Annotated in this window: 169 protein-coding genes, 2 tRNA genes, 4 pseudogenes and 3 CRISPR repeat arrays (1 of these 178 cut by a window edge); of the genes and pseudogenes, 71 read left to right on the top strand and 104 right to left on the bottom strand. The window is 73.0% G+C overall.

Features of this window, described 5'->3' with window-relative positions; genetic code table 11:
• A protein-coding gene (locus tag RM844_RS15620) for an ABC transporter permease (RefSeq protein ID WP_394814521.1) crosses the window boundary here: on the bottom strand, positions 1-765 show its 5' portion. Its footprint begins 177 nt before the window's first position; 765 of the gene's 942 nt are visible here — the first part of the coding sequence; the start codon lies at positions 763-765; the stop codon falls past the left edge of the window.
• A gap of 14 nt (positions 766-779) precedes the next feature.
• Positions 780-2,399 carry an ABC transporter substrate-binding protein gene (locus RM844_RS15615; RefSeq protein WP_311667798.1) on the bottom strand — a complete coding sequence of 540 codons (1,620 nt, stop codon included), beginning with the start codon at positions 2,397-2,399 and terminating at the stop codon, positions 780-782.
• 207 nt (positions 2,400-2,606) lie between these two features.
• Here RM844_RS15615 and RM844_RS15610 point away from each other — a divergent pair, with 207 nt between their 5' ends.
• On the top strand, positions 2,607-3,305 hold the full coding sequence (locus RM844_RS15610; protein ID WP_311667797.1) for a FadR/GntR family transcriptional regulator: 699 nt from the start codon (positions 2,607-2,609) through the stop codon (positions 3,303-3,305).
• A gap of 19 nt (positions 3,306-3,324) precedes the next feature.
• On the opposite strand, the gene RM844_RS15605 is transcribed toward RM844_RS15610, so the two are convergent.
• Positions 3,325-4,383 carry a threonine ammonia-lyase gene (locus tag RM844_RS15605; protein WP_311667796.1) on the bottom strand — a complete coding sequence of 353 codons (1,059 nt, stop codon included), beginning with the start codon at positions 4,381-4,383 and terminating at the stop codon, positions 3,325-3,327.
• A gap of 71 nt (positions 4,384-4,454) precedes the next feature.
• On the opposite strand from RM844_RS15605, the gene RM844_RS15600 reads away from it, so the two are divergent.
• The 6 genes from RM844_RS15600 to RM844_RS15575 all read left to right on the top strand — a co-directional run bounded on the left by RM844_RS15600 (position 4,455) and on the right by RM844_RS15575 (position 10,057).
• Complete coding sequence (locus RM844_RS15600; RefSeq protein WP_311667795.1) at positions 4,455-4,949, top strand: Lrp/AsnC family transcriptional regulator; 495 nt, start codon at positions 4,455-4,457, stop codon at positions 4,947-4,949.
• Positions 4,950-5,026: 77 nt separating this feature from the next.
• On the top strand, positions 5,027-5,833 hold the full coding sequence (locus RM844_RS15595; protein WP_311667794.1) for a helix-turn-helix domain-containing protein: 807 nt from the start codon (positions 5,027-5,029) through the stop codon (positions 5,831-5,833).
• Between the two features lie 222 nt (positions 5,834-6,055).
• Positions 6,056-7,117, top strand: coding sequence for an iron-siderophore ABC transporter substrate-binding protein (locus RM844_RS15590; protein ID WP_311667892.1), 1,062 nt, complete (start codon positions 6,056-6,058; stop codon positions 7,115-7,117).
• The gene (locus RM844_RS15585) at positions 7,114-8,154 is read left to right on the top strand and encodes a FecCD family ABC transporter permease (RefSeq protein ID WP_311667793.1); all 1,041 of its coding nucleotides are present in this window, start codon (positions 7,114-7,116) and stop codon (positions 8,152-8,154) included. Before RM844_RS15590 ends, RM844_RS15585 begins: the two co-directional genes overlap by 4 nt.
• Positions 8,151-9,227, top strand: coding sequence for a FecCD family ABC transporter permease (locus tag RM844_RS15580; protein ID WP_311667792.1), 1,077 nt, complete (start codon positions 8,151-8,153; stop codon positions 9,225-9,227). Before RM844_RS15585 ends, RM844_RS15580 begins: the two co-directional genes overlap by 4 nt.
• On the top strand, positions 9,224-10,057 hold the full coding sequence (locus RM844_RS15575) for an ABC transporter ATP-binding protein (protein ID WP_311667791.1): 834 nt from the start codon (positions 9,224-9,226) through the stop codon (positions 10,055-10,057). Before RM844_RS15580 ends, RM844_RS15575 begins: the two co-directional genes overlap by 4 nt.
• A 91-nt stretch (positions 10,058-10,148) precedes the next feature.
• Here RM844_RS15575 and RM844_RS15570 read toward each other — a convergent pair whose 3' ends face one another.
• Together RM844_RS15570 and RM844_RS15565 are read right to left on the bottom strand one after the other, a co-directional pair.
• Positions 10,149-10,334, bottom strand: a complete 186-nt coding sequence (locus RM844_RS15570) for a DUF397 domain-containing protein (RefSeq protein ID WP_311667790.1) — start codon at positions 10,332-10,334, stop codon at positions 10,149-10,151.
• The gene (locus RM844_RS15565) at positions 10,321-11,124 is read right to left on the bottom strand and encodes a helix-turn-helix domain-containing protein (RefSeq protein ID WP_311667789.1); all 804 of its coding nucleotides are present in this window, start codon (positions 11,122-11,124) and stop codon (positions 10,321-10,323) included. The genes RM844_RS15570 and RM844_RS15565 overlap by 14 nt, the downstream gene beginning before the upstream one ends.
• A 266-nt stretch (positions 11,125-11,390) precedes the next feature.
• Between RM844_RS15565 and RM844_RS15560 the strand changes: the two genes are divergently transcribed.
• Complete coding sequence (locus tag RM844_RS15560) at positions 11,391-11,948, top strand: META domain-containing protein (protein WP_311667788.1); 558 nt, start codon at positions 11,391-11,393, stop codon at positions 11,946-11,948.
• Between the two features lie 89 nt (positions 11,949-12,037).
• Here the strand turns inward: RM844_RS15560 and RM844_RS15555 are convergent, their stop codons facing one another.
• Positions 12,038-13,573, bottom strand: coding sequence for an MDR family MFS transporter (locus tag RM844_RS15555; protein WP_311667787.1), 1,536 nt, complete (start codon positions 13,571-13,573; stop codon positions 12,038-12,040).
• A 218-nt stretch (positions 13,574-13,791) separates the two neighbouring features.
• Here RM844_RS15555 and RM844_RS15550 point away from each other — a divergent pair, with 218 nt between their 5' ends.
• The 3 genes from RM844_RS15550 to RM844_RS15540 all read left to right on the top strand — a co-directional run bounded on the left by RM844_RS15550 (position 13,792) and on the right by RM844_RS15540 (position 15,530).
• Positions 13,792-14,412 (top strand): TetR/AcrR family transcriptional regulator, encoded by a 621-nt coding sequence (locus tag RM844_RS15550; protein WP_311667786.1) that lies wholly within the window; start codon positions 13,792-13,794, stop codon positions 14,410-14,412.
• Positions 14,413-14,518: 106 nt separating this feature from the next.
• A complete protein-coding gene (locus RM844_RS15545; protein WP_311667785.1) occupies positions 14,519-15,097 on the top strand; it encodes a hypothetical protein in 579 nt (192 codons plus the stop codon).
• Between the two features lie 247 nt (positions 15,098-15,344).
• Positions 15,345-15,530 carry a DUF397 domain-containing protein gene (locus tag RM844_RS15540; RefSeq protein ID WP_311667784.1) on the top strand — a complete coding sequence of 62 codons (186 nt, stop codon included), beginning with the start codon at positions 15,345-15,347 and terminating at the stop codon, positions 15,528-15,530.
• 101 nt (positions 15,531-15,631) lie between these two features.
• Here RM844_RS15540 and RM844_RS15535 read toward each other — a convergent pair whose 3' ends face one another.
• Entirely contained in the window at positions 15,632-16,198 is a 567-nt protein-coding gene (locus RM844_RS15535; RefSeq protein ID WP_311667783.1) for a dihydrofolate reductase family protein, read from the bottom strand.
• A 206-nt stretch (positions 16,199-16,404) separates the two neighbouring features.
• On the opposite strand from RM844_RS15535, the gene RM844_RS15530 reads away from it, so the two are divergent.
• The 6 genes from RM844_RS15530 (at position 16,405) to RM844_RS15505 (ending at position 23,711) form a co-directional block, all read left to right on the top strand.
• On the top strand, positions 16,405-17,127 hold the full coding sequence (locus RM844_RS15530) for a Crp/Fnr family transcriptional regulator (protein WP_311667782.1): 723 nt from the start codon (positions 16,405-16,407) through the stop codon (positions 17,125-17,127).
• Between the two features lie 157 nt (positions 17,128-17,284).
• Positions 17,285-18,181 carry a hypothetical protein gene (locus tag RM844_RS15525; protein ID WP_311667781.1) on the top strand — a complete coding sequence of 299 codons (897 nt, stop codon included), beginning with the start codon at positions 17,285-17,287 and terminating at the stop codon, positions 18,179-18,181.
• Entirely contained in the window at positions 18,178-20,559 is a 2,382-nt protein-coding gene (locus tag RM844_RS15520) for a hypothetical protein (protein WP_311667780.1), read from the top strand. The genes RM844_RS15525 and RM844_RS15520 overlap by 4 nt, the downstream gene beginning before the upstream one ends.
• Before the next feature lie 92 nt (positions 20,560-20,651).
• Positions 20,652-21,761, top strand: coding sequence for a PE-PGRS family protein (locus RM844_RS15515; RefSeq protein WP_311667779.1), 1,110 nt, complete (start codon positions 20,652-20,654; stop codon positions 21,759-21,761).
• Positions 21,758-22,258 carry a Pycsar system effector family protein gene (locus RM844_RS15510; RefSeq protein ID WP_311667778.1) on the top strand — a complete coding sequence of 167 codons (501 nt, stop codon included), beginning with the start codon at positions 21,758-21,760 and terminating at the stop codon, positions 22,256-22,258. Before RM844_RS15515 ends, RM844_RS15510 begins: the two co-directional genes overlap by 4 nt.
• Positions 22,259-22,784: 526 nt before the next feature.
• Positions 22,785-23,711, top strand: coding sequence for a M48 family metalloprotease (locus RM844_RS15505; protein WP_311667776.1), 927 nt, complete (start codon positions 22,785-22,787; stop codon positions 23,709-23,711).
• Between the two features lie 64 nt (positions 23,712-23,775).
• Here the strand turns inward: RM844_RS15505 and RM844_RS15500 are convergent, their stop codons facing one another.
• Positions 23,776-26,589, bottom strand: a complete 2,814-nt coding sequence (locus RM844_RS15500) for an AfsR/SARP family transcriptional regulator (RefSeq protein WP_311667775.1) — start codon at positions 26,587-26,589, stop codon at positions 23,776-23,778.
• A gap of 249 nt (positions 26,590-26,838) precedes the next feature.
• On the opposite strand from RM844_RS15500, the gene RM844_RS15495 reads away from it, so the two are divergent.
• On the top strand, positions 26,839-27,570 hold the full coding sequence (locus RM844_RS15495) for an AfsR/SARP family transcriptional regulator (RefSeq protein ID WP_311667774.1): 732 nt from the start codon (positions 26,839-26,841) through the stop codon (positions 27,568-27,570).
• Between the two features lie 351 nt (positions 27,571-27,921).
• On the opposite strand, the gene RM844_RS15490 is transcribed toward RM844_RS15495, so the two are convergent.
• The gene (locus RM844_RS15490) at positions 27,922-28,872 is read right to left on the bottom strand and encodes a Rieske (2Fe-2S) protein (RefSeq protein WP_311667773.1); all 951 of its coding nucleotides are present in this window, start codon (positions 28,870-28,872) and stop codon (positions 27,922-27,924) included.
• Between the two features lie 150 nt (positions 28,873-29,022).
• Here RM844_RS15490 and RM844_RS15485 point away from each other — a divergent pair, with 150 nt between their 5' ends.
• Entirely contained in the window at positions 29,023-29,586 is a 564-nt protein-coding gene (locus RM844_RS15485; RefSeq protein ID WP_311667772.1) for a hypothetical protein, read from the top strand.
• A gap of 22 nt (positions 29,587-29,608) precedes the next feature.
• On the opposite strand, the gene RM844_RS15480 is transcribed toward RM844_RS15485, so the two are convergent.
• Positions 29,609-30,160, bottom strand: a complete 552-nt coding sequence (locus RM844_RS15480) for an RNA polymerase sigma factor (protein WP_311667771.1) — start codon at positions 30,158-30,160, stop codon at positions 29,609-29,611.
• A 49-nt stretch (positions 30,161-30,209) separates the two neighbouring features.
• Here RM844_RS15480 and RM844_RS15475 point away from each other — a divergent pair, with 49 nt between their 5' ends.
• The gene (locus tag RM844_RS15475) at positions 30,210-31,613 is read left to right on the top strand and encodes a serine/threonine-protein kinase (RefSeq protein WP_311667770.1); all 1,404 of its coding nucleotides are present in this window, start codon (positions 30,210-30,212) and stop codon (positions 31,611-31,613) included.
• Positions 31,614-31,891: 278 nt separating this feature from the next.
• Here the strand turns inward: RM844_RS15475 and RM844_RS15470 are convergent, their stop codons facing one another.
• Positions 31,892-32,824: a CPBP family intramembrane glutamic endopeptidase gene (locus RM844_RS15470; protein ID WP_311667769.1), complete on the bottom strand. Its 933-nt coding sequence runs from the start codon at positions 32,822-32,824 to the stop codon at positions 31,892-31,894.
• A gap of 260 nt (positions 32,825-33,084) precedes the next feature.
• On the opposite strand from RM844_RS15470, the gene RM844_RS15465 reads away from it, so the two are divergent.
• Complete coding sequence (locus tag RM844_RS15465; RefSeq protein ID WP_311667768.1) at positions 33,085-33,321, top strand: hypothetical protein; 237 nt, start codon at positions 33,085-33,087, stop codon at positions 33,319-33,321.
• 70 nt (positions 33,322-33,391) lie between these two features.
• On the opposite strand, the gene RM844_RS15460 is transcribed toward RM844_RS15465, so the two are convergent.
• Positions 33,392-34,288, bottom strand: a complete 897-nt coding sequence (locus RM844_RS15460) for a sterol desaturase family protein (protein ID WP_311667767.1) — start codon at positions 34,286-34,288, stop codon at positions 33,392-33,394.
• Between the two features lie 129 nt (positions 34,289-34,417).
• Positions 34,418-35,014: a TetR/AcrR family transcriptional regulator gene (locus RM844_RS15455; protein ID WP_311667766.1), complete on the bottom strand. Its 597-nt coding sequence runs from the start codon at positions 35,012-35,014 to the stop codon at positions 34,418-34,420.
• 88 nt (positions 35,015-35,102) lie between these two features.
• Here RM844_RS15455 and RM844_RS15450 point away from each other — a divergent pair, with 88 nt between their 5' ends.
• The gene (locus RM844_RS15450; protein ID WP_311667765.1) at positions 35,103-36,035 is read left to right on the top strand and encodes a zinc-binding dehydrogenase; all 933 of its coding nucleotides are present in this window, start codon (positions 35,103-35,105) and stop codon (positions 36,033-36,035) included.
• Between the two features lie 462 nt (positions 36,036-36,497).
• Here RM844_RS15450 and RM844_RS15445 read toward each other — a convergent pair whose 3' ends face one another.
• Positions 36,498-37,016, bottom strand: a complete 519-nt coding sequence (locus RM844_RS15445; protein WP_311667764.1) for an SMI1/KNR4 family protein — start codon at positions 37,014-37,016, stop codon at positions 36,498-36,500.
• Entirely contained in the window at positions 37,013-41,665 is a 4,653-nt protein-coding gene (locus tag RM844_RS15440) for an RHS repeat-associated core domain-containing protein (protein ID WP_311667763.1), read from the bottom strand. Before RM844_RS15440 ends, RM844_RS15445 begins: the two co-directional genes overlap by 4 nt.
• A 154-nt stretch (positions 41,666-41,819) precedes the next feature.
• On the opposite strand from RM844_RS15440, the pseudogene RM844_RS15435 reads away from it, so the two are divergent.
• A pseudogene (locus RM844_RS15435) lies at positions 41,820-42,283 on the top strand (MmyB family transcriptional regulator); the annotation flags it as partial.
• Positions 42,284-42,567: 284 nt separating this feature from the next.
• The gene (locus RM844_RS15430) at positions 42,568-43,140 is read left to right on the top strand and encodes a hypothetical protein (protein WP_311667762.1); all 573 of its coding nucleotides are present in this window, start codon (positions 42,568-42,570) and stop codon (positions 43,138-43,140) included.
• A 29-nt stretch (positions 43,141-43,169) separates the two neighbouring features.
• Here RM844_RS15430 and RM844_RS15425 read toward each other — a convergent pair whose 3' ends face one another.
• Positions 43,170-43,472 carry a hypothetical protein gene (locus tag RM844_RS15425; RefSeq protein ID WP_311667761.1) on the bottom strand — a complete coding sequence of 101 codons (303 nt, stop codon included), beginning with the start codon at positions 43,470-43,472 and terminating at the stop codon, positions 43,170-43,172.
• Positions 43,473-43,778: 306 nt separating this feature from the next.
• Here RM844_RS15425 and RM844_RS15420 point away from each other — a divergent pair, with 306 nt between their 5' ends.
• Positions 43,779-44,606: a DUF4232 domain-containing protein gene (locus RM844_RS15420; protein WP_311667760.1), complete on the top strand. Its 828-nt coding sequence runs from the start codon at positions 43,779-43,781 to the stop codon at positions 44,604-44,606.
• A 48-nt stretch (positions 44,607-44,654) separates the two neighbouring features.
• Here the strand turns inward: RM844_RS15420 and RM844_RS15415 are convergent, their stop codons facing one another.
• The 4 genes from RM844_RS15415 to RM844_RS15400 form a co-directional block, all read right to left on the bottom strand.
• Positions 44,655-45,503 (bottom strand): RICIN domain-containing protein, encoded by an 849-nt coding sequence (locus RM844_RS15415; RefSeq protein WP_311667759.1) that lies wholly within the window; start codon positions 45,501-45,503, stop codon positions 44,655-44,657.
• 119 nt (positions 45,504-45,622) lie between these two features.
• Positions 45,623-46,591 carry an RICIN domain-containing protein gene (locus RM844_RS15410; protein ID WP_311667758.1) on the bottom strand — a complete coding sequence of 323 codons (969 nt, stop codon included), beginning with the start codon at positions 46,589-46,591 and terminating at the stop codon, positions 45,623-45,625.
• 92 nt (positions 46,592-46,683) lie between these two features.
• A complete protein-coding gene (locus RM844_RS15405) occupies positions 46,684-64,083 on the bottom strand; it encodes a hypothetical protein (RefSeq protein ID WP_311667757.1) in 17,400 nt (5,799 codons plus the stop codon).
• A gap of 39 nt (positions 64,084-64,122) precedes the next feature.
• Positions 64,123-74,142: a hypothetical protein gene (locus RM844_RS15400; RefSeq protein ID WP_311667756.1), complete on the bottom strand. Its 10,020-nt coding sequence runs from the start codon at positions 74,140-74,142 to the stop codon at positions 64,123-64,125.
• A gap of 193 nt (positions 74,143-74,335) precedes the next feature.
• Here RM844_RS15400 and RM844_RS15395 point away from each other — a divergent pair, with 193 nt between their 5' ends.
• From RM844_RS15395 to RM844_RS15385, 3 genes are all read left to right on the top strand, one after another.
• The gene (locus RM844_RS15395; RefSeq protein ID WP_311667755.1) at positions 74,336-75,454 is read left to right on the top strand and encodes a hypothetical protein; all 1,119 of its coding nucleotides are present in this window, start codon (positions 74,336-74,338) and stop codon (positions 75,452-75,454) included.
• Between the two features lie 102 nt (positions 75,455-75,556).
• The gene (locus tag RM844_RS15390) at positions 75,557-75,880 is read left to right on the top strand and encodes a hypothetical protein (protein WP_311667754.1); all 324 of its coding nucleotides are present in this window, start codon (positions 75,557-75,559) and stop codon (positions 75,878-75,880) included.
• A gap of 57 nt (positions 75,881-75,937) precedes the next feature.
• Positions 75,938-76,393 carry a hypothetical protein gene (locus RM844_RS15385; protein WP_311667753.1) on the top strand — a complete coding sequence of 152 codons (456 nt, stop codon included), beginning with the start codon at positions 75,938-75,940 and terminating at the stop codon, positions 76,391-76,393.
• A gap of 85 nt (positions 76,394-76,478) precedes the next feature.
• Here RM844_RS15385 and RM844_RS15380 read toward each other — a convergent pair whose 3' ends face one another.
• The 6 genes from RM844_RS15380 to RM844_RS15355 form a co-directional block, all read right to left on the bottom strand.
• Positions 76,479-81,140 (bottom strand): FtsK/SpoIIIE domain-containing protein, encoded by a 4,662-nt coding sequence (locus RM844_RS15380; RefSeq protein ID WP_311667752.1) that lies wholly within the window; start codon positions 81,138-81,140, stop codon positions 76,479-76,481.
• The gene (locus tag RM844_RS15375) at positions 81,137-82,513 is read right to left on the bottom strand and encodes a hypothetical protein (protein WP_311667751.1); all 1,377 of its coding nucleotides are present in this window, start codon (positions 82,511-82,513) and stop codon (positions 81,137-81,139) included. The genes RM844_RS15380 and RM844_RS15375 overlap by 4 nt, the downstream gene beginning before the upstream one ends.
• Entirely contained in the window at positions 82,510-83,055 is a 546-nt protein-coding gene (locus RM844_RS15370) for a sigma-70 family RNA polymerase sigma factor (RefSeq protein ID WP_311667891.1), read from the bottom strand. The genes RM844_RS15375 and RM844_RS15370 overlap by 4 nt, the downstream gene beginning before the upstream one ends.
• Before the next feature lie 1,508 nt (positions 83,056-84,563).
• Positions 84,564-84,887 (bottom strand): hypothetical protein, encoded by a 324-nt coding sequence (locus RM844_RS15365; RefSeq protein WP_311667750.1) that lies wholly within the window; start codon positions 84,885-84,887, stop codon positions 84,564-84,566.
• 1,015 nt (positions 84,888-85,902) lie between these two features.
• Positions 85,903-86,124, bottom strand: a complete 222-nt coding sequence (locus tag RM844_RS15360) for a hypothetical protein (RefSeq protein WP_311667749.1) — start codon at positions 86,122-86,124, stop codon at positions 85,903-85,905.
• 738 nt (positions 86,125-86,862) lie between these two features.
• Positions 86,863-87,393, bottom strand: coding sequence for a hypothetical protein (locus RM844_RS15355; RefSeq protein ID WP_311667748.1), 531 nt, complete (start codon positions 87,391-87,393; stop codon positions 86,863-86,865).
• Between the two features lie 162 nt (positions 87,394-87,555).
• Between RM844_RS15355 and RM844_RS15350 the strand changes: the two genes are divergently transcribed.
• Entirely contained in the window at positions 87,556-87,798 is a 243-nt protein-coding gene (locus RM844_RS15350) for a hypothetical protein (RefSeq protein WP_311667747.1), read from the top strand.
• 1,620 nt (positions 87,799-89,418) lie between these two features.
• Positions 89,419-90,239, top strand: a pseudogene (locus RM844_RS15345) (IS5 family transposase).
• Here RM844_RS15345 and RM844_RS15340 read toward each other — a convergent pair.
• The 13 genes from RM844_RS15340 to cas3 form a co-directional block, all read right to left on the bottom strand.
• The gene (locus tag RM844_RS15340) at positions 90,219-90,881 is read right to left on the bottom strand and encodes a hypothetical protein (RefSeq protein ID WP_311667746.1); all 663 of its coding nucleotides are present in this window, start codon (positions 90,879-90,881) and stop codon (positions 90,219-90,221) included. The pseudogene RM844_RS15345 and the gene RM844_RS15340 overlap by 21 nt on opposite strands.
• Complete coding sequence (locus tag RM844_RS15335) at positions 90,871-97,614, bottom strand: polymorphic toxin-type HINT domain-containing protein (RefSeq protein WP_311667745.1); 6,744 nt, start codon at positions 97,612-97,614, stop codon at positions 90,871-90,873. The genes RM844_RS15340 and RM844_RS15335 overlap by 11 nt, the downstream gene beginning before the upstream one ends.
• A gap of 134 nt (positions 97,615-97,748) precedes the next feature.
• Positions 97,749-101,939 (bottom strand): LamG-like jellyroll fold domain-containing protein, encoded by a 4,191-nt coding sequence (locus tag RM844_RS15330; protein ID WP_311667744.1) that lies wholly within the window; start codon positions 101,937-101,939, stop codon positions 97,749-97,751.
• A 616-nt stretch (positions 101,940-102,555) separates the two neighbouring features.
• A complete protein-coding gene (locus tag RM844_RS15325; protein WP_311667743.1) occupies positions 102,556-102,801 on the bottom strand; it encodes a hypothetical protein in 246 nt (81 codons plus the stop codon).
• Positions 102,704-103,111, bottom strand: coding sequence for a GNAT family N-acetyltransferase (locus RM844_RS15320; RefSeq protein ID WP_311667890.1), 408 nt, complete (start codon positions 103,109-103,111; stop codon positions 102,704-102,706). The genes RM844_RS15325 and RM844_RS15320 overlap by 98 nt, the downstream gene beginning before the upstream one ends.
• A gap of 2,535 nt (positions 103,112-105,646) precedes the next feature.
• Positions 105,647-106,529: direct repeats of the CRISPR family, unit length 29 nt; unit sequence CGGGATACCTCCGCGCGTGCGGAGAGGAC.
• Positions 106,530-106,547: 18 nt separating this feature from the next.
• Complete coding sequence (gene cas2e, locus RM844_RS15315) at positions 106,548-106,859, bottom strand: type I-E CRISPR-associated endoribonuclease Cas2e (protein ID WP_311667742.1); 312 nt, start codon at positions 106,857-106,859, stop codon at positions 106,548-106,550.
• A 46-nt stretch (positions 106,860-106,905) separates the two neighbouring features.
• Complete coding sequence (gene cas1e, locus RM844_RS15310; protein WP_311667889.1) at positions 106,906-107,823, bottom strand: type I-E CRISPR-associated endonuclease Cas1e; 918 nt, start codon at positions 107,821-107,823, stop codon at positions 106,906-106,908.
• Between the two features lie 74 nt (positions 107,824-107,897).
• Positions 107,898-108,572, bottom strand: a complete 675-nt coding sequence (cas6e, locus tag RM844_RS15305) for a type I-E CRISPR-associated protein Cas6/Cse3/CasE (protein WP_311667741.1) — start codon at positions 108,570-108,572, stop codon at positions 107,898-107,900.
• Entirely contained in the window at positions 108,569-109,423 is an 855-nt protein-coding gene (gene cas5e / locus RM844_RS15300; protein ID WP_311667740.1) for a type I-E CRISPR-associated protein Cas5/CasD, read from the bottom strand. Before cas5e ends, cas6e begins: the two co-directional genes overlap by 4 nt.
• Positions 109,420-110,652 carry a type I-E CRISPR-associated protein Cas7/Cse4/CasC gene (cas7e, locus tag RM844_RS15295; RefSeq protein WP_394814512.1) on the bottom strand — a complete coding sequence of 411 codons (1,233 nt, stop codon included), beginning with the start codon at positions 110,650-110,652 and terminating at the stop codon, positions 109,420-109,422. Before cas7e ends, cas5e begins: the two co-directional genes overlap by 4 nt.
• Positions 110,653-110,751: 99 nt before the next feature.
• Positions 110,752-111,513 (bottom strand): type I-E CRISPR-associated protein Cse2/CasB, encoded by a 762-nt coding sequence (gene casB, locus RM844_RS15290; RefSeq protein WP_311667737.1) that lies wholly within the window; start codon positions 111,511-111,513, stop codon positions 110,752-110,754.
• 68 nt (positions 111,514-111,581) lie between these two features.
• Positions 111,582-113,180, bottom strand: coding sequence for a type I-E CRISPR-associated protein Cse1/CasA (gene casA / locus RM844_RS15285; protein ID WP_311667736.1), 1,599 nt, complete (start codon positions 113,178-113,180; stop codon positions 111,582-111,584).
• A gap of 78 nt (positions 113,181-113,258) precedes the next feature.
• Complete coding sequence (gene cas3, locus RM844_RS15280; RefSeq protein ID WP_311667735.1) at positions 113,259-116,168, bottom strand: CRISPR-associated helicase Cas3'; 2,910 nt, start codon at positions 116,166-116,168, stop codon at positions 113,259-113,261.
• A 482-nt stretch (positions 116,169-116,650) separates the two neighbouring features.
• Positions 116,651-117,899: direct repeats of the CRISPR family, unit length 29 nt; unit sequence GTCCTCTCCGCGCGAGCGGAGGTGCGCCG.
• A 2-nt stretch (positions 117,900-117,901) separates the two neighbouring features.
• Between cas3 and RM844_RS15275 the strand changes: the two genes are divergently transcribed.
• Genes RM844_RS15275 through RM844_RS15265 form a run of 3 tightly spaced genes read left to right on the top strand, consistent with a single transcriptional unit; the run spans position 117,902 to position 122,712 of the window.
• The gene (locus RM844_RS15275) at positions 117,902-120,586 is read left to right on the top strand and encodes an AAA family ATPase (protein WP_311667888.1); all 2,685 of its coding nucleotides are present in this window, start codon (positions 117,902-117,904) and stop codon (positions 120,584-120,586) included.
• A 32-nt stretch (positions 120,587-120,618) separates the two neighbouring features.
• Entirely contained in the window at positions 120,619-121,017 is a 399-nt protein-coding gene (locus RM844_RS15270) for a hypothetical protein (RefSeq protein ID WP_311667734.1), read from the top strand.
• Positions 121,018-121,020: 3 nt separating this feature from the next.
• Positions 121,021-122,712: a hypothetical protein gene (locus RM844_RS15265; protein ID WP_311667733.1), complete on the top strand. Its 1,692-nt coding sequence runs from the start codon at positions 121,021-121,023 to the stop codon at positions 122,710-122,712.
• 219 nt (positions 122,713-122,931) lie between these two features.
• On the opposite strand, the gene RM844_RS15260 is transcribed toward RM844_RS15265, so the two are convergent.
• Genes RM844_RS15260 through RM844_RS15245 form a run of 4 tightly spaced genes read right to left on the bottom strand, consistent with a single transcriptional unit; the run spans position 122,932 to position 126,654 of the window.
• The gene (locus tag RM844_RS15260) at positions 122,932-124,071 is read right to left on the bottom strand and encodes a hypothetical protein (protein WP_311667732.1); all 1,140 of its coding nucleotides are present in this window, start codon (positions 124,069-124,071) and stop codon (positions 122,932-122,934) included.
• The gene (locus RM844_RS15255; RefSeq protein WP_311667731.1) at positions 124,068-124,757 is read right to left on the bottom strand and encodes a hypothetical protein; all 690 of its coding nucleotides are present in this window, start codon (positions 124,755-124,757) and stop codon (positions 124,068-124,070) included. The genes RM844_RS15260 and RM844_RS15255 overlap by 4 nt, the downstream gene beginning before the upstream one ends.
• Entirely contained in the window at positions 124,754-125,542 is a 789-nt protein-coding gene (locus RM844_RS15250; RefSeq protein ID WP_311667730.1) for a class I SAM-dependent methyltransferase, read from the bottom strand. The genes RM844_RS15255 and RM844_RS15250 overlap by 4 nt, the downstream gene beginning before the upstream one ends.
• Positions 125,539-126,654, bottom strand: coding sequence for an NAD(P)-dependent oxidoreductase (locus tag RM844_RS15245; protein WP_311667729.1), 1,116 nt, complete (start codon positions 126,652-126,654; stop codon positions 125,539-125,541). The genes RM844_RS15250 and RM844_RS15245 overlap by 4 nt, the downstream gene beginning before the upstream one ends.
• 219 nt (positions 126,655-126,873) lie before the next feature.
• Here RM844_RS15245 and RM844_RS15240 point away from each other — a divergent pair, with 219 nt between their 5' ends.
• The 3 genes from RM844_RS15240 to RM844_RS15230 are packed head-to-tail and all read left to right on the top strand — an operon-like array spanning position 126,874 to position 129,409.
• Positions 126,874-127,374, top strand: coding sequence for a hypothetical protein (locus RM844_RS15240; RefSeq protein ID WP_311667728.1), 501 nt, complete (start codon positions 126,874-126,876; stop codon positions 127,372-127,374).
• A gap of 26 nt (positions 127,375-127,400) precedes the next feature.
• Positions 127,401-128,198 (top strand): XRE family transcriptional regulator, encoded by a 798-nt coding sequence (locus tag RM844_RS15235; protein ID WP_311667727.1) that lies wholly within the window; start codon positions 127,401-127,403, stop codon positions 128,196-128,198.
• A 2-nt stretch (positions 128,199-128,200) separates the two neighbouring features.
• Positions 128,201-129,409 (top strand): M20 family metallopeptidase, encoded by a 1,209-nt coding sequence (locus RM844_RS15230; RefSeq protein WP_311667725.1) that lies wholly within the window; start codon positions 128,201-128,203, stop codon positions 129,407-129,409.
• A gap of 210 nt (positions 129,410-129,619) precedes the next feature.
• Positions 129,620-130,808: a CRISPR direct-repeat array (repeat unit 29 nt; unit sequence CGGGACACCTCCGCTCGCGCGGAGAGGAC).
• 108 nt (positions 130,809-130,916) lie between these two features.
• Here the strand turns inward: RM844_RS15230 and RM844_RS15225 are convergent.
• Positions 130,917-131,405, bottom strand: coding sequence for a hypothetical protein (locus tag RM844_RS15225; protein WP_311667724.1), 489 nt, complete (start codon positions 131,403-131,405; stop codon positions 130,917-130,919).
• Positions 131,311-132,180 carry a type IV secretory system conjugative DNA transfer family protein gene (locus RM844_RS15220; RefSeq protein WP_311667722.1) on the bottom strand — a complete coding sequence of 290 codons (870 nt, stop codon included), beginning with the start codon at positions 132,178-132,180 and terminating at the stop codon, positions 131,311-131,313. The genes RM844_RS15225 and RM844_RS15220 overlap by 95 nt, the downstream gene beginning before the upstream one ends.
• Positions 132,181-132,237: 57 nt before the next feature.
• Here RM844_RS15220 and RM844_RS15215 point away from each other — a divergent pair.
• Positions 132,238-133,077, top strand: a pseudogene (locus RM844_RS15215) (site-specific integrase); the annotation flags it as partial.
• Between the two features lie 184 nt (positions 133,078-133,261).
• Here RM844_RS15215 and RM844_RS15210 read toward each other — a convergent pair.
• Positions 133,262-133,343 (bottom strand) — tRNA-Tyr (locus RM844_RS15210).
• Positions 133,344-133,476: 133 nt separating this feature from the next.
• Between RM844_RS15210 and RM844_RS15205 the strand changes: the two genes are divergently transcribed.
• From RM844_RS15205 to RM844_RS15195, 3 genes are all read left to right on the top strand, one after another.
• Complete coding sequence (locus tag RM844_RS15205; RefSeq protein ID WP_311667720.1) at positions 133,477-133,965, top strand: YajQ family cyclic di-GMP-binding protein; 489 nt, start codon at positions 133,477-133,479, stop codon at positions 133,963-133,965.
• A gap of 51 nt (positions 133,966-134,016) precedes the next feature.
• On the top strand, positions 134,017-135,114 hold the full coding sequence (gene corA, locus RM844_RS15200) for a magnesium/cobalt transporter CorA (protein ID WP_394814520.1): 1,098 nt from the start codon (positions 134,017-134,019) through the stop codon (positions 135,112-135,114).
• A gap of 349 nt (positions 135,115-135,463) precedes the next feature.
• Complete coding sequence (locus RM844_RS15195) at positions 135,464-136,150, top strand: DedA family protein (protein WP_311667718.1); 687 nt, start codon at positions 135,464-135,466, stop codon at positions 136,148-136,150.
• Between the two features lie 122 nt (positions 136,151-136,272).
• Here RM844_RS15195 and RM844_RS15190 read toward each other — a convergent pair whose 3' ends face one another.
• From RM844_RS15190 to RM844_RS15135, 12 genes are all read right to left on the bottom strand, one after another.
• On the bottom strand, positions 136,273-136,644 hold the full coding sequence (locus RM844_RS15190; RefSeq protein WP_311667717.1) for a YccF domain-containing protein: 372 nt from the start codon (positions 136,642-136,644) through the stop codon (positions 136,273-136,275).
• Positions 136,645-136,659: 15 nt separating this feature from the next.
• Positions 136,660-137,520, bottom strand: a complete 861-nt coding sequence (gene htpX / locus RM844_RS15185; protein WP_311667716.1) for a zinc metalloprotease HtpX — start codon at positions 137,518-137,520, stop codon at positions 136,660-136,662.
• A gap of 194 nt (positions 137,521-137,714) precedes the next feature.
• Entirely contained in the window at positions 137,715-139,382 is a 1,668-nt protein-coding gene (locus RM844_RS15180; protein ID WP_311667715.1) for an NADH-quinone oxidoreductase subunit N, read from the bottom strand.
• Positions 139,379-140,971 carry a complex I subunit 4 family protein gene (locus tag RM844_RS15175; RefSeq protein ID WP_311667714.1) on the bottom strand — a complete coding sequence of 531 codons (1,593 nt, stop codon included), beginning with the start codon at positions 140,969-140,971 and terminating at the stop codon, positions 139,379-139,381. The genes RM844_RS15180 and RM844_RS15175 overlap by 4 nt, the downstream gene beginning before the upstream one ends.
• 3 nt (positions 140,972-140,974) lie before the next feature.
• Positions 140,975-142,900: an NADH-quinone oxidoreductase subunit 5 family protein gene (locus RM844_RS15170; protein WP_311667713.1), complete on the bottom strand. Its 1,926-nt coding sequence runs from the start codon at positions 142,898-142,900 to the stop codon at positions 140,975-140,977.
• Positions 142,897-143,250 carry an NADH-quinone oxidoreductase subunit NuoK gene (gene nuoK / locus RM844_RS15165; protein WP_311667712.1) on the bottom strand — a complete coding sequence of 118 codons (354 nt, stop codon included), beginning with the start codon at positions 143,248-143,250 and terminating at the stop codon, positions 142,897-142,899. The genes RM844_RS15170 and nuoK (RM844_RS15165) overlap by 4 nt, the downstream gene beginning before the upstream one ends.
• Positions 143,250-143,813, bottom strand: a complete 564-nt coding sequence (locus tag RM844_RS15160; RefSeq protein ID WP_311667711.1) for an NADH-quinone oxidoreductase subunit J family protein — start codon at positions 143,811-143,813, stop codon at positions 143,250-143,252. Before RM844_RS15160 ends, nuoK (RM844_RS15165) begins: the two co-directional genes overlap by 1 nt.
• Entirely contained in the window at positions 143,810-144,358 is a 549-nt protein-coding gene (locus tag RM844_RS15155; RefSeq protein ID WP_311667710.1) for a NuoI/complex I 23 kDa subunit family protein, read from the bottom strand. Before RM844_RS15155 ends, RM844_RS15160 begins: the two co-directional genes overlap by 4 nt.
• Complete coding sequence (locus RM844_RS15150) at positions 144,355-145,314, bottom strand: complex I subunit 1/NuoH family protein (protein ID WP_311667709.1); 960 nt, start codon at positions 145,312-145,314, stop codon at positions 144,355-144,357. Before RM844_RS15150 ends, RM844_RS15155 begins: the two co-directional genes overlap by 4 nt.
• On the bottom strand, positions 145,315-146,346 hold the full coding sequence (locus RM844_RS15145) for an NADH-quinone oxidoreductase subunit C (protein WP_311667708.1): 1,032 nt from the start codon (positions 146,344-146,346) through the stop codon (positions 145,315-145,317).
• Positions 146,343-146,912, bottom strand: coding sequence for an NADH-quinone oxidoreductase subunit B (locus RM844_RS15140; RefSeq protein ID WP_311667707.1), 570 nt, complete (start codon positions 146,910-146,912; stop codon positions 146,343-146,345). Before RM844_RS15140 ends, RM844_RS15145 begins: the two co-directional genes overlap by 4 nt.
• A complete protein-coding gene (locus RM844_RS15135) occupies positions 146,903-147,313 on the bottom strand; it encodes an NADH-quinone oxidoreductase subunit A (RefSeq protein ID WP_311667706.1) in 411 nt (136 codons plus the stop codon). The genes RM844_RS15140 and RM844_RS15135 overlap by 10 nt, the downstream gene beginning before the upstream one ends.
• Before the next feature lie 176 nt (positions 147,314-147,489).
• Between RM844_RS15135 and RM844_RS15130 the strand changes: the two genes are divergently transcribed.
• The 8 genes from RM844_RS15130 to RM844_RS15095 all read left to right on the top strand — a co-directional run bounded on the left by RM844_RS15130 (position 147,490) and on the right by RM844_RS15095 (position 156,558).
• Complete coding sequence (locus RM844_RS15130; RefSeq protein ID WP_311667887.1) at positions 147,490-148,650, top strand: sensor domain-containing protein; 1,161 nt, start codon at positions 147,490-147,492, stop codon at positions 148,648-148,650.
• Positions 148,647-149,960 carry a sensor histidine kinase gene (locus RM844_RS15125; protein WP_311667705.1) on the top strand — a complete coding sequence of 438 codons (1,314 nt, stop codon included), beginning with the start codon at positions 148,647-148,649 and terminating at the stop codon, positions 149,958-149,960. Before RM844_RS15130 ends, RM844_RS15125 begins: the two co-directional genes overlap by 4 nt.
• Before the next feature lie 39 nt (positions 149,961-149,999).
• Positions 150,000-150,659, top strand: a complete 660-nt coding sequence (locus RM844_RS15120) for a response regulator transcription factor (protein WP_311667704.1) — start codon at positions 150,000-150,002, stop codon at positions 150,657-150,659.
• 216 nt (positions 150,660-150,875) lie between these two features.
• Positions 150,876-152,768: a 2-oxoacid:acceptor oxidoreductase subunit alpha gene (locus tag RM844_RS15115; RefSeq protein WP_311667703.1), complete on the top strand. Its 1,893-nt coding sequence runs from the start codon at positions 150,876-150,878 to the stop codon at positions 152,766-152,768.
• A complete protein-coding gene (locus RM844_RS15110; protein ID WP_311667702.1) occupies positions 152,758-153,846 on the top strand; it encodes a 2-oxoacid:ferredoxin oxidoreductase subunit beta in 1,089 nt (362 codons plus the stop codon). Before RM844_RS15115 ends, RM844_RS15110 begins: the two co-directional genes overlap by 11 nt.
• A 115-nt stretch (positions 153,847-153,961) precedes the next feature.
• Complete coding sequence (locus tag RM844_RS15105; protein WP_311667701.1) at positions 153,962-154,540, top strand: Uma2 family endonuclease; 579 nt, start codon at positions 153,962-153,964, stop codon at positions 154,538-154,540.
• 136 nt (positions 154,541-154,676) lie between these two features.
• Entirely contained in the window at positions 154,677-155,624 is a 948-nt protein-coding gene (gene rarD / locus RM844_RS15100) for an EamA family transporter RarD (protein ID WP_311667700.1), read from the top strand.
• Positions 155,617-156,558: a phosphotransferase family protein gene (locus RM844_RS15095; protein WP_394814519.1), complete on the top strand. Its 942-nt coding sequence runs from the start codon at positions 155,617-155,619 to the stop codon at positions 156,556-156,558. Before rarD ends, RM844_RS15095 begins: the two co-directional genes overlap by 8 nt.
• Before the next feature lie 51 nt (positions 156,559-156,609).
• On the opposite strand, the gene RM844_RS15090 is transcribed toward RM844_RS15095, so the two are convergent.
• Positions 156,610-157,317 carry a FadR/GntR family transcriptional regulator gene (locus RM844_RS15090; RefSeq protein WP_311667698.1) on the bottom strand — a complete coding sequence of 236 codons (708 nt, stop codon included), beginning with the start codon at positions 157,315-157,317 and terminating at the stop codon, positions 156,610-156,612.
• 22 nt (positions 157,318-157,339) lie between these two features.
• Between RM844_RS15090 and RM844_RS15085 the strand changes: the two genes are divergently transcribed.
• Positions 157,340-158,629: a CynX/NimT family MFS transporter gene (locus tag RM844_RS15085; RefSeq protein ID WP_311667697.1), complete on the top strand. Its 1,290-nt coding sequence runs from the start codon at positions 157,340-157,342 to the stop codon at positions 158,627-158,629.
• Positions 158,630-158,639: 10 nt separating this feature from the next.
• On the opposite strand, the gene RM844_RS15080 is transcribed toward RM844_RS15085, so the two are convergent.
• A complete protein-coding gene (locus RM844_RS15080; protein WP_311667696.1) occupies positions 158,640-159,326 on the bottom strand; it encodes a CGNR zinc finger domain-containing protein in 687 nt (228 codons plus the stop codon).
• A 142-nt stretch (positions 159,327-159,468) separates the two neighbouring features.
• On the opposite strand from RM844_RS15080, the gene RM844_RS15075 reads away from it, so the two are divergent.
• The 3 genes from RM844_RS15075 to RM844_RS15065 all read left to right on the top strand — a co-directional run bounded on the left by RM844_RS15075 (position 159,469) and on the right by RM844_RS15065 (position 164,463).
• Positions 159,469-159,921, top strand: a complete 453-nt coding sequence (locus RM844_RS15075; protein ID WP_311667695.1) for a VOC family protein — start codon at positions 159,469-159,471, stop codon at positions 159,919-159,921.
• Between the two features lie 115 nt (positions 159,922-160,036).
• A complete protein-coding gene (locus tag RM844_RS15070) occupies positions 160,037-162,184 on the top strand; it encodes an outer membrane protein assembly factor BamB family protein (RefSeq protein ID WP_311667694.1) in 2,148 nt (715 codons plus the stop codon).
• Positions 162,185-162,417: 233 nt separating this feature from the next.
• Positions 162,418-164,463 carry a protein kinase domain-containing protein gene (locus RM844_RS15065; protein WP_311667693.1) on the top strand — a complete coding sequence of 682 codons (2,046 nt, stop codon included), beginning with the start codon at positions 162,418-162,420 and terminating at the stop codon, positions 164,461-164,463.
• Between the two features lie 69 nt (positions 164,464-164,532).
• Here RM844_RS15065 and RM844_RS15060 read toward each other — a convergent pair whose 3' ends face one another.
• Together RM844_RS15060 and RM844_RS15055 are read right to left on the bottom strand one after the other, a co-directional pair.
• Positions 164,533-165,588: a LolA family protein gene (locus RM844_RS15060; protein WP_311667692.1), complete on the bottom strand. Its 1,056-nt coding sequence runs from the start codon at positions 165,586-165,588 to the stop codon at positions 164,533-164,535.
• Positions 165,589-165,819: 231 nt separating this feature from the next.
• Entirely contained in the window at positions 165,820-166,830 is a 1,011-nt protein-coding gene (locus RM844_RS15055; protein WP_311667691.1) for a polyprenyl synthetase family protein, read from the bottom strand.
• A gap of 116 nt (positions 166,831-166,946) precedes the next feature.
• On the opposite strand from RM844_RS15055, the gene fahA reads away from it, so the two are divergent.
• The 3 genes from fahA to RM844_RS15040 all read left to right on the top strand — a co-directional run bounded on the left by fahA (position 166,947) and on the right by RM844_RS15040 (position 169,796).
• Entirely contained in the window at positions 166,947-168,152 is a 1,206-nt protein-coding gene (fahA, locus tag RM844_RS15050) for a fumarylacetoacetase (protein WP_311667690.1), read from the top strand.
• 165 nt (positions 168,153-168,317) lie between these two features.
• Positions 168,318-168,920, top strand: a complete 603-nt coding sequence (locus tag RM844_RS15045; protein ID WP_311667689.1) for a hypothetical protein — start codon at positions 168,318-168,320, stop codon at positions 168,918-168,920.
• 216 nt (positions 168,921-169,136) lie between these two features.
• Positions 169,137-169,796, top strand: a complete 660-nt coding sequence (locus RM844_RS15040) for a hypothetical protein (protein ID WP_311667688.1) — start codon at positions 169,137-169,139, stop codon at positions 169,794-169,796.
• Positions 169,797-169,830: 34 nt separating this feature from the next.
• Here RM844_RS15040 and nuoN read toward each other — a convergent pair whose 3' ends face one another.
• The 14 genes from nuoN to RM844_RS14970 all read right to left on the bottom strand — a co-directional run bounded on the left by nuoN (position 169,831) and on the right by RM844_RS14970 (position 186,017).
• Entirely contained in the window at positions 169,831-171,435 is a 1,605-nt protein-coding gene (gene nuoN, locus RM844_RS15035) for an NADH-quinone oxidoreductase subunit NuoN (RefSeq protein ID WP_311667687.1), read from the bottom strand.
• Positions 171,432-173,048, bottom strand: a complete 1,617-nt coding sequence (locus tag RM844_RS15030; RefSeq protein WP_311667686.1) for an NADH-quinone oxidoreductase subunit M — start codon at positions 173,046-173,048, stop codon at positions 171,432-171,434. The genes nuoN and RM844_RS15030 overlap by 4 nt, the downstream gene beginning before the upstream one ends.
• A gap of 1 nt (position 173,049) precedes the next feature.
• Positions 173,050-174,945, bottom strand: coding sequence for an NADH-quinone oxidoreductase subunit L (gene nuoL / locus RM844_RS15025; protein WP_311667685.1), 1,896 nt, complete (start codon positions 174,943-174,945; stop codon positions 173,050-173,052).
• Between the two features lie 13 nt (positions 174,946-174,958).
• Positions 174,959-175,258: an NADH-quinone oxidoreductase subunit NuoK gene (gene nuoK / locus RM844_RS15020; protein ID WP_311667684.1), complete on the bottom strand. Its 300-nt coding sequence runs from the start codon at positions 175,256-175,258 to the stop codon at positions 174,959-174,961.
• Complete coding sequence (locus tag RM844_RS15015) at positions 175,255-176,181, bottom strand: NADH-quinone oxidoreductase subunit J (RefSeq protein WP_311667683.1); 927 nt, start codon at positions 176,179-176,181, stop codon at positions 175,255-175,257. Before RM844_RS15015 ends, nuoK (RM844_RS15020) begins: the two co-directional genes overlap by 4 nt.
• Entirely contained in the window at positions 176,178-176,834 is a 657-nt protein-coding gene (nuoI, locus tag RM844_RS15010) for an NADH-quinone oxidoreductase subunit NuoI (RefSeq protein ID WP_311667682.1), read from the bottom strand. The genes RM844_RS15015 and nuoI overlap by 4 nt, the downstream gene beginning before the upstream one ends.
• Positions 176,827-178,215, bottom strand: a complete 1,389-nt coding sequence (gene nuoH, locus RM844_RS15005) for an NADH-quinone oxidoreductase subunit NuoH (protein ID WP_311667681.1) — start codon at positions 178,213-178,215, stop codon at positions 176,827-176,829. The genes nuoI and nuoH overlap by 8 nt, the downstream gene beginning before the upstream one ends.
• Positions 178,215-180,743 carry an NADH-quinone oxidoreductase subunit G gene (locus RM844_RS15000; RefSeq protein ID WP_311667680.1) on the bottom strand — a complete coding sequence of 843 codons (2,529 nt, stop codon included), beginning with the start codon at positions 180,741-180,743 and terminating at the stop codon, positions 178,215-178,217. Before RM844_RS15000 ends, nuoH begins: the two co-directional genes overlap by 1 nt.
• Positions 180,740-182,098 (bottom strand): NADH-quinone oxidoreductase subunit NuoF, encoded by a 1,359-nt coding sequence (gene nuoF, locus RM844_RS14995; protein ID WP_311667679.1) that lies wholly within the window; start codon positions 182,096-182,098, stop codon positions 180,740-180,742. Before nuoF ends, RM844_RS15000 begins: the two co-directional genes overlap by 4 nt.
• Complete coding sequence (nuoE, locus tag RM844_RS14990; protein WP_311667678.1) at positions 182,098-182,946, bottom strand: NADH-quinone oxidoreductase subunit NuoE; 849 nt, start codon at positions 182,944-182,946, stop codon at positions 182,098-182,100. Before nuoE ends, nuoF begins: the two co-directional genes overlap by 1 nt.
• Positions 182,943-184,277: an NADH-quinone oxidoreductase subunit D gene (locus RM844_RS14985; protein ID WP_394814518.1), complete on the bottom strand. Its 1,335-nt coding sequence runs from the start codon at positions 184,275-184,277 to the stop codon at positions 182,943-182,945. Before RM844_RS14985 ends, nuoE begins: the two co-directional genes overlap by 4 nt.
• Positions 184,274-184,981, bottom strand: coding sequence for an NADH-quinone oxidoreductase subunit C (locus RM844_RS14980; protein ID WP_311667676.1), 708 nt, complete (start codon positions 184,979-184,981; stop codon positions 184,274-184,276). The genes RM844_RS14985 and RM844_RS14980 overlap by 4 nt, the downstream gene beginning before the upstream one ends.
• A gap of 14 nt (positions 184,982-184,995) precedes the next feature.
• A complete protein-coding gene (locus RM844_RS14975; RefSeq protein WP_311667675.1) occupies positions 184,996-185,550 on the bottom strand; it encodes a NuoB/complex I 20 kDa subunit family protein in 555 nt (184 codons plus the stop codon).
• Positions 185,551-185,657: 107 nt separating this feature from the next.
• A complete protein-coding gene (locus RM844_RS14970; protein ID WP_311667674.1) occupies positions 185,658-186,017 on the bottom strand; it encodes an NADH-quinone oxidoreductase subunit A in 360 nt (119 codons plus the stop codon).
• A gap of 469 nt (positions 186,018-186,486) precedes the next feature.
• On the opposite strand from RM844_RS14970, the gene RM844_RS14965 reads away from it, so the two are divergent.
• Together RM844_RS14965 and RM844_RS14960 are read left to right on the top strand one after the other, a co-directional pair.
• On the top strand, positions 186,487-187,272 hold the full coding sequence (locus RM844_RS14965) for a sulfite exporter TauE/SafE family protein (protein WP_311667673.1): 786 nt from the start codon (positions 186,487-186,489) through the stop codon (positions 187,270-187,272).
• A gap of 276 nt (positions 187,273-187,548) precedes the next feature.
• Positions 187,549-188,406: a C40 family peptidase gene (locus RM844_RS14960; protein WP_311667672.1), complete on the top strand. Its 858-nt coding sequence runs from the start codon at positions 187,549-187,551 to the stop codon at positions 188,404-188,406.
• A 414-nt stretch (positions 188,407-188,820) separates the two neighbouring features.
• On the opposite strand, the gene RM844_RS14955 is transcribed toward RM844_RS14960, so the two are convergent.
• Positions 188,821-190,116: a geranylgeranyl reductase family protein gene (locus RM844_RS14955; RefSeq protein WP_311667671.1), complete on the bottom strand. Its 1,296-nt coding sequence runs from the start codon at positions 190,114-190,116 to the stop codon at positions 188,821-188,823.
• Between the two features lie 226 nt (positions 190,117-190,342).
• A complete protein-coding gene (locus RM844_RS14950) occupies positions 190,343-191,044 on the bottom strand; it encodes a demethylmenaquinone methyltransferase (RefSeq protein WP_311667670.1) in 702 nt (233 codons plus the stop codon).
• 95 nt (positions 191,045-191,139) lie between these two features.
• Between RM844_RS14950 and RM844_RS14945 the strand changes: the two genes are divergently transcribed.
• The gene (locus tag RM844_RS14945) at positions 191,140-191,514 is read left to right on the top strand and encodes a hypothetical protein (protein ID WP_311667669.1); all 375 of its coding nucleotides are present in this window, start codon (positions 191,140-191,142) and stop codon (positions 191,512-191,514) included.
• Between the two features lie 101 nt (positions 191,515-191,615).
• On the opposite strand, the gene RM844_RS14940 is transcribed toward RM844_RS14945, so the two are convergent.
• A complete protein-coding gene (locus RM844_RS14940; RefSeq protein ID WP_311667668.1) occupies positions 191,616-192,575 on the bottom strand; it encodes an SDR family NAD(P)-dependent oxidoreductase in 960 nt (319 codons plus the stop codon).
• Positions 192,576-193,241: 666 nt separating this feature from the next.
• Between RM844_RS14940 and RM844_RS14935 the strand changes: the two genes are divergently transcribed.
• Positions 193,242-194,189, top strand: coding sequence for a phosphatase PAP2 family protein (locus RM844_RS14935; RefSeq protein WP_311667667.1), 948 nt, complete (start codon positions 193,242-193,244; stop codon positions 194,187-194,189).
• A 190-nt stretch (positions 194,190-194,379) separates the two neighbouring features.
• Here RM844_RS14935 and RM844_RS14930 read toward each other — a convergent pair whose 3' ends face one another.
• On the bottom strand, positions 194,380-195,084 hold the full coding sequence (locus tag RM844_RS14930; protein WP_394814509.1) for a pentapeptide repeat-containing protein: 705 nt from the start codon (positions 195,082-195,084) through the stop codon (positions 194,380-194,382).
• 158 nt (positions 195,085-195,242) lie between these two features.
• Between RM844_RS14930 and RM844_RS14925 the strand changes: the two genes are divergently transcribed.
• Positions 195,243-196,250, top strand: coding sequence for a zinc-binding dehydrogenase (locus RM844_RS14925; RefSeq protein WP_311667665.1), 1,008 nt, complete (start codon positions 195,243-195,245; stop codon positions 196,248-196,250).
• A gap of 99 nt (positions 196,251-196,349) precedes the next feature.
• Here the strand turns inward: RM844_RS14925 and RM844_RS14920 are convergent, their stop codons facing one another.
• Positions 196,350-198,491: an alpha-galactosidase gene (locus RM844_RS14920; protein ID WP_311667664.1), complete on the bottom strand. Its 2,142-nt coding sequence runs from the start codon at positions 198,489-198,491 to the stop codon at positions 196,350-196,352.
• A 234-nt stretch (positions 198,492-198,725) separates the two neighbouring features.
• Positions 198,726-198,799: transfer RNA gene (locus tag RM844_RS14915), tRNA-Thr, on the bottom strand.
• 220 nt (positions 198,800-199,019) lie between these two features.
• Here RM844_RS14915 and RM844_RS14910 point away from each other — a divergent pair.
• The 3 genes from RM844_RS14910 (at position 199,020) to RM844_RS14900 (ending at position 201,669) form a co-directional block, all read left to right on the top strand.
• Positions 199,020-200,153 carry an ABC transporter ATP-binding protein gene (locus RM844_RS14910; protein ID WP_311667663.1) on the top strand — a complete coding sequence of 378 codons (1,134 nt, stop codon included), beginning with the start codon at positions 199,020-199,022 and terminating at the stop codon, positions 200,151-200,153.
• 349 nt (positions 200,154-200,502) lie between these two features.
• A complete protein-coding gene (locus RM844_RS14905; protein ID WP_311667662.1) occupies positions 200,503-200,904 on the top strand; it encodes a hypothetical protein in 402 nt (133 codons plus the stop codon).
• 33 nt (positions 200,905-200,937) lie between these two features.
• Positions 200,938-201,669, top strand: coding sequence for a nucleotidyltransferase family protein (locus RM844_RS14900; protein ID WP_311667661.1), 732 nt, complete (start codon positions 200,938-200,940; stop codon positions 201,667-201,669).
• 33 nt (positions 201,670-201,702) lie between these two features.
• Here RM844_RS14900 and RM844_RS14895 read toward each other — a convergent pair whose 3' ends face one another.
• From RM844_RS14895 to RM844_RS14860, 8 genes are all read right to left on the bottom strand, one after another.
• Positions 201,703-202,554 (bottom strand): DUF3626 domain-containing protein, encoded by an 852-nt coding sequence (locus RM844_RS14895; protein WP_311667660.1) that lies wholly within the window; start codon positions 202,552-202,554, stop codon positions 201,703-201,705.
• Positions 202,555-202,691: 137 nt separating this feature from the next.
• Entirely contained in the window at positions 202,692-204,245 is a 1,554-nt protein-coding gene (locus tag RM844_RS14890) for a DoxX family membrane protein (RefSeq protein WP_311667659.1), read from the bottom strand.
• A 143-nt stretch (positions 204,246-204,388) separates the two neighbouring features.
• Positions 204,389-205,342, bottom strand: a complete 954-nt coding sequence (rlmB, locus tag RM844_RS14885; protein WP_311667658.1) for a 23S rRNA (guanosine(2251)-2'-O)-methyltransferase RlmB — start codon at positions 205,340-205,342, stop codon at positions 204,389-204,391.
• Positions 205,343-205,380: 38 nt separating this feature from the next.
• Positions 205,381-206,772: a cysteine--tRNA ligase gene (cysS, locus tag RM844_RS14880; RefSeq protein WP_311667657.1), complete on the bottom strand. Its 1,392-nt coding sequence runs from the start codon at positions 206,770-206,772 to the stop codon at positions 205,381-205,383.
• A gap of 77 nt (positions 206,773-206,849) precedes the next feature.
• The gene (locus tag RM844_RS14875) at positions 206,850-207,260 is read right to left on the bottom strand and encodes a PPOX class F420-dependent oxidoreductase (RefSeq protein ID WP_311667656.1); all 411 of its coding nucleotides are present in this window, start codon (positions 207,258-207,260) and stop codon (positions 206,850-206,852) included.
• Between the two features lie 174 nt (positions 207,261-207,434).
• A complete protein-coding gene (gene ispF / locus RM844_RS14870) occupies positions 207,435-207,956 on the bottom strand; it encodes a 2-C-methyl-D-erythritol 2,4-cyclodiphosphate synthase (protein ID WP_311667655.1) in 522 nt (173 codons plus the stop codon).
• The gene (gene ispD / locus RM844_RS14865) at positions 207,946-208,707 is read right to left on the bottom strand and encodes a 2-C-methyl-D-erythritol 4-phosphate cytidylyltransferase (RefSeq protein WP_311667654.1); all 762 of its coding nucleotides are present in this window, start codon (positions 208,705-208,707) and stop codon (positions 207,946-207,948) included. Before ispD ends, ispF begins: the two co-directional genes overlap by 11 nt.
• Positions 208,708-209,203: 496 nt before the next feature.
• Positions 209,204-209,686 carry a CarD family transcriptional regulator gene (locus RM844_RS14860; RefSeq protein ID WP_097233172.1) on the bottom strand — a complete coding sequence of 161 codons (483 nt, stop codon included), beginning with the start codon at positions 209,684-209,686 and terminating at the stop codon, positions 209,204-209,206.
• A 423-nt stretch (positions 209,687-210,109) separates the two neighbouring features.
• On the opposite strand from RM844_RS14860, the gene RM844_RS14855 reads away from it, so the two are divergent.
• Positions 210,110-210,913, top strand: a complete 804-nt coding sequence (locus RM844_RS14855; protein ID WP_311667653.1) for a DUF461 domain-containing protein — start codon at positions 210,110-210,112, stop codon at positions 210,911-210,913.
• 94 nt (positions 210,914-211,007) lie between these two features.
• On the opposite strand, the gene RM844_RS14850 is transcribed toward RM844_RS14855, so the two are convergent.
• A complete protein-coding gene (locus RM844_RS14850) occupies positions 211,008-211,688 on the bottom strand; it encodes a response regulator transcription factor (protein ID WP_097233174.1) in 681 nt (226 codons plus the stop codon).
• On the bottom strand, positions 211,685-213,004 hold the full coding sequence (locus RM844_RS14845) for a sensor histidine kinase (protein ID WP_311667652.1): 1,320 nt from the start codon (positions 213,002-213,004) through the stop codon (positions 211,685-211,687). The genes RM844_RS14850 and RM844_RS14845 overlap by 4 nt, the downstream gene beginning before the upstream one ends.
• 242 nt (positions 213,005-213,246) lie before the next feature.
• Between RM844_RS14845 and phoU the strand changes: the two genes are divergently transcribed.
• Positions 213,247-213,921, top strand: a complete 675-nt coding sequence (gene phoU / locus RM844_RS14840) for a phosphate signaling complex protein PhoU (protein WP_311667651.1) — start codon at positions 213,247-213,249, stop codon at positions 213,919-213,921.
• A 134-nt stretch (positions 213,922-214,055) separates the two neighbouring features.
• Entirely contained in the window at positions 214,056-214,214 is a 159-nt protein-coding gene (locus RM844_RS14835) for a hypothetical protein (RefSeq protein WP_311667650.1), read from the top strand.
• Positions 214,215-214,343: 129 nt separating this feature from the next.
• Here RM844_RS14835 and RM844_RS14830 read toward each other — a convergent pair whose 3' ends face one another.
• The 3 genes from RM844_RS14830 to mshA all read right to left on the bottom strand — a co-directional run bounded on the left by RM844_RS14830 (position 214,344) and on the right by mshA (position 217,066).
• The gene (locus tag RM844_RS14830; RefSeq protein ID WP_311667649.1) at positions 214,344-215,102 is read right to left on the bottom strand and encodes a phosphoglyceromutase; all 759 of its coding nucleotides are present in this window, start codon (positions 215,100-215,102) and stop codon (positions 214,344-214,346) included.
• Between the two features lie 64 nt (positions 215,103-215,166).
• Complete coding sequence (locus RM844_RS14825) at positions 215,167-215,721, bottom strand: type III secretion system chaperone family protein (RefSeq protein ID WP_311667648.1); 555 nt, start codon at positions 215,719-215,721, stop codon at positions 215,167-215,169.
• A complete protein-coding gene (mshA, locus tag RM844_RS14820) occupies positions 215,714-217,066 on the bottom strand; it encodes a D-inositol-3-phosphate glycosyltransferase (RefSeq protein ID WP_311667647.1) in 1,353 nt (450 codons plus the stop codon). The genes RM844_RS14825 and mshA overlap by 8 nt, the downstream gene beginning before the upstream one ends.
• A gap of 24 nt (positions 217,067-217,090) precedes the next feature.
• On the opposite strand from mshA, the gene RM844_RS14815 reads away from it, so the two are divergent.
• Positions 217,091-217,861 carry a class I SAM-dependent methyltransferase gene (locus RM844_RS14815; RefSeq protein ID WP_311667646.1) on the top strand — a complete coding sequence of 257 codons (771 nt, stop codon included), beginning with the start codon at positions 217,091-217,093 and terminating at the stop codon, positions 217,859-217,861.
• 70 nt (positions 217,862-217,931) lie between these two features.
• Here RM844_RS14815 and RM844_RS14810 read toward each other — a convergent pair whose 3' ends face one another.
• From RM844_RS14810 to mshD, 4 genes and pseudogenes are all read right to left on the bottom strand, one after another.
• The gene (locus tag RM844_RS14810; RefSeq protein ID WP_311667645.1) at positions 217,932-218,384 is read right to left on the bottom strand and encodes an NUDIX hydrolase; all 453 of its coding nucleotides are present in this window, start codon (positions 218,382-218,384) and stop codon (positions 217,932-217,934) included.
• A complete protein-coding gene (locus RM844_RS14805; RefSeq protein WP_449657326.1) occupies positions 218,368-220,581 on the bottom strand; it encodes an RNA degradosome polyphosphate kinase in 2,214 nt (737 codons plus the stop codon). The genes RM844_RS14810 and RM844_RS14805 overlap by 17 nt, the downstream gene beginning before the upstream one ends.
• A 672-nt stretch (positions 220,582-221,253) precedes the next feature.
• Positions 221,254-221,403, bottom strand: a pseudogene (locus RM844_RS14800) (helix-turn-helix domain-containing protein); the annotation flags it as partial.
• 150 nt (positions 221,404-221,553) lie between these two features.
• A complete protein-coding gene (gene mshD, locus RM844_RS14795) occupies positions 221,554-222,450 on the bottom strand; it encodes a mycothiol synthase (RefSeq protein WP_311667644.1) in 897 nt (298 codons plus the stop codon).
• A 134-nt stretch (positions 222,451-222,584) separates the two neighbouring features.
• Here mshD and RM844_RS14790 point away from each other — a divergent pair, with 134 nt between their 5' ends.
• Complete coding sequence (locus RM844_RS14790) at positions 222,585-224,378, top strand: bifunctional metallophosphatase/5'-nucleotidase (protein ID WP_311667643.1); 1,794 nt, start codon at positions 222,585-222,587, stop codon at positions 224,376-224,378.
• A gap of 120 nt (positions 224,379-224,498) precedes the next feature.
• Here RM844_RS14790 and RM844_RS14785 read toward each other — a convergent pair whose 3' ends face one another.
• From RM844_RS14785 to RM844_RS14775, 3 genes are read right to left on the bottom strand one after another with little or no spacing between them, the layout of a single operon-like run.
• On the bottom strand, positions 224,499-224,936 hold the full coding sequence (locus tag RM844_RS14785; RefSeq protein WP_311667642.1) for a hypothetical protein: 438 nt from the start codon (positions 224,934-224,936) through the stop codon (positions 224,499-224,501).
• Positions 224,937-224,984: 48 nt separating this feature from the next.
• Complete coding sequence (locus RM844_RS14780; protein WP_311667641.1) at positions 224,985-225,659, bottom strand: 4'-phosphopantetheinyl transferase family protein; 675 nt, start codon at positions 225,657-225,659, stop codon at positions 224,985-224,987.
• Complete coding sequence (locus RM844_RS14775; RefSeq protein WP_311667640.1) at positions 225,656-226,498, bottom strand: metallophosphoesterase family protein; 843 nt, start codon at positions 226,496-226,498, stop codon at positions 225,656-225,658. The genes RM844_RS14780 and RM844_RS14775 overlap by 4 nt, the downstream gene beginning before the upstream one ends.
• Positions 226,499-226,584: 86 nt before the next feature.
• Here RM844_RS14775 and soxR point away from each other — a divergent pair, with 86 nt between their 5' ends.
• Positions 226,585-227,109: a redox-sensitive transcriptional activator SoxR gene (gene soxR / locus RM844_RS14770; RefSeq protein WP_311667639.1), complete on the top strand. Its 525-nt coding sequence runs from the start codon at positions 226,585-226,587 to the stop codon at positions 227,107-227,109.
• 290 nt (positions 227,110-227,399) lie between these two features.
• On the opposite strand, the gene RM844_RS14765 is transcribed toward soxR, so the two are convergent.
• Positions 227,400-228,431, bottom strand: a complete 1,032-nt coding sequence (locus RM844_RS14765) for a LacI family DNA-binding transcriptional regulator (protein WP_311667638.1) — start codon at positions 228,429-228,431, stop codon at positions 227,400-227,402.
• A gap of 130 nt (positions 228,432-228,561) precedes the next feature.
• Entirely contained in the window at positions 228,562-229,320 is a 759-nt protein-coding gene (locus RM844_RS14760; RefSeq protein WP_311667637.1) for a winged helix-turn-helix transcriptional regulator, read from the bottom strand.
• Positions 229,321-229,676: 356 nt separating this feature from the next.
• Here RM844_RS14760 and RM844_RS14755 point away from each other — a divergent pair, with 356 nt between their 5' ends.
• On the top strand, positions 229,677-229,943 hold the full coding sequence (locus RM844_RS14755) for a MoaD/ThiS family protein (RefSeq protein WP_311667636.1): 267 nt from the start codon (positions 229,677-229,679) through the stop codon (positions 229,941-229,943).
• Positions 229,940-230,686 (top strand): hypothetical protein (locus RM844_RS14750; RefSeq protein WP_311667635.1); only part of this gene is annotated, 747 nt, incomplete at its 3' end. The genes RM844_RS14755 and RM844_RS14750, both read left to right, overlap by 4 nt.

Below are 230,686 nucleotides of genomic sequence, written 5' to 3'. Positions count from 1 at the left end.
GATGACCACCGCGCCGCCGAGCAGGTAGCCGACCCGCAGGCCGAGCACGGTCAGCGGGTTGATCAGCGCGTTCCGCAGCACGTTCCGGCCGACGACCACCACCGGCGGCAGGCCGCCGCCGATCGCGGTGCGGACGTAGTCGCGGTCCAGCTCCTCGACCACGGCGGTGCGCACCACCCGGGTCAGCTGGGCGGCCACCGGCATGGCGAGCGCCAGCGCCGGCAGGGTCAGGCTGTTGAGCCAACCACTGAACGAGTCCTGGGGGTTGATGTAGCCGCCGGTCGGGTACCAGCCGCGGTCCACGGCCAGGTACTGGATCATCAGCAGCGCCAGCCAGAACGCCGGGGCCGCGACCCCGACCAGTGAGACGACCCGGATCAGCTGGTCCGGCAGCCGGTCCCGGTAGACGGCGGCGAGCACGCCCAGCGGCAGGGCCAGGGCGACGGCGATGCCCAGCCCGAGGAAGGTGAGTTGCAGGGTCAGCGGGAGGGCCAGCGTCACCTGGTCCCAGACCGGGGCCCGGGTCAGCACGCTGATCCCCAGGTCCCCGGTGACCAGGTCGCCGACGAAGTCGAGGTAGCGCACCGGCAGCGGGTCGAGCAGCCCGTTCTCCTCGCGGAACTGGTGGAGTTGCTCCTGGGTGGGGTTGCTGCCCTGGAAGTAGGCGGAGGCCGGGTCGGTGTCGGAGAACCGCATCACCAGGAAGACGAAGAGGATGATGCCCAGCAGCAGCGGGACCAGCAGCAGCACCCGGCGCGCCACCATCCGCAGGATCACCGTCACGAGACGACCGCCCCGGTCTGGAGCACGTTGACGCCCGGGTAGGCCTGCGCCCGCACGCCGGTGACCAGCCGCGGGTTCCAGGCGGTGAGCAGTTCGTTGTGCACCACCGGGTAGAGCACGGCCTGTTCGGCGACCAGGTCGAGCACGCGGTGCGTCAGCTCCAGCCGGCGGGCCGGGTCGGGCTCCTCGGTGGCCTGGTCCATCAGGGCGAACAGCTCGTCGGCGGCGGCGCTGGCCTCCCACCCGGTGTAGCTCATCCACAGCCCGCCGCGGGTGTAGTTGTAGCGGAGGATCAGGTCGGCGTCGAGGCCGAACTGGTTGGGGTTGGAGACGGCGGCGACCACCTGGTAGGCGCGGTCCTGGTCCATCTTGGTGAACAGGGCCGAGGTCTCCTGTGGCTCCAGGGTGGTGGGGACGCCGATCGCGTCCCAGGACTCCTTGATGGTCGGCAGGCAGTCCACCGCCCAACTGACGTTGGCGGCCATCAGGTTGATGCTGAGGTCGGTGACCCCTGCCTCGGCCAGCAGCGCCCGGGCGCGGTCCGGGTCGTAGTCGTAGACGGTGGCGGCGGGGCGGTGCGCCGGGTTGTTCTCGTCGAGGAAGGAGGTGGCCGGCCGGCCGTACCCCTTGAGGCCGACCTCGATCAGCTGCCCGGTGTCGACGGCGTGCAGCAGCGCCTGGCGCACCCGGATGTCGTCCAGCGGCGGGTTCTCCGTGTTGAACATCAGGAAGAGGTGGTTCATCCCGGCGCCGCCCTCCACCTGGAGGCCCTCGTCGCGCAGTTGCTGGACGTTGGCGTACGGGATGTTCTCGGCGATCTGGGCCTCGGCGCTCTGCCCGGAGATCGCGGCCACCCGGGGCGCGGCCTCCACGACGGAGCGCCAGTTCATCGCCCGGAACGCCGGGTGGCGGGGGCCGTTGTAGTCCTCGAACGCCTCGAAGGTGGTGTTGGACTTGGGGTGGTGGGCGGTCTGCCGGTAGGGGCCGGAGCCGACGGCGAGGCCGCCGGTGGCGCGTTCCCAGGCGCCCTCGGCGCCGAAGACGTGGCGCGGCATGATCTTGGCGATGGTCAGCCGGGGCGCCGCGTCGGGGAACGGGAAGTGGAAGTCCAGCTCGACGGTCCGCTCGTCGACCGCCCGCACCCCGGCCAGCCAGCTGGCGAAGAACGACCTGGCCAGCGTGTTGGCCTCCGGGTCGAGGACGCGGTCGAAGGTGAACAGCACGTCGTCCACGGTCACCGGCTCGCCGTCGTGCCAGCGGGCGCCCTCGCGCAGGGTGAACCGCCAGCTGGTGGCGGTGGGGTCGGCGGGCAGCGCGGTGGCCAGCGCCGGGTAGGGGACGCGGGTGATCGGGTCGGTGTCCAGCAGCCCCTCGTAGATGTGGTGGTTGGCCGCCATGGAGAACGCGGACGCGGTCTGCGTCGGGTCCCAACTCTGGTCGTTGCCGTACCCGATGACGGCGGTCAGGGTGTCCAGCGCGGCGCCGTCCCCGCCCCGGCCGGTGCCGATGGTGGACGGTGGGCCCGTGCAGGCGCCCAGGCTTGCGGTGATCGCGCCGGCGGCGCCGATGGCACCGGTGAGGCGGAGGAACGAACGGCGATCAAGGGAGTGGTCCACTGTGCCTCCAGCGCGGCTCCGGGAGGTCCTACGTTGTACGTCCTAGGAACCTAGAATCGGGGGGAGCCGGCGGTCAAGGGTTCGGACATCCGATGTCCGATCTCTGATCACCTCGGTGGCAGAATGTGAACTCCAGGTCAAGAACAGGTCGTTGTCGGGCCGCCCCCAAGGCCGTGGGCGGGAGATACGAGCAGAGGGAGGGGCTCCATGGCCCGCCGCATGATGTCCGACGAGGTGCAGGGTCAGATCAGGGAGCTGATCCTCACCCGACGCCTGGCGCCGGGCGATCCGCTGCCCACCGAGAGCGAGTTGATGGCCCTCTTCGAGGTGAGCCGCAACTCGGTGCGGGAGGCGCTGAAGGCGCTCCAGGCGGTCAACATCGTCGACATCCGGCACGGGTTCGGCACCTATGTGGGCAGCCTCAGCCTGGACTCGTTCGTGGACGGCATGGTCTTCCGGGCCGCCGTCCGGCACCGCAGGGGGGAGGCCAGCCTGGCCGAACTCCTGGAGGTGCGGGAGGCGTTGGAGGCCGGCCTGATCGGCAGCGTGGCCGCCGACACCCGGCCGGCCGACCTGGCCAGGCTGCGCGAGCTGGTCGCCGCGATGGAGCGCGAGGTGGCCGAGGACGGCCGGGTCACGGCGACCACCGACCGCGCCTTCCACCTCGCGCTCTACCACAGCCTGGGCAACCACCTGTTGAGCGAGGTGCTGGACGCGTTCTGGGCGGCCTTCCACCGGGTCCGGGAGGACCTGCGCGAGGAGCGCGGGGACGGCCGGGTCACCTGCGCCAGGCACCAGGAGATCGTGGCCGCCCTGGAGGCCGGCGACACCGCCCGCGCGGTCACCGCGATGCGCGACCACTTCGCCGGCATCCGGCAGGTGCTGCGGGAGAGCGCGGGCGGCTGAGCCGCCCCGGCCCGGCCGGTCAGCCGGGCCCGCCGGGGTTCGGGTTGGCGCCGGTGACCAGGGTGGCGAGCCGGTCGCCGGCGACCTTGCCGGCCGCGATCGCCGCGATGCCGGCGGCGCCGGCCGGCTCGGCGAGCACCGACAGGTGCCGGGCCACCAGGCCCATCGCGGACCGCAGTTCGGCCTCCGTCACCAGCACGATCTCGTCCACCAGCGCGCGCACCCTGGCCAGCGACTCGGGCCGGGCCCGGGTGACGGTGATGCCCTCGGCGAAGGCGCTGGCCGGGGTCGTGGTGACCGGCTCGCCGGCGGCGAGCGCCCGGAACATGGTGGGCGCGGCGGCCGGGTTGACCCCGACGATCCGGGTGTCGGGCGCGTGCGCGCGCAGCCACGCGGCGACGCCGGTGATCAGGCTGCCGTCGCCGACAGGCACGACCACGGCGTCGAACCGGCCGGCCCGGGCGAGTTCCTCGGCGATGGTGCCGGCCCCCTCGGCGATCGCCGGCGGCACCCCGTCGACGAGCAGCGCGGCGCCCGAGGCCGCGGCCGCCGCGGCGGCCGCCGGGTGGGCGTCCGGCCCCGCGACCTCGATCACCTCGGCGCCGAAGGCGACCATCCGGGCGCACTTGCTGGGGTTGAGCGGGGCCGGGGCGTAGACCACCACCGTGAGGCCCAGGTCGCGGCCGAGGTAGGCCACGGCCTGACCGAAGTTGCCCGAGGAGGCGCAGACCACGGTGCTGCCGGCCGGCAGGTCGGCGAGGGCGAGGGCGACGCCGCGCCCCTTGAAGCTGCGGATCGGGTTGCCGGTCTCCAACTTGACCGTGACGCGGCGCCCCAGCGCCGTGTTGAGCAGCTCGTCCTCGTACTGCGGGGTGTCCAGGAAGCACGCCGGGATGACGCTCCTGGCTCGGGCGATCCGGCTCAGGCTGAGGTCGGTGGCCGGACCGGCGGGCGGCTCCGCCAGGCGGGGCCCGGGGGCCGGGTCGGTCGGGTCGGTCGGGTCGGTCGGGCCGGTCGGGTCGGTTCGGTTGGCCGGGTTGGCCGGGTTGGCCGGGTTGGCCGGGTTGGCTGGCTGCATGCGTCTGACGCTAGGCGGAACGCCGCGGGCGCCGCTTGCGTAGATCGCGCGCACACGCGAGATTGTTGCGCGTGCCCGGGCTGCCGCGGCGGCCGAGGCCGCTGGACGAGATCGACTCCCTGCTGTTGGACCTGTTGCAGGCCGACGCGGACCAGACGCTGCGCGCGTTGGGCGAGCGGGTGGGGCTGTCGCCCAGCGCGGTGCAGCGCCGGATCGCCGGCTACAAGGCGGCGGGCGTCCTGCGCACGGTGGCGGTGGTCGACACCGGGGCGGCGCCGGCGCTGGCGCAGGCGTTGGTGCTGCTGACGCTGGCCGAGGAGTCCCCCGACCACCACCGGCGGATCGTCGAGCGGCTGCGGGCCAGGCCGGCGGTCCAGCAGTGCTACGCGGTGTCGGGCCGCTGGGACTACGCGGTGCTGCTGACCGCCCGCTCGGTGCGGGAGTTGCGGGACCTCAGCCACGAGCTGTTCCAGCGGGACGACAACATCCGCCGATACGACACGTTGTTCGTCTTCGAGACGGTGAAGAGCGGCACCGGCGTGCCGGGTGAGCTGCTGCGCGGCTGACCGCTCCCGGGCGGTCGGCGCGTGGCCGGGGCCGAGGCCGGGCCCAAGATCGTTGACCGGCCGGCTACGTTGGGGGGATGTCCGCCTCCGCCGCCGTCCCGGGCCAGCAGCGTCCGCGGGAGACCCGCACCCTGCCGGCGGTGCCGCCGGGCGCCGTGGCGGACTCGTTCCGGGTCGCCTGCTACGGCGAGGTGGTCACCCGGGACACCACCTGGAGCGAGCACTCGCACCCCTTCCACGAGCTGCTGTGGAACGGCCGCGGCGCGTCCACCGCGGTGGTGGGCGCGCGGGTGTGGACGATCACCCCGACGCTGGGGCTGTGGATGCCTGCCGGCACCCCGCACTCCGGGTCGGCGATCGCCGGGACGTGGTTCCGGGCCAGCTTCTTCGGCTTCGGCGGCGCCCCCTCGATCTCGGACGTGCCGGTGGCCGTCGAGATCACGCCGCTGCTCCGGCTGCTCCTTGAGCGGCTGGACGAGCCCGGGCTGGCCCCGGCGTCCCGGGCGGTGACCGAGGCGATGCTGCTGGACGTGCTGGCGCCCTCGCCCCGGGAGTTGCTGCTCCAGGTGCCGGTCTCCGCGCTGTTGCGGCCGATCGCCGAGGCGGTCCGCGAAGACCCCAGGGACCAGCGGACGTTGACGCACTGGGCGGCCGAGCTGGGGGTCAGCCCGCGGACCATCTCCCGGGCGTTCAACGCCGAGACCGGGATCAGCTTCGCGCGCTGGGTGGCGGCGGTGCGGGCGCAGCACGCCGTGGCCTTGCTCACCCGGGGGCTGCCGGTCGAGGTGGTGGCCGACCTGGTCGGCTACCAGTCGGCGAGCGCGTTCTGCGCGGCGTTCCGGCGGACAACTGGCCTGACTCCAGGGGCGTTTCGGGCCTCCTGACCGGCCGGCACCGGGGCCCGCCCAGCGGGCCCGTTGTCCGGATGGCTACATCGACTGTCCCGAATGGTTGATTGCGACAGGCGGCCACCCCTCCTAAGGTGCACGGGAAGGCAAGCCTTACCTAACCTTCTCCCCAGAACGGTGCACCGCTCCACGACCGCGTCCCGCGTGACGGACGTGCGAGGTCCGGCACCCAGAATCCCGGAAGTGGAGTACGGAACAATGCGCCCACCCCGCCTGCGCCTGTTCACCGTGGCGGCGGTCCTGTTGGGGCTCACCGCCTGTGGCGGCTCCTCGGACACCGAGGACGAGAGCGGCAACGACCAGGAAGGGAACAACGCCAGCGCCGAGAGCGGCGCCGACGCCTTCCCGCTCACCATCGAGCACGCCCTCGGCGAGACCACCATCGAGGCCAAGCCGGAGCGCGTCGCCACCGTCAACTGGGCCAACCACGAGGTGCCGCTGGCGCTCGGCGTCGTCCCCGTCGGCATGGCCGCGGCCAACTTCGGCGACGACGACGGCGACGGCGTCCTCCCCTGGGTCACCGAGCAGCTCGACCAACTCGGCGCCGAGGCACCGGTGTTGTTCGACGAGACCGACGGCATCGACTTCGAGGCGGTCGCCGACACCGCCCCCGACGTGATCCTGGCCGCCTACTCCGGGCTCACCCAGCAGGACTACGACACGCTCAGCGAGATAGCGCCCGTCGTGGCCTACCCGGACGCCGCCTGGGCCACCCCCTGGCGCGAGATCATCCGGCTGAACAGCGAGGCCATCGGGCTCGGCGCCGAGGGCCAGGCGCTGATCACCGAGATCGAGGACGAGATCGAGGCCGTCGTCGCCGACTACCCGCAGCTGGCGGGGAAGTCCGCGATGTTCATGACGCACGTGGACCCCAACGACGTCAGCGAGATCGGCTTCTACACCACGCACGACACCAGGACCCTCTTCTTCGAGGACCTCGGGATGACCATCCCGGACAGCATCGCCGAGGCCTCCGCCGACACCGACCAGTTCGCGCAGACCCGCAGCGCCGAGCAGATCGACTACTTCGACGACGTGGACATCATCACCGGCTACGGCGACGAGGAGGGCGAGCTGCTGCGGACCCTCCAGGAGGACCCGCTGCTCTCCCGGATCCCCGCCATCGAGCGCGGCTCCGCCTATCTGCTCCCCGGCAGCGCCCCGCTGGCGACCGCGGCCAACCCCACGCCGCTGTCCATCTCGTGGGTGCTTGAGGACTACGTGGCGGCCCTCGCCGAGGCCGCCGACCAGGTCGGATGACCGCGGTCGAACCCCGCGAGCCGGTCGCCGCCAGCAGGCGGCGGCCGGCTCGCGTCCGGCTGTGGTGGCTGCTGGCCCTCGTCCTGACGGTGGCCCTGACCATGCTGGCCTCGGTCGCCTTCGGCTCCCGCACCGTCCCCTGGTCCGACGTGCTCGCCGCGCTCGGCGGCGCCGAGGACTCCCTCGAACAGGCCGCGGTCGCCAAGCGGGTGCCGCGCACCGTGCTGGCCGTGCTGGTCGGCGCCGCCCTCGGGCTGGCCGGCGCGGTGATGCAGGGGGTCACCCGCAACCCGCTGGCCGACCCCGGGGTGCTCGGCGTCAACATGGGCGCCTCACTCGCCGTCGTCACCGCCGTCGCCTTCTTCGGCCTCACCTCCCCCACCGGCTACATCTGGGTGGCGATGGGCGGCGCCGCGCTCGCCGCCGGCTTCGTCTACACCGTCGGCTCGCTGGGCCGTGGCGGCGCCACCCCGCTGAAGCTGGCGCTGGCCGGCGCCGCCACGTCGGCCGCGTTCGCCTCCCTGGTCAGCGCCGTGGTGCTGCCCCGGAACGACATCGCGGGCGGCTTCCGGCTCTGGCAGATCGGCGGCGTGGGCGGCGCGTCCTTCGAACGCACCGGGCAGGTGCTGCCGTTCCTGCTGGTCGGGTTCGCCGTCTGCCTGCTCTCCGCGCGGGCCCTCAACTCACTCGCCCTCGGCGACGAGTTGGCCGCCGGGCTCGGCGAACGGGTGGCCGTCGCCCGGGCGTTGGCCGCGGTCGGCGCCGTCGTGCTCTGCGGGGCGTGCACCGCGGTGGCCGGCCCGATCGGCTTCGTCGGGCTCGTCGTGCCGCACGCCTGCCGGCTGCTGGTCGGCGTGGACCACCGCTGGCTGCTGCCGTTCTCCGCGCTGGCCGGCGCGGCGCTGCTGACCACCGCCGACGTGGTGGGCCGGGTGGTGGCCCGGCCGACCGAGATCGACGTGGGCATCATCACCGCGCTGATCGGCGCCCCGTTCTTCATCCACATCGTCCGCCGGCAGAAGGTGCGAGCCCTGTGAACGCCCCCGCCGTCCGCCCCCCGTCCGTGGAGCCGGCCGCCCCCGACGCCGTGCGCCGGGCCGTCGCGCGCGGCCGGACCCGGCGCGCCGCCCGCCGGCGGCTCGTCGTCCTGACGCTCGCGCTGCTGGTGGTCGCCGGCTTCGCCGTCACCCTGATGTACGGGCAGACCTTCTACCCGCCGCGCGACGTGCTGCGGGTGGTCCTCGGCGAGCAGGTGCCGGGCGCCTCGTTCACCGTCGGGCGGCTGCGGCTGCCCCGCGCGGTGCTCGCGGTGACCGCCGGGTTCAGCTTCGGGCTGGCCGGCGTCACCTTCCAGACCATGCTCCGCAACCCGCTGGCCAGCCCCGACATCATCGGCATCAGCGCCGGCGCCAGCGCGGCGGCGGCCATCGCCATCGTCACCCTGTCGCTGAACGAGACGCAGGTCTCCGTCCTCGCCATCGCCGCCGGCCTCGGCGTCGCCCTGCTGGTGTACACCCTCGCCTTCAAGGACGGGGTGGTCGGCACCCGACTCATCCTGATCGGCATCGGCATCGCCGCGATGCTCGACAGCGTCACCTCCTACGTGCTGTCCAGGGCCGCCGAGTGGGACCTCCAGGAGGCCATGCGCTGGCTGACCGGCAGCCTCAACGGCGCCGCCTGGGAGCAGGTGGTGCCGACCCTGGTCGCGCTGGCCGTGCTCGCCCCGGTGCTGCTGGCCAAGGGCCGGGACCTGTCCGCGCTGCAACTCGGCGACGACACCGCGGCGGCCCTCGGCGTCCGGGTGGAACGCACCCGGATCACGCTGATCGTCGCCGCCGTCGGCCTGATCGCGTTCGCCACCGCGGCGGCCGGGCCGATCGCGTTCGTCGCGTTCCTGTCCGGGCCGATCGCGGCCCGGCTGGTCGGCCCCGGCACCTCGCTGCTGGTGCCGGCCGGGCTGGTCGGCGCCCTGCTGGTGCTGGCCGCCGACTTCACCGGCCAGTTCGCGTTCGACCACCGCTACCCGGTCGGCGTGGTCACCGGCGTGCTCGGCGCGCCCTACCTCATCTACCTGATCATCCGCACCCACCGGGCGGGAGGCTCCCTGTGACCACGTCCCACACCCTCGCCGCCGAGCGGCTCACGCTCGGCTACGGCGACCGTGTCGTCGTCAGCTCCCTCGACCTGGCCGTGCCCCCCGGCGAGATCACCGTCATCGTCGGCGCCAACGCCTGCGGCAAGTCGACGCTGCTGCGCTCGATGTCCCGGCTGCTGACCCCACGGGACGGGCGGGTGGTCCTCGACGGCAAGGCGGTCCACCGGCTGCCCGCCAAGCAACTCGCCCGCACCCTGGGCCTATTGCCGCAGTCGCCGGTGGCGCCCGAGGGCATCACCGTGCTGGACCTGGTCGGCCGGGGCCGGCACCCGCACCAGGGCGTCTTCTCCCGGTGGAGCGAACGCGACGACGCCGCGGTGGCCGCCGCCCTGGAGGCCACCGGCACCACCGAGCTGGCCGACCGGGCCGTCGACGAGCTCTCCGGCGGCCAGCGGCAGCGGGTGTGGATCGCCATGGTCCTGGCGCAGGGGACCGACCTGCTGCTGCTCGACGAGCCGACCACCTTCCTCGACGTCAGCCACCAGGTCGAGGTGCTCGACCTGCTGACCGACCTCAACCGGGACCGGGGCACCACCATCGTGATGGTGCTGCACGACCTCAACCTCGCCGCCCGCTACGCCGACCACCTGATCGCCCTCGCGGACGGCGGGCTGCACGCGACGGGCGCGCCGGGCGAGGTGCTGACCGAGGAGTGCGTCCGGGCGGTCTTCGGCCTGGACTCCCGGATCATCCAGGACCCGGTCTCCGGCCGGCCGCTGATGCTGCCCATCGGCCGCCACCACACCAACCGGCCGGCCACCGCCGAGCCGGCCGAGCCGGCGTAGCCGGGGCGGGGCGGGGCGAGGGCGGGCCGAACGTGCCGACCCCCCGGTCAGCGCCGGGGGGTCGATGAAGACCGTCCGCTGGACGCGGCGGTCAGCGCCGGGTGAAGGCCACGAAACGGGACCAGGCCGCCGCCGGCACCGTCACCACGGGGCCGTCGGCCACCTTGCTGTCCCGGACCGGCACAGCGCCGGGAACGCCATCCCGTACCTCCAGGCAGGCCCCGCCCTGGTTCCCGGAGTAGGAGGACTTCCGCCAACTCGGCTCAGTCGTCGTCATGAGGCAGTTCCTTCGCGATCTTCCTGATGAGGCGGGTGGACATGGTGGGGCTCAGCGCCTCGGCCCGCAGCCGCTCGAAGGCCGTCCGGCAGAACCGTACCTGGTCGTCGCTGGTGGACAGTTGGCCGCCCAACGCGGTGTCCGTGTACACCACGCTGCGCTGCCTGGGCAGTTGCAGATGGATGAACGGCTCGGTCGCCGGCGGCGCCCCCGCGGTGAGGGCGAGGACCTGCACGGTGACCCGCGGCCTGCTCGCCGCTTCGAGCAGGTGCTCCAACTGCGCCCGCATCGCCCGCGCTCCGCCGATGTGCGGCAGCAGCACCGACTCGTGGATGATCGCCCAGAAGGGGGGCGGATCATCCCCGGTGAGCACCCCGCGCCGGGAGACGCGGTTCTCCACCCGCTTCTCGATCCAGTCCTCGGTGGCCTCGGGGTGCCCGGCTCGGAACAACGCGCGCGCATACTCCTCAGTCTGGAGCAGCCCAGGGAGCGTCCACAACGAATAATCGAGCACCTCCTCCGCCTCCCGCTCCATCTTGGCGAAGGGCGCGAACCAGCTGGGGTGCCCGCGTTCCACCAGCCGCGCCCGGAGCCGTTCGAAGAGCCCGCTGGTCCCCAGCACCAGATCGCACTTGCGGGCGAAGTCCTCCGAGGGGATGAGCGCCCCATGTTCAACCTTGCTGATATAGCTCTGACTGAAGCCCGTCCCCACCGCGAACTGGCGCTGGGAGAGGCCGGCGCGCTCCCGCGCGCCCCTGACTTCGACCCCCAGGTACTCAAGATCGTTCAAGACCCGGGGACTCTCGGTAGCGTGCAACGCTCCTGCCCACCCTTCTTCCCCCCGCCGGTCCCGGCTCGCACCGGGCCGGCGATTCTTTTCCCGGCATCATGCCGAGAGCCCGGCCGTCGTGTCCGCTGTTCGGGCACCGAACCCCCGAAGGAGTGAGCGGGGCCCGAAGAGATGACCCCACCGGACGCCCCGGCGGCGCCGGGGGCCGGCGAGGCGGCGAAGCCGCCCGGCGGAACCCGTCGGACGGCTGCCCGCGTCCCAGCGGTATGAGACAGCGACCGCCGCTCCTGGCCGGGCTGTTGGCGCTGGCCGCGACGGCCGCGCTGGCCGGCTGCCAGGCCGACTCCACCGCGGCCACCGACGACCCCGCCGGGCGCCAGGCCCCCACCGAGGAGGCCACCGAGGCCCCGCCGGACGGCGGGGCCGCCCCCGAGCAGCTGACGAAGTCCCGTTGGCTGCCCGAGCGGGTCACGGTCGACGGCACCGCGTTCCCCCGGCCGCCGGGCCTGACCCTGGTCCACCTGGACCTGCCCGACGTCGAGGAGTTCCGCGCCGAGCGCGGCTGCCGGTACGGCTCCGACGTGACGGCCGACGGCGCCACCCTGCGGGTGGCCGAGGTGGTCAGGACGGAGGCGGGCTGCCCCGAGGACGACGGCACCTTCGCGGAGCACTTCCTCGGCGTCTTCCGGGGCGAGCTGGCCTACGCGCTGCACGACGCGGACGGCCCCGGCCAGAACGAGCCCGCCACCCTCACCCTCACCGACCCGGCGGGCGACACCGTCACCCTCACCGAGAACCTGCCCATCCCGGTGCCCACCACCTAGGGTCCGGCCCACGCACGACGCCCCGGCCGGGGCATCCCGGCCGGGGCGTCGGAGCACCGCGGCCCGCGCGGGGGCGGGCCGCCTGGGCGTCAGTGGGTCGGCGCCGGCACCGCCTCGTCGGCGTCCCGCTCCGGCTCGCCGCCGTCGGCGTCCGGCACGACGGCCGGGGCCGGCGGACGGCGCACCAGGAACGACAGCCCCGCCGCGACCAGCGCCAGGACCGCGCCGATCAGGAACGCGTCGTGGATGCCGGCCGCCTGGGCCGCGATCGGCTCCATGCCGCCCTCCACCTCCCGGGTCGCGCTGCGGGTCATCACCGTGATGAACAGCGCGGTGCCGGCGGCGCCCGCCAGCTGCTGGAGGGTGTTGAGGATGGCGCTGCCGTGCGCGTACAGCTCCGCCGGGAGCGAGCCGAGCGACGAGGTCATCAGCGGCGTCATCAGCAGGCCGAGGCCGATGCTCAGCACCACGTGCACCAGGATCGCCAGGCCGACCCCGCTGTCGGTGTCCAGCAGCTGCATCAGGGCCAGCGCGCCGGCGACCGTGAACGCGCCGGGCACCACCAGCGGGCGCGGGCCCAGCCGGTCGTAGAGCCGGCCGGACAGCGGCGCGACCAGGCCCATCACCAGACCGCCCGGCAGCAGCACCAGACCGGTCTCCAGCGTCGTCAGGTCCCGCACGTTCTGCAGGAAGATCGGCAGCAGGATCAGCGTGCCGAAGAGCGCGCCCATGGACACCAGCAGCATCGTCAGGCCGACGCTGAACGAGCGGGTGCGGAACGGGCGGAGGTCGAGCAGCGGCTCGTGCTCCGCGCTGCGCTGGAGGTGCAGCTGCCGGAAGGTGAAGCCGGCCAGCGCCAGGGCGCCCACCGCGATCGGCAGCGCGGGCGGCAGGTGGGTGTCGCCCTCGGCCGCCTCCCCGATGCTGCTCAGCCCGTAGACCAGGCCGCCGAAGGCGACCGCCGAGAGCACGATCGACACCAGGTCGAAGCGCACCTTGACCGGGGTGGTGACGTTGGTGATCTTCGCGGAGCCGACCAGCAGCGCGATGACCGCGACCGGCAGCACGAACAGGAAGATCCAGCGCCAGCTCAGCTCGGACAGGATCAGCCCGGAGAACGTCGGGCCGATGGCCGGCGCGACGGCGATCACGATGGAGATCAGGCCCATGGTGCTGCCCCGCCGGGTGGCGGGCACGAAGGTCAGCACCGTCGTGATCAGCAGCGGCAGCATCACCGCGGTGCCCGCGGCCTGCACTACGCGGCCGACCAGCAGCACCGGGAAGCCGGGCGCCGCGGCGCACAGCGCGGTGCCGGCGGTGAACAGCGTCATCGCCGTCATGAAGACGGCGCGGGTGGAGAACCGCTTGAGGATCAGGCCGGTGGTGGGGATCACCACGGCCATGGTCAGCATGAAGGCGGTGGTCAGCCACTGTCCGGTGGCCGCGGAGATCTCCAGGTCCTCCATCAGCCGCGGCAGCGCCACGCCCATGACGGTCTCGTTGAGGATCATCACGAAGGCGGCGGCCAGCAGCACGCCTATGACCAGCACCACCGAGCGGGGTATCGACTCCCCGGCCGGATCGGGTGCGCCGGCTTCGGGATCGGACGGCTTCGAGAGTTCCATGAGGGTCCTTGGGGCGAGGGTCCTTGGGCGAACGGGGACGGAGTGGACGGGCGCGGAGCCGGTGACGGCCGGGCGGCTCGGGTCGGTGGCCGGGCCAGCGGATCAGCGGCCGGGCAAGAGGAACCCCCGGGAAACAGCACAGAGCACCCCCACCCGGGACAGCTTACGCCCTTCCTGACAGTGGCTGTCAAACACGTCTGCTGCTATCGTCCCGGAGCATGGAGCCGGGAACGGGACTGCGGGCCATCACACGAAACGCCGTGCGCGTCCAGATCGCCCGCACCGCCGAGGATCTGTTCCTCTCCCGGGGGTACGAGGAGACCACGATCGACCAGATCGCCAGCGCGGTCGGCATCTCCCAACGGAGCGTGTTCCGCTACTTCCCGTCCAAGGAGGACATCCTCCTCGACCACTACGACAGTCTCGGCCAGCAGCTGCTGGAGCGGCTCACCGCCCGCCCCGACACCGAGAACGACTGGACCGCGCTGCGCCGCGCCTTCGACCTCGCGATCGACCAGTTCGCCGAGCCCGGGCGCCGCGCCCACGGCACCGCCATCCAGCGCCTCCTCGACCGCTCGCCGCACCTGCTGGCCGCCTACCTGCGGCGGGTGGACGGCGTCCAGCAGCAGATGACCGCCCGCCTCGCCGAGCGGGCCGAACGCCAGGGCCGCACCGTCGACCCGGTGGTGTTGCGCGCCACGGTCGGCGCGGCCTTCGCCTGCCTGCAGGCGGCGGTCTTCCAGGCCTGCGGGGACGAGCCGGCGGCGCAGCACGTCCTGCTGGACCGGGTGATGAACGCCGTCCACGTCACCGTGCCGGCCCCCGCCCGCCGCGGCTGACGCCGGAGCTGGCGCCGGACGGGCTGGACGCGGCGGGCCCGGGCCCGCATGCTGACGGGTCCGGCCGGACACCCCGGCCGGCCAGGGGCGGAAGGCGGGGGCGGCGATGCGGGACGAGGAGATCATCCGGGCGTTCGACGGGCGGGACCAGGTCTCGGTCACCGTCACCTTCCGGCCGGAACGGGTGGTCGCCATCGCGCACGAGTTCGGCTACACCCTGACCGACTACTCGGTGCCGCTGCGCCCCACCCGCTTCACCGCCCGCTTCACCCGCGACGACAGCGAGCCGGCCCGGCACCGCGCCACCTGGGCGGCCCACCACCACCGCACCACCGGCACCTGGTGGGCCGCCTGCTGGCCCACCCCTCCCCCGCCGCACGGCATCTCCCCGGACGACGCGGCCCGCCACCGCATCGCGGTGCACCTGGAGCGGCACACCCCCTGGCGGCACCCGCTGCGCGGCCTGCTGGCGCTGACCGCGCTCACCGCGATCGGCACCTCGGCACTGTCCCGGGTCGCCCCGCCGCTGGCCGTGCTGTTCCTCACCCTGGCCGTCGGCGGCACCGTCTGGGGCGTGCTGTGGGCCCGCGAGAAGTCCCGCGCCGCGCTCCCCGACCACCTGGCCCGCCTGGCCCACTTCGAGGCCCAACGCGCTCCCCGCCCGACGACCGACCCGACGCCGTAGCCAGGCGGCGGGGCCGGGCGGCGGGGCGAGCCGCCGCCCATGGCACCGCGCGCACGAGGAAGGACCCCCTGCCGGGCGGCAGGGGGTCCGGCGGTCAGCTCACCGGGGCTTCAGGTCCATGCGGTAGAGGATCTCCATGAAACTCGTACTCAGACCGCGGAGCAGACATACGATCGCCTGAAAGCCGACGCTCTCGGTCCGCGGAATACCGTGCGGCGCCTTGCCATGATTGCCGAGGAATACCGAAGTGAAGACGAATGAGAACCCGTGGCGCAAGAGCAGCTACAGCAGCGGCAACGGAGGTGAGTGCCTCGAAGTGCGCGATGACGCCCCCGGGACAGTCCCCGTCCGCGACAGCAAGGTCGAGGACGGCCCCATCCTGAACTTGCCGGCCGCGGCATGGTCCACATTCCTGACCCTGGTGAAGCGCTGACCTGAACGGGCCGCGGTCGGACCGCGGCCCACCGCCCCGCTACCGGGCCCCTCCGGTCAGCACGCGCGAACGAGTCCTGGCCGCCGGACGGGCCCGAGCGGTCACGGTCGCCTCGTCTCGTACCTGGTCAGGATCACCCCGCAGGGGAACGTCCGCGACTCCACCAGTTCCAGGTTCACCCAGCTGTCCAGCGCGGTGAAGAACGGCGTGCCGCCGCCCACCAGGACCGGCGCGGTGGCCAGCACGTACTCGTCGATCAGCCCGGCCCGCATGGCCGCCCCGGCGAGCGTCGCGCCGCCGATATCCATCGGGCCGCCGTCCTCGGCCTTGAGCCGGGTGATCTCGGCGACCGCGTCGCCGGTGACCAGGCGGGTGTTCCAGTCGACCTGGTCGATCGTCGAGGAGAACACCACCTTCGACATGTCCCGCCAGCGACGCGCGAACTCGACATCCGCCGGGGTGGCGTCGGGCCGCTGGTCGGCGGTCGGCCAGTGGGAGCTCATCGTCCGCCACAGCTTGCGCCCGTAGAGCGACAGTTCGGTCGCCCGCAACCGGTCCGACCAGAACTGGAACAGCTCGTCGCTCGGTACGCTCCAGCCGAGGTCGTCGCCGGGCGCGGCGATGTAGCCGTCCAGTGACACGTTCATGCCGTAGATCAGTTTCCGCATGACGCCATCCTTCCGTGAGCCGGTCTCACGCCCGCAGACCGGCGCGGCGCCGGAAACACATCGTTCCGCCGAGGAAACGGCATCGACCATGAGGCACGGGAGACCGACGGGTCGGCGGGCGGCGGGCGCCGGAGATCGCTCAACTCTGGGGCGTGGCGGGGGACTTCGCTACACTGCGTAGGTCCATCACCACGTCGGGGGCTCAATTGACCGGGAGCACGCCGTCGGAGGGCGTCAGGTTTCCCTTCCTCCAGGATCGGGTCCCGTTCCTGGCCTGTCTGGAGGACCAGCAGCGGGCGGAGTTGCTCGGGCTGGGCCCGTGCGTCACCTACAAGCCGCGTACGGAGATCATCCGGCAGCACGAGCCGTCCTCCCATGTGCAGCTCATCGTGCGGGGCCGGTTGATGGTGACGACCGGCTCCCCCAACGGCTATGTGGCGCTGCTGGCGCTGCGGCGCCCAGGTGACGTGGTCGGGGAGTCCGCCGCGCTGACCGGGCAGGCGCGTTCGGCGACGGTGACCACGCTGGAGGCGGCCGAGTGCGTGCTGGTCACCCGGGAGGCGTTCCTGGAGTTCCTGGCCCGCCACCCCAGCGCCCACCAGAAGCTCAGCGCCCTGCTGGTACACCGCATCCGGGCCGGTGACCGCCGCGCCCTGGAGCTGGCCTCGATGACGGTCAGGGAGCGGCTCGCGGTGCTGCTCCTCGACCTGGCCAGGTCGCACAGCGAACCGACCGAGCGGGGCCTGCTGTTGACGGTGCCGTTGAGCCAGCAGGAGATGGCCGGCTCGATCGGCGCCTCGCGGGAGGCGATCGTACGGCTGCTGGCCGAGCTGCGCGGCACCGGCGTGCTGGTGACGGCGCGCCGCAAGGTGTGGCTGAGGCGCCCCGAGGTGCTGCGCCGCATCGTGGGCGGCGACGCCCGCGGCTGAGCGTCCCGGTGCGGCGGGCGGGCCGCGCCGTTCTGCGTCATCGGTCACACTCCGTCTGGGTCCGATGCCCTAGTGGCGAAACCGAACCATCGAGCACGCTGCTCTTCCCAGGTCGAGAGGCACCCCAGGCACGGGGTACGGGGAGAGAGGACCGGTCATGGCGGACCCGGTGCACCAGAACATCCTGCTGGTGGACATCGAGGGGGCGGGCGGCGGCGACGATGTCGTGCGGCGCGTCCGGCGGCACCACATGTACGAGACGATCAGCTACGTGCTGGAGGCGGCCGAGGTGGGCGCCGGCGAGCACCGCAAGGAGGATCGCGGCGACGGCGTGCTGGTGCTGGTGAGCGCCGCCGTCTCCAAGGTGGCCCTGTTACGCGCGGTGCTCGCCGAGGTGCCGGCCCGGCTGCGGGCCTACAACCGGACCGCGGCCGACAGCGCGCAGGTGCGGCTGCGGGTGGTGCTGGCGGCGGGCGAGGTCGCCCTCGACGAGCTGCCCGGGGTGCTCGGCGGCGCCCTGGGCTGGGACCTGGACCAGGCGTTCCGGCTGTTGGACGGCGACCCGCTGCGGGCCGAGCTGCGCGCCCGGCGCGGCCGGGGTGGCGCCTGGGACGCGCTGGTGTGCGTCTCCGACGCGGTGTACCGGGGGGTGGTACGGCACGACCACCGCGGCATCGCCAGCGCGGACTTCCACCCGGTGACGGTGCCCGGGAAGGAGGGGCCGGTGCGCGGCTGGGTGTTCGGCGAGCCGGCGGCCGGGGCGCCGGCGCCGGACGCGGGAGCGGCCGAGCCGCCGCCCACCCCGGGGGCGGAACCGGCGGCAGGACCGGCGGCCGATCGGGCAGCCGAGCCGGCGGCCGAGGGGACGCCGAGCCGGACCACCGACGAGGACCGGGGCGGGGAACGGGGCGAAGCGCCGGCCGTCAGCCAGTCGTTCGGCGGCGCGCGGGTCGCCGGCGACCTGTACGGCGTCGCCGGCGGGCAGGTCACCGGGGACGTGGTCCTGGGCGACAAGATCGTCGGCGGCGCGCCGCGGGACGGTGACCGGCGATGACGGCCGGGGATGGCCAGCCGGCGGGCCGGCCGGACGGCCCGGCCGAGCAGCGCGCCGACCGGGCGCGGGAGGCACGGGCCACGCCGGGCGAGGAGGCGGCCGGCCAGCCGGCGGACGCCGCCCCCGCACCGGCCTGGGCCGCGGCGCGCGAGCTGCGGAACTACGCGCCCGGCACGTTCGGCGGCGGCTTCGTGGCCGGGGACGCGCTCGGCGTCTCCGGCGGTCGGGTCACCGGCGACGTGGTGCTGGGCGACAAGATCTACCTGGGCGCCGACGCCGGGGAACGGCTCCAGGGCTCGGGCGAGGTGCCGCCCGCCGACCTGGCGGACCTGGCCGGCGGCTACCACGAGTCGGCGGCGTTCCGGCGGGCCCTGGCCGAGCTGCGCCGGGAGCGGGTGGTCGTGCTCCGCGGCGAGCACGGCTCGGGGCGCCGGGCCGCCGCGCTGATGCTGCTGCGCCGCGTGGGGGCCGGGCGGGTACGGCAGCTGGCCCCGGACGCGGGGCCGGTCGCTCTGGTCAACGAGTCGGCGGCGGCGGACGGTTACCTGCTCTGCGACCTGCCGACCACCCGCAGCAACCCGTTGGCCCAGCACCACCTGTTGCGCTGTCGGGAGCGCCTGCGGCGGCTGGACGCGCACCTGGTGGTCACCGTGGAGAACTCGGCGGTGCTGCGCGAGGTGGCCGCGGTGCCCTGGCCGCGCCCGGACGCCCGGGCGCTGCTCGTGGCCCGGCTGCGCCCCCTGCTCGCGGCGAAGGACGGCGCGGCGCCGGACGGTGCGAACGGCGCCGGTGGGACAGCCGGTGAGGGCGGGGTGGACCGGGCCGCGGGTGAGGCGGCCGTGACCCGGCTGCTGGAACTGCCGCAGACCCGGGCCTTCCTCGCCGTCGCGACCCGGCCGGCCGGCCAACTGGCCGCCTTCGCGGCGGAGTTGGCGCGCCACCACCGGGGCGAGGTCGCCCTCGACGAGCTGGCCGGCTTCGGCCAGGAGGCGCTGCGCGACCAGGTCGGCGGCTGGTTGGCCGAGCCGGGCGAGCAACTGCCGCTGCGGGACAAGGCGTTCCTGCTGGCGCTCGCCCTGGGCGACCGGGGCCCCTACAGCACCGCGGCCCGGCTGGGGGACCGGCTCTACCGCCAGATGAACGTCGTCGAGAGCCCGGAGGAGGACCCGGGGCTCAGCATCTTCGGCACCTCCCTGGCCCGCCGGCTGGAGTTGGCGCACGCCACCCGCTACGAGGAGAACGAGCAGACCCGTTGGGGCCCGGTGCCGCAGACCATGGTCCGCTTCCAGGACCCGCGCACGCCCGCCCTGCTGCTGCGTGAGGCATGGACCGGGCACCCGGCGGCGCGCGTGCCGCTCGCCCGCTGGCTGACCGAACTGGGCCGGGACGCGGACCCGTTCGTGCGCACCAGGGCCGCGGCCGTGGTGGCGACGCTGGCCCAGGAGGACTTCGCCTCGGTCATGCACGAGCTGGTGCTCGGCTGGGCCGCGCACCGCGACTCCCGGCTCCGCGTGCTGGCGGCCAACGCCCTGGCGCTGACCGCCCACGAGGGCACCCGGCCGGTGGGCCGGGTGCTGCGCGACCTCGGCCTCGACGCCGACCAGCGGCGCCGTTGGACGGCCGTCCGCGGCTACGCGCTGGCCGGCGCGGTGGACCCCGGGGAGGCGCTGGACAGTCTGGAGGAGCTGGCCCTGCTGGTGCCGCTGGACACCACCCCGGCGTATGTGTCCGAGGCGACGGCCGCCGCCGGCGACGCCGCGGACGGGCCGGGCCCGGACGGCGACGACGCCGGCGCGGGCCCGGGGAGTGACCGGCCGCGGGCCACCAGCGACGGGGACGGCGCGTTCCGCACCGTGCGCCACCCGGAGCTGGACCACCTCGCGGAGGCGGTCGGCGTGCTGCTGCTGTGGGTGCCGGGCCCCGTGGTGCCGCGGCGGCTGGCGCACTGGGCGGAACGGGACTCCGACGTGCTCCGGGTGGTCGCCTGGCTGGCGCTGCTCAACACGGCGCGGCTCCGGGAGGAGCCGGAGAACGACCCGGCGAGCTGGCCCGAGCTGCTGCGGCGGTACGCGGACGAACCGACCGACGGGCCGGTCCGCGTCGAGCTGGCCACGCTGTGGCGGTGCGTGCTGCGGCAGCGGCGCGCCACCGAGCTGGCCCAACTCCGACTACGGGAATGGGTGTTGCTCGCCGAGCTGGTGCCCGACCTGGAGCCGACGCTCGGCGAGCTGCTCACCCGGCTGGCGGCCGGGGCGGCGGACCACGACCGGCTCAGCTACCTGCTGCGCACCATGCCGGGCGAGGACGGCGGTCCCCCACCGCCGGTGGCGGCCCGGCTGCTCGGCCGGCTGGCCGGCGCCGCCGCGGCCCGCGACTGACCGGCACCGGCCCCCCCGTTCCAGGACAGACACCCCCGCCCCGGGGACGGACCACCGCCCCAGGACAGACACCGGCAAGGAGACGAGAAACCATGGCGGGATACCGCTATTCACCACAGTGGGACCAGAACGCGCGGCGCGACACGGACATCGTCGACCCCGTCCTGGTGGTGCGGCCGCTCTCGCGGTTCGAGTTCGCCGTCCGGCGCCCCATCAGCCAGATCGACCACGCGCTGGTCTTCACCACCAACGAGGGTGGCTTCGCGGTCTACATCCCGCCGCAGCGCCCGCCCCGGAGCGAGCTCTCCTCGGGGCGCTGGGTGTCGGTCCACGAGGTGGACATGGGCCTCCACCACTTCCAGCGCACCTTCCAACTTCCCTCCGACAACGATGCGTTCGCGTTCACCGCCGAGGTGGACGTGGCCTGGCGGGTGATGGCCCCGGACCGGGTCGTCGCCAGCCAGGTGCGGGACGTGCCGGCGCACGTGCTGCCCCGGCTGGAACAGCGGATGCGGCTGGTGGCCCGCCGGTTCGCGATCGAGGACAGCGCGGGGGCGGACGCGGCGCTCCGCGCGGACCTGGCCGCCGGCCAACTCGCCGGCGAACTGGGCCTCCACGTCACCCCCACGGTCCGGCTCAGCCTCGACCAGGCCGCCCGGGACCAGCAGACGGCGCTGCGCGACATCAGCTACCAGACGCAACGCATCGCCCCGCAGGCCGAGTTGGAGCGGCACCAGCACGAGCTGGAGCAGCTGCGGCAGGCCCAGCGGCACCAGCTGGAGCAGGCCGAACAGGCCCACCAGCAGCGGATGCTCACGGAGAAGGCGAACTACTACGCCTGGTACCTGGAGCACCGGGGCGTGGCCGCGTGGGCCCTGGAGATCGCGCAGCGGCCCCAGGACCTGCCGCAGATCAGGGAGTTGCACAGCCAGGAGCAACTCAACCAGGTGCTACGTCAGTTGGATGTGCTCGACCGGCTGGCCGCGGGGGACCACTTCGAGAACTACCAGTTGGAGCGGCCGGTCCAGGAGACGCTGCGCGCCGTCCGGGACATGTTCGCGCGGGCGACCCCCGGCGCCGAGGCGCCGCCGCTGTCCGCTGGTCCCGGCGCACCGGCGGGCGAGGCCATCGAGTCGGCGGCGCCCGCCGCGCCGCCCGCCCCCGGCACGCCGGCGGCCGATCCGGGGCGGTCGGGGCGGTGACCCCGGACTTCCCCACCCGGCTGGCGGAGGAACTCCTCCGGGAGACCAGGGTGGAGATAGCCCGGGCGGACAGCAAGGCGGCGCTGCTGGTGACCGCGCTCGGCCTGGGCGCCGGCCTGTTCGGCGGCAGCCTGGCCAACGCCGACTGGTCGCCGTCCGCCCTGCCGGCCGTCGGCCAACTGACCTGGTGGGCCGGCGCGTTGGCGCTGGCCCTGGCGCTGACCGCGTTCCTGCTCGCGGTGGCGCCCCGGTTCGGTCCCGGCCACTGGGCGCCGGGCGAGCCGCTGACGTACTTCAAGGACATCCACGAGGCGGCCGGACGCGGGGAGTTGGCCGAGGCGCTGGCCGCCACGGAGGCGGCACCACGGGCCCGGCTGCTGCGCGCGCTGGAGTTCAACAGCCGCATCGCGTCGGTCAAGCTGCGCTGGGTCCGCGACGGGCTCGTCTCGGCGACGACCGGCATGGTGCTCATCTCGGCGGCCCTCCTCACGGGATGAGACCGCCCCCGAACGGGACGGCACGAGCGAGCAAGGGCGACCGGAAGACAGAGGAGCGAGCAGAGTCATGGAACGACCGCGACACCACGACGGAGGCCCGCACGACGCCCCGACGGGCCGGGGCGGGGCGACGAACGGCCCGCCGGCCTACCCCGGCGGTCCGCCACCCGCCCACCCGGGCGGACCACCACCCGCCCACCCCACCGACCAGGCACCGCCACCGCCCGCCTACCCCGACCAGACCCCACCGCCACCACCACCCGCCTACCCGACGCAGCAGACCCCGCCGGTTCCGCCCGCGGCACCACCGCCGGCCTACCCCGACCAGACCCCACCGCCACCACCACCCGCCTACCCGACGCAGCAGACCCCGCCGGTTCCGCCCGCGGCACCACCGCCGGCCTACCCGGCGGCGTTACCGGTGCCCGCGTCCCCGGCACCGCCGGCGGTGCCGGCGCCGGCACCGCCCGGGTCCCCGCCACCGCCCCCGCCGGCCGCGCCCATCGACCACAGTCGCGACCTGGTGGTGCACGACGGACGCCACTACATCGCCAGCCGGCAGCGTGGGGCCGACGCCACCGCCGTCACCCAACTCCTCATGATCGCCCCGTACTTCGTGTGCAGCCTGGCGATCGTCGGGGCGGTGGCCGCGGTCCTCCTGGGGGAGCTGGCCGGCCTGCTGGTCACCGTGGGCTGGGTGGTCTCCGGTGGCCTGGTCTTCCACCGCCCGACGGAGCGGCTGCTGGCCCGCCGGTTCATGGGGCTGCGCCCACCCAGCCAGGACGAGTTCGCCTACCTGGCGCCGATCTGGACGGAGGTGTGCCGGCGCGCCGAGGTCGACCACACCGCCTACGAGCTGTGGCTTGAGGAGAGCGACGAGCTGAACGCGATGGCCGCGGCCGGCCACATCGTGGGCGTGACCACCCGCTCGCTGACCAGGCTGCCGCCGGGCCAGCTGGCCGGCGTGCTGGCACACGAGTTGGGGCACCACGTCGGCGGTCACTCCTGGACGGCGCTGCTGGGCTACTGGTACGGCCTGCCGGCCCGGGTGGTCTGGCGGGTGATCAGCGTGCTGGCCCTGGTGGTCCTCTACGTCACCGCGAAGACCCGCTGCCTCGGCGGCGTGCTGCTGCTCCTCGTCGCCGCGGTGGCCGCGGTCGCCGCCGTGGTGGCGATGCCGTGGATCGCGGTACCGATCCTGGTCAGCCCCTACGTGGTGGCGGCCAGCGGCCGGGCCGGTGAGCTGCGGGCCGACCAGAAGGCGGCGGAGCTGGGCTTCGCGCCCACGCTCTACGAGGTGCTGCGGCTGAGTCACGAGGAGGAACTGGCCGAGCGGCGGCGGCTCGACCCCACCGGGAAGTCCCGGCCCACCCAGTCGGCGCTCAGCACCCACCCGAGCCTGCCGAAGCGGCTGGAGCTGCTCGCCCCCCACCTGGGCCCGACCCCGCCCTGAGCCGCGCGGCGGCCGGCGGCCGGCCCGCGCGGGCCGGCCGCCCCCGCCCCGCGTCGCCCGCCGGCTACCCGCTGCCCAGGCCCGGGATGCGCAGGTGCAGGTTCTCCCGCTGGTTCAGCTCGTCCACCAGCTGCCGGGCGGCGGCGCTCGCCGCCTGGGCCGCCCGCTCGTCGCCGGCCGCCCGCAGCGCCCTGGCCAGCTCGTGGTGCAGCTCGGCCCGCGACACCGGGTCCACCGGGTGCCGGTCGGCGAGCGCCAGGCCGGTCCGCGCCCAGCGGGCCGCCTCCGCGTGGTCCCCGGCCGCGAGTTCGCAGGCCGCCAGGCTGGCCAGCGGGCCGGACAACTCCGCCGTCGGCTCCGACGCGTCGGCGCACACGCTGATCAGCACCCGCCGGGCGCTCACCAGATCACCCGCCAGGTAGTGCGTGTACCCCATGTTGTTGCCGATCATGATCGTGGCCTCCGTCAGCCCCGCGGCCTCCGCCACCGCCAGCGCGCGCTCCCCGACGCGTATCGCCTCGTCCCGCCGCCTGGCCAGCCCCAGGCAGGCCACCAGGTTGCACGCCGAGACGACCGCCTCGCCGACATCGCCCACCGAGGTCAGCACCTCCCAGGACTCGGACAGCAGGGACATCCCGCCCGCCGCGTCGCCGCTCTGGCCGAGGACCTTACCGAGCTGGCCCAGCGCGAACCCGCGGGCGGCGGCGTCGCCGTCCCGCTCTGCGACGCGCAGCACCAGCGCGGCCAGCCGGCGCAGGTCGCGCACGTTCATCCGCAGCCCGAAGTAGCCCGTCAGGGCCCGGGCCGCCGCGCTGCCGAAGGTGCTCAACGGGCGGCCGGCCAGCTCCGTCCCGGCCCGGTACTCCGGCGCCGCGCACTGTTCCGCCAGCGCCAGGACCTGGGGCACCGCCGCGTCGAGCCAGGCCAGCGCCGCCCCCGTGTCGGTGAAGTCGTCGCCGCCCGGAAACCGGGCGGAGCCCTGCCGCACCCGGGAGCTGGGCCAGCCGGGCGGGCTCGCCAGCGTCCCCGCCTGGTACAGGGTGCCCAGGTACCAGCGGGCCAGCGCCCCCAGCCGGTCCCTGGCGTGCTCCGGCGGCAGCCGGTCGGCCTGCCACCTGGCCGCCGCCCGCAGCAGGTCGTGCAGCACGTAGACCCCGCTGCGCGGGCTGTCCGCGATCCGCGCGTCGGTCAGCCGGGCCAGCGAGTCCTCGGCCTCGGCCGGCGTGCAGCCGGCCAGCGCGGCGGCGGAGGCGGGCTGGTAGGTGTGCAGCGCCGGGACGCCGAGCAGCGGGAAGAGGGCGGCGGCCCGCCGGTCTGCCGGGTCCGCGCTCTCGGCGAGCCGGTCGATGCCGACCATCAGGCCGGCCCGCAGGTCCAGGTCGGCGGTCCGCAGCTGGTCCATCCGGCCGCGCTCGTCGCGCAGCAGCGCGATCCACTCGGCCACGTCCCAGCTCGGCCTGGCCGCCATCCGGGCGGCGACGATCCGCAGCGCCAGCGGCAGATCCCCGCACAGGCCGGCCAGTTCGGCCCAGTGCGCCGGGGTGGCGGGCGCCGTGCGCGGCCCGGCGATGGTCCGGATCAGCCGGACCGAGTCCGCGCGGTCCAGCAGCCCGAGGTGCAGATGGCGCCCGCCGGCGAGGCCGGTCAGCGCCATCCGGCTGGTGACCAGCGCGACGGCGGGCGCCTCGTCGGGCAGCAGCGGGCGCACCTGGGCGGCGTCCCTGGCGTTGTCGAGGAGCACCAGGCAGCGGCGCCCGCGCAGGTGCTCGCGGAACCGGGCGGCGGCCTCGTCGACGTCCTGCGGGACCTCCCGCATCGGCACGCCCAGCTGCGCGAGCAGCAGCTGCGCGGCGGCGGCCACGTCGAGCGGCGCGTCGCCCGGGTCGGCGCCGCGCAGGTCCGCGTAGAGCAGCCCGTCGGGGAAGCGGGCCGCGGACTCGCGGGCGGCCAGCACGGCGAGGGCCGACTTGCCCACCCCGCCCGGCCCGTCCAGCAGGCAGATCCCGGCCGCCGCCCCGGACGAGGCCAGCCACTCGCGGAGCAGCGCCAACTCCTGGCCGCGGGCGACGAAGGTGCCGACGGCGGCCGGCAGCGCGGGGGCGATGGCCCCGGCACGGGCGCCGCCGCCCGGGCGCGGCGCCAGCAGCGCCGGGTCGGCGCGGAGGATCGCCCGTTCCAGCGCCCGCAGCTGGTACCCGGGCTCGATGCCGAGGTCGTCCACCAGCCGGCGGCGCAGCGACCGGTAGGCGTCGAGCGCCTCGGAGGTGCGGCCGGCGCGGTGCAGCGCCAGCATGAGGTGCTGGGTCAACCCCTCCCTGAGGTGGTGCGCCCGGGCCGCGGCGGCCAGTTCGTCCAGGATCTCCGTGTGCCGGCCGAGCGCCAGATGCACGGCGAACCGTTCCTCCTGGGCGTCGAGCCGCAGCTTCGCCAGGCCGGGGGCCTCGGCGGCGACCAGCGGCCCGTCGCCGAGCCCCGCCAGCGGCTCGCCGCGCCACAGCTGGCAGGCGGCCTCGTAGGCGGGCAGCGCCTCCTCGGGCCGCGCCTTGGCGAGGGCCCGCGCGCGGGCCAGCTGGGTCCGGAAGCGGCCGAGGTCGGTCTCCTCGGGGCGGACGTGCAGCAGGTAGCCGCCCGCCGGCGCGGTGCGCAGCCGGTCCGCGGGCAGCAGCCGGCGCAGCCGCATCACGTACGTCCGCAGGGTGGCGCGCGCGGAGGGCGGCGGCAGCGCGCCCCACAGCTGGTGGCAGAGCCCGGCGACGCCGTGCACCTGGCCCGGACGCAGCGCGAACGCGGCCAGCAGCGTGCGCAGCATCGGTGCCCTGAGGTCGACCGGTCGGTCCTCCCGGCGCAGTTCCACCGGGCCGAGCAACCGGATGTCCACGTCAACAGCCTCCGCGCGCAGGGACCCGAACGGGGCCACCGCCGGTCCGTCGGGCTGTCACCCTAACCCCGGCCGTGAAGCGGGCTCAAAGGCTCCGAACCACCAACTCGCCCCCGCGGAAGACCCGTACGCGGAAGGCGTCGGGCGACGGCGCTCCACGCGGGCGCTACGCGGCTGCTACGCGCCCGGGCGCAGAGTGGCCGCGAGCGGCAACCGTTCTTTGGGGTTCTAGGGGAGAGACCAACGCCGATGCGCTTTCAGATACTCGGCCCGCTGCGGATCCGGTGCGACCACCGGTGGCATCCGATCGGCTCGGGCCGGCAACGACACCTGCTGGCCATCCTGCTCGCCCGGCGCAACATCGTGCTGCCCGTGCCCAGGCTCGTCGAGGAACTCTGGCGCACCGAGCCACCCGAGACCGCGCACGCGCTGGTCGACGACTACGCGATGCGGCTGCGGCGCCTCGTCGGCGACGAGCACGGGACGGTGATCGAGCGGCAGCCGTCCGGCTATCGCCTGGTCACGGCGTCGGACGACACCGACGCCGACCTGTTCGTCGCGGCGCTGGGGAGCGGGGTGGCGGCGCTGGAGGACGGCGAGCGGAGCGCCGCGCGCGGGCAGCTGCGGGGCGCCCTCGCGCTCTGGCGGGGGGAGGTGCTGGCCGACGTGCCGGCCACGGGACTCCTGGCGCCGACGCGTGCCTCGCTGACGGAGGCCAGGGAGGTCGCGCGTGACCGGCTCATCGAGACCGAGCTGACCAGGGACGCGGCGGCCGTGGTGCCCGAGCTGCGCTCCCTGGTCGGCGACGACTGCCTGCGCGAGCGCCGCTGGGCGCAGCTGATGCGGGCCCTGTGGCTCACCGGCCGCCAGGACGAGGCGTTGAGCTGCTACCGGCAGTTCAGCGCGGTGCTGCGGGAGCGGCGCGGCACCGAGCCGGGCCCCGAACTGGCCGATCTGCGGCTGCGGATGCTGCGCGCCTGACCGCGGACCGGGACGGCGTCGCCGTCCCGGCCGGGGCAACGGCGGGACGGGCCGCCGGGTCCCCACGTCCCGCGACCGGCGCCGTCCCCCGCCTGCGGACCGGCGCCGTCCCCGCCCGGCGCCCGGCCCAGACCCGGCCGGCGTCGGGTCACCTAGTCCCCGACCGGCGCCAGCTCTCCCTGCCCCCGACCGGCGTCAGGTCACCTAGTCCCCGGCCGGCGTCAGGTCTCCTAGTCCCCGGCCGGCGTCAGGTCACCTAGTCCCCGACCGGCGCCAGCTCTCCCTGCCCCCGACCGGCGTCAGGTCACCTAGTCCCCGGCCGGCGTCAGGTCTCCTAGTCCCCGGCCGGCGTCAGGTCTCCTTGTCCTCGGCCGGCAGTCGGACCTCGACCCGGCCGTCGACGATCCGGGCCTCGAACGCCGGCTGGGGGGCGGTCGCCGGACCGGTGACGTTGAAGCCGTCGGTCAGCCGGAAGGTGCTGCCGTGCCACGGGCAGCGCACGCAGCCGTCGGCGATCTCGCCTTCGGACAGCGGGCCGCCCAGGTGGCTGCACTGGTCGGCGAGGACCCGCAGCGTGTCCTCCGACTCCCGGAACACCAGCACCGGGATGTCCCGCACGGTGGCGGTCGCCGGCCGGCCGACCGGGAAGTCGGCGAGCCGGCCGAGCGGCAGCCAGCCGGGGTCAAGCGCGGCGACCACGTGGTCGGCGTGGTTGGCGCCGGCGGCCTGCCGGTAGGCGAGGTGCCCGCCCAGCGCGCCGCCGAGGCCGACGGTGACCAGCCCGGCGTAGCTCCAGCCGCGGCCCCGCAGCCGGTGGCCGCGCAGCCGGGCGGCCAGCGAGGCCGTGTACATGGCGACCCCGGCGACGTTGGCCGCCGCGTGCAGCAGCCCGACCCGCATCTGGGGTTTGCGCAGCTCGGCCCAGTCGGCCAGGCCGGCGACCGCGGCCGGGGCCGCGGTGCCGAGCCCGACGGCGATCAGCAGGTCGGCGGAGCGGTGACGGCCCGGCAGCAGGTCGATGACCGCCGCCGACATCCAGGTGCCGATCGGGATCTGCACCATGGCGGGGTGCGCCGGGTGCCCGAGCCAGGTGCCGTGCAGGGCGTCACGGACGCCGGCCGGCATGGTGTGCACGGCGTCGCGCAGCGGGGGGATCAGGGGATCGGCGCGGGACGAGCCCTCGACCCGGTCCATGGCGGCCAGTGCCGGGCCCGGGCTCTTCCGCGAGCTGGCCATCAGCCCGCGGAACAGCCCACTGAACGCCTGGGCACCGTTGAGAAGTGAACCTTGGGAAACGGCCATGAGCCGGCGAGTTCCCCACGCCGCCGAACCCAAACAACGCGTTCCGCTCGGCGACCGTCCCCGACCCGCCGCGAACTTTCCCGGCGGTGCCGGCATCGAACAGCGCAGAACGCGCTCCCCGGAGCGGCAACCCACACAAAGGACAGCACCATGGCCGTTCGGAAGATCTCGCTGCTCACCCTGGCCGCCGTGGCCGCCGCGCTGGCGGTCACCGCCTGCGACCCCGACAGCGGCGCGGCCGGCTCCGGCGGCGACACGTCCGCGACGCCGCCCGCCGAGTCCGGCACGAGCTGCACCGACCAGTTCGACTACGCCGACGACCCCCGGTCCAACGCCGAGATCAACAGCATCGGCGAAGAGACCGGCAGCTGCCCCGACCCGCACGGCGAGGAGGCCGCGGTCGAGGTGGCACCGCCCGCCGAGGAGGAGGCCGCGGCCGACGAGGACAGCCCCGCCGAGTCCGGCACGAGCTGCACCGACCAGTTCGACTACGCCGACGACCCGCGCTCCAACGCCGAGATCAACAGCATCGGCGAAGAGACCGGCAGCTGCCCCGACCCGCAGGGCGAGGAGGCCGCCCCCGAGCAGGGCACCCCGGCCGAGCCCGGCGTCGAGTGCACGGACCAGATCAACTACGCCGGCGACCCGCGGCCCAACGCCGAGATCAACTCCATCGGCGTGGAGACCGGCTACTGCCCGCCGGTCCAGCGGTAACGACCACCGGGCCGCCGGGGGCTCAGGCCGTGCTGGCGAGCCAGGGCCTGATCTCCCGGCGGGCGTGGTGCAGGCGGGACTTCAGGGTGCCGAGCGGAATGTCCAGCCGCTCGGCGATCTCCGCGTACTCCAGCTGGCAGATGTCCCGGTAGACCAGCGGCGCGACCAGGTGCGGGTGGGTCTGTTGCAGCTGCTCCAGGCCCTCCAGCAGGTCGATGCGGGAGCCGGCGATGACGCTGGTGGTACGCGGGTCGACGGGGTGCAGGTCGGGGATGGTGCCGGGCTGTTCCGTCGCCCGGCGCTTCAGCTCGCGGTACTTCGCCCGGGAGCAGTTGGCCACCACCATGTAGAGCCAGGTGCTGAACCGGCTGCGCCCCTCGAAGGTGGTGATCTTCCTCGCCACCCGCAGCAGCACGTCCTGGGCGGCCTCCTCGGCGTCCTCCCGGCAGGGCAGGAACCGGCCGCAGCGGCGCAGCACTTCGGGGCCTATGCGCTCCAACAGAGCGTCCAGCGCGGCCACTTCGCCCTGAGCGGCGCGCCGCGCCAACTCCTCGGTGTCCGCCGTGTGCCGCATGGGATGGTCCCTTCTGGCTCTGCGCCTCTGGAACGGCATGATAGTCACCATGTACTCCACAGAGCGGGTCGGACGTTACCGTCTGGACCGGCGCCTGGGTGCGGGTGGCTTCGCCGTCGTCTGGCTCGGCTACGACGAGGTGCTGGAGACCCCGGTCGCGGTGAAGGTGCTGGCCGAGAACTGGGCCCACCGGATGGACATGCGGGAACGGTTCCTGTCCGAGGCGCGGTTGCTGCGCCGGGCCGACTCGAACCGGGTCGTGCAGGTCTTCGACATCGGTGAACTACCGGACGAGAGACCGTACTTCGTGATGGAGTACGCCGACCGCGGCACCCTCCAGGACCGGCTCGACAGTGGCGACCTGCCGCTGTCGGAGGCGCTGCGGCTGACCGTCCTGGTGGCCAGGGCGGCGGCCGTCCTGCACGCGGCCGGCATCGTGCACCGCGACATCAAGCCGTCCAACGTGCTGTTCCGCTCCTCGCCCGGCGCCGACGACGGCGAGCCGGACCGGGTGCTGCTGGCCGACCTGGGCCTGGCCAAGAGCCTGGCGCACGCCTCGGGGCTGACCATGGCCGCCGGGTCCGCCGGCTACCAGCCGCCCGAGCAGGCCGATCCGACCGACGGCATCGACGCGCGGGCCGACGTGTACGCCCTGGGCGCCCTCGGCTACCACCTGGTCACCGGCACGGTCCCCGGCTCGCCCGGCGAGGTGGTGCCGCCCGACGAGCTGCGGCCCGACCTGCCGGCCGGCGTGCGGCACGCCCTGCTGCGAGCCATGGAGCCCGATCGGGAGGAACGCTGGTCCAGCGCGACCGAGTTCGCCGACGAGCTGGACCGGCTGGCGGCGATGCCCGGCGGCCGGCCGGCGGCCGGGCGCCGCCGCTGGCGGCCGTCGGGCCGCGCCCTCGCCGGCACGGCCGCCGTGGCGGCGACGGCGCTGGCCGGCGGCGTCGCCGGCTGGCTGCTCTGGCAGTCGGGCGGCGACCAGGGACCGGTGCGGGTGTCGGACGCCGCGGACCGGATCTCCGCCGAGGTGCCGGCGACGTGGGCCGAGCAGGTGCGGGACGCCGGCTGGAACCCGGCGGTGTTGGGGTTCGCCGACGGCGAGGCGCCGGCGCTCGCGGTCGCCGACGACCTCGCCGCGTGGCAGGACCTCACCTCCCCCGCCAACGGCGTCTTCGTCGGGCTGGTCGACGGCGTGGACGTCACGACCGAGCCGCCCGACCCCACGCGGGGCGACTGCCAACTCTCCGTGAACGAGGACTACCTGGGCGGGAACTGGCAGGGCGTGGTGCGCGGCTGGCACTGCCCGGGCGACGCCGGCACCTTCACGGAGGCGGCGCTCAGCCCTGCCGACGGCGACGAACAGCCCCTGCTCTACGTGCAGATCCGGCAGAGCGAGGGGGACGACGCGACCGACCGGGTGCTCGACTCCCTCCGGGTCGGAGGCTGACACCCCGCCGGGGGCGGGGGTTGCTGCGCGACCACGACCGACCACGACCGACCGCGACCGGCCGGGCCGGAAGCTGAGGCCCGACCTGACCGGCCGGGCCGGCGGCCGGGTGCTCCCCGAAGTGCCGCCGGCCCCCGGTCCGTTGACCATCGCGCGCGTTGCCCCCGCGAGGGCGGATCGCCGCCCGCTGGCTCCCGCCGTCCCGCACGGCCAACCCGCCGGTCGGCGGCCGCCGGACTCCCCGCCCCGGCCATCTCGGCCGGCCATCTCGGCTGGGCTCAGTCGACGAGCCGCGGCGCGCGCGGCGGCGCCGGCGGCGTCCCGGCCACCGGCGCCGCGTCGCCCGTGGCCGGCTCGCGGCGCGGCAGGGCGAACGTCAGCAGCAGCGCGGCGAGGATGGCCAGGATGCCGGTGACCATGGCCAGCGTGGTGGCCGTCGTGACGTCCAGCAGCACCATGGTGGCGTTGGCGGCGAAGTGCACGGCCACCGAGGCGACCACGCCGCCCCGCTCGTAGGCGCAGACCGCGAGCATCGCCATCGGGATGTTGGAGGCGATGAAGAGCACGCCGCTGCCGCTGAACAGGCCCAGGTCGTGCTGCACGGTCTCCTCGATGAAGAACAGCGGCATGTGCCAGACCGCCCAGGTGACGCCCAGCACCAGCGCGACCCGCACCAGGCTCAGCGACGCCCGCATCCGCGGCTGGGCGGTGCCCCGCCAGCCCGCCTCCTCGGACAGCGGGCCCGAGACCAGCAGGCCGACCAGGAACGCGGCCGGCCCGCCGAAGTCGTCCATGATGTCCCGGCTGTTCTCCCAGCTCAACGCCGGGTCACCGGCGGCGTGTCCGAGCAGGGCGGCGGCCAGCACACTCGCCGAGGTCAGCACCAGCAGGGCCGGCGCCCACAGCAGGTGCTGCCGGCGGAACCGGACGGCGAACGCCGGCACCGGCTCGCCGCGCCGCCGCCGACGGGCCCGGACCACCACCGCGCCGACCAACGGCCCGAACGCCCCGAGCATGAAGGGCGCGGCCACCGGACCTTCCTTCGACGAGCCGCCGATGGCGATCGCCGTGAACCAGCACGCCCAGCTCAGGGCGAAGGTGACGGCCATGAACAGGATCAGGTCGCCGCGGTAGCGGTCGCCGGGCGCGGCCGGGACCTGGGGCGGGGCCGGGGCCGCGTCGGGGGCCGCGTTCGGGAGTGAGGATGACATGCCGGGAACTTCCTTCTTCGCTGGTCCGGTTCTGTGTCGCCCCCTCTCCGATGCGCCGGGGGTGGCCCGAGTTCACGAGAACGACGAGGAATCGCGACTTCCTCGGTCGCCCCCCGGCCCGCCCCGCCGACCCGCCACGCGCCCGGGTCACGGCTCGATAACGAGCGCGAGGGATGCCGAACAGACCGTTCCGGTACGCGATCTGACCCGACGTGACGGAAGCGGTGCGACGCTCGCACCCTCGACGACAGGACTTGCGTATGCGCGGGAAGTTCACGAACGCGGCGGTCGCGCTTGCCGGCGCGTCGCCGTTCGGCGGCCTCGGCGCTACGGCGGCGACCAACGGCTGGGTCACGTACGCCACCTACCCAATGGGCACCCTGACGCTGTGCGTCCGGTACGGCGAGGCGGTCACCGGACCCGACAAGGACTGGGGCTCCTACGCCTGCTGGCGGGACGCGAACCAGGTCTGGCACGTCGACCTGTTGAAGAGGTAACCCGCAACCGGCCGGGCCGCACCCCCGTCGGCCCGGCCTCCGGGCGCGCCCTCCCGGGGCGCGCCGCCCGTCACCCGGTGGGCTCCGCCGCGGCCGGCCCGGACTCGCGGGGCCCCGCGGCGGCCTCGGTCCCCGCCCGGCCCGGCTGCCAGCCCGGGCCGCGGAAGACCCGCCCGGCCCGCTCCCGCCAACCGGCCGCGGCCCGCAGGTCGCGGGCGATGGCGGCGTACTCGTGGGTGGCGACCCGCAGCGGGTGGTACGTCTCGATGTTCTTCGTGAGGCCGAAGACCGGCTTCTCGGTCTCGCCGGCCCAGGAGCCGAACATCCGGTCCCAGACGATCAGGATGCCGCCGAAGTTCCGGTCCAGGTAGCCGCCCTGCGAGGCGTGGTGCACCCGGTGGTGCGAGGGCGTGTTGCACAGGAACTCGACCGGCCGCGGCAGTCGGTCGATCCGCTCGGTGTGGATCCAGAACTGGTACACGAGGTTGATCGAGGAACAGAACGCGACGGCCGCCGGATGCACCCCGAGCAGGATCATCGGCAGGTAGAACGGCCAGGACGTCACACTGGTCCACGGCTGCCGCAACGCGGTGGTGAGGTTGAACTTCCGGCTGCTGTGGTGCACCACGTGGCAGGCCCACAGGATGCGGACGACGTGGTGCCCCCGGTGCGACCAGTAGTAGCAGAAGTCCTGCGCGAGCAGCATCAACGGGAACGACCACCACTCCAACGGCACCCGGAGCGGCGTCAGTTCGTAGAGCGCGCCATAGACCGCGACGATCGGGATCTTCCACAGGAAGTCGAAGAAGAGACTGCCGGCGCCCATGCTGAGACTGGTCGCCGCGTCCTTCGCCTCGTAACCCGCCTTCTCCTCGTCCGGGTGGAACCGGTAACTGACCATCTCCACGACGGTGAGCAGTACGAACGCGGGTATCGACCAGAGGACCACATCGGGCAGGTTCGACATGCGACGACCGTAGGGCCCGACCGGAGCGCCGACCAGACGCTGTTACCCACAAGTGAGACTGCCCGGACCCCGGGAAACTTTGACCACTTCCCACAACCCCGCCCGGGTCTCCCCGGCGGCCGGCCGCGCTCAGGCCTCCAGTCTGAGGGCCGTGTCCATGGCGGCGCAGGTGTGGCGGAGGAGGGTGGGGAGTTCGCCCGGTGGGCAGTCGGGGAGCCACTCGTCGAGCGCGCGGCGCCAGGCGGCGACGAAGAACTCGATGAGCAGCCGCAGTTCACGTTCGTCCGGCCGGTCGAGTCGGCGCACGATCTCGGCCTGGACCTCGGCGCAGTGCCGCAGCGTGTGCCCGTCGAGCGCGGGCGAGTCGGCGACCAGCCGGAGGGTGCGGGGGAAGCGCCGGTACCAGTCCGCGTCCATCCGCTCCAGGGTGGTCAGCATGGCGTCGAGGAAGACGTCGGCCAGCGGCCCGGCCTTCGTGGTGCCGTCCAGGACCTCCAGGTAGACGTCCCAGAGCTGCTTGACGGCGGCGAGCGCCACGTCCTCCTTGGACTGGAAGTTGCGGAAGAAGGTCCGCCGGGACACCTCCACCTGCTCCAACAGGGCGTCCAGCGGGGTGTTGTCGAAGCCGCGTTCGCCGAAGAGCGTGACGGCGGTGTCGATCAACGCCTGGCGGGTGCGCAGCTTCTTGCGTTCGCGCAGGGTGGCGGGCTGTTCGGCGGCGGTCATCGCGGGCAGCCTACCAACCACGCCGAGATCACGCATATGCTCTACTGAGGCAAACGCTCCACTGTGGCACTTTGCGGAAGGGCTCCTCGTGCGCGCACTCGTCGTCGACCACACCTCGCCCGGACACCTGTCCCTGACCGACGTCCCCGACCCCCAACCAGCCGCCCACGAGGCGTTGGTGCGGGTCGAGGCGATCTCGCTGAACTCCGGCGAGGTCAGCCGGGCCACCGATCCGGCGACGCCGAACGGCGCCCGGCTCGGCTGGGACGCGGCCGGCGTGGTCGTCCGGGCCGCCGCCGACGGCTCAGGACCGGCCGAGGGGGACCGGGTCGTCACCCTCGGGGAGACCGGCTGGGCCGAGCTGCGGGCCGTGCCCGCCACCCTGCTCGGCACCGCGCCCCGGGACGCCGACCCGGGCGCGCTGAGCACCATCCCGGTGGCCGGGCTGAGCGCGCTGCACGTGCTGCGCCGGACCGGGCAGCTACTCGGACGCCGGGTGATGGTCACCGGCGCCTCCGGCGGCGTCGGCCGCTACGCCGTCCAACTGGCCGCCCGCGCGGGCGCGCACGTGGTCGCCATCAGCCGCGATCCCGACCGGGCCGGCGAGTTGCGCGCCCTGGGCGCCAGCGAGGTGCGCCCCGAGCCGGCCGCCGTGACCGAGCCCGTGGCGGCCGTCCTCGACAACGTCGGCGGACCGCACCTGGTCGCCGCCTTCGCCGCCCTGTCGGCCGGCGGCACCCTCGTCAGCGTGGGCCGCTCCGCCGGGGCCGACGCGGTGCTGACCCCGGACGCCCTGCTGGGCGACGCGGGACGCCACGACCGGTCGATCCGCACCTTCTTCCTCTTCGGCGACCCGGCGACCGACTTCGCCGCCGACCTGACCTGGCTGGCCGCCGAGGTCACGGCGGGCCGCCTCGACCCCGGCATCAGCTGGCGCGGCCCCTGGACCCGCCACCCCGAGGCCGTCGAGGCCCTCCTCACCCACCGCCTCCACGGCAAGGCCGTCCTCGTCCTGGACTGACGGCGGCCCGCCGGGCGGCGGGGGCGAGGGGGAACGGTCGCCCACGTCATGGCTCCGCGCCGGCCGGGAAGCGGAACGTGGCTCCGGGGCCAGCGGCTCCCCGACTTCGGCCGGGCCCTCTCCGGGGGGACCAGCTGCCAAACCGACAGCACTCGGAAACGCATCGCCGGGCGCCCCATAAGCTCGTCACACAAGCACCTCGCCAAGAAGCGAGGTCGCCAGAGGTGAAGGCGGGGAGCGGGAGTGGACAGTGATGAGCGGGCACGGCTCTTCCGGGAATGGTCGGCCACAGGACGCAGGGTCGCCCGCGGCGAAGAGACGCCGGAGCAAGCTACCTGCCCTTCCTGCGGCGCCATCGGCACTCTCACAGTCAAGCCGGATCGCTCCAGCAGCTATGCGGAGGTTTCCTGTACCGCCTGCGAGGCCGGTGCCTTCGTCATGGGGCCCGGCTGAGCCGCGAGGTCATTCGGGGGGCAGGACGAAGACCGGCCTCTCCGTCGGGAAGCCGTTGGGGAAGATCGCCATCTTGTGGGCGCCGGAAAGGGTCGCCACCAGGAACGCCACGATCCCACCGTCGAAGCGCGGCCATCTCGTGTTCCGCGCCCCGTTTCCCGTGAGCGTCCAGGCATCTGGATCATCCTCGGGCCGAGTGACCCAGTAGATGGTGTCTCCGTTGTCCGTCTTGGCGACCGGGAGCAGCTCCTCGGTGGCGAAGGGGATGTCCTCCTTCTCCCTCAACTGGTCGAGGATCTCCGCAGCCCGGTCCGCGGAGGAGACCAGGCGGATCGGCGGGGCGGGCGAGGTCGGCTGGAGGACATGCAGGAAGTTGTCGAAGGACCCTGGTCCGTAGCGCTCGACCAGCCACTTGTAGTCACTGGGCAACCGACTGCCCAATTCCTCCTCCAGCGCCTGCCAGTCGACCCGCACGCCGACGCCTTCCGGTGGCGGCACCAGCCGCAGCAGTTCTTCCCTGACGCTCACAGTTGCTCCGTCTCTCCGAAGCCGAACATGCCGGCCGGATTCTCCAGATAGCGGTCCAGTCGGAATCCACCATCCCCGACCGCGTGGAAACTCAGTCCTGCGGGGGCGATGTCGCCTGGCCCCGGATAGTGTGCGCGCACCTCATAGCGGACCGTCTGCCCGGCGTCGACCGCGTCATAGACGAGGGCCTCGATCTGGTCACGCATGATCGGCGTGTTCGTCGGATCCTGGGTCAGTGTCACCAGATTCTCCTCCAGATCGCCGTTTCCACCGAGCCGGTCGGCCAGGAGATGACCGCGCCCCTCGTTGTACCGGACGCCCTGTCCGTTCCAGCCCGATGGGTGGATGGCGGAATTGGCGCCGGAGCCCTGATTCAGCATGCTGCGCGTGAGCACCGCGTCCACTCCCGTCGCACGTCCGTAGTCATCGAGGGGGAGGTAGTGGACGTTGCCGCCGTGCTCGAAGACGCCGTGGCAGGGGCCGAGTCCCAAGGGGTCAACCCAGACCAGGGGATTGGAGACATAGGCAACGGGGTTGGGGGCCGGGCCGAGGCCGAGAGGGTCGCGGGACAGGTAGCGGGCGGTCTCTGGGTCGTAGTAGCGGTAGTGGTTGTGATGCAGCCCGGATTCCTGGTCGTGGTACTGGCCAGGGAATCGAAGCGGAGTGTGCGCCGCACTGTCCCTGTTCCAGGAGGTGACGCCCCACAGCGTGGCGCGCCCCCGCCATGCCACGTCCCCGGACTCGTCGACGAGTTCGGTAGGGGTGCCGACGAGGTCGGTGGCGATAGCGAAGAAGCGGTCGTCGATCTCCTCCTGAGTAGCCGCATCGACCAGGCGTTCGGTCTGGGCCACCGGACGCAGACCCTGGTGATCCCAGGTGATGACGACGTCAGGCGCGTCGGGAGCGGAAGTGTGCTGCTCGGTGAGTATGGAACCGTCCCACGTGAAAAGCGTCCGGTGCACGATGCTGTCGCCATCCGCGGCCATGCGGAGCTTGGCCGTTCGGCGTCCGAGTGGGTCGTAGGTGTAACGCCAGAGTGTTCCGTCGGGTGTGGTGACGGAGGTAAGGCGATCCTCTGCGTCCCAGGTGTAGCGCCAGACGTCCGGCTTGCGGGAGAGGCGGGTTCTACGTCGCAGAACGACGCGACCGGCGGCGTCGTACTCGTAGTGGACGCCTCCGGCCCGCACCAACCTCGTGCCGACATACTGGCGTTCCCCTTGAGCGGTGCCCTCCGTCCGGCGGCTTGGCCAACTGGCCGCTGTCTGGTTACCGGCCTCGTCGTAGGCGTATGACTCGTGCCAGTCCCGTGCGCTGATTTCGACGACACGACCGACGGGATCGAGTGCGAGGTCCAGGTGACCCCGCCCCTGGTCGTCGATGCCTATCGGCGCCCCGTCTGGACGGTAGGTGTAGGAACGCTCCGCCACCCGCCCCCGCGGCCCGTCTGCCACCTGCTGGACCAGCCGGCCGGAGGTCGGTTCCCACTCCTGCACGAGGGTGACGGAGTCGCCGAAGAGCCGGGATATCTCGTGCCCGGCCGCATCGTGGCCGAACTCCACGGTGTGCCCAGAGGCGCCGAGAACAGTCAAACGCCCGGCCGCGTCATACGCGTGGCGCGTAGTGGAGCCACCGGGCGTGACACGCTCGGTTCGCCGGCCCGCCGTGTCATAACGGTAGGACAGCGTACGCCCGTTGACCGTCTCAGCGACAACTCTGCCAACTTCGTCCCGGGTCCAGAGGACCTCGGAGTCGGGCGACGCCGCTCGCACCATCATGCCGGCAGCGTCATAGTCGTAGGTGGTGAGCACACCGGCGGCGTCCTTGCGTAGGACACGTCCCACCTCGTCGTGCTCGAAGGCGATGTCCTGACCAAGGGAGGTGGTGCGCCCCACCAAGCGGCCGGCAGGGTCACGGCGGTAGGCGACGAGTCGGCCGTCGAAGTCCGTCTCCGAGGCCAGACGACCGTCAAGGTCGTAGGCGTACTCCCAGGTCAGCCCCTGCGGGTTGAACACCTTCGTGAGTTGCAGGGTCACGGGGTCATGCTCGAACGTGTACCGCGCCCCGTCCGGTTCGACGCGGGCACTGAGCAGGTCGAACCGACCGTATTCGTACCGGGTCACGCCACCGGCAGCGTCGACGTGGCTCAGACAGTTGCCCTCGGCGTCGTAACACCACGTCTCTTCCGCACCGTTCGGCCGCTGGAGTCGGGCGACCCTGCTCTCGACGGTCCACCACATCCTGGTCACCGCGCCAAGCGGGTCGATCACCTCATTGACCCTGCCAAAGGCGTCGTATCGGCGAACAACGCAACTCCCGAGCGGATCGGTGATGCGGACGGGAAGCCCTGCCGGGTTGTGCTCGATGGTGGTGCGGTGGCCCTGCACGTCCTGGACCGCTAACAAGCGGCCCGCGTCGTCGTACTCGTAACGCGTGATGGCTCCCGCGGCGTCGATCACAGCCGTCCGGTTGCCTCGATCGTCGTACTCCCGTCGCCACAAACCGCCATCATGCCGACGGATCTCGGTGGGCTGGCCGAACTCGTTGTAGGCGTAGCGCGTGGTCCGACCGTCCGGATAGTGCACGGCGACGGGCCGGCCCTGAGCATTGTTCTCGAAACGCGTCAGGTTGCCCAACGGATCGACGTGGCGGACCAGCTGGTGGTTGGCGTCGTACTCGGTGTGCGTCGTGCCACCCCCGGGGCTGATCTCCGCCACGATCTGGAAGGCATCGTTGACGACGTAGCGGGTCTGCGCACCACGTCCGTCGGTCAGCGTGGTGACCGAATGACCTGGCCAATCCTCCAGTGTTTCGCGGTAGTCGAAGGTCAGGGCAAAATCGCCCGCGTCGCCCCCCTCCGCCACGCAGCGCCCACGCTCGTCGTAGGTGTAGCCGTAGCGCAGACCGTTGGTGTCGGTCCACGAGGTCACCCGTTGGTGCTCGTCGTAGGTGAAACGAAGCGGCGACGCACCGGGGTTGGCGACCTCCGTCAGGTTGCCGACCTCGTCGTAGCCATACCGCTTGATCGTGACGTCAGTGCCATCCTCACCGGCTCCCACCAGCCGCAGCTCGGTAATCCGCCCGGCGTCGGTACTGAGGACGAGGTGGTAGCCACCCGAGTGCCGAATCGCCGTGGGCGCACCATCCAGGCCGTAGTCGAACGCGAGGGTGTTGTGATGGCGATCCGTCATCCGAACGATCCGACCAACCCCCCGGCCGTCCGGGGCGGCGAAGTGGCGAGTGACTCCGCTGGTCGCCTGGGTCAGGCGGTACGCCCCTTCCGCGTCTCGCGCCAACTCCCACCTCGGCCCCTGGTACGGCAGCACGGCCCGACCCGGCTCCTCGGCAGGGGGATAGGTGAGAACCATGCCGTCATCGGAGAGGAACACCACCCCCTCGTCATCCACTTCCAACCGCTGATCGCAGGTCGACGACCAGGAGGGTCCGAACCACCGACCCGCCCGGTACCCCGCCTCGACTCGACGAGTGAACCGCAGCGGAAGCACGCCCGGCAGCGTCACGTCGGTCTGCGGCAGGAACATCTTCCCCGTCGCCAGGTCCACCGGATCCGTCCCACCACTGCGGATCAGACTGCGCACGCGCGTGTAGGCCGACTGAAAGCCGTCGACGAGCATGTCCCGCCCACGCACCGCCGCGTCGCGCATGTTGCGGGCGGTGCCACGCAGCCCGGCACGAGCAAGGCCCCGTACCCCGGCGGCCAGGCCGGCAGCCGTCGTGATCCCCTTCATCCCCGGGATGCAGTCGAGGGCGGCGAAGGCGACGTCGAGGAGGCCGGCTTCGCCCCGTGCGTACTTGATCAACGTGTCGGCGAGGACGATGACGGCCGCGGCGAGGACGACCCAGGCCAGCGGGCCACCGATGATCATCACCACCACGCCGAGCACCGCGACGACCAGCTTGCACGCCTCCACCAGGGTGTCCCAGTTGTCGGTGACCCAGTCGATGGCCTTCTCCCACCAGCGGCGGTTCTGGATCCCGGCGTCGGACGCTTCCTCGATGCCCTGGGAGCACTGGCGTGCGGCTTCTTCGCGCATCTCCTGGGCGTCCTGCGCGAGTTGGCGGGCGGCGGAGAGGCGTTCCTCGGCGTCGTTGACCCGGGCCTGGGCGGCGCCGGCGGCGGCCTCGGCGGCCTGCTGGTCGCGGGTGGCGGCGCGGACGTCGGCCTCGTCCGGCGGCTCGACGTTCTCCCGTTCGCCTTCGCGTTGGAGGCGTTCGGCCTCGTCGCCGGCCCGGCCGACCCAGTCGGTGGCGTCGCCGAGCGCGGACTGGGCACTCGCCAGATCGGCCTGCGCCGTGATCGCCCGGTCCAGGGCCCGGTCGGCCATGCCCTGCGCGTTCTGGAGTTTGGGCCAGTAGGCGTTCAGCGCCTGAGAGCAGAGGCTGTAGGACTCCTCCAGCTTGGTGAGGTTGTCGGGGACGCCGTCGAACTCCCGGCGGAACGCGTCCGCCGACAACCCCGCCCAGTCCAACATGGCCCGCTCGCCCGCCATGCCCCGGATCTTGCCGAGCGCCTCACCGACATCGTCGGCGAACTCCTGCAACTCCTCCGCCAACGCCCGGACCTCGTCCGGATCCCCCGGTGTCGGGTCCCGGTCCATATCCACCGGTGACCAGTCAGACGGCCGCGACATGGCGTCTCCCCCCAGAGCACGACACTGAGCACTGACGTTACATTAGGTACTCATATCTGATCAACGCGTGATCTGGGTCGGCCCGTTACCCGGCGGCGCGAGGCGGCCTGTCTCCTGGGTGACCACACCACTGACGGTGCTTCTTGTGCTGCCCGAGATCGTCACCGAACTCGGCAAAACGCGGCGGCAGACCCCGCTCGGCGTCGCGCTCACCGGCGACGCCACCGGGTATACCGGCCCGGCCCGAAGCAGCGGCTACCGGTGGTTCACCGACCCGGCCGTCCGCGAGCTGTACCCGCCCGACGACCACCCGTTCCAAGCCGGATGTACGCCTCCGGCCTGCGGCAGATCCTCACCCTGCGCGGCCCCAACTCCCGGGCGGTGCGCCTCGCCAGGCTGCTGCTGGCGCGCGGCGAGGAGTTCCGGACCGTGTGGAACGAACACGAGGTCGGCGTCCGCCCGCAGGACGTGAAGCGTTTCGTCCACCCCGAGTTGGGCCCGCTGGAGCTGAACTGCCAGCGGCTGCTCGACCCGGCCGAGTCGCACGCGCTGCTGCTCTTCACCGCGGTTCCCGGCAGCGAGAGCTACGAGAAGCTGCAACTGCTGTCCGTCACGGGGCACAGCCGCTGCGCTGACCCGGCCGACGGGCCGAAGAACGCGATCTCCACGATGTCCACCCGCCGGTCCGCCGACGCCCGTACGACGACCGGACGGTGGACCGCACGCCGGTCACGTCCGCGGCCCGGAACCGTCGGCGCGGCGGACCGCGGCCCCGGACAATGTCCCCCATGAGTTCGCTCGCCCCCACGAACCCTCAGGACCTGCCGCGTTTCCTGTGGATCTGGTACGGCGCCCCGAATGCTCCCGGTGCGATCCTGGGAGCGGCGCCCGGAGTTCCCCGGGTGCTTGTCGCATGGCACGAGATAGCCGCCCGGTGGGACGGGGTCATCGCGTCACACAACTACCCGATCCCCCTCACGGAACTCGCGCCCGAGGACGGGAAGATCCCCTTCTGGGTCGAGAACCAGGGCACGTGGGTCTGGGCGTTCGACCCGGACAGCGCGGACCACACCGTGTACGAGCGGGCACCGTCGGACGAGCCGGAGCCGTGGCAGCGGACCGGCGAGGGGTTGTCGGCCTTCCTGGCCCACGCCACGGTCCTGGAGGCCCTCCTGTGCGCCCCGGAGGCGAAGATCGCGCGGAACGTCGGAGCGGACTGGCTCCGGGAGCAGCAAGGGAGCCGTGCACTCCCCTTCCCCACCTGGAACTGGCCGGCCCCGGAGTCCCGCCTCTTCTGTGGCGAGCGCTGGCTGGCTCTCGTGTACCCAAGCGACGATTCCGAGGCAGGCCACGACATCACCGTGGCCGCGACCACGCCGGAAGCCCTCTCCTGGGTGGAGAACACCCCGGACGTCACGTGGCGCTCGTACTCCGGCAGCCACGACCACACGACGGACGAGCCGCCCCCCTGGTGACCGACACCGCGCCCACCGAACGTGCCCGGCTAGATCATCCGCGCACCGACGGCGCGCAGCACGTCGCCCAGCCACACGAACCCGTACCCGACCACCCGTGACTCGTCATCAAGCATCGCCCGCAACTGCGCCAGGGACTCCGAAACCGAGCCGATGGTCAGCTCAGGCGGCTCACCGTAGATGTCGTGCGCGCCGTTCGGCGGAACCGACCAGTAGGCGTCCTCCTCCACGGTGACCTCACCGGAAGGCGCCCGTGCGGCGGCATGCCGCACCAACACGTCGAGAATCTCCGTCACCTGCCGCAGCGAGACGTCGACACCGGCTTCACTCACGCGCGCCCTCCCCGGATCCGTTGCCCCATGTTCCACCCCGGGCCCCGGGCGCACCGCTGAAGGCGCGGCCCTGGCTCCGTCCCAGACCTGCGCGAGGTAGCCCACGACACTCGCCAGGCGCGCGTCAGAGACCTGGAGCGGGTCATCCCCTGCCACCAATCAGGACCCCGTCCAGGAACTCCTCCACCGACACCCCGAGCACGGCCGTCGGGTGGGCTCGGCGAACATCCGTGGGCTCCTTCGCATCAGAGACCAGTGACAGGGCGGCGCGCGTGCCGCCGCGGCAGCGGAGCGAGGAGCATCGGCATGGCGGAGTCTCACGGCGACGGGGCGGGGAGACGGTCGGGGGGCGCCGCCGCGTCGCGGTGGGGGCGCGCCCGCGCCCGCCGGGCGGCGCTGGCCGTGGGCGTCGCCACGCTGGGGCTGCTGTTGTCGCCCGCCTGCGCCGCCGGCGAGGGCGGCGCAGGCGGCCCGGAGCGGCTGCCCGGTGCGGCGGAGCCGATCGTCGAGGGCGGGGCCACCGCCACCGACGCCCCGGCCGACGACCCGGCCGACGACCCGACGGAGGAGCCGACTGAGGAGCGGGCCGAGGAGCGCGTCGAGGACCCGACCGAGGCCCCGACCGGGGAGGTGGCCGAGCCGCCGGGCGACGGGGAGGCCCCCGACGATCCGGCCGAGGACGACCCCACGGACGACGACGGTCCGGAGGCCGCCTGCGGCGCGGACGCTCTGGAGGCGTCCCTCGGCGCCAGCCGGGGGGCCGCGGGGCGGCTCAGTACGCCCCTCGTCGTCACCAACGTCTCGTCCGTGCCCTGCCTCCTGACCGGCTATCCGGGCCTGGCCTTCCTGGACGGCACGGGCCGTCGGGTGGTCGACGGAGCGGCGCTGGCCCCGGGCGAGCCCGTGTCCGTGACGCTGCTCCCGGGCGAGAGCGGCTGGTCCGCGCTGTCCTACCCGAACCCGGAGATGAGCGGCGCGCCGAGCGTCGTGCCCGACGCGGTGCTGCTCACCCCGGACGGGAGCGCGTCCCTGACGGTCGGCTGGAACGGCGCGGCGGTGCCCACGGCGGGCGACCTCCCCACGGTCACGGCCTTCCGCTCCGGCAGCAGCGACGGCGACGGCAACGGCGGGTGAGACGGCGACGCGTGAGACGAGCCCGGCGGCGGGCCGCCGACGGGCCCGTCAGTAGCGGACGAACTCCCACTGCTGCGCGCGCTTCTCGTTGCAGTGCCACTGCCGCACGTCGGTCCCCGACGCCGCGCTGCCGCCCTCGATGTCCAGGCAGTAGTGGCTGTGCGCGGCGGCGAGTTCGCGGTACCCGTCGCCCAGGTCGCTGACCGACCACCGCTGGTACGGCGACGCGTCACAGGTGGCCATCTCGACCCCGCCGCCCACCGCCGTGGTGGCGTCCACCACCGCCAGGCACACCAGCCCGGCCTTCAACGTCCACTGGTCATCTCCCATGTCAAGGAGCGTGAACCGCTGCCCGTCCACGGTGCCGCACGCGGACGACCGCACCTCGGTGCCCGGCTCCTCGGCGCCGTTCGCCCGTTCGAGACAGGTCCCGAGCCCGGAGACCAGCCAGTAGGACGCGCCGTCGACGAGGGGGGTCGGGGCCTCGTCGTCGCCCGGCGCCGGGGCCTCCCCGGCCTCGTCCGTCTCCTCCGGGGGCGGTGCCGGAGCGTTGGTCTCCTCGTCGCCCTCGGCGGGCTCCCCGGTGGGCTCCTCCGCCACGGCCCCGGTCGACTCCTCGGTCGACTCGTCAGCCGACTCCTCGGCCGGGTCCTCCTCCTGGTCCTCCGCCGGGGCGTCGGTGGGGTCCTCCGTCGCCTCCCCGGTCTGGGCGCCGGCCGGCACGAAGAGCAGCGGCTGCGCCATGCCGGACAGGCGCTCCGGGCCACCGTCCTCCGAGGCCACCGCCCCGACGGCGACGACGCCGAGCACGGCGACGGCGGCCACCCCGGCGCCCCAGCCCAGCGCGACCAGCCGACCGCGTGGCGCCGTGCGGTCGTTCTCGGGTTGCTTCACCATCGCACCTGTTCCTCCCCCGTGGGCGGGCACCGCACCACGAGTTCTAGCATCCCGCGCCGCGCCGTCGGAATCCGGTCCGACGGCTGACCCGGGCCGGCTTTCGCCGGCCCGGGGACCGTTCAGAGCCGCTCGAACGCCCACTGCTGGGCGGGCATCTGGTTGCAGTCCCACTGCCGCACGTCGGTGCCCGACTCCGTCCGGCCGTCGGCGATGTCCAGGCAGTAGCCGCTGTGCCCCGCCGTGAGCTGCCGGAGCCCGTTGTCCCCACTGACCGCCCACCGCTGGGACGGCGACGCGTCACAGGTGGCCATCTCGACCCCGCCGCCCATCTCCGGGGTGGCGCCCGCGACCGCCAGGCACACCAGCCCGGATCGCAGCACCCACACGTCGTCCGCCACCTCGTGCAGCCGGAACACCTGCGCGTCCGCCGAGTTGCACCGGAACGACTGCACCTCGGTGCCCGGCTCCTTGGCGCCGTACCTGCGGTCGAGGCAGGTCCCGAGCCCGGAGAGCACCCGGTAGGTCCCGCCGTCCACGAGGGGCTCCGGGGAAACGACCCGCCGGCCGCGCTCGCCGGTGGGCGTGCCCGACTGGGCCGGCGTGGTCTCCAGCGCCATGGGCTCCCGTACCTGCACCGACTCCTCGTCGCGCTCCTCCGGGGCCGGCGGCTCCACGGCGCGCACCCCCAGGTCGGTCGAGCGGTCGGCCGAGTCGACGGCCGCCCGCTCGGTCGAGTCCCGGGTCGAGTCCCGGTCGGTCTCCCGGGTCGAGTCCTGGACGGTCTCCTCGGTCAAGTCCTCGGGGGGCGCCTCCCCTTCGTCCTCGGTCACCGAGTCGGACGTGTTCCGGTCCGGCGTGGTGGGGAGCTGCGCCGCCTGCTCCGACGCGTTGCCCGTGCCCGTGCCCGTGCCCGCGCCACCGCCGAGGAACGCGCCGGCGGTGACCACGGTCAGCACCACGGCGACGGCCGCGGTGGTGCCCCAGCCGAGCGACGTGTAGACCCTGCGGCCTGGCAGCAGGCCGCGCGGCGTCTTCGCCGGGCCGCGTCGGTACTGTGTGGGGAAGTCGTCCCCGGACTTGTTCACCATCGTGGTTCTCCTCCTGGGGGGCGCCTCGGCGCCGATCGGTCCTACGACTGGTGAGATCGCGCCCGCACCACGTTTGTTCTCCGGCGGGTCCGTCAGTTCTCCGGCTCTTCCGGCAGCCCCGGCAGCGGCGTCGCCTCGGGCCACGCCGTCTCGTCCAGCCACGGCGTCTCCACCGCCCCCGCCAGCTCCGGCACCTCGACCGGCGCCAGGGCCGCCACCGGCTCCGTCTCCGGCGTCGGGGCTGGCGCCGACGGCGGGGCTGGCGCCGACGGCGGGGTGATACCGACCCAGCTCTGGACCGCCGGGGAGAGGCCCATGATCAGGAGCGGCTTGTCGATCAGCTTGGTCACCGCGGGAAGGACGACGAAGTCGATGACGCCCGCCCGGTGGTACAGGCGGCCGCCCGCGGTGTTCTGCAGGGCGGCCTTCCCGGCCCCGACGGTGAGGGACGAGACGGCCGCGGCGAAGGCGCCCGCGCCGGCGAGCGCGGCCGCCTCCCCGAACGAGACGTCGACGCGGGTGCCGTCCTCCGTCCTGACGCCGAGCACCTCGTAGGCCACGAGGTACCCGAGGAAGGCGGCCAGCGGGTTGATCAGCGCGTTGTCCCGGAAGAAGTCGTAGGTGCCGCCGCGCCAGCGCATCACGGACTCGTTGGCCGCCCACTCCGTGGACCAGTCGTCGTCGTCCATCCGGTGCCGGTGCGGGAAGCCCCGGTCCTCGAAGGTGAGGCCCACCCGGAACGTGCCGCGGTTCGCCGCCCAGAGGTGGAGCCCGGTGGACGCGCCCTTGACGCTGGCGGAGATGGCCGCGCCCAGGGCCGCCTGCTGGACGTCGGTGATGGTGAACTCGCCGGGCAGCATCGCGTAGACGGCCATGCTCATCGCCCAGTCGAAGAGGAAGTCCGGGAGGAACTCGACGGCCGTGGCCACCCACGCGTTGACGACGAACGGGGTGCGCGCCGACTCGACGCCGAGCAGCGGGCCGCCGCCGGCCGGGCTCCGCCCGCCCAGGTCGATGGTGGCCGCCGGCCCCAACGTCACGCGGCGGGCCGTCCGGTACTGCCGCTCCAGGCCGCGGAACTCGTTGAGCGAGCCGATGTACCGGGTCTCCCGGCCCGTCAGGGAGAAGTCCGGCCGGATGCCGAGCCAGCGGCGCTCGCCGCCCTCCGGCACCAGCGCGCCGTTGGCGAGGCGTTCCCAGACGAACCCGGTGTTGCTCCGTTCGCCGACCACGGACGGGGCACCGCCGGGGCCGTAGAAGAAGCGGCGCCACTGCTTGGTCATGCTCTCGACCTCGAAGTAGGTGCCGTCCGGCCGCGCCGTCATGCTGCGGGCGACGATCCCGCTCTCGAACTCGCGCCAGGAGCGGTACGCCGCGCCGCCCCTGGTGGCCGTGGCGACCTCGCCGGGGGTGGCGGCGTACTCGCGGACCCGCAGCGGCATGTCGTTGAAGAACTGCCGCATCGGGCCGCCGACCGCCCTGGGCAGCTCCTGGACGACGCCGTAACCCGGGCCGGCGGCCGCCTGGTGCGCGGCCCCGCCGGGGGTGGTGCGCGTGGTACCGGCCCCGGACGGCGTGGTACCGGCCCCGGCCGGCGTGGTGCTGGCCCCGGCCGGGTTCGGCGGGTGGCCGGCCGGGGCGTGGAGCCGGTCCTCCCAGCGTGCCGACGGCTGCCAGCGGGGCAGCTCCCGGTCGCCGTCCAGCCAGACCCGCACCCGGTCGCGCTGCGCGCCGAACTCCAGCACCGTGCCGTGGCGGTCCGTCTTCCGCCAGTGCCAGACGTCGCCGCGGCCGCCCGGGCCGTCCTGCCAGCGGGCGAGCCACGCGTCGAGGGTGACGCCGTCCGACAGCACCCGGTGCTCGCGGACCAGCCGGCCGTCCAGGAAGTCCTGGTACGACGCGCGGTCGTAGTAGTTGACATGGCCGAGGTCGTTCCGCGCGGCCAGCCGCCGGACACCGCCGATGTCGGTTCCCTCGATCCGCCACCGCACGCCGCCGCGCGTGTAGGTGCTCACCACGGCCACCTCGTCGCCCGCCGTGGCCAGCGTGCCGGCGGGCCAGGTGTCCCGGCGCGCCAGGATCTTCCCCCGGTGGTCGAAGAGCGTCCAGTCGCCCCGCTCCAGCGCGCCGGTGGTGGTCGCCGGCCCGGCGCCGGGGCGCGGGCGGTAGTCGAGGACGGAGCCGTCCTTGAAGCCCATCCGGACGACCTGCCACTGCCGGTCCGGGCTGGGCGTGTACCAGTCGCCGTCCGCCGGGCCGCGGGCGACGCGGTCCTGCCAGAGCAGGTCGTCCGCCGTCCGCCCGGTGCCCGTCGGCGGCGGCACCGCGGCGAAGTCCGCCCGGTGGAAGGTGCGGTGGCCGGACGGCCCGCCCTCGCTCACCGTCCACGGCAGGTAGTTGGCCCGGGCGGCGACCCGCCGGCCGCCGACGGTCGGCAGCTGGGCCTCAAGGCCGACGACCAGCTCGGCGCCGTTGGCCAGCGTCCGCCGCTCCCCCGCGAGGTGGCCCGCGCGGTCGACCAGGAGGGTGCCGAAGTCGCGGGTGACGAGCGAGACGCCGGACCGCTCCCCCGCCGTCCAGTCGAACATCTGGAGCCTGCTGTCCAGCGCCCAGTTGACCCGCCCCGAGGTGCTGGTGAAGCGACCGGCCTGCGGCTGTGCCCAGCTGGGCACGAACAGGTGCCGCAGGGGCGCGGTGCCGAGGGTCGTCCCGCGCAGTTCGTCGCTGAGGAAGAGCCAGCGGAAGAGGCTCGGCGGGCGCTGCTCGGCGATCCGCCGGTTCTCCAGCAGGGTGCCGTCGGCCATCCGCTGGCCGGAGCCGGTGGGCTTGCCCTGCGGGGAGACGGCCTGCCAGGTCTCGGCCGGCACGCCGTCGGGGCCGATGTCGTGCGCCCGGTAGTGGTGCCGCGCCAGCCACCCCGACTTGACGTGCACCTCCGTGACCCCGCCGGTGCGCGGGTTGGGCAGGTGGTCGGTCCAGCCGTTGCCGATCCAGTGCCACGTCCTGGTGCCCTGGGCGACGTGCCGGAAGTCGGCGTCGTAGCGGTGCCAGACGCCCGTCTCCCCGGTGCGGAACGCCAGCGGGCGGCCTCCCGACGGGCGCTCGGCCAGCACATAGCCGCCGTCGGGCGACGCGCGGTAGTGCCGGACCGGGCCGGTCAGGGTCCGGCCGGGGTGCGACTGGTCGTGGTAGTCGAACCAGGTGCGGCCGCTCGTGCCCCAGATCCGCACGCCGCCGTCGACCCACTCGCCGCTGGCCGTCGTCTCCACCCACCGCTCGCGCTCGGTCAGGCTCCACGGGACGCCCGCCCGGCGGTTGACGAAGCCGGCGACGCTGCCGCCGGTGTGGGCCTCCAGGAGGTTGCCGTTGGCCAGCGGCCGGCGTTCGAAGACGAAGCCGTCCTGGTAGGTGCGCAGCGTCAGGTGTCCCGCCCCGAAGCCGGTGACGTCCACGACGCCCCGGTCGAGCAGCGGGGCGGGCCGCGCGGGGGCTTGGCCGTCCCGGAAGCGCTCCCAGGTCCCGGACACCCTGCCGGCGTCGTCGTAGTCGTACCGGATGACGAAGTACTGGCCGCGCACCCGCTCACCACGCAGCACGGGATCGACGCGCTGCTCGACGAGCCGCCCGTTGCCCAGGTACTCCCGGTACTCGTCGATGCGCAGGCCCGGCGGGTGGTCGGCCGAGTTGGGGCCGTTGATCCGGAACCGGCCGCCCGCGGCGGTGATCACGCCGTGCGGGACGCTCTCCGCCAACTCGCCGTCCAGCAGGCGGACGTTGAAGAGCCGGTCCCCGTCCACCGTCAGGTAGCGCCGGCCGACGCCGTCCGACAGCTCGACGACGTGGAAGCTGGTCCGCACCGCGCCGGTCGCGGGGTCGCGGACGGTGGCCAGCCGGTGGCCGTCGTCGTTCACCACCGCGCTGACGTGCTTCTCCAGGCGGGCGCCGCGGTCGTACAGCGACACCTCGCCGGTCTTCGGGTCCCACACCCGGAACCCGAGGTCGGCGCCGCCCGGCGTGCCACGCGGGCTGGTGCGCAGGTCGTCCAGGAACCGCATCCCGGCGTCGAGCAGCCGGTAGCCGCGGTACTCCACGCCGCCGTGCGTGACGGTGGAGATCCGGACGTAGCGGCCCGTCTCGGCGAGCCCTGCGCGGTCGAGGGTCAGCGCGTCGAACTCGTGCTGGCCCCGCTGGTCGTACCTGGCGACCGTCGGGCCGCCGTCGTGCACCCGGAAGGCGCCGTCCGGCAGCTGGTCGACGTGCGGGTCGGGCAGCAGCGTCCCGTCCTCGCGCCGCAGGGTGGCGGCGGTGCCGTCGACGGGGAGGAACGCGTAGCCGGTGGTCGTGGTGGTGGCCGGGTCGGCGGGGTCGGCCCGCCGGGTGAGGCGGACGGCGTCGTCGGTGACGGCGTTGTCGCGGCTGACGACCGTGTGCCGGCCATCGAGCTCGACCCGCACCCCTCCGTCGTGGAGGCGGACGACGGTCGGGGTGCGCTCCGTCCCGTCGGGCAGCCTGAGCCGGGAGCTGGCCAGGTCGTCGGTGAGGGTGAGCCGCGCCCCGTCGAACGTGCCGCCCCGGAGCACGAGGACCTCGTCCCGCAGGGTGCCGTTGGTCCGGAACGTCTGCTGGGTGGCCAGCGGGACGTTGTGCAGCACGTACGTCCCGCCCTGTTCGGCGAAGTGGGCGCCCAGCTGGTGGGGCGCGCCGGTGGGGGTGCGCAGGGACGGCGGGACGCCGCCGCGGTCGACGGGCCGGAAGACGTACCCCTCGACGTCGCCGTGCCGGGTCCGCAGCTCCACGGCGTCGAAGACGTGCTCGCCCCGGGCGTTCAGCACCGGGTGCGGGCCGGACGGCGTGGGTATCCGGTACAGCCCGCCCTCCTGCGGGACGGCGTCGATCCGGCGCCCGGTGCCGGTCAGCGCGTACGGGGTGTGGTCGACCGGCAGGACCAACGTCCTGAGGTCCAGTGCGGAGCGGCTGGCGACCCGGAACGACTCCTCCCGCAGGCGGGCCCAGTAGTCTGCGGGCCCGCCCTCGATCTCGTACCGCTGGATGTGCCCGGCGTGCGCGATGAAGAGGTGGTCGTCGTCGAACGTCACCCGGTGCGGCCGGCGTTGGATGTCCGTCCGGCCGAACTGGTAGAGATCGCTCCTGAACTCCGGGGAGCGGCTCCAGGCGACGATCCGGCGCTCCAGCCCGCCGTCCCCGCCGATGAGGCGGACGATCTCGTGGCTGTGGTCGCCGTCCGGGTCGATCCCGTAGGTGGAGGACGCCCGGACCCGGGGATCGCGGACGCTGACGAGATCGCGGATGTTGACGAGAAAGCCCCGGTCCCGGCCCAGCGGTTCGACGGTGGCGTCCATGATCGGGCGTCCACCACTGTCCAGCAGGCCCGGCGTGCTGCGGCCGTCGAACACGACGATGGTGAGGTCCCGGTACTCCCCCATCCGCGGGACGGGGATCAGGCCGTACCGGCGCAGGCCGTTCAGCGCGTGGACGGTCGTGCCCGGTGTGCGGGGCACCTCCAGGAGGCCGTTCGTGGTGACCCGGGCGCCGTCGATGTCGCCGTCGACCGTCCGCACCCACTGGCGGCCGGTGCGGGCGTCCTGGTGGAACACCGAGGACGTCGGCCGCCCCCGCGCGTCCCGCAACGGAACGGCGACGTCCTGGAGTTCACCCCGGACGTTCACCTGGACGAGACGGCCGTCCCGGGCGATCACGTGGTCGCCGGACGCCAGCAGCGCCACCCGGGCGGCGTCGTCCGGGCGGCCGTCGGCGCCGATGACCAGGGGGCGTTGTCCCGACGGCGTCACGAGGTACTGGTCGCCCGGCAGGTGGAGGACGGCGACCGGGACCGGCGGCCCGTCGCCCGGTACCAGGGACGGCCGCGCGCCGGGGGCGGCGGCCGGGCCGGGGAGCGTCAGGTCATGGCCGTCCCACCGGCCGCCGACGACGTGCAGGGTCCGCTGGGTCAGGGCGCCGTCCGCCCGGTGCAGGGCGACGCCGCCGGGGCCGCGGCGGACGGTGATCTCCTGGTCGGTGGCCGTCACCTCGCCCGGCCTGGCGCGCCCCTCGCCGTCCCGCAGGGTCGGCTGGGCGCCGTCGCCACCGGCCACCGGCCGGAACACGTACTCCTGGTCCGGTCCTCGCCCGCCGCCGAGCGGGATGACCCGGTCGGTGAGCCGCCCCGCGGCATCGACCGCGAACTGCCCCTCGGGCAGCGCCACCCGCCACCCGGCGCCGTCCGCCAGGCGGGTGACCACGGCGTCCGGTCTGGCCACCAGCCCGTCGGGACCGCGCTGGAAAAGCACGGGGGCGGATCCTGGCCCGGCCGGGTCGAGGCGGAGGACCGCGGCGGGCAGCCCCGCGACCTCGACGGGGGTCCAGCGTTCGGTGTGGACGGTCGTCGCGCCGTCCGCGCCCCGGACGGTGACGGTGAGCGTGTCGTGGGCCCCCGTGCGGGCGACGCGGGTCTCGACCGTCGCGCCGTCGGTGGCGGCGGTGGCGGCGGCGCCGCGCAGCCGGCCGGCGTCGTCCACGTCCACCCGCAGCGCGGCGAGGGCGGTGCCGTCCACGCCGACGCTGGTCCCTGGCACGATCTCGTCCAGGACGGCGACCCGGTACCCGCCGCCGGTGGCCGGGGCGACCGGCAGCGGCGCGCGGTCGCTGACCCCGGCGTGCAGCCGCTCGACCAGCCGGGCCTGGTCGGCCGGGCGGAGGCGGTGGATCTCCGCCCCCCGCGGCCAGTTGTCGCCGGGGAAGCCGCCGCCCTCGCCGACGAAGGCGCCCGTCCGCACGTCGAACCGTTCGACCACGCCGTTCGGGCCGTGCAGCACCAGGTACTCCCCCAGATCCGCCGGCAGCCGATCGGGGTCCCGCAGCTGCCGCAGCACCGTGTCGATCACCGACTCGCCGTCGCCGGCCATCGGCAGCGGATACCACGTGCCGTCGTTCGTCCGCAGCGCCAGCAGGTCCGGGCGGCCGCCGGGGCGGCCGGAGAGCACCGTGACCTGGTACGGCGCGCGCCCGTCGGCGGTGACCAGGACCCGCCCGCCGTCCCACTCCAGCAGCCAGCCCGTGCCCACCGGCCGCATCGACGCGTTGGCCACCTGGTCGCCGGCGGCGTTCGTCACCACCGGCCGGCCGGCGGCCGGCCAGGAGACCTCGAAGCGGTCCGCGACACCGCCGCTGACCAGCAGCCGGCCCTCGGCGAACGTCCCGTCGAGGTGGTGGCCGTACACCGCGGTGCCCCGCCGCAGGACGATGCCGCTCTCGTCGATCCCGACCTCGCCACCGTGGACCAGGCCGTCGCGCCGGAACAGCAGGGGCCCGGCGGAGTCGGGCGCCAGCACGGCGACGAAGGTGCCGGTGGGGGCGCCGCCCGGGCCGGTCAGTGCCGTCACCCCGTACGCGTGGTGGCCGAACCGGTCCACGATCCCGCGCGCGCCCGGGACATCGACGAAGTACAGGTCGTCCCCGAGGCGCACCACCGGGTGGTGGGTGCCGTCCGCCAGCCGCACATACGCCTCGCCGTTGGCCGGCGACACCAGGTGCGCCCGTCCGCCGAGGGTGTCGAACGGGCCGCCGTCGATCCGCACCGAGGCACCGAGCAGCTCGCCGTGCCGGCTGTGGAACCACGCGGTGCGGCCGTCGTCGCTCTCCATCCGCAGGCGCGCCCCGTCGATCCAGACGGGGTCGGACGGCCCGGTGGGCGGGGGACCCCCGCGCGGGACGGCGACCAGGCCGCGGGACCCCGGGTCCTGGACGAGGTCATGGGTCAGCCGGGCCCGGTCGTCGATGATCGCGTGGTGTCCGCCGGCCTCGGCGAGGTAGCCGCCGGCGTCCGGCTCGACGCCGGCCAGCCGGGTGACGGACGAGCCCGGGAGGACGTCCTGTTCCACGCCCGCGAACCAGGGCTGTCCGCCGCCCGGCGGGTACACCACCTGGAGGTGACGCAGTGGGCCGGAGTTCACGCCGTAGCCGCGGCCGGCGAAGTTGCCGGCCATGGTGTAGAAGTCCAGGTCGTCCTCGGGGGAGAGCACCGTGAACAGCGTGCCGCCGGTGTGCCGCACCTCGTCCGGCAACGGCTCGCCGAGGTCGCTGAGCAGCCCAGGCCGGTCTGTGATGCGGATGGGCGCCATCACCATCCGCCCGTCGTGTGCCCCGCCGCGCAGCACGATCACGTGGTGCATCAGCTGACTGTGGTCGAGGCGGAACACGACGGGGAGGTGACCGTCGGCCTGGATCAGGTGCAGGCCGTTGCCGACCGGCGTCACCGTGCCGACCGGGTTCCCCAACAGATCGTCGCTCCGCACCAGGCGAAGCGGCCCCCCCTCGCCATCCTGGACGACACGGTTGCCCACCATGGCTCCCCCCAAGGCGCCGTCCGCGGAGCCCACCCAGGTACCCGTACGGTCCAGCACATGGAAGTAATCGTCCATCGCGTAGGCGATCCGGCCGCCGCCGAAGGTCGTCAGCACGTCTTCGGTGACCAGCTCCCCGTCGGTCCGGTGCACCGCCATGGGGTCCGGGTTGTCGGCCACCGGCCTGACCAGGACCAGGCCGGTGGACTGGCCATGCGGGTTGCGCACCGGGAGCACCTCGGCGACGTGGGCACCGTGCCTGTTCAGGAGACCGGCGACACCGCCCACCTCGACCAGGAGCTGCCCGTCGTCCCCGAACCGGGCCACCGAGGCGCCGGGCACCCGTAGGCCGTCGGCGTCCACCAGGTACGGCCGGACGGTCGGGTCCGCCGACCGGATCAGGTAGAGCCCGTCGGCGGGACCGCCCACGACGGGGGCCGCGGAGCCGAGCGGCCGGCCGTCCCGGGTGTGGAAGCCCACCCCCGTCGCCGTCTCGATCCGCAGGCCCGCGCCGTCCATCCGCACCGCGCCCGGCACGTGACCCGTCGGCGGGGCCTGGCCGACCGGCACCAGGTGGAGCAGGTCCGCCGGTGCCGACGGATCGCCCGGCCCCACCACGTGCGTGACGACGCCCCGGTCGGTGATCACCACGGTGCCGCTCGGGGTTTCGAGCAGGGCCGTGCTGGGGCTCAGGAGCTGGGCGCGGGAGCCGATGGCCGCGGCCCCGTCGGTGCTCCGCACGGCGACCGTTCCGTTGTGGAAGACCAGCCGGTTGTCGTCCAGCAGTTCGCGCAGCCGCTGGACGGGCGGGCTCGCCTGGTCGGCGCCCCGGGGAGCCGCGACGGTGCTCTCGACCGCCCGGCCATCCATGTCGTACCGGATATGGACGCGGGTGTGCCGGACGTGGATCGCCCCCTCCGCCGCCGTGACGGCGCGCGACAGCGTCCGGCCGTACCACAGGATGCCGGCGGGAGACCCGTCCAGGGGCAGCAGGGCGACGCCCTCGGGCCGGCCGTGGGTACCGCGCAGCGGGACCGAGCGGTGGGTGGGCACGCCCACGCGGTCCAGCAGGGCCAGCGGCTCCCCCTCGCGGAAGAACGCGAATCCGCCGTCCGACAGCGGGAGGAGGGACAGGGACGGTGACGGCCTGCCCCGGTACAGGGCCGCCGCCGGACCGTCCACGGGGAAGTACACGCTGTAGCCGAAGAGTGCGTCGCTGAACTGCCGTTCCCAGCCCCGGAAGACGCCCAGGACGTCGTAGAGGTCCATCCGGTCGATGCCCCGCCTCAGGACCGAGACCAGGCTGCCCTCGTTCGTGACCTCGGCGTCGATCCGCACGCCGTTGACGTAGAGCCGGTGCTCGATCTCCGGGCGCACCGAGGCGGCCAGGAACCCCCGGCCGGGGATGACGGGTTCCAGCCAGATCACCTCGTGGGTGATCCGCCCGGAGCGGCTCACCACGACCTCACGGAAACCCGGCGCGGTGACCAGGAAGGCGTCGTCGCCCAGCTGGGTCACCTCGCCGACCGACCGGCCCTGCCCGTCCAGCAGGCGCGGCCCGCCGCCCGGCCCGCCGAAGTCCAGCCGGTGGTCGCGCATCGGTCCCTGGATGTCACCCGGCTCGCTGCTGCGCAGGACGCCGCTCCGGTCGAAGAACAGGAGCTCGCCGTCCCGCTCGACCACGTGGACCAGACTGTTCGGAGTGGTGAAGACACCGGCGTCGACCCTCGCCCCCGCGTCCGTGTACACCCCCGCCTCGTGCCGGAAGGTGGACGGCCGGTGCAGCCAGATGCCGATCGGCTCGCCCCCCGCCTGACGCAGTTGGAGGGGGAGGTGGGTGGGGATCCCGTCGAAGTCCACGAGGGTCACCAGGCCGTTGCCCACGATCCGGTAGCTGCCGTCGGACGTCCTGGTGACCAGGTGCTGCGTCCGCACGCCGCGCTCCAGGATGTGCGGCAGGCCGTCGGCCGGGATGACGAGGGAGAGGTCGCCCCGGCCCAGCCTGCGGAGCGAAACCTGGCGGGACTCGAACGCGCCGCCCACCTGGTAGATGTCGGTCGCGTCCTGGCGGGGCAGGACGATGCTCGCGGCCTCGGCTGTTCCCCAGCCCCCGTCCTGCCCCGCCCGGTCGAACAGCCGGTACGCACCCGTGGCCGGGTCCAGGACGACGTACTCGCCGGTCTCCACCCCGTCGGGCCCCCGCAGCGGGATGGCCCCCTCGGGCAGCTCGCGCGCCGGGCCGGCCGCGGGGGTGAGCGGCGCGGACTCCGCCACGGGGGACGGGCTCCCGCCGTCCGGCGTGCCGTCCCGCCCCTGGCCGGCCGCCGGGGTGGGTCGCGCGGGTTCCGGCACGGGGGACGGGCTGCCCCGCTCCGGCATGCCGTCGCCCTGCCCGTACCCGGTCTGCCGGTCGCCGGCGGCGCCGACGGTGATCCGCCCCGTCTCGGGGTCGAGGGAGACGGGCACGTCCGGCCGGAGCCCGCCGTCGGCGTACAGCAGGGGCTCGCCCCGGCCGTCCGGCCGGACGAGCACCAGGTCCCCGGTGAGGTCGCCGTCCTGGTCGCGCAGCCGGATCACGTCGTAGGTGTGCTCGCCCCGGTCGCTCACCACCACGGGCCGGCGTCCCGGCAGCGAGACCAGGGTGCCGAGGTCCGCCAGCGGCTCGGCGGACGCCTCCGCGGGCAGCGGGCGCCGGCTGACCAGCATGGGTGCGCCGCCGCCGTTCGGGACGAGGAGCAGCACGTCCCCGCCGGCACCCGGCACGGCGTACACCGGCCCCAGCGGCACGCCACCGCTGCCGTACAGCGTCGTGGTGCCGTCCACGCGGGTCAGGACGAAGGCGCCCTCCCAGCCGAACTCGACCCCGTGGCCGAGCAGCCGCCCCCCGTCCTCGAACACGAACCCGGTGGTGGCTCCGTGGTCGAGCGGGCGGATGACGAACATGTTCGTCGGCGCGCCGGACTCGTCGTGCAGCGTCTCCACGGTGGCGCGGTAGCGGCCGCCGTCGTCCACCACGGCCGGCAGTCGGTCCGGCACCCGGACCAGGAAGCCGTGGCCGCCCTCCAGCCGGGTCGCCGAGGAGCCCGCGACCACGTTGCCGTCGGAGTCGACGACGCGGGGTGTCCCACCCGCCTCGGTACCGACCAGGTCGTATCCCTGGAGCGGCGGCACCTCCCCGTACACGGTCTGCTCCCGCAGCAGGACCCCGGTCACGCGGTCGTGGATCGCCACCCGCTCCCACTCGCGCACCACCAGGAAGCGGCCACCGGCGGACCACACCTGGTCGGTGACCTCGGTGGTGCCGCGGTACGCCGCCGCGTGGCCCGTGCCCGTCACCAGGACGGTCAGGTCCGGCAGCCCGTTCCGCCCGAGCAACTGGACGATCTGCGGCTGGGGGACCTGGAGCACCGGGAACATCGTGATGAAGTCGGACTGGGACGCCCCCGCCGCCCCCGGGGCGACGGGGCGGCCCAGCAGGTCGAACCTCCCGACGATCCGGTCGCCCGTCCCCCTGAGCAGGTAGTGATCCCCGCTCCGACTCGCGCGGAAGGGGACCAGCTGGCCGGTCTCGGTGAACGCCTCCAGCCCGTTGGCGGTCGGCACCAGGTACAGCGGCTCGCCGTCGAGGGCCCGTTCCAGCCTGACCACGTCGCTGACCACGTCGCCCGCCCGGTTGACCACCAGCGGGTTCCGGCCCGGGACGAGGAGCAGGTACATGTCGTGCCGGTCCTCCAACGGCTCCATCCGGGCACCCGGCATCGGCTGGCTGTCGAGGCCCCGCATCAACTGCGGCATGCCGAGGGGCCCGTCCGGCTGCACCCAGGCCCCGTGGAGGGCGGCGTCGATCGGTTCGTCGTAGGTCCCCGCCAAGCGGCCGGTCGAGGCGTGGTAGACCGCGGTCCGCTGCCCCTCACCCACCACGATCCGGTCCAGCTCGAACGCGTACCTGGTGGTTTCGGTGCTCGCCGCGCCGTTGAGGCCCAGGATGGTGCCCCTGCCGTCGCGTGGCACGGGCAGCCGGCCCAGCCGCCCGGCGTGGGGGCTGAGCAGCTCGCGGAACCGGGGGTCGGTCGCCAGGGAGGCGACGTGGTCGAGGCGGATCTCCCGTTCCTGCCGGAAGTAGAACTGGCCGGTGGGGCGCCCGTCCGGGGTGCGCAGCGGAATGTTGCGGATCGTATGGCCCTGGCCATCCACCACGAGAGGTTCCCGGCCGGTGATGCGCAGTATGTACCTGGCCCCGGTGCCCCGACCGCCGATGTGGGTGACGGAGAGGCCGCGCGACGACCGGCCGAATCCCGACACCACCAACCGGACACCGCCGCGGTCGAGTCGGACCAGGGTTGCCCCCGGAAGGTCCGGCACGGACACGCCGGTTCCGACATGGCGTCCGGTGAGCCGGTCGAAAACGCTCCGGCCCACGTCGGGATCGAGCAGCCCGCCGATCCTCGGACCGAGGATCAGATCGTCGATCGCCTCCACATCGCTCCAGATTCGGCCTCTCACCAGCAGGCCGTGCTCCCCACCGCCGCGCGGCACGAGGAACATGGCGTCCGCCGCGTCCCGCACCCCGGACAGGCGCACCGGGGTGAAGCCCTCGACGGTGCCGTCCGGGAACAGCACGGCCCGGGGCACGCCCCCCTCGGCCGAGCGCAGCAGGTAGGCCGACTGCCAGTCGCCGCGCATCGTCCGGCCCCCGAAGGACTCCCCGATGTCCAGCACGCGGCCCGAGAGGTTCATCCGGTACGCGCGGCCCGCGGTGAGCAGGGTCACCCGGCCGGCGTCCGGCTGGTACAGCACCCGTTCCGCGTCCACCGGACGCAGGTCGGACGCCCCGTACACGCGCGCCGGGCCGCCCCCGTTGCCCGGCAGGACGATCAGCCGATCCGCCGCGTCCACCCGCAGCACGGGGTGCGTGACCGCGCCCCGGCCGTTCACCACCGCGCTTCCGCCGGGCGTCCGCACCAGGAACTCCTCCCTGGACAGCCGCGCCAGCTCTCCCACCCGGTGCCCCGCGCCATCGACGACATGGGCGGGGTGCCGGCCGTCCACACGCACGGTGGGCGGGGTGCGGTGCAGGGCCCTGTCCAGCGTGTGGGAGAGCCGGCCGCGCTGCGGGACGACCAACCAGTAGTCGCCGTCGACGGGCAGCCGGACGGAGTTCACGGGGACCGCCGCCGGCCGGGCCGCGCCCGACGCCCCAGCTCGGGTGAGATCGGCCCCGATCCGCTGGCCGGCGTGGGTGAAGTCCCCCAGCCACCGGCCGCCGGTCTCGTGAAGCCCGTAGACGTCCCCGTGCGTCTCCACCCGGACCGGGGCCCGGCCGCCGTCCGCCCGGAACACCCAGACGTCCCCCGCCACCTGCACGAGGTACCCGTCCTGACCGTCCAGCGCGCCCGCCAGCCGGACCGCGTCGTCGCCCACCACGGTGCCGGACCGCCGGGCCAGCGTCGGGCGCGCGCCGGGAGCCAGGATGAGCAGGCCGACCGTACCCTCCAGCGGCACCACGGACGAGCCGGGCACCCGCCGGCCGGTGGCCTCGCTCACCAGGCGGGGGCCGTCCGGCCCGCCGAGCTCCAGCCGGTTACCGCGCAGGACGGCGTCGAACGCGCCCTCGTACGTTGTCAGCAGCCGCCCGGAGACCGCGTCGTGGACCCGGACCTGGCCTTCCTCGAAGACCAGGATGCGACCCAGCGGGCCGAACTCCCCGGCGGCCACCGCCCCCGCCCGGCCGTCGGTCCCGACGACCAGGCCCAGGCCGTAGCCCGGGTCCCGGCGCGGCGCGAACGCGCCGCCCGACCACCGGCCGCCGTCCAGCAGGGGCACCAGCCCGCCCCGCACCGGGGCCAGTGACCCGCCACTCCGCGCCCCTATCTGGTCGTCGAACGCGCCGACCAGCATGCGGGCGTCCGACCCCGTGCGGACGTGGAAACGGCCCGTCGGCCGACCCGCCGCGTCCAGGAGCGGCAGGATGTCCGGACGTGCCCGGCCCGCCTGGCTCATCACGACGGTCCGGTGCCCCGCGGCGGTCAGCACATAGGCGTCCTCGTTCCCGATGCGGGTGACCGACGGGTTGACCAGCGCCGGACCATGCGTGGCCACCAGTCGCATCTCGCCGGAGTCCAACCGGACGAGCCAGGCCTGGTGCCGGCGACCGAAGTCGCCGGCGGTGACCGGCGTCGCCGTGCCGACGGCCCGCCCCGACGTGCGGTGGAACAGCGGGACCTCGTTACGTCCCAGAGCAGGCGCGAGGATGTCGTAGGAGAAGATGAGTTCGTCGGTCGCCCAGGCGCGGAGGGCCGAGTCGGCGTTCTCGATGATCACGGCGCTGCCCGAGCCGCTGCGCGGCACCAGGGCCACCGGGCGGTTGTCACCCACGCGGGGCAACTCGACCACGTCGATATCGAGGGGCTCGCCGGTCCTGGACAGCACCCCGGTGACGGCCCGGCCGTCCGCCGACCGCGTCAGGAACCTCCCGTACCACTCCTCCGCAACCGCCCCCATGGCGTCCGTGATGGGCTGCCCGTGCGCCGCCCCGACGGCCGATCCGGCCGGGTGTGCCGCGCGGTCCGCCGCCGGGCCGCCGAGGGTCTCGCCCCGTCCGTTCACCACGACCGGGGCCAGACCGGCGGCCTCCAGCCGGTAGGCGTCGTCCCCGACCCGGGTCACCGTCGAACCGCTGGGCCCGGCGCTGTCGAACCAGGCCAGCCGGAGCGTGTCCCCGTCCAGCCGGAGCAGCTGGGCGCCCGCGAAGTCCCCCGCCCGCACCCGGACGGCGGTGCCGACCTGACGTCCCGTCGCCTGGTCGAAGACCGCCGACTCCTGGAACCACCGCTGCACCAGCAGACCGTCGAACTCCCACGCCCCGCGCAGCGAACCGTCGCCCCAGACCACCAGGCCGCGTCCCGCCGAGCCGCCCGGCACGAGGAAGCCCACCGGGTCGGGCTGCCCGCCCGACCGGCCGAGCAGCGGCACCGGGGCCGCCGGCAACGGCGCGCCGCCGGGCGACACCAACAGCGGGCTCTCCCCCGGTCGGTACAGCAGGTACCGCCCGTCCCACGCGTTCGGCAGCCCCAACTCGGTCGCGTTGACGCGCTGCCCCGACCGCACCACGCCCCAGGACGGGTCCATCACCCACGCCCGCTCGCCGTCCAGCACCACGGTCCCGCCCGCCTCGGCGTCGAACCGCACCACCGCCGCACGCGAACGGCCGAGCACCGGCCCAGCCCGGCCGGGGAGCAGGTCGGCCACCAGCGCCGCCCCCTGCCCGTCGACGGGCAGGGCGATCAGCAGCCGGCCCTCGACCGAGAACTCCACCCGGTGGGTCACCACGCCCCGGGCGTTCACCACCAGCAGGTCCTGGGGGGGCATCGCGAGGTAGTCGTGGCCGCCGAAGGGAGGGACCCGCGCCACGAAGAACGCGTCCGGCCCGAGCCGCACGACACCGTGGTGGATCTCCACATCGCCGCGTGCCAGGCGGGGCGCCCTGCCCGGGTGCTCCTCGTCGAACACCAGCTCGTAGCCCCGGAACCGGGGGCGGCCGGGCAGGGTCACGACGCGCTCCGCGAGCACGAGCTCCAGAGCCCCGCTCGCGACGGTGTACGTCCGGCGCACCGTGGTGATGTCGTCGACGGTCTCCAGCAGTCGGACGAGGTGGCCGTCCACCTCACCGGTGAACCGGTCGGCGTCGTCCCCGACGATCCGCGCCACGCGCAGCGGACCGTCATCCCCGTACGCGACCTCCACCCGGCGGACCCCCACCAGGTCGGACACCCAGAGCCCGCGGACCACGACGTCGGTCTGCTCGGCGGGCTCGAACCCGTGCTGCACGAACACCCGGTAGACGTGCGACCCGGGCGCCGGCGGAGGCGCCCCGGCCAGCCGCACACGATCCAGGCCCGTCAGCAGATCCCGCTCGGCCGCGCTCAGCTCCGGGCGCCCACCGGTCCCCATCCCCTCCGCCACGAACTGGCCGTCCTCGGTGTACCGCACCGTCGTACCGTCCGCCTCGTGCACCACGAGATGCCCGGTCTCCGGATCCCACCGAACCGGACTGTCCACAGAGGCACCGTCCAACGTCCTCGGCAGCGGATACACCCCACCCCCCGCACCCCCCACCACGACCAGGTCCTGATACCCCGGCCGACCCGACAACACGACAGCCGGAACCACCGTCTCCCCGTCCACCCCCACCAGGAAGCGACTACCACTGAGCTCCACCAACACATGGTCGGCACCCACCCACGAAGCCGAGAGACCCGGCGCGGTCGCGAAACCATCCGACCGCGTCCACCCCAGCTGCAACCCGGCCAGCGAACCGTGCTCCAACTCCACTGACCACGACCGCAGAACGCCGTCGGACTCCCCGTACTCAAAGCGCGCGTACCCACGCCCGAACGAGACCGCACCCCCCTCGGCAACCACGTCATCCACCCACACGTTGCCCGCGAGGTCGAAAACCCGCCGAAACTCCTGAACCTGGGGACCCTCGTCGCCCAACGACGTGGCCATCCGGGCCGCCCCCGCACCACCCGGGCTCGGCGGCGGGACGTTCTCGACCGGTGAGGGAGAGAACCGACCCGACCCCGAACCATCAAGGCTCAACCCACCCACGTCATCACCCAACGAGGCGAACATGTCGTCCAACCCCGCACGATCCACACCCGGCGGTCGCATCCGCGCGGCCAACGACGCGAAAACCTCGCCCATCCCCGCACCGTCCAGGTTCAACGGCTCCACGTCATCGACCGGTGAGGGAGAGAACCGGCCCGACCCCGAACCATCAAGGCTCAACCCACCCACGTCATCACCCAACGAGGCGAACATGTCGTCCAACCCCGCACGATCCACACCCGGCGGCCGCGTCCGCGCGGCCAACGACGCGAAAACCTCGCCCATCCCCGCACCGTCCACGTTCGACGGCTCCACATCGTCGGCCAGCGAGGAGGCGAACAGGCCCGTCCCCCGACCGTCCACGTCCAGCAGTTCCAGCATGCGGTGCGGCGAGGGGACCCCGAGGGCGTTCACGAGGTGGTAGTCCTCCCCGATCCGCATGAGGTTCAGTTCCTCGTCGCCGCTGACGGCCAGCCGCGACACCCGGATGTCCGGGATCGGCACGCCGTCGTCGTCCACCACGACGAACGCTCTCTCCTCCCGCGCCCACATACCGATCCGTTAAGGCGTGGACCGTCCCCCGAGCAGCGGGTGATCGCTCTCGACGGGGACGGACATCAGGGCGAGGCGGCGCTGCGCGTCGAGGACGTACGTCGCGTCTTCGAGGTCGAGCGGCCTGGCGATGAAGCCGTCTGGCAGCACGCTCCCCGCGTTGGCTGGCCCGACGCGGTGGGTGAGGTACCCCGTGGAGCTGACGAGACCCCCCTGGTCGCCGGCGGTGACCAGGGCGGCGTTGTCCAGGTCCGCGTAGTGCGTCACCGTCGTGCCTGGCACGCGCGCACCGTGCAGGTCCTCGACCCACGACACGCCTTCGCGATCGAGGGCCACGCCGCGGCCGTCCCCCAACACCTCGTGCAGCGGGTTCGTGGGCGAGGAGAAGCGCACGTCCCGCAGCCACTCGCCCTGCGGGGTGAAGCGCATGCCCACGGAGTTGATCAGCACCGTGATCTCGTCACCGACGATCACCCCGTGGTCGGTCCTGAGGCCGCCCTGGTAGAGCACGGGGGCGCCCCCGCCGTGCACCGGGGTCAGGAGGAACAGGTCCTGGCCCGGGCGGTCGAGGCGGACGAAGTCGTGGGTCACCTCGCCCTGGAGGTTCACCACGCTCCGGCCCGCCGCCCCTTCGACCAGGAACAGGTCGGGACCAAGGCGGTGCACCATGAGGTCCAGACTCTGCCGGCCGCCGATCATCGCGATCGGCGCCCCCGTCAGGGGCACCACCAGCGTGATGTCGCCCGGGTAGTGGATCTCACGGCCCTGCGGGAGGCCGACGTGGTCGTAGACGTCGCCGAACCGGCCGGTCACGCTCGTCACCGAGAACATGTCCTCGTGGGCGGCACGCACCTGTTCCCCGGTGACACCCAGACCGGGGCGGTACACCTCGGCGGGTCCCCGGCCCGACAGGTCCTGGAACGCCAGTGCCCCGGTCAGGCGCCCCTCTCCGTTGGTGAACCGCACGACATCGACGAACGCGCGGCTTCCGTCCGGCCCCAGCGTCCACGCGAGGTTCCTGGCGACGGTGACCAGGTACCGGCCGGGCGCCAGCTCCGTCACGTGGCTGTGCGGGACGGGGCGGTCCCCCTCGTACAGACGGGGCACCCCGTCGGCGGAGTGGCGGACGACGTGGTCGGTCGGCGGGGTGGCGAGGTGCCTGTGGTGGGCGAGCGGATCGCCACCCGCGTTGCCGAAGGTCCACGTCTCGGTGGGCTGATGGAAGTGGAACCGCGTGCCGTCGAGCGTCCCGGTGACGGTCCCGTCCGGCAACCGCTCGAAGACGAGCGTGCCGATACCGTCGTTTCGGGCGCGGTAGGCGACCGGGGCGGCGTTCGGCCACCGCGCGACCACGATCATGGCGGCCTCGTCCGTGGGATCGACGAAGATGGTCGAGGGCACGTGGCGGCCTTCGACGGTCAGCAGCCCGCCGCCGCCCGCCACGTTCACCGAAACCAGGTCGTCCGACACCCGGGAGAGGACGAACCACGCCGTCGGCGCGTCCGGATCCAGCAGCTGGAGCCGGCCCGTTGGCGTCCCGATGAGGACGTGGCCCTCCCAGCTCCCCCCCTCCACGAAGCGTCCCGATCCGATCCAGTCGCCCTGGCCACCGTAGACGGTGACCCGCCCGTCGTCCGCGACCCGGAAGATCTGGTCGGCGTTGGCGCGCGCCAGGCCCGGTAGTCGGACCACCTCGTCGCCCAGGCGGTAGACCGGGGCGGGGGGGAGATCCTCCCCGAACACGCCGAACCGCTCCCTGGACAGGACGGTGAACTCCCCGGTCTCCTCACCCCCGGGGCCGCGCAGCCACACGACGTCGTCCTGGGCACGGCCGGTGGCGCTCAACAGGTGGGAGTCCCGTCCCATGGCGACCAGGTAACGGTTCTCGAACCGGTGCACCCCGAGGACGTCGGGTATCGAGGCCAGCTCGGAGGTGACGACGCGGGGGCGCACGCCGTCCCGCAGCGGAGCAAGCAGGACGTTCCCGCGCAACGGCCCGCTGGTGATGGCCCGTTCCCGCAGCAGCGCGCCGCCGTCCGGGGCGTGAATCGTCCGCCGGCCCGGCTCGCCCCGCACGGTCAGGTCAGGATCGAGGCCCTGGTTCACCGAGGCGGACACCGGCGGCGTGACCTCGGCGGACGGCTCGGCCGGCGCCGGCAACCGGTCCGGCTCGCCGCCCAGCGCCCGCGGTCCGACGCCGTGACCCCACAGCTGCCCCGTGCCGGCCAGCACCTCGCCGCTGTCGCGGTCCACCACCCACCCCGACTCCCCCGCCCGCACCCGATACAGGCCGTCCACCAGATCGTCCACCTCGACCCCCGAGACCCGCGCCCCGGTCGACAAGTCGAACAACCCCGGCTCACCGCCCCCGGACACCGGCCGCACGATAACCGTCCCCGCCAGCAGCTCCCGCCCCTCCACCACCTCGCGCGCGACATGCGTCACCACACCACCCTCACCCGTCACGGTGCCCAGACCCGTCGGCTGCAACTCAAGCCGCCCCAAACCCACCAACTCCGCCCGCCGCACCCCCGTCACACCCGACTCAACCCCAGTCACCGGAAACGCGGTAACAGTGCGCGGGACGACAGGACCCACCTCCGGCACCGCCCCCAACACCGTCTCAGCCAAGCCGTGCACCCGCAGCCCCCGCTGGTCGAACCGCCAGGTACCGCTGTTCCAGTCCAGCTCGAAAGTTTCCCCGACCTCCCGCACCGCCACCGGATGCCGCGTCCCGTCCTGGCGGAACGCCGCGAACGACTCGTCAGACGTCCGCACCAGGAACAGGTCCGCCCCGTCCACGCCGCCCTCCAGCGTGACGACGTTCCGGGAGACCGAACCCGCCCCCACCACCGCCGGAGACCGCCCCGAACCATGCACAAGGTGCAACCCGCCCAGACCCTCCAGCGGAACAGCCACCAGAGGCGACCTGGCCACGCCGGCCCCACGCCCGGGGTTGACCGGGCCGGCCGCCTGGTCGGGCACCCCGAGCCCGCGGACGACGACGTCGGTCTGCTCGGCGGGCTCGAACCCGTGCTGCACGAACACCCGGTAGACGTGCGACCCGGGCGCCGGCGGAGGTGCCCCGGCCAACCGCACACGATCCAGGCCCGTCAGCAGATCCCGCTCGGCCGCGCTCAGCTCCGGGCGCCCACCGGTCCCCATCCCCTCCGCCACGAACTGGCCGTCCTCGGTGTACCGCACCGTCGTACCGTCCGCCTCGTGCACCACGAGATGCCCGGTCTCCGGATCCCACCGAACCGGACTGTCCACAGAGGCACCGTCCAACGTCCTCGGCAGCGGATACACCCCACCCCCCGCACCCCCCACGACGAGCAGATCCTGATACCCCGGCCGGCCGGTCAGCACGACAGCCGGGACCGCCGTCTCCCCGTCCGCCCCCACCAGGAAGCGACTACCACTGAGCTCCACCAACACATGGTCGGCACCCACCCACGAAGCCGAGAGACCCGGCGCGGTCGCGAAACCATCCGACCGCGTCCACCCCAGCTGCAACCCGGCCAGCGAACCGTGCTCCAACTCCACTGACCACGACCGCAGAACGCCGTCGGACTCCCCGTACTCAAAGCGCGCGTACCCACGCCCGAACGAGACCGCACCCCCCTCAGCGACCACGTCATCCACCCACACATGGCCCGCGAGGTCGAAAACCCGCCGAAACTCCTGAACCTCAGGCAACGGCGAGGAAGCGAACAGGCCCGTCCCCCGACCGCCCGGGCCCAGCAGTTCCACCATGCCGTGCGAGTCGCCCCCCTCCTCGTTCACGAGGCCGTACCGCTCCCCGACCCGCGCCAGGTACATCTCCTCCTCGTCGTTGCCGGCCAGCCTGGTCAGCGAGGTGTCCGGCGGCGACGGCACGCCGTCGGTGTCCACCAGGACGGGCGGCCGGTCCTCGCGCCACATTCCGAACCGGTAGGCGTCGGACAGCCCGCCGAGCGGCCCGTCCTCGTCGAACGCGGTGAGTGCGAGGACAGGCCGCCACTGGGCGTCGTAGCGGCCCCCCCACCTGCCGCCCTCGGCCGGCAGGGCGACGAAGCCCCCCGGCAACGTGTCCCCCACTGGTTCGACGGCGTGGACGTGGCCGGTCAGACCCCCGTCGGCGTTCACGAGCCCCCGCCGGCCGCCGACGGTGACCGCGAAGGTCTCGGCGTTGAGGCGTTCCACCGCCGACCCGGGCACGCGCGCACCGTTCGGGCCCTCGACCCACGAGGGGCCTCCGGGGCCGTCGAAGGCGAGCCCGTTGCCTTCCCCGAGCAGTTCGTGCAGCGAGCTACCGGGCGCGGGCAGGTACACGTCCCTGAGCCACTCGCCCCGCGGGGAGTAGTGGGCACGCTGAGCGCCGATCCGCACCGTGATCTCGGCACCCACGGTCACCGGGGAGGCGGACGCGATGCCGTCCTGGTAGAGCACGGGGTCACCCCCGCCGTGCACCGGGGTCAGGACGAACAGGTCCTCGTCCCTGCGGTCAAGGCGGGTGAAGCGGTGCGTCACCTCGCCATCGGGGGTCACCAGGCCCAGGTCCGCCCGGTCGACGATGAGTCCGTCGTCGCCGAAACGCCGCACGGACTCGATGGGCGTCCCCGGAGCCCTGGACAGCACGACCGGGTTCCCGGTGGTGGGCAGCAGCACCGTGAGATCACCCGTGAAGTGGTACCCACGGCCTTCCAGATGGCCGAGTTCGCCGTAGACGTCGCTGGTCCGGCCGGTCTCGCCCGCCACCGAGAACTGCCCCGGGCCGGCCGCGCCCACCTGTTCCCCGGTGAGACCCCGACCGGGACGGAACACCTCGGCCGGTCCCCCACCGGCCAGGTCCTGGAACGCCAGGGCCCCGGTCAGGCTTCCGTCCCCGGACCTCAGCCGCACGACATCGACGAACGCGCGGCTCCGGTCCGGCCCCACCGTCCACGGGACGCCGCCGCGCGTCTCGACCAGATAGCGACCGGGCGCCAGTTCCGTCACGAGGCTGTCGAGGACGAGGCGGTCCCCCTCATAGAGCTCCGGCACTCCGTCGGCCGCATGGCGTACGACCTGGTCGGTGGGCGGCTCGGGCGGGCGCTGCGCGTGCCAGCGGAACCGGCCCCTCGCGGCGCTGTAGATCCACGTTTCGGACGGCAGGTGGAGGTGGATACGTGCGCCGCCGTGCGTCTCGGTAACCGTCCCGTCGGGCATCCGTGTGATGAGGGGGGGCACACCGTCCGCTCCGCCGTGCACGCGAAGGGCCACCAGGCCGCCGTTCGGCGGGTACACGACGAGGATGTGCCCGCCCTCGCGCCGCGGGTGGCGCACCTCGATCACGCGCACCTGGCGGCCCTCGGTGGTCAGCACCTCCCTGACACCCCACGCTTCCACCGCCACCAGGTTGTCCGGCAACTCGCTGACGCGCAGCCCCGCCGTCTGTATCTCGGGATGCATCAGCTGGTAGGCGCCCGATGGCGTCCGGATGAGGGCGTGGCCCTCCCAGCCGCCATCAGTCACCCAGCGTCCCGATCCGATCCAGTGGCCTTGGCCGTCATAGACGGTGACGACCCCGGCGTCCGTCTGCCGGAAGATCCGGTTGTCGACAGCGGTCACCTGGTCGGTGAGCCTGACCGGCGCAGCGCCCCCGCGGTAGACCGCGCCAGCGCCGAGGTCCTGCCGGCCCAGCTCCGCGAACCTGCTGCCCCCCTCCCTGGGCAGGACGGCGAAGTCCCCGGACGCCTCGCCCCGGGGTCCGCGAAACCACACGACATCGAAGTCGTGGCGGCCGGCGGCGCTCAGCGTGTGGGAGCCCTGTTCCATGGTGACCAGGTGTCCGGGGCCGAACGGGTTGACCGCGAGGACGCCGGGCACCGGGGCCAGCTCGGGCGTGACGACCCGGGGGTGGACGTTCGCCCCCAGCGGCCTGAGCAGGAAGTTTCCGGTCAGCGGCCCGCTCGTGATGCCTCGCTCGGTCAGCATCACGAAACCGTTCAGGTCGTAGATCGCCCGCTGGCCAGCCGGGCCCAGCCCGAACAGATACGGCTCGGGGCCCCGGGTCACGGGGACCGGCACCGGCATGTGGTCGCGGTACGCGCGGGGGGCGCTCCCGTCGAGCGGCAGGGTGACGAGGTCCGCCACCCTGTTCGCCGGCGACACGTCCACGGCCACCCGGGTCAGAGTGCCGTCTTGGGTGACCACGACCGGCCGGTGGCCGGGTATCCGGACCAGGTACTCCGGCTGCCCCGTCCCGGCGCCGTCGGCCAACCTGTGGACGGGCACCTCCACCCCGTTTGGGCCGCGCACGAAGGGGTCCCGGTCCGCCGGGAAGTGCAGGGTGTGCCGCGCCGGCAGACCGGAGCGGTTCACCAGGGCCGCGCCGCCGTCCGGGTCGTGTACCGTCCCCCGGCCCCGCTCGCTTGGCACGGTCAGGTCAGGATCGAGGGCCTGGTTCACCGAGGCCGGCACCGGCGGTGTGACCACCGGGGACGGCTCGGCCGGCGACGGCACCCGCTCGATCCCGTCGTCCAACACCCGCGGTCCGCTGCCCTGACCCCACAGCTCCCACGCCCCGGCCAACTGCCGCCCCGCCCCGCCCAACACCACACCGGTATCGGTGTCCACCACCCACCCCGACTCCCCCGCCCGCACCCGATACAGGCCGTCCACCAGATCGTCCACCTCGACCCCCGAGACCCGCGCCCCGGTCGACAAGTCGAACAACCCCGGCTCACCGCCCCCGGACACCGGCCGCACGATAACCGTCCCCGCCAGCAGCTCCCGCCCCTCCACCACCTCGCGCGCGACATGCGTCACCACACCACCCTCACCCGTCACGGTGCCCACACCCGTCGGCTGCAACTCAAGCCGCCCCAAACCCACCAACTCCGCCCGCCGCACCCCCGTCACACCCGACTCAACCCCAGTCACCGGAAACGCGGTAACAGTGCGCGGGACGACAGGACCCACCTCCGGCACCGCCCCCAACACCGTCTCAGCCAAGCCGTGCACCCGCAGCCCCCGCTGGTCGAACCGCCAGGTACCGCTGTTCCAGTCCAGCTCGAAGGTGTCCCCGACCTCCCGCACCGCCACCGGATGCCGCGTCCCGTCCGACCGAAACGCCGCGAACGACTCGTCAGATGCCCGCACCAGGAACAGGTCCGCACCGTCCACGCCGCCCTCCAGCGTGACGACGTTCCGGGAGACCGAGCCCACCCCCACCACCGCCGGAGACCGCCCCGAACCATGCACAAGGTGCAACCCACCCAGACCCTCCAGCGGAACAGCCACCAGAGGCGACCTGGCCACGCCGGCCCCACGCCCGGGGTTGACCGGGCCGGCCGCCTGGTCGGGGCCGTTGGTGTACTGCGGCTGGTACAGGTTGGCCCACCGGGCCGTCAGGTCGGCCAGGCTCGGCTCGCGGCCGGCCGGGACGCCCAGGGTGCGCAGCGTGTTCCAACTGGCGACGGAGGGGTTGATGTCCCACAGGGGGTGGTCGGTGCCCAGCACCGGCGGCGGCGGTCCGTGGAGGCCCGTGCCGGCCGGCACGTTCCGCTCGCCGCCGGGGGGCGGCAGCGCCTGCTCGTTCGCGTTGAGGGCCGTCCGCAGGGCGTCGTCGCTGGTGCCCAGCGTGTGGAACTCGATCTGGCCGATGCCGAGGGTCGGCGTGCCGTCGCGGTGCACGCTGATCCCGCCCACCGTGGTGCTGCCCCCGGGCGACAGGTCCTGGCCGCTGATCTCACGCCAGTTGGGGGGCGTGGTGGTCTCCGAGAGGCCGGGGCTGAAGCTGTACCCCTTGCCGAGTCCGACGGAGACCGCGGAGTCCCCGGTGTTGATCTCCACGCGGTTGACGTCCGACTGGGTCACCCCGAGCGCGTCGTAGCGGTCGAGGGAGGTGGGGAGCGCCGGTGCCAGGTTGGGGGCGCCGGCCGACCGTTTGATCGCCTGTTGGAAGGACGGCAGGTCCGAGCCCAGCACGTCCAGGGCGTACCGCGAGTTGACGGGCTCGGGGATGCTGAAGTTGATCAGCCGGTCCGTCATCGACAGCTGGAGCGGGGGCGCGTCGTTGACGTGCAGGTCCATCCGCACCGTGTCGGAGGTGGAGCGGCCCGCGACGGTCGAGGCGTCGCCGGCGTTCCGCGCGGGGACGGGGGTCAGCAGTTGGCTGGCCGGGAGGGTCAGGCCCTCCGCCGGGACGTGCCGGACCTCGCCGAGCACCTGGATGCTGATGTCCGACATGCTTCCGCCCACCGGCACGATGTGCAGCTGGCCGGCCTGGTAGGTGAGTTGGAGCCGGGCTCCGCTCTCCCAGTCGACGACCGCGGTGACCTGCCGTCCGCTACCGAGGGAGGCGCCCAGGGGGTTGGGCGGCAGCACCGGGGCGGCGATGGCGGCCAGCTCACCGCCCGGGGCCGGCAGATGGGCGACGGCGACGGGCTGCCGGGTCGCCACGCTGCCGCCGAACGGGATGTCCACCAGGTTGTTGCGGATCCCGCCCGCCTCCAGCGAGGTGTCGGTGATGCCGATCCGCAGCCCCCGGCCTGAGAAGGCGAAGTCCACTGCCGGCACGAAGTGCGGGACGTCTGTCGTGCTCCCCTGGAAGAAGGCGCCGGCCGCGGCGCCCCCACCCGGCGTGCTCTGGTAGGACGGCACGAACAGCCCGCCGAGCTTGCCCGCCATGTTGAAGGTCGCGTACCTGAAGGGCTGGAACTTCTCGAAGTCCGCCTGGGTGACCACGGTGCCGGTCGGCGACTTGCTGAACGCCCGGGTATCGACCCGGACGCCGTTGACCCACTCGAAGCCGTGGCGGAACTCCTGGAATATCCCGCGGCGCACCACGCTGTCGTAGAGGGCGGTCGACCAGTCCGCGCGGGTGACGGTCGGCGCGTCGTCCGCGGCCTTGCCGAACCAGCCCTGGTACCTGGCGACGGCGCCCCTGATCTCCCGCGCCGAGACGGGCAGGATGATGCCGGTCCAGGTGTACGGGTTGAGATGCAGGCGCAGGTACCGCCCCAGCTCCGAGGGGATGCCGCCCAGCCCGCGGTCCACGCGATGGGCGAGTTCCCGGATCGCGCGCCGGCCCGCGTGGAAGCTCGCGAGGAGACCGGCCCCCACTTCGTGGAGGACACCGGTGAAGCCGCCGTTGGCCCAACCGCGGGCCAGCAGCCCGGCGCCGTTGTCCAGGCCGGTCAGCACCAGCCTGGCGAGGCTGATACCGCCGACGACCAGCAGGCGAGGAGGGGCGGTCAGGAGGGTGACCGTACCCCTGCCCACCTTCGCCAGCAGCTCCTTCCACGCCTCCGAGTGGCGGAACGGGCGAGCGCTCTCCCGTATCCAGTTGCCGATCTGGCGGAAGGAGACGGCGGCGCGGGTCGTCATCGCCATGATGCCGAGCAGGCCGAAGACGATTTCCAGGGGGTTGAGCTTCCCCAGCGCGGACCCGAAGACGGCCCCGACGAGCACCCCGATGTTGACCAGGAACGCGGCCAGGCCGAACCCGCCACCGAACATGATGCCGACAACCGAGATCGCCAGCGCGAACCAGAGGAAGAAGTCCCAGAACTCCTTGCACGCGTCGTGCTTCACGGGCGAGGTGATGGCGTCGCGCGCCAGCTCGATCTCCGCGGCCGCGACGTCCCCGGCGGCGGCGAGCCGCTCCCCCGCCTCCTGGGCCCGGCGGGTCAGGACCTCGATCCGCGGGTCGTCCTTCTCCAGCTCCCTGGCCTCGGCGAGCGCGCCGTCGGCGATCTCCTGCTCCTCCACCATGACCTGCTGGAAGCGCTCAAGGGCGGCGTGCGCCTGTTCGTGGCCGGTCCTGAAGGTCCGCACGAAGTTGACCAACCGCTGTTCCACCTCGTCGCGGAGCGCCTCGGCCGACGCTCCGACGAAGTCCCCGTGGGTCGGTGACATGACGACGGTGAGGCCGGCGTCGAGGCGCTGGGCGTGGGAGATGAGTTGGCGGTGCGAGTCGAGGACGATGTCGATCTCCCCCGGGCTGCCGGGGGTGGGGTCCTTCTCGAGGTTGAGTGCGCTCCAGTCCGGATCGCGGGCCATGACCGCCGCACCTCCCTCGGTCGCTCCGGCGTGTTCCTCCACCCGGTATACGCCTGACGGGGTCGGCCGGTTCAGCCGTCGCGGCGCCTTTCTCGAACGTCGGCGCGGTAACCGTTGAACCGGCCCGCACGGTCGCGCGTATACCGGGTGGGGGAACGCGCACGCGACACGGCGGCCGGAAAGGAAGGCGTGGATGGGCGATAAGTTCGCGGTGAACTACGACCTGCTGCTGATGCTGCAGCGGGAGATGAACAAGCTGGCCGACGAGGCCGAGGAAGGCGGCGCCTCGGGCCATTTCCTCGCCGTGGCGACGGGTGGCGACGAGGGGCGGGATCGCGTCTTCGGGCACGAAGAACTGTCCCGGCAGGTCGCCTTCTTCCAGTTCGACTCCGCCAAGCGGACGAAGGAGGGCGTGGACGGGCTGCGGAAGTTCGGCAACACCTTTGGGAGCCTGGCGGCCACGCTGATCGACATGGACTCCCAACTGGCCACGAGCGCCAGCTTCTCCGTGGCGTCGATGGGGTTCAGCGAATGGCTCGGTGAGAAGGAGGCCTACGAGTCCCATCAGCGGAAGGTGGACGCCTGGAACGGATATCTGGAAAGCATCGGCGCCGCCGACTACTTCCACGACCATCCCGAAGCGAACATCGACCAGGTCTGCCAACCCCCCGGTCCCGACGAACCGGACAACCGGCCGGACTGGTGCGACACCCACCTACAGAACTGGGCCGACGACGTGCGGGGCGTGGACGGCATCGACGACCGGGTGCCCCCGCACCCCGGGCTGCCGGAGGACGCCCCGAAGCCACCGACGGACGAGCCGCCGGACCGGGTCGAGTTCTCGGACCGCCGGGGCAACGCCATCTCGTCCAGCGTCACCTACGACTCCGATTACAACATCATCGCGGAGGAGTCGACCGTCACCCTCGCCAACGGCGAGCGGTACACCACGCTCACCGAGTACGACGGCCCCCCGAACATCGTCGAGTCGTCGTACTCCCTCCATCCCGCTGGCCCGGGGTCGGCACCTGTCACGGCGGAGGCGCCCGCCTTCGACACCCGCGACTACACGGTGACCAGCACGTCCTCTGACGGCACCGTGACGGTGGAGGAGGTCAGCATCGACGACGAGGGCGCGGAGGTGCCCGGCGCCGGCACCAAGACCGTCACCGTCACCAGCGTCGACGACGACGGTGAGGAGAAGACCGAGGTCAAGGAGTACACCCGCGCCGGTCCCTTCGAGGACTGGGTGGAAGAGGGGGAAGAGGAGAGCGGCGAAGTCCGGCCCGAGCGGGTCATGCCGATGGTGTAGCCCCGAGACCTCGGCGAGCCCTTCGAGCACGCCATCCGACAGTTGATACCCCCGGCGACGGGGCCCCGGAAGAATTCCGAGAACGCGAGGAGTCGATATCCCATGCCCAACCGCCTCAATGGCGCGAACATCCATGTCGACAGCGCCGAAGTCGAAGCGACAGCCAGCCAGCTGAACGCCAGCATGGTGGACATGCTGAATCCGGTCAGGGACCGTTGCAACGCGGCGGTGACGGAAATGCTCAACGGCCACATGCGCCTGCCGGCGTCCACACCCGCGCTCAACGACAAGTACGCCGAGTTCACGACCCTGCTCAACAGTCTGATCGAGAACGTGGGCACCTTCGCGCTCCAGTTCCGACAGATGAAGGACAACCTGCTGGAGCAGGACGAGCGGTCCGCCGACTTCATCCGCAATGGGCAGTAGGCGTCCCCGGCCCTTCACACCCCTCAGTGCCAAGGAAACGACTGCCCAGGAGGTCCAGTGTCGAACGACGTGATGCATCTCGACTACGAGGGAATAGGCGAGACCTGCACCGTTCTTGACGGTCAGGCCCGCATCTTCATCGATGAGGTCTACCGGCTGCTGTACATGGTCCGAGATCTGCTGGAGCAGGGCATGTACCTCGAACAGGCGTCCCCGGCGCTCCAGACGGCCTACTCGGAGTTCAGCAACTCGCTCCATGCCGGGGGTACCAACCTCATGAGCTTCGCGCAGCTCTTCGAGAGCCTCAGGGTCAACTACGAGAACGCCGACAACGCCGCCATGGCGAGCACGCTGTCCAGCCTGGATGGCGAGGGGGGCCACTTCGAACCGGAGACCGAGAAGCCGCTGCCGGACTCCGCGACGCTGCCGGAGTACAACCCGCCGCAGGGCGACATCGGCTACGACGTGGAGTGGGACCGGGACCAGGGCATCATCACCAGCATCAACAAGTAGCCCCAGGTCCACCCGGCGGGGGGTGGTTCCGGCCCACGCCGGAACCACCCCCCGTTGCCGCTGCCGCGTTCCCGCGGCCGGGCGGCTACCCCCGCAGCGTCGTCAGCGGGACCTGGACCGCCCGGACGCCGCCGGCGCCGTCTCCGGTCAGGGCCCGGCCCGGGACCGTCACCGGCCGCAGGTGCTGCCCGCCGAGCTGCGCGCCGATCAGATCGCCCTCGACGGTGCTCCGCGGCCCGAGCAGCACGCCGCTGCGGCCCCGCCGGGCGAGCCCGAGCCAGCCCACCATCGAAAGGCCCTCGGCCGGCCCGGCCGCCAGCAGGGCCCGCCCCTGCTCCTGACCGGCGGCGGCGATCCCCCGCAACGCGCGGTCCGCCGGGCCGTTCGCCAACAGGTCGTAGTCGTCCACCACCACGACGACCCGCTGCCCCGCCATCCGCTCCAACGCCTCCTCGATCCGCTCGCTCGACGGGTCGGCGCCCCCCATGACGGTGGCCAGGCCGTGCGCGGCGAGCTCCCGCAGCGGCGAGTCGCGCGGGGTGATCACCAGCAGGGACGTGCCGCTCATCAGCAGGGAGACGCACATGCCGGCCAGCGCCGTGGAGCGCCCGCTGCGGGCCGGGCCGACCACCAGGAAGGTGTGCGAGTCGCGCGCAAAGTCGTGGTGGATTGGGGCGACATCGTCGCCGCCGACGCCGACCAGCGCCCGCATGGGGCGCCGTTCCTCCTCCGGCACGCTGTCCATCACCTGCTGGAAGCCGATCGCGGTGGGCAGGACGCCCACCCGGAACGGGCGCCGCGCCTCGTCGATCCCGCTGTCCCTGACCGTCGCCCCCCGCCCGATCTCGCGCAGCGCGTCGGCCTGGTCGCCGCCGCCCCCGGACGCCGCCACGGGCAGCTGGAGGATCTGTCCCTCGACGCCGCTGGGCGCGAACCAGCCGCGCCCCGGCGGCACGTCGTCCGGCACCCGCTTGCGGTCGATCCCGACGCCGGAGAAGTCCATGGGGTCGGTCTGCCGCAGCATCAGGCGCCGGTCGTTGTGCTGGCCGGCGCGGCTGCCCAGCAGGAAGCGCTCCGAGGTGGCGACGACGTGCACGCCCGCCGCGAGGCCCTCGCGCAGCAGCCGGAACAGCTCGTTGTTGAGCCGGCCGCCGTCGTAGGTGTCGAGCGTCTCGAAGAGGGTGTCCCAGCCGTCGATCAGGACCAGGACGTGCGGGGGCCGCTCCTCACGCGGCAGGCGGACCCGCAGCTCGGGCAGCGCGCTCAGGTCGTGCTCGGCGAGCAGGGCCTGCCGGCGGCTGAGTTCCCCGGTCAGCCGGCGCAGGAGCCGCCCGACGCGGTCCAGGTCGTCCCGGGGGACCACGGCGCCGCAGTGCGGCAGCGCCTCGATCGCGCGCAGACCGCCGCCGGCGGCGTCGATGCCGTAGAGGTGCGCCTGGTCGGACGCGAGGTACAGGGCCGTGGAGCCGGCGATGGTCCGCAGCACCTGGGTGCGGCCCGAGCGGGGCGCGCCGATGACGTAGAGGTGCCCGAAGCTGTCCAGGCTGATGGGGCCCGGCACCTGGGCCTGCTGGCCGGGCAGGTCGTACACCGCGAACGGGATGTCCGGCAGGATGGCGCCGCCCGGTGCCGGGTCCCGGTCCGGCTTGGGCAGGGTGAGCCGCTGCCCGAGCGGGGGCAGCCAGGGTTGGGCCTGCGGGGTGAGGTCCGGCAGCGCCTCGGCCGCGGCCCGGAGCGCCTCGACCAGCACGCTGAGGTCGGTCGGCGGGTCGTCGGTGACCACGTGCTCGGCGCCGTCGCCGTCCGGGGCCGCCGCGGGCTCCTCCTCGGCGGCCGGCAGCCGCACGGGGTGGCCGAGGAGCCCCCACTCCAGCGGGGCGCGGCGCACGGCGCGCGGCCCGCCGCCCGCCGCCGGGGCGGCGAGGCGCCCCTCCTCGGCGGGCTCCGGGCGCTCCGCGCCGACGTAGGCGGTCTGGAAGGGGAGCGGCGGGCCGTCGCCGCGCCGGATGAAGGCGCGGCCTGGGGTGTCGGGCGAGATCGCGGCGGCGTGCCCGGCTTCCAGGACGTCCTGGCTCTCGGTGCGGTCGGTGACCCGGAGCGCGACGCGGAGGTTGGTGTTGGCGCGGATGTCGTTGCTGACCGCCCCGGCCGGGCGTTGGGTGGCGAGGACCAGGTGCAGCCCCAGGGAACGGCCGCGCTGCGCCAGGCTGATCAGGCCGGGGACGAAGTCGGGCAGCTCCCGCACCAGGGTCGCGAACTCGTCGATGACCAGCAGGAGCCGGGGAAGCGGCGCGAGTTCCGGGTCGCGGGCCCGCTTGGCCCGGTAGTCGCGGTGGTCCTTCACCCCGGCCTCCGCCAGGACGTGCTCCCGGCGGAGCAGTTCGGCGGCCAGGGACGCCAGGGCGCGCTGCACCAGGGCGCCGTCGAGGTCGGTGATCATGCCGAGGGTGTGCGGCAGGTCGGCACACTCCCGGAACGCGCTGCCGCCCTTGTAGTCGACCAGGACGAAGGTGAGTTCGTCGGGCCGGTTCATGGCCGCCAGCGACGCGATCATGGTCTGGAGCAGCTCCGACTTGCCGGATCCTGTGGTGCCGGCGATCAGGCCGTGCGGTCCGTCCTTGACGAGGTCGAGGACGACGGAGCCGTCGTAGCCGGCGCCGATGACGAAGGAGGTGGACGCGGGTTGCCGCCCCCAGTGCGCCACCACGGCCTCGGGGTCCGGCGGGTCCTGGTTGAGCAGCGGCAGCAGCCGCACCTCGGTGGGCACGCCCACGTCGGCCTCGACGGTGACGTCGCGCACCGGCGCGAGGGCGCGGGCGACCTCCTCGCACCAGTCGGGCTCGACCTGGTCGGCGCGGATGCCGGTGACGGTGCGGACGCCCGAGCTGCGCAGGGAGAGGTGGTTGCCGTCGCTGGTGACGATGGCGTTGCACTCCTCGGGCAGCAGGTGCTCGCGTTCGTCGAGGCAGAGGCTGAAGACCCGGACGCCGGGCCCCTGGGTCAGGATCGGGATGACCCCGGGCACGTCGCGCAGCCGCCAGGCGCCGTCCAGCACGACGAGCAGGTCCGGGCCGCCGGCCGGCCCCGGCCGGTGGCCGCTCCCCGGCCCGCCGCTGCGGTCCTGGATCTCCGCGTACAGCTCGCCGACGCGGTGGGCGACGGACGCGGGGTCGTTGCCGACGGCGACCAGCGGGGTGCCGGCGGCGCCGCGGCGGCTGGGCCGCAGGTGTGGCAGCCAGCGGACCCACTCCCAGTCGGCGGCGTACCGCTCCTCGGTGAGGATGACGATCCGCAGGTCGCGTGGGCTGCACAGGACGGCGGTCTGCGCGACGTGCCAGCGGGCCAGGGCGCGGGCGGTGCGGGCCGTGCCGGTGATGCCGACGACGCCGAGCTGGGCCAGGTCCACGCCGACGGGCACGTCGGCGAGCCGCCAGTGGACGCGGCGGTGGTTGGCGTCGCGCGCGCTGTCCTGGACGGTCTTGACGGAGGCGCGGGCCACGGTGCCGACCCGGAGGGTGAGGTAGTCGGGGTGGTGGCGGCGCCGCTCCCACAGCTGGTGCCCGGGGCCGAGGGCGGTGAGCCGGACGGTCGCCGGGTCGGGGGAGGCGGCGTTGCGCTGGGCGCGTTCCTCGACGGCGGCGCGCCGGATCTCCGCTTCGAGCGCGGCGCGCCGCAGCCGGTAGCGACGCAGGTCCTCCTCGTACCGCTTCCGGTTGGCGCGGCGGCCGGAGACCCAGTTGCCGATCGCCAGCATCGGGGTGAAGAAGATCATGATGACGAAGTAGAACGACCGCACCAGGAACATCATCGAAAGGCCCATGACCAGGGGTGACATCATGACCAGGAAGGGGAAGGGCCGGGGACCCTGGGGCTTGGGCGGGCCGGGGAGGTTCAGGGTCTCGGCGTCGAGGTGCGGGGTGAGGCGGGGCGGCCGGCTGTACTCCAGCGTCATCCGGTCCTCGGACGGCTTCACGGCGGCGTCCGGCACACAGGGCGGGCACAGCCGCAGCAGGTGGTCGCCGAGCGCCAGGTCGGCGTAGCGTGGCCACGGCTCCGAGCCGTCGCTGGGCGGCGGCCGGAAGCCGGCGGGGGGCTGCGGCGGCGGGGCCGGCTGGCCGTCGGGTCCTGGCGGCGCCGGTTCGGCGCTGTGGCCGCCGGGGCCGCCGTCCTCAGGCCCCGCGGGTTCCTCGTCGGTGAGCGGGGTGCCGGTCTCGGGATCGACGGGCGGGGGCGGGGTGAGGCTGCGCAGGCCGCACAGGTCGGGGTCGGCGTCCTCGGGCAGCCGCAGGCTCGCGGTGCCGTCGGCGTGCACGGTGAGCCAGGTGCCGGCGGCCGGCACCCGCTCGTCCCCGGTGGCGTCGGTCCCGTCCGGGTCGGGGTCGGGCAGCCGGACGACGCAGCCGCGGGCGGTACCGATCTCGTAGGTGCCGCGGCCGAGGCGCCAAACCCGGCCGGCGCCGGGACCCGAGACGTGCCGCAGTTCCAGCAGCGCCGGGTCGTGCGCGGGCGGGTGCCAGACGTCGACGGCGCCGGCGTCCGGGACCGGCGCGTCCAGGCCGAGCAACGCGCCGTCCCTGACCCCGCCGGGCCCGAGCCAGGCGCTGTTCTCCAGGGGTTGTTCGTCGAGGTAGAGGCGGGGCGCGTCGAGCGCCGTGGCGAGATCCCCCACGGTGGTGTCCGTCGGCAGGTCGAGCAGGTGGTCGGCGCGGTGACCCCGCGCGTCGGAGGTGGTGATCCAGAGGTTCACGGGCGGTCCAACCGGTGGTCGGTGGTGTCGGGCTGGGGCGGGGTCGTGCGGGACGACGTGCCGACTGCGGTGCCGGCGCCCGCGAGTTCGCCGGCGAATTCGCCGGCGCCCGGGTCGGCGCCGGCCCGGTCGGCGGCGCGGGTGGCGGCGCGGTCGGCGTCCCGGGCGGCCCGGCCGTCCCGTCGGTCGTGCCGGCGGTCTTCGGTGGCGGCGACGGCGACGCTGGGGTGCGCGACCTCGTCGTCGCGTTCCGCCTCGGGGGGCAGCGCGGCGCCGCGGTCGGCGAGGACGGCGATGCCCTCCTCCCGCTCCTCCTCCTCGTCGAGTTCGACGAAGACGTGCGCGGGCCGGCGGGGGCCGGTGTCCCGGGCCGGCGGCGCCGGCGGCAGTACGGGCGGCAGGTCGGGCAGGAGGCGGATCAGGGCGTCGGCCAGCGCGTTGCCCTCGACGACGAGCGAGCCGCCGAGCAACACCAGCTGCCCCTGCCGGTCCGTCAGCAGCGTCTGGCGCAGGCCCCGGCCCGCGCCACGCAGCAGGATCACCGGGCCGGGCGCGGCGTCGGATGGCTCGACCAGCTCGGGCGGCAGCGGGTCGGGCAGTTCCGCGGTGACCAGCACGGGGGCGATGCCCTGCGGGTGGGGCAGCGCGCGGGCGGCCCGGTAGGCGTCGCGGATCGGCTGGCCCCGGTAGGTGGGGTGGACGCCGTCGACGACCAGCACCTGGCCTTCGGGCAGGCGCGCGTGCAGCTGGGCGGCGATCGCCTGGTGCTGCGCGACCTCCGCGCGGCGGTCGCCCTCCACGGTGACGATCCCGGGACCGGCCCCGACGTCGAGGAACGCGCAGCGGTCACCGGCGACGCCGATCGCGACCAGCACCGGGCGGGGCTGGTCGGGCACCGCCACCACGGCGGGGAGTTCGGTCCGCCTGGCGGTCCAGCGGTCGGGGCCGTCCCCCGGCTCGGTCCACCAGGGGTCCTCCGCCTCCCCCACGTCCCGCCCGGCGAGGAGGACGGTGACGGTCTCCGCGCCGACCAGCACCGCGTACGGGCTGCCGCCGGTCGGCGCGAGGCGGGCCCGGGCCGCGGCGGCCGCCCGTTCCGCGTCCCGCCAGGTGGCGGGCTCGCGCAGGCCGCGCACCAGCAGGGACAGTTCCCGCCGGTGGCGCGCCCAGGCGCGGAGGGGGGCGGCGAACGCGGCGCCCGTGACGGCGAACTCGCGGCGCACCCGCCGCGTCGCTGCGGCCCAGCCGCCCTGGCGCATCGCCAGCCAGCGGATGACGAGGAAGAGGACCAGCAGGACGGCCAGCACGCCCATCACCCGGAAGATCGTGTCCCGGTGCTCGTTGATGAAGGCGATCGGGTCGGTGTTCCTCATGCCTCTCCGATCTCCCGGCGCAGGGCCGACACGGCGTAGTGCACGCGTGACTTGACCGTGCCGCGCGGGACACCGAGTTCACGCGCCGCCTCGGCGCCGGACCGTCCGCGCAGGTGGACCTGGACGACGGCGGCCCGGTGGTCGGGCGTCAGCCGGGCCAGCCCGGCGGAGACCACCAGGCGGTCGGCGACCCGGTCGGCCATGTCCACGTGGTCCGCCGGCTGGTGGAGCAGCCGGTCGGGGACCAGCCCGCTGGGCAGGGAGCGCTCGCGCCGGTGGGCGTCGAAGGCGAGGTTGCGGGCCACCGTGCGGAGCCAGGCCGCGAGGTACTCGTGGTGCGCGCGCGTCCCGTCGGCCTCGCCGTCCGGCAGGGGACGCGTGTCGGCGAGCCACGCCCTGAGCATCGTCTCCTGGACGATGTCCTCGGCCCGGTGGGAGTCGCCGTAGGTGAGGCCCCGCACGTACCGGAGGAGACGCGCGCGGTACTGCTCGGCTGGCGGGGGTTCGGGGGTCTCTCGGGGGGTGGTGGCGGTCGTTTCCAGGAGGCCGAGCGGGCCTGGCGCGGAGTCCGGGCGGGGGTCGGGGCCCACGCTCCGGGGGCGCGCCCCCGCATCGGATCTGGCGGTGGGAACGGTCATGACATGCGTGTCCAATCCGTTACGGCCGGGGCGAACGGGTAAGCGGTCGGGAGCTGTTGACGTCGCTTACCGGACCGGCCGGGACGTCTCCGCCCGGCGCGGCCCACCTCGGGTGACGGTGGACGCAAGTACGAACATGGACATGGCCAGGCCAGCACGGTGGCGGTCGCCGGGGACGGCGGAGACCGCGCGCGAGGGTGCGGTTGACATTCCAGGAACTTCCTTCGTCGGTGTGCCGAGGCGTTCGCGTGTCCTCTCCGATGCACGGTGACGAGCGCAAGTTCGCGAGAGATCCGAATTCACCGACCGGAAACCCCGCCGTCACGCCGCGCCATGCCGCGCCGGGCGCGGGCGCACCGCACGGGCCCCCGGGGGGTGCCGGCCGGGCGGACGACCACGGCACCGGGGCCGGCGCCGGGCCCGCCCACCGCACCTCCGACCTCGGGGCCTCGGCCCTTGTCGCCCCGGCCCTTGTCGCCCCCGGCCCTCGACGACCGGTCGGGCACGGGGAGTTCACCTCTCCCCCGGCGTCCCCACCGACGGCTCGGCCGCGTTGACCGTGGCCCGCACCGCCGGCCGGAGGCGGCTCCGTCGACGGCGCGGGTGGGCGGCTGGGCGGCTGAGCGACGTCCGGCGGACCAGGCCGGGGATCAACCCGGTGCGGCAGCGGGTGGGCCAGCCCGCCGTCCACACACCGGAGCAGCCGGGCGGGCCAGGAGACGCCGACGCCCGTCTCCCGTCTGCCTCCCTCGCGCCACCGGGCGGGACCGGCTCCGTCCGCCCGAACCGTCCCACCGCGGCGCCCGCCTTGGACGACACCACGCACCGCGCCGCCGCGCGCCCCGGCGACGGGAGCCGCCGGCCCTCCCGGGCGGGCACAAAACGCCCGACCCGGAAGCGGGAGTTCCCCGACGGCCGGCCTGGGGCCGGCGCGGTCCGCGCGGCGGCTCGCCCTACCGGCCGCCGCCCGTGAGCGGGGCGAGGACGCCGTGCCAGGCGGCCACGGCGACAACGCCGGCCAGGCCGAACCCGGCCACCGCCCCGAGCACCCGCGGACCGGGGACGAGTCCACGGCGAGCGACGACCGGGCGGCGAGCGAAAACCACCGCGTACCGGATGGCGGTTGACTGATCTCGACAGTACGCGGGCCGTTTCCCCCGCTCCTGCCTCCGCATCCCGATTCTCGCCCCACTCACGGCTTGGTGGCCATGGTTCCACCACCACACGACCCGACCGATTCCTCTATCGGGCCTCCCGCACGGAGCATTCCGCACGGGAAGAAAACATCAGCGTCCCCGCCGGGCGACTCTCCTCGGCCCATGCCCGCGCACGCCGGTCAGCGACGAGGCGCGAGATCCGCCGGGCCGCCAGCCAAACGCAACAAACGGCCGGGTGGGGAAGGTCACCCGATTTCACCAGGTGCGCAGAAAGTAACCGCCGCCCATGACCGGAGCGCACTCGAAACCGATCAGCCTGCCCTGCTGCGCCAGGGTGTTACCGACCGTCTGGCATTCGCGCAACGTCGAGTAGAACTTGGGGAACGCGGGCAACTGGGGCTGCCAGTCGCGCACCTGGATCACCTCGCTGCTCGTGCTGCTGACCCAGGGCGCGAGCAGCTGGCCCACCTGGCCGCCCCGGGGAGCCGCGGTCGCGGAACCCGCCGTGGCGACCGAGACACCAGCGAGCACGGCCAGGCCGGCCGCGGCTGCGGCGACCCGCGTCTTCAACTTGCTCATTTCCTCGTCCTCCTTATGTGTTTTCGCCCGTGTGGCCCGATCCGAACACCCACGACCGGAAAAGCAACAGCGAAAGATCATTCGGCACAACCGGAAAACCGCCCGGAAACGCGCCACACCGGCAGAACCCTGTCCACCACGGAAACGCATCAGCCGGGCGAACGGTTCAACGAACCGCACGCGAATTCGGATGCGCCGTCACGGAACCGACGAAAGCCAAAACCATTCGGCCCTTTCGGCACCCAGCGGCGTCAGCGGCGTCAGCGGCGTCAGCGGCCGAAGAACGCGGGTAACGGCTCCACGAGAGCCGGGGCGGGCGAACACGGCCCCCGGGCCGGCCGTCGGACACGATGCGGAGGGCGCTCGACTGCACGGCGACCACGGCGGCCACCGCTCCGCCGCGCCGGGCCGGTGCCGGCGTGCGGCCACAGCCGGCACGGGACGCGCGCTCCTGCTCGGCGTGCGGAAGTTCGGAGATCTGTCGACGGGAAGGCCCGGTCGTTTCCAGAAGTCCCAGCGGGCCTGGCGCGGAGTCAGAGGCGGGGTCCGTCCTACAGGCCGCCGTCCGTCAGCAGGGCAAGGCCGTCGCGCCAGGTGGACACCACGCCGATCCAGGCCAGGCCGACCGCGGCCACCGAGCCGAACACCCGCGGACCGGGGACGAGTCCACGGCGAGCGACAACCGGGCGGCGAGCGAAAACCACCGCATACCGGGTGGCGGTTGACTGATCTCGACAGTACGCGGTTTTCCTCCGCATGCTCCTGCCTCCGCATCCTGACATTCGTCGCCCCGCTTACGGGCTGGTGGCCACGATCGCGTCATCACGCGAGCCGGTCCATTTCACCGACGGGTCCTGACGTGCGGAGCATTTCCGCACGGGAATCGCCCACTGAACTCCCCGCCGAGCGACCCCATCAGGCAATTCCCGAGCGCGCCATCGGTGCTGCGGCACGACGCATGTCGCGCCGCCGGCCGAGCGAAACAAAGCCGCCCGGCGGAGAAACTCACCCGGTCTCACCAGGTGTAGAGGTAGTAACCCCCGTGCAGGGTCGGAACGCACTCGTAGCCGATCAGCTCCCCCTGCTGCGCCAGGGTGTTCCCGGCGGTCTGGCAGCCGGCCAACGTCCCAAAGATCCGGGCGCTGGCGGCCGCGGAACCCGCCGTGGCGACCGAGACACCAGCAAGCACGGCAAGACTGGCCGCCGCCACGGCGACCCGCATCTTCAACTTGCTCATTTCCTCGTCCTCTCGCTTGTTTTTGCCTGTCGACACAACCCGAACGCCCACGACCGGAGAGCGCCAGTGAAAGACAACTCGGCACGACCGGAAAGGCCGCCCGGAAATGAACCACACCGGCAGAACCCTGTCCACTACGGAAACGCACCAGCCAAGCGAACGGTTCAACAAAATCAACGCCGACTTCCACACACCACCCACAGAACCACCGAAAACCGAAACCATCCGGACCTTTCGACACCACCGACATCCAGCAACGCCGGTCCGGAGCCGGTGCGGCGGCTCGCCCTACCAGCCGCCGCCCGTGAGCAGGACGCGGCCGTCACGCCAGATAGCAAACGGCGACAACGCCGACAGGCCGAACCCGGCCGCCGACCTGAACCGAGGAAGAGTCCACGGCGAGCGACGACCGGGCGGCGAGCGAAAACCACCGCGTACCGGATGGCGGTTGACGGATGTCGACGGCACGCGGACCGTTTCCCCCACTCCCGCCTCCGAATCCCGACTCTCGCCCCACTCACGGCTTGGCGGCAATGGTTCCACCACCACACGACCCGACCGATTTCCCCGATCGGGCCTCCCGCACGGAGCATGCCGCACCAGAAACAGGAAGTCGCGGCCTTCGCCAGACGGATCCCCCTCGGGCCATGTTCAACCGCACGGACCGGCGACGCGACACACGCAATGCCGCGCCGCCGACCGAGCGAAACAATCCGCCCCGGCGAAAGCCTCCCAGCCTCACCAGATGATCAGGCGATAACCGCCCCCGGGGGTAGCGACACAGTTGAAGCCGATGAGCTTCCCCTGCTGCGCCAGGACGTTCCCAGCGGTCAGGCAGGCACCGTACGCCGTGGGGCTCGCGGGGAACGTGAACGGGGGCGTCCTGTCCACCGCGGCCGCGGAACCCGCCGTGGCGACCGAGACACCGCCGAGCACGGCCAGAGAGGCCGCAGTGGCCGCGACCCGCATCTTGATCTTGCTCATTTCTTCATCCTCCTCGCTCGTTTTTCGCCCGCGTGGCCCGATCCGAAAACCCACGACCGGAGAGTGCCAGCGAAAAACTACCGGCACGACCGGAAAGGCCGCCCGGAAATGCACCACACCGGCAGAACCCTGTCCACCACGGAAACGCACCAGCCAAGCGAACGGTTCAACAAAATCAACGCCGACTTCCACGCACCACCCACAGAACCACCGAAAACCGAAACCATCCGGACCTTTCGACACCACCGACATCCAGCGACGAAGACCCGAAGGTAACAGCTCCATAACGAGAGCCGGGGCTGACGAACACGGCACCCGGGCTGGCCATCGGACCTGACACGGATGGCGCTCCACGCAACGGCGACCACGACATCACCGAAGCCGTGAGCGCTCCCCCACCGACGAGCAACGGCACGCCCCGGACCCCGGGGAGAACAGGATGTGAGCATGCGCAGGATGTTGACGAAGACGGCGGTCGCGCTGGCCGGCGCGATGGCGTTCGCCGGCCTCGGCACGACCGCGGCGTCAGCGACACCGGGCGACGGCATCGCCGAGGCCACCTACCGGGTCGGCACCCTTGAACTGTGCATCCAGTACGGCGACATAGTCACAGGGCCGGGCAAGCAGTGGTGGACCTACGCCTGCTGGCGGGACGCGAGCGGCGAGTACTACATCGACCTGATGGAGTGACCGCGACCGGCTGACCGCGGCGCTCGACGGCCCACGCCGCCCGCCCTGCACGGAGCAGCACTCATGAGCGAACCGTGGCGTACCCCCGACGCATTCCGGGCACCCGGCGGGCGGTAGCGGCGGCAACGGCCGCCACACGACCGGGCCCGAGCCCCACCCCTGAACGACGGCCCGCCGGGATCCCCCGGCGGGCCGTCGCCACTCCCACCACACTCCTGACCTACGAGACGACGGGGGTGCGGCCACCAGCAGCCCAGGAGCCCGGCGGGGCCCAACCCGCAGGTGACCTCGACTCACCCTCGAACAAGCCGCCCAGGCGCGGCAAAAAGACCCCCCGCCCAGCGGATTTCGCTGGTCAGAGGGCCTTCATCGCACTGTGGCGGCGCCAGGATTCGAACCTGGGAAGGCTGAGCCGGCAGATTTACAGCGGGCTCAGCCTTTCCCCACGACAGGGGTACTGACCTGCGGCTACGTGCCGCCGGACCGCTGCCGGCGGGAAGTTGGGGAACACCTGGGGAACCCGAACCCGAACCCGACCGGCGAGCAGGCCCCACGGCAACCCCGCCGCTGCAGTTCGCCGTTGCTCGGACGAACGGAGCGACGGCCAACCCGCTCCCGTGTCACCCTCAGCACCAGCCGGGCGTTCCGCCCACAACTGCGACTGGCGGCCTGCTGGCCAATCACGAGTCGGTACAGACCAGACGCACCTGAGCAATAGCGCAGCATCCTAGATCCGACCTCAGCACCAGGATCTGCTGCCCCGGAGAACCGTAACTCCATCCGTCGGCTACGAGTTTTGGACCTCCCGTCAACGGAGCAACGGCCCGCGGATCCAAGCAGGTTCAGCTCCGAGCACAACGGGTGCGCGTGGTCAGCAGGCCGCCTCCCTGGCCTTACCGGTGACCTCTTCAGCCAACTTTGCCCGCAGGAAGAGGGGATAAAGAGTCCGATCTCCTGAACAGACTGAGACGAAAAAACGACTACCGCACGGCGCAAATCCGCGAATAAACAAGAGAGGGGGAGAATCAAAACTGGCCTCGACATGAACACCCTCACCAACTCTCCGAAAGGAGATGCTGTCATCCGCTTCCGTGAAGACATACCGAGGGGAAGCATTTTTAGACGCCGACGACGTCTCGCAGATACCCACCGCAGACAACGTGAAGTGAAGAATCGGCACCCACCCGAATCTCGTCTCCATTTTGTTGCCATCGACCCGGAAGGCAATGTCGCCCGGAAAGAACCCCCAAAGCATCTCCCCCTACTCACACCCTCGAAATCACGCGCGCACGCCCCCCTGCCGACTTCGAGCGACCATCCAGTCGAAATGCTATCTGCATCCCCTGCCTCACCTCAGATAATCGTTTCAACGTTTCCCTCCCGAACAATCCAGTCACGTATGCCAGTATCCCCGTTCTCACCAACACCCCTCCCCGGCCCCGGACTTCGAATTTCAGACCGAAGACTGGATTCGTACCGTTGTCCAGGCAGAATTTTTTCGGGGTCCCGAGGCAGGCGGAGAATTCTCTCAGCAGAATGGCGCCACGGATCACCTCGCCCACGATTTACGGCACGCCAGAATTTCATTCTGGCTCAGCTCCGGCTTAACGGTGGGGCTGGATCGTTCCGGACGGGTTGTGGGAACTGGCCCAGTCGCTGTTGCCACCTTCGCGGGTGCTTCCGCAGGGCGGCGGAACTTAGAACACGTTTGATGAGGCAGTGTTGCGGCCATCGTCTACGTGCTGAGGGGCAGGTACGCCTGGCGGAATCTGCCGCCCTGCTCCGGGATATCGAAGTCCACCGCCCACCGCTGGTTCTTGATTGGCACCGGGCCGGGGTGTGGGGCCGCCTGCACCGAGCGGTGCTCGACGAACTCGCCGGCAAGAGGGCTTCTCGACCTCTCCCACGTCATATTCGACACGGCTCACGTCAGGGCTAAGGAAGGGGCGAACAAACAGGTCCGAGCCCTGTGGATCAGGGCAATCCCGGTTCCACGATTCACGTCCCGTCCGACCACCCAGGACCGCCTGTCGTGGTCGCCATCTCAGGTGGCAACGTCCACGACAGCCGGGGTCTGAGGCCGCTCGTCGCCGGCCCTATCCAGACCCGCCCTCGAAAGCGGCCGGCAGTACCGCCCGGGCAAGGTCCATGCCGACAAGACATACGACCAGTCCCACCTGCGCAGATGGATGAGAAGAAAAGAGCATTGCGTACCGGATCGCCCGCGAGGGAGTTGAGTCCAGCCGGCGGCTCAGCCGTCCACCGGTGGGTGATCGCAGGACCATGTCATGGCTGTTGGGTTACCGGCGCCTGTCACCCCGTCACGAACGCAATCCCCGCAACTCCCTGGCCTCTCCAGCCTCGCCCCAGCCCTCACCTACTACAAACGCCTACATCGAATCACCACACAGGAAACAATTTTAGCGCTGAATGAAGCCTGAACGGAGTTTCGAGTCCCCGATAGCACCCGAAATCCAGCCGGAAACAAGCCCTCTCATTCCTCTCGCGTCAGGAAATGCCTCCCGGAAGGAGCGATAGAACAGACCCGGCCTGGACGAGACATACAGACCCTCGCACCGAACATGGATCATAACTTCCGGAATTGACAAGCCTGTCGACTTCAAGCGGGACATCTCGACTACATCATCATCAAACAGTGATCTCGCATTGATCTCGATGCCATACGTATCGCGAAAATCAGCACAAAACCTTCGAGATGCATAAGTTGGCACCCTCCGAAGCCACCATCGATCTACAGAGAAAGCGGGAAAGGCCTCGCGCGCCAGAACCACTCGCGCTCGCGAATCAGCCGCTCCAATCGACTTCAAAACGTCCCGGGCAGCGACATGGCCTTCCGCTTCGAGCGCTGGAAGGATTTCGGCTAGCCGAGTCCGCAACGTGAGGTCGTTATTGTAGTCATCTACATCCCACGGGAAACCAGCGAGGCAGTCATCCGCAAATTCCTCCCAACGCCTCAGCGCTTCGAACGGCTTGACAAGACTTTGCCATCCCACTTCCATGAACTTTCTAGAGAATGCTTTGTCGAAAGCAGCAGAAGATCCCGTGGAGCCCTCATCGAACACTTTCATTCTCCATATAAGCCAGCGGATCGTCTGGTCGAAAGAAGGATGTTATCCTTCCATTCTGCATGATTCCAATCCGCCCCGTCGAAGTATCCAAGCGTATTATTGCGCCATCTCCAGAACGAATGACCTCTCTGACGTTCGACCCCCTAGGCCCACACATCAGCGCGCACGCATCTTGCTGATATCGATCGAATCCATCGACCCCGTCAACCTCATGCTGATACTCCGGCATGTCAGGCCCTTCCCCTGGACGCTTCCCTTCCCCGAACACATGCTTGTCGTAATGCTCGTCGAGATTCGCCATATCCCACTTGCAGTTATGGACCAAGATCGGCGTAGCCCCCGCCAGCACATAGTACGTATGCAGACCTTCAACGGTGAGGTTGTGGACAGTGGCAGTACGGGTGCGGGTGGCCTCGGCGGCAACGGTGGTCGTGCTGCCATCGGGCCTGGACAGCTCCGCGCCGACGGGCAGGTCGGCGGCGTCGGTCCAGGCCTGGGTGGTCTGGTTCCAGAAGGGGTGGTTGTCGGTGGCGACGAGGGTGGCGTGGCCGTCGTCGGTCTGGATGGTGAGGGTGGTGAGGTGTTTGGTGCCCGTGGTGGTGATCTCGGCGGTGACGGTGCGGGCACTGGTCTCGCCGGTCTCCGGGTCGGTGGCCAGGACCTTGTCACCGATCCGGACATCCTCGATGGGGCGGGTGGTGCCGTCGGCCATCAGGACGTGGGTGCCGGGGACGAAGCTGTTGCAGACCACGTTGCTGGAGCGGCGGACGGTGTCGGGTATCACGGCTCTGATGGCCACGACGGCGGCTTTCAGGCCGGCGACCAGATCCGTACCGGTGTCAGCGCAGGCCATGGTGTCCCCGTCGACGAGGCAGGCGGGGAGTTCCATCAGCGGGATGGCGTTGTAGACGATCCCGCCCATGACCTGCAACCACAGCGGTGGTTGCTTCGGTACCGGCATCTCGCTGGTGCAGTCCCAGCCGCAGCGATACTCGGCGGCGGCCCTGCACGCGTCGTCGCACAACTGCTGGTGCCCCTGGGCGTCCTGCCCCATGCAGCGGAACCCGCAGCGGTATTCGGTCGCTGCCTGGCTGGCTCTGTTGCTGTAGGTACGGCCAGCACTGCCCACGATCGTGTTGGTCGCGTCGGCGATCTTCTGGACGCCGCTCTTGATGCCGCGAATGATGTCCTTGAAGAACAGCCCGGTGGGGTCGGAGTAGGTCAGCGGGTTGTTGTTGGCGTAGGTGTAGCCGTGGATCTGCTGTGGATCGGTGAGGTCCATCACCGGGTCGAGGGAGATGAACCGTCCGGTGGCCGGGTCGTACTCGCGGGCGCCGAGGTGGGTCAGTCCGGTGGAGGTGTCGGTGGTGCCGCCGACGAAGCCCCGGGTGCCGGGCCAGGTGGTGGGTTCGGGGCCGCGGACGTCGCCGAACGGCAGCGTGCGGCGCTGGGTGACCTCCAGCGTCCAGGCGTCGACGGCGAGTTGCCCGGTGCCGTGGTGGTCGGCCAGCGTGTAGGCGATGTCGCCGTTGTTCTGGAAGACGACGAGGTGCCCGCCCCCCGCGTCGACGTAGCGGGTGGCCTGGGGCACGTCGCCTTCGGCCGGTAGGACGATCTCGGTGTGGCCGAGGTAGAGGGTGGTCTCGGTTGCGGTGCGGCCGATGAGGCGGTTGCCCGCGGCGTCGTAGAGGTACTCGGTGCGGGTGCCGTCGGCCTCGGTGACCTCTGTCAGACGGCCCTCGTTGTCCCAGGTCAACTCCTGGGTGTCGCCGCCGATCTGGCGCGAGGTGGTGTTGCCGGCCGCGTCGTAGCCGTACTCCTCCAGGGACCGGACCTCGGGCGTCTCCTGGGTGACGGAGGTCAGGGTGTGGGGCTGTGGGCCGCCGGCCTCGGGGTAGTCGTAGGTGCGGGTGGTGTCCTGCTCGTGGAGCGTCTCGGTCAGACGGTTGCCGGCCAGGTCATAGGTGTAGGAGCGCCAGTAGGGGGCCGGGCCTCCGATGGTGGCGTCGGCCGGGTCGGTGGCGCACTCCTCCCCGGTCTGTGCCCAGGCCTCGGTGAGGCGGCGCAGGTAGTCGTACTGGAAGCACTGGGTCTCGTTCCCGGTGAGGGAGACGTCGTTGATGGAGGTGACGTTGCCGGCCTGGTCGTAGGAGTACGTTTCGTACCGGTCGGGGCCGCCGGCCATGAAGCGGATGCTCCAGGAGGTCTTCAGGCGTTGGGTACCCCACTCGTAGTCGCTGTTGATCCAGACCGCCTCGTAGGCGTCGGGGTCGAGCTTCATCTCCGTCTGGAGGGGCTTGCCGGTCAGGCTGTAGATGGTCTCGGTGTACAGCCCCTGTGAGCCGTCGAGGCCCACTTGGCGGAGAGTGCCGTCCTCGTACCGAGGGGTGACGGTGAGGGCGGGCAGGCTGCCGGCCAGCGGGTAGGAGTGCGACTCGGGGAGGCCGGACTCGGCGTAGGCGGTGGCGGTCTCGTAGGAGCCGGCCAGGGCACCTTCGGAGTCGGGGATGGTGGTCTCGCTGCGGAGCACCCGGTAAAGCGCGTCATACTCCAGGACGCGGGAGGTGTACGCCTCGCCGTCGTGGTAGCGGGTGGCGGCGGTCAGCTGGCCCTGGGCGCCGGGCAGGGTGTCGTACTCCCAGTCGGCGAGCGTCTCTCCCTGGCCGTCGAGCAGGGCGGTGCGGCGGCCGAGGTTGTCGTAGCGGTGAGCGAGGGTGGCGTCGCGGGCGTCGGTGCGGGTGGTGAGTTGGTCGCGGTCGTCGTAGGTGGAGACGGTGGTGCCGGCGTCCGGGTCGTGGGTGTGGGTGCGGCGTCCCAGCTGGTCGTACTCGTACGACCATTCGTTTCCGGCCGGGTCGGTGACGCGGGCCAGTTCGTCGCGCGGGGTGTAGGCGTAGTGGGTGGCGTCGAAGGGCGCGTCCAGGGTGCGCTCATGGTGTTGCCGCAACTCGATGGTGCGGCCGCGGGCGTCCTGGATCGTGGTGGTGGCGGTGTCGCCCTCGGGCGGGATGACGGTGGTGCGGTCACCGAAGTAGTGGGTGTCCGTGGTGCCCAGGATCTCGCCGCCGTCGCCGTTGCCAGCCATCAACTGGCGCGTGGTTTCCCGGCCCAGGGCGTCGTAGGTGAGTCGGGTCTGGGTCTCCACCCGGGTCACGTCGGGCCGGTAGATCTGGTTCCCCGGTGCTCCGGACCCGTGGTAGGGAGCGTGCGTCCGTTCGGGGAGGCCGAGTTCGTTGTAGAGGGTGTCGGTCAGCAGTCGACCGTCCTCGGGGCCCGGGTCCTGGGTCTGACGTTCGCGGAGCAGGCCGTCGTAGAGGACGTAGGAGGAGTCCTGTTCGCCGTCGACGCCGATGGTCCGGGTGCGCACCGCGACCGGGGAGCCTTCGACGAAGCGGTAGTCGAACTGGTAGGACGGCGTGTCGTCGGGATCCCGGTCGGCCAGCCAGATGTGGCTGGTGCGGCCCAGAGCGTCATAGCGGAGCGAGGTGTGGTGGTCGTTGGTGTCGATCGTGCGAATCGGCAGGGCGCGCTGGGGATGGAGTTCGGTGACCGCGGTCTGTGCGGTTTCGGGATCGTCTGGGTCGGCCGGGGGTGAGGTCTGGGTGACGGTGGTGGGGATGCCGGTGGTCGGCTGGTAGGCGGTGGTGACGGTGCGGCCGTCGTCCCGCGTGGTGCGGGTGACGGTGGAGCCGGTGGCGGTGACGTCGGCGGCCAGGTCGGTGACGGTCAGCGGCCGACCGTAGGTGTCGAAGGTGGCAGCGGTCTCGCGGTAGGTGGCTGTGGTGCCGTCGTGTTCGGTGAGTGTGGCGTGCGCGGTGGCGTCACCGACGGTGGGGGCCTGGCCGTAGTCGAGGCCGTCGTAGGCGAGTCGTTCGTCGGAGATCACCTGGGTCGCGCGGTCGGGGGTCGCGGAGCAGGCGACGGCGACGGTCTCCACGCGGCTTGGCAGGGTCAGCAGGTCGCCCGGCGGGAACTCGACGCGGGTGCAGCGGTCGTCCGTGTCGTCGGCGAGGTCACCCTGGTCGTGGGTCTGGGTGAGTCGGCCGGCGACGGTGTCGTAGGTGTGGGTGCTCTGGGTGGTGCGCCACTCGTCACCCGCGCCCTGGTCGAGCGAGGTGAAGGTGGTCTCGCGCGCGACGCCGGTGTGGTGGGCGGCGCGGGTGCCCCAGTCGTAGGTCTCGCTGGCGGTCTCGTGGTGCCAGGGACGGGAGACGGTCTTGGCGAGCACCTGCCCGTCGGGGCCGTCGAAGTCCACGGTGCGGTAGAGGAATCCGGCCGCCGACTCGTGGTCGGTGATCGGGTCGCCCTCCCCCTCCTCCAGTTCGACAGTGACGGTTCGGGTGCCGCCGGAGGGGGCGGCGCGGTCGCCGTGCATGCCGCGCAGGAAGTAGGAGTCGCTCTGGCTGAGCATCTCCGTCTGGCCGCCGGTCCGGACGCGGACGTGTTGGTAGCCGCGCCACTGGGACCAGGTCTTCTCGTCGTCGGGGACCAGGCCGTCGTCGTTGTAGTGCCAGGCCGCGCCGCCCCGGTAGTCGTAGCGGCTGACCTGGTCGGGGGCGCCGCCGGTGCGGTCCGTGAGCGTCACTTCGGTGGTGACGTACTTGTGGAACCACTCCAGGTCCGGGTCCTGGTCGGGGCCGTTGCCGAGGTACTGGGGGAAGCAGCGGGAGGTGTTGGTGTGCGGGGTGGGGAGCGCGTCCGTCTCGCAGACCGGGTCGGAGTACCCGACGTCGATGACCCCGCCGGCCTCGTCCGCGATCGACGACAGCCGGCCCTTCACGAACGGCGCCCGGCCGTCGCCCGTTTCGTCCAGCCGGTTGACCAGCTGCGTGTAGCCGAAGGTCACCGGCGGCAGGGAGACGGGCTCGGCCGCGGTGTGGCCGGTGTGCTGGACGCTGGCCAGCAGCAGCTGGTAGTCCACGTCCGCGGTGCCCCAACGGTGGGTCAGCGTCCAGGAGTCGACCGGCTCCCACGCGCCCCCGGTGTGGATCTCGGTGGTGACCTGGGCGAGCCGCTTGGTGGTCCAGAAGGTGGGCGAGTACCGGCCCGCGTCGCAGTCCTCGGTCGCGGTGCAGTTCAGGTCCCACGGGGTGTCATACCAGTACTGCGGGTTGGCGTCGATGTCCGAGCAGTCGGCGCCGCCACCGGGCAGGCAGCGTTCCTCGTTGGCGAACCGGACCCGGCCCATCGGCTGGCCGCTGTAGAGGTCATCGCTGTCGTGACCGTACTCGATGCGCTGGAGCGAGCCGCCGCGGGTGTAGCGGGCGTTGTTGGTCTCGTCGAGGAACCGGCCGTAGGAGTTCTCCTCCTCGTCGTAGAAGTAGGCCATGGCGTTGCCACGCACGTCGACGACGTAGTCCAGGTTCCAGCGCCAGGCCTGCTGGCACCAGGCGTCCTCGGTCGCCGACTGGTAGCAGGGGTCGCCGGCGTCGTCCCCGTAGACGGGCACGGTCCAGGTGGAGTCGGTGGTCTCGTCGCCGCTGCTCCAGCCGGGCAGCCGGTGGTAGCCGAAGTAGTACTCGGTCCCCTCCGGGTCGGTGACCCGCCAGTGCTCGTCGCTCCGCGCGCCGTTGCCACGGCTGGTGCCGGTCAGCCGCTCGACGACGGTGCCGTCGTCCTGGGGCAGCCGCCAGGTGTCGGTGCCGTCGGGGACCAGTTCGCTGGCGCCGCCGCCGAGCGAGAGGATCGCGTTGTCGTAGTCCCAGCACAGGTCTCCGACCTCGAAGCCGTCCTCGTTCTCGACGCCCTCCTCAGCACAGGACACGTAGCGGCGCTCGATGTACCCGGCGCCGAAGTCGAAGCCGTCGCCCGCCCAGGAGCCCTGGTTGTTGGTGCCGCCGGTGCGGCCGTCGATGGCCCCCGACGAGTACCCCAGGGACAGCTCGGGCACCAGGCCGCCCGGCACGTCGGGGGCCGGCATCGGATACGACCAGGTGAAGTCACCCGTGTTGAGGCCGACCTCCCAGCTCGCCGACGGCGAGAGCTGCGACGCCTTGTGGTCACCCTGCTCGCCCTCGTCCGCCGCCACCGCCGCGAGCACCAGTGGCTCGCCCGGCTCCAGCACCACGTCCGGCGCGGTCAGCACCTGCCGTTCGGTGTCGTTGACCGAACGGACCGGCTGACGCTCCCGGCAGTCGCCCGCCGCGGACTGGTCCACCGCGCAGGCGGGCAGCTGGACGAACGTGAGCCGGGAGCCGTAGTTTCCGCCGAAGGCACCGGCGAACGCCGCGTAGTCCAGCTCCACACCCACCCGCCCGGCCACCACCGGGTCCAGGGGCGCCGCCAAAGCGCCCTGTTCGGTGCCCTCGGGCACGGTGAGGCTCAGCAGGACACCGTTCGGGATACCCGCGGCCTCGGCCGACTCCTCGTCATGCGTCTCAACGGTGGCCGTCGGCGGAGCCCCTGCCGGCTCGGTGTGCAGGGCGGCCACGGGTGGGGCCACCAGCCGTACCGCCGACTGCGCCGTGGGCAAGGTGAAGGCCGCCGAGGAACCGCCCGGGAGTGCCAGCTCCACCTGCCCTGGCTCGGGCCAGGCCGCCGCGGGGTCGGGCGCTGGCGTCACCTCGTGCGACTCCGGCCTGGGCAGCACGGGCAGCCCGTCCGTTCCCGGGACCGTCGGTTCCGCCTCGGGCACCTCAGGGCGGCCGTTGTCCTCAGCCACGGCCGTGGAGACGGTCGCGGCCTGCAACAACGAACCGACCATCAACAGCGCGAGCGCCAACGACACGCGGCGCGAAGGGGTGCGGACGGTACGGGTACGGATTCTGCCGGAGCCTGTCACCTGAGGATCTCCTCGAAGAATGGCAACACAAGGGGGGCCTGGGAGGGCCGCCCACCATGGGGGGCGGCCCAACGACCCGTCTAGTCGACCGGGGGCACCGCGGTCGGCGCGTCGCGCCGGCCCAGGCTCAACGCACGGACCTGCTCAGGTGCCAGGGCTCCCTGCACAGCCCAGACGTCATCCACCGCGCCGGGCCACGCCTCACGCCAGACCCCGCCGGACAGGGAGCGCCCGACATGCAGGGTGCTGCCCGCTTCGAACGGGAAGACGTTGAAGGCCCAGGACTCACCCGACACGCAGGACTCCTCCGACTCAGCGGAGCAGGTCAGTTCCTCCAGTTCGCCGTCGACGTAGAGCCGTGCCTCGGCCGCGAACCCGTCGTAGACCAGCGCCAGGTGACGCCACTCCCGCACGTCGTAGACCCGCTGGTGGGAGACCCGGGTCTGGACCGCGCCGGTCTGGTCCCGGTCGGCCAACGACACCTCCCAGCGTCCGAAGCCCTCCTCGTCGCCTTCCGGTACCCACCGGACGGCGAACGCGCTCTCCCGCTGACCGACCGCGCTCAGCACCGACGCCGCTCCCTCCGGCGGCGACGCGGCCCGCGCGAAACCGCTCACGGTGAAGCTGAGCGAGGTGTCGATCGGCACATCCGGCACATAGGCGTACCCGCCGCCACCGTCGACGTACAGCGAGGCCTCGTCGACGAAACCGGGGCTCACGCCCGCCCCACCCCACAGGTACAGGTCGTTTCCGAACGGGGTCGCGTCAGGTGTGGAGACAACGTCGCCCGTGTCGAGCCGGTCGAGCTGCCAGCGGGCGCGAACGATCGGTGCCTGACGGTAGAGCTGACGCACGTCCTGCACCGTGAGGACACGGTCGAACAGTCGCACGTCGTCGATGGTTCCGGGGAAGAACGAGTCCACCGTTCCGCCGTGCTGGCCTGCGCCTACCTGGATGCGCTGGTTGGCGTGGAAGGGCGTGGGCAGCGGGACATTCCCCGCCTGTTCACCGTTCACGTAGAGAGTCAGCCGCCTGGTGTGCGCGTCGTGCACGCCCACCAGATGCGCCCACTCGTCGGGCAGCGCCGCCTCATCCTCGGGTTGCAGGACAGCGACCGGCTCCGCGGTAGCCGTGTTGCCGCTGTACTGGTTGAAGCCCCACCTGCCGTGCTCCGCCGAGTAGTACAGCTCGAAGCCGGGCGCCAGCGTGCCCGTCTGGGTCGCGACCACCGCGTCACCGGTGGGCAGGCGGTCGAGGCGTGCCCAGGCGGAGATCGTGAAGTGCCGCCCCGTGTTGACCATGGCGGTGCCGGTCGCGGCGTAGCCACTGGTGCCGTCCAGACGTAGCGCCTGCCCACGTACGCCTGGCTCGCCGAACTCGCTCCCGCCGTGTGCCGCGAGGCTCAGCACGTCGGAAGCGGCGGAGACCCGCTGTGCGCCGGCCGGCTCGTCCAGGGCGAACAGGGCCACCGCTGGGCGGCCACTGGTGTGGAGCCGCTCCTTGTTGTACAGGCGCGCCACGTGCGAGTTGGGGGAGGCCATGTAGAGGTCGAAGATCTGCACCTCGTCGATCACGCCGGGGAACGGCGAGCGGATCTGGTCGCCCGAGCGCCCCGCGCCGATCTGCACCGGGCCGCGCGCGTTCCACGCCTCCGTGTACGCGGTCGTGCCCGCCAACTGGCCGTCCACGAACAGCCGGAGCTGCCCACCCCCCGGATCGTAGGAGCCGAGCAGATGGGTCCACTCGCCCGCCACGACCTCCACGTCCGAGGCCAACACGCGAGCTGTGCGATTGTCGTCCGGCGCGTCCACCCGGTACTGGTTGAACGCCCAGCTGTCCTGCGCGGCCGAGTAGTACAGCTCGAACCCGGGACGGTGAGTACCGGCCTGCGTCGCCACCACCGCGGCGCTGGAGGGCTTGCGGTCGAGTTTCACCCAGGCCGATACCGAGAACGACCGGTTGGTGTCGATGACCGGCCCTTCCGTGACGGCGTACCCGTCGACGCCATCCACCTCAAGCGCGGTGCCGATCGTTCCTTCCGCTCCGGTCGACGCACCCCCGTTGAGCGCCGCCCAGCGAGCCGAGACCGCTCCCGCCGCCTCATCCGCGCCAGCGGCCTCATCCAGCGCCCAACTCGCGCGGGGCGGGGCACCCACGCCCACCAGGAAGCGGTAGGTAGTGATCTCAGAGACCCTGCCTGCCTGGTCGATCGCCAAGGCGGTAACGATGTGTGACCCCGGACTGTCCGGTGCCAGCTCCACCACGCGTGGAGCCCCGCCGCTGGTCGTCACCCGGTTGCTGTCCAGCGGGTCACCATTCAGGCCCCACCAGTACTCGACCACGTCCGCGTCACTGGCCGCCAGCGTGAACTCCCCGTAGTGCCCGGCTCCCTGATGCCACTGGCCGAACGGATCGTCCGGGTCAAGCTCTGGATAGAAAGCGGAGGAGATCATCGGCCCCTCCGGCACGGTCATATCGAGAACGAAATGGCAGGCATGGCCGCTGCCACGATCCGACCACGGTCCGTACGCGGACCCGTCAGAGGAACGCGCGACCAGTTCGATCGGCGTGTCCGGCGCGACATCCGTCGGCAGGCGCACCGAGAACTGAGAGCCCGAACGCTTGGCGGTCGTCAGTCCCGACTCCCACCGCACCACCTTGCCCCGACCGTCACCGTTGTCCCACCGGGCGGCCAGCTCCACCGCGACCTGGTCCCCGTCCGGATCGGTCACATTGTTGACGTACACCTGCCCGATGGAGCGCACACGGGCAGGACGGTCAGCCGGCTTGCAGGTACCACCGTGCTGAAGGGCCAGCTGGGACGGCTTGATCTGCGGCGGCACGCGGTTGTAGAGCACCCGCAGGTGGGCGCGGTCGGAGAACCGCTTCCAGGACAGCCGTTCCGACTCGTCGGCCGCCTGGAGTCCGAACGTCAGAGAGGCGGACCCGTTGTCGGCGGCGCGCTGAACAGCGCCACGTACGTCGAACTCGGCGTCCGCGGCCGCACAGCCCTGGTAGCCGTAGGAGAAGGACTCTCTGTCCAACTCCTCGATCCAGAAGGAGCTGTTGTTCTGGCTGTTCCACGTGGTGTTGGCGTTGATGCCCTGGGTCCGCCAGAGTTCCACCTCCTGTGGCGTGCAGGAGGCGGAGTGCACGTTGCGGACGACGAACTCGGCCGAGGTGATCCGGGTACCGGCGAACTTCGAGGTGGGAATGCGGTACATCAGCCGCTTCACGTCCTGCGGCATGCAGGAAGCCCACCCGCAGTAGCCCATGCCGGCGTTGGACTCGCCGTTGAACTTCCACTGCGGCGAACTGGCCCAGTACCGCGACACCATCGTCCAGGCCGCGGAGCGCGGGGTGTGCCACTGCGGGTCGATGTAGACCGGGTAGACGGTCTGATCGCCGCGCAGCACCTCCTCGTCGGGGGTCAGCGTCAGCGTCTCCTCGTCGTTGTCCACCTCGGCCCCCACGTGAGCGAGGTTGCTGGACTCGCCCGCGCCGGGCGGACCGACGGCGGCCGCCTCGTCCTCGTCGGCCAGTCTCGCCGCTGCCTCACCGCCGCCGGAGCTGGAGTCCCACATCAGCGGCACGGGAGCCTCGAAGACCGGGGTGTCGGCGTTCGCGTCCAGCGCCTGGACCCCGCCCTCCTCCGTCACCTCGGGCACCACGCCCGTGGACCGCAGCCCCAGTCGCAGCTCCTCCAGCTCCGGGCTGGCCGCCGCCTCGGCGGAGTTCACCACGATCAGCTGGCTGAACCCGTCCGGCTGCGCGGCCAGCCGCAGGTCCACGTCCGGCAGCACGTTCCGGTACAGCGCCGTGTCCCCCGACAACTCGGGCTCGGGCAACTCGCCCGACCACGTCAGCGCCAAAGCCCTGCCGCTGCGCTCCAGTTCGACGAGGGGACCGGTACCGCCGCCGGAGAACGTCAACTGAGCGGTGGCTGCCCGGGGCCCTACCGAGCCGTCCTCACGGACCACCAACTCCGTGTCCACCGGCTGCCATTCACCATCCACCCGCGCCCACACCGGCCGCAGGTACTCCACCGCCTCCAGGTCCCCCTCGGGCGTGGCGAACACCTCGCTGGACTCGCCTCGCAGCGACTCCACCTCGACGTTCTCACCCGACTCCCTGGCCTCGACCAGCGCCAGCGCCTCAGCGGAAGCCTCCGGGGCGGTCGGGTCGTAGCTTCCCGCCTCCACTTCGGACGGCTCCGCCGCCGCATCCGAGGCCACCGCGAGCACCGTGGCCGGCAACAGACCGGCGAGCATGCCCCCGACGACGAACTGAACGACCCCGCCCCGTGTCACGCGTCGCGACACACGCGGCACTCCCGTCCTACGCAACGTTCGAACCCCCTCCACAAGTCACACACGTGCGTGACCAGCCGTCACCCTAAAGCGACACTGGGCAAGGTGAACAGAGCTGAGGGAACGGACATTCGAAACGAACGGGCGACACGGGGCGATTCGCCACGGTGATCTATGTCATGTTTGTGACGAGAACCTGACGCTCAGTCAGTGGTCTGTTTGGTCTCGCGGCATCGGCGACTGCACGACGGGGGCCGCCACATGGTGCGCTCCCTGCGGAGGCAGCACCGTGGCGCAGCACATGTCCAACCCGCGAACAGCGCCACCGGTGCGCGGCCCGCGGGGCCTGACAACCGGGGCACCCCCGCGTGCGGAGAGGACCGCGGCGAACGGCCGCTTCGTGGACATCTACCGTGTAGCTGACAATGCCTCGCATGCGTTTCCTCACCCCACAGAAGATCGGGAATTTCAATCCCTCCTATGAAAATAGCCAGGAATCGAGCGGAACTTACCCTCTGCCCCCCCGGGACCACACGACAGACGAACCGTTCCCCTGGCAGACAGTTTCCCTGCCAGGTCAATGTGCTTCCGACCCGGATTCGGCGCCTATATAGATTTCCATGCCGTCCGACTCCCAGGCTCTGGTATACCCACCAGTCGGTGCAGCAATGACGAGATATTCCGCCTCCATGGAGACCATGCCATCATCACCACCACCGAACCATTCAACAGTCATTACACTCCCCGGCTCCAGGCGATGCTCTGCCGCAGTCGGCTCGAAAGCGACCACTATCGACCTGTCCGCACGGACCACAAATCGCATGTCCACCCTCAGCTTGTTTTTTAACCTTCTGTCCCGATGATGCCGCGCAGTCGAGTGCCTGGGCAGAGGAAGAAAGAGTGCGAGATCGCCTTCGTCCAGGCCGTGGAAGGCCGACCGCGTGCCAGCCGGCGTTTTGCAGCAGGTGCTGCATCAGGTGGTTGGAGACGTTGGTCGAGGTGAACAGCTTCGGGGTAGTGCATGCCTCCTCGACGGCCCTGAGAAGGTGCGCCCCCACGCCGCGTCGGCGGGCGTTGGGCGCGACCATCAGCACGGTGACGAAGCCCTGCTCGAAGAAGGTGTACTCCAGCACGCTGTAGCCCAAGGGCCCGGATGCATCCTCGGCCAAGAGGGACCTGGGCGTGCTCGCACCAGTGCCTGATGCTCGCGCGCCGCGCGTGGTCGCCCGCTGCCGCGATTGAGTCGATCCCGGCGAGCGTGGCCCACTCCGATGTATCCGTGCGCCGCATCACAAGCCCACCGAGGTCTTGACGATCCATAGAGTGCATCGTGACAGCCACACGGTTGACGCGGTCACTGTTTTGCCCGGCGAGGTTTGGTTACCGACCTTGTGGTGGACGGGTCGGCTGTATGCCTCGCCAGTAGCCAAGACTCGCCCCACGTCATAACGGGGGCTCTCGGCAACCGCGCCAGCGGCCGTCAGTGCCGCACTGCGCCAGTACAGTCGGGGGCTGGCCGCGTGCTGCCCGTCCTCGTGGACAAGCGGGCACCACACGATCTGCAACAGGTCCTTGCCGGCGGGAAGACAAGGCCGGGAACATCCCGCGCGCACAACTGAATGACCGGGACCATCGCGATCGGCTCCGGGCCGACGGGCGGCTCAAGCGGCTCATAGTGGTCCGGCTCGGCGCACATCGACCACGGCTCGCCGGCCGGCCACAGCAACGGCCCGCCGATGAAACTGTCGCCCGGGCCCGGCTGCCCAACCCGGGGGCTAGAGCAGGGTGGTTTCGCGGGAAGCCCCGGTCAACTCCGGGAAGACCGCCTCGACAGCGTAAGGAATCGGTGCCAACGACCGGGGCCCGGTTCTCCCGGCCTGGGTAGTGTCCTGCTGCGCGCGCCCTGATGGCATGAGGTCTCCCAGCCGCTGGTGGCTATAGGCGGCCGACCCTAGCCCCCACCACTGACAACCGGCCGGTTCCCCGCAGCGCGCGCAGGGCATCCACAGGTCCCGAAAACCAGCCGTCGCACACACGCGGAACTCGGCGGCCACATGTCGGCAGGCGCTGAGGTAGGGCATGGACATGCATGACCCGCGGGTCACGTCCGCACGTGCGGGAGCCCGCGGCAGGGGCGGGCGGAGCCGGCCAGGACCCCGCCCATGCCGCACCGGTCCTGGTCCGCGATGTCCGTGTGCCCTGAGAACCCGCCTTCCGCTTCGCCCTCCCCACCAGCTCTGTCGCGACGACGGCAACCCGCGATCTTGTCCTCGCTGCGGCAGGAAGGGCGCACGAACAGGCGGTGATCGGCGGGGAGCAGGCCTCCCCGACAACACCCCGTTCCAACTGCCTGGTCGCCTCCCCCGTGCAAAGCAGCGCCTCGGCCCCGGGCACAACAGACACACGTGCTTGCCCAGTACGTGGTGGCCATGAGCAAGGAGAAGCTTTCCACAACTCGTGCTCCTGGGAGGCATACACGGCAACGAGTGGTCATAAATGACCATGGACCGAGACGCTCTGAGCGCAGAGAATCACTTGGCGTCGTGAAGGCGGCCAATGATCGCTTCCACCTGATCAGGAGAGGAGTACGGGGTGCCGGCTTCGAGGAGGGGGTTAGAGAGATGAGCATTCGAAGATCGTTATCCGAGCCACGTTGATGGCCCTCATGGCGTTGCCCGGTCGGGGGGATCGGCGAACCAGTAGCCGGGGAAGGGCCGCAAGCAGCTGGGGCTCTGCCAGATCCTTGAGCGGTACAACGCCTTCTTGCGTGATCCCCAGGCGGCGGTCGTGATCTTTGCAATCTTACTTCTTCCTCCGCTCGCCGGCACGGCGCTCATGGTGCTGGCCTGTGGCTTGCTGGCCAGGTGTGGCAGAGAACTTGTCACCGACGGAACACGTGGGCGGAATGGGGCGGCAGTATGGCGTGACGCGGCACGCGCGCTTCTGGCCTTCTCCGCGGTGGGATACCTGGGCGGCCTCTTCCTGACCGGGGACTTGCACCAATCTGCCTGGCATACGTGCTCGATCGAGCGGTACGGATCCGCAGAACCTCCCAGCGAGGCCAACGTCAGCCTCCGGGAACGAGAGGTCAGCCTGCTCCCACCCAGAGCCGTCTGCCACTGGTCGGACGGTGCCAGAGACAGTGTTCCCCGCTGGCTCAACCCCACGGTCTACGCGCTCACCGCGGCCGGTGCTGGCGCAGCCGGCGCGGCGATCGTCTCCCACCGGAAGAACAGTGCGCATCACCAACCGGGCACTGATACCCAGCCACTACCCGAAAGATGAGCGATGACAAGCGAGTTCTCCCGCCGTTCGGTTCTGCACCGAACGGACGATGCGATGGGTGCGGGACTCCGGCGCTGCGGGTCTACGAGCGCGCCCGCGACGAACGGGACCGAGCCGAGCAGCAGTGCGTCGTGAGGTCCCCATGGATCCCAACGTTTGGGGTCCTTCGACGGTGAGGCTGTAACCGGTGCCGAACGCGGGTGTGTGCTGGGTGAAACTGGCTGCGCCGGGCACGCTGCCATCGGGGGCGGTGAACTCCGCGCCGACAGGCAGATCTACAGCGTCGGCCCAGGCCTGGGTCGTCTGGTCGCAGAAAGGGAAGTCGTCGGTGGCGGCGAGGGTGGCGTGGCCGTCATCGGTCTCCGCATGTCGCGGGCGCTGTCCGGGACACCTCCGCGCGTGCGGAGAGGACCGGCGCCGTTCCTCTGGCGACCCGGCGGCCGACGGGATACCTCCGCGCGTGCGGAGAGGACTCCTCGGCGGCGTGCCGGTCGGTGGCGCACAGCGGGATACCTCCGCGCGTGCGGAGAGGACAGGTGGTGCCACGCCTGACCCAGATCCTCCGCCGGGATACCTCCGCGCGTGCGGAGAGGACGCTGCGGGGACGGCCGTGTGGGGAGTGGGGCTCGGGATACCTCCGCGCGTGCGGACAGGACGCTGCGGGGACGGCCGTGTGGGGAGTGGGGCTCGGGATACCTCCGCGCGTGCGGAGAGGACTAGCCGACGATGCCCTGAACCTCGGGGACCCCCGGGATACCTCCGCGCGTGCGGAGAGGACTTCTCATGCCGGCAGCCTCTCGCGGCTGCCCGCGGGATACCTCCGCGCGTGCGGAGAGGACATGGCGCTACCGCTGGCCAGGACTCGGCTGCTCGGGATACCTCCGCGCGTGCGGAGAGGACCAGTAGACGTCCCCAATCCGCTCGCCCAGATACGGGATACCTCCGCGCGTGCGGAGAGGACCTGACCGCCTGGCCGAAGACCAGCCGCGCGAAGGGGATACCTCCGCGCGTGCGGAGAGGACTGGCGAAAGGTCACCACCAACGCCCGCTGGGGCGGGATACCTCCGCGCGTGCGGAGAGGACGCCAAGCGCGGAGTCCCGTTCCAGGCGTCGGACGGGATACCTCCGCGCGTGCGGAGAGGACGACCTTGACGGCCACCTCCACCACTCGGCCATCGGGATACCTCCGCGCGTGCGGAGAGGACCTTGGGGAGGTCGAGCAGCTCGGCCAGGGCGTCGGGATACCTCCGCGCGTGCGGAGAGGACACTTCCTGACCTGCAGTGTTAGAGGGGCTTTGCCGTTTCTTGACCTTCTCTTCGGAAGCCGATCAGGGTCAGGCCGTCGAAGTCGAGTGGGTTTCTCCGGCGGGTGCCGGCTGTGCGCAGGGAGAAGCCCTGTTCGTTGGCGTCCGGGTGGGCCAAGACGGCCATGCCGTCGCCGATGCTGGCGGAGACCGATGTCCACAGCTCGTCGCGGACGCGGGCCGAGACCGTGCCGACGTAGAGCTGTGGGGTCACCTCAAGCAGCCAGCGGCTGAGGGCGCCTCGCAGGTGGTCGGGGACCGCGGTCGCCGAGATCACGATCATGGATGCCATGGGGCCGGCCCCCTTCCCCGCCGTGCGGAACCGCCGCGGCCGGGGCTCACGTCTCCGCTCCGTGGTTGGTCCCGCCGGGGATGTGGCCGACGACCGGGTCCCACAGGTTGACGAGTTGTTCGTCGGGGTCCTCGATCTCGTACTCCCCCGCCGGGTCCAGGAGTTGCTGGACGTCGGCGACGATGCGCGGCAACAGCTTGAACATCCGGAGCCCGTCGCGGAAGGAGCGGCGAGCCTGCCGCTCCGGGTCGGTGGCGGCGTGCAGCGAGAAGGCCAGCGGGATCGTGAGCTGTGCCTTATACAGGTCGGCGACGTCGTAGACGAACGCCTGCTGATTGCCGCTGTGGATGTATCCCAACGCCGGCGAGCAGCCCAGCGCCACGATCGCGGCGTGGACGATACCGTAGAGGCAGGTGTTGGCCGCCGAGAGCGCGAGGTTGACCGGGTCCTGGTCCTCCCAGGACGCCGGGTCGTAGTTGCGTCGGAAGCGGCCGATCTTGTACTGCCGGGCGAGGAGTTGGTAGTGCGCCTTCACCCGCGCGCCCTCGAAGCCGCGCAACTGTTGCAGCGTGGCGTCGGCCGGGACCGTCCCGGCGCCGAAGCGCTTCTCGTACATCGCCCGCGCCACTCGCAGGCGCTGCTCGTCGTCCGCCCAGGCGCGTGCCTGGCGTTCCAGCCAGGCGGTGGTGAGGGAGTCGGGCAACGTGGCGGCGTAGCAGCGCACGCCGCCGGAGCCCGTGACGACCACCGTGGTCCCGTGGCGCGCGAGCGTCGCCAGGGCCCGGGTGGTGATCGATGTGCCGGGGCCCAGCAGGACGCAGCTGAGGGCCGCTGTCGGTAGGTACACGGTCTGGGTCCCGTGCCGTTCGCTGGTGACCTCGGCGCAGACTCCGGTGTCGTCCTGGTGCACCCGCACGACGTCGAGGTAGAGGAACGAGAGGGAGTCCGCGACGCGTGGCAGCATCGCGACGGTGGGCGCGGCCAGTCGGCGCCGGGCCTGGCCGGGGGTCTGCCGCGGTGCGCGTTCCGGGGAGATGGTCACGCGGCGCCCCCGGCCGGGGCGACGGTCAACAGGCCGCAGCCGTAGGACTTGGCGCGTCCGATTCCGGCGATGATCTGTTCCCGCAGTTCGTCCGCGTCCGTGACGACCGCGGTTCCGTCGAACTGGGTGCGGGCGTGGCGCATGTGCTGCGTCGCCGCCTCGCCCGAGGTGCCGCGTGGGCCACGCACCGTGTCCACCGGTTGGGAGAGCACGCTCTCCACCTCCAAGCCGGCGGCGGTCGCCTTCCGTTGCCACCACTCGTCGGCGTTCCGGCCGCTCAGGGCGACGACCGCCTTCAGCTGGTACAGCTCGCGGGTGGTCGCGCCGGGGCGGCGTACGGCGTTGGCGACGCAGCGGTAGCGGATTCGCCGGCCCGGCTTGAGCGCGTCGAGCAGCGGGTCGAGAGGCCGGCTCCGCAAGGCGCCGTAGCTCTCGGGGAGCCGAGCGGTGTCGGGTTCGTGGGTGCTCTGGATCAGGACGGCGTACCCCTGCGGCGTGTCCTCGACGCGGAACAGCACGCCGAACCGGGCGCGGGCGTCGTCGCCGTCGATCTCCGGGAAGAGCGACATCACGCGCCGGTGCAGCTTGATCGCCGCTCCGCTGCTCGCCAGGTCACCACGGACCGCGCGGGAGTGCGGGTTGAGCGTGAGGCGGCTGAGCCAGACGGTCACGAGGCTCCCCTCTCGGATCGTGCCGTGCGTGCCGCCAGGTGTTCCTCAAGCTTGGCGAGGTAGTCGGCGCCCAGCCCGGCGAACCGCTCCTCGGGAACGGCGACGGTGCGGCGGAAGAGCGGGCGGGCCCGGTAGGTCCGCCGCTTCGGGTGGAAGGAACGGGGGTCGTCGTTGATCGTGCTGGTCGGCCGCGCGGCCTCGGCGGCGGGCGAGGACCGCCACGCGTCGGGCACGGGCAGCGAGTCCAACGGCTCGTCGGAGAGGAAGACGAGATGCGACGGCCCCGCCCCCTCGCGGCGTTCACCGGCAACCGGCAGCTCCACCAGGTCCTCCAGCGGACGGTCGCTGCACGCCAGCAGCACGGGCCCCTCGGGCGGGCAGGATCGACGCCCGAGGTAGAACGGCCAACGGGGTGCGCACAGCGCCTCGGCGAACTCGTTCATCGCCTCCGCGTCCGGCCCACCGGCGGTGCTGGTCAGCGCCACGGTGAACGCCGCGTCCGCGAGGTAGGTGCGCCGGCTGAGCAGCGTGGCGGTCGTGCCGCTGCGCTTCTTGCCTTCCGCCGTGGTGACGGTGTCGCGGTTCGGCAGGCCGCCGCCCACCGTGTGCAGGTCGGTCATCAGGACGCCCGGCCGGTCCTCGCGCACGGTCAGCGAGAGGCCGGTCAGATCGTCCAACGGCTCGCCACGCTCGCGGCCGAGTGCCGCGGCGAGCATCCCGATGACGCCCGAGCGGGTGGGGAACCGTGCCGTGTCCCGGTCCGTGAAGTGGCTCTTCTCGCCCCAGGACTGCAGCGGGCCCGCCAACCGCAGCAGCAGACCCGGCCTGGCCCTCACGTCTGGCCTGGTCACGCGGAGACCTCACCGGTCTTCTCGCCGAGGGCGCTGCGCAGCGTCGCCTTGACCAGGTCGGTGATCCCGTCGTACCGAACGCCCAGGTTCTTCGCGTCGTCGTGGCCGATGCTCACCCAGCCGGAGGCCAGCAGCCGGTGGCTGCCCAGCATCTTGTTCGCCTGCTCGGCGTACTCCGTCAGTCGCGCGACCGAGGGGGCCTCGAACCCCTCGCCACGAGTTGACCTGACGGGCTTCTCGAAGGCGGCGGCGAAGGAGAGCGGGCGGTCCGCGCGGACGGCGAGATGGATGAGGCCGGGGGCGGTGTACGGGGCGGTGGAGTTCTTCTTCGCACCGGGCAGCGACTCCACGAACGTCGCGAGGAAGGCGCCGGTCAGCTCCCGCACGCTCGCGGCGTCGTTCCCGATGTTGCCCGCCAACTCCTCCAGGTCGATGGTGGCGAAGCGGTAGAAGGTGCCGGCGCTGTACTGGCCGTGCCCCATGTGGCCACTGCCGGTGGCGTCGTCCCACTGCTGGTTGACGTCGTCGACGGCCGAGAAGTAGTCGAACTCGACGTCGGTCTCGTGGGTGGTCATGGCGTGCGCGACCTGGACGGCGCCGTCCACCCCCGCGTCGTCGACCTCGGCGAGCATCCGGCCGAAGAGGTTGATCACGCCGTTGCGTGCCCGGAGAACGCCGTCGATGGTCGCCTGCGGCAGCACGCTCTTGTCGGAGGACTTCTTGATGTCCTTGGCGGACTCCAACTTCTCCCGGTGCTGCTCCGCGATGTCGGCGAGCTCCCGCACGGCCGTCTCCGGGACGTACACCAGCGCGTTGGTCAACACCTTGTTGGGGACGACCGCCTTGGTGTCCTTCTTCGCCGCGCCGCCGTCGGCTGCGTCCTTCTCCTTCGGCTTGTCCTTGGCCAGCTCGAACTTGATGCTGCTGCCGGCCGCCACGTGCGCGCCGGCGCGCTGGGCCAGCGGCTCCGGCCAGCCGCGCTCCTCCAGCAGCTCCCGGGTGACGCGCTCGCCGATCCTGCGGGTGCGGAGGGCCCGCTCGCCGATCTCCTCCTGGAACTTCTCGCGCGCCGCGCGCTTCCAGGACTGGCTGCTCACCCTGGTGCGCTGCGCGTTCCCGTACTGGACGGTCTTCACGGAGTCGGTGTCGTCCCGGTTGAGATTGGCGAACGGCACGGACTGAAGCACGTGGACGTCGATGAAGCGGGCGGGACGATCGGTTGAGGACACGGTCTTCTCCATGGTGCTGGTTGTTTGGTGCGGTGCGGTGGGTGGATCTGGGTGCTGCGGCGCGGAGGCCGCGGGCCTGTAGAGCCGGCTCGGGCGGGGCTACTCCGGGGCGTCGCTATTTCCGTCGTCTCCGCTGGGCTTGTTCTCGTCGTAGTGACGTCGGCGGTAGTAGTCCTGGAGCCAGCGCCGAGCGATACGGCCGGATTGCTCCGGCCAGTCGATGAGGTCAGCCAGGAGTTGCGCCCAGTCCACCGGGACGTCGAGTTGGCGGAGGTAGAGCACCGAGGCGGGGAGGCTTCGGTGAATGCCGCTGGCGCTCTGTCGGGTGAGCATGTTCAACCGGCTCTCCGCCGTGCTCTCCCGCATCTCCCGGTCCCTACCGGGCGCTTCGGCCACGGCTTCGGCGAAGGCCACGCCCAGGCTGGGCCCCCATCGCTCCGGCTCCGCGGCCTTCTTGACGTCCGGGCCTTCGCCGTTCCCGGCGCTTGCGGCGGCCTCCGCGCTTTCGGGTCGCGCTTCGTTCTCGGTGTCCCGGGTGTTCTGGGTGTTCTGCGCGCTCTCAGCGGCCGGCACCTCCTCCTCGTCCTCCTCCACGGCACGAGGACGGGAGGCGATCAGCGCGGCGACGGTGAAGTAGGCGCGCTGGGTGGCGTCGGGGGCGTTCCGCGGCAGCCATCTGGCGATGTAGCGGTTCATGGCGAAGGTGCTGCGGGCGTTGATGTTCTGCCGGAGCCCGGCTCGGAGTGCTACGCGGGCACCTGGATTCTCGGAGCAGGTCCGGTCGATCCAGGTGACGTACTCGACGTGCGTCTGGCGCCGTTTCGCCGCGTAATCGAGCTGCGGCGACTCGGTGGTGGTCAAGGCTGTGTCTTCCCTTCTGAGTTTCTGCGGGCTCTCATGCGCTCCCGGTCGACTTTTCCGCGCACCGGTCAGCCCTGCGTCTGGCGGCTCTTGGGCGGCCGCCGCAGGCCGACGCGGGCTTCGAAGACCGCCTTGGCGCCTCGCTGGCTTCCCGTGACGCCGCGCGTCACCTCGTCGTAGGCGTCCTCCGCGAGCCGGAGAAACGCTCGGCGGGCGGCCTCGTGGTCGAACCCCACATCCGGCTTGTTGGGCTCGCGGCGCAACTCCCGGAAGACCGCCCAGAACTGGTCCTCCGCCGCGGGCCAGTACCGCGCGGCAGCGGGCGTCGTCCAGGCACTGGCATCGCTCTTCGGGTCGCCCATATAGCCGCGCCAGGCCCGCGTCAGGGCACGGTCGAGGCGGAAGCCGTACGTCTCTCCCAGCACGCGCAACCGGGCGATCGGGTTGGTGGTTCGTGGCGCCTTCTCCTCCACGAACCCGAGCACCGGAGGCGTGGAACCGTCCACGAACTGGGTGTCCTTGGCCTGGCCGTCCTGCTCGAAACCCAGCGCGCGCACACCGAGGTCCTCGGACAGCTCCGCCGCCCAGCGGAACACCTTGGGGCGTCTGGCCTGCGCGGAACCGAGCGGATCCTTGAGCAGGAGGGCGTCCAGGTCACGCCAGAGCGCCCGCCGGGAGTCGGCCGGCCGGGGATAGCGGTTCCCCTGCTGGCTGATCTGCCAGATCAGGAAGTCGTCATCCCTGGCCATGCGCCCGGCCCGATGGCCCCAGGTGATGTACGCGTCCCGCACCAGCGTCGGCGCGCCGCTCGCGTCGAGCGAGTCACCGTCGGGCACCAGCAGAAGCGCGTGCTGGGAGCGGCCGGTCAACCGTGAGCACGGCCCCACCGGCTCGTTCGGCGGCAGACCGGGATCAGGCAGCTCATCCAACTCCCACGGGCAGTAGTCCTCGTCGAGCCGATCAGCCGGCTCCGGAGGCGCCAGCCCGGCCAGCAACGTCTCGAACAGCGTCTTCCCAACGGGGTGATAGGAGAGGGCGGTTCGCAGCGGTCCGGCCGTTGCGCTGGCGGTCTTCTCGCCATCGACCTCTCGGGCGGAGCACCGTCCGGACGGGCCCCAGTAGTGCCAGACCAGCAGGTTGAGCACCGCCTCCGAGACGGTCGGCAGGTCCGGGGTCGCGTCCGAACCGTGCCGGAACCAGGCGTGGTTGTTGCCCGCCGGGCGGGTCACGATGAGCTTGTTGACCCCGGCGGTCTTGGCCGGGTCACACTGCTTCTCCAACCGCGGGTCCTGCATCCACGGGCGAGCACCGACCGTGTCGAACACGAAGAAGCGGTGGGCGTAACGCGCGGCGTACTCCTCGATACCGTCGGCCGGCAACCGACCCGCGTCCCAGACCTCCCCTCGCCTCTCGGTCCAGGCGTCCTCGGTCCTGCCGACTCTGTCGAGCCCCGTGACGCGGACGGTCAGGGCGTACAGCACCCGCAACAGCGCCGCGTGCGCCGGCGGATCCACCACGGCCAACCCGGCGATCTCGTCGGATCTGCCCAGCAGTTCGACGAGCCCGAGGCGTTCAGGGCGGTCGCGCGTTGGGGTGCCTACCGGGCCCGACGGCCAACGGACGGGAATCCACGGTTCGTTCAGCAGACTGTAGCTACCCGAGGACATGGTTCTCCTTGTTCAGAGAGGCACGGGTCCGGAACATCGACGCCGGACGACCAGCTGCACCGGGTGGGCGAAGCGGTGTCACCTGCTGCGCTCCAGTCCCACAGAAGAGCTGGCGAGAGCATCGCCACCCGTCCGGCAGTGCCAGGTGCCCTCGTCGCCCTCCGGTGCCATCGGAAGAAGCACCAACTGGCGCAGCAGGGGCTGCTTCTCCCAGCTCTCCGGACGGTCCCGCAAGCCCTCGGCATCGCGCGCCCACTTTCCGGGCACCGGCGTGACGAACTGCATGAGCTGCCTGACCGACGCTCGCGACGGCTTCGACTCCCAGTCCCGCAGCAGCGGGACCTTCCCGTCCCTGTCGAGGGTGAAGTGGCCCGGCGACTGCTCGTAGAGGCAGAGCACTCGGCCGGTGTCCGCGCCGAGCCGGGTGGTCAACAGGTCCTCCGTCACCCCGATGTCCCGCTCGCTCAGCCTGCTGAGGTCACCGTTGACGCCAGCCGGCGCCACCACGCCGACCGTCGCGGCCGTGCTCCTCTCGACCATCTCGCGGGCCTTCCGGTCGAGATCCATCCCCTTCAGCTCACGCCGCGCCGCCTCGTGCAGACCGTGCGCGAAGTCCTCGGCATAGACCTCGTCGATGAGGTGCTGGACATCGTTGGGGATCGCGATCTCGCCGCTCGGAAGCCCACCGAGCAGCGTGACCGTGCGCACCAACAGGCTCGGGTCGTACACGGCGGCCATGGAACCGGGCAGCCCCTTGGCGTCGGTGCTCGCGGCGGGCGCCAAGACCACCAGGCGCGGTCGTTCCTCGTCACTGAGCCAGGCCGGCCGGCCTGACCTGCCGCGTGTGTTGCGGCAACCCCGCCCCGCTCGTTGTAGTAGTTGGGCCAGCGGGGCGAGATCGCTGACGACCAGATCAAAGTCCAGGTCAAGCGACTGTTCGACCACCTGGGTGGCCACCAGGATCGAGGGAGGCCGGACGCCGGGTTCGACAGGCGCCTGCCCAGCAACCACTTCGCGCGACTGCGGCTTCCCGTAGGCCGCTTCGCATTCCTCACTGATCCGCTGCCGCTCCCGCGCCGGGAAGCGGGAGTGGAGCAGGCGGATCCCGCCGTCCCGCTCCGCGAGGCCGGGGAACGCTCGGCACAGGTCCCGGTAAGTCTGTTGCGCCTCGGCGACCGTGGTACAGCACACCAGCGCGGTGCCTCCCTGGGCGGCAACGGGGCTGAGCACCTCCCGAAGAGCGGCACGCCGGCCGCGCTGGTTGGTGGGCGGCTCGGGCCCCTGGTCAACATCCCAGGAGACCATCCGGAGATCGACTTCGAGCGTCCTCTGGCGCAGCGTCCCGGTCGCTCGTGGCGCCGTGACCTGCCCGGTCCGGACGTCCGCGAACAGCCAGCCCGGGTAGCGGGGTTCGAACTCCAGCTGGTCCTCGAAACCCGCGCCCCGCCGATAGGCATCCACCAGCGCACCGGCGGCCTGTCCGGTGAGGGTCGCCGAGAGAAGGACCACCGGCGCCTTCATCGCGCCAAGCCATTCGAGCAGCCGGACCAGATGCTGCTGCATCCACGGGCCGTAGGCGTGCGCCTCGTCCACGACGAAGACCTTCTCCGACAGCCCGAAGAGACGCAGCGCGTTGTGGTTGACCGGCAACATCGCGGTCAGAGCCTGGTCGATCGTCCCGACACCGAGCGAAGCGAGGATCGGCCGCTTCGGTCCGCGCAGCCACCCGTCGGCTTCGACGACGGTGCCCGGCGGTGCGCTGACCTCGTCCAGCTCGGGGACGAGGTCGAGGCCCCCGTGGGGTTCGTCGGGCGCGTCGGCGTAGACCGGGCTCAGCCAGGCCATGGAATGGAGGAGGGTGAGAGCACGCTCACCCGACAGTGCCGCCTTGGCGTACTTCCTTACGCGCGGGAACATGCCGTCGGCGGTCGCCATCGTGGGAAGGGCGAAGTACAGCCCACGGGCGTCCGCCGCGCGCCCCAGGACCGAGGCGGCGAACAGCGCGGCCTCGGTCTTCCCGTCCCCCGTGGGAGCGGTCACCAGGACGAGCCCGGGCCCACGTTCCGCCACCAGCCCGGGAAGGGTCTCGACGATGTCCCGCTGGAGCGGGTTCGGGGCGTAGGGGAAGATCGCGCCGAAACTTCGATCGTCGAATCGGGCCCGCCCCAGGCGGCTGTTGCGCACCGCTTCCTTCGCCAGGTTGGAAGACCGGTTGAAGTGCGCGTCCAACTGCCCCGGGCTGCCCGTCCAGTCCACCGGCGGCAACAGTTTCCGCACGCTGGACGTCTGGCTCGCCAGCCAGTCCGCCACCACCACGAGCCCGGCCACGACGACCGCCGACTCCGCCGGGAGGCCGCTTGTGGGCACCGCGTCGGCCCCGAGGATCCGCCGCACCTCGTGCAGGTGCACCCGTCGCTGATCGTGCCACCCGTGCTCGCCGAGGGCCGGTTGGACCTCTCCCGCCTTCAGCAGCTCCGTCTTGCTGAGCACGCCGCTGAATCGCCCGTGGTGCCCACCGAGCAGCTGCGCGACCTGATGAGCGACCGACTGGCGGCGCCGCCTCCCGTAGTCCATGGGGTAGCCGAGCTCTGCCAGCAGGTTGACCAGCGCCCAGTGGGTGGCCATCTCGTGGCGGAAGTCCCGCTGCCGATCCGCGCCGGACGAGAACTGGTACGCGGGCTCGCCGCGGAGCCGCGCGAACGCGGCCGGGACCTGGGCCTGAAAGGGCGGCGAGATTTTCCCCAGATCGTGCATGGCGGCCCAGAACGCGGTCACGTCCCGTGCCTCGCCAAGTGTGAGGCCAAGAGCTGCGGCGATGCGTGCCCGCGTCGCGCCGCCCAGCACGTCGTCCCACAGCCCGCGGTAGACCGCGCCGGTGTCCAGCAGGTGACACACCACCGGGTAAGGCCTGTCCAGGCCCCGCTCCTTGCCCCACAACCGAGGGTCCAGCGTCGCGCACGTCGACACTGTGAGTCGTTCGTCAGTCACAGGGATATCGATAGCAACGGCCACTGACAACGAAGCCGCCCGACAGAGCTTCCAGCCGCGTCCACAGCCGCAGTGGGGGCCAACAACCGGCCAGATGGGGAAAGATCACCATCAGCGACCGAAATCACCGGGTGCGCGCCTCGACTTGCCCTGGCCTCGCGCGAAGCCCGACCGCCACCGTCGGCCAGGGCGTTGAGCGATGCTGACCCGCGCCACTTTTGAGACAAGTCCGCGGCAAACACAGGAAGACCCTGTACCGACCGGAAAACACCCCTACCGCACAAGTGTTGCCCTATAGGCCGCACGAGCGGCCCCAACGAGCGGCGGTAGGCGCCCTGTTCGGACCCGGCCCACGCCGCTCGGAACCAACCCACGGTCGCGCGCTTAGACTTCCCGGCATGGGAACTGAGACCGGCCTCGGACGCGGTGGCGGCGACGGTAAAGAAATGGCAAACCGCCTCTAACGCCGCAGGTCAGGAAGTGTCCTCTCCGCGCGAGCGGAGGTGCGCCGTCGTCATGTTCGTCTACCCGTTCGTCAGGCCGGTCCTCTCCGCGCGAGCGGAGGTGCGCCGCGGGCCCGCAGGTCAGCTGTCGGTGGTGATGAGTCCTCTCCGCGCGAGCGGAGGTGCGCCGACGAACGGGTAGCGGCCGCCGCGGCCACCACCGTCCTCTCCGCGCGAGCGGAGGTGCGCCGTCCCGGAGGCGTCCCGGCCGCTCGTCGCCGCGGTCCTCTCCGCGCGAGCGGAGGTGCGCCGCCACGGTGCGGGGGGACGATTTGGCGCCACGCGTCCTCTCCGCGCGAGCGGAGGTGCGCCGTTGATCGAGGTAGTAGACCATCTCCACGCGCCGTCCTCTCCGCGCGAGCGGAGGTGCGCCGGGCGTCTACCCGATCGACATCGAGCTGGCTGCGTCCTCTCCGCGCGAGCGGAGGTGCGCCGGCGCGGGCATAGGCGCGGCGGGTGTGGCGGGAGTCCTCTCCGCGCGAGCGGAGGTGCGCCGCGTGCGGCGCCTCCTGATGGTGGCTCACCAGCGTCCTCTCCGCGCGAGCGGAGGTGCGCCGTAGCCCTCGGTCCGGACGTAGGCCACGGTGGCGTCCTCTCCGCGCGAGCGGAGGTGCGCCGCTCCGTCTGCGCCGCCACCTCCAGCGGGCCGTGTCCTCTCCGCGCGAGCGGAGGTGCGCCGTCGTTGGTCTGGAACTTCACGCTGTCGTGGATGTCCTCTCCGCGCGAGCGGAGGTGCGCCGGGGCAGCCGATCGACTCCAGCGGCTGGGATCAGTCCTCTCCGCGCGAGCGGAGGTGCGCCGGTGAGCCGTTCGTTGGAGAATTTGCGGTGAAGGTCCTCTCCGCGCGAGCGGAGGTGCGCCGAACGGGATCGAGCAGGCCCGGCACAACGACCGGTCCTCTCCGCGCGAGCGGAGGTGCGCCGATGGGGGTACCCACGCGGGGCCTGGTCATCGCGTCCTCTCCGCGCGAGCGGAGGTGCGCCGCCATCGCCAACCGCCCCTGAACCGGACGGTGGGTCCTCTCCGCGCGAGCGGAGGTGCGCCGCACCAGGAGGTGGACGAGCAGCGCCGGCTCCTGTCCTCTCCGCGCGAGCGGAGGTGCGCCGAGCTGCGGCCGGGTGACACCATGCCGTCGCTGGTCCTCTCCGCGCGAGCGGAGGTGCGCCCGACCTCACCGCCGACGACCCCACCCTCAGCCCGTCCTCTGCGCGCGAGCGGAGGTGCGCCGTCCTGCTGTCGGCGGATACCGCGGTCGTCGGTCGGGCCGGGACCGGGAAGACGACGATCATGGCGCTGGTGCGGGAGGTCGCCGAGGCGCACGGCATCCCGGTGCTCGGGCTGGCGACCGGCCAGTTGCAGGCCGACGCGCTCGCCGAGCGGGCCGGCATCCGGACGGAGAACCTGGCGCGGTGGCGGGTGATGTCCGAGACCTACGCGCCGGGCAGCCGCGCCTGGTCGGTGCCGGCCGGCGCGATCGTCATCGTGGACGAGGCCGGGCAGGCCGACACCGGCACGCTGCACGCGCTGCTGGCGCAGGTCGAGGCGGCCGGCGGCCGGCTGCTGCCGATCGGCGACCCGCGCCAGCTCGGCGCGCCCGGGCCGGGCGGCGCGCTGGACGTGATCGCCAGCGACGCCGGCTGTCTGCGGCTGACGGAGATCCGCCGCTTCCGCGACGCCGACGGCAGCCCCCGCACCTGGGAGATTGAGGCCGCCCAGGCCGTCTCGGACGGCGACGCCGACGCCGCGTGGCGCGCCTACGCCGAACGCGGCCGGCTCCACGAGGGCACGCTGGACCGGATGTTGGAGAAGGCCAGGGCCGCCTGGCGGCGGGACACGGCGGAGGGGCTGACCAGCGTCCTGATCGCCCCGACCAACGCGCTGGCCGCCCGCCTGTCCCAGGCGGTGCGCGCCGAACGGATCGCCGCCGGCGAGGTCGCCGACGAGCGGACCGTGCGGCTGGCCGACGACAGCCTGGCCGGCGCCGGCGACCAAGTCGTCACCCGCACCAACGACCGCCGGCTGACCTGCGAGAACCGCCACCGGCAGTACGTGCGCAACGGCGACGTCTGGACCGTGCTGGCCGTCACCGAGGACGGCGACCTGCGGGTCCGCCACGGCCGCACCCGGGGCCGGCTGACCCTCCCCCGCGCCTACTGCGCCGCCTCCGCCGAACTCGGCTACGCGCTGACCCACAGCCGCGCCCAGGGCGTCACCGTCCACACCGGCCACGCCCTCCTCGCCGCCGGCATGGACCGCAACGGCGCCTACCCCGCCCTCACCCGGGGCGCGCTGGAGAACCACGGCTACCTGGTGTGCCGGGAGGCCGCCGACCCCGAGACCGGCGAGCCCGACGACGAGGTCACCGGACGGCAGTTGTGGGCGTCGATCGTCGCCCGGGACGGCACCCAGCGGTCGGCCACCGCCCAGCAGCGGGCCGCGCTGGCGGAGAGCGAGGCGCTGCGCACCCACGAACCACGGCTGCGGCAGGTCCTCACCGACATCGCCGAGGCGGAGACCGTGGCGGCGCTGGCCCAGCTGCTCGGCGCCAGCGCCGCCCGCCAGCTGTCCGCCGCACCCGCCTGGCCCGCGCTCCGCGCCCAGCTGGGACACCTCGCCGACGAGGGCTTCGACACCGACCGGCTGCTCCACCACACCTACTACGAACGGGACTTCCACACGACGAAGGGCGGCCCGGTCCGGGACGTGGCGGCCATCGTGCACGCCCGCAACCGACGTGCCCTGGACCCCGCCGAAGGAGGCACCCCCGACGCCTACCGCCGCGCGGCGGACGCCCCCCGCCCGGCCACCGCGCCCAGCTACCTCGACCCGCCGGTCGCCCGTGCCGACAACCTGCCGGCCGCGCTCGGTCTCCGCCTGCCCGACCCCGAACCCGCACCAGCACCCGCACCCGGCGACCAGCTGCGCGACTTCGCCCACGCGCTGGCCCGCCAGCTGACCGCACACGCGGGCCACCTGGCCGAGGAAGCCCGCGCACAGGCCGAACGCGGCGAGGGCTGGGCCGCCGCCTATGGCCCCGAGCCGCTGGAGATCGCCGACCAGTTGGCCTGGCGCGACCGGCTGGCCGCGGCCGCCGCCTACCGCGACCTCGCCGAACACCACGGCACCGACCCCACCGGGCCCGCCCCCGGCGAGGAACAGAGCCACCTGCGCGGACTCTGGCGCGCGGCACAGCGCGACGACGAGCCCGCGCCACTGGTCGCCGCCCGCCTCGCCGCCCAGCCGCCCACGTGGCTGCGCGTGCTCGGCCCACGCCCCGCCCCCGGCCACCCACTCCGCCCGCTGTGGGACCAGGCCGCCCACGAAATCGCCACCTACCGCACCCTGTGGGGCCACGGGGCGGAGACCAACGCCCTCGGCGAACCGCCCGCCGACCCCGCCCAGGCGACCGACCACCGGGCCGCCTCCCACGCCATCGCCCGCTGGCGCCTGGCCACCACACCGACTCCCGCCGGCACCAACCCGGAACTGATCGCGGCACGCGGCCAAGCCGCCCAGACCCACCTCGCCGCAGCCCAGGACACCGCAGACCAACTTTTCACCGCCGAGCGGGAAGCCACCCGGGCGGCTCAGGAAGCCCGGGACGCCACCAACCGCGCCACCCACGCCCCGCCCGACCACCACGAGGAACTCGCCCGACGCGCCCAGCAGGCCCAACACCGGGCGGCCGAGGCCACCGCCGAACGGGACACCGCACGACGGCAGTTGGCGGAGCTAGCCCCCGAGCTGCTCCAGGCCCACCTCGACGCCCAACACGCCGCCGAACTCCGCCGCCGGCAGGCCCGCAGCACCCTCGCCGACCTCGACGCACACCTCGACAACGCCTACGCGCCCCGCACCCCCGACGACCGCCCACCCCACCGACCCGTCCCCCGTCCCGACACCCCGACCCCCTGACCCCCGGCACCGCCAGAGCCAAGGAACCGCTCATGCCCACGCCCACCTCACTCGACGACCTGTCCCGTGCCCTGGCCGACCCCCGCCCTGAGGTGGTACTGACCGCCTGCTGGCAGGCCTTCGACGTCGGACTCGAACTGGCCCACGCGGTCGCCTGGCAGGACGGCTTCGACGAACTCCAGGCACTGGTCACCACCCAGCTCTGCGCCGAAGGCAGATCCCTGCTGCCGCTGCCACGCGACGGCGACCCCGTCACACCGCCCGCCGCCTCACCGGCGACGGCCAACCGCTGCGCGGAACTCCTCGACGGTGTGCGGGCCGCACTGACCTCGCTCACCGACTCACCCGAACTCCCCGCGGAGTCGCTCCGCCAGACCGCCGCCCTGGCCCAGCAGGCCGCGCAGTCGCTGCATGCCCTCCCCGCGGAGTAGCTCGTGGACACCACCACCCTGGGCGGCTCCTTCGACGCGTCCGTCGACGCGCTCCGCACCGCGCGCCGGGCGCTGCCCGACATCCCGCGCCCCGGGCAGAGCCGCACGCTGCTCTACCAACTGCGCGAGTTCACCACCACGCTGCTCACCTCCGCCGACCGGTTCGCCCGCACCTCCCTGCGGGTGCCCCAGCACGCCACCGCGATGGGGCGCGCGCTCGTCGACCTGCGCCCGCTCCTCACCGCCGCCGAGCACCATCTCGACCAGGCGCTCCGCCACGCCCCCGCCCACAGCGGGCCCGCCGGCGTACCCGGTGAGCGCCTCGACGAGGCCCGGACTCAACTCCGCCTCGCGGAGGAGGTGCTGGCCAGCCACCGCGGCCCGGACGGCGACCCCCTCACGCCGTACTTCTACCTCCAGGCCCAGGCCGGCGCGCAGCGCTACGTCCTCACCCGGATCACGGACCTCGCCTGGGAGACCGGACACCTCGCCCACCACCTCGCCGAACGGTGTGACGATCACCCCGGGATGGCCGGCGCGCTCCGCGACGCCCGGCACGCGCTGCACGAGGCGGTCGTCCACGGCCGGCGGGCCAACCACCAGCACATCACCGAGTACGGGGAACTCCCCCTCGCCCCCACCCTGTCCGTCGAGTTCCCGCAAGGCCCCGAGCCGGCCGCCACGCTGGACCGCCTCAACCGAGACTGCGACCGCCTGGTGCGCGCCGTCTTCCAGGCCACCCGGGACACCGGCCCACCCATCAGCGGTACCGACCACCAACAGACCGCGACCCACCTCGCGTTGACCAACCTCCTCGCCGGCCGCCTGCTGCGGCACCTGGCCGACGCCACCCCCGGCGACTCTATTGGCGACCAACTGCGAGCGTCGGCAGAGCGGTTGAAGGACGCGGCCCGGGGCTGGCAGGCCACCGCCCGGGTGTTCACCAGGATCGTCGACGTGGCGGACCCCAGAGAAACCCCGCGCCTCCCCCGCTACCGCGCGGTCGACGTCCGCGCCGGCCGCGCCACCCCCATGCCCCGAACGGAACCCCACCCGGCGACCCGAACCACCCACGCCCTGACCGTACGCATCGGCCAACTCCTCTACGGACCCCAGTGGCAGCTCACCAGCCCGCGCCCGCAACCCCGACCGGCCGCCGCCATCCTGGCCGACGCCGGTGCGCTGGGCCCCCTGCTGCGCGACCTCCAACGCCCGCTGCTCACCGCCCACTACCTCGCCAGCAACGGCCCGTGGCTACTGGAACGGGTCAGCCACCGCCTGGTCAGCAACTGCCCGGAACACCGCCCCGTCGACACGCCCCGCCACCTGAGCTGGTACCCGGCCACCGCCCGCCAACTCGACCGGCTCTTCACCACCTACACGGCCACCCTGCCCCACCAGGCCGCAGCCGCCACCCAAGTCGAACGCTGCGCCCAAGCCCTCGGCACCGACACCCCCCGCGCCCGTCTCGAAGCCCTCGTCCGCCGACTCCTGCCAGCCCAACCGCGCCCGGACACACCACCCCAGATCGACGGCATCACCACACCCCCGCCACGGCAGACACCCGCCACCCGCGAGCCGCAGTACCGCGACAAACCCACCCGCCAAGACCTCGACCGCCTCCTCAACACCGCCTACGTCCGGTCCCCATCCAGCCGCAGTCAGCGCCCGGCCGCCCCGACCCCTGGCGTCTGAAGTGGTCCGGTCCTCGGCCACGGCTGCGGGCGCACAGAAGGAAGAGCAAGGAGTACGGGCGGGACCAGGACCGAGCCCACGACGTCCCCCGTCGAACGGGACGTCAACCGTCCCTGACGAGCGGCGCGGACGCTTCGGGGAGGACTGGGAGCAGAGCCGGAGGGTCGGGGTGGGGATCGGCGCGGGCCGGAAGCTCGTAGGCGACGCGGACCAGCCGGCTCATCCCACGGCCGTGGTGGTGCGCGGGGCGGAGGGAAGCAGGGCGGCGAGGTAGTCGGCGGTGTAGGAGCGGTGGAGTCGGCTCGGGTCGGCCGCCCACTGCCGGACCTCGGCCCACAGGGCGGCCAAGGCGTCCTCGCCGTGGTCGTCAAGCAGGGCGGCGAGGTCGAGCAGCGCCGGGGGCAGGTCGGCGTACCGCGCCCCGTACCGGACGTAGAGGGTCTTGGACAGTTTGCCGCCGGTCCGGTCCAGGATCATCGGCGCGAAGACGCTGACCGGCCAGCGTGCGGCGGGGATGCCGAGGAGGGCGAGCGCCGGGGCGAGGACGTGGGCGTACCAGGCGCCACCCCAGTCGGCTCCGTCGATGGATACCGAACACGCCTGGTGGGTGTCGCGTTCGGCGGCGAGGAGATAGCCCTTCTGCAGGGAACGCACCGGGGTGTTCGCGTCGTACCAGCCTCCGGTTCCGGCGATCTCGATGGTCTCCCGGTAGGGGCCGTGGCGGGGGCAGGCGGAGTGCAGGTGCACGGCGTCCGTGTCGGCTTCGACGCGCAGTCCCCGCGCGGTCTTGTCCATCAGCCGGCACCGTGGGCAGCGCGGTCGGATGCGGAGACGGCCGTCGGCGGGGGCCACCAGCGGCGTGAAGTCCTCGGGGCGGGAGGCGATGTGGTGCAGGCACTCCCGCACCGGGGCCAGCGCCTGGTAGTCGCGGTAGGGCCGGATTTCGTACGGCACACCGCTGGCGGTTGCCGCGAACTCCAGCAGACGGCGGAAGCCAGCGACGGGTTCGTCGTGGTCGAGCCGGCCGGTGTCGACGAGGTCGGCGACCGTGCGGGTGTAGGGGTGTCCGTTGATGGTGAGGCGCTCGGCGGGGGCGTTGTCGAGGGCGTCGAAGACGACGTGTGCGGGCAGGTCGAGGGTTTCGGCGGCGTGGGCGGCCAGGGCGAAGACGGTCAGCACGGTGGTGACGGTGCCGATGTGCGGGGTTCCGTTCAGCTGGGCGGCGGTGGTGACGCGGAGGCGGGCCGCTCCATGGACGGCGGGGCGGATGAGGTCGGCGTTGGAGCGGGTGAGGTGTGCGATGCCGACCGGGGCGAGGATCAGGTCCGGGGACGGTTCGGGGGTCGTGGTCATCGTCATGGGTGGGTTCTTCTTCCGGTGTAGAGCCATACGGCTGGGAACTGGCGGTCCGCGCTGGGGACGCGCCGAACCGTGGTGAGGGTCAGGCCGCAGCGCGCGGCGGCGTACGAGAGGAGCGTGTCGCTGAGCCGTACCCGACCGGTGAGGTCGGCGGCTTCCCAGTTGGCGCCGGCCGCCCAGCCACCGGGGGCCAGGAGTTGATGTGCGGCGGTGAAGCAGCGCACGAGGTGTTCGGGCCCACGGGTCAGCCCGAGGAGTCCGAACTGGGTGAGCAGGTCGAAGCGTTGGCCGAGCGCCGGGTGGGAGAGGGGCCGACCGGTGAGGCAGTCCGCCGTGACGGTGGCCGTCAGCCAGCGGCACCGGGCGGCGAACGCCCCCTGCTCGGTGCGCCGGGAGAGGGCCAGCGCGGTGCGGTGGGCCGGGCGAGGACGCGCCGCGGCGGCGAACTCGGCGAGGATGGCCAGGCGCCGGGGGTCGATGTCCACGGCGGTGAGTTCGCGGGCCCGCAGGGCGGTCGCCCACAGCAGGGACTCGGAACCGCTTCCGAGGTCTGCCCAGGAGACGGCGGGCGGCAGGCGGCGGAGTTCGGCAAGGATGTGTTCAGTGCCATGGCCGAAGCGAAACTCCTCGTTGTAGTGCCGTTCCCAGTAGGCGTCCGCGTCCAGGACGGTTCGCGGCGCGGTCACCGTGGCCCGCCTGGCACGGCCGCGAGGATCTCCGTGAGCCGGCTGGGACCGCCCGGCAGGTGGGCGACGAGGCGCAGCCCGGTCGCGGTGAGCGCGTCGGCCAGGTCTGCGGCCGGCAGCAGGGGCAGCTCCACGCTGGAGGAGTGCAACCGTTCACCGGCCGGACTGAGATAGGCGAAGTCGATCCGCAGCACGTCGCCGGAGGCGTCGTGGTGTTGGCGACGCTGTCGGTACGCGGCGCCGGCTGCCCGCTCGGGGTCCAGCCGGCGGTCGGTGCGCCACGTCCCGTCCGGCATGGCGGGGTTGTAGAAGGCGCAGCCGTCTGTGGCACCGGGGCGCGTGCACAGGGCTTGGAGGAGGAGGTGGCTGCCCGGGGCGAGGGCGGCTCGGACGCGGGCGAGGATCTCGGCCGGTGGGGACTGCGCGGCGAGTTGGTTGAGCGCCGCGTTCGGCATGACCACGGCGTCCACGCCGGGGAGCCGGCCCAGTCGCTGGATCAGGCGTCGGCGGACGTGGGTGCCCGTGGTCGGCAGGCCGGCCGCGGCGGCGCGTTCGACGGCACCCCTGAGCATGGCGGCCGAGGCGTCCACCAGAGTCAGCTCCACCCCCGCTTGTGCGTAGGCGTCCACGAAGTGTCCTGTCCCGCACGGCAGTTCGGCGATGTGGGTGGCCTGGGACAGGAGACGTGTCAGCAGCGCCGGCGGCGGAGGGGGCGGTTCGGCGCGAGCGTGGGCGGCGCGCTCGCGGTAGCCGGCGACGGTCGAGCGGGCGGGGGTGGCTCTCACGCCGTGGCCCCCGTCCGGTAGAACGCGGCGTGCCGCTCGCACACGGCGTGGACCAGCGCCCCGTCGCGGGCGATGACCGCGCTCCCGACGGCCTCGTCCCGGCGACCGGCCAGTGCGTGGTGGGCCAGGCGGACCAGGTAGGGGGCCGCTGCGGCGGCGTAGGCACGACTGGCGGTGACCGGCACCAGGGCCGGCAGCGTGTCGAGTTTGACGTGCAGGATTCCGCCCGTGATGTGTGGCGGGTCACCCGGCGCCTGCACGGGCCCGGCGGTGGGCAGATAGCCGGGGCCGTAGCCGCAGGTGGCGTCCACGACGACGGCGCCCGGCGGCATGCGCGCGAGGTCCGTCTCGGTGATCATGGGCGGGGTGTCGTGGGTGGAGATCAGGATGGCGCCGATGACCAGGTCCGCTCGCGGCAGCCAGGCGGCGCGGCGCTGGCGGCTGTTGACCTCCACCGTCACCCCGACCGGGGCGCGGGTGCGGTACTCGGCGGCAGCGGCGGGGGTACGGGTCAGGACGGTGACGCGCGCGTCGAGCGCCGCGGCCGTCCGCGCGGCGGCCGAGCCGACGTTGCCGGAGCCGATCACCACCACCCGTGCGGGGTCCGCCCCCGGGACGCCGCCGAGCAGCACGCCCCGGCCCGCCGGGTGTTGCAGCGCTCGCGCCCCGACGTGGACGGCCTGGATTCCGGCGATCGTGCCACCGGCCGTCCCCAGCGGGAAGCGGCCGTTCTCGGTCAGCAACTCGTAGCTGTACGCCGTGACCTTGGCACGCGTCAGTGCGGCCAGCATCGCGGGGCTGCCTTCGGCGTGGAAGAGCGCGGCGATCGCCTGGCCGGGTGCCAGGCGTGCCAGGTCGCTGGGGTCGGGGTTCTTGTACCGCAGGACCAGCGGGGCGGCCCAGACCTCCTCGGCCGCCGCGAACCGTACGCCGTGGCCGGCGAGTACGGAGTCGGGGCAGCCTGTTCCCTCGCCGAGGCCGGGCTCGGCGAGCATCTCGAAGCCCGCCGCCGCCAGCGCGCGTGCGGTGACCGGGGTGAGCAGCGTACGCCGGTCACCGGGGGTGGACTCCCGGGGAAAGCCGATCAGTTGGGGGGAACGGACGGAACGCACCGCTGGGCCTCCTGCACCTGGTCGCCGATGGTCACATCAGCGTGCGGCTCAGGCGCGGAACAGCCCATCTCACCGGCTTCGCACGGGAGTTGCTCACCACCTGGCAACCGGCTGTCCACCGCGGGTGACCATCTCCCGCCCAGGAGGCGACTACAGTAGGTGATGTCTTCTGCTGTCAGTGCGACCAGCCGGCAGGCCGGTCCCCACGCGAGGAGCCCGGTGGACACCCTCTTCGACGCCCCCGAGACGCCGCCCGAGCCGGTGCTGATGTCACTCAACCCGGAGTACTACGAGCTGATCTGGGCCGGCGAGAAGCGCCACGAGTTCCGGCGCCGCTACCTGGCCGGTCGTCCCACCACCTGGTACGTCTACCTGACCGCTCCGGTGTCCCGCCTCACGGCCGTCATCGACCTCGACACCGCCGTGCTGGACACGCCCCGGCGCATCGCGGACATCGCCGAGCAGGTCCGCCCCGGCAACGGCGCGTCGGTCCTGGCGTACCTGGAGGACCTCGAACAGGGATTCGCGCTACCCATCCAGCGCGTGCGGGAGTTCGAGGGACTCGCCGCCGCTGAGCTGTCCGAGATGCTGGGCTCCTTCCACCCTCCCCAGGGCTACACCCTCGTTTCGCGCCATCCCCGGTGGCGGCCGATCTGCGACCGGTTGACCGCCGCTGGGCCCACGAGGCAGCTGAGTCTGGCGCGGGTGCCGGGGGCCTGAGCGTCGTGTCGTGAAGGGAGCAGACCGTGCCCGTACCCGCTCGCACGGCAGCCCACAGCAGCCCGCTGCGCCGGGCCCGCCTGGCCATCCCCGCCACGCTGGAACAGGTGTGCGCGGACCTCGACCAGCTGTCGTCCAGCGGCTCCAGCGGCGTGACACCCAGCATGCTGTCCGGCTGGGAGTTGGGACGCCACACCACCAGCGTCCGCTACCGCACGCTGCTGTCGCACTACTACAACCAGCCGGCGGACGTCCTCTTCGCCCACCAGGACCTCCAGCTCACGACCGCCGAGGAACAGCCCCAACTCCTGGCCGGGCACCGGGAACTACGCCGCGCGATGACCGCGGTCGTGCGCGGCGCCGAGCAGTACCTCGCGGTCACCGGCTCCCGTTCCCGCGACACCACCTACCTGCGAGCGATCGAGACCGTGCTCGCCGAACGGACCGACCTCGTTCACTACCGCATCCTGTTCGGACCGCCACGGCACCCCGAACTCGCCGGGCACCTTGAGCGACTTCTCACCCTGAGGGACCCGAACGACAGAAGCCTCGGGGTGAAGACCCTGCACATCGGGATGATGCCCGCCGACCGAGACGCCCCGGAGCGCTTCTTCTGCGCCTCGGAGAAGGCGGCCGTCGCGCCCATCCCCTCCCTGACGTCGGCTTATGCTTTCGACTCCGGCGTCCTGCTGAGCGCCGGCGCGGCCGGCCGCCTCATCGACCACGCGCGCCAGTGCTACGCGGGAGCCCGCCGGGTCGAAAGCACGGCCGCGCTCTCCACCATGAGGCTCCCCGTGCCCGGCCAGCGAAGGCAGGACGCATAGCCATGGACGCCCCTCGGCACACCGACCCCGGACACGTTCTGGCCTGCGCCAAAAAGGACCACGACAGCGTCCTGGAACTCACCCAGACACTCGTGCGCGTCCCCAGCCGCGGAGGCATCGACCCCTACGAACCCGTCATCCACGCCCTCGTCGCCTGGATGGACACCCACGGCCTGACGGCCGACGTACTGCACGACACGACCGGCGCGGCGGTCGCCGTCACCGCCGACATCCGGGGCGCACACCCCGGGCCGCGCTACGTTCTCAACGCCTGCCTGGACACCGCGCCCTTCGGCGACGAAGCCGCCTGGACCCACCCGCCCACCTCCGGCCTGATCGAGGACGGCTGGCTGTGGGGCCGAGGAAGCTCGGACTCCAAGGTCGCGGTCGCCGTCTTCTGCCACCTCGCCGCCCGCTTCGCCTCCCTCGCTGACCGCCTGCGCGGCACCCTCACCCTGCTGTTCGACCTGGACGAGCACACCGGCGGCTTCGGCGGCGCCAAACGCTACTTCGAAGGCCCGGACGCCCCCGACGACGTGGCCGGTGTCCTGATCGGCTACCCCGGCACCGACAAACTCGTCATCGGCGGACGCGGCGTCCACCGAGCCCAACTCCACGTCCACGGCGTCGCCTCACACTCCGGCGGCCGCAAGACCACGCCCGGCGCCATCGACAAGGCCGCCCACCTCGTCCACGAACTCCGCACCGCCGAACTCCCCACCGCCACCGCCGACTTCCCGGTGCCAGGCAAGTTGACCGTCACCGCCATCAACGCCGGCCAGGGCTACTCCGTCACCCCCGACCTGTGCACCCTCAACATCGACATCCGCACCACCCCCGCCTTCGACGACACCGCAGCCGCCGAGCTGCTCGCCACCAGCACCGCACACGTCGACCAGGCATGGCCGAACACCCCACCCACCCGCGTCCACACCCACACCCGCTGGCCCCCCTACGCCCTCCCCCCGGACTCACTGCTGCGGTCCGCCCTGCTCGACGCGGCCCGCGCCCACCACCAACACCCGCAGCCGAAGATCGCCGGACCGTCCAACATCGGCAACTACCTCGCGGGCCTGGGTATCCCCGCCACGGCGGGCTTCGGCGTCGACTACACCGGCCTACACGCCACCGACGAACGCTTCCGCACCGACACCGTCCCCACCGTCCAAGCCACCTACCACACCGCCCTGGCCACCCTGCTGCTCAGCTGAACCGCGTAGCCGACCACGCGCGGCAACTCAACGTGAACGCGACCAGCGACCGTAGAGGGGCGCAGCACTGCCGGGAGTTGCCCGGACGCGCGTCGCCGCCCGACGCGTTGAGCAACGAGAGCAGCGAAACCGTTGTCGACAAGTCGCTTCGCCGGCGGGAAGTCACCGGGCAGAGCACGACACGGTGACCGCGCGCGTATGCCTCGGGGTCGGGGGACCTCCGCTGGCGCGGAGGGGACCGTCGTGCATGACGGAACCCCGTCCGTTGCTGCGGGACACCTCCGCTCGCGCGGAGAAGACCGACGCGTTTCCGGTCAGGTGGGCTCTGGTGGCCGGGACACCTCCGCTCGCGCGGAGAGGACCCCGGTCACCTCTTGGACGAGGCTAGGGCCCGCGGGACACCTCCGCTCGCGAGGAGAGGACACCATCATCCAGGGGCCGCTCCCCGGCCGGGTCGGGACACCTCCGCTCGCGCGGAGAGGACCGAATTCCCTCGCGCCTATGCTTTTACCTATGCGGGACACCTCCGCTCGCGCGGAGAGGACAACCGAGAAGCCCCGCACCGGCCGGTGCGGGGCGGGACACCTCCGCTCGCGCGGAGAGGACATCTCCACCGCGACGGTCGACCAGCCCGCCGACGGGACACCTCCGCTCGCGCGGAGAGGACGATCTGCTGGCCGGCCTCTGCGGCCAGCTCGACGGGACACCTCCGCTCGCGCGGAGAGGACCGCAGGATCAGGTCATGTACGCCTGTGCAGCGCGGGACACCTCCGCTCGCGCGGAGAGGACCACACCCCGCGCGCCGCTTCCTCGACCTGGTGCGGGACACCTCCGCTCGCGCGGAGAGGACAGGGCGCCCGCCTCGACGCGCTGGCTGGGGAGCGGGACACCTCCGCTCGCGCGGAGAGGACGAGGGGGACATGACGCAAAGCGACTGGGAAACCGGGACACCTCCGCTCGCGCGGAGAGGACATGATCTTCGGGGACAGCCAGTCCATCTGCCGCGGGACACCTCCGCTCGCGCGGAGAGGACAGGTACATCGCCCGCCCGTCGACGCGCATCCGCGGGACACCTCCGCTCGCGCGGAGAGGACTCATTGTCAACCACCCCCACAGCGATGATGTGCGGGACACCTCCGCTCGCGCGGAGAGGACGCCGTGGACCTGGAGCAGGGGCGGGGCTTCATCGGGACACCTCCGCTCGCGCGGAGAGGACGACTCCCGCCGACGGCCCCACGGTTGAGCTGGCGGGACACCTCCGCTCGCGCGGAGAGGACGTTTGGGTCTTGGTTTGGACCTTAGTCTGGGCCGGGACACCTCCGCTCGCGCGGAGAGGACGCTGGACGAGCACACCGTGCGGATCACCCTGGCGGGACACCTCCGCTCGCGCGGAGAGGACACTTTCTGACCTGCGGCGTTAGAGGGGCTTTGCAGTTTCTTTACCGTCGCCCCGCCCGGTTGGTCGCTCGTTGCGCGGGGGCCGTTTCGGTTGGGGCATATCGGAATCCTAGGGCGCGGGCGGCTCCGACTGCGCTCGGGTCGTGATCGCGTGGTTCGCGGCCTCCGCGGTGAGTTGGCGGGGGTGGGCGTCGTGGTTGCCGCGGTGGCAGGGGGAGTTGGGGCCGAGGGTGGTGGTCATGCGGCGGTGGAGGTCTTCGAGGTCGTGGTGCCAGCGGCCGACGTAGGCGGCCGTTGATGCCTGGTAGACGTCGAGGCGGCTGAAGGCGAGGGCGGCCAGGTCGTGGGCGATGCTCGGGTGGTGGGGCCAGCAGGCGGGGATGACCTGGTGGTCCTGGGCGGCGTAGGTGGCGTTGAGCCACACCGCGACGTCGTCGAGCCAGGTCCAGACGGCCTCGGCCAGGTCGCCGGTCAGGGCGCACAGGTCCCAGGGGTGGGGCGCCTCAAGGGCGTCGGCGGCGTCTCCCTCCGGGCCGTCCGGGTGGAGGAGTCGGCGGACCGCGGTGGGGGGCGGGGGCCACGCCGGTAGGGGCGTCATCGGCGGGTGCGCCAGGCGGTCGCGTGTTGGTGTCGGCGGTCGCGTTCGACGGCCGTCGCCCGGGCGCGGGCGTCGTCGGCGAGGGCGCGGACGTGGGTGATTCCCGCTGGATGGTGGGCCAGTCGGGGTGGTGGTTGAGGGGTGGGAGTTCGACGAGGACGGGCGGGAGGTTGCCGGCCAGGAGGAGGGCGTGGCCGGCGGCGATGTCGAGGCGGGTGATCTGGTGGGCGCGGAGGACGGGTTCGTGGTCCTGGCTGGCGGCGTGGCTGCGGCTGGGTGGTCCGCCTCGGTGGTCGTGGGTGTGGGTGGTGGAGGTCTTGATGACGTCGGTGGTGCCGCAGAGTTCCTGGAGGTCCTTGAGGAGGGCGACGTCGTGGGAGCCGCCCAGGACGAGGGTGTTGTTGGTGATGGCGGCGAGTTCGCGGGCGACGGCGCGTCCGAAGCGGCTCTCGGCGGAGGCCCAGGACTGGACGAGGTAGACGACGCACAGCCCGCGTCCTCGGCCGTCGGCGACGCGTTGCCGTAGTGAGGGCAGGGGCGCGATGTTGGGTGCTTCGTCGAGCGCGGCGACGAGGGGTGGGGCGAGTCGTCGGTGGGGCTTGGTGACGGCGAGTTGTTCGGCCCGGTCGAGGACGTCTTCGGTGATGGCGGTGACCAGCGGGGAGAGGGAGGAGTGTTCGCAGTCCTTGCCCAGCAGGTACAGGGTGCCGGCGGTGTCGAGCAACTCCTCGATGTCCGTGGCGTCTTCGGGCGGCACGTCGACGGCGTCGATCACCGGTTGGTGGGCGAATGCGGCACGGCACGCTGCCCGCGCTGACCATCGTGGTCTCCTCTCGACGGGAAGCCGGCCGCCGCCCGGACGGCGAAGCGCAAGCGGGCCTGCCTGAGCGACGTTCTCGGCCTGGCCGTCGAGGAGAAGCTCCTGCCCGGCGGCGTCAACCCGCTGACCACCGTGCGTTGGGCGGTCCCGCGCGCCGCCGAGCAGGTCGATCCGGAGAGCGTCGCCAATCCCCCGCAGGTCCGCCGGCTCCTGGCCGCGGTGCGCCAGCAGGGCAGGCGCGGCGAACACCTGGAGGCGTTCTTCGGCTGCCTCTACCACGCGGCGCTTCGCCCGGCCGAGGCCATTCACCTCACCCGCCGCCAGTGCCAGCTCCCCGCCCAGGGGTGGGGCCGCCTGACCCTGCGGGGTGGCGTGGTGCGTGCCGGGCGGAGCTGGACCGACGACGGACGGGCCCACGAGGTGCGCGGGTTGGAGGCCCGGGCGCCCGAGGACACCCGCCCCGTGCCCGTCCCTCCGGTCCTGGTCCGGATGCTGCGCCGACACGTCGACGCCTTCGGCACCGCGCCCGACGGCCGGCTCTTCCGCACCGGGCGCGAGGGCGTCCTCCAGGAGAGCGGCTACGGGGAGGTCTGGGCCCGCGCGCGGAGCACGGCCCTCACGGAGGAGGAGGCGGCCTCGCGGCTCGCCCGCCGCCCGTACGATATGCGGCACGCCGGCGTCTCGTTCTGGCTCAGCTCCGGTGTGGACCCCGCGGAGTGCGCCCGCCGTGCCGGGCACAGCCTGTCCGTCCTGTTCCGCGTCTACGCCAAGGTCCTCGCCCAGAGCGAGGAACGCTCCAACCGGCGCATCGAGACCGCGCTGCGGGAGTGGGAGGACTTGCCGGGGCGCTAGCCGCCCGGCGGCGTCGGGGCCCGGGGACCGGCTGGGGAACGGAGGCTGGATCACTCCGGGACACACCCGGGAGAATCCGACGCGTAAGCCGCTTTTCGATTCACCGTCGAACAAGCCGCCCAGGCGCGGCAAAAAGACCCCCCGCCCAGCTGATTTCACTGGTCAGAGGGTCTTACTCGCACTGTGGCGGCGCCAGGATTCGAACCTGGGAAGGCTGAGCCGGCAGATTTACAGTCTGCTCCCTTTGGCCGCTCGGGCACACCGCCTTGCTGCGGTTAAACCATACCCGATGCGCGGGGGTGGTTCGCCACTCGGTTCGGCCGGGTCGAACGGGGCGGCCGGTGGCTAGGCTGTCGAGGACCGAGCCGGATTCCGGATGTATGAGGAGCCAACACCACCATGGCCGACTCCAGTTTCGACATCGTCTCCAAGGTCGATCGGCAGGAGGTCGACAACGCGCTCAACCAGGCCGCCAAGGAGATCTCCCAGCGCTACGACTTCCGTGGGGTGGGCGCCTCCATCGGCTGGTCCGGCGAGCTGATCGAGATCCGGGCCAACGCCGACGAGCGGGCGAAGGCCGTGCTGGACATCTTCCAGTCCAAGCTGATCAAGCGCGGCATCTCGTTGAAGGCGCTGGACGCCGGGGAGCCGCAGGCGTCGGGGAAGGAGTACCGCCTGGTGTCGAGCATCAAGGAGGGCATCTCCACCGACGACGCGAAGAAGGTCGCCAAGCTGATCAGGGACGAGGGCCCGAAGGGCGTGAAGGCCCAGGTGCAGGGCGACGAGCTGCGGGTCAGCTCCAAGAGCCGGGACTCCCTCCAGGAGGTGCAACGCCTGGTGAAGGAGGCCGACTTCGACTTCGCGGTGCAGTTCGTGAACTATCGCTGAGCGTGGCTGCCGGTGGGCCGGGGCCGGGTGGGGTAGGAGGTAGCGGTGACCATGATCCGTCCGCTCCGCGCGGCGTTCGAGCTGGCCTGGCGACACCGTCCGGTCGGGACGGTGTCGGCCGCGGCCGCCGCCGAGACTCCCGCGGCGGCGGCCGTGGTGGACTGCGCGGTCTACCGCGACGGGCTGCGCCGCCCGGCCCCCCGGGACCCGGCGGCGGCGATCGGGCAGGCCAGACGGCGGCGGGGCGCCTTCGTCTGGATCGGGCTGCACGAGCCGACGGAGGAGGAACTGGCGGGCGTGGCCGAGCAGTTCGGGCTGCATCCGCTGGCGGTCGAGGACGCGGTCCACGCGCACCAGCGGCCCAAGCTCGAGCGCTATGACGACACGCTCTTCATGGTGTTGAAGACCGTGCGCTACGTCGACCACCACGAGCTGACGGCGACCAGCGAGGTGGTGGAGACCGGCGAGGTCATGGTCTTCGTCGGCGCGGACTTCGTGATCACGGTCCGGCACGGCGAGCACGGGGCGCTCGGCGCGCTGCGCCGGTCGCTGGAGGAGCGGCCGGCGCGGTTGGCCAAGGGTCCGTCGGCGGTGCTGCACGCGATCGCCGACCAGGTGGTGGACCACTACCTGGAGGTGGCGGCGGCGGTCCGGGACGACATCGACGACATCGAGTCGGCGGTCTTCGCCGACACCCGGGGCAGCGCGGCGCAGGTGGGCCGGATCTACCAGCTCAAGCGGGAGGTGCTGGAGCTGAAGCGCGCGGTGGCACCGCTGGACCGGCCGCTGCAGCAGTTGTCGGAGGCCTCGTCGGGCCTGGTGCACCCGGAGATCCGCAGCTACTTCCGGGACGTCGCCGACCACCTGAACCGGGTCGCCGACCAGGTCACCGGCTACGACGCGCTGATCGACTCGATCCTGCAGGCCAATCTGGCGCAGGTGCAGGCGACGCAGAACGAGGACATGCGCAGGATCACCGCGTGGGCCGCGATCATCGCGGTGCCCACCATGGTCTGCGGGGTCTACGGGATGAACTTCGAGCACATGCCGGAGCTGCGCTGGCGGTTCGGCTACCCGCTGGTGCTGGTGGTGATCGTGACGGCCATCGTGCTGATCCACCGGGGTTTCCGGCGCAACGGGTGGCTCTGACCCGAGCGCGTTGGTTTGCTTGCGGGAACACCGTGGGGCGGGGGCGGCCCGGCCGGCGGGGGCGTGCCGCCCGGGCCGCCGCCGGCCGGTCGGCGCGGGCGGCGCGGCGGACGGCGGCGGGGCGGACCGGCGGGCCGCGCGGGGCGGGGGCGCCGCCGGGCCGCGCGGGCCGGGCGCCGCGGAGGCCGACGCCACTGTGATGTCCGACACGTTCGCCCCGGCCGGGCCGGTGCCCCGGGGTGACCGATCGCCGGCCGACCGGTCACCGGTGCCGTCGGGGCGCAACCCGGACATGACCGTTACGGATCAACGGCAGCGCTGACGCGTTCCATTCCTTAGCCTTGCGCACATGAACGATGCGATCATCCAGGCGGTCGAGAACTTCGTCTCCACCCCATGGGTGTACCTGGCGCTGTACGCCATCGCGATGCTGGACGGATTCTTCCCCGTGGTGCCCAGTGAGACACTGGTGATCACCCTGGCGGTATTCGCTGCTGCGAACGGTGAACCCAATGTCGTCCTGATCATCGTGGTGGCCGCGCTCGGGGCGTTCACCGGAGATCACATCTCCTACTTCATAGGCCGAAAGTCCGGCTCCCGGATCTACGCCAAACTCAAGCCGGGCACCCGTACCCGCAAGGCGTACGACGGGGTGGCCAAGATGCTGGAGAAGCGCGGCGGCCTGGTGCTGGTGGTCGCCCGCTACATCCCGGGGGGCCGCACGGCGGCCACGCTGACCACGGGGGCCACGGGCTTCCCGCTGCGCTCGTTCACCTTCTACGACACCATCGCCGCGATCTCCTGGGCGCTCTACTCCACCGCCATCGGCTACATAGGCGGCCACGCCTTCGAGGAGGAGCCGCTGCGCGGGGTGATGCTGGGCCTGGGCCTGGCGCTGGGCATCACGCTGCTGCACGAGGGCATCCGCTACCTGCGGGAGCGCTACGTGCTGGCGAAGCGGGGCGGCGGCGAGGCCGAGCGGGAGAGCGAGGCGGCGGCCGGCGCCCGCGCCGAGGAGGCCGCCAAGCGGAACTGAGCGCCGCCGCCGGCCATCGGTCGGCGCGACGCGAACGCGACGCGAACGCGACGCGAACGAGGGCGGTGGCCCGGGTTCTCCCCGGGCCACCGCCCTCGTCGTCGTACGCGGCAGGGGTGGGCTCAGACGCGGACGATCTCGCGGCCGAGCGGCATCAGGGAGACCGGGATCAGCTTGAAGTGCGCGATGCCGAACGGGATGCCGATCACGGTCACGCAGAAGGCAACGCCGGCCACGATATGGCCAAGAGTGATCCAGATACCGGCCACGATCAGCCAGATGACGTTGCCGACGCCGGAGGCCAGCCCCGCGTCGTGCCGGTCGGTGACCCGGTAGCCGAACGGCCAGAGGGCGTAGGTGGCGATGCGGAAGCAGGCCAGCCCGAAGGGGATGGTGACCACCAGCAGGCAGCAGATCAGCCCGGCGATCGCGTAGCCGAGGGCCATCCACAGGCCGGAGAAGATGAGCCAGATGATGTTCAGAAGGGTTCGCACGGAGCCAGCATGGCGTCAACGACCGCCGCCCGCCATCCTTTCCAGCCGGGCGATGCGCTCCGCCATCGGCGGGTGGGTGGCGAACATCCGGGCCAGCCCCTCGCCCTTGCGGAACGGGTTGGCGATCATCAGGTGGCTGGCCGTCTCCAGCTGGGGCTCCGGGCGCAGCGGCAGCCGCTGGGTGCCGGCCTCCAGCTTGCGCAGCGCGGCGGCCAGGGCCAGCGGGTCCCCGGTGAGCCGGGCGCCGGCGGCGTCGGCCTCGTACTCCCGGGAGCGGCTGACCGCCAGCTGGATCAGCGAGGCGGCGATCGGGCCGAGCAGCATCACCAGCAGCATCCCGACCAGCCCGGGGCCGTCGTCCTCGTCCCGGCCGAGCGGCAGGAACCAGGCGAAGTTGACCAGGAACATGATCACCGAGGCCATCGCGCCGGCCACCGACGAGATCAGGATGTCGCGGTTGTAGACGTGGCTCAGCTCGTGCCCGAGCACGCCGCGCAGCTCGCGCTCGTCCAGCAGCCGCAGGATGCCCTCCGTGCAGCAGACGGCGGCGTTGCGCGGGTTCCGGCCGGTCGCGAAGGCGTTGGGGGCCTCCGTCGGCGAGATGTAGAGCCGGGGCATCGGCGCTCTGGCCTGGCCGGCCAGCTCGCGGACCATCCGGTAGAGCGCCGGGGCCTCGAACTCGCCGACCGGGCGGGCCCGCATCGAGCGGAGCGCGAGCTTGTCGCTGTTCCAGTAGGCGTAGCCGTTGGTGGCCAGCGCGACCACCAGGGCGATCAGCAGCCCCGTCCGGCCGAAGAGACTCCCGATGACCAGGATCAACGCGGACATGCCGCCCAGCAGTGCGGCCGTCCTCAGTCCGTTGTGCCGGCGGTGCACGGTGGGCCCTCCAGATCGCGCGCGGGGGTGTCCGGATCATCCCGGGTGTCGGAGTATCTCCACTCACAGTGGACACTCCCGAAGGGCACAACGCCACACGAAGAGGATGCGTTCCCCGCGAACCCCCGCGGCCCGGCTCGGGGCGCGCTCGGGGCGGGTTCAGGGCCGGATCACGGCCGGCTCGGCGCCGCCGGTCAGAGGCCGCCGCCGGCGAGCGTCAGGACCAGTTGGGGAGCCCCGGAGAGCAGCAGGCCGACGGCGCTGGTGAGCGCGATGACGCCGCCGATGGCCAGCGAGGGCCGGCCGGTGGGCGCGGCCGCCGCCTCCCCCGCCGCCTCCGCCGCCGGCTCGGGCCCGGGCTCGACGCCGGGCTCGGCCGGTTGGAAGAGCAGCGCGGTCCACCGCAGGTAGTAGACGAGCGCGACGGCGACGTTCACCGCCATCACCACGGCCAGCACGCCGAGTCCGGCGTCCACCGCCGAGCGGAAGACGGCGACCTTGGCGAAGAGCCCGATCACGCCGGGCGGCAGCCCGGCCAGGCAGAGCAGGAAGAAGCCCAGCGCCAGGGCGGCCAGCGGGCGGCGGGCGTACAGGCCACGAAAGTCAGCGACACGATGCCCCGAGCCGTCGCCCCGGTCCCTGAGGACCAGCGCGAGCACGGCGAAGGCGCCGAGGTTCACCGCGCCGTACATCAACGCATAGGCGAGGGTGGTGCCGACGGCGGACTCCAGCGCCGCGCCGTCCGCCGCGTAGCCGGCGGCGGCCACCGGCACCAGCAGGTAGCCGGCCTGGCCGATCGAGGACCAGGCCAGCAGGCGCACCGCGCTGTGCGGCGCGCCGGCCGTGGTGCGCAGCGCGGCGACGTTGCCGACCGTCATGGTGAGCCCGGCGAGCACGGCGAGCGCCGGCCCCCACACCTCGCCGTGCCCGGGGAAGGCGCCGGTGGTGACCAGCAGCAGCCCGGCCAGCCCGGCGCTCTTGCCGACCACCGAGAGGTAGCCGGCCACCGGCAGCGGCGCGCCCCGGTAGGTCTCCGGCACCCAGAAGTGGAACGGGACGGCGGCGACCTTGAAGACGAAGGCGATCAGCGTCAACGCCACCCCGACCCGGACCAGGGTCGCCAACCGTTGGTCGGTGGCCGGCAGTTCGGTGGCGATCTCGCTCAGGAAGAGGCTGCCGGCACCGGCGTAGACGAAGCTGACGCCGAGCAGCCCGACGGCGGTGGCGGTCACCGAGGTCAGGAAGAACTTCCAGGCCGCCTCGGCGCCGGCCGGGCTCCCCGGGCGCAGCCCCACCAGCGCGTACGCCGGCAGCGTGGTCAGCTCCAGGGCGATCACCAGGGTGGCCAGGTCGCGGGCCGCCGGCAGCAGCGCGGCGCCGCTGGCCGAGGCGAGCAGCAGGAACCAGAACTCCCCGCCCGGCAGCCGTCCCGGCGCCCCGCCGTCCACCTCCGGATCCGCGCCGGCGACCGCCGCGGCCCCGGAACCTGAGCTGGAGCCGGCCCCGGAGCGGGAGCCGGCCCCGGCCCCGGACCGCGCGCCGGCGCGCAGCTCCGGCACCGTCAGCAGCCCGGCGAGCAGCGCCCCGCCCAGCACCAGCAGCTGCACGACCAGCGCGAACCGGTCGGCGGCGTACGAGCACAGTCCCGGCTCGTCGGCCAGGCAGAAGGTGGACCGGCCGTCGTCCCACAGCGGCAGCAGCGTCAGCAGGGCCAACGCCAGCCCGCCCAGCGCCAGCCAGGCCAGCGCCGCCTTCCGGCCGGCCGGCAGGAAGAGGTCGGCGACCAGCACGGCCACCGCGGTCAGCGCGACGATCAGCGGGGGCGCCACGGCCACCCAGTCCACGTGCTGGATCAGGTTCATCGGACCACGCCCGGGAGCAGGAGCTGGACGGCTGGATCGGTGAGGTGCAGCAGGACGGCCGGCCAGAGGCCGGCGAGCAGGGTGAGCGCGACCAGCGGGGTGGCCACCAGGTAGTCGGGGGCCCGCAGGTCGGGGAGCGGCGCGGCGCCGCCGGCCGGCACCGGGCCCATGCAGACCCGGCGCACCACCAGCAGCAGGTAGGCGGCGGTCAGCAGGGTGCCGACGGCGGCGACCGCCAGATAGGTCAGGTAGGCCGGCTGGCTCAGCCCGTCACCGGGGTGGAAGGCGCCCAGCATGGCGAGGAGTTCGCCCCAGAACCCGGCCAGCCCCGGCAGCCCGAGGGAGGCCACCGCGGCGAACGCCAGCAGCCCGCCCAGCCGCGGCGCCCGGCCGTAGAGCGCGGCGCCGCCCGCCTTGGCCAGGGTGTCCAGGTCGGTGCTGCCCAGGCGCTCCTTGACGGCGCCGACCAGGAAGAACAGCAGCCCGGTGATCAGTCCGTGGGCCACGCCGGCGAACAGCGCGCCGTTCACCCCGCTGTGCGTGAGGGTGGCGACGCCCAGCAGCACGAAACCCATGTGGCCGACGGACGAGTAGGCGATCAGCCGTTTCAGGTCGCCGCCGGCGCCCTCCCGCACCAGGGCCAGGCAGGCCAGCGAGCCGTAGATGATGCCGGCCACGGCGAACGCGCCCAGGTAGGGGGCGAGCACCCGGACACCCTCCGGGGCGACCGGCACCGCGATCCGGACCAGCCCGTAGGTGCCCATCTTCAGCAGCACGCCGGCCAGCAGCACCGAGCCGACGGTGGGGGCCGCCGTGTGGGCGTCCGGCAGCCAGCTGTGCAGCGGCCACATCGGGGTCTTCACGGCCAGCCCGAGGCCGATCGCCAGCACCGCGAGGATCTGGGTGCCCCGGGTCAGTCCGGCGCCCTGCGCCTCGGCCAGCGCCACCATGTCGAAGGTGCCGGCATGGCCGCCGACCAGCAGCAGCCCGAGCAGCATCAGCACCGAGCCGACCACCGTGAACAGCACGAACTTCCGGGCCGCCGCGCCCCGTTCGGCGCCCTGGCCCCAGCGGGCGATCAGGAAGTACATCGGGATCAGCACGGTCTCGAAGGCCAGGAAGAACAGGATCAGGTCCAGCACCGCGAAGGTGGCCAGCATCCCGGTCTCCAGCAGCAACAGCAGCGCCACGAAGGCGCGCGGGCCGGGGGTGCCGGGGCCGGTCGGCGGCCGGAACCAGGAGTACAGCGCGGCCAGGAAGGTCAGCAGCGCGGTCAGCACCAGCAGCGGCAGCGAGATCCCGTCGACGCCCAGGTGCAGCCGGACGTCCAGCGCCGGCACCCAGGCCACGTCCGTCTCGGCCTGCACGGCGCCCGGCCGCTGGTGGTCGAAGGACAGCGCCAGCAGCAGCGTGGCGGCCAGCACCGCGCCGGTGACGACCACGCCGTGCCGGAGCACGTCCCGGTCCGGGCCGCCGGCGCCGCGCAGCCCGGGCGGCGCGGGCAGCAGCCCGGCCACCGCGCCCACCAGCGGCAGCGCCACGACGGCCAGCAGCAGCGCCTGCTGGACCGGGTCGGACAGCGTGATCATCGGTCACTCCCCCACCGCGACGAGCACGGCGGCCACCCCGAGCACCAGGGCCCCGGCGACCAGCGCGCTCAGATACGTCTGGACGTTGCCGGTCTGCGCCCGGCGGGCCAGCGTGCCGAGCAGCCCCGGGGCGCGGGCCGCGCCCCGCACATAGGTGTCGATCACCGCCCGGTCCAGGAACCTGACCAGCCGGGCGGCGCCGCGCACCGGCCGGACCACGGCGGCGGCGTAGAGCGCGTCCGCGTGGAAGCCGGCCTCGGCGTGCCGGCGCAGCGGGCCGAGCAGCGCGGGCGCCGGGTCCTCGGCCCCGCCGCTCTCGTAGGCGCGGCGCCAGGCGGCGTAGGTGGCGGTGCCGCCGAGCACGGCGGCGCCGGTGGCCAGCACCGAGGTGGTGAGCGTCGGGGCCAGCGAGCCGCCGTCGAACCAGTCGGGCAGCTCCCGGTAGGCCAGCCCGAGCAGCAGCGAGGGCACCACCAGCAGCCACAGCACCCCGGTCATCGCCGGCGCGGAGCGCGCGCCCGGCGGCACGCTCTCGGTGCGGGCCCGGACCGGGTCGTGGAAGGCGAGCAGCCACAGCCGGGCGGCGTAGGCGGCGGTGAGCAGCGCGGTGGCGAGCCCGGCGACCAGCACGATCCAGCCGGCGGCGGCCGGCGCGGCGAGGCTGCTGGAGACGCCGTGCTCGTTGTCCAGGGCGGCGTGCTCGGCGGCGCCGATCACCGCCTCCTTGGAGAAGAAGCCGCTGAACGGGGGGACGGCGGCCAGCGCCAGCAGCCCGATGGTCATCGCCCAGAACGCGTCCGGCGCCTTGGCCCGCAGGTCCCGCATCCGGGACAGCGCGGCCAGCGAGCCGGTGCCTGCGGTCTGGATGAGCACGCCGGCGGCGAGGAAGAGCAGCGCCTTGAACGCGCCGTGGGTGAGCAGGTGGAAGACGGCGGCCTCCCGGTCGGCGACCGCCAGGGCGCCGGCCATGAAGCCGAGTTGGCCGATGGTGGAGTAGGCGAGCACGCGCTTGACGTCGTCCTGGGCGAGCGCGGCCAGCGCGGAGCCCAGCATGGTGAGCGCGGCCAGCGCGGCGAGCACCACCAGCGCGGCGGCCGACTCGGCGAAGACCGGCAGCAGCCGGGCGACGAAGTACACGCCGGCCGCGACCATGGTGGCGGCGTGGATCAGCGCGGAGACCGGGGTGGGGCCGGCCATCGCGTCCGGCAGCCAGGTGTGCAGCGGGACCTGCGCCGACTTGCCGGCCACGCCGGCCAGCAGCAGCAGCGCGACGACGGTGGGGTGGGCCAGCTCGAAGCCGGACAGCGAGGAGGAGAGCCGGGCGACGATCTCGCTGATCCGGAAGCTGCCGGCGTCCGAGGCCAGCGCCAGGATGCCGATCAGGAACGGCACGTCGCCCAGCTTGGTGACCAGGAACGCCTTGAGCGAGGCGGCGCGGGCGGTGGTCGTCTCCCAGTAGTGGCCCACCAGGAAGTAGGAGCAGACGCCCATCACCTCCCAGCCGACCAGCAGCACCACCAGGTCGTCGGTGTAGACGACCAGCAGCATCGCCGAGGTGAAGAGCGAGACCAGCGCCGCGTAGGACGGGTAGCGGCGGTCGCCGCGCAGGTAGGCCGTCGAGTAGAGCTGCACGCAGCCGGCCACCACGGCGACCAGGACGGCGACCAGCACCGCGAACCCGTCCAGCCGCAGGGCCAGTTCGACCGGCAGCGTCTCGTTTCCGGTCGGGGTCAGCTCGGTGGCGGCGATCAGCGGCTCGGCGCCGTGCTGGCGCACGGCGACCAGCACGGCGAGCGCGGCGGCGGCCAGCGTGGGCAGCACCGCCAGCGGCTGGACGAAGCCCGGCGCCCGGCGCCCGGTGAGCAGCAGCACGGCGGCGGCCAGCGCGGGCAGCAGCGGGACGAGGACGGCGGCGGTCGTGGTGTTCACGTGGTGGTGGTCTCCCGGCTCGCCGCGTCGGCGGGGTCCTCGTCCCGGTCGGCCAGCGCGCGCAGCCGGTCGACGGCCGAGGTGCCCCGCCCCCGGTGGACGAGCAGCACGATGGCCAGGCCGACGCCGATCTCGGCGGCGGCCAGGGCGATGAGGAAGAGGGTGAAGACCTGGCCGGTGTGCGCCTCGTCCCGCAGCCACACGTCGAAGGCGACCAGGTTGAGGCTGACGGCGGCGAGCATCAGCTCGACGGACATCAGCACCAGGATGGCGTTGCGCCGGGCCAGCACGCCGTAGACGCCGACGCTGAACAGCAGCACGGCCAGGACCGTCGGGTAGACCAGGTGCATCAGCGCTCACCCGCCGGCCGGCCGGCCGTCTCGCGGGCGCGCGCGGCGCGGGTCCGGGAGAGGGTGATGGCGCCGACCAGCGCGGCCAGCAGCAGCACGGAGAGCGCCTCGAAGGGCAGCACCCAGTAGCGGAAGAGGCTGTCGCCGAGGGCGGCGGCGTCGCCGTGCGGGGTGTCCAGGTCGATCCAGGTGGTGCGGAAGGCGTCCACCACGAGCGTCACCAGGGTGGCGGCCGAGGCGATGGCCACGCCGAGCGCCACCCGGCGGTTGCCGGAGTCGGCGTCCGGGGACGGGCCGATCGGCGCCTTCGTCAGCATCAGCCCGAAGAGCAGCAGCACCACCACCGAGCCGAGGTAGATCAGCACCTGGACCCAGGCCACGAACTCGGCGGTCAGCAGCAGGTACTCGACGGCCAGCCCGCCGAGCGCCACCACCAGCCAGAGCGCGGCGTGCACCAGCTGGCGGGTGGTCACGCAGAGCACCGCGGCGCCCAGCACGACGAGGCCGACGAGCAGGAAGACGATCTCCTGTCCGGAGGGGGAGAGCAGCTCCCGGCTGGTCATCCGGCCCCCTCCCCGGTGTCGGTGGCCTGCTCGGCGGCGGCCTTCTCGGCGGCCTTCCTGGCGGCGGCGATCTCCTTGGGCTCCACGCCGGCCGGGTCCAGCGGCGGCGGCTCGGGCACCGTCCACATCCACTCCCGCAGGGTGTCCCGCTCGTGGGTCAACTCCCGGATGTCCGTGGTCGCGTACTCGAACTCCGGCGACCAGAAGAGGGCGTCGAACGGGCAGACCTCGACACAGATGCCGCAGTACATGCACAGCGAGAAGTCGATGGCGAACCGGTCCAGCACGTTGCGGCTGCGCTCCCGGCCGCCGGGGCCGACCGCCGGCAACGTCTCCTTGTGCGAGTCGATGTAGATGCACCAGTCCGGGCACTCCCGCGCGCAGAGCATGCAGACCGTGCAGTTCTCCTCGAACAGCGCGATCACCCCCCGGCTGCGCGGCGGCAGCTCCGGCTGCGCCTCCGGGTACTGGGCGGTGACCGCGCGCCGGGTCATGGTCCGCAACGTGATGGCCAGCCCCTTGGCCAGCCCCGATCCCAGGCTCATCCCTGCACCACCTTGATCACTCCGGTGAACGCGATCTGGGCCAGCGCGAGCGGCACCAGCACGGTCCAGGCGAACTTCTGGATCTGGTCGGCGCGCAGCCGGGGCCAGGCCACCCGCGCCCAGATCACCAGGAAACAGAGCGCGCCGGTCTTCAGCAGCGTCCACAGCCAGCCCAGCTGGTCGGCGAACGGCCCGTGCCAGCCGCCGAAGAAGAGGACGGCGGTCAGCGCGGACACCACCACGATGCCGGCGTACTCGGCGAGCAGGAAGAACGCGAACCGCAGCCCCGAGTACTCGGTGTAGGCGCCGAAGATGATCTCCTCCGGCGCGATCGGCGCGTCGAACGGCGGCCGCTGCAACTCGGCCAGGCCGGCGGTGAAGAAGACGAACGCCCCGACCAGCTGCCAGGGCACCCACCACCACTCGAAGGCGTCGAGGATGCCGGGCAGGCTCAGCGTGCCGGCCGCCATGGCGACCGAGGCGGCGGACAGCAGCAGCGGCAGCTCGTAGGCCATCAGCTGGGCGGCGGTGCGCAGGCCGCCGAGCAGCGCGTACTTGTTGGCCGACGCCCAGCCGGCGATCAACGAGCCCAGCACGCCGACGCCGAGCACCGCCAGCACGAAGAAGATCCCGGCGTCCACCGACTGCCCGACCAGCCCGTCCGGGCCGAGCGGGATGGCGATCAGCACCACCAGGTACGGCACCAGCGCGACCGCCGGCGCCAGCCGGAAGATCCGCCGGTCGGCACCGGCCGGGACGGTGTCCTCCTTCTGGGCGAACTTCACGCCGTCCGCGACGAGTTGGGCCCAGCCGTGGAAGCCGCCGGCGTGCATCGGGCCGAGCCGGCCCTGCATGTGCGCCATCACCTTGTGCTCGGCCTGCCCGACCAGCAGCGGCAGCACCAGGAACGCGACCAGCACGGCCAGCACCCGGACCGCGACGTCCCACCCGTCCACTCAGCCCCGCCCCTCGTCCGCCCCGTCCGCCCCGGCGGGCGGCTCCGCCGGTCCGGCGGGCGGCTCCGCAGGTTCGGCGGGCGGCTCCGCCGGTTCAGCGGTCGGCCCGGCGGGCGGCTCCGCAGGTCCGGCGGGCGGCTCCGCCGGTTCAGCGGTCGGCCCGGCCGGTTCGCCCGGCCCGGTGGGCCCGGGGGCCCCCGCCGGCCCGGTGGGCCCCTTGTCGGCGGCCGGCCCCGCCGGCCCCGCCGGCCCGTTGGCACCCGCCGGTTTCGTCGGCTCCGCCGACTCCGCCGTCCGTTGGCTCGCCGAGCCGCCGCTGGCCGAGCGCATCCGGCGCGGCCGGGCCGCGCCGCCCGCCGCCCGCTGGCTGGCCGAGCCGGCGCTCGCCGAGCGCGCCCGGCGCGGTCGCGCCGCGCCCGGCTCGCCGCCCTCGGCGCCCCGCGCGGGCCTGGCGGCCGGCGCCGCCGGCGCCCGGCCCTTGAGCGGGCCCCACTCGTTCGGGTCGGGCACCCCCGGCGGCAGCGGCTGCCGGCGGCGCGGGGTCTCGCCACCCGGCTCCTTGGCGCCTGGCCACTGCTTGGCCACCCGCGCGGCCAGCACGAAGTCCTTGCGCAGCGGGTGCCCCTCGAAGCCGTCCGGCAGCAGCAGCGGGGCCAGCTCCGGGTGGCCGGGGAAGTCCACCCCGAACATCTCGTGGGTCTCCCGCTCGTGCCAGCCGGCACCGGCGAAGACGCCGGTCGCGGTCGGCAGCGTGGGGGCCTCGTGCGGCAGCGTGACGCGCAGCAGCAGCCGGCGCGGCGGGGTGCCGAGCGCCACCACGTGGGCGCAGACCAGCAGCCCCACGCCCGGCTCGTCGACGGCGCTGAGCCAGTCGAAGAAGTCGCAGCCCAGCTCGTCGCGCGCCACGCGCAGCGCGGCCGGCCAGGCGGCGCCCGCCGGGACGTCGACGGTCAGCACGTCGTACGCCTCCTCGGCGACCGCGCCGGGGCCGAAGATCTCCGCCGCCTCCCTGGGCAGCCAGCCCACCGTCACGGCGTGTCCCGCCGGACCAGGTCGCTGGTCAGCGCCGCCGGGGAAGGACGGCCGGCGGCCGGCGTCGGGTAGCGGTCGGCGAGCGACTCCTCGGCGATCTTCTCCTGGAGCTTGAGGATGCCCTGGAGCAGCGCCTCCGGCCGGGGCGGGCAGCCGGGGACGTAGACGTCGACCGGGATGATCTGGTCCACGCCCTTGGTCACCGCGTACGAGTCCCAGTAGGGCCCGCCGCAGTTGGCGCAGGCACCGAAGGAGATCACGTACTTCGGCTCCGGCATCTGCTCGTAGAGCCGTCTGACCGCCGGCGCCATCTTGTCGGTGACGGTGCCGGAGACGACCATCAGGTCGGCCTGCCGGGGTCCCGGGGCGAACGGGATCACGCCCAGCCGGATGAAGTCGTGCCGGGACATCGAGGCCGCGATGAACTCGATGGCGCAGCAGGCCAGGCCGAAGTTGAAGACCCAGAGGCTGTAGCGGCGGCCCCAGTTGAGGACCACCTTCATCGGCTCGGGGGCCAGCCGGGCCAGCGGTCCGAGGGCGCCGCGCGGCGCCGGGCTCAGGTCCATGTGAGCACGCCCTTTCGCCAGGCGTAGAGCAGCCCGACCGAGAGAAAGCCCAGGAAGACGAACATCTCGACCAGCGTCGCCGCGCCGAAGCCGTCGGCCGCGAAGACCGTCGCCCAGGGGAAGAGGAAGACCGAGTCCACGGCGAAGATCACGTAGAGGAAGGCGTAGACGTAGTACCGCACCTGGGTGTGGGCCCAGCCCTCGCCCACGGGATCGACCCCGCACTCGTAGGGCAGCAGCTTCTCCGGGGTGGGCACCTCGGGGCGCAGCAGCCGCCCGCCGACGAACGCCACGGCGGTGAAGAGCACGCCGACCACCGCGACCAGACCGACGACCGAGTAGCCGTGGAAGTAGTCGGGCACGTTGGGGCCTCCGGTGGTGTCAGGGAGGGCTGACAGCACGGGAGTCTAGGGGGTCGGCGGCGCGTTGTGACCATGACGGGGTGGGGCGGGGTGGGGATAGCCCCACCGTCGAGCACCGACACACCCCATGGTGGCCGCGGCCCGGCACCCGGCAGGCTTGTCCCGTGACCAGCCGAGGGAGTGCCGCCGCCCGGACCGGGCGGGCGGCGGAGTCGTTGCCACCGCCCAGGGCGCCGCTGTCCGCGGCGACCTGGCGGGAGTGTGTCTACCTGCTGTCCAGCTGGCTGCTCCAGCTGGTCGCCTTCGGCTGCGTGCTGGCCTGGCTGTTCCTCGGCGCGCTGCTGGCGGTGACCGTCGTCGGCCTGCCGGTGCTGGCGCTCGGGCTGCTGGGCTGCCGGCAGTTCGGCCGGCTGGAGCGGGCGCGGGCCAGGGCGCTGCTGGGCGTCGAGGTGGAGGAGCCGAGCCCGCTGCGCGCCCACCGGGGGGCGGGCTTCTTCAACTGGCTGTGGTCGGCGCTGCGGGACCCGGTGGGCTGGCGGAGCGCGCTGTTCGTCGTGGTGCACCTGCCGTGGGCGCTGCTGACCTTCGGCGTGGTGCTGGTCTCGCTGTTCGTGGCCTGGCCGGTGCTGCCCTGGACGGCCCGCTACCTGAGCCAGGTGGACCGGGCGCTGGTGCGGGTGCTGCTGTCGCCGTCGGACGAGCTGGAGCGGCGGATCGCCGAGCTGGAGTCGGACCGGGTGATCGTCACCGACACGGCCAGCGCTGATCTGCGGCGGATCGAGCGGGATCTGCACGACGGGGCACAGGCCCGGCTGGTCGCGCTCGCCATGGACCTCGGCCTCGCCAAGGAGAAACTCACCCAGGACCCCGAAGCCGCAGCCCGCATGGTCGACGAAGCCCACGGCGAGATCAAACTCGCCCTCCAGGAACTCCGCGACCTCGCCCGCGGCATCCACCCCGCCGTCCTCACCGACCGCGGCCTCGGCCCCGCACTCTCCGCCGTCGCCACCCGCTGCACCGTCCCCGTCACCATCGACATCGACCTCGACCAACGCCCAGCCCCCGCCATCGAAGGCATCGCCTACTTCACCACCAGCGAACTCCTCCAGAACATCAGCAAACACAGCAACGCCCACCACGCCCACCTCGAAATCTGGCGCACCCACCACCGCCTCATGCTCCAGATCACCGACGACGGCCAAGGCGGCGCCACCCCCACCCCCAACAGCGGCCTCGCCGGCCTCGCCGAACGCCTCACCGCCGTCGACGGACTCCTCGCCATCGACTCCCCCCACGGGGGACCCACCACCATCACCGCCGAACTCCCCTGGCGCGACCGCGACGGGAAGAAGCACGAAGGGAGGGCGGCCCGATGACCGTCCTACGTCTGACATTCGGGGCCCGCACCTGGCGGGAGGGGCTGTACGCGCTGCTGAACCTGCCGCTGGCGCTGGCCGGGTTCGTCAGCGCGTTCGCCGGGCTGGCCGTCTCCGGCGCGCTGCTGATCACCTTCGTCGGGCTGCCGCTGATGGCGCTGGTGCTGCTCTTCCTGCGCGGTTTCGGCTCGCTGGAGCGGGGCCGGGCGCGGCTGCTGCTCGGCCAGCGGGTGCCGCCGCCCGACCCGCTGCGGACCCGGGACGGCAAGGCCGGGCTGCTGGCCTGGATCGGCGCGGTGCTGCGGAACAACGCGTCCTGGCGGGCCACCGCCTACGCGCTGGTCCACCTGCCCTGGGCGATCGTGACGTTCACGGTGATGGCGGTGGTCTGGGCCGGCGGCTTCGGCGCGCTGAGCTACCCGCTGTGGTTCTGGGCGCTGGACGAGAAGCCGGGGATCAACGTGGGTGACGAGGGCGGCGGCTGGGTCTGGGACAACCCGCTGGAGGTGGCCATGGTCGCGGCGGTCGGGCTGCTGCTGCTGGTCGCCGGCGGGGCGCTGATCCGCGGCATGGCGGCGGTGGACCGGGCACTGGTGGCGGCGCTGCTGGGGCCATCGTCGGCGGCGGCCCGGGTGTGGCAGCTGGAGGAGGACCGGTCGGTGGTGGTGGACACCTCGGCCGCTGATCTGCGGCGGATCGAGCGGGATCTGCACGACGGGGCACAGGCCCGGCTGGTCGCGCTCGCCATGGACCTCGGCCTCGCCAAGGAGAAACTCACCCAGGACCCCGAAGCCGCAGCCCGCATGGTCGACGAAGCCCACGGCGAGATCAAACTCGCCCTCCAGGAACTCCGCGACCTCGCCCGCGGCATCCACCCCGCCGTCCTCACCGACCGCGGCCTCGGCCCCGCACTCTCCGCCGTCGCCACCCGCTGCACCGTCCCCGTCACCATCGACATCGACCTCGACCAACGCCCAGCCCCCGCCATCGAAGGCATCGCCTACTTCACCACCAGCGAACTCCTCCAGAACATCAGCAAACACAGCAACGCCCACCACGCCCACCTCGAAATCTGGCGCACCCACCACCGCCTCATGCTCCAGATCACCGACGACGGCCAAGGCGGCGCCACCCCCACCCCCAACAGCGGCCTCGCCGGCCTCGCCGAACGCCTCACCGCCGTCGACGGACTCCTCGCCATCGACTCCCCCCACGGCGGACCCACCACCATCACCGCCGAACTCCCCTGGCGCGACCGCGACGGCTCGGCCGGCGGGCGTCCGCCGGGCGGCGGGCTCGGGCCGAGGTGAGATGCTGGTCGCGGATCGGGGCGAGCGGGGAGTGGAGACGTGCGGGTAGTCATCGCCGAGGACTCGGTGCTGCTGCGGGACGGGTTGACCCGCCTGTTGAACGACCGGGGGCACGAGGTGGTGGCCGCGGTCGGGGACGCGGAGGCGCTGGTCGCCGCGATCGACCGGCTGGCGGCTGGCGACGGCGTGCCGGACGTGGTGGTGGCCGACGTGCGGATGCCGCCGACCCACACCGACGAGGGGGTCAGGGCGGCGGTGCGGCTGCGGCAGCGGTATCCGGAGCTGGGGGTGCTGGTGCTCTCCCAGTACGTGGAGGAGCAGTACGCGACGGAGCTGATCGCCGGCTCCAGCCGGGGCGTCGGCTACCTGTTGAAGGACCGGGTGGCGGACGTCAGCGACTTCGTCGGCGCGGTGACCCGGGTGGCGGAGGGCGGCACGGCGCTGGACCCGGAGGTGGTCGCGCAGCTGCTCGGCCGGAGCCGGAAGCAGGACGTGCTCGCCGGGCTGACCCCGCGGGAAAGAGAGGTCCTGGGTCTGATGGCCGAGGGCCGTACGAACTCCGCGGTCGCGCAACAACTCGTGGTAAGTCACGGCGCGGTGGAAAAGCATGTGAGCAACATCTTCATGAAGCTCGGTTTGGCGCAGAGTGACACAGATCACCGGCGGGTTCTGGCAGTTCTCACCTATCTCAACTCCTAGCCCCCTGCCACGCTTGTGGTGAGGCGAACAACGCGTGCGTCAGGCGGAGTTGGACAATCCGACGGCGGAACGGGGGGACCAGGTGAGGGCGTCGGAAGCACGGCGTTCGGTCACCGGCGGTGAGTGGGCGGCGGCGATCCGCCACCGCCATGGGAAGGCAACCCTTACTCCCCGTACCATGGCCGACAAGAGCCGCCTCAGAGGAGGGCTACAGCAGTGACCACCGAGGTCAAGGGGAGCCGGGCCCACAAGGACGTGAAACGTCTGGACCGGGTCATCATCCGGTTCGCGGGGGATTCCGGCGACGGAATGCAGTTGACAGGCGACCGATTCACTTCGGAGACGGCCTCGTTGGGGAACGACCTCTCCACGCTGCCGAACTTTCCGGCGGAAATCCGCGCGCCTGCCGGCACGCTGCCCGGTGTCTCCTCGTTTCAGGTCCACTTCGCCGACCACGACATCCTCACCCCGGGTGACGCCCCCGACGTGCTGGTGGCGATGAACCCGGCGGCCCTCAAGGCCAACCTGGCGGATCTGCCGCGGGGCGCGGAGATCATCGTCAACACGGACGAGTTCAGCTCCCGGGCGCTGGCCAAGGTCGGCTACGCGGGGAACCCGCTGGAGGACGACTCGCTCGCCGCCTACCGGGTGCACGAGGTGCCGCTGACCACGCTCACCGTGGAGGCGCTCAAGGAGTACGGGCTGACCCGCAAGGAGGCCGGCCGCTCCAAGAACATGTTCGCGCTCGGCCTGCTGTCCTGGATGTACCACCGGCCGACGGAGAACACCGAGGCGTTCCTGCGCTCGAAGTTCGCCAAGCGGCCGGAGATCGCCGAGGCCAACATCACGGCGTTCCGCGCCGGGTGGAACTTCGGCGAGACGACGGAGGACTTCGCGGTCTCCTACGAGGTCGCCCCGGCCAGCTCGGCGTTCCCCGCCGGCACCTACCGGAACATCTCGGGCAACCTGGCGCTGGCCTACGGCCTGGTGGCCGCCGGCGAGCTGGCGGAGCTGCCGGTCTTCCTGGGGTCCTACCCGATCACCCCGGCCTCCGACGTGCTGCACGAGCTGTCCAAGCACAAGAACTTCGGGGTCCGCACCTTCCAGGCCGAGGACGAGATCGCCGGCATCGGCGCGGCGCTGGGCGCGTCCTTCGGCGGCTCGCTCGGCGTGACCACCACCTCGGGCCCCGGCGTGGCGCTGAAGTCGGAGGCCATCGGGCTGGCCGTCTCGCTGGAGCTGCCGCTGCTGATCATCGACATCCAGCGCGGCGGCCCGTCGACCGGCCTGCCGACCAAGACCGAGCAGGCCGACCTGCTGCAGGCGATGTTCGGACGGAACGGCGAGGCGCCGGTGCCGATCGTGGCGCCGGCCACGCCGGGCGAGTGCTTCGCGGCCACCCTGGAGGCGGCGCGCATCGCGCTGACCTACCGGACCCCGGTCTTCCTGCTCTCCGACGGCTACCTGGCCAACGGCTCCGAGCCGTGGCGCGTCCCGGAGCAGGCCGAGCTGCCCGACCTGCGGGTCCAGTTCGCCACCGGGCCGAACCACACGCTGCCGGACGGCAGCGAGGTGTTCTGGCCGTACCTGCGGGACGAGACGACGCTGGCCCGCCCCTGGGCGGTGCCCGGCACGCCCGGCCTGGAGCACCGCATCGGCGGCATCGAGAAGCAGGACGGCACGGGCAACATCAGCTACGACCCGGCCAACCACGAGCACATGGTGCGCATCCGCCAGGCCAAGGTGGACGGCGTCGTGGTGGACGACGTGGCGGTCGACGACCCGAGCGGCGAGGCCCGGGTGCTGGTCCTGGGCTGGGGCTCCACCTACGGCCCGATCACGGCGGCCGTGCGGCGGGTCCGCCGGGCCGGCGGCAAGCTGGCGCAGACCCACCTGCGCAGCCTGAACCCGCTGCCCGCCAACCTGGGCGAGGTGCTGCGCTCCTACGACCGGGTGGTGCTCCCCGAGATGAACCTGGGCCAGCTGGCGCTGCTGCTGCGCGCCAGGTACCTGGTCGACGTCCGGTCGCTGACCCAGGTCACCGGGCTGCCGTTCAAGGCCGAACAGCTCGCGTCCGCTTTCAAGGAGGCTCTGGACGATGTCCACTGAGGCGCCCTTCCAGCCCCGCTCGTCGCTGGCCCTGGTCCCGAGCGCCGAGTCGCCGCAGACCGCCAAGGACTTCAAGTCCGACCAGGAGGTCCGCTGGTGCCCCGGCTGCGGTGACTACGCCGTGCTGGCGGCCGTGCAGGGCTTCCTCCCGGAGCTGGGCCTGGCCCGGGAGAACATCGTCTTCGTCTCCGGCATCGGCTGCTCGTCCCGCTTCCCCTACTACCTCAACACGTACGGGATGCACTCCATCCACGGCCGGGCCCCGACGATCGCCACCGGCCTGGCCGCGGCCCGGCGGGACCTGTCGGTCTGGGTGGTCACCGGCGACGGCGACGCGCTCTCCATCGGCGGCAACCACCTGATCCACGCGCTGCGCCGGAACGTGAACCTGAAGATCCTGCTCTTCAACAACCGGATCTACGGGCTCACCAAGGGCCAGTACTCGCCGACCTCCGAGCCCGGCAAGATCACCAAGTCCACGCCGATGGGCTCGCTGGACACCCCGTTCAACCCGGTCTCGCTGGCCCTGGGCGCCGAGGCGTCCTTCGTGGCCCGCACCGTCGACTCCGACCGCAAGCACCTGACCGGCGTGCTGCGGGCCGCCGCCGAGCACCACGGCTCGGCCCTGGTGGAGATCTACCAGAACTGCAACATCTTCAACGACGGCGCCTTCGAGGTGCTGAAGGACAAGAAGCAGGCGCAGGAGGCGGTGATCCGGCTGGAGCACGGCGAGCCGATCCGTTTCGGCCTGCCGGCCGAGGACGGCCTGGGCGAGAAGGGCGTGGTCCGCGACCCGGCGACGGGCGACCTGCGGGTGGTCGACGTGGCCACCGAGGGCACCGACGGCGTCCTGACGCACGACGCGCACGCGGCCAGCCCGACCACCGCGTTCGCCCTCTCCCGGCTCGCCGACCCGCACACGCTGCACCGGACGCCGATCGGGGTCTTCCGCAGCGTGCCGCGGGCGACCTACGAGGACCAGATGGCGGAGCAGCTGGAGCAGGCGGTCGAGCGCCGCGGCAAGGGCGACCTGGCCGCGCTGCTGGCCGGCGGCGACACCTGGACGGTGGCCGGCTGACCTGCGGCTTCGTCAACACGCCAGTCCCCCGCCCGCACGTTCGGGTGGGGGATTGTCGTATCCGGCGGCTACCCTGAACGAGTCTGTGAGGATCGGGCGCATGGGAGCAGTACTAATGAGCGTTGAGCCCAACTCCACTTACCAGTGGCCGCGTCCCCCCCAGGACGGCTACACCTCGGACGACCTGGACCAGCTGCCGAACCTGCCTCCCCACACGGAGCTGATCGACGGGAGCCTGGTTTTCGTGACCCCACAAACGGTCTTTCACTCGGAGGTCGTCGACCTCCTCAAGCAGCGTCTCCGGCAGGCGGCGCCCAGCGAGTATCGGGTCTACCGTGAAATGACGGTGACCATCGACGGGAAGAACCGTCCGGAGCCCGATGTGCTGGTGACTCGCGCGGACGCCTACGCGAACCCGGAACAGACCACCTTCCGGCCGGAGGACGTGGTGCTGGCGGTGGAAGTGGTCTCCGCCGAGTCGCGAGCGCGCGACCGGGAGAGCAAACCGTTCAAGTACGCGGCGGCCGGCATCACCCACTTCTGGCGGGTGGAACGCCAGCAGGGCCGCCCGGTGGTCTATGTCTACGAGCTCGACCCGACGGGCGGGAGCTATGTGCCCACCGGCATCTACCACGACCAGCTGAAGGTCCCGGTCCCCTTCCCGGTGGACATCGATCTCAACGAGATCGACTGAGCCATCGCACGATGCCCCCCGGACGGGGACGCCGTCGGGTGTTCCTGTCCGCTGGGAGAAACGGGAATGACAGGCCCGGGTGCCGGCGCTACGTTCAGGGACGGAGTGGGCCAGCGGCGCGCGGAGGTGGTCGGTGATGGGGACGGCGAAGGCCAGCAGATCCGGGGTGGTGCTGGGGCTCGCGGCCTTCGGCATGTGGGGGTTGCTGCCGCTCTACTGGCGGCTGTTGGACGACACCGACGTGGTCGAGCTGCTCGCCCACCGCATGGCCTGGTCGATGCCGACGGCCCTGCTGCTGTTGCTCCTGGTCCGCAACTGGTCCTGGATAGGCCCGCTGCTCCGGCAGCCGAAGCGGCTGGCCATGGTGCTGCTCTCCGCCGCCCTGATCACCGCCAACTGGGCCGTCTTCATCTGGTGCGTGGCCCAGGACCGGGTCCTTGAGGCGTCCCTCGGCTACTTCATCAACCCGCTGCTGACCATCGCCGTCGGAGTGCTGGTGCTCCGCGAGCGGCTGCGGCCGGCGCAGTGGGTGGCCGTCGGCCTCGGCGTGCTGGCGGTGCTGGTGATGAGCGTCGCGTACGGGCAGGTGCCCTGGCTGTCGCTCTCCCTCTCGGTCAGCTTCGCCGCCTACGGCCTGGTGAAGAAGAAGACGGCGTTGGACGGCCTGGAGGGCTTCACCGCCGACACCGCGTTCCAGTTCCTGCCGGCGCTCGCCGTGCTGCTGGTGGTGGGGGCCAGGGGCGAGGGCTCGTTCACCGCCGAGGGGCCCGGCCACGCGCTGCTGCTGGTGCTGAGCGGCCTGGCCACCGCGCTGCCGTTGATCTTCTTCGGCGCGGCGACCGTCCGACTGCCGCTGTCCACGGTGGGGTTGATGCAGTACATCGCGCCCAGCACCATGTTCCTGCTGGGGCTGTTCGTCTTCCACGAGGAGATGCCGCCGGAGCGGTGGCTCGGCTTCGGCCTGGTGTGGGGCGCCCTCTCGGTGCTGACCTGGGACGTGTTGCGGCAGGCCGGCCGGCGGCAGCGGACGGTGGCCAGCCATGTGCCGGCCACCGCGGAGACTCCCAGTTCGCGTGCTGTCTGATCGCGTGCTGCCCGCGGCCACCCGTTCCTGGGTCGGGCGCCAGCTGGCGCCGGGGGAGCGGCTCGTCTCCGTCCGGCCGCTGCGCGGTGGTTGGACGTCCCGGATGTGCCGGTTGACGGTGGCCGGCGCGGCGCCGGGCGCGGGTCGGGAGCTGGTGCTGCGGTCCTTCGTCACCCCGTTCTTCCGGCGGCACGCGCCGGGGCTGCTGGGCCGCGAGTTCCGGGTGCTGGGGCAGCTGGCGGCGACGCCGGTGCCGGCGGCCACGCCGCTGGCGGTGGACCCGGAGGGGCGGGCGGCGGCCGAGCCCTCGCTGTTGATGTCCCTGCTGCCGGGCGCGGTGCGGGTGGCCGAGGACGGGCGGGTCGCGGCCCGGTCGGCGGAGTTGGCGCGGCTGCTGGCCGTGGTGCACCGGGTGTCGGCCGAGGGCGCCGACCGGCCGCGTGCCTACCAGGCGTGGACCGCCCCCGACCGGGTGCGGGTCCCGGCGGGGACGGCCGTGCCGGGGCTGTGGCGCCGCGCGGTCGCCGTGATCGACCGGCCGCCGCCGGCGTTCGTCGGCCGTTTCCTGCACCGGGACTTCCACCCGGGCAACGTGCTCTTCGACGACGCCGGGCGGGTAAGCGGGGTGGTGGACTGGGTGGAGACCTCCTGGGGCCCGAGCGACCTGGACGTGGCGCACTGCGCCAGCGCCCTGGCGCTGGCGCACGGCCCGGCGGCCGGCCTGGACTTCGACCGGCACTACCTGGCGGCCGGCGGCGTGCTGGCCGAGCGGGCCGACGACCGGCGGTACTGGCGGGTGCTGGACGCGTTGGGCTTCGCCCCGGACGCGGAGAAGGTGGCCGGGCCGTGGCGGGAGTTGGGGCGGACTGACCTGACGCCCGAGCTGTTGACCGGCCGGTTGGAGTCCTACCTGGCGGCGTTGCTGGACGGCTGACGGCGCGGCCGCGCGGCGGCGGGCCTCATGGCGACCCGCACGCCGACCCGATCACGCGCCGTTCCGGGGGGCCGCGAGGTGGGTCGGGCAGCCGGCGGGTCGGTCGGCCGTGTGGGCGGCGGCCTCGGCCGCGGCCGCCGCGGGCTCGGCGGCGCGGATCGCGGCGAGCAGCCGGCCGTGGTCCATGTACTGCTCGGGCCGCAGCTCGGTGGCGAAGTGGTCGCTCAGGGAGTGCCGGATGACCTGCCCGAGGTCCGCGTAGAGCCCGGCCAGCACCTCGTTGTGGGAGGCGGCGACCACGCCGAGGTGGAAGGCGGCGTCCGCGTCCACGAAACCCTCCCGGTCGCCGGCCGCCCAGGCGGCCTCGCGGCGGTCGAGCAGCGCGGCCAGCCGCCGGAGGTCCGCCGGGGTGCGCCGGGTGGCTGCCAGCCGGGCGGCCGTCGTCTCCAGCGCGCCGCGGACGTCGATCACGTCGGTCTGGTCGGCGGCGGCGAACCTGCGGCGCATCACGCCGGCGAGTTCGCTGGTGGCGGTGACGTAGGTGCCGGAGCCGTGCCGGATGTCCAGCAGCCCGTTGTGGGCGAGGGCCCGCACCGCCTCGCGCACGGTGTTGCGGGCCACGCCCAGCCGCTCGACCAGCTCCGGCTCGGTCGGGATGCGGGTGCCCACCGGCCAGCGGCCCGAGGTGATCTCCTCGCGGAGTTGGGCGACCACCTGGTCGAACAGTCCGGAGGGCCGAGGCACTGGACGTAGACTCATCCCATGATTATACGATGACACCATGTCATCCGAGGAACCGCGCCCCGTCCCCGGCGAAGCCGCGCCCGCCGCGCGCTCCGCCCCGGCCCCGGGGGCCGCGGCCGGAGCCGAGGGCACCGCGGCCGCCGGGGACCGGACGGCCGCCCGGCTGGGCTGGCTCGCGGTGGCCGCGCTGCTGCTGGCCGCGTTGAACCTCAGGCCGGCGGTCACCAGCCTCGGGCCCGTGTTGGAGGAGGCCAGGGCCGGCCTCGGGATGAGCGCCACCGTCGCCGGCGCGCTCACCTCCATCCCCGCGGCCTGCTTCGCGCTGGTCGGCTTCGCCGCGCCCCGACTGGCCCGCCGGCACGGCCCCGAACGGGTCATCGTGACCGGCATGGTGGCGGTCGCGGTCGGCCTGGCGCTGCGCCCGATGGTCGGCGCCACGGTGGGGTTCGTGGCCCTGAGCGGCGTCGCGCTGGCCGGCATCGCGGTGGCCAACGTGCTGCTGCCGGTGGTGGTCAAGCAGCGCTTCCCCGACCGGGTCGGCACCATGACCGGCGTCTACGCGATGGCGCTCAACGTGGGAGCCTCGACCGCCGCCGCGGTCACCGTGCCGCTGGCCGGGGCGTTCGGCGGCGACTGGCGGGTCGGCCTCGGCGCCTGGGCGGCGCTGGCGCTGGTCGCCGTGCCGCCCTGGCTGGCGCTGGCCAGGTCCGGGACCGGGGGCGGCGCCCCGGCGACGGCCGGCGGGCCGGCCGCAGGTCCCGGGCTGCGCCGGAACCCGACCGCCTGGGCGCTGGCCCTGTTCTTCGGCCTCCAGGCGACCGCCGCCTATGTGATCATCGGCTGGCTGCCGCAGATCTACCGGGACTCCGGGCTCTCGGCCGAGACGGCGGGGCTGCTGTTCGCGGTCACCTCGGTGCTCGGGGTGCCGCTGTCGTTCGCGCTGTCCGCGGTCGCCGGCCGGCTGCGGAACCAGGGCGGGATCGCGCTGGCCGTGGGGGTGTGCGGGCTGGCCGGCTACGCCGGGCTGGCCGCGGACCCGGCCTTCGCGCCGTGGCTGTGGGCGGTGCTGCTCGGCATCGCCAACTGCTCGTTCCCGCTGGCGCTCACCATGATCGCGATGCGCGGCCGGGACGGCGCGACCGTGGCCAGGCTGTCGGCGTTCGCCCAGAGCACCGGCTATCTGCTCGCCATCCCCGGCCCGGTCCTGGTCGGCGCGCTCTACCAGCACAGCGGCGGGTGGCGGGCGCCGCTGCTGCTGATGGGGGCGCTGATGGTGGCGCAGATCGGCGCCGGTCTGCTCGCCGGCCGGGACCGCCAGGTCGGCTGACCGGGCCGGGTCAGGCTCCCTCGGCACCCGGCTCCGGGTCGGCCCCCGCACCGGCCCTGGGCCCGGCATCGGCGGTGGCGGCGTCGGCGGTGGCGGCGGTGGTCCGGCGGGCCCGCAGCGCGCGGGCCTTGTGCAGGTTGCCGCAGTGCTCCATGGCACACCAGCGGCGGCGCCCGGGGCGGGAGGTGTCGACGTAGACCAGCGAGCAGTCCTCGGCCGAGCAGACCCGGATGCGGTGCGCGTGCGGGCCGGCGAACAGCTCCACCGCGTCCCGGGCGACGGTGGCCAACAGCTGGCGGCCGGTGGCGGGTTCGCCGAAGGTCCGGGAGCCGTCGGCGGCGAGCGCCGGGACCAGCGGGCGGTGCGCGGCCGCCGCGTTCAGCGCCGCGAGACCGGCCGCCGGCAGGTCCTCGCCGGCGACCCTGGCCAGGGCCAACTGCCAGAGCGCGTCCCGCAGTCGGCGGGCCGCGAGCACCTCGCGACGGGCCACGGTCAGCACCGGTGTGGGCCGCAGCCGGCAGTCCCGCGCCCAGCCGACCAGGTCAGCGGGCTCGTGCAGCACCTCGTAGCGGGCGAACGGGCCGGGGCCGCCGGTCGGCAGCAGTTCGAGCGCCAGCGCGCCGGGGTCGAAGCGGTACGGGGTGCCGGTCCAGGACCGCAGGCGCAGCCCGGGCGCGGCACCGGAGTCGGGACTCATGGCCACCACCCTAACCAGCCACCCGCGGCCGACCGACCGCGTTGACCAACCCCCAACCCGCCCGCGGCTCCGCTCCGTACGGGTGCGGCGAGCCGGCCCGGCCGCTTGCCCGGCGCTCGCCGTCACCGATATAACTGGTTACATGGTACGTGGTTGGAAACTCGTGATCGACAGTGTGGACGCGCGGCGGCAGGCGGAGTTCTGGGCCGCCGCCCTGGGATACCAGGTGGAGGACCAGACGTCGCTGATCCAGGGGCTGCGCGCGGCCGGCCAACTGCCGGCGGAGGCCGTCGTGGAGCACGACGGCCGGCTGGCGTTCCGCGGCTTCGCCGCGGTGCGGCACCCGGACGATCCGTTCGACGAGGCCAGCGACGTCGGCCTGGGCCGCCGGCTGCTCTTCCAGGAGGTGCCGGAGCGCAAGACGGTCAAGAACCGGCTGCATGTGGACGTGCACGGCGAGGCCGGTCAACTGGCCGAGACCGTCGCCTCGTTGCGGGAGTTGGGAGCCACCTGGGTGCGGGAGGAGAACCACGGCCCGGCGGGGCACTGGCACGTCCTGCTGGACCCGGAGGGCAACGAGTTCTGCGCTTCCTGACCCGCGCCACCACCACCCCCCGCTGACGCTTTTCGGCCATCTGAGAGGCTGGGTGGGGCCCGATCGCGCCGCACCACCGCGCGGGGGCCGCCACATCCACCGGGGAGGGCGGGCGTTGCGGAACGACACGGGGCGGACCCCGCTCTGGCGGCTGCTGCTGGCCGGCACCAACGGCCTGCTGCTGGGGCTGGTGCCCTTCTCCATCGCGCTCGACATGCTGGTGGAGTCCGTCCACGAGGTCCCGCAGGACAGCTGGACGGACTGGGGCGCCGGCGTGCTGCTGGTGCTGATCCTGTCCCTGCTCACCTTCGGGTCGGCGGAGCGGAACGTGGGCCTGCCGCCGCGCGGCGCGCGCGGCCCGGTCCAGCGCGGCTGGCTGGTCGGCGGCGCGCTGGGCGTGTTGGCCGCCTGTGCCGTGTGGTGGGGCAACGACTGGCTGCACCCCCGGTTGACCGGGTGGGACGACGGGCTGCTCGCGCTGGTCGCGCTGGCGCTGGTCACCGCCTGGGGGTTGACGCTGGTCGGGCTGGCGCGGCCGGAGCCACGACGACCGGCGGCCCCCCGGCCAGCCGCCGTCCCGCTCGCCAAGCCGGCCGAACCCACCAAGCCCACCGCGCCCACCAAGCTGGCCGAGGCCACCGAGGCCACCGCGTCCACCAAGTGCCCGACCCAGCCAGCCCCTTCGGGGAGCACCACCCGGCCGGTCTCGCCCCGGCCCAGCTCCCGGCCGCCGCGCCGCCCCAGCCCACGCCGCCAGTTCTGGGGCACCGCGGCCCTGGCCGTGCTGGCGCCCGTGGCCTACCCGCTCTTCGCCCGGTACTCCCAGGACGGCGCCGGCGTGCCGGCCTGGCTCGCGCTGCCGGTGTTCCTGGCCGCTTTCCCGGTCGCGCTGGCCACCGTGCTCATGCTGCTGGTGCGCACCTCGGTGGTGTCCGCGCGGCGCAAGCTCGCCCTGCTGGGCGGCTGGGCGGTGCTGGGGCCGACCTCCTGGCTGCTGTCCGGCGCGCTGGCGGTGGGCGACCCGATCCGGCCGGTGTGGGCGGTGGAGACCGCGCCAGGGCCGGCGGACGGCGCGGGCGTCACCGCCGGCGCCTGGGCGCTGGAGGGCACGCTGGTGCGGCTGACCAGCGGGGAGTTGACCGCGCACGCGGTGACGGACGGCGCCACCCGCTGGGCCTGGCGCCCGCCGGACGGTCGGCGCTTCTGCGCCGCCGCCGAACACCCCGCCCCTGGCGTCCTGTTGCTGGCGCTGCGCGCGCCCGACGCCGCGCGGTGCGACACCGCGGTGGCCCTCGACCCGGCCGACGGGCAGCCGCTGTGGTCGGCCGGGTTCGCCGGCGGCGACTCCTTCCGGACCGACACCACGGCCGCCGCCCCCGCGCCCGGCGACGAGGCGCCGCCCACCGGCCAGTTGGCGCTGGCCGGGCCGGCCGCCGTGCTGTCCGAGCCGGCGGCCGGCTTCCGTGGCCTGACGACGGCGGACGGCACGGAGCTGTGGACGGCCGAGGCCGCCGACGGCTGCGCCCCCGTCGGGGTGGCCGGCGAAGGCGACCGGTTGGCGACCGTCGAGTTCTGTGTCGAGGACCCGGAGATCGGGCGGCATGTGGTGGTCAGCCGACGGGACCCGGCCGACGGCACCGAGTTGAGCCGGCACCCGCTGCCGCACGGCTCGCTCCCCGGCGACCTCGACGTCGTCTCCGTCGAGCCCCTGCTGGTGCACAGCGCCGCGACGCTCTACCGGGTGCCGGAAACCGCCGAGCGGCCGGTCGAACTCGCCGTCGAAACGCAGGGGTTGACGTTGCGTCACCAGCTGGCGCCCGGCGCCTTCAGCGCCGTCCCGCTGCGCGGCACCACGGTCGTGGACGACCTGCTGGTGGTGCGGCACTGGCAGGACTCCGACCGGTATCCCGTGCGGACCCGGCACGGCGAGCGCTGGCACACCAGGGCCCGGCTGGCCGGCTACTCGCTGCGGGACGGCACCGAGGTGTGGCGCTCGGCCGACTTCGACGGGGAGGTCGTCGGCCTCACCCGACAGGACGGGCGGATCACCGTGCTCAACCAGCGCACCGCCCCCACCGACCGCACCGAGCTGTCCTCCTTCGACCCACGCACCGGGGAGCGGGTGTGGCGCGGCCGGCTGCACCCCACCCAGGAGCGGATGGAGGCCCAACTGCTCGCCGCCCTCCCGCCGGACGACGGGTGGCTGCTGCTCCACCAGGGCACGCCCAGCGCCGAACGCCCGGTGCTGCAACGGGTCCGCTGACCCCGGGCGGCCGTGCGGGCTTCGCCCGGCACGGGTGGCAGGCCACGCGGGCGTAGAGTGACCGTCCGGTGCAACCAACCGGCCAGGCGGGAAGTCCTATGCCACGGCCGGGGGTTCGCGCCCCGGCCCGGGGAGGGGAGCCCCGGGCGCCGGCCCGTTCCGCGCGGCCCCGACGGGCCCGCCACGGGTGCCGGACCGGTCAGGCAGCCGAGACGAAAGGGGGAGGCGGCGACGTGCAGCCCCTCAGCCCGGAGCAACCGTCGAGTGTCGGCCCCTACCGGCTGTTGGGCCGGCTCGGGGCGGGCGGTATGGGGGAGGTCTACCTCGGCCGCTCCCCCGGCGGACGGACGGCGGCCATCAAGCTGGTGCACGCGCACCTGGCGTCCGACCCCGAGTTCCGGCGGCGCTTCCAGCGGGAGGTGGCGGCCGCCAGCCGGGTCAGCGGCGACTGGACCGCACCCGTGCTGGACAGCGACACCAGCTCGGCGGTGCCCTGGGTCGCCACCGGCTACGTGCCGGGCCCCTCGCTCTCCGACGTGGTCGGCCAGCACGGCGCGCTGCCGCCGGCCACCGTCTGGGTGCTCGCCCAGGGGCTGCTGCACGCCCTGACGGACATCCACGGCAAGGGGCTGATCCACCGCGACCTCAAGCCCTCCAACGTCCTGATCACGCTGGACGGCCCCAAGGTCATCGACTTCGGCATCGCGCACGCGGTGGACGCCAGCAAGGCCACCCGCACCGGCTCCATGGTCGGCTCCCCCGGCTACATGGCGCCGGAGCAGATCCGCGGCGAACGGGTCAGCACCGCGGCCGACGTGTTCGCCTTCGGCGCCGTGCTCGCCTACGCCACCACCGGCGAAGCGCCGTTCGCCCCCGACCGGCCCTCGCTGCACACCGTGCTCTACCGGGTGCTGCACGAGGACCCGGAGCTGGGCTCGGAGGACGGGCCGCTGGCCGGACCACTGCGCTACCTCGTCCAGCACTGCCTCGGCAAGGACGCCGCCCGGCGCCCCACCCTGCCCGAACTCCTGCCCTACGTCGGCCAGCACGCCGGTCCTTCCGAGCTGTGGCTGCCGCCCCAACTCACCGCCCAGCTCGGCCGCGACGCGGCGCGGCTGCTCAACCTGGACGGCCCGCGACCCGAGCCGCGGGCCGGCGCGCCGGCCGCGCCGGCCACCCCGCCGCCCGGCTGGGGCACCCCGCCACCGGCCGCCGGCGACCCGCGCACCCCGACCGGCGGCCTGGGCACGCTCGCGCCGACCCTGCCGCCTCCGCCGCCACCACCCGCGCGGCGGCGGCGCCAGGCGCTGCTCGCCGGCGTCACGGTGCTGGCGGTGATCGCCGGCACGGTGCTGGTCGTCAACGCGCTCTCGGGCGACGAGGAGCCGCCGAACGCCGGCGGCGAGCCCACGACGCCCACCGACACGAACGACGCCACCGAGCCGACGGACGCCCCCGCTCCGGACGAGGACGACGACGGCTACCAGGGCGACCCGGGGGCGCCGCTCTTCGACCAACTGCCGGAGAGCGTACGCCTGGCGGGCCGGCTCACCGTCCGCGCCGGCACCTACGCCACCCCCCTGATGTACGTCGAGGAGGGCAACCAGGTGGCCGGGCTGGAGCACGATCTGGCGCTGGAGATCGGCCGACGCCTGGGCGTGCGGATCGACTTCACCCCCACCCCGGACTACGACGCGATGCTCAACGCGCTGTCGGTCGCCTCAGCGGCCGGCGAGATCGACCAGCTGGCGCTGGGCGGCCTCCAGGACACCCCGGTGCTGCGGGACAGCCGGCGGGTCTCGTTCGTCAACCACCTCCAGGAGGGGCTGGTGCTGATCGTCCCCCAGGACTCGGGGGCCCGCGCCTTCCTCGACGTGTGCGGCAAGAACGTGGTGACCTGGGAGTCCGAGCAGCTCCACAACGCCATCGCCTTCCAGAGCGGCAACTGCCCGACGGGAAGCATCGAGGTCGAGAACGCCCGGACGATGGAGGAGATGACGGCCATGGTCGACGCGGGCGAGGTGGCCGGGCTCGTCATGCCCTACTCGGGCGCCGTCGACTTCCTCGCCAAGCACCCCGACAGCGGGCTGTGGGCCACCGAGGGCCAGGTCGCCGTGCTGCCCAGCGGCATCGCCGTCCCCGAGGACAACGAGACGCTGCGCGACGTCGTCGAACAGGCCGTGCAGTCCATGATCGACGACGGCGCCTACGCGGAGCTGCTCGACACCTGGGAACTGCCCGGCCTCGCCCTGGAGTCCGCCTCCGTCAACATCGGCTGAGGCGCGGCCCACGCGCGACTCCCCGGGGCCGGCGGCCCCGGGGAGTCAACGGCGCTCCGCGTTCCGGCGTCAGCGCAGCACCTCGTCCAACAGCTCGGCCAGGCCCGGCAGTTCCTCGGCGAGGCGGTCCGAGAGCTCGGCCAGCTCCGCCTCCGGCAGCCCCTCCCGCAGCTCGGCCAGCTCCTCCTCGGTCAGCTCCTGGGACAGACCGTCCCGCAGCTCATCGGTCAGCTCGGGGGCGGCCAGGCCCTCGGGCAGCGCCTCGGGCAGCAGCTCGTCCAGCAGCCCGCCGAACGGCTCGGCCGGGTCCGCCCGCAGCACCTCGGCGTCGGCCGGCGGCGAGAACTGGAACGCCCCGCCGGCCGGCGGCGCGAAGTCGACCTGGGTGAAGGCCACCTCGACGGTCGGCCCGCTCGTCGACTCCCCGCGCACCGCCAGCGGCACGCCCGTCTCGGCGTCCACCGAGATCCGCGCCGAGGCCAGCGGCCCGACCGCCTCGTGCGGCTCGATCGTCAGCTGGTACACGTCACGACCGGCTACCCGGCCGGTGCCGGCCACCTCGACGTCCGCGGCCCGCTCCGCCTCGGTCAGCAGCCGCTCGGCGGCCTCCTGCGGGGTGAGGTCGCCCAGCCAGGCGTCCACCGCCTCCGGCTGGGGCTGCTCGCCCGCCGCCTCGAAGCCGGCCAGGTCGGCCTGGTAGGCCGTGTTGCTCTCGCTGTCGTAGGCCCACAGCTGGTCGCCGTTGTGGATGACGGTGAACTCCTCGGGGCCGTCCACCAGCGCCAGGCGCTGCCGGTCCGGGCCGTCCACGGCCACCCGCAGCGTGCCCTCGCCGGTCGCCAGGGCGGCGAGCCGGCCCGCCGGGCCCTCGACGTCGCCCAGCACCCGGTTGGCGATGCCGCCCGCGTCGGGGATGTTCAGGCCGTTGTCCACCTGGACGGTGCCGGAGAGCTGGGCCGTGTCCGACTCGGCCACCAGCACCAGCAGCTCCTCGGCCGTCATCTCGGGCAGGTCGGGACTGCCTTCGCTGGCGAGGGCCGGCCAGACCCCGACGCCGATCGCCGCGACGCCCGCCGTCACGGCGATCGGCAGCCCCGCGCGCCGGATGTTCCTGTGCAAAGCCATCAGATGCCCCTCCGCTCGCCTTGTGGCCCTATCCATTGCAACAGCTGGGCCGCCACGGGGCATCCGACCGGGGAGGGCTTTCGGGTACTACCAGAGGATGACGGTTGCCGCCTCCCGGCTCGGGCTACCCGTAGGGGGCGGGACGCCCGGGATCAGGGACGACCCCTGAGACGGCGCGCCGGCCGCGCGGGACCGCCCGGCCGGGCCGCCGCCGGGAGCAGCGGAGGTGACTCAGCGGGTGCGGTCGGAGACGCTCTGACACAGGTCGGTCAGCGCGTCCTTGGCCGGGCCGTCGGGCAGCGGCGCCAGCACCCGCCTGGCCCGCTCCGCGTACGACCAGGCGTCCTGGCGGGCCAGGTCGAGCGCGCGGTGCGTCCGCAGCGCGGCCAGCGCCTCGGCCAGCCGCCCCTCGTCCGACAGGTCACCGGAGAGCAGCTCCAACAGCGCCAGGTCGCCGGGGGCGCCCTCGCCGGCGGCCAGCTCGCGCAGCCGCAGCAGCGGCAGCGTGGCGACGCCCTCGCGCAGGTCGGTCCCCGGCACCTTGCCCGACTCCGCCGGGTCACCGACGATGTCCAGCACGTCGTCGGCCAGCTGGAAGGCGACGCCGATCAGCTCCCCGTAGCGGGCCAGCACCTCGACCGTGGCCGCGGTGGCGCCCGCCATCAGGGCGCCCATCCGGCCGGCCACCGCGATCAGCGAGCCGGTCTTGCCGGCCACCACCTCCAGGTGGTGCGCGATCGGGTCCTCGCCGGGGCGCGGCCCCTGGGTCTCCTGGATCTGCCCGGTGACCAGCCGCTCGAAGGCCTCGGCCTGCACCCGCACCGCGGCGTTGCCCAGCTCGGCCACTATCGACGAGGCGCGGGAGAAGAGGAAGTCGCCGGTCAGCACCGCCACGGAGTTGTCCCAGCGGGTGTTGACGCTGGCCACCCCGCGCCGCACCTCGGCCTCGTCCATGATGTCGTCGTGGTAGAGCGTGGCCAGGTGGGTCAGCTCGACGACCACGGCGGCCGGCACCACGCCGGGCGCCTGCGGGTCCCCGAACCGCGCGGCCAGCAGCAACAACAGCGGGCGGAACCGCTTGCCCCCGGCCCGCACCAGGTGCTGGGCGGCCTCCGTTATCAAGGGGACGTCACTCTTGGTGGCTTCGATCAGCCCCGCCTCGACGGCGGAAAGCCCCGCCTGGACCTCGGCATCCAGGGCCGGGTCCCGCACGCTCACCCCGAAGGGCCCAACGACGGTCACGAGCGCTCTCCCCTGATCTTTCGATGGGTTGTTCAAGGCAGCGTATCCGGTCGTTAGTCGATCACTTCCAGGACGTACCGCTCGTATGGAACAGTGCGGTGGTTAGCATGGGCGCCATGCGTTCCGACTCAGCGTTGTTCGGACTCGACAACCTCCCCTACGGCGTGTTCAGCCCGTCGGCGACGCCCGGGGAGCGGCGCCTCGGGGTGCGCCTCGGCGACGCGGTGTTGGACGCCGGCGCCGCCGCCCGGGCCTTCGGATCGCCGCACCACGCGCTGCTGTCCGCGCCGACGCTTGACCCGCTGCTGGCCGCCGGCCGCGCCGTCTGGAGCGCCGTGCGGGCCGAGTTGCGCGAGTGGCTGTCGGCCCCGGCGCACCGCGAGACGGTGGCGCCGCTGCTGCGCCCGCTGTCGGCGGTCCGGCTGCACCTGCCGTTCACCGTCGCCGACTACGTCGACTTCTACGCCAGCGAGCACCACGCCGGCAACGTGGGCCGGATCTTCCGGCCGGGCGGCCCGCCGCTGACCCCCAACTGGAAGCACCTGCCGATCGGTTACCACGGCCGGGCCGGGACGGTGCGGGTCTCCGGCAGCCCGGTGATCCGCCCGCTGGGCCAGCGGCGGCCGGCCGAGGGCTCGGCCAGGCCGGGCTTCGGGCCGTCCGAGCGGCTGGACATCGAGGCCGAGGTCGGCTTCGTGGTGGGCACCCCGTCGACGCCGGGCCGGCCGGTGCCGCTGACCGCGCTGCGGGACCACGTCTTCGGGGTCTGCCTGGTCAACGACTGGTCCGCGCGGGACATCCAGGCGTGGGAGTACGTCCCGCTCGGCCCGTTCCTCGGCAAGTCGTTCGCCACCTCGGTCTCGGCCTGGATCACCCCGCTCGACGCGCTGGACGCGGCCTGGACGGCGCCGCCGGAGCGGGACGTCGAGCCGCTGCCCTACCTGGACGACGCCGGCCAGCCGCCGGGCGGCCTGGACCTGCGGCTGACCGTCGCGATCAACGGCGAGACGGTGGCCGAGCCACCCTTCGCCTCCATGTACTGGACGGCGGCGCAGCAGTTGGCGCACCTCACCGTCAACGGGGCGCACCTGCGCACCGGCGACCTGTTCGCCTCCGGCACGGTCTCCGGCCCGACGGCCGGGGAGCGGGGCTCGCTGCTGGAGCTGACCTGGAACGGCGAGCGCCCGCTGGAGTTGGCGGACGGGCCGCGGGCCTTCCTGGCGGACGGGGACGAGGTCACCATCACCGCCTGGGCGCCGGGCCCGGACGGCGAGCGGATCGGCCTGGGCGAGGTCTCCGGCACGGTGCGGCCCGCCCCCTGACGCCCTGGAACACGAGCGGGAGCCCAGGCGGACGAATCGTGCGCTTGGTGTGCGTAAGGTTTCAGCCGGGCGCCGGCCATGAAATAGGACCGTAACAGTGTCTGCTACCCCGCTCAGGTGCCGCTAATCTGCGGAGTACACGCTTGTTCTTGTGAGGGGAATCAGATGCGTAGCTCGATACGTCTCGCCGTGCCGGCCGTGGCGGCCGCCATGTTGCTGTTGAGCGCCTGCGGCGGCGACGACGAAGGCGACGAGGGCGGCACACTCGGGATCGGCGAGGAGCAGCAGGAGGGCGGCGCCGAAGAGGGCGCCGAGGAGGGCGAGTCGGCCGGTGACACCGGCGGCGACGCGGGTGGCGAGCCCGCCGGCGAGGCGCCCACCGCCGAGGAGCTGGAGGGCTTCTGGGCCACCGGCCTGGAGGACTCCGACGCGGCGCTGACCTTCTCCTCGGGCACCGTCACCTTCGTGGAGAACACCGCCGCCGACATGACCGGCGCGGTCTGCTTCGGCACCGTGGCCGGCGCCACCATCACGCTGGAGTGCGACACCGGCGCCACCGACTGGTCCGAGGGCACCCTGGCGCTCGACGGCGGCGACCTCAACGTGACCTGGGCCTCCGGCACCACCCAGACCTTCCAGTCGCTCGCCGACGCCGCCGGCCTGGAGAACCTCCCCGACATGGGCGACCTGGGCGGTCTTGAGGACCTTCCCGGCCTGGAGGAGGACCTGGCCGACCTGGAGCAGGAGCTGGCCGACCTGGGCTACTGAGCCCGGCACCGGCCCCGGGCCTGGCCCGCCCCACCGGGCGGGCCGAGGAGGCGGCCCGAGGCCGACGATCCGACAGCACGCGACGCCCCCGTCCCCGGACGGGGGCGTCGCGGCGTTCGCCAGGCTTACGCTGGGCCAGGGCCGCGGCCCGGCCGGTGGCCAACGGTGGGCCATCGCGGACCAGATGGGAGTCGGAGACGGATGCGCAGCACACGGATGACCAGATCAGCCCGCGCCCGCCGCGCCGCCCCGGCGGCGGCCGCGACCGCCGCCGTACTGCTGCTCGGCGGCTGCGGGGGCGGCGGGGACGGCGACGGCGGCCTCCTCGGCGAGGAGCGGGCCGGCGGCGAGAGCGAGGAGCCGGCGCCGGACGCGGAGGAGCCGAACGACGCGGAGGGCGACGGCGATCCGGCGGACTTCGAGGGCTTCTGGAGCGCCGGGTCGGAGACGACCGCCAGCATCCTGGTGATCAACGCCGGCAGCGCGGTGCTCACCACCGGGGACGGCGCCACCAGCACCCTCTGCTCCGGCTCGGTGGCCGGCGCCGAGCTGACCCTGGACTGCCAGGACGGCTCGACCGAGTGGAGCGCGGCGACGCTGGCCGCCGACGGCGCCGACCTGTCGGTCTCCTGGGCCAACGGCACCGAGGAGACCTACCGGAGCGTCACCGACCTGGGCGACCTGGAGCTGCTGCCCGAACTGCCCGGGCTGGAGGAGCTGCCCGGGCTGGAGGAGCTGCCGGGCCTTGAGGACCTGCCCGGGCTTGAGGACCTACCGGGCCTTGAGGACCTGCCCGGCCTTGAGGAGCTGCCCGATCTCGGCGAGCTGGAACGCGAGCTGCGCGAGCGGGAGAACGGCCCCGAGCTGGACGCCTGAGGGCGCCCGACGCCCGCAACGCCGACGGCGGCCGTCAGTGCACGAAGATCCCCGCCTGACCGGCCAGGTCGAGGAAGTACTGCGGGGCGACGCCCAGCACCACCGTGACCACGGCCGCCAGGCCGACCACCGTGCTGGTGAGCGGGCTGGGGATGACGACCGAAGGGCCGTCCGCCTTCGGCTCGCTGAAGAACATCAGCACGATCACCCGGACGTAGAAGAACGCGGCGATCGCCGAGGCCAGCACGCCGACCACCACCAGCCCCATGGCGCCCGAGTCGGCCGCCGCCCGGAACACCGCGAACTTGCCGGCGAAGCCGGAGGTCAGCGGAATGCCGGCGAAGGCCAGCAGGAACAGCGCGAAGACCGAGGCCAGCAGCGGCGAACGCCGGCCGAGCCCGGCCCACTTGGAGAGGTGGGTGGCCTCGCCTTCGGAGTCCCGCACCAGCGTCACCACGGCGAACGCGCCCAGCGTGACGAAGGAGTAGGCGCCCAGGTAGAACAGCACCGAGGAGACGCCGTCCTCCGAGATCGACACCACGCCGGCCAGGATGAACCCGGCGTGCGCGATGGACGAGTAGGCCAGCAGCCGCTTCACGTCGGTCTGGGTGATGGCGATCACCGCGCCGCCGATCATGGAGGCGATGGTCACGCCCCACAGCACCGGCTCCCAGTCCCAGCGCAGCCCCGGCAGCACCACGTACAGCAGCCGCAGCAGCGCGCCGAACGCGGCGACCTTGGTGGCCGCGGCCATGAAGCCGGTGACCGGGGTCGGCGCGCCCTGGTAGACGTCGGGCGTCCACATGTGGAACGGCACCGCGCCGACCTTGAAGAGCAGGCCCATCACCAGCAGGGCGCCACCGACCAGCAGCAGCGCGTCGTTGCCCATGGTGCCGGCCAGCCCGGGCTCGATGGCGCCCGGCTCCCCGCTGATCACGTCGGCGATCCCCGCGTAGGAGACGGTGCCGGCGTAGCCGTAGAGCAGCGCGATACCGAAGAGCAGGAACGCCGAGGCGAACGCGCCGAGCAGGAAGTACTTGACGGCCGCCTCCTGGGAGAGCAGCCGGCGCCGGCGGGCCAGCGCGCAGAGCAGGTACAGCGGCAGGGAGAGCACCTCAAGGGCGATGAAGAGCACCAACAGGTCGTTGGCCGCCGTGAAGAGCAGCATGCCGCCGATCGCGAAGAGCAGCAGCGGGAAGATCTCCGTGGTGGTGCGGCCGGCCCTGACCGCCTCCTGCTCGGCGGGGCCGCCCGGCACCGCCGCCGGCGCCGCGGCGAACGAGTCCACCGGGGTGCCGTGCATCGCCGGCTCCAGCCGGCGCTCGGCGAACAGGAACACGGAGACCAGGCCGACCAGCGTCAGCACACCCTGGAGGAACAGCGCCGGCCCGTCGACGGCCAGCGCCCCCATGCCGGCGACCTGCGCCTCGGTGGTGCCGCGCCCACTGGCCGCCAGCCCGACCACGGCGGCGAACGCGCCGGCCAACGCCGCGGTGGCGGTGGCCACTTCGGCGTAGTAGCGCTGCTTACGCGGCAGGAACGCCTCGATCAGCACGCCAAGGATGGCGGCGCCGAACACGATCAGGCTCGGCGAGAGCGCGACCCATTCGATGTCCGGGGCCTGCAACTCAGGGTTCACGGTGCGGCCTCCACTGCGGGCTGTTCAGGTTCTGGGTCGGTCTTGCCGACGTCCGAGAGCGTGTGCTCGACCGCCGGGTTGACGATGTCGGTGAGCGGCTGCGGATAGACGCCGAGGAAGATCAGCAGCGCGATCAGCGGCGCCACCACGGCCAGCTCCCGCACCCTGAGGTCGGGCAGCTTCTCCAGGCCCGGCTTCAACGGGCCGGTCATGGTGCGCTGGTAGAGGATCAGCACGTAGAGCGCCGCCAACACGATGCCGGCGCAGGCGATGATCCCGGCCACCTTGTACCGGCTGAAGGTGCCGACCAGCACCAGGAACTCGCTGACGAACGGGCCGAGTCCGGGCAGCGAGAGGGTGGCCAGGCCGCCGATCAGGAAGGTGCCGGCGAGCACCGGCGCGGTCTTCTGCACCCCGCCGTAGTCGCTGATCAGCCGGGAGCCGCGGCGGGTGATCAGGAAGCCGGCGACCAGCAGCAGCGCGGCCGTCGCGACGCCGTGGTTGACCATGTACAGCGTGGCGCCGCTCTGGCCCTGGCTGGTCATGGCGAAGATGCCCAACACGATGAAGCCGAAGTGGCTGATCGACGCGTAGGCGATCAGCCGCTTGATGTCCCGCTGCCCCAGCGCCAGCAGCGCCCCGTAGATGATGCTGACCAGGGCGAGGCCGAGCACCACCGGGGTGGCCCAGTCGCTGGCCTCGGGGAAGAGGCCCAGGCAGAAGCGGAGCATCGCGAAGGTGCCGACCTTGTCCACCACGGCGGTGATCAGCACGGCGACCGGCGCCGTCGACTCGCCCATCGCGTTGGGCAGCCAGGTGTGCAGCGGCCACAGCGGCGCCTTGATCGCGAAGGCGACGAAGAAGCCGAGGAAGAGCCAGCGCTCGGTGCCGGTACCGAAGTCCAGCTCGCCGGCGGCCCGCGCCTCCAGGATGGTCTGCAACGAGAAGGTGCCCTCGGGCAGCTGGTCGGCGGTGGCGACGTACAGCCCGATCACCGCGGCCAGCATCACCAGGCCACCGGCCAGGTTGTAGAGCAGGAACTTGACGGCGGCGTAACTGCGTTGCCTGGCCTGCCCCTCCTCCGTCTCCTGCTCCCCCGCGCGGTCCCCGAAGCCCCCGATGAGGAAGTACATCGGGATCAGCATGGCTTCGAAGAAGATGTAGAAGAGGAAGATGTCGGTCGCGGCGAACGACAGGATGACCATCGCCTCGACCATCAGGATCAACGCGAAGAAGCCCTGGGTGGGCCGCCAGCGCCGGGTGGCCGGGGCCTCTCCCTCCCTGGGGTCGGCGTCGTGCCAGCCGGCGCCGATCAGGAACGGGATGAGCAGGGCGGTCAGCGCGATCATCGCCACGCCGATGCCGTCCACGCCCAGCTCGTAGCGGACCCCGAAGTCCGCGATCCAGGACCTGGACTCGGTCAGCTGGAAGCGGTCGGCGCCCGAGCCGGTGTCGAAGCGCAGCAGCACCGCGGCCGCGAAGCCGGCGGTGGCCACCGAGAAGAACAGCGCCAGCCACTTGGCCAGGGTGCGCCGCGCCGCCGGCACGGCCGCGGTGGCGACGGCGCCGATGGCGGGCGTCAGGGCCGTCGCCGTCAGCAGGGGAAATGACATATCAGACCGCCCTCATCAGCAGGGTCGCGGCGATCAGCACTGCCGCACCGCCGAACATCGAGACCGCGTAGCTGCGGGCGAACCCGTTCTGGACCCGCCGCAGCCGGCCGGACAGCCCGCCGAAGGAGGCCGCCGTGCCGTTGACCACGCCGTCCACCAGCTTGTGGTCGAGGTAGACCAGGCCGCGGGTGAGGTAGTTGCCGGGCCGGACCAGCGCCGCGTGGTTGAAGTCGTCCTGGAGCAGGTCGCGTCGAGCGGCCCTGGTGATCCAGCGCCCGGCCGGGGCCACCACGGGCACCGGCCGCCGGCCGTACTGCCACCAGGCGCCCGCCACCCCGAGCAGCATCACGGCGGTGGCCGCGACGGCGACCATGCCGTGGCTGACCGGGGAGTCGCCGTGCTCAAGCCCGGTGACCGGCTCCAGCCAGTGCACGAAGGTCTCGCCCTGGTCGAAGAAGAAGCCGGCGCCGACCGAGCCGACGGCCAGCACCATCATCGGGATGGTCATCGACAGCGGCGACTCGTGCGGGTGCGGCTCGTGCCCCTGCGCGTCCGGCTGCCAACGCTTCTCGCCGAAGAACGTCAGCAGCATGATCCGGGTCATGTAGTAGGCGGTGAGCGCCGCGCCCAGCAGCATCACCCCGCCCAGGATCCAGCCCTCGGCGCCGCCCTTGCTGAACCCGGCGTAGATGATCTCGTCCTTCGAGAAGTACCCGGAGAGGTACGGGAAGCCGATGATCGCCAGGTAGGCGAGGCCGAACGTGACGAAGGTGACCGGCAGGTACTTCCGCAGGCCGCCGTAGCGGCGCATGTCCACCTCGTCGTTCATGCCGTGCATCACCGAGCCGGCGCCGAGGAAGAGGCCCGCCTTGAAGAAGCCGTGCGTGACCAGGTGCATGATGGCGAAGACGTAGCCGATCGGACCGAGCCCGGCGGCCAGCATCATGTAGCCGATCTGCGACATGGTCGAGCCGGCCAGCGCCTTCTTGATGTCGTCCTTGGCGCAACCGACGATCGCCCCGAAGAGCAGCGTCACCGCGCCGACCACGATCACCACGGTCTGGGCGTCCGGCGCGCCGTTGAAGATCGCCCCGGAGCGGGTGATCAGGTAGACGCCGGCGGTCACCATGGTGGCCGCGTGGATCAGCGCCGACACCGGGGTCGGGCCCTCCATCGCGTCGCCCAGCCAGGACTGGAGCGGCACCTGGGCCGACTTGCCGCAGGCCGCCAGCAGCAGCATCAGGCCGATCGCGGTGAGGGTGCCCTCGCCGGTCTCGCCCGCGCCGGCCAGCACCGGCTCGAAGGCGAAGCTGCCGAAGGTGGTGAACATCAGCAGGATGGCGATCGACAGGCCGACGTCGCCGACCCGGTTGACCACGAACGCCTTCTTGGCGGCGGTGGCCGCGCTCGGCTTGTGCTGCCAGAAGCCGATCAGCAGGAACGAGGCCAGGCCCACGCCCTCCCAGCCGACGTACAGCAGCAGGTAGTTGTCGGCCAGCACCAGCAGCAGCATGGCCGCCAGGAACAGGTTGAGGTACGCGAAGAAGCGGCGCCGCCGCTCGTCGTGCGCCATGTAGCCGATCGAGTAGAGGTGGATCAGCGTGCCCACACTCGTGATCAGCAGCACGAAGGTCATCGACAGCTGGTCCAGCTGGAACGCGACGTCCGCCTGGAAGTCGGCCACCGGGATCCAGCTGAACAGGTGCTGGTGCAGGGTGCGGTCGTCGCCGTCCCGGCCCAGCATGTCGAAGAACAGCACGACGGCGAGGACAGCGGAGACCGCCGCGAGGGCGGTCGCCAGCCAGTGGCCCGTCCGGTCCAGGCGGCGTCCGCCCACCAGGAGCAGGGCGGCGCCGAGCAGTGGCGCGCCGACGAGCAGTCCGATCATTGACTCCACTGGTCCTGTCCCCTTACAGCTTCATCAGACTGGCGTCGTCAACCGAGGCCGAGTGCCGGGAGCGGTAGACGGTGACGATGATCGCCAGCCCGACCACCACCTCGGCCGCCGCCACCACCATCACGAAGAACGCGAGGATCTGGCCGTCGAGGTTGCCGTGCATCCGGGAGAAGGTGACCAGCGCCAGGTTGGCCGCGTTGAGCATCAACTCCACGCACATGAACACCACGATCGCGTTCCGCCGCAGCAGCACGCCGCAGGCGCCCAGGGTGAAGAGCAGGGCGGAAAGGTAGAGGTAGTTCTCCGGGCTCACTTCCTGGCCTCCTCGGCGTCCCTGGCGGCGCCGTCCGCCGCGTCGGCGGAGGCGGCGTCGTCGGCGGCGGCGTCGTTCCGCGCCGCGGGGACGGCACCGCCCTGGGCGGCCGGCGTTTCGGGGCGCCCGTGGTGGCGGTTGGTGCGCTGCTCCAGCGCGCGGACGGCGGCGACCGCCTCCTGGTGCACCTCGCGCACCTGGCCGCGGGCCCGCAGCGTCGCGTTGACGGTCAGCTCGGACGGGGTGCCGTCGGGCAGCAGCCCGGGCAGGTCCACCGCGTTGTGCCGGGCGTAGACGCCGGGCGCGGGCAGCGGCGGCACGTGCTTGCCCTCGCGGACCCGGGCCTCGGCCTGCTCGCGCTGCGTCTTGGCGCGCTCCAGCCGCTCCCGGTGGGTCAGCAGGGTGGCGCCGACGGCCGCGATGGTCAGCAGCACGCCGGTCACCTCGAAGGCCACCACGTACCGGGTGAACAGCAGCGAGGCCAGGCCCTGCACGTTGCCGCCCGAGTTGGCGTCGGCCAGCCCGGTGAACGAGCCGGTCGTTGCCTGCCCGATGCCGGAGACCAGCAGCAGGCCGAGGCCCAGGCCGCAGCCGGCGGCCAGCCAGCGTTGGCCCTTGAGCGTCTCCCGCAGCGAGTCCGTCGAGCTGACGCCGACCAGCATCAGCACGAAGAGGAAGAGCATCATCACGGCGCCGGTGTAGACGACGATCTGCACCATGCCGAGGAAGTAGGCGCCGTTGGCCAGGTAGAAGAGCGCCAGGATCACCATCGTGCCGGCCAGGCAGAGCGCCGAGTAGACCGCCCGCCGCATCAGCACGGTGCCCAGGCCGCCGAGCAGCGCCACCGGGCCCAGGATCCAGAACTGGGCCGCCTCGCCACCGGACGTGGAGGTCTCGGCGGCCAGCGAGACGAGACCGCTCATGACCGCACCTCCGAGGAGACGCCGGCCCCGTCGGCACCGGCCGCCGGGTCGGTCAGCCGGGACGCGGCGGCCAGGGCGTCGTCCGCCGCCTGCCCCTCGGGCGTCTCGCCCTTGGAGTAGGCGACCTGGCGGACGGTGTCCGGCGCCGCGCCGGTGACCTCGCCGCGGTAGTAGGACTGCTCGTCGGTGCCCGGGTACATCGCGTGCGGGGCCTCGACCATGCCGTCCCGCAGGCCGGCCAGCAGCTCCTCCTTGGTGTAGATCAGGGAGGCGCGGGTGCGGTCCGCCAGCTCGTACTCGTTGGTCATGGTGAGCGCGCGCGTCGGGCAGGCCTCCACGCACAGCCCGCACAGGATGCAGCGCAGGTAGTTGATCTGGTAGACGCGGCCGTAGCGCTCGCCCGGGGAGTAGCGCTCCTCCTCGGTGTTGTCCGCGCCCTCCACGTAGATCGCGTCGGCGGGACAGGCCCAGGCGCACAGCTCGCAGCCGATGCACTTCTCCAGGCCGTCCGGGTGTCGGTTGAGCTGGTGGCGGCCGTGGAAACGGGGCGCGGTCGGCTTCTTCTCCTCCGGGTACTGCTCGGTCAGCCGCTTCTTGAACATGGCCTTGAAGGTCACGCCGAAGCCGGCCACCGGATTGTGGAACTCAGGCATCGTCGCCCTCCTTTCCTTCGGTCGTGAGGGCCGCCGCCGGCTCTTCGGCGGCGTCACCGTTCCCCTCGCGTGGGGCCCTGGACGGTCGGCGGGGCACCGGTGGCAGGGTCTGCCCCGGCAGCGGTGGTACGGGATAGCCGCCGGCCATCGGGTCGAACGCGGCCTCCGGCTCGTCCGCCCTGGCCGCCTCGTCCCGTTGGTCGGAGCGGTCCCGGAGGAAGTCCACGACCAGCGAGATCACCAGCAGCACCAGCACGCCGCCGGCCACCCACAGCACGATGTCCTGGAAGTCGTAGCCCTCGTTCTGCATCGCGCGCACCGTGGCGACCAGCATCAGCCAGACCAGGGCGATCGGGATCAGCACCTTCCAGCCCAGCACCATGAACTGGTCGTAGCGCACCCGGGGCAGCGAGGCCCGGATCCAGATGAAGAAGAAGATCACCGCGACCAGCTTCACGGTGAACCAGAGCATCGGCCACCAGCCGGAGTTGGCGCCCTCCCAGAAGCTGAGCGGCGCCGGCGCCCGCCAGCCGCCGAGGAAGAGCGTCACCATCAGGGCGGAGACGGTGACCGTGTGGATGTACTCGGACATCATGAAGAAGGCGAACTTGATGGACGAGTACTCGGTGAGATACCCGCCGACCAGGTCGCCCTCGGACTCCGGCATGTCGAACGGCGGGCGGTGCGCCTCGCCGACCATGGCGATCATGTAGATCAGGAACGACACCGGCAGCAGCACCATGAACCACCGCTCCTCCTGCGCGGCGACGATGCCCGAGGTGGACATGGAGCCGGAGTAGAGGAAGACGGCGGCGAAGCTGAGGCCCATGGCGACCTCGTAGGAGATGATCTGCGCCGTGGCCCGCACCCCGCCGAGCAGCGGGTAGGTGGAGCCGGACGACCAGCCGGCCAGCACCGTGCCGTAGACCGCGATGGCCGCGGTGGCCAGCACGTAGAGCATGGCGACCGGCAGGTCGGTGAGCTGGAGCACCGTCTCGGTGCCGAAGATGCTCACCGGGTCGTCGGCCGGGCCGAACGGGATGACCGCGATGGCCATCAGCGCCGGGATGGTGGCCAGCATCGGCGCGATCACGTAGAGCACCTTGTCGGAGCCCTTGACGACGATGTCCTCTTTGAACATCAGCTTGATGCCGTCGGCCAGCGACTGGAGCATGCCCCAGGGCCCGGCCCGGTTGGGGCCGATGCGCAGCTGCATCCAGCCGAGCACCTTGCGCTCCATCACGATGCTGATGAGCACGACACCCAACAGGAACGCGAAACAGAAGACGGCCTTGAGCAGGATCAGCCAGAACGGGTCCCCGCCGAACATCGAGAGGTCCCTCTCGTCGGCGAGGCCCTGCGCCAGGTCCTGTGCCCGCATCACGCGTTCACCTCCTCGGTGGCCGGGGAAGCGGCCTCGGAACGGGCGGCGATCCGGACCAGCTCACCGGGCCGCGCGCCCAGGTCCTGGTAGACGCCGCCGCCAACGGAGTTGAGCGGCAACCAGACCACCCGGTCCGGCAGCTCGTCGGCCACCCGCAGCGGCAGGGTGACCGTGCCGGCCGGGCCGGTGACGGTCAGCTGGTCGCCGGCGGTGAGGCCGGCCTCCTCGGCGGTGGCCGGCGAGAGCCGGGCGAGCGCCGCGTGCCGGGTGGCCGCCAGCGCCTCGTCGCCCTGCTGCAACAGGCCCTGGTCGAGCAGCAGTCGGTGCCCGGCCAGCACGGCCTCGCCGGGCGCCGGGCTGGGCAGCTCGGCCGGGGTGGCCGTGGGGCCGAGCGGCAGGGCGCCCCGCCACTCCCCCAGACCGTCCAACTCGGCGCGCAGCGTGGGCAGGTCGGGCAGGCCCAGGTGCACGTCCAGGGCGTCGGCCAGCATCTGGAGCGCGCGGGCGTCCGACTGGGTCTGCCGCCTGGTCATCTGGTCCGGCTTGATGGCCGCGGTGAACGGCCTGGCCCGGCCCTCCCAGTTGAGGAAGGTGCCGTCCTTCTCCACCACGGCGGAGACCGGCAGCACCACGTCGGCCCGCTCCGTCACCTCCGACGGGCGCAGCTCAAGGGAGAGCAGGAAGCCCCGCTCGGCCACCGTGTCCAGCGCGGCGCGGGCCGCCGCCGGGTCCGGCAGGTCGGCCACCTCGACGCCGGCCACCACCAGCGCGGTCAACGCGCCGTCGGCGGCGGCCCGGAGGATGCCGGCGGTGTCCCGGCCGGCGGCCTCGGGCAGCGCCCGGACGCCCCAGGCGGCGGCGATCTCGGCGCGCGCCTCCGGGTCGGACTCGGGCCGGCCGCCGGGCAGCAGCCCGGGCAGCGCGCCGGCCTCGATGGCGCCCCGCTCGCCGGCGCGGCGCGGGATCCACACCAGGCCGGCGCCGGTCGCGGCGGCGGCGGCCACCGCCGCCGTGTACCCGCCGGAGATGCCGGCCAGCCGCTCGCCGACCACGATCAGCGCGCCGGACTCGCGCAGCGCCTCGGCGGCCCGCCGGCCGTCGGCGCCGAGCGAGGGGTCGGCGGAGGCCAGCGCGTCCAGCCAGTCCGGCTCGGTGCCGGGGGCGGCCGGCAGCAGCGTGCCGTTGGTCTTGGCCAGGCCGCGGCTGAGGTGGCTGGCGACGGAGAAGATCCGCTGGCCGCGCTTGCGGTTGGCCTTGCGCAGCCGCAGGAAGACGCCGGGCGCCTCCTCCTCGGCCTCGAAGCCGACCAGCAGCACGGCCGGCGCGGCCTCCAGGGTGGCGTAGTCGGTGCCGCCGCCGTCGAGGTCCCGGCCCCGGCCGGCGATCTGGCTGGCCAGGAACGCGGCCTCCTCGGCGCTGTGCGCGCGGGCCCGGAAGTCGATGTCGTTGGTGCCGAGGGCGACCCGGGCGAACTTGGCGTACGCGTAGGTGTCCTCGACGGTGAGCCGGCCGCCGGTCAGCACGCCGGCCCGGCCGCGGGCGGCGGCCAGCCCGGCCGCGGCGGCGCGCAGCGCCTCGGGCCAGCTGGCCGGGGCGAGTCGGCCGGTCTCGGGGTCCCGCACGAGCGGGGTGGTGAGCCGGTCGGGGCGCTGCGCGTAGCGGAACCCGAAGCGGCCCTTGTCGCAGATCCACTCCTCGTTGACCTCGGGGTCGGTGGCGGCCAGCCGGCGCATCACCTTGCCCCGCCGGTGGTCGGTGCGGGTGGCGCAGCCGCCGGCGCAGTGCTCGCAGACGCTGGGCGAGGAGACCAGGTCGAACGGGCGGGAGCGGAACCGGTAGGCGGCCGAGGTGAGGGCGCCGACCGGGCAGATCTGGATGGTGTTGCCGGAGAAGTAGGACTCCAGCGGGTCGCCCTCGCCGGTACCGACCTGCTGGAGCGCGCCGCGTTCCAGCAGCTCGATCATCGGGTCGCCGGCCACCTGGTTGGAGAACCGGGTGCAGCGGGCGCAGAGCACGCAGCGCTCGCGGTCCAGCAGCACCTGCGCGGAGATCGGCACCGGCTTGGCGAAGGTCCGCTTGGTGCCGTGGAAGCGGGTCTCGGCGTCGCCGGTGGACATCGCCTGGTTCTGCAGGGGGCACTCGCCGCCCTTGTCGCAGACCGGGCAGTCCAGCGGGTGGTTGATGAGCAGCAGCTCCATCACGCCGCGCTGCGCCTTCTCGGCCACCTGCGAGGTGAGGTGGGTGCGGACCACCATGCCCTCGGTGCAGGTGATGGTGCACGAGGCCATCGGCTTGCGCTGGCCCTCCACCTCGACGATGCACTGCCGGCAGGCGCCGGCCGGGTCGAGGAGCGGGTGGTCGCAGAACCGGGGGATCTCGATGCCGAGTTGCTCGGCGGCGCGGATCACCAGCGTGCCCTTGGGCACGGAGATCTCGATGCCGTCGATGGTCAGCGTGACCAGGTCGGCCTGGGGCGGCCTGGCTGCCTGCCCACCACCGTTCTTGGCGTCGGTGGTGACCGTCATGCGTTCACCTCCTGGTGGGTTGCGCTGTCCGACCAGGCGGTGGACTTGGCGGGGTCGAAGGGGCAGCCGCGCTGGGTGATGTGCTGTTCGTACTCCGCGCGGAAGTGTTGGAGAGAGGACACGATCGGGGCGGCCGCGCCGTCGCCGAGGGCGCAGAACGACTTGCCGTTGATGTTGTCGGCGATGTCCGCGATCTTGTCCAGGTCGCTGAGCGCGGCCTTGCCGGCCTCGATGTCCCGCATCAGCTGGACCAGCCAGTAGGTGCCCTCCCGGCAGGGGGTGCACTTGCCGCAGGACTCGTGGGCGTAGAACTCGATCCAGCGGGTGACGGCGCGGACCACGCAGGTGGTCTCGTCGAAGCACTGGAGCGCCTTGGTGCCGAGCATGGAGCCGGCGGCGCCGACGCCCTCGTAGTCCAGCGGGACGTCGAGGTGTTCCTCGGTCAGCAGCGGGGTCGACGAGCCGCCCGGGGTCCAGAACTTCAGCCGGTGTCCCGGGCGCATCCCGCCGCCGAGGGCGAGCAGTTCGCGCAGCGTGATGCCGAGCGGGGCCTCGTACTGGCCGGGGCGGGCGACGTGGCCGGAGAGCGAGTAGAGGGTGAAGCCGGGGGACTTCTCGCTGCCCATCGACCGGAACCAGTCCTTGCCCTGGTCGAAGATGGCGGGAACCGAGGCGATGGACTCGACGTTGTTCACCACAGTGGGGCAGGCGTAGAGGCCGGCCACGGCGGGGAACGGCGGGCGCAGCCTGGGCTGCCCGCGCCGGCCCTCCAGGGAGTCCAGCAGGGCGGTCTCCTCGCCGCAGATGTAGGCGCCGGCCCCGGCGTGCACGGTGATCTCCAGGTCACCGCCGGCGCCGAGCGCCCCCTTGCCGAGGTACCCGGCGGCGTACGCCTCGGCCACGGCGGCGTGCAGCCGGCGCAGCACGGGCACGACCTCGCCGCGCAGGTAGATGAAGGCATGGTGGGAGCGGATCGCGTGACAGGCGATGATGATGCCCTCGATGAGGGAGTGCGGGTTGGCGTAGAGCAGCGGGATGTCCTTGCAGGTGCCCGGCTCCGACTCGTCCGCGTTGACCACCAGGTAGTGCGGCTTGTTGTCGCCCTGCGGGATGAACTGCCACTTCATCCCGGTGGGGAAGCCGGCGCCGCCGCGTCCGCGCAGCCCGGCCTCCTTCACGTAGGCGATGACGTCGTCGGGCGCCAGCTGCAGGGCCTTGGCGAGGCCCCGGTAGCCGCCGTGCTCCCGGTAGACGTCGAGGGTCCAGGACTCCGGCTGGTCCCAGAAGGCCGAGAGCACCGGCGAGAGCAGCTTCTGCGGGCTCGTCTGGTTGACGTCGTCGGCGGTCACGGTCATCACTCACCCTCCTCGGCGGTGGGGCCGGCGGGGTGCGCCGGGTCCGAGGCCGAAGTCTGCTGCGGGGCGTCATGGGAGCTGGGGTGGCCGGCCGGGGTCTCCTGGTCGGGCACCTCGGGGTCCCGGGGCGAGACGACCACGGCGGGGCCGGTCTCGCCCTTGGCGAGGCGGAGGCCGGCGAGCGAGGCCGGGCCGGCGCTGCCGCCGCTGGCCACGGCGTCGGGCCGCTCGTCGGGGAAGCCGGCGAGGATGCGGGCGGTCTGCTTGAAGTCGCAGAGCGGGGCGCCCCGGGTGGGGGCGACCTGCTCGCCGGCGCGCAGCCGGTCGACGAGCCGCTTGGCCGACTCGACGGTCTGGTTGTCGAAGAACTCCCAGTTGATCATCAGGACCGGGGCGAAGTCACAGGCCGCGTTGCACTCGATGTGCTCCAGGGTGACCTTGCCGTCCTCGGTGGTCTCGCCGTTGCCGACGCCCAGGTGTTCCTGGAGGGCGGCGAAGATGGCGTCGCCGCCGAGCACGGCGCACAGCGTGTTGGTGCAGACGCCGACCTGGTAGTCGCCGGACGGCCGGCGCCGGTACATCGTGTAGAAGGTGGCGACGGCGGTCACCTCGGCGGTGGTCAGCCCGAGCGTCTCGGCGCAGAACCGCATGCCGGTGGGCGTGACGTAGCCCTCCTCTGACTGCACCAGGTGCAGCAGCGGGAGCAGCGCGGAGCGGCTGTCCGGGTAGCGGGCGACGACCTCCCTGGCGTCGGCCGCCAGCCGGTCGCGCACCTCGGCCGGGTACTCGGGCGCGGGGAGTTGGGGCATGCCCAGCGGTACCCCACGGCCCTCAGCGGTGGCGGTCATCGGTCAACGCCTCCCATCACGGGGTCGAGGGACGCCACCGCGACGATGACGTCGGCGATCATGCCGCCCTCGCACATCGCCGCCATGGACTGCAGGTTGGTGAAGGACGGGTCGCGGAAGTGCACCCGGTAGGGGCGGGTGCCGCCGTCGCTGACCATGTGCACGCCCAGCTCGCCCTTGGCGGACTCGACCGCCGTGTAGACCTGGCCGGGTGGGACCCGGAAGCCCTCGGTGACCAGCTTGAAGTGGTGGATCAGGGCCTCCATGGAGGTGCCCATGATGTTCTTGATGTGGTCCAGCGAGTTGCCGAGACCGTCCGGGCCGAGGGCCAGTTGGGCCGGCCAGGCGATCTTCTTGTCGGCCACCATCACCGGGCCGGGCTCCAGCCGCTCGACGCACTGCTCGATGATCCGCAGCGACTGCCGCATCTCCTCAAGCCGCAGCAGGAAGCGGCCGTAGGAGTCGCAGGTGTCGGTGGTGGGGACCTCGAAGTCGTAGTTCTCGTAGCCGCAGTACGGGTCGGACTTGCGCAGGTCGTGCGGCAGGCCGGCGGAGCGCAGCACGGGGCCGGTGGCGCCGAGCGCCAGCGCGCCGGCCAGGTCGAGGTAGCCGACGTCCTTCAGCCGGGCCTTGAAGACCGGGTTGCCGGTGCAGAGCTTGTCGTACTCGGGGAGGTTCTTCCGCATCGCCTTGACGAACTCGCGCAGCGCGTCGATGGCGCCGGGCGGCAGGTCCTGGGCGAGGCCGCCGGGGCGGATGAAGGCGTGGTTCATCCGCAGGCCGGTGATCAGCTCGAAGACGTCCAGGCAGAGTTCGCGGTCCCGGAAGCCGTAGATCATCACCGTGGTGGCGCCCAGCTCCATGCCGCCGGTGGCGATGGCGACGAAGTGCGAGGAGAGGCGGTTCAGCTCCATCAGGAGCACCCGGATGACGCTGGCCCGGTCCGGCACCTGGTCGGTGATGCCGAGCAGCTTCTCCACGCCGAGGCAGTACGCCGTCTCGTTGAAGAACGGCGTCAGGTAGTCCATCCGCGTGACGAAGGTGGGTCCCTGGGCCCAGGTGCGGTACTCCAGGTTCTTCTCGATCCCGGTGTGCAGGTACCCGATGCCGGCCCGCGCCTCGGTGACGGTCTCGCCGTCGATCTCCAGGATCAGCCGCAGCACGCCGTGTGTGGACGGGTGCTGGGGACCCATGTTGACGACGATCCGCTCGTCGTCGGCCGACTCGACGGCGGCGGCGAACTCGTCCCAGTCCCCGCCGGTGACGGTGTAGACCGTGCCTTCCGTGGTCTCCCTGGCCTCGGCGGGCCGGGTGGCGTGTGTGGTCATCAGCTGTACGACCTCCGCTGGTCGGGTGCCGGGATCTGGGCGCCCTTGTACTCGACGGGGATGCCGCCGAGCGGGTAGTCCTTGCGCTGCGGGAAGCCCTGCCAGTCGTCGGGCATCATGATCCGGGTGAGCGCGGGGTGTCCGTCGAAGATGAGCCCGAAGAAGTCGTAGGCCTCGCGCTCGTGCCAGTCGTTGGTCGGGTAGGTCTCCACGACCGACGGCAGGTGCGGGTCGCTCTCCGGCACGCTGACCTCCAGCCGGATCAGCCGACCGTGGGTCAACGACCGCAGGTGGTAGACCGCGTGCAGCTCGCGGCCCGTGTCGCTGGGGTTGTGCACGCCGCTGACCCCGGTGCACAGCTCGAAGCGGAGCGCCGGGTCGTCGCGGAGGGTGCGGCAGACCATCGGGAGCCGCTCGCGGGCGATGTGGAAGGTCAGCTCGTCGCGGTCGACCACCGTCTTCTCGATGGCGGTCGCCGGGTCGATCCCCTGCTCCTCCAGTGCGCCCTCCAGCTCGTCGGCGACCTCGTCGAAGTAGCCGCCGTAGGGGCGCTGGCTGGCGCCCGGCATCCGGACGACCCGCTCCAGGCCGCCGTAACCGGTGGTGTCGCCGCCGTTGTTGGCGCCGAACATGCCGCGCCGGCGGGCGATGGGCTCGCCCTCGCCGCGCGCCGCGGGGACGCCGCTTGTGTTCGTGTTCTCGTTCACGTGTCCCTCGTCGCTCACCGCAGCAGCCCCTTCAGCTCGATGGTCGGCAGGGCGTTCAGCGCGGCTTCCTCGGCTTCCCTGGCCGCCTGCTCGCGGTTCACCCCGAGCTTCTCCTCGCGGATCTTGGTGTGCAGCTTGATGATCGCGTCCATCAGCATCTCGGGGCGCGGCGGGCAGCCGGGCAGGTAGATGTCGACCGGGACGATGTGGTCCACGCCCTGCACGATGGCGTAGTTGTTGAACATGCCGCCGGACGAGGCGCAGACGCCCATCGAGATGACCCACTTGGGGTTGGCCATCTGGTCGTAGACCTGGCGCAGCACGGGCGCCATCTTCTGGCTGACCCGGCCGGCGACGATCATCAGGTCGGCCTGGCGGGGCGAGCCGCGGAAGACCTCCATGCCGAAGCGCGCCAGGTCGTAGCGGCCGGCGCCGGTGGTCATCATCTCGATGGCGCAGCAGGCCAGCCCGAAGGTGGCGGGGAAGATCGAGGACTTCCTGGCCAGGGAGGCCACTTCTTCCACCGTGCTGAGCAGGAACCCGCTGGGGATCTTCTCTTCGAGGCCCATCTTTCAGTGCCCTTCCTCGCGTCGTGTCGCCTCGCGTGGGATGCCCCCACGGGGTGCTGTCCCGTCAGAGTTCGGAGGTGGTGTGGGACGTGCCGGGGTCGTGGTGCTCAGTCCCACTCAAGGCCTCCCCGCCGCCAGTCGTAGGCGTAGGCGACGCCGATCAGGCCGACGAAGACCAGCATCTGCACGAGGCCGAACATCCCCAGGGCGTCGAAGTGCACCGCCCAGGGATAGAGGAAGACGATCTCGATGTCGAAGATGATGAACAGCATCGCCGTCAGGTAGTACTTGACGGGGAAGCGACCGCCGCCGGCCGGCTGCGGAGTGGGCTCGATGCCGCACTCGTAGGCGGCCAACTTGGCGCGGTTGTACCGCCGCGGGCCGATCAACGCGGCTGCGACCACGGAGAAGACGGCGAATCCCGCTGCTAGGGCCCCAAGTACGAGGATCGGCACATAGGCGTTCACGCCACCTCGCTCCTTCCAGTCATCGGCGACTGCGCTACCACGAAGATCATCGCTATGTGAGTCAGTTCACAAGGCTGCGTGCATCCTATGCCCGGACCCCTGTGACCTTCGACACGGGGTCACCCATCAAGTTTGTGATCTCTCCCACCCGCCCATTTCCACCAACGGGCCCCAGGTGCGGACGTATCACTGCACGTCGTCAGAGAGCGACCTTGTGCTGATTCAGTTGGCCATCCACGGATTTGAACGGCCGTCGAAGCTACCCGGGCACTATCACTCGACGTAGCCGCCGGGCAAATTCGCGACGGACAGGGCCCGGTGATATAGCGCAGGTCAGCGCGGTGCGGGCGGGTTTCGGGCACGTTTCGGGCACCGGCGGACGGCCGCCGGGCGGGCCGCCCACCGCCGCCGGTGCTCACCCCGCGTAGGCGTTCGACCGGGCCGACCGGCAGTCGTAGGGTGATCCGACGTGTCAGACATATCGCTCACCACCGCCGTGCTGCTGTGCGTGGTCGCCGCGTTGGCCGGCTGGATCGACGCGGTGGTCGGCGGCGGCGGACTGCTGCTGCTGCCCGCCCTCCTGATGGGACTGCCGGACAGCTCCCCCACCTACGCCCTGGGCACCAACAAAGCGGTCGCCGTCGCCGGCACCTCGGTCGCCGCCGTCACCTACGCCAGAAAGGCGCCCGTCGACCGGCGGTTGGCGCTCCGGCTGGCCGGGCTGGCGCTGCTCTCGGCGGCCGGCGGCGCGTCCTTCGCGACCGCGGTCGACAAGGAGATGCTGCAACCCCTGATCATGGTGGTGCTGTTGGGGGTGGCGGCCTTCGTGGTGCTCCGGCCACGCTTCGGGCGCGGCGGCGAGACGCCGGGGCCCGCGCCGTCCTGGCGGCGCCGACTGGCCGCGCTGTTGCTGGTCGGGGTGGGCATCGGCTTCTACGACGGGCTGATCGGCCCCGGCACCGGCACCTTCCTGGTGATCGCCCTGGTGGGGCTGCTGCGGATGACGATGCTGCGGGCCACCGCCACCGCGAAGATCGTGAACGTGGGAACGAACCTGGGGGCGCTGGCCGTCTTCGCCTGGCACGGCACCGTGCTCTGGCAACTGGCGCCGGCGATGGCGCTGTTCAACATGGCGGGCGGCTGGGCGGGGGCGCGGATGGCGCTGCGCCGGGGCAGCGGCTTCGTGCGGGTGGTGCTGCTCGTCGTGGTCACCGCGCTGGTGAGCCGGCTCGCCTACGACCAGTGGTGGGCCTGAGGTTGAACGCCTACCACGGGCGTGAGGTCGGCCACAGGGTGAATCGGTAACGAGTGGGCAACATTGATTCGCGGGGGTGCCGCGTGCTAGCCCCCGGCCACCCCTCGAAAAATCGGACAATCAGCAGGACAGGGCGGGGAATTGGTTGGAAAGATCAACTTCCCCGCGAACCGACAGATCGGGCATATGGCCCAGCAACTCGACGCGTACACGCCGAATGTGGCCGATTCCACGGCGATTGAGTTGCCTCCACCCGGCCTGATAGCCGTTGTCCTCATGTCCCCAATCCGTTACCGAGGTCGGCACCGCAAGCCCCGGCCCTCCCGCATCAACGGCCTGCGCCTGATACGCGGCGGCGTCCTCTCCGGCGTGGTCGGCACGGTCGCGGTCACCGGCACGGCGGCCCCCGCCGCGGCCGAACAGCCCACCGAGTCCACCGGCGAACTCCCCACCGTCGGCACCTCGCTGGCCAGCAGCGGCCTCCTCGCCGCGCAGGCCACCGAGGACCTCGCCGCCCACACCGAGCAGCGGCGCACCCTGGCCTGGGCCCAGGAACGCGCCATCGCCGACGCGCAGCGCGCGGCGGCCGAGGCCCGCGAGGAGGCCGACCGGCGGCGTGCCGCCGAGGAGGCCGCGGCCCGGCAGGCCGCCGAGGAGGCGGCCGCGGCCGAAGCGCGGGCGGCCGCCGCGGAGGCGGCGACCGCCGAGGCCGAGGCCGGCGAGCCAGAGGCCGCCGCCCAGCCCGAGGTGGCCACCGCTGCCGCACCGGCGCCATCCGGTGGCGCCGCCGCCGTCATCGACTTCGCCCGCGCCCAGTTGGGCGACGCCTACGTGATGGGCGGCACAGGACCGGACAGTTGGGACTGCTCCGGCCTGGTGCAGGCGGCCTTCCAGACGGTCGGCGTGTCCCTCCCCCGGGTCTCCGGCGACCAGGCCACCGCGGGCACGCCGGTCTCCCTCGACGCCCTCCAGCCCGGCGACATCCTGTGGTGGGGCGGCAGCGCGAGCAGCGCCTACCACGTCGCGATCTACGCGGGGAACGGCACCTTCGTGGGCGCGCAGAACCCGTCGACCGGCGTGGTCGAGCGCGACCTCAGCTACGACGCGCCGTCCGGCGCCGTCCGCGTGCTCTGATCCCGGCGCCCCGGCCGCCAGGCCGGGCCACGGCCCCCGGCCCGATCAGGTCGTCCGACCTACCGGCCGTCCCCCCGGCCCCGGCGGGTCGGGCGGCCGGGCGCGGGTCCGCTTTCGCGCGAGAGCGGGCCCGCGCCCGGCCCACGTCGCACGCCCCGCCGGCGGACGCCCGCGTCCGCCGAGGCCGCCCGCACACGAGGCCGCCCGCACACGAGGCCGCCCGCACACGAGGCCGCCCGCACACGAGGCCGCCCGCACACGAGGCCGCCCGCACACGAGGCCGCCCGCACACGAGGCCGCCCGCACACGAGGCCGCCCGGGCGGGGCAACGGTGAACCGTGCCCCGCCCGGGCGGCCTCGTACGTCCTCCTCCGGGGCGCCGCGCACCGACGCCCCGCCCGCGCCCGGCTCGGCTCAGGAGCGCGGCGCCAGCTTGGTGAGGCCGTTGATCACCCGGTCCGAGGCGTCCCCGCCGGCCGGGTCGGTGAGGTTGGCCAGCAGCTTCAACAGGAAGCGCATCAGCACGGGATGGCTGAGCCCGCGCTGGGCGGCGATCTTCATCACCCGCGGGTTGCCGATGATCTTCACGAAGGCGCGGCCCATCGTGTAGTAGCCGCCGTAGCTCTCCCGGAGCACCTTGGGGTAGCCGAGCAGCGCCAACTCCCGCTGGCTGGCCGTGCCCCGGGCCATCGCCTGGCTGATGACGTCGGCCGCGGTGCGCCCGGACTCCATCGCGTAGGCGATGCCCTCGCCGTTGAACGGGTTGACCAGACCGCCCGCGTCACCGACCAGCAGCAGGCCGCGACCGTAGTGCGGCTTGCGGTTGAACGCCATCGGCAGCGCGGCGCCACGGATCGGGCCCGTCATGTGCTCGGGGGTGAACTGCCACTCCTCCGGCATGCTGGCGCACCAGGCGCGCAGCACCTCGCGCCAGTCCAGGTCACGGAAGGCGGGCGAGCTGTTGAGCACGCCGAGCCCGACGTTCGAGGTGCCGTCGCCCATCCCGAAGACCCAGCCGTAGCCCGGCAGCAGGCGCTCCTGGCCACCCCGTCGGTCCCACAGCTCCAGCCAGGACTCCAGGTAGTCGTCGTCGTGCCGGGGGCTGGTGAAGTAGGTGCGGACCGCGACACCCATCGGGCGGCGGTCGTCGCGGTGCCGGTCCATCGCCAGGGACAGCCGCGAGGAGTTGCCGTCGGCGGCCACCACCACCGGGGCGCGGAAGCTGACCGGGCGCTTCTCGGCGCCCAGCTTGGCCTCGACGCCGACGATCCGGCCGGTCCGCTCGTCCCGGATCGGCCCGGAGACGTTCGCCCGCTCGTGCAACCGGGCGCCGGCCTTCTCCGCGGCCCTGGCCAGCTGCTCGTCGAAGTCGTCCCGCCGGCGCACCAGCCCGTAGTCCGGATAGGAGGCCAACTCCGGCCAGTCCAGCTGGATCCGGTGGCCGCCGCTGATGATGCGCAGGCCCTTGTTCCGCAGCCAGCCGGCCTCTTCGGAGACGTCGATACCCATGGCGACGAGCTGCTTGGTGGCGCGCGGGGTGAGCCCGTCACCGCAGACCTTCTCCCGGGGGAAGGCCGTCTTCTCCAGCAACAGCACGTCAAGTCCGGCCTGGGCCAAGTGGAACGCGGTCGCCGAGCCAGCCGGCCCGGCCCCGACGACAATCACATCAGCGGTGTGTTCTGTGGGGGTCTTCTCGGCGGTCTCAGCCACGTTCGGCTCTCCTATCGGCGTCAGAGGCGGACAGTCCGGAGTCTATGCGGCGGGACGCCTCGCGGGAGGGCGCCCCGGGCCGTTGTCCCGGGCGCGCGCCGGCTCCCCGGCGCCGGCCGTGCGCTCCCGCTCCCGACGCCGGCCCCGGCCGACCGGGCCCCGGGGGCCACCCGGCCCGACGCCACCACCCCGCTCGGCCCGGCGCGGTTGACGGCTCGGGGACGGCTCAGCCCGGCTCGGGACGGACACCCCGGTGCAGGGCCACCACCCCGCCGGTGAGGTTCCGCCAGGCGACCCGCGCCCAGCCGGCGTCCTGCAACCACCGGGCGAGCGCCGGCTGGTCGGGCCACTCGCGGATCGACTCGGCCAGGTAGATGTAGGCGTCCGGGCTGCTGGAGACCCGGGCGGCGACCGGCGGCAGCGCCCGCATCAGGTACTCCGAGTAGACGGTGCGGAACGGCGCCCAGGTCGGATGGCTGAACTCGCAGACCACCAGCCGCCCGCCAGGCTTGGTGACCCGCAGCAGCTCCCGGAGCGCGCGCTCCGGCTCGGCGACGTTGCGCAGCCCGAAGGAGATGGTGACCGCGTCGAAGGAGGCGTCGGCGAACGGCAGCCGGGTGGCGTCCCCGGCGGTGAACGGGAGCCAGGGCTGCCGCCGCTTGCCGGTCGCCAGCATCCCCTGGCTGAAGTCACAGGGCACGGTGAACGAGCCGGCCGCCGCGAACGGCTCCGACGAGGTGCCGGTGCCGGCCGCGAGGTCGAGGACGAACTCCCCGGGGCGCGGATCGACGGCGCGCACCACGGCTCGACGCCAGCGACGGTTCTGCCCCAGGGCGAGGATGTCGTTGGTGAGGTCATAGCGTGCCGCCACCGCGTCGAACATGGCGGCGACGTCCTTGGGTTGCTTCTCCAGCGAGGCACGTGTCACCCGGCCATTGTCGCGGACGGCCGACTTACTCGTTCGGGGGACATCCCCGGGCAGCGAGATGAGCCATCCGCCATCGGCCAACTACCGTGCGTGCCATGACACAGTCCTCCCGCGCGGCCCGAGCGCTGCGCCTGGCCACCCTGACCGCGACCGCGTCCGGCGCGCTGCTCGCCGTCGGCGCCGGCACCGCGGCCGCCAACACCGCGGCTCCGGACCTCGGGCGCCCGCTGGGCGCCGCGACCAGCGCCACCACCGGCGCCCTCAAGAGCGCTCTCGACCCGGCCCTCGACCTGCAGCTGTATCCGCTGGGCAACACCACGACCGACCCGCTCAGCAACACCGTGGGCACCCAGGTGGCCGACTTCCAGCCGGTCGGCACCGACCTGCTGACCGGGCAGCTCAGCGCCGGCGCCAGCGCGCGTGAACTGCTCGGCGGGCTGCCGCTGTTGGGCCCGCTGATCAGCGGCTGAGCCGACGGCCCCGGGCCGGCCGGCCCGAGAGTCCGGCCCCGCCCGCGCCCGCCGCCCCTGGGCCGGGCCCGGCGCTGGCCGGCCCGGCCGGGGCGCCGCGGTCAGCGGGCGGTGCCGGCGAAGGCGTCGACCCCGGTCAGCTCGGCCGACAGCGACCACAGTCGGGCCGCCTGCGCCGGGTCCAGCGCGTCCTCCCGGATGGCCGCCGGCTCGGCGATGTCGCAGTCCACGAGGTAGGCCCCGCCCAGGCCGGCCAGCCGCGGTGAGGTCGCGGCCCAGACCTGGGTGGCGGCGCCCTGCTCGGGCGTCTTGAAGCTCGGGTCCACCGCCCTGCCCTCGGCGTCCACCCAGCCCAGCTCCACCATCTCGGCGCGGGTGAGGTGCCGTTGCAGCGGCGTCAGGATGGCGCCGGGATGCAGCGAGAAGGACCGCACCCCGGACTCCCGCCCCAGCTCGTCCAGCCGCACGGCGAAGAGCATGTTGGCCGTCTTGGCCTGGCCGTAGGCCGCCCACTTGTCGTACCCGGAGGTGAAGTGCGGGTCCGCCCAGCGGACCGGGCCGGCGCGGTGTCCGGCGGACGAGACCGCGACCACCCGGGCCGACCCGGCCCGCGCGATGGCCGGCCAGAGGCGGTTCACCAGGGCGTAGTGCGCCAGGTGGTTGACGGCGAACTGGGCCTCCCAGCCCGGCCCGACCCGGGTCAACGGGGTCGCCATGATGCCCGCGTTGTTGATCACGATGGGCAGCGCGCGGTCGGAGGCCAGGAAGTCCTCGGCGAAGCGCTCGACGCTGGCCAGGTCCGTCAGGTCCAGCTCGGCCACCTCGACCCCGGCCAGGCCGGCGAGCGCCTCCCGGGCCGCGGCCACCCGTCGGCCGGCGACGATCACCCGGGCCCCCGCGCCGACCAGCGCCCGCGTGGTCTCCAGGCCGATCCCCGAGTACCCGCCGGTGACCAGGGCGAGGCTGCCCGTCAGGTCGATCCCGCGCACCACCTCGGCGGCGCTGGTCCGTGGGCCGAAGCCCGAGTCGATCTTCCGCTGCGGAGTGGTAGCTGTTGCCATGGCGCCAGGCTAGAAGTGTGAGTGCACTCCAAGTCAACAGCACGCTACGGAAGGTCAGTAGCGCCCCCGCGAGGCCTGCGCCGAGCGGGGAGACCACCCGGCGCGCCACGGACCACCAACCGCCCCGGGCGCCGCCGGCCGCACCCGCTCGCCCACCGCCGTGTCCCCGTCCAGAACTCATCGAACCCACCCCGCTCCCGCGCTCCCCCACCGGGACCGGCGGGGTGAGCACAGTCAAACACCCACCACTGACAGTCGGCGGTCACACCGTCACCCACCGTGCCCAAGCCGGTCGACCACCCAGATCAGGAACTTCCACGCGGTCGGCTCGTTGGAGAGGGCGGTGGCGGGTCGCCGGACCGCGCCACCGCCGGCGGTCCGCGCCGACCCCGGGGTGAACTCCGCCCGGACGGCCACTCCTTGAGGAGTGAGCGGAAGCGCGCGTGGCGCCGGCCAGCGCTGGAGCGTGCCGGCCGGCCCGGCCGACCGTCGCCAGCGCGCAGGGCGCCCGGACGACCCCGGTGGCGCCGCCCCGGGACAAGCGGGTGGCCGGCCGGCGGTTTTCGGACAGCCGAGGCACCGTCAGCCGCCGCCCCCGAGGCGGGGGGCCGCATCCCGCCTTCCCACGTGGGCAGATGACCGTCAGATGGCCTACGTTCAACTACCATGGAAACAGATCCTGAATTCGGCGGGACCAGCCGTCGGCTGTTGATCGCCGTGGCCTCGTTGGTGCTGGGCGTGGGGGTGTTCCTCTGGCTCTCGCCCGGTGGGCTCGGGGACGGCGAGCCGGTCTGGGTGGTGGGCGGCGCCTCGGTCGACGGCTACCAGTCGATCACCGAATGGGTTGCCGACACCCCCTCGTGGTTCGGGCACTCCCTGGAGATCGCCACCGAGGGCACCCTGGTGCTGCTCGGCCTGATCCTGCTGTGGGTGTGGTGGACCGCGCTGCGCGCGGGGAACGCGGCCCGCGCGGCCGGCGCCATCGTGGTGGGATTCGGGATGCTGGCCGCCTACGGGCTCAGCGAGACCCTGAAGGTGCTGATCGAGGAGGAGCGGCCGTGCCGCGCCGTGCCGGGCGCCAACGCGCTGGCCGAGTGCCCCCCGGTGGGCGACTGGTCCTTCCCCAGCAACCACTCGACGTTGGCCGTCGCCCTCGGCGTCGGCCTGGCCGTGCTGCTGCCCCGGCTGGCCGCGGTCACGCTGCCGCTGGCCGCGCTCGGCGCGCTGCTGCGGGTGGCCGTCGGCGTGCACTACCCGCACGACGTGCTGGCCGGCGCCACCCTGGGCGCGGCGGTGGTCACCGCCGTGCTGGTCCTGCTCGGCCCGCCGGCGGTGCGGCCGACCGCGACGGTCTTCCGCAGGTGGCTCGGGCATCAGCCGGGCTCGGGAGGCCAGCACCGCCGGGGCGGCCCGGTCCCCCCGCCCCCGCCGCGCCAGGACCTGGTCGCCCCGGGCGCTGAGGGCGCCCACCAGCCGGCGGGCGACGCCCGCTTCGGCCAGCCCTTCGGCGAGGCCGGCCAGCAGCAGCCGGTCCCGGGCGGCGCCCAGGTCGGCGGCCAGCCCCACGCCCTGGGCGGCCAGCCGGGCGACCACCCACGCCGCGACCACGGATGACGGACGGCCGGGCGTCCTCGGCACCGCCGCGGACGCCCGACGCCCGGTCGACCCCGAGGGACCGGCCAGGAACCGGCCAGAAACCAGGAACCGGAGCGTACGGCCGCTCCGCCCCGCCCCGCCGCGTCCGCCGGCCGCCGGTGGCGGCGGGGCCGCCCGCCGGCCCCGCACCGCACCGCACCCACCGCGGCTACTCCCGGGGCAGCACCCGCACCCCCAACTGGGCGGCCAGCAGCGGGGCCAGCTCGACGAGCTGCCCCGGGCTGATCACCGCCCCGGCCAACCGGTCGACGCCACGCCCCGGTTCGAACGAGGAGACCCCCCGCAGGTCCACGTCCCGCAGGGTGGCCCCGGTGAGATCGGGCGCCCGCAGCTCGCAGTCGTCGAACGAGACCCGCTCCAGCCTGGCCCCCGCGAAGTCCGGCTCCACCAGCACGCAGCCCTCGAAGGTGACGTCCACCAGCCGCGCCTGACGCAGGTTCAGGTAGTCGAGCTTGCCGCCGCGCACCAGCACCCGGGTGAGCGACGCCCCGCCGCACTGCGCGCCGCCCAGCCGGGCGTCGCTGATTTCCACGTCCCGCAGCTCGGCGTCGAACAGCTCGACCCCGACCGCGCGCACCTCCTGGAGCAGGCTGTCCAGCAGCCGCGCCCCGCGCAGCTCCGCCCGGTCGAGCACGCAGCCGCGCAGCGCGCAGTCCAGGAAGCTCGCCCCCGGGGCCCGGCCCCCGGTGAAGTCCCGCGAGACGAACTCGATCCCGTCATAGTCCTCCTCGGCCCCGAGGCCCGCCGCGTCGGCGAAGACCTCCGGCTCCGCCGGCAACGCGAGCTGGGGCCGCTGGGGCCCCCGCACCACGTCGCGCCTGCCCCTCGCGCCAGCACCGCCTCTGCTCACCATGACCGCCATCCTGCCGGCCGGCACTGACACTCGGCCCTGACCAGCGACGGCACCCCTTGACCTCAAGTCGACTTGAGGTAAGACGCTGGGCGCGCCCACCATCCCCAGCGTGTCGGAGCCGGTCAGCCACCGGCCACCGGCCACGAATCGAGGTCCGCATGTACGCCGTCCGACTGCACGCCTTCGGCCCACCGGAGAACCTGACCTACCAGCGCACCGAGACCCCGGTGCCCGGGCCAGGCCAGGTCCGGATCGCGGTGGCCGCCGCCGGTGTCCACCTGGTGGACACCGCGCTCCGGCAGGGTGTGACGCCCGGCGGCGTCTGGCGCCCCGTCGAGCTGCCCACCATCCCCGGCCGGGAGGTCGCCGGCACCGTCGAGTCGCTGGGCGAGGGCGTGGACCCCGGCTGGCTCGGCCAGCGGGTCTCCGCGCACCTCGGCATGGCCCCCGGCGGCTACGCCGAACGCGCCGTCACCGACGTGTCGCGGCTGCACCGGCTGCCCGACCACCTGCCCGAGAGCCATGCGGTCGCCGTCCTCGGCACCGGCCGGATGACCATGGGACTGCTCAGGTTCGCCACCGTCGAGCCCGGCGACACGGTGCTGGTGCTGGCCGCCGCCGGCGGGATCGGCTCGCTGTTGGTCCAGTACGCCAAGCACCGGGGGGCCACCGTGGTCGGCGCGGCCGGCGGCCCCGCCAAGGTCGAGGTGGTGCGGCGGCTCGGCGCCGACCTGGCCGTCGACTACGACCGGCCGGACTGGGCCGACACGGTGCGCGCCGCCCTCGGCGACCGGCCGGCGCGCCACCTCTTCGAGGGCGTCGGCGGCGAACGCGCCCACGCCGCGATCCGGCTGCTCGCCCCGGGCGGCGGCCAGGTGGCCTACGGCAACGCCTCCCTGGGCCTGGCCGGCGGCGACCTGGCCACCCCGTCGCCGGCGGAGCTGGCCGCGCTGGGCATCACCTCCCAGGTGGCGCTCGGCCCCGCGCTCTTCGAGCGGATCGGCGGCCCCGAGGGGCTCGCCGAGTTGGAGGACGAGGCGCTGCGGCTGGCGGCCGACGGCGTGCTGACCCCGTTGATCAGGCCGTTCCCCCTGGCCGAAGCGGCCGCGGCGCACCGCGCCCTGGAGAGCCGGGCCACGGTGGGCAAGGTGGTCCTGCTGCCCTGACCACCCGGCCCCCGACGCGCCGGGCACCGCGCCCTGGCAGCAGGAGCCCCGCCCGGGACCGGCCAGGGTCCCGGGCGGGCGCGTCGGGGAAGGAGCCGGTCAGCCGTCGACGCGGGTGACCTCCAGCAGGACGAGGCGCTCCGGGTTCTGGATCGGGGCGCGCACCCCGACCTCGCCCAGCACCCGGCCGGGCAGCGTGACGCCGTCCCGCCACCAGGTCAGCGCGTCCATGGCCGGCCCCCTGAGCCGGTCGGCCGGCGGCAGCGGCGCGACCCGGTAGACCGCGTCCGGGTCGAGGCCCGGCAGCCGCACCCGGCCGGGCGGGGCCTGCACGCTGGTGGCCACCTGGGCCAGCGCGAACACCGCCCGCGCGGCGTCCCTGGCGACCACGCCGTGCACCCAGAGCGCCGGGTCCGGGTGGTCCTCGCGCACCACCCGGCCGGTGTGCAGCAGCGGCCGCAGCCGCTTGTGCAGCTCGATCCACTCGGCGAGCGCGGCCCGGTCCTCCGGCGTGGCGCTGGTCAGGTCCCACTCGATGCCGAAGTGGCCGAAGAGGGCGGTGCCGGCGCGGAACTCCAGCCCGTGGGTGCGTCCGGTGGTGTGCGCCGTGGGCGCGCCGACGTGCGCGCCCATCAGCTCGGGCGGCAGCAGCAGCCCGGTCCACCGCTGGATGCGCTGCCGCTCCAGGGCGTCGATGCAGTCGCTGGTCCACACCCGGTCGGTGCGCTCCAGGATGCCGAGGTCGACCCGGCCGCCGCCGGACGAGCAGGACTCGATCTCCAGGCCGGGGTGGCGCGTGCGCAGCTCGTCCAGCAGCCGGTAGACGGCGCGCGTCTGGGCGTGCACCCCGGCCTGGCCACTCGGGCTGTGCCCGGCCTCCACCAGGTCGCGGTTGTGGTCCCACTTCAGGTAGGTCAGCGCGTACTCGCCGACCAGGGCGTCCAGCCGCTCCAGCAGGTAGGCGTACGCCTCCGGGTGGCCCAGGTCCAGCACCTGCTGGTGTCGGGACTCCGGGGGCAGCCGGTCCCCGGTGGCCAGGATCCACTCGGGGTGGGCGCGGGCCAGGTCGGAGTTGACGTTGACCATCTCGGGCTCGACCCACAGGCCGAACTCCAGGCCGAGGCCGCGCACGTAGTCGGCCAGTGGGTGCAGCCCGTCCGGCCAGACCGTCTCGTCGACGTACCAGTCGCCGAGCCCGGCGTGGTCGTCCCGGCGGCCGCGGAACCAACCGTCGTCCAGGACGAACCGCTCGGCGCCGATCTCGGCGGCGGCGTCGGCCAGCTCCTTCAGCTTGGGCAGGTCGTGGTCGAAGTAGACGGCCTCCCAGACGTTGAGGGTGACCGGCCGGTCGGTGCTCGGGTGGCTGGGGCGCGCCCGCAGGTAGTCGTGGAAACGGTCGGACAGCGCGTCCAGGCCGCGGCCGTAGGAGCCGTAGACCCAGGGGGAGGTGTAGGACTCGCCGGGGCCGAGCGCGATCTCACCGGCGAGCGGCAGCTCGCCGCCGGCCAGCAGGGAGACCCCGGTGTGGGTGCGTTCGGCGAGCGAGCGGTGGTTGCCGCTCCAGCCCACGTGCAGGCCCCAGACCTCGCCGCGCTGGAAGCCGAAGCCGGCCTCGCCGGCGATGTGCACGGTCACCGCGTCGGTGCCGGTGCGGCCCTTGCGGTTGTCCCGCAGGTGGGTGCCGATGGTGAAGGCGTGCCGCTGGGGGGTGCGCTCGCGCAGGTGGCGGCCGGTCATGTCGAGCAGTTCGGTGGCCCGCTCGGGCACCGGCAGCGCCAGCAGCAGCCCGCCGAGGCTGAACGGCGCGGCGCCGTCCTCGGCGAGGCTGGTGAGCCGGGCGCGCTGGCGCACCAGCCCGCTCTCCGTCAGTTCGATCTCCAGCCGCAGCTCCAGGGCGGCGACCACGTCCTCGGCGGTGACGGTGAGCGCCCGGTCCGCGGCCTGGAGCGAGGTGACGGCGAAGGCGGTGGAGAAGTCCGCGCCGGCCCGGTGGCCGGTCAGCCCCGGCGTGCCCTGCCAGCCGGCGGAGTGCTCGGGGAGCAGCGCGAGCGGGACGGGCAGGTCGACGTTGTTCGACGCGATCTGCGGGACCACGGCACGGGCCAGGCCGGCGAGCGTGTCCTGGTCGAGGTCGCCGAGGTCGGCGCCCCAGTGCACGACCCGGGGCAGCCCGCCGGCCGTACAGTCCAGCACCAGTGCGGTACCCGCCGACCGGAAGTTCAGGTAGGACCCATCGTGCATCGGCGATCCCTTGTTCGCTCCTGTTGAGACATGCATTTCTATGTTCGGGCAACGGCCTCGGTCAACATGTCCCGCCCCCGGTCGGCCGCTGTCACGGGGGGCACCGGTCGGACCCGTCCGGCGGTGCCGGGAGGTGGGTGGTCGCACGGGCCGACGGCGGATGGGCCACCGGGATGGAGGGGAGGAGGGGAACGCGCCCCGGGAGAACCACGAGGTGGGGGTGGGGCGGACGAGAGCCGCCTGTCGGATTCGAACCGACGACCTGCTGTTTACAAGACAGCTGCTCTGGCCAACTGAGCTAAGGCGGCGGGTGCCCACGCGTTTCTGGCGCCGTAACGGCCGCACCAGCGTACACGTCCGCCGGGAGGGGGCGCGGGCCGGTCGACGAGCTGGGGTTTTTTTGCCGGTGGGTACTGACTTTTATATGTCTTTCGAGTTAGGTTCACCGTGCGTCCATACACATGGTCGTAACACCTTCCTACTCGGATCGTCCGGCACGTTCCTGCCGGTAGAAGGAGACAACACGACATGGCAACGGTCACGTACGACAAGGCCACCCGCGTCTACCCCGGCTCGGAGACGCCCGCCGTCGACCAGCTCGACATCCAGATCGAGGACGGCGAGTTCCTGGTCCTGGTCGGCCCGTCCGGCTGTGGCAAGTCCACCTCGCTGCGGATGCTCGCCGGGCTTGAGGACGTCAACGGCGGCTCGATCCACATCGGTGACCGGGACGTCACCCACCTTCCCCCGAAGGACCGGGACATCGCGATGGTGTTCCAGAACTACGCGCTGTACCCGCACATGACCGTCGCCCAGAACATGGGTTTCGCGCTCAAGATCGCCGGCGTCAACAAGACCGACATCCGGACGAAGGTCGAGGAAGCCGCCAAGATCCTCGACCTCACCGAGTACCTGGACCGCAAGCCGAAGGCGCTCTCCGGTGGTCAGCGGCAGCGTGTCGCGATGGGTCGCGCCATCGTCCGTGAGCCCCAGGTCTTCCTGATGGACGAGCCGCTGTCCAACCTGGACGCCAAGCTCCGGGTCCAGACCCGTACCCAGATCGCCGGCCTGCAGCGCCGCCTGGGTGTCACCACCGTCTACGTCACCCACGACCAGGTCGAGGCCATGACGATGGGCGACCGGGTGGCCGTGCTCAAGGACGGTCTGCTCCAGCAGATCGACAGCCCGCGCAACATGTACGACAAGCCCGCCAACCTCTTCGTCGCCGGCTTCATCGGCTCCCCGGCCATGAACCTGGTCGAGGTCCCGATCACCGACGGTGGCGTGAAGTTCGGCAACAGCGTGGTCCCGGTCGAGCGCGGCGCGCTCACCGAGGCACAGAACAAGGGCGACAGCAACGTCGTCGTCGGCTGCCGTCCGGAGCACTTCGCCGTGGTCCGGGAGGGTGGCTCGGAGGCCGCGCTGGCCAAGGCGGACGAGAACGCCGCCGCCGGCCTGGCGGTGACCGTCAACGTGGTCGAGGAGACCGGCGCCGACGCCTACGTCTACGGCACCGCCGAGATCGGTGGCGAGGTCAAGGACCTGGTCATCCGCGTGGACAGCCGCGACGTGCCGGAGAAGGGCAGCAAGCTGCGGGTCGAGCCCAAGCCGGGCGAGACCCACGTCTTCGCCACCGGCTCCGGCGAGCGGCTCAGCGACTGACCGCACGCCGGACACCGGACGACCGGGGCCGCGTCTCCCACCACGGGTGGGGGCGCGGCCCCGCCGCGTTCCCGCGACGGGGGCCGGCGGCGACCCCGATCGGCCGGCGAGCCGCCCCCGAAGTCAACGAGAAGTGACGCCCGCGTCAACCTCCGCACCGGAAAGCCCAGCACGGGGTCACCCACGCGAGTGGCGGAATGTCATCAACCCACCACACCTCGCTACGATTCGGCTCGTGCCAACCACAAGGCCCGCTGCCGCGGGCCGGTTTGGCGCCCGAGGAGATCCGTTCCCGCCAGCCCCCATCGTTTCGCGTCACCGTTTCGCGAGGAAGCGCGAGGAAGACACCGTGAACCAGGCACTTCGCAACATCGGCCGAAGTCTCGCCGTCGCCCTGCCAGCCGTGCTGGTGCTCTCCGGCACCCTCGCCGTCGCCCGGGTGGACTGGGCGGCGCCCCCCTCCGAGGTCCAGATGCTCACGGCCACCGCCGAGGAGGTGGAGCAGACCCCGCAGGACCTGCTCCGCGACCGGCTGCTGACCACCCTCCGCCAGGAGGACCCGGCGGTGGCGCTCACCGCCCTCCAGACCGCGGTCAACGACGACCCGTCCCTGGCCCCGCACTGCGCCACCATCGCCCAGTCCCTCGGCGAGGCCGCGGTGGAGAAGTACGGCAGCGCCCAGCGGGCCCAGCGCTACTCCCGCCCCGTCTGCGACACCTCCTTCGCCGCCGGGGTCGCGCAGGCCAACTGACACCCCCGCCGGTGCCGCGCATAGGCTGCGGCCATGAGTGACGGCGCACACCAGCACGCGACCCGCCCGACCCAGGCCGTGGTCCTGGCCGGCGGGCAGGGATCCCGCCTGCGGCCCTACACCGACGACCGGCCCAAGCCGATGGTGGAGATCCCCGGCACCGGCGAGCCCATCATCGGCCACCAGCTGCGGTGGCTGGCCTCGGAGGGCGTGACCGACGCGGTGATCTCCTGCGGGCACCTCGCCGAGGTGCTCCAGGACTGGCTCGGCTCACACGACCTGCCGCTGCGGGTGACCACCGTGGTGGAGTCGGAGCCGCTGGGGCGCGGTGGTGGCCTGAAGTACGCCGCCGCCGCGCTGCCGCGCCCGACGGAGCCGTGGTTCGCCACCAACGGCGACATCTGGACCCGGTTCTCGCTGCGCGAGATGGCCGAGTTCCACAACGAGCGGGACGCTCTGGCCACGCTGGCCCTCGCCCGCCCCCGCATCCCGTGGGGCGCGGTGGAGACGGACGAGTTCGGCCATGTGCTGGACTTCATCGAGGCGCCCCCCTCGCCCTACCTGATCAACGCCGGTGTCTACGTCTTCGCCGCCGCGTTCACCGCGCTGCTGCCCGACCGGGGCGACCACGAGCGGCACACCTTCCCCCGGCTGGCCAGGGAGCGGCGGCTGGCCGGCTTCCCGCTCTCCCAGGGCGCCTACTGGCGCGCCATCGACACCGCGAAGGATCTCACCGAGGCGGCCAGGGAGCTCGCCCAGGGCTGAGGCCCGCCGGGCGCGCCCGCCCGTTCCCCGGGCTCAGGCGTCGGGGGCGCCGAACGCGACGAGGCAGTGCCAGAGTCGTTTCAGGGCCTGCCCGTCGTACCGCCCGGCGCACGCCGCTTCGCCGATGATCCGCGGGTCCAACCAGCCCCGTTCGGCGATCGCGCAGCCCAGCGCGACGATCTCCGGGCCCCGGAACCCCGGGTGCCGGCGCAGCTCGGCGGTGGCCAGCCGGTACCCCGGATGCCACTCCACCGGGCAGGGCAGCGCGGCGGCCGCCTCGGCCACCGCCGTTCCCCGGTAGCAGGGGTCGAGCACCAGCGCCCGCACGTCGGTGGCCAGCGTGACCGGGCCGTGGACCTGCGCCTCGATGTGCCCGTCCAGCGCCGGCCGCCCCTCGGCCAGGGCGAGCCGCACCAGGTCGCAGCGGTCGGCGACGCCGAAGGTGGTGGACTCGGCGGAGCTGTCCGGGTAACAGAAGGTGGTGCGCGGCAACACCTCGGGCGCCAGCCGGAAGTGCGCCGAGCCGAAGCGGGGCGCCGCGCCCACGGAGCGCCGGAGGTGGTTCAACCCGCCGTAGACCGGCCGCTGCCGGGCCGGCGCCCGGTCGTAGGCGGCCCCGAACATCCGGCTCTCCCAGCGCCAGCGGTCGCCGCCGGGGTGCGCGGTGAGGCCGCCGTTGCTGGTGCCCGTGACGAACTGCGAGACGTAGACGCCGTCCTCCGCCATCCGGCGGAGGATCGGCCGGCCGGCCACCGGTCGGTCGGGGTGAAAGTTCAACGTCAGCGGCAACGTCGGATCGACCGGGCCGCCTACCGCCCGCGCGGCCACATGGCGCAGGGCCCGGCGCTGCGGGGAGTCCTCGGGGTGATCGGACGCGGTGGGCACCACCCCAGTCTGCGCGGGTCGGGTGCCGGGCCGCCACGGAGATAACCGCGCCGGCCCGGCACGCCACGGAGCCTGCCGGTCCAAGACCGCTCGACGGCGGTCGGGACCGGCCCTGGCCGGCTAGCCGAGTACGCCACCTAACCGAGCAGCCCGCCAAGGGGGTCGGGGCTGCTCTGATCACCCCCGTCGTCCTCGGCGCCACCGGTTTCGCCGCCCGGCTCCTCGACCCCGCCGGTGCCCGGGTCGCCGCCCGAGCCGTCCTCCGGGCTCGACGGCGCCGCCGGCACGGAGTCCTGCGGCTGCTCGGGAACGGGGTCGGGGACGGGCGCCTCCCGCTGCTCCTCGGGTGAGGGCTGGGCCGGCTGGGTCGGGTCCTCGGTCGGCGGGGCCGACGGCCGCTCCTCCTCGGCCCGCTGCTCCGCCGCCCGTTCCTCGGCCCGCTGCCGCTCGGTCTCGGCCCGCTGGACGGCCTCCCGCTCCTCGGCCTCCCTGGCCTCCGCCTCCTCGTCGACCAGCGGCTCACCGGGGAGGTGGTTCCGCGGCGGCTCGCCGGGCTCCGGCACGGTGGCGAACTGCGCGGACCGCACCGCGCTGCCCAGCAGCGAGCCGACCAGCAGCGCCACCCCGAGGAGCAGCGCGGCCAGCAGTCCGCCGCGGCGCAGCACCCGGCGGCGCAGCTGGGCGAGGGGGGCCCGGGGGCCCAGCCGGCGCCACGCCTCGGAGGCCAGCCTGGCGTCCAGCGAGTGCACCGGGGCACCGGCGATCACCAGCGGGGTCCAGGCGGCGAAGAGCACCACCTCGGGGGTGTCGTACGCCGGTCCGTGCTGCCAGCTGACGGTGGTCAGCAGGGCCAGCGAGAGGGCGGCACCGAGCAGCGCGGCCAGCCGCTGCCAGAGCCCGAAGAGGGTGAGCACGCCCACCACGATCTGCAGGAAGGCGACGGTCAGCCCGGCGCCGACCGGGTGCGCCAGCGTCCAGTCGTGCAGCGGGGCGGCCGCCACCCAGGGGTCCAGGGAGGCCAGCCAGGTGTAGAGGGAGCCGCGCTCGCCCCCGTCGAAGTAGACCGGGTCGGTGAGCTTGCCCATCCCGGCGTAGATGGCCATGAAGCCGAGCAGCAGCCGCAGCGGCAGCAGCACCAGGCCCAGGCTGAGCCGCCGGTCCGGGTGGAAGGCGCGTGCCCGGCTCCGGCCGCCGCCGTGTCCGGCGCGCGGCGTCGGGCCGGGCTCCAGGCGGGCGGCGAACTCGCCGGTGTCCTGGCCGCGGTCGCCTGGCCCGGCCGGCACCGTGGGCAGCGGCCGGGTGATCTCGTCCGAGTGCGGTGGCCGGGGGGCGACCACCGTGCCGACCCGCTCGACCGCCCGGGCGCCGGCGCCGATCCTGGGCAGCACCTCGGTGGCCAGCGCGGCGCCCGGCTCGCCTGCCGCGCGCACCGCTTGGAGGAGAGAACCGGCGGCCCGGTCCCCCGGCTCGCTGCGGCCACTCCACACCAACGGCCGACGCTTGCCGCCGGCCGCGCCGGTCAGGCCGGCGGCCCCGGGCAGGACGATGCTGACCGGGGGTGGCGTGGCGAGCCGCACCCGGAAGCTGGCGTGGTTCACGACGACCTGCGCCGGGTCGCATGGCACCTTGACCATGCTCAGCACCGGCTCGTCCATCGGGCGGCCGCGGAGTGTTCTGGTGTCCACACTCATCTAACCGAGTGACACAGACTTAAGACACTGCCTTTGGCTGACAAAGTCTGTCCGCGACCCGTCAAAGCCACACAGGCGCACGGGTTTACCGGACGGCGCGCGTCAACTGCCGTGCGCCGTCCGGGGCTTTCCGAAGCGTTCGGTCACGCCCGGCGGGTGGCCGCCGCGTAGAGCACCACGCCGGCCGCGACGCCGGCGTTCAGCGACTCGGCGCCGCCCGGCATCGGGATGCGGACCCGCAGGTCACAGGTCTCCCCCACCAGCCGGGACAGGCCCTTGCCCTCGCTGCCCACCACGATCGCCACCGGCCCGTCCAACGCCTCCAGGTCGGCCACCTCGGCCTCGCCGTCGGCCGCCAGCCCCACCACGGTGAGGCCGGCCCGCTGGTAGCCCTGGAGCGCGCGGGTGAGGTTGGTGGCCCTGGCCACCTGGGTGGTGGCGGCGGTGCCGGCCGAGGTCTTCCAGGCGGCGGCCGTCATGCCGGCCGCCCGGCGCTCGGGCACCACCACGCCGTGCCCGCCGAAGGCGGCCGTGGAACGGACCACGGCGCCCAGGTTCCGCGGGTCGGTGACCCCGTCCAGCACCATGATCAGCGGGGCCTCGCCGGCCTGGGCCGCGATGTCCAGCAGGTCGTCGGGGTGCGCGTAGTCGTAGGGCGGCACCTGGAGCGCCAGCCCCTGGTGGTTGAGGCCGGCGGTGATCCGGTCCAGCTCCGGCTTGGGCGCCTCGACCAGGTGCAGCCCCGGCCTGGCGACCGCGAGCTTGACCGCGTCGTGCACCCGGTCGTCGTTCTCCAGGAACTGCTGCACGTAGAGCGCGCTGGCCGGCACCCCGGCGCGCAGCGCCTCCAGCACCGGGTTGCGCCCGACCACCAGCTCGTTGGCGGACCGGCCGCCGCCCTTCCGGCCGCCCTGGCGGGCGTTCTGCTGCCGGGCCTTGATGTCGGCGGCGCGCTTCTTGGCGTGGCCGGTGCGCATCTCGGCGGGCGGGGTGGGCCCCTTGCCCCGCAGGCCGCGGCGGCGCTGGCCGCCGCTGCCGATCTGGGGCCCCTTCTTGTTGCTGGTGCGACGGTTGGGGCGCGAACTGTTGCCTGGCATGGATGTCTCGTGTCTCTGTGGGAGCCGGGGCTCGGCGGTCAGCCAAGCTCCCAGCGGGGGCCGTTGGGGGTGTCCTCGATGACCAGCCCGGCCGACTTCAGCTGGTCCCTGATGGCGTCGGCGGTGCCGTAGTCCTTGCGCTCCCGCGCCGCCTGCCGCTGGGCGAGCACGATGCCGACCAGGGAGTCCACCACGCCGGAGAGCTCCGCGCCGTGGTCGGCGCCGCCGCCCCAGACGGGGTCGAGCGGGTCGAGACCCAGCACGCCGAGCATGGCGCGCACCTGGCCGAGCAGCGCGATCAGCGACTCCTTGTCGCCCTCGGTCAGCGCGGCGTTGCCCTGCCGCACGGTGGTGTGCACGGCGGCCAGCGCCTGCGGCACGCCGAAGTCCTCGTCCATCGCGACCGCGAAGTCCTCCGGGACGACGTCCGCCGGCGGGACCTCGCCGACCTGCTCGATGCCGCGCTGGAGGAAGCCCTCGATCCGCGCGAAGGCGGTGTCCGCCTCGGTGAGCGCCGCCTCGCTGTAGTCGATCGCCGAGCGGTAGTGCGGGGTGCCCAGGTAGTAGCGGAGCACGATCGGCCGCCAGCGCGTGACCATGTCGGCGACCAGCACGGAGTTGTCCAGCGACTTGCTCATCTTCTCGCCGCCGATGGTCAGCCAGGCGTTGTGCACCCAGTAGCTGGCGAACGCGTCGCCGTACGCCTTGGACTGCGCGATCTCGTTCTCGTGGTGCGGGAAGACCAGGTCGATCCCGCCGCCGTGGATGTCGAACGCCTCGCCCAGGTACTTGTGCACCATGGCGGAGCACTCCAGGTGCCAGCCGGGGCGACCCCGGCCCCAGGGCGTCTCCCAGCAGGGCTCGCCGGGCTTGGCCGCCTTCCAGAGGGCGAAGTCCCGCGGGTCGCGCTTGCCGGTCTCGCCCTCGCCACCGGGCTGGAGCAGCTGGTCCAGCTCCTGGTTGGAGAGCCGCAGGTACTCCGGGTAGCTGCGGACATCGAAGTAGACGTTGCCGTCCGCCGGGTAGGCGTGGCCCCGACCGATCAGGGCGCGCATCATCTCGATCATCTCCGGCACATGGCCGGTCGCCCGGGGCTCGTAGCTGGGCGGCAGGCAGCCGAGCACGTCGTAGGCGGCGGTGAAGGCCCGCTCGTTCTCGTACCCGATCTCCCACCAGGGGCGGCCGAACTCGGCGCTCTTGGCGATGATCTTGTCGTCGATGTCCGTCACGTTGCGGACGAAGGTGACGTCGTAGCCGCGGTAGGCGAACCAGCGGCGCATGATGTCGAAGTTCAGCCCCGACCGGATGTGGCCGATGTGCGGGGGTGCCTGCACCGTGGCGCCACACAGGTAGATCGAGACGCGGCCCGGCCGGAGCGGGCTGAAGTCACGGATCTGCCGGGTGCTGGTGTCATACAGGCGAATGGTCACGCCCCAAGAGTAGTGGGCGCCCGTGGTGCGCCGCGCCCCCCTGGCGCGGCGCAGCGGGCCGGGCCCCGGGCCCTCGGTCAGACGATCCCCTGCCCCACGATCTTCCGGGCCCGCACCCGGACCACCACACGCTCCGCGTCCCGCTCGGACGCCGGGTTGAACTCCGCGTAGTGCTTGCCCGTGTACTTCAGCGACAGCTCGTCGATCAACGCCTGCCCGCCCTCGGTGGTGAGCGACGCCTCACCCCGGATCTCGGCGTAGCTGTAGGGCTGCTCCGGGTCGACCACCAGCACCGTGACCCGTGGGTCGCGTCGCAGGTTGGTCTCCTTGCGCCGGTCGACCGTCGTGGAGATCAGCACCTCGTCGCCGTCCCACGTGGCCCACACCGGGGAGAGCTGGGGGCTGCCGTCCGGCTGGATGGTGGCGATGGTGACGAAGACCTTGCCGTCCAGGACCCGCTTCAGCGCGTCGGGGAGCTTGACTGCCACGGTGACACCTTCTTCTTCGGTCGCTCTGGTACTTCTTCGGTCGCTCTTGGGTACGCGCCCCGCCCACGCGGGGGACGGCCCGCGGCGGGCGGGCCGTCGGAACGGTCATACCCCGGAGCGCGCGAAGCACCGGGGAGCGACCCCGGCGCGCCGGCCCGGGTCATACCCGGGTGGTCAACCGGCGCTGGGCAGCAGCAGCGCGGTGGCCAACGCGGCCAGCCCCTCGGCACGGCCGGTCAGGCCGAGGCCGTCGGTGGTGGTGCCGGAGACCGAGACCGGTGCGCCGACCACCGCCGAGAGCACCGCCTGGGCCTCGGCCCGCCGGGTGCCGATCTTGGGCCGGACGCCGATCACCTGGATCGCCACGTTGCCCACCACGAAGCCGGCGTCCCGCACGATCCGGGTGGCCTCGGCGAGCAGCGCGACCCCGGAGGCGCCGGCCCACTCCGGCCGGTCGGTGCCGAAGTGCTGCCCGAGGTCGCCGAGCCCGGCGGCGGAGAAGAGCGCGTCACAGGCGGCGTGCGCGGCGACGTCGCCGTCGGAGTGGCCGGCGAGCCCGAAGCCGGCGTCCGGCCAGTGCAACCCGGCGCACCACAGCTCCCGGCCGGCCTCGAAGGCGTGCACGTCGGTGCCGATCCCGACCCGGGGCAGCGGCGGCCCGCCGGCGGGGGGCGCGGCGGGGTACTCAGTCGTCATCGTCGGTCCTCCGTCGCGCCAGCAGGGCCTCCGCCAGCAGCAGGTCCAGGGGTCTGGTCACCTTGAACGCCTCCTCGTGCCCGGGCACCAGCACGACCGGGACGCCCAGCAGCTCCACCAGTCCGGCGTCGTCGGTGGCCAGATCGGAGGTGCTGGCCCGGTGGGCGGCGAGCAGGGTCTCCCGGTCGAAGCCCTGCGGGGTCTGCACCGCGCGCAGCAGGGCGCGGTCCGGGGTGGCGACCACCGGCTCCGGCTCGCCGGCGACGGCCGGCGCGGCGACCGCCTTCACGGTGTCGGTGACCGGCAGCGCCGGCACCACGGCCGGGGCACCGGCCCGGACGGCCGCGGCGACCGCGTCCACGGTGGCCACCGGGACCAGCGGGCGCGCCGCGTCGTGTACCAGCACCACCGTGACGTCCGCCGGGAGCGCGGCCAGGCCGAGCCGCACCGACTCCTGTCTGGTCGCGCCCCCGGCGACCACCGACACCTCGACCGAGGGCGGCGGCGGATGCTCGGCGAGCAGCGAGCTGACCAGGGAGAGGCGCTCGGCCGGGGCGACCACCACGACCAGGCCGACGGCCCCCGAGCGGGCCATCGCCCGCACGGCGTGGACCAGCATGGGAACGCCGCCGATGGGGCGGAGCGCCTTGGGCGCGCCGGGGCCGAGCCGGAGGCCGAGCCCGGCGGCCGGGATCACCGCGGCGGCGCGGGCCGCCGGCGGCTCTTCGATGAACGCTGTGACGTCTGACATTGATGACCCGTGCAGGTTTGTTCTCGGGGCGGTGATGGGTATGGCCTGAGCGTGCCGGGCTCACACGACTGGCCCTTCCGTGACAGACCAGTCGAGCGGAGCTTCACCGGCCCGGCACATTCTCGGCACCTTCGGGCCCGGCCCGGCGATGCGGAGGGATGGCGGGGAGGAAGCTGACCGGCGGCGTGTGTGACGCTGGCTGATTGGCCTTACTGCACACACACCTTCCACACGCGACTACAGCGCCCGGTGTGGCATGGGAATACCCTCGGGCGCTGTAGCACGTTATGTCGTCACACGTTCAGGATTGCTTCGGCGGGCGCCCCGGGAGTCCGCCGCGACCGGAACGGCGAATACCGGGAAACGTACCGCGACCCGTCGGAACAAAGCCGCGTGTGCCCGCCCGTTGGGCTGGACGGTGGAATGTGTCGGGAGCCCTGGAATCCAGCGGATTCCAGCCCCGGAATCGGTGGCCGGGGCGGGACCGGGTGCGGCCTCAGGAAGCGAGCACCTCGTCCAGCAGGGACTCGGCCTTGTCCTCGTTGGTGGACTCGGCGAGAGCCAGCTCACTCACCAGGATCTGCCGGGCCTTGGCCAGCATGCGCTTCTCACCTGCGGAAAGACCGCGCTCGCGCTCGCGGCGCCACAGGTCGCGGACCACCTCGGCGACCTTGATGACGTCGCCGGAGGCCAGCTTCTCAAGATTGGCCTTGTAGCGGCGCGACCAGTTGGTCGGCTCCTCGGCGTACGGGGCGCGCAGCACCTCGAAGACCCGATCCAGGCCGTCCTGCCCAACCACGTCGCGCACACCGACGAGTTCGGCGTTTTCCGCTGGCACACGCACTTCCAGGTCGCCTTGCGCGACCTTCAGCACCAGGTAAGTCTTGTCCACGCCTTTAATCTGGCGAGTTTCAATGGCCTCGATCAGCGCGGCGCCGTGATGGGGATAGACCACGGTGTCGCCAACCTTGAACGTCATGTGACAGGTACCCCTTCCGTGGCTCTCCATCCTAACACGGCGCGACGCACCTTTGAATGACGTTTCCGCAGGTCAGACCGCATCTCGGGGGTTGACAAGGGCGCCCGCGACGTGCTTCGGACGGCCCCCGGCGGCGGGTATCCGCAGGTCGGGGCCCGGTTTGCCAAACCTAGAACTTCCACGCGAGGGCCCACGGGACGGAAGAAAGAAGTTCCCCCGAAGATGGAAAGCTGTCCGTTTTGTCATGGTTGACAGAATGCCTTCGGGTGGCGGTCCCGGAAGCCGAAGAATTGATCAACGGAAAGCCTCTTGATCGCCATTTCAGTTCACCGAACCCGGCCCGGGTGTCAGCCCGCGGGACGGGCTCGGTACCCTGAGGCGGCCGAAGTAGATCACCAGACCGTCCGAGGAGATGCCGCCGCCGTGAGCAGCAGACTTCGACGCGGCGTGGCCGCCGCGTTCTTCGCGTTCCCGCTGTTCGCCCTGACCGCCTGCGGGGCCGGGTTCGACGCCGAGACCGGCAACGTCCGGCCGGACAACGCGTCCGCCCAGGTGGACGACATCAAGGTGCAGAGCGTCAACCTGATCCTGCCGGAGGGCGGGGACCGGGCCGGGCTCAGCGCCCGGATCATCAACAACGGCACCGAGGACCAGACGCTGGAGGCCATCGGCCTGGGCGGTCCAGGACAGCAGCTGGAGCTGACCCCCGCCGAGGGCGAGACCCGGGTGACGGTGCCGGCCGGTGGCTCGGTGGCGCTGGGCGGCGCGGGCAACGCCACCGCCGTGATCGACGACGCGACCGCCGCCGACGTGCGGCTGGGCAACGCGCAGCACCTGGTCTTCCTGCTCAGCGAGGCCGGCGAGGTCGGGCTCTCGGCCCGGGTGGTGCCGGCCACCGGCGCCTACGCGTACTACGCGGACTGGGCCCCGGAGCCGGCCGAGGAGGAGATCGTCGAGGAGGCGCCGGCCGACGGCGGCACCGAGGGCGACGCCGCTGGTGAGGAGAACGCCGAGGAGCCAGGGGCGGGCACCGAGGGCGCGGAAGGCGACGGTACGGAAGGCCCGGGCACCGAGGGCGAGAACGCCGAGGATGGCCCCGCGGGCGCCGGCGAGAACGCCGAGGACGCGGAGGCTTCGGCCGGCGGGGAGACCGCGGAGGGCGACGGCACCACCCCGGAGGACACCGGGGACGACGACGCGGACACCGGCGTGTCCCCCCAGGACTGAGGTCCGCGGCGCACGACCAACGCGGTGGGGCGCGTCGCCAGTCGGCGACGCGCCCCACCGCGTTGGTGTGTCGGCCCGGACCCGGGCCGCACCCCTAGGGCTCGAACTTGTAGCCGAGCCCCCGGACCGTGACCAGGTAGCGCGGCGCGCCCGGGTCCGGCTCGATCTTGGCGCGCAGCCGCTTGACGTGCACGTCCAGGGTCTTGGTGTCGCCCACGTAGTCGGCGCCCCAGACCCGGTCGATCAGCTGCATCCGGGTGAGCACCCGGCCGGCGTTGCGCAGCAGCATCGCCAGCAGGTCGAACTCCTTCAGCGGCAGGTCGACCTTGCGGCCGGCGACGGTGACCACGTGCCGGTCCACGTCCATCCGGACCGGGCCGGCCTCCAGGGCGATCGGGCTCTCTTCCTCCGACTCCCCCCGGCGGCGCAGCACCGCGCGGATGCGCGCCACCAGCTCCCGGGAGGAGAACGGCTTGGTGACGTAGTCGTCGGCTCCTATTTCCAGGCCGACCACCTTGTCGATCTCACTGTCCTTGGCGGTCACCATGATGACCGGGACATTGGAACGGCCACGGAGCTGGCGGCAGACCTCGGTGCCGGGCAACCCGGGCAGCATGAGGTCGAGCAACACCAGATCGGCGCCGTTGCGCTCGAACTCGTCCAGCCCCTCGGGCCCGGTGGCCGCCGTGGCGACCTCGAAGCCCTCCTTGCGGAGCATGTACGACAGCGCGTCGCTGAACGACTCCTCGTCCTCGACGACGAGCACTCGGGTCACGGGAGGACCTCCCGGGCAGTTTCGTTGGTGCGGGTGGGTGGGTCGCCCGCCTGGCCGCCGACGTCGGAGTCGGGATCGGCCTGTTCTGGGAACTCGGCGGGTTCGTGCAGGGTGCCGCCGAGACCCTCGCGGTCGCGGCGGACAGCCAGATGGCGCTCACGCGCGCTGCCGGGCTCCGGCAGGCGCAGCGTGAACGTGGAGCCCTGGCCCTCGGCGCTCCAGACCAGCACCTCGCCGCCGTGTGAGGCGGCGACGTGCTTGACGATGGCCAGGCCGAGGCCGGTACCGCCGGTGGCGCGGGAACGGGCCTGGTCGACGCGGTAGAACCGCTCGAAGATCCGCTCCCGGTCGGTCTCCGGGATGCCGATGCCCTGGTCGGTGACGGCGATCTCGATCAGGTCGCCGCCGGACGCGCTCACCCGGGAGCCGGCGATGGCGACCCTGGTGTGCGGCGGGCTGTAGTTGACGGCGTTCTCGACCAGGTTGCCCAGGGCGGCGGCCAGCTGGCCGCGGTTGCCCCAGACGGAGAGGTCGGCGGTGCCGCCGGAGGCGATGGTGATGCCCTTGCCGTCGGCCTGCTGGCGGCAGCGGTCGATCGCCTCGGTGACCAGCTCGTCCACCGAGACCAGCTCGGCCTGGCTGAGCATGTCGTTGTCCTGCACCCGGGAGAGGTCGATCAGCTCCTGGATGAGGTTGGTCAGCCGGGTCGCCTCGTTCTGCATCCGGCCGGCGAAGCGGGTGACCGTCTCGGGGTCGTCCGCCGCGTCGAGCACGGCCTCGGAGAGCAGGGAGAGCGCCCCGGCCGGGGTCTTCAGCTCGTGGCTCACGTTGGCCACGAAGTCGCGCCGGACCGCCTCGATCCGGCGGGCCTCGGTGAGGTCCTCGACCAGCAGCAGCACCAGCCGGGCGCCGAGCGGCGCGGAGCGGGCGGAGACCGCCAGCAGGTCGGCGCGGCCGGGCCGGTCCCGCCGGGGGAGGTCCAGCTCCAGCTGCCGGATCTCGCCGTCCCTGCGGGTGTCCCTGGCCATCTTGAGCATCGGCTCGACGGCCAGCCGGCCGCCCCTGACCAGGCCCAGCGCGTACGCGGCCGAGCTGGCCTTGAGCACGCTGTCGCTCTCGTCCAGCACCACGGCCGACGAGCGGAGCACCGAGAGCACGGTGTCCACGCCGGGCGGCAGGCTGGGCTCGGTCTGTAGCGGCGAGCGCAGGGGACGCGTACGCTCGCGCTCGCTGAGCCGGAAGGCCAGCATGGCGACCACGCCGGTGCACACCCCGGCCACCGCCGCCACTGCGGCGACCGCCGCGTTCACGTCCATATCCTCAGGCTATGCGGCTTGGGCCCGGTGCCACAGGGGTGACCGAAGATGCTCGTCCGGACGCCCGGGAGAGTTCACCTTGGTGACAGCGATGGTTCACTTGGCGGGGCGGAAACGGCTGCTTTCCGAACAGAACTTGGGACGCGGACCGTAGGGCCTGTCGTCCGGAGCTTGGCGGGCCGGCCTGGTCCGCGTGGGTCCAGACGACAGCGCCTGAGTGTCGGGTGAGGAAGGAAACAGTCATGCGTGACGCGTATCACGAGGAACTGGATGCGATCAGCGACAGCCTGGTCGAGATGGCGCGGTTCGTCGGCTCGGCGATCGGGCGGGCGACCACCGCGATGTTGGACGCCGACCTGAAGCTCGCCGAGACGGTGATCGAGGGCGATGACAAGGTCGACGAGATGCACCGCGACCTGGAGAACGCGGCGATCGCGCTGCTGGCGCGGCAGCAGCCGGTCGCCACCGATCTGCGGATCGTGGTGACCAGCCTGCGGATGAGCGCGGACCTGGAGCGGTGCGGCGACCTGGCCCAGCACGTGGCCAAGGTGGCCCGGCTGCGGTTCCCGGACTCGGCGGTGCCGCGGGACCTGTCGGCGACCATCCTGGAGATGGGGCAGCTGGCGCAGCGGCTGATGGCCAAGGCCACGGAGGTGCTGCTCACCAAGGACGTCGAGTTGGCGATGCAGCTGGAGCAGGACGACGACGAGATGGACTCGTTGCACCGGACGCTCTTCAGCCACCTGCTGGACGACCGGTGGAACCACGGCATCGAGACGGCCGTGGACGTGACCCTGCTGGGTCGGTACTACGAGCGGTTCGCCGATCACGCGGTGTCGATCGCCCGGCGGGTGGTGTTCCTGGTGACCGGGGAGCACGCCGACGAGTTCACGCCGGAGCCCGAGGCGACCGCCTGAGGTGGGATCTGGGCACGCGCGCCCCGGGGCGCGCGTGCTTCACCTCCGCGCGCTGGTAGTGCGCGGTTGACGCTCCCTGGTGCGGTGGACATCCAATGAGAGGGGAAACACACCGTCGAGGAGGGGAATCACCCATGGCTGCCTCACCCACCCCGTCCGAGTCGGCGCCGGCCCCCGCGCCCGCCGAGGAGCGGCGCCGGCTGCCGCTGCTCGGCGCCTGCGGCTGCGGCTCCGGCTGCGGCTGCGGGTGCCAGTCCGGCTCCAACTGTCAGTGCGGCGGCAACTGCGGCTGACGAAGAGCGCCGCCCGGCGGCGGGCGCCGCCCCCGGCCGGGGGTGACGCCCGGCCGTCGGGCGGCGGTCCCGCGCCCGCCCGGAGCGGGCCCTCGGCCGGCTCCGGGCGCCTCCCGGGGACCTCCCCGGCTACTTCTTGCCCTGGTTCGCGACCGCCTGGATGGCGGACTCGGCGGCCTCCGGGTCGAGGTAACGACCGCCGGGGACGACGGGGCGGTAGTCGGCGTCCAGCTCGTAGAGCAGCGGGATGCCGGTCGGGATGTTGAGGCCGACGATCGCCTCGTCGGAGACCCCGTCCAGGTGCTTGACCAGCGCGCGCAGGCTGTTGCCGTGCGCGGTCACCAGCACCGTCCGGCCCGCGTTGAGGTCCGGCACGATGCCGTCGTACCAGTAGGGCAGCATCCGCTCGACGACGTCCTTGAGGCACTCGGTGCGCGGGCGCAGCTCGCTCGGGATGCCGGCGTAGCGCGGGTCGTCGCTCTGCGACCACTCGGCGCCGTCCGCCAGCTCCGGCGGCGGGGTGTCGTAGGAGCGGCGCCACTTCATGAACTGCTCCTCGCCGAACTCGGCGAGGGTGGCGGCCTTGTCCTTGCCCTGGAGCGCGCCGTAGTGCCGCTCGTTGAGCCGCCAGGCGCGGTGCACCGGCACCCAGGCGCGGTCGGCGGCGTCCAGCGCCAGGTTGGCGGTGCGGATGGCCCGCTTCAGCGTCGAGGTGTGCAGCACGTCGGGCAGCAGCCCGGCGTCCTTCAGCAGCTCACCGCCGCGGATCGCCTCCTTCTCGCCCTTCTCGGTGAGGTTGACGTCCACCCAACCGGTGAAGAGGTTCTTCGCGTTCCAGTCGCTCTCGCCATGGCGGAGCAGGATCAGCTTGTACGGTGCGTCGGCCATGTGGTCGAGCGTAGACGAGGCCGGTGGGGCGGTCGCCCGCCGGCCCGGTCCGTGGACGGCCGGGTCAGTCCCGCTCGCTCGGCTCGGTGGCCGAGGGCCTGGTCAGCTGGCGGAACGCGGCCAGGTTCGCGGTGGACTCGCCCCGCGCCACCCGCCAGGCGTACTCCCGGCGGATGGCGCCGGCGAAGCCCAGCTCCAGCAGGGTGTTGAAGGACCCGTCGGCGTTCTCCAGGACCACCCCGAGCAGCCGGTCGACCTCGTCGGCGGTGATCGCGGCCAGCGGCAGCCGGCCGGTCAGGTAGATGTCGCCGAGCCGGTCGACGGCGTAGGCCACCCCGTAGAGGCGGGTGTTGCGCTCCAGCAGCCAGCGGTGGACCGCCTCGTGGTTCTCGTCGGGGCGGCGCACCACGAAGGCGTTGACGGAGAGCGCGTGCCGGCCGACCACCAGCGAACAGGTGGTGGAGAGCTTGCGGGTGCCGGGCAGCGAGACCACGTAGTGGCCCGGCTCGGGGGCCTCCCAGGTGGCCTCCGCCTCCCGCAGCGCCGCCTCGATCACCCGGGCACAGCGCCGCTGGGCGGACTCGGCGGGCGGGGGCGCGGGGGTGGAAGCGTCAGCCATGGGCAGATCGTAGGCCCGACCCGGTGACGGCACAGCCGGGGACGGCCGCCCGGTAGACCTCCAGGGTGTCCCGGGCGGTGGCCGCCCAGCCGAAGCCGGCGGCGTGCCGCCGCGCCGCCGCGCCCAACCGCTCGACGAGCGCCGGCTGGTGACAGAACGGGCGCAGCGCGGCGGCGAAGTCGGCCGGGTCGTGCCCGTCCACCAGGCGGCCGGTCTCGCCCTCCCTGACGACCACCGGCAGCCCACCGACCGCGGCCGCGACCACCGGGGTGCCACAGGCCTGTGCCTCCGCCGCCACCAGGCCGAACGACTCGCTGTAGGAGGGCATCACCAGCACGCTGGCCGCCCGGTACCAGTCGGCCAGCCGCTGCTGGGCCATCGGCGGGCGGAACCAGACCAGGTCGGCGATGCCGAGCCGGACGGCCAGCTTCTGGAGCCGCTCCGGCCGGGCGAGGCCGGTGCCGCTGGGCCCGCCGACGACCGGCACCACCAGCCGCTCGCGGAGCGCGGGCTCGGCGTCCACCAGCTCGCGGACGGCGTGCAGCAGGATGTCCGGGCCCTTCAGCGGCTGGATGCGGCCGGCGAAGAGCAGCACCGCCGCGTCCGCCGGCAGGCCCAGCCGCTGCCGGGCGGCGCGCCGCCCGTCGCCGGGCCGGAAGACGTCGAGGTTGACGCCCGGGTGCACCACGGCGGTCCGCCGCGGGTCGGCGTCGTAGTGCGTGACCAGCGCCTCGGCCTCCTCGGCGGTGTTGGCGATCAGCCGGTCGGCGGCCCGGACGATCTGCGTCTCGCCGATCACCCTGGCCGCCGGCTCGGGGGTGTCGCCGGTGGCCAGCGCCGCGTTCTTGACCTTGGCCATGGTGTGCATCGCGTGCACCAGCGGCACCCCCCAGCGCTCGGCGGCCAGCCAGCCGACGTGCCCGGAGAGCCAGTAGTGGGAGTGCACCAGGTCGAAGTAGCCGGCCGCCCTGGCCGCCCAGACCTGGGTCACGCCGTGCGTGAACGCGCAGAGCTGGGCCGGCAGTTCCTCCTTGCTGAGGCCCTCGTAGGGGCCGGCGTCGATGTGCCGCACCAGGACGCCGGGGGCCAGCTCGACGCAGGGGTCGAGGCCGGCGGCGGTGGCCCGGGTGAAGATCTCCACCTCGGTGCCGAGCGCGGCCAGCTGCCTGGCCAGCTCCACGATGTAGACGTTCATGCCGCCCGCGTCCCCGGTGCCCGGCTGGTGGAGCGGCGAGGTGTGCACACTGAACATCGCTACCCGGCGGATGTGCGGCACGTACGGCTCCTCAAGCGACGGCTGGGCGGACCCCGGGTACAACCGGAGGACGGCTGCTCCTGTTCCCATTGTGCGGGGGATACGCTCCCCCGCATGACGGAGGGGTTTGTCACCCGGGGGACCACCAATCCCAACCGGCTGCGGCGGATGGACCGCTGGATCGCGGCCACCCACGGGCCGGCGCTGCGCCGCGCGGACCGGCCGCTGGCCGTGGACCTGGGCTACGGGGCCGCGCCGTGGACGGCCGTGGAGCTGCTGCGCCGGCTGCGCCGGGTGCGGCCCGACATCCGGGTGACCGGGGTGGAGATCGACCGGGCCCGGGTGGCGGCGGCCGGGCCGTGGGCGGAGCCGGGGCTGGCCTTCGTGCACGGCGGCTTCGAACTGCCGCTGCCCGGCGGGGAGCGGCCGGTGCTGGTCCGGGCGGCGAACGTGCTGCGCCAGTACGACGAGGAGCGGGTGGCCGGCGCGTGGGCGCGGCTGTGCGCCCGGTTGGCGCCGGACGGGCTGCTGGTGGAGGGCACCTGCGACGAGATCGGCCGCCGGCAGGTCTGGGTGGCGCTCGGCCCCGAGGGCCCCCGCACGGTCACCTTCGCCACCCGGCTCGGCTCCCTGGGCACCCCGTCCGAGCTGGCGGAGCGGCTGCCCAAGGCGCTGATCCACCGCAACGTGCCGGGCGAGCCGGTGCACGCCTTCCTGCGCGACTTCGACCGCGCCTGGGCGTCCGCGGCGCCGTACGCGCCGCTGGGCGCGCGCCAGCGCTGGCTGCACGCGGTGCGCGCGCTCCGGGCCGACTGGCCGCTGACCGACGGCCCCGCCCGCTGGCGTCAGGGCGAGGTGACCGTCGCCTGGTCGGCGTTGCGGTAGCGCCGCGCGCCGGGGGACTCCCTGCCGGCCGACGGTCAGGCGGGACCACCGGCGGGTGACCGGGGGCGCGTCAGCCGGCGTTCCGACGGCCGCCGGCGGTCAGGCTCGCGGTGGCCTCGTCGAGCAGGGCGACGTCCTGCGGGTGGGTCAGCGCCTCGGCGGCCGGTCCGGGGGCCAGCCACCTGACCTCGTCCACCTCGTCGTTCGGGGTGAACCGCCCGTCCAGGGCACGGGCCAGCCAGTACTCGACCCGCTTGGTGCCGCCGGGCGCCGGGTAGCGCTGGGTGCTCAGCGGCTGGCCCAGCGCGCAGCGCATCCCGGTCTCCTCCAGCACCTCACGGCGGGCCGCCGTGCTGGCCGACTCCCCGGGGTCGAGCTTGCCCTTGGGGTGCGACCAGTCGTCGTACCTGGGTCGGTGGACCAGGGCGACCTCGAAGCCGCCGTCCGCCGCCGCGCGCCACAGCACGCAGCCGGCGGCCAGGATCACCACCGGCTCTCCGGCCCGTTCAGCTTCCCGTGCCACGCCGCTTCCTCCTGGCCTCTATCAACGTCTCCTGCACCCGCCGCAACGGCTCCCCCTCGGCGTCCGTGGCGTGCCGCTCCCAGTGGCCGTCCGAGTGCAGGTGCCAGGACTCGGTCCGGTCCGAGGTGCCGGTGGCCAGCAGCCTGGTCAGGGTGGAGCGGTGTCCCGGGTCGGCGACCCGGACCAGCACCTCGATCCGCCGGTCCAGGTTGCGGTGCATCAGGTCGGCGCTGCCGAGCCACACCTCGGGGTCGCCGCCGTCGGCGAACGCGTAGAGCCGGGAGTGCTCCAGGAAGCGGCCCAGCACGCTGCGCACCCTGATGTGCTCGGAGAGCCCCGGCACCCCGGGGCGCAGCGCGCAGATGCCGCGGACCCAGACGTCGACCGGGACGCCGGCCTGCGAGGCGCGGTAGAGGGCGTCGATCACCGCCTCGTCCACGATGGAGTTGACCTTGATCCTGACCCACGCCGGCCGCCCGGCCCGGTGGTTCTCGATCTCGCGGCCGATCCGGGAGACCAGGCCCTCGCGCAGCGAGCGCGGCGCGACCAGCAGCCGGCGGTAGTTGTCCCGGCGGGAGTAGCCGGAGAGCCGGTTGAAGAGGTCGGAGAGGTCGGCGCCGACCGCCGGGTCGGCGGTGAGCAGGCCGAGGTCCTCGTAGCTCCTGGCCGTCTTGGGGTGGTAGTTGCCCGTGCCGACGTGGGCGTAGCGGCGCAGCTCCTCGCCCTCCTGGCGGACCACCAGGGAGAGCTTGCAGTGGGTCTTCAGGCCGACCAGGCCGTAGACCACGTGGCAGCCGGCCTGCTCCAGCTTGCGGGCCCACTTGATGTTGGCGCTCTCGTCGAACCTGGCCTTGATCTCGACCAGCACCAGCACCTGCTTGCCCGACTCGGCGGCGTCGATCAGCGCGTCCACGATCGGCGAGTCGCCCGAGGTGCGGTAGAGCGTCTGCTTGATCGCCAGCACGTCGGGGTCGGCCGCCGCCTGTTCCAGGAAGGCCTGGACGGAGGTGGAGAACGAGTCGTAGGGGTGGTGCAGCAGCACGTCGCGGGAGCGCAGCGCGGCGAACACGTCGGGCGGCGAGGCGGACTCCACCTCGGCGAGGTCGCGGTGGGTGCCGGCGACGAACTTGGGGTACTTCAACTCCGGCCGGTCCAGCGCGGCGATCGAGCCGAGGCCGGTCAGGTCCAGCGGGCCCGGCACCGCTATGACCTCCTCGCGGCGGATCTTCAGCTCGCGGACCAGCAGGTCGAGGACCTCGGGGTCGATGGACTCCTCGACCTCCAGCCGGACCGGCGGCCCGAAGCGGCGGCGCAGCAGCTCCTTCTCCAGCGCCTGGAGGAGGTTCTCCGCGTCGTCCTCCTCGACCTCCAGGTCCTCGTTGCGGGTGACCCGGAAGACGTGCTGGGCGAGCACCTCCATGCCGGGGAACAGCTCCTCCAGATGGGCGGCGATCACGTCCTCGACCGGCACGAAGCGCTGCGGCGAGACCTCCAGGAAGCGGGAGAGTAGCGGTGGGACCTTGACGCGGGCGAAGTGCCGGTGGCCGGTGGCCGGGTTGCGGACCACCACGGCGAGGTTGAGGGAGAGCCCGGATATGTAGGGGAACGGGTGCGCCGGGTCGACCGCCAGCGGGGTCAGGACCGGGAAGATGCGCTTGCGGAAGAGCGAGAACAGCGCGGTCTGCTCGTGCTCGGCGAGATCCGGCCAGCGCAGCAGGTGGATGCCCTGCTCGGCGAGGAGCGGGTTGACCACCTGCTGGTAGCAGGTGGCCTGGCGGGCCAGCAGCTCCCTGGCCAGGCTCCAGATGTCCTCCAGCACCTCGCGGGGCGGCCGGCCGGTGAGCGAGCGGATCGCCACGCCGGTGGCGATCCGGCGCTTGAGGCCGGCGACCCGGACCATGAAGAACTCGTCGAGGTTGCTGGCGAAGATGGACAGGAAGTTGGCCCGCTCCAGCAGCGGGGTGTTCTCGTCCTCGGCCAGTTCGAGGACGCGTTCGTTGAACGCCAGCCAGCTGCGCTCGCGGTCGAGGAAACGGTCCTGCGGAAGCGGGGCCAGCCCGTCCTCCTCGTGGGCGACCTCCTGCGCGGCGTCCCGCCCGGCCTGCTCGGCGTCCAGCACCGCCGGGGACTCCCCGTCGGCCAGCTCGCCCAACTCGCCGAGCTGCGGCACCTCGGGCAGCTCGCTCCGGCTGCCCAACGCGGCCGGCTCGGCCCGACGGTCGGACGGGTCGGACGGGTCAGCCGGGGCGGACCGGGCGAACGGATCGGACGGGTCAGCCGGGGCGGGCTGGTCGGACGGCTCGGACCGGGCGGCGGCACGGCGCTCGGCGTGGCCACGCGCCATCCGGGCCCGGCCGGCCGCGCGGGCCCGCTCCGCCTGCGCCGCGTGCTCGGCCTCGGCCGTCAGCTCCGTCGGCCGCTGGCGGGCGGCGGCCTTCCGCGGCTTCGCCGCCTTCGCCTGCTCCGGTTTCTCGGGCTTCGCCGGCTTCTCGGGCTTCGTTGACTTCGCCGGCTGCGCTGACTTCGCCGGCGGCTCGGCCGTCGCCGCCCGGGGCGCCTTCCGGGACTTGGCCGGCTGCCCCGTCCGCGCCGGCTGCTCGGAGCGGTCCGCCGGCCGGGAACGCGGGGCGCGGGACCGCCCGCGCGCCGTCGGCCGCTCCGGCGCCGCCGGCTCCGGCGACTCGCGCGGCAGCGGGTCCTGGGACCGGGGGCTCGCCGCGCCGGCCGCCGGCTCGTCGTCCACGGCGGTGCGCCCGGGCTGCGCTGGTGAGGTCATATCGCCATTCTCCCGCCATCCGGGCGAACGAGACATGACGCCCAGGTTACCGGTGGAAGCACGGGCGGGTACGCCGGTCAGCTCCTCGCGGTAGTGGTCGGCCCAGCGCTTGACCGTGCGGGGCGAGACGCCGTACTCGGCCGCCGCCCGGCGCATCGACCAGCCGTTCCGCAGCACGGCGCGCGCCAGGCTCCGCCGGTCCGCCTCCGGGAGGTTCCCCTCGCGTTTACCACCAACGCTCATGTTTTGGACAGTACCCCGCCCGCCGTCCACCCCCCACCTACCAGCCAGAACGGATCGCGCCGACAGCCGCGCGCCGGGACGGGCGCGCCCGAGCGCGCGCCGGCGCTCAAGGCGCCGCGCGCGACCGTCCGCCTGGTCGGGCCGGGGCCGTCAGGTCTCGGTGCGGTACATCAGGTCGGTCTCGTGGGTGGCGAAGCCGAGCGACTCGTAGACCCGGACGGCGGCCGCGTTGTCCGCGTCCACGTAGAGCATCGCGGTGGGCAGCCCCCGGTCCACGGCCAGGTGGCGCAGCCCGATGGTGGTCAGTGCCCGGCCCAGGCCGAGCCCCTGGGCCTCGGGGGCCACACCGAGCACATAGACCTCGCCCAGACCCTCGGCGGCGTGCACCTTGGTCCAGTGGAAGCCCAGCAACGTGGCGTCCCGCTCGGCGAGGAAGAAGCCCGCCGGGTCGAACCAGGGCTCGGCGCGCCGCGCGTCCAGGTCCCGCTGGGTGAGCGAGCCCTGCTCCGGGTGGTGCGCGAAGGCCGCCGCGTTGAGCGCCAGCCAGGCCGCGTCGTCCCGGCCCGGCTCGAAGGCGCGCACCGTCACCCCGGCGGGCAACTCCGGGTCGGGCAGGTCGAGATCGGTCAACGGGCGGCGCAGCTGGCGGAGTTCACGGAACTCGGTGAGCCCGAGACGGCGCGCGAGCCGGCGCGCGGGCGGATGCGCGCCGTGCGCCCACAGCCGGAGCCGGTGTCCTGACTCGGCCAACAGGGCCCGGCCCAGCACCATGCCCAGCCGGCGGCCCCGGTGCGCCGGATCGACCAGCAGCTCGGCGGACGGCGGCTCCACCGCGTCGGTACCGTCCAACTGGGCGTAGCCCAACAGGCGTTCGCCGTCACGCAGCAGCAGGTGGCGGACTCCGGCCCGGGGACCGCCGCGGAGCAGCAGCCGGCCCTGCTCGGAGACCGCGGGCTGCCCGTCCTCCCGGGCCGCCGCCTCGATCAGCCCCTCCACCAGGGCCAGTTCCTTCCCGGACACCTCGTCTAGCACCACGACCTCAGTCATGCCAGCGACTCTATGCCTCGGGGCGCGGTTTTCCTTTCACTTCCTTGTTACACGCGGGCCGCTGACGCGCTACGCGCGTAACAGCTAGGGTGCGGCTGATCCCGCCCCCCACTCGCCGAGAGGGACGCCGAGTTATGCATCTACGTCACAGACACCGACTGGCCGCCAGCGGGCTGGTGCTGGCCGCCGCCGGGGCGCTGGCGCTGGCCCCACCCGCCGCCCAGGCCGCCCCCGACGAGCACGGCGGCCAACCGGGCCACGGGCACGGGCGGACCGTGGACCTCCAGGTACTGGCCCTCAACGACCTGCACGGCGCCCTGGAGCCGCCCACCGGCTCGAACGGTGAGCTGCTGCACGAGCACGAGGACGGCAGCACCGAGGTGATCGAGGCCGGTGGCGTCGAGTACCTGGCCGGCGCGCTCGCCGAGGCGCGGGAGGGCGAACGGCGCTCGGTCACCGTCGCGGCCGGCGACCTGGTGGGCGCCACCCCGCTGTTGTCGGGGCTGTTCCACGACGAGCCCACCATCGAGGCGCTCAACGAGCTGGGCATGGACGTGGCCGGCGTCGGCAACCACGAGTTCGACGAGGGCTACGCCGAGTTGGTCCGGCTCCAGGAGGGCGGCTGCCACCCGGAGGACGGCTGCTACGTCGAGGGCCGCGAGTTCGCCGGCGCCGACTTCCCCTACCTCGCTGCCAACGTGGTGGACGAGGACACCGGGCGGCCGATCCTGGCGCCCTACACGGTGCAGAACCTGCGGGGCGTCAAGGTCGGCTTCATCGGCGTGACGCTGGAGGGCACCGCCGACATCGTCACCCAGGAGGGCATCGAGGGCCTGGAGTTCCTGGACGAGGTGGAGACGATCAACCACTACACCGAGGTGCTGGAGCGGCGCGGGGTGAACGCCGTGATCGCGCTGGTCCACGAGGGCGGCTACCCGGCCAGCGAGGCGTACAACCACGACTGCGACGCGGCCGGCGGCGGCCTCTCCGGCCCCATCGTGGAGATCGCCGAGCGGACCCACGCCGGCGTCGACGCGCTGATCACCGGCCACACCCACGAGCCGTACGTGTGCACCGTGCCCGACCCCGACGGCAACGACCGGCTGGTGACCTCGGCGGCCTCCAACGGGCGGCTGTTCACCGAGCTTTCGATGTCCTACGACCGGCGGGCCCAGGACATCGTTCGGACCTCGGTGACCGGCAGCAACGTGGTGGTGGACCGGGACCGGGAGCCGGCCACCGAGCTGACCGAACTGCTCGACTTCTGGCGCGAGTTGGCCGCCCCGGTGGCCAACGCGCCGATCGGCTGGATCAGCGGCGACATCCCGGGCCGGGACGCCGGCACCCACGAGTTCCCGGCCGGCGACCTGATCGCCGACGCCCAGCTGGCCCACGCCCGTGCGCTGGACGAGTCGGCCGACCTGGCGCTGATGAACGCGGGCGGAGTACGCGCCGACCTGACCTACGCGGCCTCGGGCGACGAGGGCGACGGCGTGGTCACCTACGGCGAGGGCTTCACCGTGCAGCCGTTCTCCAACACCGTGAACCTGCTCGACTACACCGGCGAGCAGCTGCTCGCGGTGCTGACCGAACAGGTCACCGGCGAGAACGAGGCGACGCCGAAGATCCTCCAGCCGTCCGACGGCTTCTCCTACACGCTGGACCTGACCGCGACGGGGGCCGACCGGATCGTCGCGGACTCGGTGACGGTCAACGGCGAGCCGCTGGACCTCTCGGCCACCTACCGGGTCGCGGTCAACTCCTTCCTGGCCGGCGGCGGGGACGGCTTCCCCACCCTCGGCGAGGGCGCCAACCCGGTGGTCGGCAACGACGACATGGCGGTGCTCGCCGACTACCTGACCGCCAACTCCTCGGCGGACGCCCCGCTCGACCCGCCGACCGCGGACCGGATCACCGTCATCGAGTGACCCCGCGCCGCACGCAGGACCACGGCCGCGCCGTCCGGGCACCCCGCCCGGGCGGCGCGGCCGTTCCGCTGTCCGGCCGGCGACACCACCCCGCACAACGGGGCTCGGCGCCCGGCGGGGTCAGTGGCCGGCGGTCTCGTCCAGCATCGGGGTGTAGGTCTGCTGCTCGCCGGAGACCCAGGTGACCCGCAGGTCGTCGCCCTGGAGCAGCACGTGGGCGCTGCGCTGGCTGAAGGTCTCGCCGCCGTTGTGCTCGCAACTGGACAGCTGGATCAGGCCCTTGTCGATGGTGCCCTCACAGGTGTCACCCTCGCCGGTCTGGCTCTGGGTGTAGTAGACCAGCCCGGCGTTGATGGTGAGGATCGCGGCGGTCTCCCCCTCGCCGGCCAGCCAGATCCCCTCCAACTCGCCGTGCAGCGCCGGCCGCACCGGCTCGCCCGAGGCGTCCGCGCCGGCGCCCGGGCCCGCCTCCGACCCGCAGGCGGTCAGCGCCGCCAGCGCCGTCGCGGTCAGCGTGGCCCAGGCCAGGCCGCGTCTCCGATTCCGATTCGCTCGCATTTGGACTCCCCCGATCGGCAACCCATCGGAGGCAGGCTAGCGAGGTAATCAATCGGGCAAACCAGGAAAGAGTGAAATCGCGGTGACGACCAGCCCCCGGTCGGCCAACCAACGGCCGTCGAAGCTCTGGATCTTGACCCCGTCGACCACCGGCCCCGGCACCAGCAGCTCGGCGTGGAAGGTGCCGCGCTCCGGGTCGATGGTCAGCCTGGCCTCCTCGAAGTCCAGCCACTTGGCCATCAGCGGGTACCACACCTTGTAGACGCTCTCCTTGGCGCTGAAGAGCAGCCGCTCCCAGGCGACCGAGGGGTGGCTGGCGGCCAGCCCGGCGAGCATCGCCCGCTCCTCGGGCAGGGCGATCATCTTCAACACCCCGGCGTCCCGCAGTGGTTCGTTCGGCTCGGCGTCTATCCCGACGCCGGTCACCTCGCCCACCCGGCCGACCACGGCGGCCCGGTAGCCGCGGCAGTGCGTCATGCTGCCGAGGAAGCCAGCGGGCCAGCCGGGGGCGCCCCGTTCGCCGGGCAGCAGCGGCACCCGTGGCCCGCCCAGCTCGGCGAGGGCCCGCCGGGCGCAGTGCCGGACGGTGGTGAACTCCCGGCGGCGGACGTCCACCGCGCGGGCGATCACCGCCTCCTCCTCGGGGAAGAGCGGCGGCGGCTCGGCCGGGTCGCCGAACGACTCGACCGCGGCGAGCGGCGCGGGCAGCAGCTCATCGATCATCGCGCCGCCACCACCCCGGGCAGGATCGGGACCAGCCGGCCCGGCGTCGCGGCGCGCGGCTTCCACTCCCTCGGGTAGCCCAACGAGACCTCCTGGTGCGGGACACCCTCGTGCCAGATGAGCCGGGGGATGTGCAGGTGGCCGTAGACCACGCAGGCCGCGCGGTACCTGGTCGGCCAGTCGGCGGTGCGCTCGGTGCCGCACCAGAGCGCGAACTCCGGGTAGCGCAGCACCCGCGTCGGCTCCCGGACCAGCGGGTAGTGGTTGACCAGCACGGTGGGCAGCCCGGGCGGCAGCTCGGCGGCGAGCCGCGCCTCGGTGCGCGCCAGCCGGTCCCGGCACCAGGTCTCGGAGTCCGGGTGCGGGGACGGCGTGATCATGTACTCGTCGGTGCAGATCACCCCGGCCGCCTCGGCGACCGCCATGGCCTGCGCCTTGGTGTGCGTGCCGGCCGGCCGGAAGCTGTAGTCGTAGTGCACGAAGAGCGGCACGATGACGGCGGGCCCGCCCTCGCCCTCCCAGACCGGGTACGGGTCCTCCGGGGTGACCACGCCCAACCGCCGGCAGAACGCGACCAGGTGCTGGTAGCGGGCCTCCCCGGTCAGCTGGACCGGGTCCTCCTTGGGCGTCCACAGCTCGTGGTTGCCCGGCACCCAGATCACCTTGGCGAACCGCTCGCTGAGCAGCCGCAGCGCCCACTCGATGTCCGACATCACCTCGCCGATGTCGCCGGCCACCAGCAGCCAGTCGTCATCCGCCTCGGGCCGCAGCCGCTCCACGATGTCCCGGTTCTCCGAGTACCGAACGTGGAGGTCACTGATGGCAACCAGTCGCCCCATCCGCAACTCCCCTCCTCCAGCGCGCCATTGACCTACGCTACCCGATCGCCCCGGGGCGCCCGCGACGTCCGGATTACCATGGGGCCATGGCCACCGAGACGGGCGGCGCCCCGCGGATCACCAGGGAACTCACCATCGGCCAACTCGCGGAACGCAGCGGGGTGGCGACCTCGGCGCTGCGCTTCTACGAGGAGCGCGGACTGATCAGCAGCCGCCGCACCACCGGCAACCAGCGCCGCTACCACCGCGAGACGCTGCGCCGGGTGGCGTTCATCCGGGTCTCGCAGAACGTCGGCATCCCGCTGGACGCGATCCGTGCGGCGCTCGGCCGGCTGCCGGAGGGTCGCACCCCGACGCCGGCCGACTGGGCCGAGGTGTCGGCCTCCTGGCGGGCCGATCTGGACGCCCGCATCGGCCAGTTGGTGCGGCTGCGCGACGATCTCACCGAGTGCATCGGCTGCGGCTGCCTCTCCCTGGAGAGCTGCATGCTGGCCAACCCGTACGACGTCTGCGCCCGGGAGGGCGCCGGCCCGCGCCGGCTGCTCCAGACCGACCTGCCGGGCCGCCCGCCCCGCCGTGGCGGCGGCGACGCGGCCGAGCGCTGCTGCTGACCGGACGGCGACGGGGCGCCGCCGCTGGCGCCAGCCCGGGGCGGGGGTAGCCCGGAGCCGGCCAGCGCCGGTTGGGCCAGCTCGGGTTGAGTCAGCTCGGGGCGGGCCAACTCCAACCGGAACAGCGCGGCGGGTCGGATCAGCTCGAGGTGGGCCAGCACGGGCCAGGTCAACTCAGGCCGCGCCACCTCGGATCAGGTCGACTCAGGCCAGGCCAGCACGGGTCGGGCCGCACGGGTCCGATCAGTTCAGACCACCAGGCCAGCGCGGTTGCGTCAGCGCGGAGCGGATCAGCTCGGTGTCGGGCAGCCGCAGGAGGCGCGCAGCCGCAGCGTCACCGGGAACTGCCGGATCCGGTCCGACGCCGGGCCGGAGCCGGACGCCGGCTCACCGATCGCCAGATCGACCGCCGCCCGCGCCATGGCCTCCCGGTCGGAGCCGACGGTGGTCAGCGGCGGGTCGGTGAGCGCCGCCTCCTTCACGTCGTCGAAGCCGGCGACCGCCAACTCCCCCGGCACGTCGATGCGCAGCTCCCGGGCGGCGCGCAGCACGCCGATCGCCTGGTCGTCGGTGGCGCAGACCAGGGCCGGCGGCCGGCCGGGGCCGGCCAGCAGCTCCAGCGCGATGCGGTAGGCGTCGTAGCGGTTGTAGGGGGCCTTGAAGAGCCGGCCCTCGGTGTCGAGGCCCGCCCGCTCCATCGCCTGCCGCCAGCCGATCACGTGGTCGGTGACCGGGTCGCCCAGCTCCGGCGTGGAGTCCACCCCGCCGAGACAGGCGACGTACGGGTAGCCGTGGTCCAGCAGGTGGCGGGTGAGCCGCTCGGCGCCGCCGATGTCGTCCAGCACCACGGACACGTCGTCGATCGCCTCCGGCCGGCGGTGCAGCAGCACCACCCGGGCGTCCCAGGCGTCGATCTCGGTCGCCGCGTGCTCGCTGGGGCCCTGACTGATCAGGATCAGGCCCGACACCCGCATCCCCAGGAAGGCCCGCAGGTAGTGGACCTCGCGCTCGTCCAGGTAGTCCGAGTTCCCCACCAGGACCATCTTCCCGCGCTCGGCGGCGGCCTGCTCGACGGCGTGCGCCATCTCGGCGAAGAACGGCTGCCGGGCGTCGGGCACGATCAGCCCGATCAGGTCGGTGCGTTGGGAGGCCATCGCCTGGGCGACCCGGTCGGGGCGGTACCCCAACTCCTTGATCGCGGCGAGGACGCGCTCGCGGGTGGCCGCGGCCACCGGGCGCGGGCCGTTGTTGATGACATAACTGACCACGGCGGTGGACGTCCCCGCCAGTCGTGCGACATCGTCCCTCGTCACCTTGGCCACGGGAGGAGTCTACGCGCGCAACCGCCCCTTGGGATACGAATGTCGCATACCAAGGGGCGGTTGCCCGGAGTTACTCCCAGGTATCGGCCGTTTCACGGACCGTGGCGCCGCCGGCGGGCCGGCGGCGGCCTCAACGGCGGCGCGCGGCGGCCTCCTTGACGACCTTCTCGGCCTCCCGGGTGATCGCCCTGGCCTGCTCCTGCTCGGCGTTCTTCTCCTTCTCCGGCACCACGAAGCGGTAACCGACGTTGCGCACCGTGCCGATCAGCGACTCGTGCTCCGGGCCGAGCTTGGCCCGCAGCCGCCGGACGTGCACGTCCACCGTGCGGGTGCCGCCGAAGTAGTCGTAGCCCCAGACCTCCTGGAGCAGCTGCGCCCTGGTGAAGACCCGACCCGGGTGCTGCGCCAGGTACTTGAGCAGCTCGAACTCCTTGAAGGTGAGGTCGAGGACCCGGCCGCGCAGCTTGGCGCTGTAGGTGGCCTCGTCGACCGAGAGGTCGCCGTTGCGGATCTCCATCGGGCTGTCGTCGGCCGTCAGCTGCTGCCGGCCGGTGGCCAGCCGCAGCCGGGCCTCGACCTCGGCCGGCCCCGCGGTGTCCAGCACCACGTCGTCCACGCCCCAGTCGGCGGTGACGGCGGCCAGCCCGCCCTCGGTGACGATCAGCAGCAGCGGGCAGCCGGGGCCGGTCGAGCGGAGCAGCTGGCAGAGGGAGCGGACCTGCGGCAGGTCCTTGCGGCCGTCGATGAGGATCACGTCGGAGCTGGGGGCGTCCACCAGCGCGGGGCCCTCGGCGGGGGCCACCCGGACGTTGTGCAGGAGCAGTTCGAGCGCCGGAAGTACCTGGGAGGACGGCTGCAGCGCGTTGGTAAGCAGTAGCAGGGAACTCATCTCGGGGGCGTTCCTTCCTCAGTCCTGGCACGTGGACGGTCGAGCGGCACTGCCCAGAAAGCGCGAAAGGACCCGTTATGGCGTCGCTGCCCGGGTCCTGCTCGTTCAGCAGCATAGCCGAAACAAAACGGGCTGCGCAGGGGCGTGAGTCACACTGTTCGCCCGCTGGCTTCCTCCCGGTTTCCCCCACGTTTCGCCGCTGTTACGACCTGCCCGCGGGGCGGTTTCCCGGCGTCGGGCGGGCCCCCGGGGTGGGTCAGGGCGTGCCGGGCGGGCGGCTGCGCCATCATGGGGCGGCACCACAAACCCTCCGCCGGGACACGGCTCCGGCGGGCGGCAGGCGGAGAGCGGAGACGATGGCGAGCGGCACGATCCGGTACTGGGCGGCGGCCAAGGCGGCGGCCGGCACGGCGGAGGAACCATACGAGGCGGCCACCCTGGCCGAGGCGCTGGCGGCGGCCGGGCGCCGGCACGCCGACCGCGCCGAGTTCGGCCGGGTGCTGGCCCGCTGCGCCTTCCTGGTGGACGGCGGGCAGGTCGGCGCGCGCGACCACACCACGGTGCCGCTGACCGAGGGCGGCACCGTCGAGGTGCTCCCGCCGTTCGCGGGGGGCGCCGCGTGAGCCGGCCCGAGGCCGGGGCCGGTCGGGTGAGTCCCGAGGCGCACGGCGGCCGGCCGGCGGGCCGGGCCAGGCACCGGGCGCGCTCGCCGATCATCGACCCCGGCTGGCAGCCGGCACTGCTGACCGCCGCGCTCTGCGGGCTGCTGGCGGCCACCGCCCCGGTGGGGCAGCTCGCCGCGCTGCCCGCCGTGGTGCTGCTCCAGGCGGTGACGGCGGCCGGCTGGTTCCGGCTGAACGGGATGTGGCCGGCCCGGCAGGGCATCCTGCTGGCCTTCGTCGGCGGGCTGGCGGCGGACGCGGCCGTGCTGGTGGTGGACGAGGGGAACGCGCCGGGCGCGCTGCTCGGCGTGCTCGGGGTGTGGTTCCTGCTGGTGGTGGTCCTCCAGCTGCGGCACCGGGGCAGCGGCGACGAGCGGCTCGACTCGTTGACCGCGACCTCGGCCTCGACGCTGCTGACGGTGCTGGCCGGCGCGCTGCTGGCCGCCGTCGAGGTGTCCGGCGCCGCGGTGGCGGTGGGCGCCGGCGCGGTGGCGGCCGCCACCCTGCTGCGGGCGCTGCCGGGGCCGGCGGCGCTGACCGCGCCGCTGGGGCTGGCCGCCGCCTGCGGGGTGGGCGCGCTCGCCAGCGGCCAGGACATCGGCACCCCGGCGCTGGCGCTGGCCGCGGCGGCCGGCGCGTGCGCGCTGGTGGGAGTGCGGGTCGCCTCCTACGACTTCCCCTCCCGGTTCGTGCACTTCACCGCC

Origin of the sequence: Streptomyces chisholmiae (genome assembly GCF_031845445.1) — a bacterium.
In the GTDB taxonomy this organism is placed as follows: Bacteria; Actinomycetota; Actinomycetes; order Streptomycetales; family Streptomycetaceae; genus Streptomyces; species Streptomyces chisholmiae.
The sequence above is the reverse complement of the archived record's forward strand: the minus strand, read 5'-3'. Positions and strand labels throughout refer to the sequence as shown.

What these genes read in the sequence shown, in the direction of transcription:
- RM844_RS15610 (WP_311667797.1), top strand. Translation starts at nt 2,607, where the DNA reads ATGGCCCGCCGCATGATGTCCGACGAGGTGCAGGGTCAGATCAGGGAG.
- RM844_RS15605 (WP_311667796.1), bottom strand. Translation starts at nt 4,383, where the DNA reads ATGCAGCCAGCCAACCCGGCCAACCCGGCCAACCCGGCCAACCCGGCC.
- RM844_RS15595 (WP_311667794.1), top strand. Translation starts at nt 5,027, where the DNA reads ATGTCCGCCTCCGCCGCCGTCCCGGGCCAGCAGCGTCCGCGGGAGACC.
- RM844_RS15590 (WP_311667892.1), top strand. Translation starts at nt 6,056, where the DNA reads ATGCGCCCACCCCGCCTGCGCCTGTTCACCGTGGCGGCGGTCCTGTTG.
- RM844_RS15585 (WP_311667793.1), top strand. Translation starts at nt 7,114, where the DNA reads ATGACCGCGGTCGAACCCCGCGAGCCGGTCGCCGCCAGCAGGCGGCGG.
- RM844_RS15570 (WP_311667790.1), bottom strand. Translation starts at nt 10,334, where the DNA reads ATGACGACGACTGAGCCGAGTTGGCGGAAGTCCTCCTACTCCGGGAAC.
- RM844_RS15560 (WP_311667788.1), top strand. Translation starts at nt 11,391, where the DNA reads ATGAGACAGCGACCGCCGCTCCTGGCCGGGCTGTTGGCGCTGGCCGCG.
- RM844_RS15555 (WP_311667787.1), bottom strand. Translation starts at nt 13,573, where the DNA reads ATGGAACTCTCGAAGCCGTCCGATCCCGAAGCCGGCGCACCCGATCCG.
- RM844_RS15550 (WP_311667786.1), top strand. Translation starts at nt 13,792, where the DNA reads ATGGAGCCGGGAACGGGACTGCGGGCCATCACACGAAACGCCGTGCGC.
- RM844_RS15545 (WP_311667785.1), top strand. Translation starts at nt 14,519, where the DNA reads ATGCGGGACGAGGAGATCATCCGGGCGTTCGACGGGCGGGACCAGGTC.
- RM844_RS15535 (WP_311667783.1), bottom strand. Translation starts at nt 16,198, where the DNA reads ATGCGGAAACTGATCTACGGCATGAACGTGTCACTGGACGGCTACATC.
- RM844_RS15525 (WP_311667781.1), top strand. Translation starts at nt 17,285, where the DNA reads ATGGCGGACCCGGTGCACCAGAACATCCTGCTGGTGGACATCGAGGGG.
- RM844_RS15520 (WP_311667780.1), top strand. Translation starts at nt 18,178, where the DNA reads ATGACGGCCGGGGATGGCCAGCCGGCGGGCCGGCCGGACGGCCCGGCC.
- RM844_RS15515 (WP_311667779.1), top strand. Translation starts at nt 20,652, where the DNA reads ATGGCGGGATACCGCTATTCACCACAGTGGGACCAGAACGCGCGGCGC.
- RM844_RS15495 (WP_311667774.1), top strand. Translation starts at nt 26,839, where the DNA reads ATGCGCTTTCAGATACTCGGCCCGCTGCGGATCCGGTGCGACCACCGG.
- RM844_RS15490 (WP_311667773.1), bottom strand. Translation starts at nt 28,872, where the DNA reads ATGGCCGTTTCCCAAGGTTCACTTCTCAACGGTGCCCAGGCGTTCAGT.
- RM844_RS15485 (WP_311667772.1), top strand. Translation starts at nt 29,023, where the DNA reads ATGGCCGTTCGGAAGATCTCGCTGCTCACCCTGGCCGCCGTGGCCGCC.
- RM844_RS15480 (WP_311667771.1), bottom strand. Translation starts at nt 30,160, where the DNA reads ATGCGGCACACGGCGGACACCGAGGAGTTGGCGCGGCGCGCCGCTCAG.
- RM844_RS15475 (WP_311667770.1), top strand. Translation starts at nt 30,210, where the DNA reads ATGTACTCCACAGAGCGGGTCGGACGTTACCGTCTGGACCGGCGCCTG.
- RM844_RS15470 (WP_311667769.1), bottom strand. Translation starts at nt 32,824, where the DNA reads ATGTCATCCTCACTCCCGAACGCGGCCCCCGACGCGGCCCCGGCCCCG.
- RM844_RS15465 (WP_311667768.1), top strand. Translation starts at nt 33,085, where the DNA reads ATGCGCGGGAAGTTCACGAACGCGGCGGTCGCGCTTGCCGGCGCGTCG.
- RM844_RS15460 (WP_311667767.1), bottom strand. Translation starts at nt 34,288, where the DNA reads ATGTCGAACCTGCCCGATGTGGTCCTCTGGTCGATACCCGCGTTCGTA.
- RM844_RS15455 (WP_311667766.1), bottom strand. Translation starts at nt 35,014, where the DNA reads ATGACCGCCGCCGAACAGCCCGCCACCCTGCGCGAACGCAAGAAGCTG.
- RM844_RS15440 (WP_311667763.1), bottom strand. Translation starts at nt 41,665, where the DNA reads ATGTCGCGGCCGTCTGACTGGTCACCGGTGGATATGGACCGGGACCCG.
- RM844_RS15420 (WP_311667760.1), top strand. Translation starts at nt 43,779, where the DNA reads ATGGCGGAGTCTCACGGCGACGGGGCGGGGAGACGGTCGGGGGGCGCC.
- RM844_RS15415 (WP_311667759.1), bottom strand. Translation starts at nt 45,503, where the DNA reads ATGGTGAAGCAACCCGAGAACGACCGCACGGCGCCACGCGGTCGGCTG.
- RM844_RS15410 (WP_311667758.1), bottom strand. Translation starts at nt 46,591, where the DNA reads ATGGTGAACAAGTCCGGGGACGACTTCCCCACACAGTACCGACGCGGC.
- RM844_RS15400 (WP_311667756.1), bottom strand. Translation starts at nt 74,142, where the DNA reads ATGGCCCGCGATCCGGACTGGAGCGCACTCAACCTCGAGAAGGACCCC.
- RM844_RS15395 (WP_311667755.1), top strand. Translation starts at nt 74,336, where the DNA reads ATGGGCGATAAGTTCGCGGTGAACTACGACCTGCTGCTGATGCTGCAG.
- RM844_RS15390 (WP_311667754.1), top strand. Translation starts at nt 75,557, where the DNA reads ATGCCCAACCGCCTCAATGGCGCGAACATCCATGTCGACAGCGCCGAA.
- RM844_RS15375 (WP_311667751.1), bottom strand. Translation starts at nt 82,513, where the DNA reads ATGAGGAACACCGACCCGATCGCCTTCATCAACGAGCACCGGGACACG.
- RM844_RS15365 (WP_311667750.1), bottom strand. Translation starts at nt 84,887, where the DNA reads ATGAGCAAGTTGAAGACGCGGGTCGCCGCAGCCGCGGCCGGCCTGGCC.
- RM844_RS15360 (WP_311667749.1), bottom strand. Translation starts at nt 86,124, where the DNA reads ATGAGCAAGTTGAAGATGCGGGTCGCCGTGGCGGCGGCCAGTCTTGCC.
- RM844_RS15355 (WP_311667748.1), bottom strand. Translation starts at nt 87,393, where the DNA reads ATGGAGCTGTTACCTTCGGGTCTTCGTCGCTGGATGTCGGTGGTGTCG.
- RM844_RS15350 (WP_311667747.1), top strand. Translation starts at nt 87,556, where the DNA reads ATGCGCAGGATGTTGACGAAGACGGCGGTCGCGCTGGCCGGCGCGATG.
- RM844_RS15330 (WP_311667744.1), bottom strand. Translation starts at nt 101,939, where the DNA reads ATGCTCGCCGGTCTGTTGCCGGCCACGGTGCTCGCGGTGGCCTCGGAT.
- RM844_RS15325 (WP_311667743.1), bottom strand. Translation starts at nt 102,801, where the DNA reads ATGCGATTTGTGGTCCGTGCGGACAGGTCGATAGTGGTCGCTTTCGAG.
- cas2e (WP_311667742.1), bottom strand. Translation starts at nt 106,859, where the DNA reads ATGGCATCCATGATCGTGATCTCGGCGACCGCGGTCCCCGACCACCTG.
- cas1e (WP_311667889.1), bottom strand. Translation starts at nt 107,823, where the DNA reads ATGCTGCCACGCGTCGCGGACTCCCTCTCGTTCCTCTACCTCGACGTC.
- casA (WP_311667736.1), bottom strand. Translation starts at nt 113,180, where the DNA reads ATGTCCTCGGGTAGCTACAGTCTGCTGAACGAACCGTGGATTCCCGTC.
- RM844_RS15270 (WP_311667734.1), top strand. Translation starts at nt 120,619, where the DNA reads ATGCCCACGCCCACCTCACTCGACGACCTGTCCCGTGCCCTGGCCGAC.
- RM844_RS15260 (WP_311667732.1), bottom strand. Translation starts at nt 124,071, where the DNA reads ATGACGATGACCACGACCCCCGAACCGTCCCCGGACCTGATCCTCGCC.
- RM844_RS15230 (WP_311667725.1), top strand. Translation starts at nt 128,201, where the DNA reads ATGGACGCCCCTCGGCACACCGACCCCGGACACGTTCTGGCCTGCGCC.
- RM844_RS15225 (WP_311667724.1), bottom strand. Translation starts at nt 131,405, where the DNA reads ATGACGCCCCTACCGGCGTGGCCCCCGCCCCCCACCGCGGTCCGCCGA.
- RM844_RS15205 (WP_311667720.1), top strand. Translation starts at nt 133,477, where the DNA reads ATGGCCGACTCCAGTTTCGACATCGTCTCCAAGGTCGATCGGCAGGAG.
- corA (WP_394814520.1), top strand. Translation starts at nt 134,017, where the DNA reads ATGATCCGTCCGCTCCGCGCGGCGTTCGAGCTGGCCTGGCGACACCGT.
- RM844_RS15195 (WP_311667718.1), top strand. Translation starts at nt 135,464, where the DNA reads ATGAACGATGCGATCATCCAGGCGGTCGAGAACTTCGTCTCCACCCCA.
- RM844_RS15180 (WP_311667715.1), bottom strand. Translation starts at nt 139,382, where the DNA reads ATGAACCTGATCCAGCACGTGGACTGGGTGGCCGTGGCGCCCCCGCTG.
- RM844_RS15175 (WP_311667714.1), bottom strand. Translation starts at nt 140,971, where the DNA reads ATGATCACGCTGTCCGACCCGGTCCAGCAGGCGCTGCTGCTGGCCGTC.
- nuoK (WP_311667712.1), bottom strand. Translation starts at nt 143,250, where the DNA reads ATGCACCTGGTCTACCCGACGGTCCTGGCCGTGCTGCTGTTCAGCGTC.
- RM844_RS15160 (WP_311667711.1), bottom strand. Translation starts at nt 143,813, where the DNA reads ATGACCAGCCGGGAGCTGCTCTCCCCCTCCGGACAGGAGATCGTCTTC.
- RM844_RS15155 (WP_311667710.1), bottom strand. Translation starts at nt 144,358, where the DNA reads ATGAGCCTGGGATCGGGGCTGGCCAAGGGGCTGGCCATCACGTTGCGG.
- RM844_RS15140 (WP_311667707.1), bottom strand. Translation starts at nt 146,912, where the DNA reads ATGGACCTGAGCCCGGCGCCGCGCGGCGCCCTCGGACCGCTGGCCCGG.
- RM844_RS15125 (WP_311667705.1), top strand. Translation starts at nt 148,647, where the DNA reads ATGACCGTCCTACGTCTGACATTCGGGGCCCGCACCTGGCGGGAGGGG.
- RM844_RS15110 (WP_311667702.1), top strand. Translation starts at nt 152,758, where the DNA reads ATGTCCACTGAGGCGCCCTTCCAGCCCCGCTCGTCGCTGGCCCTGGTC.
- RM844_RS15105 (WP_311667701.1), top strand. Translation starts at nt 153,962, where the DNA reads ATGAGCGTTGAGCCCAACTCCACTTACCAGTGGCCGCGTCCCCCCCAG.
- rarD (WP_311667700.1), top strand. Translation starts at nt 154,677, where the DNA reads ATGGGGACGGCGAAGGCCAGCAGATCCGGGGTGGTGCTGGGGCTCGCG.
- RM844_RS15090 (WP_311667698.1), bottom strand. Translation starts at nt 157,317, where the DNA reads ATGAGTCTACGTCCAGTGCCTCGGCCCTCCGGACTGTTCGACCAGGTG.
- RM844_RS15085 (WP_311667697.1), top strand. Translation starts at nt 157,340, where the DNA reads ATGTCATCCGAGGAACCGCGCCCCGTCCCCGGCGAAGCCGCGCCCGCC.
- RM844_RS15080 (WP_311667696.1), bottom strand. Translation starts at nt 159,326, where the DNA reads ATGAGTCCCGACTCCGGTGCCGCGCCCGGGCTGCGCCTGCGGTCCTGG.
- RM844_RS15075 (WP_311667695.1), top strand. Translation starts at nt 159,469, where the DNA reads ATGGTACGTGGTTGGAAACTCGTGATCGACAGTGTGGACGCGCGGCGG.
- RM844_RS15060 (WP_311667692.1), bottom strand. Translation starts at nt 165,588, where the DNA reads ATGGCTTTGCACAGGAACATCCGGCGCGCGGGGCTGCCGATCGCCGTG.
- fahA (WP_311667690.1), top strand. Translation starts at nt 166,947, where the DNA reads ATGCGTTCCGACTCAGCGTTGTTCGGACTCGACAACCTCCCCTACGGC.
- RM844_RS15045 (WP_311667689.1), top strand. Translation starts at nt 168,318, where the DNA reads ATGCGTAGCTCGATACGTCTCGCCGTGCCGGCCGTGGCGGCCGCCATG.
- RM844_RS15040 (WP_311667688.1), top strand. Translation starts at nt 169,137, where the DNA reads ATGACCAGATCAGCCCGCGCCCGCCGCGCCGCCCCGGCGGCGGCCGCG.
- RM844_RS15030 (WP_311667686.1), bottom strand. Translation starts at nt 173,048, where the DNA reads ATGTCATTTCCCCTGCTGACGGCGACGGCCCTGACGCCCGCCATCGGC.
- RM844_RS15015 (WP_311667683.1), bottom strand. Translation starts at nt 176,181, where the DNA reads ATGAGCGGTCTCGTCTCGCTGGCCGCCGAGACCTCCACGTCCGGTGGC.
- nuoI (WP_311667682.1), bottom strand. Translation starts at nt 176,834, where the DNA reads ATGCCTGAGTTCCACAATCCGGTGGCCGGCTTCGGCGTGACCTTCAAG.
- nuoH (WP_311667681.1), bottom strand. Translation starts at nt 178,215, where the DNA reads ATGCGGGCACAGGACCTGGCGCAGGGCCTCGCCGACGAGAGGGACCTC.
- RM844_RS15000 (WP_311667680.1), bottom strand. Translation starts at nt 180,743, where the DNA reads ATGACGGTCACCACCGACGCCAAGAACGGTGGTGGGCAGGCAGCCAGG.
- nuoF (WP_311667679.1), bottom strand. Translation starts at nt 182,098, where the DNA reads ATGACCGTGACCGCCGACGACGTCAACCAGACGAGCCCGCAGAAGCTG.
- nuoE (WP_311667678.1), bottom strand. Translation starts at nt 182,946, where the DNA reads ATGACCGCCACCGCTGAGGGCCGTGGGGTACCGCTGGGCATGCCCCAA.
- RM844_RS14975 (WP_311667675.1), bottom strand. Translation starts at nt 185,550, where the DNA reads ATGGGCCTCGAAGAGAAGATCCCCAGCGGGTTCCTGCTCAGCACGGTG.
- RM844_RS14960 (WP_311667672.1), top strand. Translation starts at nt 187,549, where the DNA reads ATGTCCCCAATCCGTTACCGAGGTCGGCACCGCAAGCCCCGGCCCTCC.
- RM844_RS14945 (WP_311667669.1), top strand. Translation starts at nt 191,140, where the DNA reads ATGACACAGTCCTCCCGCGCGGCCCGAGCGCTGCGCCTGGCCACCCTG.
- RM844_RS14940 (WP_311667668.1), bottom strand. Translation starts at nt 192,575, where the DNA reads ATGGCAACAGCTACCACTCCGCAGCGGAAGATCGACTCGGGCTTCGGC.
- RM844_RS14935 (WP_311667667.1), top strand. Translation starts at nt 193,242, where the DNA reads ATGGAAACAGATCCTGAATTCGGCGGGACCAGCCGTCGGCTGTTGATC.
- RM844_RS14930 (WP_394814509.1), bottom strand. Translation starts at nt 195,084, where the DNA reads ATGGTGAGCAGAGGCGGTGCTGGCGCGAGGGGCAGGCGCGACGTGGTG.
- RM844_RS14925 (WP_311667665.1), top strand. Translation starts at nt 195,243, where the DNA reads ATGTACGCCGTCCGACTGCACGCCTTCGGCCCACCGGAGAACCTGACC.
- RM844_RS14920 (WP_311667664.1), bottom strand. Translation starts at nt 198,491, where the DNA reads ATGCACGATGGGTCCTACCTGAACTTCCGGTCGGCGGGTACCGCACTG.
- RM844_RS14910 (WP_311667663.1), top strand. Translation starts at nt 199,020, where the DNA reads ATGGCAACGGTCACGTACGACAAGGCCACCCGCGTCTACCCCGGCTCG.
- RM844_RS14900 (WP_311667661.1), top strand. Translation starts at nt 200,938, where the DNA reads ATGAGTGACGGCGCACACCAGCACGCGACCCGCCCGACCCAGGCCGTG.
- RM844_RS14890 (WP_311667659.1), bottom strand. Translation starts at nt 204,245, where the DNA reads ATGAGTGTGGACACCAGAACACTCCGCGGCCGCCCGATGGACGAGCCG.
- rlmB (WP_311667658.1), bottom strand. Translation starts at nt 205,342, where the DNA reads ATGCCAGGCAACAGTTCGCGCCCCAACCGTCGCACCAGCAACAAGAAG.
- ispF (WP_311667655.1), bottom strand. Translation starts at nt 207,956, where the DNA reads ATGACGACTGAGTACCCCGCCGCGCCCCCCGCCGGCGGGCCGCCGCTG.
- ispD (WP_311667654.1), bottom strand. Translation starts at nt 208,707, where the DNA reads ATGTCAGACGTCACAGCGTTCATCGAAGAGCCGCCGGCGGCCCGCGCC.
- RM844_RS14860 (WP_097233172.1), bottom strand. Translation starts at nt 209,686, where the DNA reads ATGACGTTCAAGGTTGGCGACACCGTGGTCTATCCCCATCACGGCGCC.
- RM844_RS14845 (WP_311667652.1), bottom strand. Translation starts at nt 213,004, where the DNA reads ATGGACGTGAACGCGGCGGTCGCCGCAGTGGCGGCGGTGGCCGGGGTG.
- phoU (WP_311667651.1), top strand. Translation starts at nt 213,247, where the DNA reads ATGCGTGACGCGTATCACGAGGAACTGGATGCGATCAGCGACAGCCTG.
- RM844_RS14835 (WP_311667650.1), top strand. Translation starts at nt 214,056, where the DNA reads ATGGCTGCCTCACCCACCCCGTCCGAGTCGGCGCCGGCCCCCGCGCCC.
- RM844_RS14830 (WP_311667649.1), bottom strand. Translation starts at nt 215,102, where the DNA reads ATGGCCGACGCACCGTACAAGCTGATCCTGCTCCGCCATGGCGAGAGC.
- RM844_RS14825 (WP_311667648.1), bottom strand. Translation starts at nt 215,721, where the DNA reads ATGGCTGACGCTTCCACCCCCGCGCCCCCGCCCGCCGAGTCCGCCCAG.
- mshA (WP_311667647.1), bottom strand. Translation starts at nt 217,066, where the DNA reads ATGGGAACAGGAGCAGCCGTCCTCCGGTTGTACCCGGGGTCCGCCCAG.
- RM844_RS14815 (WP_311667646.1), top strand. Translation starts at nt 217,091, where the DNA reads ATGACGGAGGGGTTTGTCACCCGGGGGACCACCAATCCCAACCGGCTG.
- mshD (WP_311667644.1), bottom strand. Translation starts at nt 222,450, where the DNA reads ATGACTGAGGTCGTGGTGCTAGACGAGGTGTCCGGGAAGGAACTGGCC.
- RM844_RS14790 (WP_311667643.1), top strand. Translation starts at nt 222,585, where the DNA reads ATGCATCTACGTCACAGACACCGACTGGCCGCCAGCGGGCTGGTGCTG.
- RM844_RS14785 (WP_311667642.1), bottom strand. Translation starts at nt 224,936, where the DNA reads ATGCGAGCGAATCGGAATCGGAGACGCGGCCTGGCCTGGGCCACGCTG.
- RM844_RS14780 (WP_311667641.1), bottom strand. Translation starts at nt 225,659, where the DNA reads ATGATCGATGAGCTGCTGCCCGCGCCGCTCGCCGCGGTCGAGTCGTTC.
- RM844_RS14775 (WP_311667640.1), bottom strand. Translation starts at nt 226,498, where the DNA reads ATGGGGCGACTGGTTGCCATCAGTGACCTCCACGTTCGGTACTCGGAG.
- soxR (WP_311667639.1), top strand. Translation starts at nt 226,585, where the DNA reads ATGGCCACCGAGACGGGCGGCGCCCCGCGGATCACCAGGGAACTCACC.
- RM844_RS14760 (WP_311667637.1), bottom strand. Translation starts at nt 229,320, where the DNA reads ATGAGTTCCCTGCTACTGCTTACCAACGCGCTGCAGCCGTCCTCCCAG.
- RM844_RS14755 (WP_311667636.1), top strand. Translation starts at nt 229,677, where the DNA reads ATGGCGAGCGGCACGATCCGGTACTGGGCGGCGGCCAAGGCGGCGGCC.